The organism is Pseudomonas sp. CBC3 (assembly GCF_037967085.1).
Classification (GTDB): domain Bacteria; phylum Pseudomonadota; class Gammaproteobacteria; order Pseudomonadales; family Pseudomonadaceae; genus Stutzerimonas.
Genome location: NZ_JBANEO010000003.1, coordinates 56847 through 282706 on the forward strand (window position 1 = coordinate 56847; position 225860 = coordinate 282706).

Annotated in this window: 206 protein-coding genes, 2 tRNA genes, 1 other RNA gene, 3 pseudogenes and 1 riboswitch (1 of these 213 only partly in view); of the genes and pseudogenes, 104 read left to right on the top strand and 108 right to left on the bottom strand. The window is 61.2% G+C overall.

Annotated features, from left to right (window positions below):
• From rimA to phhA, 4 genes are all read right to left on the bottom strand, one after another.
• Nucleotides 1-88, bottom strand: partial view of a S6 modification regulatory phosphodiesterase RimA gene (gene rimA, locus V6943_RS12755; RefSeq protein WP_131650890.1) — the 5' end (the start) only. Its footprint begins 722 nt before the window's first position; the window shows 88 of its 810 coding nt (coding positions 1-88); it begins with the start codon at nucleotides 86-88; its stop codon lies beyond the left edge, outside the window.
• A gap of 438 nt (nucleotides 89-526) precedes the next feature.
• Complete coding sequence (locus tag V6943_RS12760; protein WP_340553815.1) at nucleotides 527-1726, bottom strand: amino acid aminotransferase; 1200 nt, start codon at nucleotides 1724-1726, stop codon at nucleotides 527-529.
• Nucleotides 1723-2079 carry a 4a-hydroxytetrahydrobiopterin dehydratase gene (locus V6943_RS12765; RefSeq protein ID WP_131650888.1) on the bottom strand — a complete coding sequence of 119 codons (357 nt, stop codon included), beginning with the start codon at nucleotides 2077-2079 and terminating at the stop codon, nucleotides 1723-1725. Before V6943_RS12765 ends, V6943_RS12760 begins: the two co-directional genes overlap by 4 nt.
• Nucleotides 2080-2220: 141 nt before the next feature.
• Complete coding sequence (gene phhA, locus V6943_RS12770) at nucleotides 2221-3006, bottom strand: phenylalanine 4-monooxygenase (protein WP_340553816.1); 786 nt, start codon at nucleotides 3004-3006, stop codon at nucleotides 2221-2223.
• A 258-nt stretch (nucleotides 3007-3264) separates the two neighbouring features.
• Here phhA and V6943_RS12775 point away from each other — a divergent pair, with 258 nt between their 5' ends.
• The gene (locus V6943_RS12775; protein WP_131650886.1) at nucleotides 3265-4833 is read left to right on the top strand and encodes a sigma-54-dependent transcriptional regulator; all 1569 of its coding nucleotides are present in this window, start codon (nucleotides 3265-3267) and stop codon (nucleotides 4831-4833) included.
• Nucleotides 4834-4889: 56 nt separating this feature from the next.
• Here V6943_RS12775 and V6943_RS12780 read toward each other — a convergent pair whose 3' ends face one another.
• From V6943_RS12780 to V6943_RS12805, 6 genes are all read right to left on the bottom strand, one after another.
• On the bottom strand, nucleotides 4890-6188 hold the full coding sequence (locus tag V6943_RS12780; RefSeq protein WP_340553818.1) for an Nramp family divalent metal transporter: 1299 nt from the start codon (nucleotides 6186-6188) through the stop codon (nucleotides 4890-4892).
• A 295-nt stretch (nucleotides 6189-6483) separates the two neighbouring features.
• Entirely contained in the window at nucleotides 6484-10608 is a 4125-nt protein-coding gene (locus V6943_RS12785) for a CheR family methyltransferase (RefSeq protein ID WP_340553819.1), read from the bottom strand.
• Nucleotides 10609-11011: 403 nt separating this feature from the next.
• Nucleotides 11012-12388, bottom strand: coding sequence for an L-serine ammonia-lyase (locus tag V6943_RS12790; RefSeq protein WP_340553821.1), 1377 nt, complete (start codon nucleotides 12386-12388; stop codon nucleotides 11012-11014).
• Between the two features lie 63 nt (nucleotides 12389-12451).
• The gene (locus tag V6943_RS12795) at nucleotides 12452-13828 is read right to left on the bottom strand and encodes an alanine/glycine:cation symporter family protein (RefSeq protein WP_340553822.1); all 1377 of its coding nucleotides are present in this window, start codon (nucleotides 13826-13828) and stop codon (nucleotides 12452-12454) included.
• A gap of 534 nt (nucleotides 13829-14362) precedes the next feature.
• Entirely contained in the window at nucleotides 14363-15892 is a 1530-nt protein-coding gene (locus V6943_RS12800; RefSeq protein WP_131650881.1) for a sigma-54-dependent transcriptional regulator, read from the bottom strand.
• 72 nt (nucleotides 15893-15964) lie between these two features.
• On the bottom strand, nucleotides 15965-16903 hold the full coding sequence (locus V6943_RS12805; RefSeq protein WP_340553824.1) for an NAD(P)/FAD-dependent oxidoreductase: 939 nt from the start codon (nucleotides 16901-16903) through the stop codon (nucleotides 15965-15967).
• Nucleotides 16904-17254: 351 nt separating this feature from the next.
• Here V6943_RS12805 and V6943_RS12810 point away from each other — a divergent pair, with 351 nt between their 5' ends.
• A complete protein-coding gene (locus V6943_RS12810) occupies nucleotides 17255-18253 on the top strand; it encodes a TRAP transporter substrate-binding protein (RefSeq protein WP_340553825.1) in 999 nt (332 codons plus the stop codon).
• A 32-nt stretch (nucleotides 18254-18285) separates the two neighbouring features.
• Here the strand turns inward: V6943_RS12810 and V6943_RS12815 are convergent, their stop codons facing one another.
• Nucleotides 18286-18687 carry a DUF488 domain-containing protein gene (locus tag V6943_RS12815; RefSeq protein WP_131650879.1) on the bottom strand — a complete coding sequence of 134 codons (402 nt, stop codon included), beginning with the start codon at nucleotides 18685-18687 and terminating at the stop codon, nucleotides 18286-18288.
• Between the two features lie 190 nt (nucleotides 18688-18877).
• Between V6943_RS12815 and V6943_RS12820 the strand changes: the two genes are divergently transcribed.
• The 15 genes and pseudogenes from V6943_RS12820 (at nucleotide 18878) to V6943_RS12885 (ending at nucleotide 35407) form a co-directional block, all read left to right on the top strand.
• The gene (locus V6943_RS12820; protein WP_340553826.1) at nucleotides 18878-19228 is read left to right on the top strand and encodes a hypothetical protein; all 351 of its coding nucleotides are present in this window, start codon (nucleotides 18878-18880) and stop codon (nucleotides 19226-19228) included.
• Nucleotides 19229-19315: 87 nt separating this feature from the next.
• Nucleotides 19316-19756, top strand: coding sequence for a CopD family copper resistance protein (locus V6943_RS12825; protein WP_340553828.1), 441 nt, complete (start codon nucleotides 19316-19318; stop codon nucleotides 19754-19756).
• 281 nt (nucleotides 19757-20037) lie between these two features.
• On the top strand, nucleotides 20038-21288 hold the full coding sequence (locus V6943_RS12830; protein ID WP_340553830.1) for an acyl-CoA dehydrogenase family protein: 1251 nt from the start codon (nucleotides 20038-20040) through the stop codon (nucleotides 21286-21288).
• A 474-nt stretch (nucleotides 21289-21762) separates the two neighbouring features.
• Complete coding sequence (nosR, locus tag V6943_RS12835; protein ID WP_445324142.1) at nucleotides 21763-23865, top strand: transcriptional regulator NosR; 2103 nt, start codon at nucleotides 21763-21765, stop codon at nucleotides 23863-23865.
• Nucleotides 23866-23923: 58 nt separating this feature from the next.
• Entirely contained in the window at nucleotides 23924-25825 is a 1902-nt protein-coding gene (gene nosZ, locus V6943_RS12840; protein ID WP_340553834.1) for a TAT-dependent nitrous-oxide reductase, read from the top strand.
• A 193-nt stretch (nucleotides 25826-26018) separates the two neighbouring features.
• Nucleotides 26019-27275, top strand: coding sequence for a nitrous oxide reductase family maturation protein NosD (locus tag V6943_RS12845; RefSeq protein WP_340554693.1), 1257 nt, complete (start codon nucleotides 26019-26021; stop codon nucleotides 27273-27275).
• The gene (locus V6943_RS12850) at nucleotides 27272-28198 is read left to right on the top strand and encodes an ABC transporter ATP-binding protein (protein ID WP_340553836.1); all 927 of its coding nucleotides are present in this window, start codon (nucleotides 27272-27274) and stop codon (nucleotides 28196-28198) included. The genes V6943_RS12845 and V6943_RS12850 overlap by 4 nt, the downstream gene beginning before the upstream one ends.
• A complete protein-coding gene (locus tag V6943_RS12855) occupies nucleotides 28195-29022 on the top strand; it encodes an ABC transporter permease (protein ID WP_340553838.1) in 828 nt (275 codons plus the stop codon). Before V6943_RS12850 ends, V6943_RS12855 begins: the two co-directional genes overlap by 4 nt.
• Nucleotides 29023-29047: 25 nt before the next feature.
• Nucleotides 29048-29599: a nitrous oxide reductase accessory protein NosL gene (locus tag V6943_RS12860; RefSeq protein ID WP_340554695.1), complete on the top strand. Its 552-nt coding sequence runs from the start codon at nucleotides 29048-29050 to the stop codon at nucleotides 29597-29599.
• 26 nt (nucleotides 29600-29625) lie between these two features.
• Complete coding sequence (gene tatA, locus V6943_RS12865) at nucleotides 29626-29808, top strand: twin-arginine translocase TatA/TatE family subunit (protein ID WP_340553840.1); 183 nt, start codon at nucleotides 29626-29628, stop codon at nucleotides 29806-29808.
• Between the two features lie 1065 nt (nucleotides 29809-30873).
• Nucleotides 30874-32064 carry an NnrS family protein gene (locus V6943_RS12870; RefSeq protein WP_340553841.1) on the top strand — a complete coding sequence of 397 codons (1191 nt, stop codon included), beginning with the start codon at nucleotides 30874-30876 and terminating at the stop codon, nucleotides 32062-32064.
• A 110-nt stretch (nucleotides 32065-32174) separates the two neighbouring features.
• Nucleotides 32175-32918, top strand: a complete 744-nt coding sequence (locus tag V6943_RS12875; RefSeq protein ID WP_181105074.1) for an SDR family NAD(P)-dependent oxidoreductase — start codon at nucleotides 32175-32177, stop codon at nucleotides 32916-32918.
• A 389-nt stretch (nucleotides 32919-33307) separates the two neighbouring features.
• Nucleotides 33308-33586: pseudogene (locus tag V6943_RS20470) on the top strand (methyl-accepting chemotaxis protein); the annotation flags it as partial.
• A 57-nt stretch (nucleotides 33587-33643) separates the two neighbouring features.
• The gene (locus V6943_RS20475; protein ID WP_445324143.1) at nucleotides 33644-34048 is read left to right on the top strand and encodes a CZB domain-containing protein; all 405 of its coding nucleotides are present in this window, start codon (nucleotides 33644-33646) and stop codon (nucleotides 34046-34048) included.
• 219 nt (nucleotides 34049-34267) lie between these two features.
• Nucleotides 34268-35407 carry an HPP family protein gene (locus tag V6943_RS12885; RefSeq protein WP_340553845.1) on the top strand — a complete coding sequence of 380 codons (1140 nt, stop codon included), beginning with the start codon at nucleotides 34268-34270 and terminating at the stop codon, nucleotides 35405-35407.
• 9 nt (nucleotides 35408-35416) lie between these two features.
• On the opposite strand, the gene V6943_RS12890 is transcribed toward V6943_RS12885, so the two are convergent.
• The 14 genes from V6943_RS12890 to V6943_RS12955 form a co-directional block, all read right to left on the bottom strand.
• Nucleotides 35417-36280 carry a LysR family transcriptional regulator gene (locus V6943_RS12890; protein ID WP_340553847.1) on the bottom strand — a complete coding sequence of 288 codons (864 nt, stop codon included), beginning with the start codon at nucleotides 36278-36280 and terminating at the stop codon, nucleotides 35417-35419.
• Between the two features lie 332 nt (nucleotides 36281-36612).
• A complete protein-coding gene (locus tag V6943_RS12895) occupies nucleotides 36613-38133 on the bottom strand; it encodes a nitrite reductase (protein WP_340553848.1) in 1521 nt (506 codons plus the stop codon).
• Nucleotides 38124-38960, bottom strand: coding sequence for a uroporphyrinogen-III C-methyltransferase (gene cobA / locus V6943_RS12900; RefSeq protein ID WP_340553849.1), 837 nt, complete (start codon nucleotides 38958-38960; stop codon nucleotides 38124-38126). The genes V6943_RS12895 and cobA overlap by 10 nt, the downstream gene beginning before the upstream one ends.
• 78 nt (nucleotides 38961-39038) lie before the next feature.
• Nucleotides 39039-40229: a heme d1 biosynthesis radical SAM protein NirJ gene (gene nirJ, locus V6943_RS12905; protein WP_340553851.1), complete on the bottom strand. Its 1191-nt coding sequence runs from the start codon at nucleotides 40227-40229 to the stop codon at nucleotides 39039-39041.
• Between the two features lie 528 nt (nucleotides 40230-40757).
• A complete protein-coding gene (locus V6943_RS12910; protein ID WP_340553852.1) occupies nucleotides 40758-41393 on the bottom strand; it encodes a hypothetical protein in 636 nt (211 codons plus the stop codon).
• 121 nt (nucleotides 41394-41514) lie between these two features.
• Complete coding sequence (locus V6943_RS12915) at nucleotides 41515-42483, bottom strand: DUF4062 domain-containing protein (RefSeq protein ID WP_340553854.1); 969 nt, start codon at nucleotides 42481-42483, stop codon at nucleotides 41515-41517.
• A 374-nt stretch (nucleotides 42484-42857) separates the two neighbouring features.
• Nucleotides 42858-43358 carry a siroheme decarboxylase subunit beta gene (ahbB, locus tag V6943_RS12920; RefSeq protein WP_340553855.1) on the bottom strand — a complete coding sequence of 167 codons (501 nt, stop codon included), beginning with the start codon at nucleotides 43356-43358 and terminating at the stop codon, nucleotides 42858-42860.
• Entirely contained in the window at nucleotides 43333-43776 is a 444-nt protein-coding gene (locus V6943_RS12925) for an Lrp/AsnC family transcriptional regulator (RefSeq protein WP_131650860.1), read from the bottom strand. The genes ahbB (V6943_RS12920) and V6943_RS12925 overlap by 26 nt, the downstream gene beginning before the upstream one ends.
• Nucleotides 43769-44284 (bottom strand): siroheme decarboxylase subunit beta, encoded by a 516-nt coding sequence (gene ahbB / locus V6943_RS12930; protein WP_340553857.1) that lies wholly within the window; start codon nucleotides 44282-44284, stop codon nucleotides 43769-43771. Before ahbB (V6943_RS12930) ends, V6943_RS12925 begins: the two co-directional genes overlap by 8 nt.
• The gene (locus V6943_RS12935; protein WP_340553858.1) at nucleotides 44281-44739 is read right to left on the bottom strand and encodes an Lrp/AsnC family transcriptional regulator; all 459 of its coding nucleotides are present in this window, start codon (nucleotides 44737-44739) and stop codon (nucleotides 44281-44283) included. The genes ahbB (V6943_RS12930) and V6943_RS12935 overlap by 4 nt, the downstream gene beginning before the upstream one ends.
• A gap of 1 nt (nucleotide 44740) precedes the next feature.
• On the bottom strand, nucleotides 44741-45916 hold the full coding sequence (locus tag V6943_RS12940) for a cytochrome D1 domain-containing protein (protein WP_340553860.1): 1176 nt from the start codon (nucleotides 45914-45916) through the stop codon (nucleotides 44741-44743).
• Nucleotides 45913-46254, bottom strand: coding sequence for a c-type cytochrome (locus V6943_RS12945; protein ID WP_340553862.1), 342 nt, complete (start codon nucleotides 46252-46254; stop codon nucleotides 45913-45915). The genes V6943_RS12940 and V6943_RS12945 overlap by 4 nt, the downstream gene beginning before the upstream one ends.
• Before the next feature lie 25 nt (nucleotides 46255-46279).
• Complete coding sequence (locus V6943_RS12950) at nucleotides 46280-46594, bottom strand: c-type cytochrome (RefSeq protein WP_131650856.1); 315 nt, start codon at nucleotides 46592-46594, stop codon at nucleotides 46280-46282.
• A gap of 55 nt (nucleotides 46595-46649) precedes the next feature.
• The gene (locus tag V6943_RS12955; protein ID WP_340553864.1) at nucleotides 46650-48359 is read right to left on the bottom strand and encodes a nitrite reductase; all 1710 of its coding nucleotides are present in this window, start codon (nucleotides 48357-48359) and stop codon (nucleotides 46650-46652) included.
• A 358-nt stretch (nucleotides 48360-48717) separates the two neighbouring features.
• Between V6943_RS12955 and V6943_RS12960 the strand changes: the two genes are divergently transcribed.
• The 6 genes from V6943_RS12960 to V6943_RS12985 all read left to right on the top strand — a co-directional run bounded on the left by V6943_RS12960 (nucleotide 48718) and on the right by V6943_RS12985 (nucleotide 54477).
• Nucleotides 48718-49497: a CbbQ/NirQ/NorQ/GpvN family protein gene (locus tag V6943_RS12960; RefSeq protein WP_340554697.1), complete on the top strand. Its 780-nt coding sequence runs from the start codon at nucleotides 48718-48720 to the stop codon at nucleotides 49495-49497.
• The gene (locus V6943_RS12965; RefSeq protein WP_340553866.1) at nucleotides 49481-50068 is read left to right on the top strand and encodes a cytochrome c oxidase subunit 3; all 588 of its coding nucleotides are present in this window, start codon (nucleotides 49481-49483) and stop codon (nucleotides 50066-50068) included. The genes V6943_RS12960 and V6943_RS12965 overlap by 17 nt, the downstream gene beginning before the upstream one ends.
• Nucleotides 50069-50078: 10 nt before the next feature.
• Nucleotides 50079-50327, top strand: coding sequence for a cytochrome C oxidase subunit IV family protein (locus V6943_RS12970; RefSeq protein WP_131650852.1), 249 nt, complete (start codon nucleotides 50079-50081; stop codon nucleotides 50325-50327).
• 356 nt (nucleotides 50328-50683) lie between these two features.
• Nucleotides 50684-51124 (top strand): c-type cytochrome, encoded by a 441-nt coding sequence (locus V6943_RS12975; protein WP_131650851.1) that lies wholly within the window; start codon nucleotides 50684-50686, stop codon nucleotides 51122-51124.
• A 3-nt stretch (nucleotides 51125-51127) separates the two neighbouring features.
• Nucleotides 51128-52555, top strand: a complete 1428-nt coding sequence (locus tag V6943_RS12980; protein WP_181105036.1) for a cbb3-type cytochrome c oxidase subunit I — start codon at nucleotides 51128-51130, stop codon at nucleotides 52553-52555.
• 77 nt (nucleotides 52556-52632) lie between these two features.
• Nucleotides 52633-54477: a nitric oxide reductase activation protein NorD gene (locus V6943_RS12985; RefSeq protein ID WP_340553867.1), complete on the top strand. Its 1845-nt coding sequence runs from the start codon at nucleotides 52633-52635 to the stop codon at nucleotides 54475-54477.
• A 147-nt stretch (nucleotides 54478-54624) separates the two neighbouring features.
• Here the strand turns inward: V6943_RS12985 and V6943_RS12990 are convergent, their stop codons facing one another.
• From V6943_RS12990 to ytfE, 4 genes are all read right to left on the bottom strand, one after another.
• The gene (locus V6943_RS12990; protein ID WP_131650848.1) at nucleotides 54625-54816 is read right to left on the bottom strand and encodes a DnrP protein; all 192 of its coding nucleotides are present in this window, start codon (nucleotides 54814-54816) and stop codon (nucleotides 54625-54627) included.
• 123 nt (nucleotides 54817-54939) lie between these two features.
• On the bottom strand, nucleotides 54940-55623 hold the full coding sequence (locus tag V6943_RS12995; protein WP_340553869.1) for a Crp/Fnr family transcriptional regulator: 684 nt from the start codon (nucleotides 55621-55623) through the stop codon (nucleotides 54940-54942).
• 160 nt (nucleotides 55624-55783) lie between these two features.
• The gene (locus V6943_RS13000; protein WP_340553871.1) at nucleotides 55784-56296 is read right to left on the bottom strand and encodes a DnrO protein; all 513 of its coding nucleotides are present in this window, start codon (nucleotides 56294-56296) and stop codon (nucleotides 55784-55786) included.
• A 1-nt stretch (nucleotide 56297) separates the two neighbouring features.
• A complete protein-coding gene (ytfE, locus tag V6943_RS13005; RefSeq protein WP_340553872.1) occupies nucleotides 56298-56969 on the bottom strand; it encodes an iron-sulfur cluster repair protein YtfE in 672 nt (223 codons plus the stop codon).
• Nucleotides 56970-57127: 158 nt separating this feature from the next.
• Between ytfE and norR the strand changes: the two genes are divergently transcribed.
• The 5 genes from norR (at nucleotide 57128) to ubiT (ending at nucleotide 61854) form a co-directional block, all read left to right on the top strand.
• Nucleotides 57128-58657 (top strand): nitric oxide reductase transcriptional regulator NorR, encoded by a 1530-nt coding sequence (gene norR / locus V6943_RS13010; protein ID WP_340553874.1) that lies wholly within the window; start codon nucleotides 57128-57130, stop codon nucleotides 58655-58657.
• Nucleotides 58658-58779: 122 nt separating this feature from the next.
• Nucleotides 58780-58989 (top strand): hypothetical protein, encoded by a 210-nt coding sequence (locus V6943_RS13015; RefSeq protein WP_131650843.1) that lies wholly within the window; start codon nucleotides 58780-58782, stop codon nucleotides 58987-58989.
• 473 nt (nucleotides 58990-59462) lie between these two features.
• Nucleotides 59463-60458: a ubiquinone anaerobic biosynthesis protein UbiU gene (gene ubiU, locus V6943_RS13020; protein WP_340553876.1), complete on the top strand. Its 996-nt coding sequence runs from the start codon at nucleotides 59463-59465 to the stop codon at nucleotides 60456-60458.
• Nucleotides 60459-60472: 14 nt separating this feature from the next.
• Entirely contained in the window at nucleotides 60473-61363 is an 891-nt protein-coding gene (locus V6943_RS13025) for a U32 family peptidase (RefSeq protein ID WP_340553877.1), read from the top strand.
• Nucleotides 61357-61854, top strand: a complete 498-nt coding sequence (gene ubiT / locus V6943_RS13030; protein WP_340553879.1) for a ubiquinone anaerobic biosynthesis accessory factor UbiT — start codon at nucleotides 61357-61359, stop codon at nucleotides 61852-61854. The genes V6943_RS13025 and ubiT overlap by 7 nt, the downstream gene beginning before the upstream one ends.
• 41 nt (nucleotides 61855-61895) lie before the next feature.
• Here ubiT and V6943_RS13035 read toward each other — a convergent pair whose 3' ends face one another.
• Nucleotides 61896-62291: a putative zinc-binding protein gene (locus tag V6943_RS13035; protein ID WP_340554699.1), complete on the bottom strand. Its 396-nt coding sequence runs from the start codon at nucleotides 62289-62291 to the stop codon at nucleotides 61896-61898.
• 96 nt (nucleotides 62292-62387) lie between these two features.
• A complete protein-coding gene (locus V6943_RS13040; RefSeq protein ID WP_131650839.1) occupies nucleotides 62388-63065 on the bottom strand; it encodes a Crp/Fnr family transcriptional regulator in 678 nt (225 codons plus the stop codon).
• 232 nt (nucleotides 63066-63297) lie between these two features.
• Here V6943_RS13040 and V6943_RS13045 point away from each other — a divergent pair, with 232 nt between their 5' ends.
• The 3 genes from V6943_RS13045 to V6943_RS13055 all read left to right on the top strand — a co-directional run bounded on the left by V6943_RS13045 (nucleotide 63298) and on the right by V6943_RS13055 (nucleotide 66322).
• Complete coding sequence (locus tag V6943_RS13045) at nucleotides 63298-65313, top strand: ribonucleoside triphosphate reductase (protein WP_340553881.1); 2016 nt, start codon at nucleotides 63298-63300, stop codon at nucleotides 65311-65313.
• A 152-nt stretch (nucleotides 65314-65465) separates the two neighbouring features.
• Nucleotides 65466-65630, top strand: coding sequence for an anaerobic ribonucleoside-triphosphate reductase (gene nrdD / locus V6943_RS13050; protein ID WP_181105014.1), 165 nt, complete (start codon nucleotides 65466-65468; stop codon nucleotides 65628-65630).
• Nucleotides 65627-66322, top strand: a complete 696-nt coding sequence (locus V6943_RS13055) for an anaerobic ribonucleoside-triphosphate reductase activating protein (RefSeq protein ID WP_340553884.1) — start codon at nucleotides 65627-65629, stop codon at nucleotides 66320-66322. Before nrdD ends, V6943_RS13055 begins: the two co-directional genes overlap by 4 nt.
• Nucleotides 66323-66639: 317 nt before the next feature.
• On the opposite strand, the pseudogene V6943_RS13060 reads toward V6943_RS13055, so the two are convergent.
• The 3 genes and pseudogenes from V6943_RS13060 to V6943_RS13070 all read right to left on the bottom strand — a co-directional run.
• A pseudogene (locus tag V6943_RS13060) lies at nucleotides 66640-66922 on the bottom strand (hypothetical protein); the annotation flags it as partial.
• A 55-nt stretch (nucleotides 66923-66977) separates the two neighbouring features.
• On the bottom strand, nucleotides 66978-67820 hold the full coding sequence (locus tag V6943_RS13065) for an isocitrate lyase/PEP mutase family protein (protein WP_340553885.1): 843 nt from the start codon (nucleotides 67818-67820) through the stop codon (nucleotides 66978-66980).
• 31 nt (nucleotides 67821-67851) lie between these two features.
• On the bottom strand, nucleotides 67852-68670 hold the full coding sequence (locus V6943_RS13070) for an aminotransferase class IV family protein (protein WP_340553887.1): 819 nt from the start codon (nucleotides 68668-68670) through the stop codon (nucleotides 67852-67854).
• Nucleotides 68671-68741: 71 nt separating this feature from the next.
• Between V6943_RS13070 and V6943_RS13075 the strand changes: the two genes are divergently transcribed.
• Nucleotides 68742-69092, top strand: a complete 351-nt coding sequence (locus tag V6943_RS13075) for a MerR family transcriptional regulator (RefSeq protein ID WP_340553888.1) — start codon at nucleotides 68742-68744, stop codon at nucleotides 69090-69092.
• Nucleotides 69093-69537: 445 nt separating this feature from the next.
• On the opposite strand, the gene V6943_RS13085 is transcribed toward V6943_RS13075, so the two are convergent.
• The 4 genes from V6943_RS13085 to V6943_RS13100 form a co-directional block, all read right to left on the bottom strand.
• Nucleotides 69538-70914, bottom strand: coding sequence for a 4Fe-4S binding protein (locus V6943_RS13085; RefSeq protein WP_181105006.1), 1377 nt, complete (start codon nucleotides 70912-70914; stop codon nucleotides 69538-69540).
• Complete coding sequence (locus V6943_RS13090; RefSeq protein ID WP_340553890.1) at nucleotides 70911-71768, bottom strand: FTR1 family iron permease; 858 nt, start codon at nucleotides 71766-71768, stop codon at nucleotides 70911-70913. The genes V6943_RS13085 and V6943_RS13090 overlap by 4 nt, the downstream gene beginning before the upstream one ends.
• Before the next feature lie 78 nt (nucleotides 71769-71846).
• A complete protein-coding gene (locus tag V6943_RS13095; RefSeq protein ID WP_131650830.1) occupies nucleotides 71847-72179 on the bottom strand; it encodes a cupredoxin domain-containing protein in 333 nt (110 codons plus the stop codon).
• Nucleotides 72180-72193: 14 nt separating this feature from the next.
• Nucleotides 72194-72727 (bottom strand): iron transporter, encoded by a 534-nt coding sequence (locus V6943_RS13100; RefSeq protein WP_181105000.1) that lies wholly within the window; start codon nucleotides 72725-72727, stop codon nucleotides 72194-72196.
• 312 nt (nucleotides 72728-73039) lie between these two features.
• On the opposite strand from V6943_RS13100, the gene mdtD reads away from it, so the two are divergent.
• Entirely contained in the window at nucleotides 73040-74449 is a 1410-nt protein-coding gene (gene mdtD, locus V6943_RS13105; RefSeq protein ID WP_181104998.1) for a multidrug transporter subunit MdtD, read from the top strand.
• Nucleotides 74450-74461: 12 nt separating this feature from the next.
• On the opposite strand, the gene V6943_RS13110 is transcribed toward mdtD, so the two are convergent.
• From V6943_RS13110 to V6943_RS13130, 5 genes are all read right to left on the bottom strand, one after another.
• Nucleotides 74462-74674, bottom strand: coding sequence for a hypothetical protein (locus V6943_RS13110; protein ID WP_181104997.1), 213 nt, complete (start codon nucleotides 74672-74674; stop codon nucleotides 74462-74464).
• Between the two features lie 320 nt (nucleotides 74675-74994).
• The gene (gene glcC, locus V6943_RS13115; protein WP_340553892.1) at nucleotides 74995-75762 is read right to left on the bottom strand and encodes a transcriptional regulator GlcC; all 768 of its coding nucleotides are present in this window, start codon (nucleotides 75760-75762) and stop codon (nucleotides 74995-74997) included.
• A gap of 77 nt (nucleotides 75763-75839) precedes the next feature.
• Entirely contained in the window at nucleotides 75840-76424 is a 585-nt protein-coding gene (locus tag V6943_RS13120; RefSeq protein ID WP_340553893.1) for a cysteine dioxygenase family protein, read from the bottom strand.
• Nucleotides 76421-78799, bottom strand: coding sequence for an FdhF/YdeP family oxidoreductase (locus V6943_RS13125; RefSeq protein ID WP_340553895.1), 2379 nt, complete (start codon nucleotides 78797-78799; stop codon nucleotides 76421-76423). Before V6943_RS13125 ends, V6943_RS13120 begins: the two co-directional genes overlap by 4 nt.
• A 132-nt stretch (nucleotides 78800-78931) precedes the next feature.
• Nucleotides 78932-79741, bottom strand: a complete 810-nt coding sequence (locus tag V6943_RS13130) for a fatty acid hydroxylase family protein (RefSeq protein WP_340553897.1) — start codon at nucleotides 79739-79741, stop codon at nucleotides 78932-78934.
• Nucleotides 79742-79883: 142 nt separating this feature from the next.
• On the opposite strand from V6943_RS13130, the gene V6943_RS13135 reads away from it, so the two are divergent.
• On the top strand, nucleotides 79884-81248 hold the full coding sequence (locus V6943_RS13135; protein WP_340553899.1) for an MFS transporter: 1365 nt from the start codon (nucleotides 79884-79886) through the stop codon (nucleotides 81246-81248).
• A gap of 317 nt (nucleotides 81249-81565) precedes the next feature.
• On the opposite strand, the gene V6943_RS13140 is transcribed toward V6943_RS13135, so the two are convergent.
• The 3 genes from V6943_RS13140 to V6943_RS13150 form a co-directional block, all read right to left on the bottom strand.
• The gene (locus tag V6943_RS13140) at nucleotides 81566-82177 is read right to left on the bottom strand and encodes a hypothetical protein (protein WP_340553900.1); all 612 of its coding nucleotides are present in this window, start codon (nucleotides 82175-82177) and stop codon (nucleotides 81566-81568) included.
• A 309-nt stretch (nucleotides 82178-82486) separates the two neighbouring features.
• Nucleotides 82487-83728: an iron-containing alcohol dehydrogenase gene (locus V6943_RS13145; RefSeq protein ID WP_340553902.1), complete on the bottom strand. Its 1242-nt coding sequence runs from the start codon at nucleotides 83726-83728 to the stop codon at nucleotides 82487-82489.
• Complete coding sequence (locus V6943_RS13150) at nucleotides 83725-84438, bottom strand: alpha/beta fold hydrolase (protein ID WP_340553904.1); 714 nt, start codon at nucleotides 84436-84438, stop codon at nucleotides 83725-83727. Before V6943_RS13150 ends, V6943_RS13145 begins: the two co-directional genes overlap by 4 nt.
• A gap of 91 nt (nucleotides 84439-84529) precedes the next feature.
• Here V6943_RS13150 and V6943_RS13155 point away from each other — a divergent pair, with 91 nt between their 5' ends.
• Nucleotides 84530-85228, top strand: a complete 699-nt coding sequence (locus V6943_RS13155; RefSeq protein ID WP_340553905.1) for a GntR family transcriptional regulator — start codon at nucleotides 84530-84532, stop codon at nucleotides 85226-85228.
• 254 nt (nucleotides 85229-85482) lie between these two features.
• Here V6943_RS13155 and V6943_RS13160 read toward each other — a convergent pair whose 3' ends face one another.
• Together V6943_RS13160 and V6943_RS13165 are read right to left on the bottom strand one after the other, a co-directional pair.
• Nucleotides 85483-85782, bottom strand: a complete 300-nt coding sequence (locus V6943_RS13160; protein WP_340553906.1) for a hypothetical protein — start codon at nucleotides 85780-85782, stop codon at nucleotides 85483-85485.
• Between the two features lie 46 nt (nucleotides 85783-85828).
• Nucleotides 85829-86836, bottom strand: coding sequence for a TerC family protein (locus V6943_RS13165; protein ID WP_340553908.1), 1008 nt, complete (start codon nucleotides 86834-86836; stop codon nucleotides 85829-85831).
• Nucleotides 86837-87172: 336 nt separating this feature from the next.
• Between V6943_RS13165 and V6943_RS13170 the strand changes: the two genes are divergently transcribed.
• The gene (locus V6943_RS13170) at nucleotides 87173-89746 is read left to right on the top strand and encodes a mechanosensitive ion channel family protein (protein WP_340553909.1); all 2574 of its coding nucleotides are present in this window, start codon (nucleotides 87173-87175) and stop codon (nucleotides 89744-89746) included.
• 123 nt (nucleotides 89747-89869) lie between these two features.
• Here V6943_RS13170 and V6943_RS13175 read toward each other — a convergent pair whose 3' ends face one another.
• Entirely contained in the window at nucleotides 89870-91003 is a 1134-nt protein-coding gene (locus V6943_RS13175; RefSeq protein ID WP_340553911.1) for an SRPBCC family protein, read from the bottom strand.
• An 88-nt stretch (nucleotides 91004-91091) separates the two neighbouring features.
• Between V6943_RS13175 and bsrA the strand changes: the two are divergent.
• Nucleotides 91092-91999 (top strand): annotated as a pseudogene (gene bsrA / locus V6943_RS13180) (LysR family transcriptional regulator BsrA).
• Nucleotides 92000-92349: 350 nt separating this feature from the next.
• Here bsrA and ssrA read toward each other — a convergent pair.
• The 5 genes from ssrA to V6943_RS13205 all read right to left on the bottom strand — a co-directional run bounded on the left by ssrA (nucleotide 92350) and on the right by V6943_RS13205 (nucleotide 99265).
• Nucleotides 92350-92728, bottom strand: a transfer-messenger RNA (tmRNA) gene (gene ssrA / locus V6943_RS13185).
• Between the two features lie 150 nt (nucleotides 92729-92878).
• Nucleotides 92879-93187 (bottom strand): hypothetical protein, encoded by a 309-nt coding sequence (locus tag V6943_RS13190; RefSeq protein ID WP_131650808.1) that lies wholly within the window; start codon nucleotides 93185-93187, stop codon nucleotides 92879-92881.
• A gap of 163 nt (nucleotides 93188-93350) precedes the next feature.
• The gene (locus V6943_RS13195; protein ID WP_340553912.1) at nucleotides 93351-96185 is read right to left on the bottom strand and encodes an FAD-binding and (Fe-S)-binding domain-containing protein; all 2835 of its coding nucleotides are present in this window, start codon (nucleotides 96183-96185) and stop codon (nucleotides 93351-93353) included.
• Between the two features lie 51 nt (nucleotides 96186-96236).
• Nucleotides 96237-97406 carry an FMN-dependent L-lactate dehydrogenase LldD gene (lldD, locus tag V6943_RS13200; RefSeq protein WP_197445542.1) on the bottom strand — a complete coding sequence of 390 codons (1170 nt, stop codon included), beginning with the start codon at nucleotides 97404-97406 and terminating at the stop codon, nucleotides 96237-96239.
• Nucleotides 97407-97570: 164 nt separating this feature from the next.
• Entirely contained in the window at nucleotides 97571-99265 is a 1695-nt protein-coding gene (locus tag V6943_RS13205; RefSeq protein ID WP_340553914.1) for an L-lactate permease, read from the bottom strand.
• A gap of 271 nt (nucleotides 99266-99536) precedes the next feature.
• On the opposite strand from V6943_RS13205, the gene V6943_RS13210 reads away from it, so the two are divergent.
• On the top strand, nucleotides 99537-100319 hold the full coding sequence (locus V6943_RS13210) for a GntR family transcriptional regulator (protein WP_131650804.1): 783 nt from the start codon (nucleotides 99537-99539) through the stop codon (nucleotides 100317-100319).
• A gap of 52 nt (nucleotides 100320-100371) precedes the next feature.
• Here V6943_RS13210 and smpB read toward each other — a convergent pair whose 3' ends face one another.
• Nucleotides 100372-100854, bottom strand: a complete 483-nt coding sequence (smpB, locus tag V6943_RS13215; RefSeq protein WP_131650803.1) for an SsrA-binding protein SmpB — start codon at nucleotides 100852-100854, stop codon at nucleotides 100372-100374.
• 237 nt (nucleotides 100855-101091) lie between these two features.
• Here smpB and V6943_RS13220 point away from each other — a divergent pair, with 237 nt between their 5' ends.
• Both V6943_RS13220 and V6943_RS13225 read left to right on the top strand, forming a co-directional pair.
• A complete protein-coding gene (locus tag V6943_RS13220) occupies nucleotides 101092-101526 on the top strand; it encodes a type II toxin-antitoxin system RatA family toxin (protein ID WP_181100271.1) in 435 nt (144 codons plus the stop codon).
• Entirely contained in the window at nucleotides 101519-101839 is a 321-nt protein-coding gene (locus tag V6943_RS13225; protein ID WP_340553916.1) for an RnfH family protein, read from the top strand. Before V6943_RS13220 ends, V6943_RS13225 begins: the two co-directional genes overlap by 8 nt.
• Nucleotides 101840-101873: 34 nt before the next feature.
• On the opposite strand, the gene V6943_RS13230 is transcribed toward V6943_RS13225, so the two are convergent.
• A complete protein-coding gene (locus V6943_RS13230) occupies nucleotides 101874-102374 on the bottom strand; it encodes an outer membrane protein assembly factor BamE (RefSeq protein WP_131650800.1) in 501 nt (166 codons plus the stop codon).
• A gap of 93 nt (nucleotides 102375-102467) precedes the next feature.
• Between V6943_RS13230 and fur the strand changes: the two genes are divergently transcribed.
• Complete coding sequence (fur, locus tag V6943_RS13235; protein ID WP_131650799.1) at nucleotides 102468-102875, top strand: ferric iron uptake transcriptional regulator; 408 nt, start codon at nucleotides 102468-102470, stop codon at nucleotides 102873-102875.
• A 58-nt stretch (nucleotides 102876-102933) separates the two neighbouring features.
• On the opposite strand, the gene recN is transcribed toward fur, so the two are convergent.
• Nucleotides 102934-104607, bottom strand: a complete 1674-nt coding sequence (gene recN / locus V6943_RS13240; RefSeq protein WP_340553917.1) for a DNA repair protein RecN — start codon at nucleotides 104605-104607, stop codon at nucleotides 102934-102936.
• A 251-nt stretch (nucleotides 104608-104858) separates the two neighbouring features.
• Here recN and grpE point away from each other — a divergent pair, with 251 nt between their 5' ends.
• From grpE to V6943_RS13280, 8 genes are all read left to right on the top strand, one after another.
• A complete protein-coding gene (gene grpE / locus V6943_RS13245; protein WP_340553919.1) occupies nucleotides 104859-105428 on the top strand; it encodes a nucleotide exchange factor GrpE in 570 nt (189 codons plus the stop codon).
• 99 nt (nucleotides 105429-105527) lie between these two features.
• The gene (gene dnaK, locus V6943_RS13250; protein WP_131650796.1) at nucleotides 105528-107441 is read left to right on the top strand and encodes a molecular chaperone DnaK; all 1914 of its coding nucleotides are present in this window, start codon (nucleotides 105528-105530) and stop codon (nucleotides 107439-107441) included.
• A 120-nt stretch (nucleotides 107442-107561) separates the two neighbouring features.
• The gene (dnaJ, locus tag V6943_RS13255; protein ID WP_340553920.1) at nucleotides 107562-108689 is read left to right on the top strand and encodes a molecular chaperone DnaJ; all 1128 of its coding nucleotides are present in this window, start codon (nucleotides 107562-107564) and stop codon (nucleotides 108687-108689) included.
• Nucleotides 108690-108773: 84 nt separating this feature from the next.
• A complete protein-coding gene (gene dapB, locus V6943_RS13260) occupies nucleotides 108774-109580 on the top strand; it encodes a 4-hydroxy-tetrahydrodipicolinate reductase (protein ID WP_181100277.1) in 807 nt (268 codons plus the stop codon).
• A 178-nt stretch (nucleotides 109581-109758) separates the two neighbouring features.
• Nucleotides 109759-110907: a glutamine-hydrolyzing carbamoyl-phosphate synthase small subunit gene (carA, locus tag V6943_RS13265; RefSeq protein ID WP_340553922.1), complete on the top strand. Its 1149-nt coding sequence runs from the start codon at nucleotides 109759-109761 to the stop codon at nucleotides 110905-110907.
• A gap of 35 nt (nucleotides 110908-110942) precedes the next feature.
• Entirely contained in the window at nucleotides 110943-114164 is a 3222-nt protein-coding gene (gene carB, locus V6943_RS13270; protein WP_181100287.1) for a carbamoyl-phosphate synthase large subunit, read from the top strand.
• A complete protein-coding gene (greA, locus tag V6943_RS13275) occupies nucleotides 114161-114637 on the top strand; it encodes a transcription elongation factor GreA (RefSeq protein WP_131650791.1) in 477 nt (158 codons plus the stop codon). Before carB ends, greA begins: the two co-directional genes overlap by 4 nt.
• Before the next feature lie 10 nt (nucleotides 114638-114647).
• On the top strand, nucleotides 114648-115046 hold the full coding sequence (locus tag V6943_RS13280; RefSeq protein ID WP_131650790.1) for a DUF4149 domain-containing protein: 399 nt from the start codon (nucleotides 114648-114650) through the stop codon (nucleotides 115044-115046).
• A gap of 27 nt (nucleotides 115047-115073) precedes the next feature.
• Here V6943_RS13280 and V6943_RS13285 read toward each other — a convergent pair whose 3' ends face one another.
• Complete coding sequence (locus tag V6943_RS13285) at nucleotides 115074-115385, bottom strand: YhbY family RNA-binding protein (protein ID WP_131650789.1); 312 nt, start codon at nucleotides 115383-115385, stop codon at nucleotides 115074-115076.
• Nucleotides 115386-115467: 82 nt separating this feature from the next.
• Here V6943_RS13285 and rlmE point away from each other — a divergent pair, with 82 nt between their 5' ends.
• The 16 genes from rlmE (at nucleotide 115468) to V6943_RS13365 (ending at nucleotide 131408) form a co-directional block, all read left to right on the top strand.
• Nucleotides 115468-116094, top strand: a complete 627-nt coding sequence (rlmE, locus tag V6943_RS13290) for a 23S rRNA (uridine(2552)-2'-O)-methyltransferase RlmE (RefSeq protein ID WP_131650788.1) — start codon at nucleotides 115468-115470, stop codon at nucleotides 116092-116094.
• A 207-nt stretch (nucleotides 116095-116301) separates the two neighbouring features.
• Complete coding sequence (gene ftsH, locus V6943_RS13295; RefSeq protein ID WP_131650787.1) at nucleotides 116302-118212, top strand: ATP-dependent zinc metalloprotease FtsH; 1911 nt, start codon at nucleotides 116302-116304, stop codon at nucleotides 118210-118212.
• Between the two features lie 13 nt (nucleotides 118213-118225).
• Nucleotides 118226-119077, top strand: a complete 852-nt coding sequence (gene folP / locus V6943_RS13300) for a dihydropteroate synthase (protein ID WP_131650786.1) — start codon at nucleotides 118226-118228, stop codon at nucleotides 119075-119077.
• A 10-nt stretch (nucleotides 119078-119087) separates the two neighbouring features.
• On the top strand, nucleotides 119088-120425 hold the full coding sequence (glmM, locus tag V6943_RS13305; RefSeq protein WP_131650952.1) for a phosphoglucosamine mutase: 1338 nt from the start codon (nucleotides 119088-119090) through the stop codon (nucleotides 120423-120425).
• A gap of 66 nt (nucleotides 120426-120491) precedes the next feature.
• Nucleotides 120492-121247, top strand: a complete 756-nt coding sequence (tpiA, locus tag V6943_RS13310; protein WP_197445545.1) for a triose-phosphate isomerase — start codon at nucleotides 120492-120494, stop codon at nucleotides 121245-121247.
• A gap of 4 nt (nucleotides 121248-121251) precedes the next feature.
• Nucleotides 121252-121635, top strand: coding sequence for a preprotein translocase subunit SecG (secG, locus tag V6943_RS13315; RefSeq protein WP_131650784.1), 384 nt, complete (start codon nucleotides 121252-121254; stop codon nucleotides 121633-121635).
• Nucleotides 121636-121642: 7 nt separating this feature from the next.
• Nucleotides 121643-121728 (top strand) — tRNA-Leu (locus V6943_RS13320).
• 92 nt (nucleotides 121729-121820) lie between these two features.
• Nucleotides 121821-121897 (top strand) — tRNA-Met (locus tag V6943_RS13325).
• Nucleotides 121898-122025: 128 nt separating this feature from the next.
• Nucleotides 122026-122484: a ribosome maturation factor RimP gene (gene rimP, locus V6943_RS13330; RefSeq protein ID WP_131650783.1), complete on the top strand. Its 459-nt coding sequence runs from the start codon at nucleotides 122026-122028 to the stop codon at nucleotides 122482-122484.
• 48 nt (nucleotides 122485-122532) lie between these two features.
• Complete coding sequence (nusA, locus tag V6943_RS13335; protein ID WP_197445546.1) at nucleotides 122533-124014, top strand: transcription termination factor NusA; 1482 nt, start codon at nucleotides 122533-122535, stop codon at nucleotides 124012-124014.
• Nucleotides 124015-124043: 29 nt separating this feature from the next.
• Nucleotides 124044-126530 carry a translation initiation factor IF-2 gene (infB, locus tag V6943_RS13340; RefSeq protein ID WP_197445547.1) on the top strand — a complete coding sequence of 829 codons (2487 nt, stop codon included), beginning with the start codon at nucleotides 124044-124046 and terminating at the stop codon, nucleotides 126528-126530.
• Between the two features lie 100 nt (nucleotides 126531-126630).
• On the top strand, nucleotides 126631-127020 hold the full coding sequence (rbfA, locus tag V6943_RS13345) for a 30S ribosome-binding factor RbfA (RefSeq protein WP_131650780.1): 390 nt from the start codon (nucleotides 126631-126633) through the stop codon (nucleotides 127018-127020).
• 3 nt (nucleotides 127021-127023) lie between these two features.
• Nucleotides 127024-127941, top strand: coding sequence for a tRNA pseudouridine(55) synthase TruB (truB, locus tag V6943_RS13350; protein WP_197445548.1), 918 nt, complete (start codon nucleotides 127024-127026; stop codon nucleotides 127939-127941).
• 119 nt (nucleotides 127942-128060) lie between these two features.
• The gene (rpsO, locus tag V6943_RS13355; protein ID WP_003280896.1) at nucleotides 128061-128330 is read left to right on the top strand and encodes a 30S ribosomal protein S15; all 270 of its coding nucleotides are present in this window, start codon (nucleotides 128061-128063) and stop codon (nucleotides 128328-128330) included.
• Nucleotides 128331-128499: 169 nt separating this feature from the next.
• Nucleotides 128500-130605, top strand: coding sequence for a polyribonucleotide nucleotidyltransferase (gene pnp / locus V6943_RS13360; protein ID WP_340553927.1), 2106 nt, complete (start codon nucleotides 128500-128502; stop codon nucleotides 130603-130605).
• 431 nt (nucleotides 130606-131036) lie between these two features.
• Nucleotides 131037-131408 (top strand): BON domain-containing protein, encoded by a 372-nt coding sequence (locus V6943_RS13365; protein WP_131650777.1) that lies wholly within the window; start codon nucleotides 131037-131039, stop codon nucleotides 131406-131408.
• Between the two features lie 63 nt (nucleotides 131409-131471).
• Here V6943_RS13365 and V6943_RS13370 read toward each other — a convergent pair whose 3' ends face one another.
• From V6943_RS13370 to dksA, 17 genes are all read right to left on the bottom strand, one after another.
• A complete protein-coding gene (locus V6943_RS13370; RefSeq protein WP_340553928.1) occupies nucleotides 131472-131780 on the bottom strand; it encodes a DUF2845 domain-containing protein in 309 nt (102 codons plus the stop codon).
• Between the two features lie 11 nt (nucleotides 131781-131791).
• Nucleotides 131792-132088: a DUF2845 domain-containing protein gene (locus tag V6943_RS13375; RefSeq protein WP_374105183.1), complete on the bottom strand. Its 297-nt coding sequence runs from the start codon at nucleotides 132086-132088 to the stop codon at nucleotides 131792-131794.
• Nucleotides 132088-135021, bottom strand: coding sequence for a DUF748 domain-containing protein (locus V6943_RS13380; RefSeq protein ID WP_340553930.1), 2934 nt, complete (start codon nucleotides 135019-135021; stop codon nucleotides 132088-132090). The genes V6943_RS13375 and V6943_RS13380 overlap by 1 nt, the downstream gene beginning before the upstream one ends.
• 85 nt (nucleotides 135022-135106) lie before the next feature.
• Complete coding sequence (locus V6943_RS13385; protein ID WP_340553931.1) at nucleotides 135107-136123, bottom strand: class I SAM-dependent rRNA methyltransferase; 1017 nt, start codon at nucleotides 136121-136123, stop codon at nucleotides 135107-135109.
• Nucleotides 136124-136205: 82 nt separating this feature from the next.
• Entirely contained in the window at nucleotides 136206-137384 is a 1179-nt protein-coding gene (locus V6943_RS13390; protein ID WP_340553933.1) for an acetyl-CoA C-acetyltransferase, read from the bottom strand.
• Nucleotides 137385-137476: 92 nt separating this feature from the next.
• On the bottom strand, nucleotides 137477-138352 hold the full coding sequence (locus tag V6943_RS13395; RefSeq protein ID WP_340553934.1) for an oxygenase MpaB family protein: 876 nt from the start codon (nucleotides 138350-138352) through the stop codon (nucleotides 137477-137479).
• 116 nt (nucleotides 138353-138468) lie between these two features.
• A complete protein-coding gene (gene pgi, locus V6943_RS13400) occupies nucleotides 138469-140133 on the bottom strand; it encodes a glucose-6-phosphate isomerase (protein ID WP_181100316.1) in 1665 nt (554 codons plus the stop codon).
• A gap of 353 nt (nucleotides 140134-140486) precedes the next feature.
• The gene (gene panD, locus V6943_RS13405; protein ID WP_003298244.1) at nucleotides 140487-140867 is read right to left on the bottom strand and encodes an aspartate 1-decarboxylase; all 381 of its coding nucleotides are present in this window, start codon (nucleotides 140865-140867) and stop codon (nucleotides 140487-140489) included.
• A gap of 99 nt (nucleotides 140868-140966) precedes the next feature.
• Entirely contained in the window at nucleotides 140967-141830 is an 864-nt protein-coding gene (gene panC / locus V6943_RS13410; protein WP_340553936.1) for a pantoate--beta-alanine ligase, read from the bottom strand.
• A complete protein-coding gene (panB, locus tag V6943_RS13415; protein ID WP_340553938.1) occupies nucleotides 141827-142627 on the bottom strand; it encodes a 3-methyl-2-oxobutanoate hydroxymethyltransferase in 801 nt (266 codons plus the stop codon). Before panB ends, panC begins: the two co-directional genes overlap by 4 nt.
• A 166-nt stretch (nucleotides 142628-142793) precedes the next feature.
• A complete protein-coding gene (gene folK, locus V6943_RS13420; protein WP_340553939.1) occupies nucleotides 142794-143288 on the bottom strand; it encodes a 2-amino-4-hydroxy-6-hydroxymethyldihydropteridine diphosphokinase in 495 nt (164 codons plus the stop codon).
• Complete coding sequence (locus tag V6943_RS13425) at nucleotides 143288-144688, bottom strand: polynucleotide adenylyltransferase PcnB (RefSeq protein WP_340553941.1); 1401 nt, start codon at nucleotides 144686-144688, stop codon at nucleotides 143288-143290. The genes folK and V6943_RS13425 overlap by 1 nt, the downstream gene beginning before the upstream one ends.
• Nucleotides 144689-145340: 652 nt before the next feature.
• A complete protein-coding gene (locus V6943_RS13430) occupies nucleotides 145341-146759 on the bottom strand; it encodes a sigma-54-dependent transcriptional regulator (RefSeq protein ID WP_181100326.1) in 1419 nt (472 codons plus the stop codon).
• 202 nt (nucleotides 146760-146961) lie between these two features.
• Complete coding sequence (locus V6943_RS13435) at nucleotides 146962-149916, bottom strand: sensor histidine kinase (protein WP_340553943.1); 2955 nt, start codon at nucleotides 149914-149916, stop codon at nucleotides 146962-146964.
• Nucleotides 149900-150076, bottom strand: coding sequence for a hypothetical protein (locus tag V6943_RS13440; RefSeq protein ID WP_003095129.1), 177 nt, complete (start codon nucleotides 150074-150076; stop codon nucleotides 149900-149902). Before V6943_RS13440 ends, V6943_RS13435 begins: the two co-directional genes overlap by 17 nt.
• 112 nt (nucleotides 150077-150188) lie before the next feature.
• Complete coding sequence (gluQRS, locus tag V6943_RS13445; RefSeq protein ID WP_340553945.1) at nucleotides 150189-151091, bottom strand: tRNA glutamyl-Q(34) synthetase GluQRS; 903 nt, start codon at nucleotides 151089-151091, stop codon at nucleotides 150189-150191.
• Between the two features lie 92 nt (nucleotides 151092-151183).
• Nucleotides 151184-151627, bottom strand: coding sequence for an RNA polymerase-binding protein DksA (gene dksA, locus V6943_RS13450; RefSeq protein ID WP_131650762.1), 444 nt, complete (start codon nucleotides 151625-151627; stop codon nucleotides 151184-151186).
• A 193-nt stretch (nucleotides 151628-151820) separates the two neighbouring features.
• Between dksA and V6943_RS13455 the strand changes: the two genes are divergently transcribed.
• Nucleotides 151821-152993 carry a pyridoxal phosphate-dependent aminotransferase gene (locus tag V6943_RS13455; protein ID WP_340553946.1) on the top strand — a complete coding sequence of 391 codons (1173 nt, stop codon included), beginning with the start codon at nucleotides 151821-151823 and terminating at the stop codon, nucleotides 152991-152993.
• Nucleotides 152993-153700: a DNA/RNA nuclease SfsA gene (gene sfsA / locus V6943_RS13460; protein WP_340553948.1), complete on the top strand. Its 708-nt coding sequence runs from the start codon at nucleotides 152993-152995 to the stop codon at nucleotides 153698-153700. Before V6943_RS13455 ends, sfsA begins: the two co-directional genes overlap by 1 nt.
• Nucleotides 153701-153706: 6 nt before the next feature.
• Here sfsA and V6943_RS13465 read toward each other — a convergent pair whose 3' ends face one another.
• The 4 genes from V6943_RS13465 to V6943_RS13480 all read right to left on the bottom strand — a co-directional run bounded on the left by V6943_RS13465 (nucleotide 153707) and on the right by V6943_RS13480 (nucleotide 157375).
• Nucleotides 153707-155026 (bottom strand): PQQ-dependent sugar dehydrogenase, encoded by a 1320-nt coding sequence (locus V6943_RS13465; protein ID WP_340553950.1) that lies wholly within the window; start codon nucleotides 155024-155026, stop codon nucleotides 153707-153709.
• 43 nt (nucleotides 155027-155069) lie between these two features.
• Nucleotides 155070-155603: an MgtC/SapB family protein gene (locus tag V6943_RS13470; RefSeq protein ID WP_340553951.1), complete on the bottom strand. Its 534-nt coding sequence runs from the start codon at nucleotides 155601-155603 to the stop codon at nucleotides 155070-155072.
• Between the two features lie 64 nt (nucleotides 155604-155667).
• Entirely contained in the window at nucleotides 155668-156690 is a 1023-nt protein-coding gene (locus V6943_RS13475; protein ID WP_340553952.1) for a DUF5924 family protein, read from the bottom strand.
• A 202-nt stretch (nucleotides 156691-156892) separates the two neighbouring features.
• On the bottom strand, nucleotides 156893-157375 hold the full coding sequence (locus tag V6943_RS13480) for a DUF2726 domain-containing protein (protein WP_131650756.1): 483 nt from the start codon (nucleotides 157373-157375) through the stop codon (nucleotides 156893-156895).
• Nucleotides 157376-158356: 981 nt separating this feature from the next.
• Here V6943_RS13480 and V6943_RS13485 point away from each other — a divergent pair.
• Nucleotides 158357-159268 carry an SDR family oxidoreductase gene (locus V6943_RS13485; protein ID WP_131650755.1) on the top strand — a complete coding sequence of 304 codons (912 nt, stop codon included), beginning with the start codon at nucleotides 158357-158359 and terminating at the stop codon, nucleotides 159266-159268.
• A gap of 66 nt (nucleotides 159269-159334) precedes the next feature.
• Here the strand turns inward: V6943_RS13485 and dauA are convergent, their stop codons facing one another.
• On the bottom strand, nucleotides 159335-161053 hold the full coding sequence (gene dauA, locus V6943_RS13490; RefSeq protein ID WP_131650754.1) for a C4-dicarboxylic acid transporter DauA: 1719 nt from the start codon (nucleotides 161051-161053) through the stop codon (nucleotides 159335-159337).
• Between the two features lie 185 nt (nucleotides 161054-161238).
• On the opposite strand from dauA, the gene V6943_RS13495 reads away from it, so the two are divergent.
• The 3 genes from V6943_RS13495 to V6943_RS13505 all read left to right on the top strand — a co-directional run bounded on the left by V6943_RS13495 (nucleotide 161239) and on the right by V6943_RS13505 (nucleotide 164112).
• Nucleotides 161239-161526 carry a PA4642 family protein gene (locus tag V6943_RS13495; RefSeq protein WP_131650753.1) on the top strand — a complete coding sequence of 96 codons (288 nt, stop codon included), beginning with the start codon at nucleotides 161239-161241 and terminating at the stop codon, nucleotides 161524-161526.
• A 315-nt stretch (nucleotides 161527-161841) separates the two neighbouring features.
• Entirely contained in the window at nucleotides 161842-163347 is a 1506-nt protein-coding gene (gene mqo, locus V6943_RS13500; RefSeq protein WP_371924078.1) for a malate dehydrogenase (quinone), read from the top strand.
• A 180-nt stretch (nucleotides 163348-163527) separates the two neighbouring features.
• The gene (locus V6943_RS13505) at nucleotides 163528-164112 is read left to right on the top strand and encodes a YajG family lipoprotein (RefSeq protein WP_131650751.1); all 585 of its coding nucleotides are present in this window, start codon (nucleotides 163528-163530) and stop codon (nucleotides 164110-164112) included.
• A 300-nt stretch (nucleotides 164113-164412) separates the two neighbouring features.
• On the opposite strand, the gene V6943_RS13510 is transcribed toward V6943_RS13505, so the two are convergent.
• Complete coding sequence (locus V6943_RS13510; protein WP_131650750.1) at nucleotides 164413-165789, bottom strand: DUF1329 domain-containing protein; 1377 nt, start codon at nucleotides 165787-165789, stop codon at nucleotides 164413-164415.
• Between the two features lie 483 nt (nucleotides 165790-166272).
• Between V6943_RS13510 and V6943_RS13515 the strand changes: the two genes are divergently transcribed.
• Nucleotides 166273-166491, top strand: a complete 219-nt coding sequence (locus tag V6943_RS13515; protein WP_131650749.1) for a hypothetical protein — start codon at nucleotides 166273-166275, stop codon at nucleotides 166489-166491.
• Between the two features lie 23 nt (nucleotides 166492-166514).
• On the opposite strand, the gene V6943_RS13520 is transcribed toward V6943_RS13515, so the two are convergent.
• A complete protein-coding gene (locus V6943_RS13520; RefSeq protein WP_177493055.1) occupies nucleotides 166515-167678 on the bottom strand; it encodes a 1-acyl-sn-glycerol-3-phosphate acyltransferase in 1164 nt (387 codons plus the stop codon).
• 105 nt (nucleotides 167679-167783) lie between these two features.
• Here V6943_RS13520 and V6943_RS13525 point away from each other — a divergent pair, with 105 nt between their 5' ends.
• The 4 genes from V6943_RS13525 to V6943_RS13540 all read left to right on the top strand — a co-directional run bounded on the left by V6943_RS13525 (nucleotide 167784) and on the right by V6943_RS13540 (nucleotide 169889).
• A complete protein-coding gene (locus V6943_RS13525; protein WP_131650747.1) occupies nucleotides 167784-167966 on the top strand; it encodes a CPXCG motif-containing cysteine-rich protein in 183 nt (60 codons plus the stop codon).
• The gene (locus tag V6943_RS13530) at nucleotides 167967-168227 is read left to right on the top strand and encodes a putative signal transducing protein (protein ID WP_131650746.1); all 261 of its coding nucleotides are present in this window, start codon (nucleotides 167967-167969) and stop codon (nucleotides 168225-168227) included.
• Between the two features lie 77 nt (nucleotides 168228-168304).
• Entirely contained in the window at nucleotides 168305-168925 is a 621-nt protein-coding gene (locus V6943_RS13535) for an SOS response-associated peptidase (RefSeq protein ID WP_131650745.1), read from the top strand.
• A 154-nt stretch (nucleotides 168926-169079) separates the two neighbouring features.
• A complete protein-coding gene (locus V6943_RS13540) occupies nucleotides 169080-169889 on the top strand; it encodes a M48 family metallopeptidase (RefSeq protein ID WP_131650744.1) in 810 nt (269 codons plus the stop codon).
• Between the two features lie 21 nt (nucleotides 169890-169910).
• On the opposite strand, the gene V6943_RS13545 is transcribed toward V6943_RS13540, so the two are convergent.
• The 4 genes from V6943_RS13545 to V6943_RS13560 form a co-directional block, all read right to left on the bottom strand.
• Nucleotides 169911-170354, bottom strand: coding sequence for an ester cyclase (locus tag V6943_RS13545; protein WP_131650743.1), 444 nt, complete (start codon nucleotides 170352-170354; stop codon nucleotides 169911-169913).
• An 83-nt stretch (nucleotides 170355-170437) separates the two neighbouring features.
• Nucleotides 170438-171025 (bottom strand): TMEM165/GDT1 family protein, encoded by a 588-nt coding sequence (locus tag V6943_RS13550; protein ID WP_131650742.1) that lies wholly within the window; start codon nucleotides 171023-171025, stop codon nucleotides 170438-170440.
• A gap of 110 nt (nucleotides 171026-171135) precedes the next feature.
• Nucleotides 171136-171243: riboswitch (yybP-ykoY riboswitch) on the bottom strand.
• A 43-nt stretch (nucleotides 171244-171286) separates the two neighbouring features.
• Nucleotides 171287-172285, bottom strand: a complete 999-nt coding sequence (locus tag V6943_RS13555; protein ID WP_340553956.1) for a class I SAM-dependent methyltransferase — start codon at nucleotides 172283-172285, stop codon at nucleotides 171287-171289.
• A 63-nt stretch (nucleotides 172286-172348) separates the two neighbouring features.
• Nucleotides 172349-173311: a 2-hydroxyacid dehydrogenase gene (locus V6943_RS13560; protein ID WP_340553957.1), complete on the bottom strand. Its 963-nt coding sequence runs from the start codon at nucleotides 173309-173311 to the stop codon at nucleotides 172349-172351.
• A gap of 55 nt (nucleotides 173312-173366) precedes the next feature.
• On the opposite strand from V6943_RS13560, the gene V6943_RS13565 reads away from it, so the two are divergent.
• On the top strand, nucleotides 173367-173996 hold the full coding sequence (locus tag V6943_RS13565; protein WP_340553959.1) for a LysE family translocator: 630 nt from the start codon (nucleotides 173367-173369) through the stop codon (nucleotides 173994-173996).
• A 175-nt stretch (nucleotides 173997-174171) separates the two neighbouring features.
• Nucleotides 174172-175854, top strand: a complete 1683-nt coding sequence (locus V6943_RS13570) for a fatty acid--CoA ligase (RefSeq protein WP_340553961.1) — start codon at nucleotides 174172-174174, stop codon at nucleotides 175852-175854.
• Between the two features lie 2 nt (nucleotides 175855-175856).
• On the opposite strand, the gene V6943_RS13575 is transcribed toward V6943_RS13570, so the two are convergent.
• Nucleotides 175857-177953 carry an ATP-binding protein gene (locus V6943_RS13575; RefSeq protein ID WP_340553962.1) on the bottom strand — a complete coding sequence of 699 codons (2097 nt, stop codon included), beginning with the start codon at nucleotides 177951-177953 and terminating at the stop codon, nucleotides 175857-175859.
• Between the two features lie 475 nt (nucleotides 177954-178428).
• On the opposite strand from V6943_RS13575, the gene V6943_RS13580 reads away from it, so the two are divergent.
• The 3 genes from V6943_RS13580 (at nucleotide 178429) to V6943_RS13590 (ending at nucleotide 185179) form a co-directional block, all read left to right on the top strand.
• Nucleotides 178429-179085, top strand: a complete 657-nt coding sequence (locus V6943_RS13580) for an OmpA family protein (RefSeq protein ID WP_131650737.1) — start codon at nucleotides 178429-178431, stop codon at nucleotides 179083-179085.
• 154 nt (nucleotides 179086-179239) lie between these two features.
• Entirely contained in the window at nucleotides 179240-182953 is a 3714-nt protein-coding gene (locus tag V6943_RS13585) for a response regulator (protein ID WP_181100358.1), read from the top strand.
• 96 nt (nucleotides 182954-183049) lie between these two features.
• Nucleotides 183050-185179 carry a putative bifunctional diguanylate cyclase/phosphodiesterase gene (locus V6943_RS13590; RefSeq protein ID WP_131650735.1) on the top strand — a complete coding sequence of 710 codons (2130 nt, stop codon included), beginning with the start codon at nucleotides 183050-183052 and terminating at the stop codon, nucleotides 185177-185179.
• A 62-nt stretch (nucleotides 185180-185241) separates the two neighbouring features.
• Here V6943_RS13590 and V6943_RS13595 read toward each other — a convergent pair whose 3' ends face one another.
• From V6943_RS13595 to V6943_RS13605, 3 genes are all read right to left on the bottom strand, one after another.
• Nucleotides 185242-186150, bottom strand: coding sequence for an acyltransferase (locus tag V6943_RS13595; RefSeq protein WP_340553964.1), 909 nt, complete (start codon nucleotides 186148-186150; stop codon nucleotides 185242-185244).
• Between the two features lie 317 nt (nucleotides 186151-186467).
• Complete coding sequence (gene pta, locus V6943_RS13600; protein ID WP_340553965.1) at nucleotides 186468-188576, bottom strand: phosphate acetyltransferase; 2109 nt, start codon at nucleotides 188574-188576, stop codon at nucleotides 186468-186470.
• Nucleotides 188577-188682: 106 nt separating this feature from the next.
• The gene (locus V6943_RS13605; protein ID WP_340553966.1) at nucleotides 188683-189870 is read right to left on the bottom strand and encodes an acetate kinase; all 1188 of its coding nucleotides are present in this window, start codon (nucleotides 189868-189870) and stop codon (nucleotides 188683-188685) included.
• A 230-nt stretch (nucleotides 189871-190100) separates the two neighbouring features.
• On the opposite strand from V6943_RS13605, the gene V6943_RS13610 reads away from it, so the two are divergent.
• From V6943_RS13610 to V6943_RS13625, 4 genes are all read left to right on the top strand, one after another.
• Nucleotides 190101-190586, top strand: coding sequence for an FKBP-type peptidyl-prolyl cis-trans isomerase (locus V6943_RS13610; protein WP_131650731.1), 486 nt, complete (start codon nucleotides 190101-190103; stop codon nucleotides 190584-190586).
• A gap of 104 nt (nucleotides 190587-190690) precedes the next feature.
• On the top strand, nucleotides 190691-191173 hold the full coding sequence (locus V6943_RS13615; RefSeq protein ID WP_131650730.1) for a glutathione peroxidase: 483 nt from the start codon (nucleotides 190691-190693) through the stop codon (nucleotides 191171-191173).
• A gap of 148 nt (nucleotides 191174-191321) precedes the next feature.
• The gene (locus tag V6943_RS13620) at nucleotides 191322-191918 is read left to right on the top strand and encodes a TetR/AcrR family transcriptional regulator (protein WP_181100364.1); all 597 of its coding nucleotides are present in this window, start codon (nucleotides 191322-191324) and stop codon (nucleotides 191916-191918) included.
• 63 nt (nucleotides 191919-191981) lie between these two features.
• The gene (locus V6943_RS13625; protein WP_181100366.1) at nucleotides 191982-193091 is read left to right on the top strand and encodes an NADH:flavin oxidoreductase; all 1110 of its coding nucleotides are present in this window, start codon (nucleotides 191982-191984) and stop codon (nucleotides 193089-193091) included.
• A gap of 88 nt (nucleotides 193092-193179) precedes the next feature.
• Here V6943_RS13625 and V6943_RS13630 read toward each other — a convergent pair whose 3' ends face one another.
• From V6943_RS13630 to V6943_RS13660, 7 genes are all read right to left on the bottom strand, one after another.
• Entirely contained in the window at nucleotides 193180-193785 is a 606-nt protein-coding gene (locus tag V6943_RS13630; protein WP_131650727.1) for a flavodoxin family protein, read from the bottom strand.
• Between the two features lie 57 nt (nucleotides 193786-193842).
• Nucleotides 193843-194601 (bottom strand): sulfate transporter CysZ, encoded by a 759-nt coding sequence (cysZ, locus tag V6943_RS13635; RefSeq protein WP_340553969.1) that lies wholly within the window; start codon nucleotides 194599-194601, stop codon nucleotides 193843-193845.
• Nucleotides 194602-194928: 327 nt separating this feature from the next.
• Nucleotides 194929-195270, bottom strand: coding sequence for a HopJ type III effector protein (locus tag V6943_RS13640; RefSeq protein WP_340553970.1), 342 nt, complete (start codon nucleotides 195268-195270; stop codon nucleotides 194929-194931).
• Nucleotides 195267-195560 carry a DUF1244 domain-containing protein gene (locus V6943_RS13645; protein ID WP_131650724.1) on the bottom strand — a complete coding sequence of 98 codons (294 nt, stop codon included), beginning with the start codon at nucleotides 195558-195560 and terminating at the stop codon, nucleotides 195267-195269. The genes V6943_RS13640 and V6943_RS13645 overlap by 4 nt, the downstream gene beginning before the upstream one ends.
• Nucleotides 195561-195657: 97 nt before the next feature.
• Entirely contained in the window at nucleotides 195658-196032 is a 375-nt protein-coding gene (folX, locus tag V6943_RS13650; protein ID WP_131650723.1) for a dihydroneopterin triphosphate 2'-epimerase, read from the bottom strand.
• A 16-nt stretch (nucleotides 196033-196048) separates the two neighbouring features.
• Nucleotides 196049-196759, bottom strand: a complete 711-nt coding sequence (folM, locus tag V6943_RS13655; protein WP_340553972.1) for a dihydromonapterin reductase — start codon at nucleotides 196757-196759, stop codon at nucleotides 196049-196051.
• Nucleotides 196760-196921: 162 nt separating this feature from the next.
• Nucleotides 196922-197566 carry a PilZ domain-containing protein gene (locus V6943_RS13660; RefSeq protein WP_340553973.1) on the bottom strand — a complete coding sequence of 215 codons (645 nt, stop codon included), beginning with the start codon at nucleotides 197564-197566 and terminating at the stop codon, nucleotides 196922-196924.
• Nucleotides 197567-197778: 212 nt separating this feature from the next.
• Here V6943_RS13660 and V6943_RS13665 point away from each other — a divergent pair, with 212 nt between their 5' ends.
• The gene (locus tag V6943_RS13665) at nucleotides 197779-198231 is read left to right on the top strand and encodes a flavodoxin (protein ID WP_340553975.1); all 453 of its coding nucleotides are present in this window, start codon (nucleotides 197779-197781) and stop codon (nucleotides 198229-198231) included.
• A gap of 101 nt (nucleotides 198232-198332) precedes the next feature.
• Nucleotides 198333-199109 carry a class II aldolase/adducin family protein gene (locus V6943_RS13670; protein ID WP_340553976.1) on the top strand — a complete coding sequence of 259 codons (777 nt, stop codon included), beginning with the start codon at nucleotides 198333-198335 and terminating at the stop codon, nucleotides 199107-199109.
• 3 nt (nucleotides 199110-199112) lie between these two features.
• Here the strand turns inward: V6943_RS13670 and V6943_RS13675 are convergent, their stop codons facing one another.
• Nucleotides 199113-199697 carry an acyl carrier protein phosphodiesterase gene (locus V6943_RS13675; protein WP_340553977.1) on the bottom strand — a complete coding sequence of 195 codons (585 nt, stop codon included), beginning with the start codon at nucleotides 199695-199697 and terminating at the stop codon, nucleotides 199113-199115.
• A gap of 403 nt (nucleotides 199698-200100) precedes the next feature.
• On the opposite strand from V6943_RS13675, the gene V6943_RS13680 reads away from it, so the two are divergent.
• The 3 genes from V6943_RS13680 to V6943_RS13690 all read left to right on the top strand — a co-directional run bounded on the left by V6943_RS13680 (nucleotide 200101) and on the right by V6943_RS13690 (nucleotide 202196).
• Complete coding sequence (locus V6943_RS13680; protein WP_340554701.1) at nucleotides 200101-201261, top strand: phospholipase D-like domain-containing protein; 1161 nt, start codon at nucleotides 200101-200103, stop codon at nucleotides 201259-201261.
• Nucleotides 201262-201305: 44 nt separating this feature from the next.
• Nucleotides 201306-201887: a DJ-1/PfpI family protein gene (locus V6943_RS13685; RefSeq protein WP_131650717.1), complete on the top strand. Its 582-nt coding sequence runs from the start codon at nucleotides 201306-201308 to the stop codon at nucleotides 201885-201887.
• A gap of 84 nt (nucleotides 201888-201971) precedes the next feature.
• Nucleotides 201972-202196 (top strand): VF530 family protein, encoded by a 225-nt coding sequence (locus tag V6943_RS13690; RefSeq protein ID WP_181100382.1) that lies wholly within the window; start codon nucleotides 201972-201974, stop codon nucleotides 202194-202196.
• 197 nt (nucleotides 202197-202393) lie between these two features.
• On the opposite strand, the gene V6943_RS13695 is transcribed toward V6943_RS13690, so the two are convergent.
• A complete protein-coding gene (locus V6943_RS13695) occupies nucleotides 202394-203917 on the bottom strand; it encodes a fumarate hydratase (RefSeq protein ID WP_340553979.1) in 1524 nt (507 codons plus the stop codon).
• Between the two features lie 355 nt (nucleotides 203918-204272).
• On the opposite strand from V6943_RS13695, the gene V6943_RS13700 reads away from it, so the two are divergent.
• Both V6943_RS13700 and V6943_RS13705 read left to right on the top strand, forming a co-directional pair.
• Nucleotides 204273-205403, top strand: coding sequence for a GGDEF domain-containing protein (locus V6943_RS13700; RefSeq protein ID WP_181100383.1), 1131 nt, complete (start codon nucleotides 204273-204275; stop codon nucleotides 205401-205403).
• Complete coding sequence (locus V6943_RS13705; RefSeq protein WP_181100384.1) at nucleotides 205396-206331, top strand: iron-sulfur-binding ferredoxin reductase; 936 nt, start codon at nucleotides 205396-205398, stop codon at nucleotides 206329-206331. The genes V6943_RS13700 and V6943_RS13705 overlap by 8 nt, the downstream gene beginning before the upstream one ends.
• Before the next feature lie 79 nt (nucleotides 206332-206410).
• On the opposite strand, the gene pyk is transcribed toward V6943_RS13705, so the two are convergent.
• The gene (gene pyk, locus V6943_RS13710) at nucleotides 206411-207865 is read right to left on the bottom strand and encodes a pyruvate kinase (RefSeq protein ID WP_131650712.1); all 1455 of its coding nucleotides are present in this window, start codon (nucleotides 207863-207865) and stop codon (nucleotides 206411-206413) included.
• A gap of 169 nt (nucleotides 207866-208034) precedes the next feature.
• Between pyk and V6943_RS13715 the strand changes: the two genes are divergently transcribed.
• The 4 genes from V6943_RS13715 (at nucleotide 208035) to sbcB (ending at nucleotide 210908) form a co-directional block, all read left to right on the top strand.
• A complete protein-coding gene (locus V6943_RS13715; protein ID WP_131650711.1) occupies nucleotides 208035-208412 on the top strand; it encodes a tetratricopeptide repeat protein in 378 nt (125 codons plus the stop codon).
• A gap of 38 nt (nucleotides 208413-208450) precedes the next feature.
• The gene (locus V6943_RS13720) at nucleotides 208451-208879 is read left to right on the top strand and encodes a DUF4124 domain-containing protein (RefSeq protein WP_131650710.1); all 429 of its coding nucleotides are present in this window, start codon (nucleotides 208451-208453) and stop codon (nucleotides 208877-208879) included.
• Between the two features lie 47 nt (nucleotides 208880-208926).
• A complete protein-coding gene (locus tag V6943_RS13725) occupies nucleotides 208927-209361 on the top strand; it encodes a PilZ domain-containing protein (protein ID WP_181100386.1) in 435 nt (144 codons plus the stop codon).
• Between the two features lie 119 nt (nucleotides 209362-209480).
• Nucleotides 209481-210908, top strand: a complete 1428-nt coding sequence (gene sbcB, locus V6943_RS13730) for an exodeoxyribonuclease I (protein ID WP_181100388.1) — start codon at nucleotides 209481-209483, stop codon at nucleotides 210906-210908.
• Between the two features lie 79 nt (nucleotides 210909-210987).
• On the opposite strand, the gene mvaT is transcribed toward sbcB, so the two are convergent.
• On the bottom strand, nucleotides 210988-211365 hold the full coding sequence (gene mvaT / locus V6943_RS13735; protein ID WP_131650707.1) for a histone-like nucleoid-structuring protein MvaT: 378 nt from the start codon (nucleotides 211363-211365) through the stop codon (nucleotides 210988-210990).
• A gap of 416 nt (nucleotides 211366-211781) precedes the next feature.
• Here mvaT and purU point away from each other — a divergent pair, with 416 nt between their 5' ends.
• From purU to V6943_RS13750, 3 genes are all read left to right on the top strand, one after another.
• On the top strand, nucleotides 211782-212633 hold the full coding sequence (purU, locus tag V6943_RS13740) for a formyltetrahydrofolate deformylase (protein ID WP_131650706.1): 852 nt from the start codon (nucleotides 211782-211784) through the stop codon (nucleotides 212631-212633).
• A gap of 26 nt (nucleotides 212634-212659) precedes the next feature.
• Nucleotides 212660-212833, top strand: coding sequence for a hypothetical protein (locus tag V6943_RS13745; protein ID WP_340553982.1), 174 nt, complete (start codon nucleotides 212660-212662; stop codon nucleotides 212831-212833).
• Between the two features lie 67 nt (nucleotides 212834-212900).
• The gene (locus V6943_RS13750) at nucleotides 212901-214367 is read left to right on the top strand and encodes a helicase HerA-like domain-containing protein (RefSeq protein WP_340553983.1); all 1467 of its coding nucleotides are present in this window, start codon (nucleotides 212901-212903) and stop codon (nucleotides 214365-214367) included.
• 70 nt (nucleotides 214368-214437) lie between these two features.
• On the opposite strand, the gene V6943_RS13755 is transcribed toward V6943_RS13750, so the two are convergent.
• The 3 genes from V6943_RS13755 to yaaA form a co-directional block, all read right to left on the bottom strand.
• A complete protein-coding gene (locus V6943_RS13755) occupies nucleotides 214438-214647 on the bottom strand; it encodes a hypothetical protein (protein ID WP_131650703.1) in 210 nt (69 codons plus the stop codon).
• A 325-nt stretch (nucleotides 214648-214972) separates the two neighbouring features.
• Nucleotides 214973-216418, bottom strand: a complete 1446-nt coding sequence (locus V6943_RS13760) for a mannose-1-phosphate guanylyltransferase/mannose-6-phosphate isomerase (protein ID WP_131650702.1) — start codon at nucleotides 216416-216418, stop codon at nucleotides 214973-214975.
• A gap of 680 nt (nucleotides 216419-217098) precedes the next feature.
• Nucleotides 217099-217875: a peroxide stress protein YaaA gene (gene yaaA, locus V6943_RS13765; RefSeq protein WP_340553985.1), complete on the bottom strand. Its 777-nt coding sequence runs from the start codon at nucleotides 217873-217875 to the stop codon at nucleotides 217099-217101.
• 138 nt (nucleotides 217876-218013) lie between these two features.
• On the opposite strand from yaaA, the gene dmeF reads away from it, so the two are divergent.
• The 5 genes from dmeF to moaE all read left to right on the top strand — a co-directional run bounded on the left by dmeF (nucleotide 218014) and on the right by moaE (nucleotide 221916).
• Nucleotides 218014-218979 carry a CDF family Co(II)/Ni(II) efflux transporter DmeF gene (gene dmeF / locus V6943_RS13770; RefSeq protein WP_340553987.1) on the top strand — a complete coding sequence of 322 codons (966 nt, stop codon included), beginning with the start codon at nucleotides 218014-218016 and terminating at the stop codon, nucleotides 218977-218979.
• Between the two features lie 261 nt (nucleotides 218980-219240).
• Nucleotides 219241-220629, top strand: coding sequence for a PhoH family protein (locus V6943_RS13775; protein WP_340553989.1), 1389 nt, complete (start codon nucleotides 219241-219243; stop codon nucleotides 220627-220629).
• A gap of 117 nt (nucleotides 220630-220746) precedes the next feature.
• Nucleotides 220747-221217, top strand: a complete 471-nt coding sequence (moaC, locus tag V6943_RS13780; protein ID WP_340553990.1) for a cyclic pyranopterin monophosphate synthase MoaC — start codon at nucleotides 220747-220749, stop codon at nucleotides 221215-221217.
• Nucleotides 221214-221462 carry a MoaD/ThiS family protein gene (locus V6943_RS13785; protein WP_340553991.1) on the top strand — a complete coding sequence of 83 codons (249 nt, stop codon included), beginning with the start codon at nucleotides 221214-221216 and terminating at the stop codon, nucleotides 221460-221462. Before moaC ends, V6943_RS13785 begins: the two co-directional genes overlap by 4 nt.
• Nucleotide 221463: 1 nt before the next feature.
• A complete protein-coding gene (moaE, locus tag V6943_RS13790; RefSeq protein WP_181100400.1) occupies nucleotides 221464-221916 on the top strand; it encodes a molybdopterin synthase catalytic subunit MoaE in 453 nt (150 codons plus the stop codon).
• Nucleotides 221917-221918: 2 nt separating this feature from the next.
• Here the strand turns inward: moaE and V6943_RS13795 are convergent, their stop codons facing one another.
• From V6943_RS13795 to V6943_RS13810, 4 genes are all read right to left on the bottom strand, one after another.
• Complete coding sequence (locus V6943_RS13795; protein WP_165914247.1) at nucleotides 221919-222083, bottom strand: hypothetical protein; 165 nt, start codon at nucleotides 222081-222083, stop codon at nucleotides 221919-221921.
• Between the two features lie 152 nt (nucleotides 222084-222235).
• Complete coding sequence (rhlB, locus tag V6943_RS13800; RefSeq protein ID WP_340553993.1) at nucleotides 222236-223648, bottom strand: ATP-dependent RNA helicase RhlB; 1413 nt, start codon at nucleotides 223646-223648, stop codon at nucleotides 222236-222238.
• 98 nt (nucleotides 223649-223746) lie between these two features.
• Nucleotides 223747-224682 (bottom strand): GGDEF domain-containing protein, encoded by a 936-nt coding sequence (locus V6943_RS13805; protein WP_181100404.1) that lies wholly within the window; start codon nucleotides 224680-224682, stop codon nucleotides 223747-223749.
• 213 nt (nucleotides 224683-224895) lie between these two features.
• Nucleotides 224896-225552, bottom strand: coding sequence for an alpha/beta hydrolase (locus tag V6943_RS13810; RefSeq protein WP_131650691.1), 657 nt, complete (start codon nucleotides 225550-225552; stop codon nucleotides 224896-224898).
• Between the last annotated feature and the right edge of the window lie 308 nt (nucleotides 225553-225860).

The following is a 225860-nucleotide window of genomic DNA, read 5'->3' on the forward strand; positions in this document are numbered from 1 at the left end:
TGGCGCAGCTGGGGCAACCGCCGTGTTCCTCGGCCGAATGGCAGGAATAGGAAGAAGGGGCTGGGTTACTGGCGTCATGTTGAATCATGGGCGCGCTCGCTGTCGGACGTGTTGAGTGACATTAGCGGCCGCGTTTACTGACGCTGGACTCCGCTCATCGCCGGGCGACCCATGTTACGACAAGCATCAGTGCGGTGCGCTGGCGAATTGATGGCGTTCGTCTTTTTTCAGCGGTACCCGTGTTTTGAAAGCGGTGAGCTGTAGATGGGCCGGGCGGCGTTGCGCTTCAGCCCACAATGCTCCGTCAACGTAGGTCGAATTAGCCGTAGGCGTAATCCGAAGCTCGGCAGGAAAGAAATCCGACGGCCGCGTGCATCGTCGGGGCAGCAAGCGACGGTAGCGCCTTCGGCGATTTCATCCTACAGAGCACTCGCGACGCCCCGTCAACGTAGGTTGGATTAGCCGGAGGCGTAATCCGACGTCCGACGGCATCATCCGACGCCCACCCATTCCACCGTGGCTGGGCTCAGTCTGAAACTACCCGCGCAATGGCTGCGGCCAGCTGATCCAGCCTCGCGGCATCCAGTCCGGCAATATTGGCGCGGCCGCTTTCCACCAGATACACCGAGTCATCGGTGCGCAGGCGCAGCACTTGCGCGGCGGTCAGGCCGGTGTAGGAGAACATCCCCCGCTGCCGAGCGATATGCGCGAAGCGTTCGGCCAGACCGTGCGGTTGCAGCGCTTCCACTAGACCCTGGCGCAAGCCGGCGATGCGCTCGCGCTTGGCGGCGACTTCCTGTACCCAGAGCTGGCGCAACTCGCTATTGGCCAGAATCGTCGCCACGACGGCCGCGCCATGAGACGGTGGTGTCGACCAGAGATTGCGCGCCACCGAGGCGAACTGGCTGCGTACGTCGATCAGCGAGTCGCCGTCCGCCGTGACCACTATTAGCGCGCCGGTGCGTTCGCGATACAGGCCGAAGTTCTTCGAGCATGAGCTGGTGATCAGCACTTCCGGCAACGCGTCGACGAACAGCCTTACGGCCCAGGCGTCCTCGTTCAGCCCGTCGCCGAAACCCTGGTAAGCGAAGTCGAACAGCGGCAACAGCTCACGCTTGCGAACGATTTCCAACACCTGACGCCAGTCGTCCTGGCTCAGGTCGTAGCCGGTGGGGTTGTGGCAGCAAGCGTGCAGCAGCACCACGTCGCCGCTGGGAATCTGCTCCAGCGCGGCGAGCATGGCCGGCACGTCCAGGCGGTTCTGCGCATTCACATAGGGATAGTGCTCGACCTTTAGCTGTGCCGCTGCGAACAGAGTTTCATGGATTGGCCAGGTCGGGTCGCTGAGCCAGAGGCTACGGCCCTGCAGGCATTTGGCGATGAAATCGCCCACCAGCCGCAGCGCGCCGGTACCGCCGGGCGTCTGGGTACAGCCGGCGCGGTTCTCGACCAGGGCTGGTGAGCCTTCGCCCAGGACCAGACGCAGAAGCTGCTCGCCAAACAGAGGATCGCCATGGCCACCGATGTAGCTCTTGGTCTGCTCGCTGTCGATCAGCCGCTGCTCGGCCAGCTTCACCGCCTTGGGGATCGGCGTCAGGCCCAGGGCGTCCTTGTAGACGCCAACGCCCAGGTCGAGCTTGGCCGGGTTCGGGTCGGCACGGTAGGCATCGAGCAGGCCGAGAATGGGGTCGCCGGGGACCCGCGCCACGTCGCTGAACTGTTTCACTTGCGGCCCTCGGCTGTCTTGGCTACCTCATCGGTGCGCGCGGCCATGATGAAGTCGTTGCGGTGCAAGCCTTTGATCGAGTGGCTCCACCAGGTCACGGTGACCTTGCCCCACTCGGTGAGCAAACCGGGATGATGGCCCTCGGCCTCGGCGATCTCGCCGACGGCATTGGTGAAGGCCAGGGCGTGCTTGAAGTTCTTGAACGCGAAGACCTTCTCCAGCTCCATGTGGCCGTCGCGGGTTTCAATGTTCCAATCCGGGATCTGCTTGATCAGTTCGGCCAGCTCGTCATCGGATACCTTGGGCGCGTCGGCGCGGCAGGCTTCGCAGTGGGCTTGGGTGAGGGCGGTCATGGTCGGTCCTTGTGTTGTTCGTTGTTAATGGTCTGGGCTTGTAGGTGGACGCGTAGCGTGGGCTTCAGCCCACCGTTTTTTAGCCCAGATGTGGCATTGGTGGGCTAAAGCCCACCCTACGATTACGCCGTGCGGTTCACGTCATGCCGCTTTCGGCGGAAATTTCGGCTGGTGCAGGCCCAGCTGCATGGCGGTGCGCACATGGCCCATGATGTCTTCATGGGCGACGTCGAACAGCCTTTTCAGCTCCGGCAGGACGAAATACACAGGTTGCAGGATGTCGATGCGATAGGGCGTGCGCATGGCTTCGACCACATTGAACATCTGATGCTCGGGCTCGTCGGAGAGGCTGTAGAGCGTCTCCTTCGGCGAGGAAAGGATGCCGCCACCATAGATGCGTCGGCCGGCTGATGTCTCCACCAGGCCGAACTCAATGGTCATCCAGTACAGCCGCGCGAGATACACGCGCTCTTCCTTGCTGGCCTTGAGACCGAGCTGGCCGTAGGTGTGGGTGAATTCGGCGAACCAGGGGTTGGTCAGCAGCGGACAGTGACCGAAGATCTCGTGGAAGATGTCGGGCTCCTGCAGATAATCGAGCTCTTCCGGGGTGCGAATGAAGGTTGCGACGGGAAAGCGCTTGCTGGCCAGCAGTTCGAAAAAGGTCTGAAAAGGAATCAGCGCCGGCACGCGTGCCACCTGCCAGCCAGTGGTCGCCTGTAAGACGCGGTTGATCTCGTTCAGCTGCGGAATTCGGTCGTGGGGCAGGGCAAGCTGCTCGATGCCGTCCAGATATTCCTGACAGGCGCGACCGTCGAGGAGCTTCAGCTGGCGTTCGATCAGGGTCTGCCAGACGGCGTGTTCGGCGTCGGGGTAATGAATATGGCCGTGCGCGTCCGGTTCGCGGGCGACGTACTTCGTAGTTTTCATCTGACCTCCTGAGCGGGATGGCCGCCTGAGACTTTTTTGTTTTGGATGCCCTTCATCTGATAGCGGCAGCGCAACGTATGGAAGTGCGTGGTGGATGCTCTTGACGGGATGGTTCGGGTGATTCGTAAAGAAACGCTTACGAATCGTCGCATTAACTACTCTATCGCCTTGTCGACCAGCAGTACTGTCAAATAATCTTGACGACAAACAAGAGCGAGCAGCAGAAAGTTGCGGCCGAAACGAAAAGGACAGGTTCACATGCGAATCAGGATTCTTTGCCAGAACCGCATCGGTATCCTCCGAGACATGCTCGAATTGCTGGTCGACTACGGCATCAACGTCGCACGCGGCGAGGTGGGCGGCGAGCATGGCAATGCGGTCTACCTGCATTGCCCCAATCTGATGAACCTTCAGCTGCAGGCGTTGCGCCCGAAGATCGAGGCGCTGCAGGGCGTGTTCGAGGTGCGCAAGGTCGGCCTGATGCCCAGCGAGCGGCATTCGCTGGAGCTCAATGCGCTGCTCGGCGCGCTGGAGTTTCCGGTGCTGTCGATCGACATGGCCGGCGCCATCGTCGCAGCGAACCGCGCGGCTGCCCAGTTGTTGGGCGTGCGCGTCGATGAGGTGCCGGGCATGAGCCTGTCGCGCTACGCCGAGGACTTCGACCTGCCGGAGTTGGTGCGGGCGAACAAGGCGCGCATCAACGGCTTGCGGGTGACCATCAAGGGCGACGTGTTCCTCGCCGACATCGCGCCGCTGCAATCGGAGCACGACGACAGCGAAGCCCTGGCCGGTGCGGTACTGACGCTGCACCGCGCCGACCGCGTGGGTGAGCGCATCTATAACGTGCGCAAACAAGAATTGCGCGGCTTCGACAGTATCTTCCAAAGCTCGAAAGTGATGGCTGCGGTGGTTCGTGAGGCGCGGCGCATGGCGCCGCTGGATGCGCCGTTGCTGATCGAGGGCGAGACCGGCACCGGCAAGGAGCTGCTGGCGCGCGCCTGCCATCTATCCAGCCCGCGCGGGCAGTCGCCGTTCATGGCGCTCAACTGCGCCGGTTTGCCGGAGTCCATGGCCGAAACCGAGCTGTTCGGCTACGGCCCTGGCGCCTTCGAAGGCGCGCGCCCGGAAGGCAAGCTCGGCCTGCTGGAGCTGACCTCCGGCGGCACGCTGTTCCTCGATGGCGTCGGTGAGATGAGTACGCGGCTACAGGCCAAACTGGTGCGCTTTCTACAGGACGGCTGTTTCCGCCGGGTGGGCAGCGACGAGGAGGTATATCTGGACGTGCGGGTGGTCTGCGCGACGCAGCTGGATTTGTCCGAGCTCTGCGCCAAGGGTGAGTTTCGCCAGGATCTGTATCACCGGCTCAACGTGCTGTCGCTGCACATCCCACCGCTGCGCGAATGCCTCGACGGGCTCGAACCGCTGGCGCTGCACTTTCTCGATCAGGCCAGCCGGCAGATCGGCTGCGCGCTGCCGAGCCTGTCACCGCAAGCGCTGGAGCGGCTGGCCGGCTATCACTGGCCGGGGAACGTACGGCAACTGGAGAACACGCTGTTTCAGGCGGTTTCACTCTGCGAGGGCGGGGTGATCAAGCCGGAGCACATCCGCCTGCCTGATTACGGCGCGCCGCAGCCGCTGGGTGAGTTTTCCCTGGACGGCGATCTTTCCAGCATCCTTGGCCGCTTCGAGAAAACCGTGCTGGAAGAGCTTTACCAACGCCACCCAAGCAGTCGCCTACTAGGTAAGCGATTGGGCGTGTCGCATACCACCGTGGCCAACAAATTGCGTGAATACGGCATCGGCAGCACGCGCGGCGGTGGGGGGTAGTGCATACGATGCGGTGAGCGCGGGGGCCGTCAGAGCCACCCGCGCCGCGATCGCAGTCACGCCAGCAAATCGGTTCCGAGCTGGATGGCGACCCACACCGCGAGGATTGTCGCCAGACCTAGAGCGATATTCTCGAACAGGTTGTTGCGATATTCGCCGAGCAGCTTCTTCTGGTTGGACATGATCAGCAGGCCTATCGAGATGATCGGTAGGCCCACGATATTCAGCGCGTTCACACCGATGGTCAGCGTCACGAAGTCGGGCATGCCTGGCAGTGACCAGACCAGCGGCGTGACCAGCACAAAGAGCATGAACCACTTGTGCAGCGGATCGCTCTGGAACTTCTCGCCATAGCGCGCACGGCGGGACGGTGCCGAGTAGTGCAGGGCGTCGACGATCAGCATCGGGAAGGCGGTCGTCTTGCCCACCACGCTAGCGAACAGGGTGGCAAACACGCCGATGAAGAACACATACCAGCCGGCCGGGCCGAAGAACATTTCCAGCGCTGCGCCCAGGTCGTCGAGCGTTTCGACCTTCAGCCCGTTGGGCCGCAGGATTTCCGCGCCGACCACCCAGATCGCCAGGTTGATCAGGATGCCGATGAACACCGCGAACAGCAGGTCGTTGCGCTGCATGCGCTTGTGCTGCGGCCCGGTCCAGCCCTTTTCCTTCATAACGTAGGGGTGCACGAAGTTGGCGATCGAGCCGGCGACCGCGCCGATCACCGAGACGGCCACCAGCAAGGCGCCATGCACGCCCTGGTCGCTCGGGATGCTGAAGCCGAAGGTGCCGGAGATGATGCCGCCGACGTCCGGCCCGGCCATGATGGCCAGCGACAGGAAGGCCAGCGTCATGATTGCTAGCAGCACCTTCATCACGCCCTCAATCAGTGCGTAAATGCTGCGCCCGACCACTAGCCAGACGCCGATTACCACGGCGACCGAGCAGAGCAGCGGACGGTCGATGTGCAGCAGCGTAGAGAGAGCTTCGCCGGCGCCTTTGATCATGTAGGCGTTCATCAGATGTCCCATGAACAGCGCGTAGACGAACATGAACCAGGCGAATGCCGGGTGAAGCTGGGCATAGCCACCAAGGATGGTCATGCCTTGGTTATTGCAGAGCTGGAAGCGCGCAATCATGTTGACGATCAGAAAGCGCAGCAGCAGCGAACCGGCCAGCACCCACATCATCGCGTAGCCATAGTTGGCGCCGGCAACAGACGAGGTGATCAGATCCCCGGCGCCCAGCCAGGAGAGCACGGCGATGATACCGGGGCCGAGCAATTTGACGATTTTTCCCAGTCGCGAGGACGAGTGGGCGGGAAGGACTTTATCAATGGCGTCCGAGCGGGCCATGAGTTGATCTCCGAATTATTGTTGTAGAAGGAACTGCGAGATGTAAGACATCATATGACTAGTTGTATTGCAATGTCATTCGACGCTTTTTCTCCTCGCAGCTAAAAAGATGTAACGAGCAGCCCACATAGTGGGACGGAAGCCTTAGCTCGCATCTTCTATGGCATTTGGCTAGCAAAGTAGGTTGCTTGATCCGGCGCGATCATGCGTCGCTTTGTAGAATGGAAGCGATGCGATGGCTGCTAGTCGTCGGACGACTAGGGCGCTGAACCTATGGGCAGTACCGAGGCGGGCCTCAATGCACCGCCTGAGTCACCGCATCGATCAACGCCTGCAGGTCGATCGGCTTACGCAGGTGCTGGGTAAAGCCTGCAGCCTTGGCCTTTTCCACGTCGCGCAGGGTGCCGTAACCGGTCAGGGCGATGCTTGGGGTGGTGGCGTTGGTGTCGCCGTGGCGTATCTCGTTCATCATCTTGTGGCCGTCGATGCCCGGCATGCCGATGTCGGAGATGATGATGTCGAAGCGCGTGGCCTCGGCCAGTTCAATGCCCTGGTCACCACCGTCTGCGGTGGTGACGTTCGCGCCTTCGCTTTCCAGCAGTTCGCGCATGGTGTCGAGAATGTCGGGCGAGTCATCGACCAGCAGAATCCTGATGCTCGCCAGCCCGCCCGCCTCTCCGGCGCCGGTCAGTTCGCCGAGTGCCATTTCGGTCTGTAGATGCACCGGTAGCCAGACGCTGAAACGAGCGCCACGGCCAATGCCTTCCGAGTGGGCTTCGATACGCCCGTTGTGGGCTTCGACCAGTTGCTTGACCAGCGCCAGCCCGATTCCCAGGCCATGCTTGGAGCGCTGCGCGTGCTGCATATCGGCCTGGCCGAACATGTCGAACACCTTGGGAAGGAACTCTTCGGCGATTCCCACGCCGGTGTCGATCACATCCAGACGCGCCTGATCGCCTTCGCGCTCGAGCTGCAGGCAAATGCGATCGCCACCCTTGGTGAACTTCCAGGCATTGTTCAACAAGTTCCAGATGATCTGCTCGAGACGCGTCGGGTCGGCATGGATATACAGCGGTTCCTCGGATTTGAAGGTGTCGAAGGCCACCCTCTCACCCTCTACCAGCGGCAGGAATACCGATTCGATGCCTCGAAGCAAATCTTGATAGTGCAGCGTGATGAAGTGCAGCTTGAGCTTGCCGGTGCGAATGCGTGAGACATCCATCAGGTCGTCGATGATCCGCGACTGGCTGCGCACCGCGCTTTGTATGGACTGCGTGGCCTTGGACAGGCTGGTGGCGTTCTTGACGACCTGTGAACGGGCAATGAGATCGGTGTTGAGCTGGATCAGATTGAGCGGATGCTTCAGCTCGTGGGAAAGCACGGCGAAGAATTCATCCTTCTGCAGGCTCGCGGCCTGGATGCTTTCCAGCTCGCTGGCACGCAGGCTATTGATCCGCTGCTGTTCGGTGAGGTCGCGGCCGATCTTGGCGAACCCCATCATGTTGCCCGCACTGTCGACCAGTGGGTTGACCAGCCCGCTGCAGAAGAATTGCGAGCCATCCTTGCGTAGATGCCAGCGCTCGTCGGTGGCCTGGCCTTGCTCCAGCGCGCGCTTGCGCTCGCCCTCAGGTACGCCTACTTCACGGTCCGCTGCGGTGTAGATGAGGTCGATGCACTGACCGATCACTTCCTGTTCGCTGTAGCCGAAGATGGACTCGGCGCCACGGTTCCAGGCGGTCATCTTGCCCTGCAGGTCCGTCGTGATGATGGCGAAGCCGCGCATACTCTGCCCCAGCAGTCTCATGTGTGCCTCGCCGGCTCGCACGCGCTCTTCGGCGTTGCGCCGGGCGGTGATGTCGATGAAGGTCAGCACCGCGCCCTGGATGCGATCGTCGGTGGTGCGGTACGGCAGGAAGCGCGCCATGTACCACTTGTGTTCCAGACTCCTGACCTCGCGCTCGACCAGCTGTAGCTCGCCGAAGGCCTCGGAGGCGTCGCTGTACAGCGTTGGGTAATCGAGGCGATGAGTGATGTCGAGCAGCGAGCGACCGGCATCGCTGTCAATCACGTTGAAGATGTCCTGAGCGCGTGGGGTGAACCACTTGATGCGCATGTGGCGGTCGACGAACAGCGTGGCGATATCAGTGGAGGAAATCAGATTCTGCAGGTCGTCGTTGATCTTGCTGGTTTCATCGACCTTGCTTTTGAGTTCGGCGTTAACCGTGATCAATTCTTCGTTGATCGACTGCAGCTCTTCCTTGCTGGTTTCCAGATCCTCACTGGCCGAACGCAGCTCTTCGTTGATGGCCTGCAATTCTTCGTTGGACGCGCGCAGCTCCTCGTTGGAGGTCTCCGAGTGCTCGATGGTCAGCTGCAGCTGCTCCTTGGTCTGTTGCAGCTCGACCTGAAGCTGCGTCAGCTCGCTGTCGTTGGCGTCCCCTTGGGATGTCGCGGGGCGCTTATCGGAGAGATCTTCGATTTCATCGAAGAGCACCAGCAGGTAGTCGGCGCTCGCTTCGTCGTCGCGGAACGGGCGTACCGTCATATCGATGAAAAAGTGGTGCCCCTCGCGCTCCAGGCTGATTCGCCTGGCCTCGATGCACTTGCCGGTTTGCACGGCCTGATACAGCGCACTACGCAGTGCCAGCCGCAGCTCGGGCTGCACCAGGGTCGTCAGGTTGAGCGAGGGTTCACCGCTGACGTAGCGCAGAAAGTGGCCAGCACGGTCGGATAAATGGACGATTTCCGAATCGTGATTGACGATTACGCTGGGCGGTGCGTACTGCTCCAGCGCGCGCTGATGAGCATAGGCGAAGGAGAACTTGCTGCGGCGGGCCATAGCCGTGCCGGAAACGCGAGTGGGCGAGGTGGTGGAAAAGTTCTGCAACGAGGGCATCGGCACGCGTCGCTGGTTGCCGATATCCCGGGCGCGGTAAATACGGTTTTTCTTGTCCACGGGGGCGAACAGATGCGAGCAGATGTCCGCCGTCTCGGAGTTGCCGAGAAACAGATAGCCGCCTGGGTTGAGGGCGAAGTGGAACATGCGCAGCACTTCGCTCTGGATGTCCCGGTCAAGGTAGATCAGCAGGTTGCGGCACGAAATCAGGTCCAGCCGCGAGAAGGGCGGGTCGCGCAGAATGTTGTGGCGCGCGAACAGGATCCGCTCGCGCAGCTCCTTGCGCAGGCGATAACGGTTCTGTTCCTTGGTGAAGTACTGCTGCAGCCGGTTTGGTGGCACGTCTGTGACGATTGCTTCGGGATAGACGCTGGCGCGGGCGATTTCCAGCGCGTGGTCGTCGATGTCGGTGGCGAAGACCTGTACATCGGCGCGCAGGCCGTTGCGTTCGACGTACTCGGTAAACAGCATGCCCAACGAGTAGGCCTCTTCGCCGGTGGAGCAGGCGGCGGACCAGATACGCAGTGCGTCGCTTTCGCCGAGCAAGGCCTTTTCCTCGAACAGCTGCGGGATGATGTCACGCTCCAGCGCTTCGAAGGCCTCCTGGTCGCGAAAGAAGTTGGTGACGCCGATCAGCATATCGGCCAGCAGCGCCGGGGTTTCCTCTGGCCGGTCGTTCAGCAGTTGGGCGTAACCGGCCATGTCGTGGACGGCATTGACCTGCAGGCGACGCTCGACCCGCCGCAACACGGTGGCTTGCTTGTAGTGGCGGAAATCATGGCCCGTGCGGCTGCGCAGCAGACCAAGAATGTCATGCAGGGCCGCTTCGCTTGCTTGGGTCGGCGTGTGCGTTGAGGCTTGTTCGGCTGCAGCCGGGGACTCGATCGGCGGCACCATCGTCTGCATGTTGCGGCTCAGCTCCATCAGCCGCTGGGGCATCTCCAGCACCGGCAGCACGATGTCGACCATGCCGGTTTCGATAGCGCTGCGCGGCATGGAGTCGTATTCGGCATCGTCGGGAGACTGCGCCATGGTCACGCCGCCCTGTTCTTTGATGCGGGACAGGCCGACCGAACCATCCGCGCCAGCGCCGGACAATACGATGCCGATGGCGTGGGTGTGATGGACGTCGGCCAGCGCACGAAAGAACAGGTCGATGGCGACCTGCACGCCGCGTTCGCGAGTGGGCTTGGTCAGCCGCAGATAGCCGTCATTCATCGACAGGTCGAGGGCCGGCGGGATCACATAGATCCGGTTGCGCTCGATGGGCACCGGCTGCGTCACCTGAATCACCGGCATGCGTGTCTTGTTTTGCAGAATGCTATCGGCGTTGCTTTCATGCGTCGGCGAGAGATGCATGATCACCACGAACGCCATACCACTGTCGCTGGGCATCTGTTCGAACAGGCTCATGAGAGCCTTGAGGCCACCGGCTGAGGCACCGATACCGACCACGGGAAAATCCAGGGTGCTGCGAGCCATGCTCAGGTTCTTCGGGGTCGATGGTTCATTGGGGTTGCTCATCGGTTCCTCTGTGTGACGATCCATTGACGGCAGGGGCGCCTGTGTTAACGACAATGCCGAGGCGAAATATGTCCTTCGTCGCGACGGACAGCCCGGATGATAAAGCTTCGGCGCGTCGGATTGCCTCCTTCGGGCTGTCGGATTACGCCTTCGGCTAATCCAACCTACGTTGGCTCGGCGTCGTGGGTGCTTTGTAGGATGGAATCGCCGCAGGCGCTTCCGTCGCTTGCCGCGAAAGAGGCTGCACAGGAGCAAGGCAATGTCGGCTGACGGACAGCTTGCCGCTGCGGTGAGGACGCGCGACCGCCGGATTACGCCTTCGGCTAATCCAGCCTACGTTGACGGGGCGTCGCGGGTGTTTTGTAGGACGGGATCGCCGTAGGCGCTTCCGTCGCTTGTCGCTTCAACATTCGATGATGTTGACAGCCAGCCCGCCGCGCGCGGTTTCCTTGTATTTGCTCTTCATGTCGGCGCCGGTCTGGCGCATGGTGCGGATGACCTTGTCCAGCGAGATGAAATGGCTGCCGTCGCCGCGCAGGGCCATGCGGGCGGCGTTGATGGCCTTCACCGAGCCCATGGCGTTGCGCTCGATGCAAGGCACCTGCACCAGGCCGCCGACCGGATCGCAAGTCAGGCCGAGGTTGTGTTCCATGCCGATTTCGGCGGCGTTCTCCACCTGCTGTGGCGTGCCGCCGAGCACTTCGCACAACGCGCCGGCGCCCATTGAGCAGGCGACGCCCACTTCGCCCTGGCAGCCCACTTCGGCGCCTGAGATCGAGGCGTTCTCCTTGTAGAGAATGCCGATGGCCGCCGCCGTGAGCAGAAAACGCACCACGCCGTCTTCGTCGGCGCCGGGCACGAAGCGCACGTAATAATGCAGCAGCGCCGGGATGATTCCGGCGGCGCCATTGGTCGGTGCGGTCACCACCCGGCCGCCGGCAGCGTTTTCCTCGTTTACGGCCAAGGCGTACAGATCGACCCAGTCGAGCACGTTGAGGCTGTCGCGCAGGTTGGCTTCTGGGTTTTCGCTGAGCTGGCGGTACAACCGGGCGGCGCGGCGTTCGACCTTGAGCCCGCCGGGCAGAATGCCTTCGGTGCGGCAGCCGGCGCTTACGCAGTCCTGCATGACCTGCCAGATCTGCAGCAGTCGTGCGCGGGTTTCCGCTTCCGGGCGCCAGGCCGCTTCGTTGGCCAGCATCAGTTGGCTGATCGACAAGCCGTGGGCGTCGCACAGCGCCAGCAACTCGCGGGCGGTGCGGAAGGGGTAGGGCAGGGGCGTGCGGTCTTCGACGATGCGGTCGGTGCCGGCCGCCTCTTCGTCGACCACGAAACCGCCGCCCACCGAATAATACTCGCGGCTGCGGATTTGCAACCCGGCGGCGTCGAAGGCGCGAAACACCATGCCGTTGGGGTGGAAATCCAACGGCTTGCGAATCATCGCCAAATGTTCTTTCTCGACGAAACGGATCGGCTTTTCACCCAGCAGACGCAGGGTGCCGTTTTTGCGAATCGCCGCCAGACGTTCCAGGATGAGAGTGGTGTCGACCTTTTCCGGCTGTTCGCCTTCGAGGCCTAGGATCACCGCTTTATCGCTGCCGTGGCCTTTGCCGGTTGCGCCGAGCGAGCCGTACAGCTCGACCCGCACGCGCTCGGTCGCGTCCAGCAAGCCGTCCTGCTTCAGGCCTGCGGCGAACCGTGCCGCCGCGCTCATGGGGCCGACGGTGTGTGAACTGGAGGGACCGATGCCGATCTTGAACAGATCGAAGGTGCTGAGGGACATGGACGACGCTCGCTGAAGAAAAATGGCAGACCCTTGGGGCCTGCCATTAGCTTAGACAGCCGATCAGCGAGGAACGCTGGCGAGTGTTTCCTGGGCTTTGCGTTCGGCAAAGTAGGTGTTGGTCAGCTTGACCACCACGGGGCTCAGCAGCAGCAGCGAGATCAGGTTCGGGATCGCCATCAGTCCATTGAGGGTGTCGGCGACCAGCCAGGCGAAGTCCAGCTGGGCCACCGCGCCGAAGGGCACTGCCAGCACCCAGACCACCCGGAACGGCCAGACGGCCTTGGTGCCCACTAGGAACTCCCAGCATTTCTCGCCGAAGTAGCTCCAGCCGAGAATGGTGGTAAAGGCAAAGACCACCAACGCGATGGTCAAGATGGCGCCGCCGAAACCGGGCATCGCTGATTCGAAGGCCGCCGCCGACAATGCCGCGCCGCTCTCGCCGCTGGTCCAGACGCCGGAGCAGATGATCGCCAGGCCGGTCATCGTGCAGATGATGATGGTGTCGATGAACGTGCCCAGCATGCCGATCAGGCCGGAGCGAACCGGGCATTTGCTGGTGCCTGCGGCCTGGGCGATACCGGCGGTGCCGAGGCCTGCTTCGTTGGAAAAGATACCGCGTGCCACGCCGAAGCGAATCGCCGCGATCACCGCCGCGCCGGCAAAGCCACCCGTGGCCGCCACCGGGTTGAAAGCGGATTCGAAGATCAGCGCGAACGCACCGGGGATGGCGTCGACGTTGACCACCAGTACCACCAGGGCGGCGATGATGTACGCCACGCACATGAAGGGCACCAGCGCCGCGGCGACTTTGCCGATGCGCTTGATGCCGCCAAGGATCACCAGGCCGACGATGGCCATCGAGACCACGCCAGTGAGCCACATCGGTACGCCGAAGGTCGTCTCCATGGCATGGGCCATGCTGTTGACCTGCACCATGTTGCCAATGCCGAAACCGGCCAGGCCGCCGAAGATGGCGAAGGCGCCCCCGAGCCACAGCCACTTCTTGCCCAGGCCGTTCTTGATGGCGTACATCGGGCCGCCAACGTGCTCGCCGCGGTCGTCCTTCTCGCGGTAGTGCACCGCCAGCACAACTTCGCAGTATTTGGTCGCCATGCCCACCAGCGCGGTACACCACATCCAGAACAGCGCACCCGGCCCGCCGAGGAAGATGGCAGTGGCCACGCCAGCGATATTGCCGGTCCCCACGGTAGCGGCCAGGCAGGTCATCAGCGCTTGGAACGGGCTGATTTCACCTTCGGCGCCGGGTTCGTTCTTACGTCCCTGCCACAACAGGCGGAAGCCGCGTGGGATGGTGCGCCAAGGCATGAACTTGAGGCTGATCATCAGGAACAGCCCGGTGCCTAAGACCAGCACCAGAGTCGGTGGACCCCATACCAGCGCGTTGATTTTATTGACCAGATCATTGAGGAATTGCATGTCGACTCCGTTTGTTCTTGTGGTTACGGCGTGTCGGGGTGCGGCGAGGCACTTGTCCGGATTTCTGACTGGCCTGAGCTATGTTCTTTAGCGAAACGACCAGGCCATTCGGACTCCGTGTGTGACAACGACGCAAGCGGGATGCCAGCTTTTATGGAATTCGTTGTAAATCAGTAAGTTAAAAATAAGTAGAAACTGAGCGTTGATGCTCTTTGTATTACATTCGATACAGCTGTATCGCGTAGCGCGAGATTGGTTGAGAAAAGCCGCCTGTATTGGTTTAGGTACGGCGTATCGATAGAAGTACAGGTGGGTGATGATCGCTGAGGCGAATGTGCACAGGCCGAGCGAAAGCGCTGTTCCCAAAGGTTACGTTAACGGCAGCTCAGCTTGATGTCTGGGCTCGAAAGGCCAGCGCTTGTAGAGTGCGCTCCGCGCACCGATCGGGACTGAGGGAAGGATCTAGGGGCAAGCGAGCGCACTACTTTGCGGTGCGCGGAGCGCACCCTACGGAGAGTGGTGTGCTTGCAAATCCTAGCCGCCGATACCGTACTTGCGCAGGCGCATGGCGATGGCGCTGTGCGAGCTTTTCAGCCGCGCCGCCAGCAGCCGGGTAGAGGGATAGCTCGTGTAGAGCTTTTCCAGGATCGAGCGTTCGAAGGCGTCCATGGCTTCGCTGAGGCTGGAGATTTCATCGTCCTGGCAGGCCAGCTTGGTGCGGGCGATATCCAGGTCGTCGAGGCCGATCATGCCGCTGTCGGACATCGCCGCGGCGCGGAAAATGATGTTCTGCAACTGTCGCACGTTGCCGGGCCAGGGGTTGCCGAGCAACACCGGGTAAGTCGAGGGCGCAAGCCTGCATGGCGGGCGCTGGATCTGAGTGCAGGCCTGCAGCAGGAAGTGCCGGGCCAGCAACAGGATGTCTTCGCCGCGCTCGCGCAACGGTGGGACGTTCAGGTTGAGGACGTTGAGCCGGTAGAAGAGATCCTCGCGGAACGTTTCCTCACCAACCAGCTGTTCCAGGTCGCGGTGAGTGGCGCTGAGGATGCGCACATCGACGCGAATTTCGCGTTCACCGCCGATACGCCGGAAGCTGCCCTCGCTGAGAAAGTGCATCAGCTTGGCCTGCAGGTAAGGCGACATCTCGGCGATCTCGTCGAGAAAAACCGTGCCGCCATTGGCCAGCTCCAATAGGCCGGGCTTGCCGCTGCGCTGAGCCGCGTTCGCGGCGCCTGGCGCATAGCCGAACAGTTCGCCGTCGGCCTGGTTCTCCGCCACGGCCGCGCAGCTGAGCGTGAGAAAGGGCGCGTTGCTGCGTGGGCTGGCGGCGTGGCAGGCGCGGGCGATCAATTCCTTGCCGGTACCGGTTTCGCCCTGGATCAGCAAGGGCGCATCGAGTGCCGCGACGCGCTTGCCGCGGGCCTTGATTGTGCGGATCGCTGGCGAGTCGCCGAGCAGCGCATCGAAGCTTTCCGCATGGTGCGGGTGCAGCGCGGCCAGGCGTTCCCCGAGACGGCTGGGTGCGTAGAGCGTGAGCAGGGCGCCGGCCGCCGGCTGAGTGCCGTCTGCCATGAGTGTTTCGGCGATCGGCATCACGTCGATCAGCAGGGATTGGCCATTGAAGATGATTTCGCGCATCGGCAGACGAAAGCCCTGCTCGAGCATCGCGGCCTGCAGCTCTGGGGCTTCGAACAGCTCGCCGACGAATTGGCCTTCGGGGTCGAGCCCGACCAGGCTGATCAGCGCCGGGTTGGCCATGAGGATCTTGCCGTCGCCATCGACCGCCATCAGCGGGTCCGGCATGGCGTGCAGCAGCGCGTCGAGCTGCAGGCGGCGCTGCTGACCGGGCAGCATGCCAACCACCTGGATGTCCTGCACGCCCCGTACGCCGCGCAGCGCCTGGCGCAGCTCGTCGAGCACGTGCGCATCGATCGCCGGCGCGTCTATATAGACGTTGGGCGGCACCATCTCCACGGCGTCGAGGTTCAGGTTGCGCGCCACCAGTAGGGCGAGCACCTCTTGGGTGATGCCGATGCGGTCGATGAAGGTAACGTGGATGCGCATGCTGTTCGGGCCTCGGTCGAGGCCCGAAGTATGCCTGCTTGCCGAGCTGAAGGCATCGCCGGCGCGGCGCCGTTATCGGCTCGGTCCGCCCCAGGGTTTGGCTTCCAGGCTGTTGTGCACCGCGGTGGCTGCCTGGGCGGCCTGGCCGATGGCGACGCTCATCTGTTTCAGGCCCATGGTCACATCGCCGATGGCATAGAGTCCGCGCATCGAGGTTTGCAGATGATCGTCGACCCGCACGCCGCCGCACTCGTCGCAATCCACGCCCAATTGCAGGGCGAGATCAGAACGAAAACGCGCGCCAAGGCTGGGGTAGATGATGTCGAAATGGTGGACGTCACCGTTGCAGGTGATCAGCTCGATGCCGGTCTCGCAAGGGCGCAGGGCCTCGACGCGATCGCTGATCAGGCGGATGTCGTAATGCTCGGCCAGGGCGATGGCCTGATCGCAGGCATCCTGCTCGCCATGCACCACGACGGTGACGCGATCGCTGAAGGTGCGCAGGAACACCGCGTGGCCGATGGCGCACTCTGCTTCACCATAGACCGCGACGTTGTCCCCCTTTACCTCGTAGCCGTCGCAGATGGCGCATAGCCGCACTTTGCCTTCGGCGATGGCCTGCTCGACGTCGGGCATATCCGGCAGCGTGTCCTCGATGCCCGTGGCAAGAATGATGCGCCGGGCCACGCAACTTTGATCGCCATAGCGCACGCTGAAGCCCTCCGCATGCGGCTCGATGAGCTCGACCCGGCCGTGTTCGAGCCTGGCACCGTAACCGCTGGCCTGCTCGCGCAACCTTACCAGCAGATCATTGCCGTTGATGCCCGGTGGAAAGCCTGGGTAGTTGTGCGATCGCGGGATCCACGAGGCGCGGCTGGAACCGGCATCGACTACCAGGCAGCTGCGCCGGAAGCGCGCCAGGTAAAGCGCTGCGGTCAGTCCACCCGGGCCGCCACCAATGATCAGGCAGTCGACAATCGTGGGTTGCGGGTTCGGCGAGCGTTGGTTCATGGCATTGGCCGTTGGCTTTATGTTGGCCAGTAGAAGTGCTTGGCGGTGTGAAAGTTCGGTCAGTCCGATAAATGCAATATGCCGTTTTGAGAGCTGGTTGGACTTCCTGCGCTTGTGTCATGTGCGCCTATGCCGAAAACTCCCACCTTTCGTGAAATACCGCTCTAGCATCGGTGTTTCACGATCCTCATTCCAATAAAGGCCAGCCGCCGGCGCTCCGTTGCCGTGATGAGCGGGCCATTCACGTTGAAATGGACCGACCGCGCGTGTTGGGTCCGACCACGATCGATAAAACCACTCGAACGGTGCTTACGAGGCGCCGAGGTCGAGCTTTTCCTATTTGGGGGACAAATGTTCAAGTCTTGTGTCGCTGCGCTGGTCGTAGCCCTGTATTGGTTGAGTGCCCCGGCCACAGCGGCTGAAGGGGAACCCTTCGTCATCAAGTTCGCTCACGTGGTGGCCGATGACACGCCCAAGGGCAAGGGGGCGTTGCTGTTCCAGAAGCTGGCCCACGAGCGCCTGGCTGGCAAGGTGAAGGTCGAGGTGTATCCGAACTCGACGCTGGTCGGCGATGCCGACGAAATGCAGGCGCTGCTGAACAACGAAGTTCAGATCCTTGCGCCTTCGCTGTCCAAATTCGGCCAGTACACGAAGAAGCTGCAGGTATTCGATCTGCCGTTCCTGTTCGACGATCAGGCGGCGGTTCAGCGGTTCCAGCAGCGCGAGATGAGCCGTGAATTGTTGCGCTCGATGGCCGGCTCCGGCATCTATGGCCTGGCGTACTGGAACAACGGCTTGAAGCAGTTTTCCTCCACCCAGGCCCTGCGCCTGCCCGAAGATGCCAGCGGGCTCGCCTTCCGCATACAGCCATCGGCGGTGCTGGAAGCGCAGTTCAACGCGGTTGGGGCCAAGCCGGTAGTACTGCCCTTCGCCGAGGTATACAAGTCGCTGCAAAGCGGTGTGGTGCAGGGCGCGGAAAACCCCTGGTCCAACATCGCCAGCCAGAACATGCACAAGGTTCAACCGTTCATCACCGAGAGCAATCACGGTGTGCTCAATTACATGCTGGTGACCAGTTCTAAGTTCTGGATGAGCATGCCATTCGCGGTGCGCTCAGAGCTCGAAGGCATCATCCTCGAAGTGACCCAGGCGGTGAATCGCGAAGCGGCGGCGCTCAACCAGCGCGACCGTGATCGGATCCTCGCGAGCGGCAGCAGCAAGCTGATTACCCTCACGCCCGAGCAGCGCCAGGCCTGGCGCGAGAAGATGATGCCGGTGTGGCAGTCCTATGAAGCGGAGATTGGCGCCGACGTCATCCGTGCGGCGCTGACGGTGAATCGCAAACACTAAGGCTGTTCCGTCCGTCGCCGTCGCGACGGACCTCACGACATCCGCTCGCCGGCATAGCACGTCGGCGAGCTCGGCGCACCGCGGCGCTCCAACTCTTCCTCCAGCCATTCTGCCAACACCCGCGCATTGTTCTGCTGCTCGTCGCGAGCGGCGTAAAGCAGCGTCAGCGGGCCCTTCATGGCGATGTCCAGCAACGGCCACCAGTGCTCTGGGTGGGCGGCCAGCTCTTGGCGATAACGCTCATGAAAGGCATCGAAGCCCAACCCATCATGCTTGAACGCTTGGCGCAGCGCCGCCGAGGGCGCCAGTTCCCGCAGCCAGTTGTCCAGCGCCAGGTCTTCCTTGCGCAGGTTTCGTGGCCAGAGGCGGTCGACCAAAACGCGGTATCCATCGCGGGTTTCGCAGGCCTCATAGGCGCGTTTGCAGAGAATCATCGCCTGCCTCCTAAGGTTTCGGAACTAAATCGGATTATGGTTAAAAATACTTATATACAGGTAGTAAATACCCTTAAAGGCAAGGTTTATATAACCCGTTATATTGCATCTTATTGATTAATAAAGATTAAAAAGCGGCACGCTTCGTGACTAAGAGTAAGGGAAACATAACGCGTATAAGGAGCATCACATGAAGAATCTAGTCGCTTTGGTTGCCGGTGCAATGTTACTGACCAGTACGCTGGCGGGTGCCGATGAGGTCGTGGAGGCTCGCCAGGATCGAGTCGTGGGCGGCGGGTTTGGAGGGCTCAGTGGTTTCATGCTGGGCGCGGCAGCCGGACCGATCGGCGCATTGATTGGCGGCGGGCTGGGTTATCTCGTCGGTCAAGGGGCGCAGCAGGCGGCCGGTCTCGATCAGACGCTCTACATAATCGAGGCCGAAGATGGCAGCCAGTCCCAGGTGCGGAGCTCGGCGAACGGCTTCGTTGCCGGGCAGCAAGTCGAGCGTGATGGCGCCAAGCTGACGGCGCTGAATCGCTGAGTACGGGCGGCCATCTTCGATGCCGTAGCGACTACAGCGAAGCGGAGACAGATCCTAAACTGGCCGGCAGGAACCGACGGAGCCGCGATGAGCTATTCCCTGTTGCATGTGATTCACCTGCTGGCGGCCATTTTCTTCATCGGCGCGCTATTCGTTGAGGTGCTGGTGCTTCATCAGGTTCGCCAGCAGACCGAGCCGAATCTGATGCAGAGCGTTGATAAGGCCGTCGGTGCGCGCCTGAGAGTGGTGCTGCACTGGGTCGTGCTGTTCGTCTATGGCGCCGGCATCGGTCTGGCCTGGCATCACCGTCATGCACTGGCCAATCCGTTTGCGAGCAGCTTCGGGACCTTGCTCTCGTTGAAAATCCTGTTGGCGATCGGCGTGTTCTTCACCTTCGGCATGGTCGCCATGCTGCTGCGCAGCGGCCGCATGACGCCGGCGCGTTACCGGCGCATTCACTGGGCGATCTTCCTGCAGATGATCGGCATCGTGCTGCTGGCCAAGGCGATGTTTTATCTGCATTGGTAGGGAGTCATTGGGTTACGTCTTCATGGTTACGGTGGGCTGAAGCCCACCCTACAGATCGCGGCTTGTAGGATGGAATCGCCGAAGGCGCTTCCGTCGTTTACCGCGAACGCCGATGTCGAGGCAGGCCTTAGCAGGTTCTTAGTGGACGAAGGATGACGCTGATCAACGGCGCAAAGGCTTCGCGTGCCGCTGATTGCGCCAGATTCAGCGGTTGCACCTTCGTTGCCTTCACGGCTGACGGGTCTAAGGTTGAGTGCATCGACGATCAGCAGAGGTACCCTATGAACTTCGCCTACAGCCCGCGCGCGGAGGCGCTGCGCCAGCAGCTGCGCGCCTTCATGGAGCAATACATCGTGCCGCGTATCGGTGCCTGGCATGAGGAGGTCGCGGCCGGCCAGTATCCGGTGTCTTTCATGAAAGACCTCAAGGCGCTGGCACGCTCGGAAGGGCTATGGAACCTGTTCCTGCCCTCGTTGCGTGAGGATGAGCCGGGCATGGGCCTGAGTAATCTCGAATACGCGCCGCTGGCGGAAATCATGGGCCGCGTGCACTGGGCCTCCGAGGTGTTCAACTGCAATGCGCCGGACACCGGCAACATGGAGCTGCTGCACCTGTTCGCCACGCCAGAGCAGCGCGAGTGTTGGCTCAAGCCGTTGCTCGAAGGCGAGATTCGTTCGGCGTTCGCCATGACCGAGCCGGACGTGCCCTCGTCGGATGCTACCAACATCCAGACGCTGATCCGCCGCGATGGCGACGACTACGTCATCAATGGCCGCAAGTGGTTCATCACCAACGCTTCGCATCCCAACTGCAAGCTGTTGATCGTGATGGGCAAGACCGATCCCGACGCCGAAACCCATCACCAGCAAAGCATGATCCTGGTGCCGTTCGACACGCCCGGCGTCGAGCTGGTGCGCAACATTCCGGTGATGAATCACATCGCCCCCGAGGGCCACAGCGAACTGCTGTTGAAAAACCTGCGAGTGCCGGCGCGCAACTTGCTGGGCAAGGAGGGCGACGGCTTCATGATGGCCCAGGCGCGCCTCGGGCCGGGGCGTATTCACCATTGCATGCGTTCGATCGGCATGGCCGAGCTGGCGCTGGAACTGATGGTCGAGCGCGCCCAGGAGCGCAAGGCCTTCGGCAAATATCTGCAGCAGTATTCCAACGTTGCCGACTGGATCGCCGAGTCGCGCATCGAGATCGAACAGGCGCGGCTGCTGGTGCTGAAGACCGCCTGGATGATCGACGAAGTGGGCGCCAAGGCCGCACGCAAGGAAATCTCCATGATCAAGGCGTTGGTGCCGCGCATGCACACCCGCGTCGTCGACCGCGCCATCCAGGTCTACGGCGCCATGGGCCTGACCCCGGATACCCCGCTGGCGGACATGTGGACCGGTGGCCGCGCGCTGCGCATCGCCGACGGCCCGGATCAGGTGCACTTGCGCAGCATCGCGAAGATGGAGATCAAGGCCAGCGAAGCCACCCGTGGCGCCACCGCCGCCTATCTCACGCCGCCTGGTCGACGCTGAGTTTTGCCATCGGCGCTTCGCCAGCAAGCTGGCTCCTACAAGCGTGCAGACCGCGCATTACCCGTAGGAGCGAGCTTGCTCGCGAATAATCGCTATCTCACGCCGTCTGTCCGGCGTTGAGCGGTTCCGTTTGGCCCTTTCGATGCAACCCCTCGGAGGTTCTAGAGTGCGTAATGCAAGGGAGGGGGATGCCGTGTCGTGGGGCACGGTATCTGCCGGAGCCTGCACGTCATGGACGCGGGACCAATCGCTTAGGTTTTGGAGTAATAGAGGCACTGGACGCTTCGTTGACATGGCTCAATGAAATCAGTCGTCAACGGTAAGGTTGATCGCGGTCAAGGGTAGGTCAGGGCAGCGTCACTACCATGCTTCCTACATTCCTTATTGGAAGCGGTAGCGCTCATGAAACCCCAACGCAGTACGTCCGTTATCGCCGGCAATTGGGGGGCGTACCTGCTGATCGCAGTGTTCCTCATGGTCTGCAGCTTCACGCTGCAAGCCAAAGAGTATGAAGCCGAGCAACAGCGCATCGAGCTGTTTTTCCCGAAGGTAACCCAGATTTCCGAGCCCGAAGGCGACTACCAGGTACGCACCCTCACCGACGGCGCGGGCACCGTCTACGGTTATGCCTTTCAGAGCGTCAAGGTTACCGACATTCCGGCCTATTCCGGCAAGCCGCTCAACATGCAGGTGCTGCTCGATCCGCGGGGCGCCATCGTCGACGCCTATGTGCTGGAGCATCACGAGCCCATCCTGCTAATCGGCATTCCCGAGCAGAAGCTGCACGATTTCACCGCGAAATACGCCGGCATCAAGGCCGATCAGCGTGTGGTGGTGGGGCGTTCCAGCGACAAGAGCGCGGTGACCGTCGATGCCGTGACGGGCGCGACCGTGACGGTGATGGTGGTCAACGAAATCGTCATGCGCTCGGCCCATGAAGTGGCGGCGTCTCTCGGTCTGGTCAAGAGCAACCTCGACGCCCGGCAGAAGCCGGCCACCGTCCGCGAAGACGTTTACCAGCCCGCCACCTGGGCGGAGCTGGCCGGCAACGGCGCGATCCGCCGGTTGCATCTGACCAATGGCGATATCAATCAGGCGTTCAAAGGCACCAAGGCCGAAGGCATCGACGAGGCGCCCGCCGAGGAAGTCGACGATACCTTCATCGACCTCTACGCCGCCCACCTGAATCCGCCGACCATCGGCCGCAACCTGCTGGGCGACAATCAGTACCGCTTTCTGATGGAAGACCTCAAGCCGGGCGAACATGCCATCGCCGTGCTGGGCAGCGGCGAATACTCGTTCAAGGGCTCGGGTTACGTGCGCGGCGGCATCTTCGATCGGGTGCAGGTGCGCCAGTTCGGCAACATCCTCAGCTTCCGCGATATGGATTATCAGCGGCTCAACGACGTGTTCGCTGAAGGCATTCCGGACTTCAAGGAAATGGCAATCTTCATCCTCCGCGAGCACGTCGGGTTCGATCCGGGCACGCCGTGGACGCTCGAGTTGCTGGTGCGTCGCCAGACCGGTCCGGTGGACGGCATCTTCACCAGTTTCGAGCTGCCCTATCAGATTCCCGAAGACTACATCGAGCGCCCGCAGCCGACCGCCGAGGAGCTGGCCGCCATCGAGGAAGCCAACCGGCCGATGTGGGTCAACATCTGGTACCAGAAGAGTTTCCAGATCGGCGTGATCCTGGTCGCGCTGGCGCTGCTGACGGTCATCATGTTCATGCAGGACACCTTCGCCCGGCGTCCGCGCTTCCTACGCATCCTGCGCCATGGCTATCTGATCTTCACCGTGGTGTTCATCGGCTGGTATGCCCTGGGGCAACTGTCGGTGGTCAACGTGCTGACTTTCGTCCACGCGCTGGTGCAGGACTTCCGCTGGGAGCTGTTCCTGACCGATCCGGTGATCTTCATCCTCTGGACGTTCACCGCCGCAAGTTTGCTGCTCTGGGGACGCGGCGTGTTCTGCGGCTGGCTGTGCCCCTTCGGCGCGCTGCAGGAGCTGATCAACGAGGCCGCGCGCAAGCTGAAGATTCCGCAGTACGACGTGCCCTTCACCGTTCACGAGCGGCTCTGGGCGATCAAGTACATCGTGCTGCTGGTGCTGTTCGGCATCTCGCTGGAGTCCATGACGATGGCCGAGAAGGCCGCCGAGGTGGAGCCATTCAAGACCGCCATCACGCTCAGATTCGATCGTCAGTGGTGGTTCGTCGCCTACGCCGTGTTCCTGCTGGTGATCAACATTTTCACCCGCAAGGTCTTCTGCCGCTACGTCTGTCCGCTGGGCGCGGGGCTGGCGATCACCGGGCGCTTCCGCCTGTTCGACTGGCTCAAGCGGCGCAAGGAGTGCGGCAACCCGTGCCAGCTCTGCGCCAACGAGTGCGAAGTGCAGGCGATCCATCCGGATGGGCATATCAACCACAACGAATGCCACTACTGCCTGGATTGCCAGATGACCTACTTCAATGACGACAAGTGTCCGCCGCTGATCGCCAAGAACAAGCGCTCCAAGCGCGACAAGAAAGCGCCGGCCGGGCCGCAGCTGATCCCCGTGCAAGTCGTGGAACCCTGAACCAGACACAACAACCCTTCACTTGACTGTTGGAATTACATCCAGAAAGGAGCAGACCATGAGCGACAAGGCAAAAGGCAACACCGAGGTGCTGGAAAAAAGCGGTCTGAGCCGCCGCGGCTTCCTGGGTGCGACAGCCGTGACCGGCGCGGCGGTTGCCGCCACGGCGTTCGGCGGCGCAGTGATGACGCGCGAATCTTTCGCGGCTGCGGCGAAGGACGCGCGGTCGAAGATCCACGTGGGGCCGGGCGAGCTGGATGAGTACTACGGCTTCTGGAGCGGCGGCCACCAGGGCGAGGTGCGCGTGATGGGCGTGCCGTCGATGCGCGAGCTGATGCGTATTCCGGTATTCAACGTCGATTCGGCCACCGGCTGGGGCCTGACCAACGAAAGCAAGCACATCCTGGGAGACAGCGCCAAGTACCTCAACGGTGACTGCCACCACCCGCACATCTCCATGACCGACGGCAAGTACGACGGTAAATACCTGTTCATCAATGACAAGGCCAACAGCCGCGTGGCGCGTATCCGCCTCGATGTCATGAAGTGCGACAAGATCCTCACCGTGCCGAACGTCCAGGCGATTCACGGGCTGCGCCTGCAGAAAGTGCCGCACACCAAGTACGTGTTCGCCAACGCCGAGTTTGTGATTCCGCATCCCAACGACGGCAGCACATTCGATATCAGCGGCGAAAATGCCTACACCATGTTCAACGTCATCGATGCCGAGAAGATGGAAATGGCTTTCCAGGTCATCGTCGATGGCAACCTGGATAACACCGATGCTGATTACACCGGGCGTTTCGCCGCTTCCACCTGCTACAACTCGGAAAAGGCCTTCGACCTGGGCGGCATGATGCGCAACGAGCGTGACTGGGTCGTGGTGTTCGACATTCCCGCCATTGAGGCGGCGATCAAGGCCGGTGACTTCATCACCCTCGGCGACTCCAAGGTGCCGGTGGTCAATGGTCGCGACGGGTCCAAACTGACCCGCTACATCCCCGTACCCAAGAACCCGCACGGCCTGAACACCTCGCCGGACGGCAAGTACTTCATTGCCAACGGCAAGCTGTCGCCGACCGCCACCATCATCGCCATCGATAAACTGCCCGAGCTGTTCGACGGCAAGCTGGCCGATCCGCGTGACGTGGTCGTCGGCGAGCCGGAGCTGGGCCTCGGCCCGCTGCACACCACCTTCGACGGTCGCGGCAACGGCTACACCACGCTGTTCATCGACAGCCAGGTGGTCAAGTGGAACATCGAAGAAGCCGTGCGCGCCTACAAGGGCGAGAAGGTCAACTACATCAAGCAGAAGCTTGACGTGCACTACCAGCCGGGCCACATCCACGCCTCGCTGACCGAAACCAGCGAAGCGGACGGCAAGTGGCTGATCGCGCTGTCGAAATTCTCCAAGGACCGCTTCCTGCCGGTCGGCCCGCTGCATCCGGAGAACGACCAGCTGATCGACATTTCCGGCGATGAGATGAAGCTGGTGCACGACGGCCCGACCTATGCAGAGCCGCACGACTGCATCCTGGTACGCCGCGATCAGATCCGTACCAAGAAGATCTGGGAACGCAACGACCCGATGTTCGCCCCGACGGTGGAAATGGCCAAGAAGGACGGCGTCAATCTGGATACGGAAAACAAGATCATCCGTGATGGCAACAAGGTGCGCGTCTACATGACCTCGATGGCGCCGGCGTACGGCATTACCGAGTTCACGGTGAAGCAGGGCAACGAAGTCACGGTGATCATCACCAACATCGACCAGATCGAGGACGTGTCCCACGGTTTCGTCATGACCAACCACGGCGCAAGCATGGAGATCAGCCCTCAGCAGACCTCGTCCATCACCTTCACGGCTGATAAGCCCGGTCTGCACTGGTACTACTGCAGCTGGTTCTGCCATGCGCTGCACATGGAAATGGTCGGTCGCATGCTGGTCGAGCCGGCCTGAGGTAGGCCCTGAACGTAGGGCGAGCGACGCGCGAAGCAGCTTCGCGCCGAGCCCGCCTTCACGGTCGATACAAAGCTGGCGAACCCTGATGGGTTCGCCAGTCGCATCACCCGCCTGGACGCTGAAGAAGGTAATTGGTGTGCTCGGATTTCAGGCTATTCGCTTAGGGTTTTCAGTGGCGCTTGTCGTCCACATGTTTTTTGCCGGGGCCGCGCTGGCGGAACCGCAACCCATCACCTCGCTGCCCTTGCAGGCGCTTGGGGAAAACCGCTGGACGCTGCCCGCCGGCGAATACAGCGGGCAATTTTTCATCGATCAGCCGCTGGCGTTGCACTGTGCACCCGGCGCGGTGATCGAGGCGCAGGGCAAGGCCAATGCGCTAACTATCCGCGCGCCGCACGTGACGATCGAAGGCTGTGAGCTGCGCGATTGGGGGCGCGATCTGACCGACATGAACGCGGCGATCTTCATCGAGCCCAGCGCCACCGATGCGGTGATCCGTAACAACCGCCTGCGGGGGCCGGGGTTCGGTATCTGGGCTGATCGCAGCCAGAATCTGCTGATCGACGGCAACCGGATCGAGGGCGACCTCGAACTGCGCTCCCAGGACCGGGGCAACGGTATCCATTTGTTCTCCGTTCGCGGTTCCCGCGTCATCGGCAACCATGTCTGGAACACCCGCGACGGTATCTACATCGACAATTCCAATGGCAACCGCATCGAGCGCAACCTGTTCGAGGACCTGCGCTACGGCGTGCACTACATGTTCTCCCACGAGAACCAGGTGATCGCCAACGTCACCCGCCGCACTCGCACCGGCTACGCGCTGATGCAGAGCCGCAAGCTGACCGTGATCGGCAACCGCTCCGAACAGGACCAGAACTACGGCATCCTGATGAACTACATCACCTACTCGGCCATCAAGGACAACGTCGTCAGCGACGTCGAGCGCGGCGATACCGGTGGCGACAGCATGATCAGCGGCGGCGAGGGCAAGGCGTTGTTCATCTACAACTCGCTGTTCAACTCCATCGAGAACAATCACTTCCAACGCAGCGAGCTGGGTATCCATCTGACCGCCGGCTCGGAGGACAACCGCATCGTCGGCAATGCTTTCGTCGGCAATCAGCAACAGGTCAAGTATGTCGCCGTGCGGACCCAGGAATGGTCGGTGGACGGACGCGGCAACTACTGGAGCGATTACCTGGGCTGGGACCGCGACGACGACGGTCTGGGCGATATCGCCTACGAGCCCAACGACAACGTCGACCGCCTGCTGTGGATGTACCCGCAGGTGCGGCTGCTGATGAACAGCCCCAGCATCGAAGTGCTGCGCTGGGTGCAGCGCGCATTTCCCGTGATCAAGTCGCCGGGCGTGCAAGACAGCCATCCGTTGATGGAGCCGCCTACCAGCGAACCGTTGAAGCCAGACCAGGAACCCCTTTCATGAATGCCGTTGAAATCATGGGTGTGAGCCAGCGTTACGGCAACATGACCGTGTTGCACGAGTTGAACCTGAATCTCGGCGAAGGCGAGGTGCTGGGCCTGTTCGGCCATAACGGCGCCGGCAAGACCACCAGCATGAAGCTGGTCCTCGGCCTGTTGCAGGCCAGCGAGGGGCACGTCCGGGTGCTCGGCCGCGACCCACGGACCAGCGATGTCCGCCGCCAGCTGGGTTATCTGCCGGAGAACGTCACCTTTTATCCCCAACTCAGCGGCCGCGAGACGCTGCGCCACTTTGCCCGCCTGAAGAGCACACCGCTGAGTCAGGTCGACGATCTGCTCGAACAGGTCGGCCTCGCCCACGCCGCCGATCGCCGGGTGAAGACCTACTCGAAGGGCATGCGTCAGCGCCTCGGATTGGCCCAGGCGGTACTCGGCGAGCCGCGCCTGTTGCTGCTCGATGAGCCGACAGTCGGCCTCGACCCCATCGCCACCCAAGAGCTGTATCTGCTGGTCGATCGTCTGCGCCAGAGCGGCACCAGTGTGATTCTCTGCTCCCACGTGCTGCCAGGCGTGGAAGCACACATCAACCGCGCGGCGATTCTCGCCAAGGGCCGGCTGCAGGCCGTTGGTAGCCTCAAGCAATTGCGCAGCGAAGCCGGCTTGCCGGTGCGCATCCGCGCCAGCGGCGTCGCCCAGAGCGAAGCATGGCTGGAGCACTGGAACACCGCAGGCCATTCGGCGCGGCGCCATGGCGAGGATGGCGTCGAGGTGATCGCCATCAACGGCCACAAGCTGCCGCTGCTGCGTGAACTGCTGGGCGAAAGCGAGCCGGATGACGTCGAAATCCACCAGCCGTCGCTGGAGGATCTGTATCGCTACTACATGGAGCGCGCCGGCGATGTGCGGGCGACGGAGGGCAGAATATGAATCAGGTCTGGAATATCGCCCGCAAGGAACTCAGCGACGGCCTGCGCAACCGCTGGTTGCTGGCCATCAGCCTGTTGTTCGCGGTACTGGCCGTGGGCATCGCCTGGCTCGGGGCCGCCGCGTCGGGGCAGGTGGGCTTCACCTCGATCCCGGCGACCATCGCCAGCCTGGCCAGCCTGGCCACTTTCCTGATGCCGCTGATCGCGCTGCTGCTGGCCTATGACGCCATCGTCGGCGAGGACGAAGGCGGCACCCTGATGCTGTTGCTGACCTATCCGTTGGGCCGCGGACAGATCCTGCTCGGCAAGTTCGTCGGTCACGGACTGATTCTCGCGCTGGCGGTGCTGATCGGCTTCGGTGGCGCCGCACTGGCCATCGCCTTGCTGGTCGAAGACATCGAATTGGGCCTGCTGCTCTGGGCATTCGGCCGCTTCATGATTTCCTCCACGCTGCTGGGCTGGGTGTTCCTCGCCATGGCTTACGTGCTCAGTGGCAAGGTCAGCGAGAAGTCCAGCGCCGCCGGCCTGGCGCTGGGCATCTGGTTCCTGTTCGTGCTGGTGTTCGATCTGGTGCTGCTGGCGCTGCTGGTACTCAGCGAGGGCAAGTTCAGCCCCGAGTTGCTGCCCTGGCTGCTGCTGCTCAACCCCACCGACATCTACCGGCTGATCAACCTGTCGGGCTTCGAAGGCGGCGGCGCCATGGGCGTGCTATCGCTGGGCAGCGAACTGCCGGTGCCCGGTGCGGTGCTCTGGCTGTGCCTGCTGGCCTGGGCCGGGGCGTCGCTGCTGCTGGCCTATGGCATCTTCCGCCGTCGGCTGGCCTGATTTCTTCGTTAAAGGAACTGCAATGATGAATGCGTTATACGTACAGGCTTCTCGAGCGCTGGTTGCCATCTTGCTGCTGGCGTTGGCCGGCTGTAATGAATCCGAGCAGGTGGAGCAGGTGCTGGAGCCGGTCGCTTTCCATGCAGACGATGAGTGCCATGTCTGCGGCATGATCATCACCGACTTCCCCGGCCCCAAGGGGCAGGCGGTCGGGAAGGGCGGAGTACGCAAGTTCTGCTCCACGGCGGAAATGCTTGGCTGGTGGCTGCAGCCGGAAAACCGCGTGCTGAACGCCAAACTGTATGTTCACGACATGGGCCGCAGTACCTGGGAGCAGCCTGACGACGAATACCTGATCGATGCCACCAGCGCCTATTACGTGGCCGGAACCGAACTCAAAGGTGCAATGGGTGCGGTGCTGGCCACGTTCGCCGAAGAGGCCGCCGCACAGAAGCTGGCTGCCGAACAGGGCGGGCGGGTACTGCGCTTCGAGGAAATCGATCAGTCGGTGCTTCAACAATCGTCGGGCATGCAGCATGGCATGGCCGATGACCACAACGCTCACAGCGGTCACTAGACCGGACACTAACGAGGTAACGAAAAATGATGGGTATCAGTATTTGGCAGCTTCTGATCGTGTTGCTGATCGTGGTGATGTTGTTTGGCACCAAGCGCCTGCGTGGCCTTGGTTCGGATGTGGGTGGCGCGATTAGTGGTTTTCGCAAATCCATGAGTGATGGGGAAAGCGCAGCGCAGGGGGATGCGGTTAAGCAGGAGTTGAAATAAGGGCTTCGTATTGCATGGGACATCGTTACTTGGCACTGGGAATGAGCAGGTTTGGGTGTGTTGATTGGAAGTTCTGGGTTCATAAGGGTTTATCGAGCTGCTTGATGGCTTGGTTTCGCCCTGCTGGGCGAGTCACTTTTTTCAGTCGCGAAAAAAGTAACCAAAAACGCTTGCCCCTGCATCCGGCCCTGCGCTTCGCTCCGGGTTCGTTACTCGCTTCGCTCGCCCTTCGGGCCAGCCTTCGGCTGTTACTACGCTGCGCTCCGTTTCGCTCCATCGTCGCTCCGAGGGTCGCCGTACAAGGGCCATCCATGGCCCATTACGGCTCTCGCCGCATCCATGCGGCTCGCCCCTCTGCGCAACGATTCCGCTCACCCTTCTGATGGGGCGATTGGTGTCGTCTGTTGGCCCGCGTATAAAAAGCGAAGCCAAAGCAAGTCCGGGTCTTAACGATCTTCCAGGCGACTCGGACCCTGTTCCCCTTCAGGAGGCCGAGTGGAGGTGTTGCGCAGGGGACGAGCGGCATGGATGCCGCGAGAGGCTTAAAGGGCCATGGATGGCCCTTGTAAGCCGGGCCCCGAAGCAGCGCCGGAGCGAGGGAAGTTTTGCGAAGCAAAACCCGGATGTTGGGGTGGCCTTCTTTTTGGTTACTTTTTCTTGGCCAAACAAGAAAAAGTGACTCGCCCAGCAGGGCGAAACCAGGAGTTTCAGCATACTCGGTAAATCGCCCTGATCTCCAAGGCGCAAACCTAAACGAGCTGGCAGTATCACTTGCCCGTCCGATCTCAATCCGTTCCTCCGAGAAGCATATGATCTGGAAGTCAGCGATACGGCTAACATCACCCTCACACACGAAAACCCATCCAGACGCCCTGGCATCCGCGCCTGGCGCCCTGCCAACCGTCGGCACCAATGCGGCTCGGCAAAAAGATGATCGCAATCAAGTCTGTCGGAGCCTTCTAACCTGTAGAAAGTAATCCTGACTCCGCGATATCGGAGTGATCACGGTTCTGCCCGGCAGACTTCATCCCGCCGGGCAGACACGAAGAAGTTCAGGAGGCCTTTGTGCAAGTAATCGATCGGCGAAAAGCCCTGAGTATCCCGCCCCTGTGGCGGCTTGCCTTTCGCCCGTTTTTCCTCGCCGGCAGCCTCTTCGCGATGCTCGCAATCCCGCTCTGGGTCGCCGCCTGGACGGGCTTTTGGCCCGGTTTCCAGCCAACCGGCGGCTGGCTGTCCTGGCATCGCCACGAGATGCTGTTCGGTTTCGCCATGGCCGTCGTCGCGGGCTTCCTGCTCACCGCCGGGCAAACCTGGACCGGCCAACCCGGTGTGTCCGGCAGCAAGCTGATGGCACTGGCCGCCGTCTGGCTGCTGGCGCGGCTGGGCTGGCTGTTCGGCCTGCCGCTGGCGCTGGTGATCCCGCTGGATCTGCTGTTCATGCTTGGCGTGACCGGGCTGATGGCGCGCATGCTCTGGGTGGTCAGGCAGAAGCGCAACTACCCGATCGTGGCGGTGCTCACGCTGATGATTGGCGCCGATGTGCTGGTGCTCTGCGGTATCGCCCAGGGCAACGACGGCTTGCAACGCCAGGGCGTACTCGCCGGGCTGTGGCTGGTGGCGGCGCTGATGGCGATCATTGGCGGGCGCGTGATTCCCTTCTTCACCCAGCGCGGCCTCGGTCACGCCGAGGCGGTGAAACCTTGGGTCTGGCTGGATGTGGCGTTGCTGGTTGGCACCGGCCTGATCGCGGTGCTCTATGCCGCAGGCGTCGCGCTGCAACAGCACCTGCTGATCGGCGCGCTGTTCCTCGCTATCGCCGCCGGCCACCTGCTGCGGCTGGTGCGCTGGTACGACGGCAGCATCTGGCGCGTTCCGCTGCTCTGGTCGCTGCACGTGGCGATGCTCTGGCTGGTGGTCGCGGCGGCGGGACTGGCGCTGTGGAATTTCGGCCTGCTGAACAGCTCCAGCCCTTCGTTGCATGCGCTATCGGTGGGCTCCATGAGCGGCCTGATCTTGGCGATGATCGCCCGCGTCACGCTTGGCCACACGGGGCGTCCGTTGCAGCTGCCGGGTGGCATCGTCGGTGCCTTCGTGCTGTTCAACATTGGCGCGGCCTCGCGGGTGTTCCTTTCCGGCCAGTGGCCGGTGACGGGCCTTTGGCTGGCAGCGATCTGCTGGGCGCTGGCCTTCGCGCTCTACGCCTGGCGTTATGCGCCGATGCTGCTGAGCGCGCGGGTCGACGGCCATCCGGGCTGATCGTCCTTACCAAGCACTGCCTGCTTATTCATTCAACTGAGAAACCGCTGCCTGCCCAGTTCGGGGACGGGCAGCCTGCGGCTCGGCGGACGCCGGCATCGGAGATGATGATGAAAAGTGAATTCAAGGACCGCCTGGCAGTCGTCACCGGCGCCAGTTCGGGGATCGGCCTGGCGCTGTGCGCGGCGCTGCTGCAGCGTGGCGCGCGGGTGCTGGCCATGTCGCGCAGCCTCGGTGGCCTCGGGCAATTGATCGAAACCTATCCCGAGCACTTGCACTGGATCGCTGGCGACGTGACATCGGCGGACGATCTGGCCGCGTTGCGGAGCCGCGCGGCGGAACTCGGCCCGGTGGATTATCTGGTGCCGAACGCCGGCATCGCCGAGCTGGGCGATAGCCTCGACATGGCCTGTTTCGACCGGCAATGGGCCGTCAACGGCGCCGGTGCGCTGAACACCCTGGCCGCGCTACGCACCGAACTGGCCAAGCCGGCGTCGGTGATCTTCATCGGTACGTTTCTGGCGCGCGGGACCTTCCCCGGCCTCGCCGCCTATATCGCCAGCAAGGCCGCGCTGATCGCCCAGGCGCGCACGCTGGCGGTGGAATTCGCGCCGCTGGACGTGCGCATCAACGTGGTTTCGCCGGGACCGACCGCGACGGCGATCTGGGGCTCGCTGGGCCTGGCCGACGAGCAGTTGGAGCAGGTTGCCGAAGGCGTCAGCAAGCGCCTGCTGCCGGGACATTTCCTCGAGTCCGCGGCGGTCGCCAACGTCATCCTGTTCCAGCTGTCCCAGGGCGCCCGTGGCGTTTACGGTCAAGACTGGGTCGTCGACAACGGTTACACCATCAACTGATCGCGAGGCTGACGATGTTCAAATGGAAGCGGACCGCCCGGGACCTTCAGCAACAACGCGATGCTCTGCAGCGGACCTGCACCGACCAGGCTGCGCGTATCGCGGCGCTGGAAGAACAAGTGGCGGCGGCCAACGCGGAGAGCGCCGCGGGTAAATGCCAGCTGGACTATTACCGTGGCGTGGCCGGCAACCTGGTGCGCTTCAGCGATTCGGTGGCGCACCTGGGCGACTCATTCGAATACCTCACGGGCCGGCTCGGCGACAACCGCGATCGTGCGGAGCAGGTCGCCGACGCGGCGCTGAGCAACCAGCAGCACTTCGGCGAATTGCGCAGCAAGGCTGTCGACATGGAGCGCGGGCTCAACGAGGCTTCGCAGAAGGTCGACACCCTTGCGCAGCATTCGCAGGAGATCAATGGCATCGTCGATCTCATCAGCAGCATCGCCAGTCAGACCAACCTGCTCGCGCTCAATGCCGCCATCGAGGCGGCGCGGGCCGGGGAGTCCGGTCGCGGCTTCGCCGTGGTCGCTGGCGAGGTGCGAACACTGGCGGAAAAGACCGCGCTGGCCACGGCCGACATCGTGCGCAAGATCACCGAGGTTCAGCGCGAGATCGCCCACGTGCACGACTACATTCAGCTGCAGGGCGAACTGGCCCAGGGCTTCAGCCGAACCACGGAACGTGCCGTCGCCGCCATGCGACAGCTGCATCAACTGGCCGGCACCATGCGCCAGGGCATCGAGCATTCGTCGTTCCGTGCCGGCGTCGAACTGGCCAATCTCGATGAGCTGTCGCTGAAGTTCGCCGTCTACAATCATGTGCTCGGCTCGGGCGATCCAAGGCCGTCGGCTCTGCCCAGCGAGCGCGAGTGTCGCTTCGGTCGCTGGTATTACGCTCAGAGCAACCGTGACATGCAACGGCTGGAGCAATTTCAGCAGATCGAGCGGCCCCATATGGCGGTGCATCACCAAGGGCAGCAGGCGCTCGATGCGTTCGGTCGGCATGCGCTGGAAGATACGCTCACGTACCTGAGCAGGATGGAGGAGGCCAATCTGGAGGTGATGCGCATCGTCGCGGCGCTGATCCGAGAACACGAAAAGGCCGCTCAGCCGGTGACCGAGGCGTCGTAGCCAGACTGCCGGGACCGGTTACGTTCTGCGCGCGCCTGCTTGGTGCAAAAATATTGCGGGCGCGATTCAATAGTATTCATTGGCGATGTACTGGCGGCGCGCCGACAATGTCGCGCGCTTTTGACCGGTGCGACGTTTCAGTGCACCGGCCTACACAGCTAGCTTTGCGCAGCGAGCGCCGTCGGCTAGCGGAACGACTTCCCAACCAAAGCAGAAACAATGCAAGAACGCCTTCTCGACTGGTGCCGGTCTTTTGCGCCCGCGCCATTGTCCGCGCGTCCCGCTGAATGGCTGCGCGCCGCACTGGGTATCGGTCTGGCGCTGCTGGTGACGATACCTGTCAGCGCCTGGATATTCGGCACTTCGATCGCCCTGCCTCTCGCGGCCCCGGCAGCCGCGTCGGCGGTGCTGGTGTTCGTCGCGTCGTCGAGTCCTTTCGCCCAGCCATGGTCGGTGCTGGCCGGCAACCTGTTCGCGACTGCGATCGGCGTGGCGCTGGGTATCAGCGACGTGCCCATCGCTACCGCCGCGGGTCTGGCCGGAGCGCTGGCGATCTTCTGCCTGTTCGGCCTGCGCTGCCTGCACCCACCCGGCGCGGCGCTGGCACTGGTCGCGGTGGTGGGCAGCCCGGAGATTCATGCGTACGGTTTTCAGTTGCTCTATCCGGTGGCGTTCAACTCGGCGCTACTGGTCGCGGTTGCGCTGATCTACAACAACCTCAGCGGGCATGCCTACCCGAAGCCGCGCCCGCAGAAGGGCAACATCCATCACACACAGGACGCGCTGCCCAGCGAGCGCATGAGCTTCAGCGAGGATGACGTCGAACGTGCGCTGGCGGACTTCGGCGAATACGTGGACGTCACGCGCGACGACCTCGCACAGCTGATCAAACAGACCGAAAAGCACGCGTTGCGGCGCAGCATGGGTGAGATCACCGCCGGCGACATCATGTCCCGTGACCTCTACTGGAGCACACCGGACTGCTCGATCCAGCGCGCCTGGCAGACCCTGCGCGAGCACCGTCTGCATTCGATGCCGGTGCTGCAGCCTGACAGCCACAAGCTGGTGGGCATCGTGACCCTGGTCGACCTGCTCAAACACTTCCGCCCGGCGCCGGCGCGCATCAACTTCGGGCAACTCAAGTTTCTTCGCGGCGTGCAACTTCGCGCGATCATGAGCAGCCCGGTGGTCTCGGTGACCGAAGACACGCACATGGTCGACCTGGTATTCCTGTTGTCCGACCGGGGGCTGCACTGCCTGCCGGTGGTGGACGATGAACAGCGCCTGGTGGGCATGATCACCCAGACCGATCTGATCGCCGCGCTCTACCGGAACTGGCTCAAGCATCTTCCGGACTGATCGCCGCGCTCACTCGATCTGGTAGTTCCAGCGCGACCAGTCGTAGTCGTCCTCGGCCACCTCGCGCAGCAGTTCGATCGCCTTGAAAAAGGCGGGCGACTGCGCCGCGCGCGCATACACCAGATAGACGGGATAGCTGAATTCCGGCGCGTGCTCGACGCGCTTGAGCGCACCTTCGTCCAGATAGCGTTGCACCACCCGCGTGCGGAAGTAGCCACGACCACCGCACTGCATCAGGTACTGCAGGGCCAGCGGGCCCAGGCTGAACGACATCGCCGTGCGGATGTGGCCCGGCAGCGCAAGATCGTGCTGTTGGCGAAACGCAGGGCCCCAATCCACATAGACGTAGGGCTCCGCGATGCTGCAGTGCTCCACCTGGATCAGCTTTTCTTCCAGTAGCTGCTCGACCTGCAGGCCCGGCCAATATTCGGGTTGATGCACCAGCGCCGCGTCCAGCGCGCCGAGGTCGAGTTGCTTCTGCAAGGCGGTGCCGCTGTCCACCTCGTTGCGAAGCGCGTGATCGGGCATTTCCTGGCGCAGGCGCTGGACCCAGGCGAGCATCAGCGGATTGCACAGACTCACCTCGGCACCGAGCGACAGCAGATTGTCGAAACCGCGCGGCAACGGCAGATCACGCCGCGCGGTTTCCCAAGTCTGTACCAGCTGCGTGGCATAGGTGACGAAGCGCTCGCCATCGCTGGTCAGCCGCGCGCCGGCGCGGTTGCGTATGAACAGCCGACAGCCGAGCTGCGTTTCCAGGCTGCGCACCCGCGCCGTCACCGCCGTTTGCGTGATATGCAGCCGCTCAGCCGTGGCGACGAAGCTGCCGCTGCGAATGATCTCGAGAAAAGTGCGGGCGAGATCGATATCCATGGAATGCTCGTATCAGAAAAATTGTTATGAGAGCACTTTTGGATGAAAAGCTGAAGTTATAAAGCAGGGCGTAGGGTGGGCTTCAGCCCACCAAAACGAGGCACCGGGATCATACGGACGGGGCTGAATCGAAACGCCGCCGGCCCACGTCATGTTTTCTCGCCCAGCTTTCCAGCTTCCAGCGCTCTTGTCATCTTTCGCCTTACTTCGATGCCTCCTTCGGCGAATCCGACCTGTTTCCAACGTTGGGAGAAGACACCGGTGGGCTGAAGCCCACCCTACTGCCGTTCGCCCAGCTTCCCAGCCTCCAGTGCTCTTATCGTCCTCCGCCTTCAATGCGATGTCCCTTCGGCGAATTCGATTTTGTTGCCGACGTTGTACTTGCCCGAGGGCTTGTTCATCGGGATGCGCTTGATCTCTTCCAGGGTGTCACTGTCGTAGACGATCAGCGCGCCGTCGGTGTCCCAGACGCTGAGCAAGAGGTGCTTGCCATCCCTGGTGAATTCCACGTGTGCGGCGTTCTTGCCGGGCATCGGGCGCAGGGTGTGGGCGACTTCCAGGGTCTGTTTGTCGATCAGGTGCACGGCATCGTTGTTGGGGCCGAAGAAGACGTCGGTCCAGGCGTACTTCGAATGCTCATGGCTGCGCATGAAGAAGCCCGGACCTTCGGTGGGAATCTCCTTGATCAGCTTCCAGCTCTGCATGTCGAGCACTGAGATCAGGCCCTTGCTGACATTCGGGGTGGCGAATACCCATTCGCCGCCGCGTTTCCAGTAGATGCCCGAACCCAGGTGCGGCATGCCGGGCAGCGAGATGTCGGTGACCGCCTTGCGGGTGTCGAGATCGATCACCTGGCCGCCGTGGGCCTTGCGCGAGGTGGCGAGCAGGTGGCGATAGTCGGGGGTGAAGGAAAAATCATCGAGAAAGTCCGCGGCTTCGATGCGTCGCGGCACGAAGTCCGGTTCGCCGGCGTAGGACAGTTCCCAGGCCTCCTTCACATCCTTCAGCGCGACCACGAAGCTGTCGCGCGGTGGCGCGGTGTAGACGGCGCTGACCCGTGATGGCGTGCCGTCCGCGCCGACTGCCGGGATGTGCTTGACCAATGACAGGTCGCGGGCATCCAGCAGCACCAGGTTGCCCGGCAGATAGTTGCCCACCAGCACCCAGCGGCCGTCGTTGCTCACGGCCAGGTTGCGGGTATTCAGCCCGGCGCGGACCTCGGCGATCATGGTCAGGTTGTTGAGGTCGTAGACGCTGACCCAGCCGTCACGCGAGGCGAAATAGACGAAGCGTCCGTCCGGGGAAAACTTCGGCCCACCGTGCAGAGCGAAATGCGAGGGGAAGTTGGCCAGCTCCTCGAAGCGATCGCCATCGAGAATGCGCACATGATGATTGCCGGCCTCGACCACGACGAACAGGTTGAGCGGGTCGGCGCCGTGCTGCGGACTGTCGGGCAGCTTGGCAACGTCCGCCAGCATCCGGTGGCTGGCGCGAATATCGGCATCACTCCAAGTCGGCGGCACGGCTGAGGGCTGATAGAGATAATCGACCAGGCTGTCGATCTGCGCCTCGTCGAGCACAGCCGAATAGGCCGCCATCTGGCTGGCCGGACGGCCGTCGCGGATGACTTTGCGCGCCTCGTCCGGCTTGATCCGGCCAAGGCTTTCCGGCAACAGGGCCGGGCCGGCGCCGCCGAGGCGATCGACGCCATGGCAGCTCTGGCAATGCTGCTGGTAGAGCGCATGGGCATCGGCTGTCTCGGCGGCAGCGGCGCGCGGAATGGCCATGTCGAGCGCGACGAAGGTGGCGGCGGGCAGGGCGGCGGCGACCAATAACGTAGCAATCAGCCGCATAGGGCCTCCTTTTGCTCAGCGACGTCGCCACGCAGGCGAGCGGGGTACTGGACCTGCCGTCCATCGAATAGCCCGACCACCTTGCCGATCACCGTCAACGTCGGCGGCGTCAGCTGCTGCTCCTCGGCCATGCTCGGCAGTTGCTTGAGGCTGCAGCGCACCACCTGCTGGTCCTGACGGGTGCCATTGCCGATCAGCGCGGCAGGGGTATCCACCGGCAGGCCGGCGGCGATCAGGTTGCGCGAAATTTCGCCGAGGCTGGCCAGGCCCATGTAGAACACCAGCGTCTGGTTACTCTCGGCCAGGGCGTTCCAGGGCAGGTGCAACTCGCCGTTCTCCTGCAGGTGACCGGTGATGAACTGGCAGGAGTGCGCCAGGTCACGGTGCGTCAGCGGTATGCCCGCATAGGTGCTGCAGCCGGCAGCGGCGGTGATGCCGGGCACTACCTGGCAGTCGATGCCGCGTTCGAGCAGGAATTCCAGCTCCTCGGCGCCACGGCCGAAGATGAAAGGATCTCCGCCCTTGAGGCGTACCACGCGCTTGTCCTGCCGCGCCAGGTCCACTAGCAGCTGATTGATGTGCGGCTGCGGGAGGCTGTGGTAGCCGCTTGTCTTGCCGACATAATGGCGGCTGCAGGTATCCGGCAGCAGGTCCATGAGGTCCTTACTGACCAGACGGTCGTAAACCACCGCATCGGCCTGTTGCAGTAGGCACCAGGCGCGCAGGGTGAGCAGACCCGGATCTCCCGGGCCGGCGCCGACTAGGGCGACTTCACCAGGGGCGAATGCGGCGCTCAGCGAAGCGGGGAGTGTGATTGGCTGGTCCATGCGGACTCCTGTGATTCTCATCAGGTTGACGGTTGCGCTTGGCTGAGTACGGTTCTGACGACCGCTGGGGTTGCTGATTTACAGGGCACTGATTTCCACGCTGGGGATGCGTACAGGAAGCGGCAACCCGATTTCCTCGTCGCTCAGGTAGCAGCCGGGGTCTTCCGCCCACAGGTCACCGGCGGCCCAGGCACGGGTACGAGTGTTGCCGTTGCAGATCGGCAGCCAGCGGCATTCGGCGCAGCGCCCACCCACGGCGCGAGGGTGCTGGCGTAGTTCGCGCAGCAGCGGCTCGGGCTCATCCAGCCAGAGTTCGCGGAAGTTCTGTCGGCGCACGTTACCGACGGTGTGCTGCCACCAGTAGGTATCGGGATGCACATCGCCGATGTTGTCGATGTTGGCGATACCGTTGCCCGAGGCATTGCCGCCCCAGGCGCGCAGCATCTGCTCCAGGCGGTTGCGATGCTGCGGCAGGCGCTCCTCGACCCACTGCAGCAGCAGGATCGCGTCGGCGTCGTTGTTGCCGCTGACGAAATCGGTCTCGCGGCCGTTCTGCACGTCGTCCCAGGCCTGCTCGAAGAGCTGGCGCATGGCGTCGCGGGTCATCTGGTGGTGGGCGTCGGCCTTGCGGCTGCGCTTGCCGCGCCCGCTGTAGTTCAGGTGCGAGAGATAGAACTTCTGCACGTCATGCTCGCGCATCAGCGCCAGCAGGGCGGGCAGTTGGGGGTAGTTGTTCTGCGTGAGCGTGGTGCGCAGCCCGACGCGAATGCCGTGCTGACGGCACAAGTCGATAGCGTGCATCGAGGCGACGAAGCTGCCCTTGAGCTGGCGCCATTCGTCGTGCACCACCTGCAGGCCGTCGATGCTGATGCCGACGTAGTCGTACTTTGCTGCCGCCACTTGCTCGATATTGCGCTCGTCGATCAGCGTGCCGTTGGTCGACAGCGCCACGAAGAACCCCTTTTCACGGGCATAGGCAGAGAGTTCAAAGATGTCGTTCCGCAACAGCGGCTCGCCGCCGGAGAGGATCAGCACGCGCACACCGGCATCGTGCAGATCGTCGATCACCTTCAGGGCTTCGGCGGTATCCAACTCATCGCGAAATTCGCTGTCGGCGGAGGTGGCGTAGCAGTGCTTGCAGGTCAGGTTGCAGCGCCGCAGCAGGTTCCAGATGACCACCGGTGGGCGCGTGCCGCCGGCGCTGCGGGCGCCTAGCACCGGCAGGGTCGGCCGAGCCAGGGCACGCAGGTAATGGCTGATTCGCAGCATGCGGTCTCTCCTCGCCAGAGACCGAATAGGCCTCCTTTGCGTGGAGAATCGCCGAGGTGGGCGCCCTCTTCCTTGACCGGGAACAACAAAGCGAAGTCCACGTATGCAACCCTGGCAGAAGTCTGCTTGGGCACGGAGCTGGAAGTATTCCATGGCCATACCAACGTCGGGCTACTGATCGAACGAGTCCACAACACCCCTAGCTGCTTCTACGACGTCCCGCTGGATGGCTGGTCATCCGCTGTGAATCCCCCGATTGGTGCGAAGTCCGCGCCAAACTCGTTCGCGCCGACTTCACCCAGGGGTATCGAAGAACACTGAATGCCGCCGTGCGATTGAGTGGAGACGGGTAGATGATAGGGCTTGAGTAGGTAGGTGTCGGGTAAGCCCTGTGCTGCGATTGGTTCGCGAGGTGCTTTATGGAAAGCACTTGCGCTTTTCAGTCAGGACCTTGCGCTCAACGCCGCTTTTTGCGGCAAGTTGAAGCGCAGCGGAGATTTGTCCGGCAACAGCACATTGTTAGTGCTGTTACTCAAGTCCCCGATCTTTCTCTATTTGTGCTAAGTCTGACAATGTAATATTCGGATTATGTTTAGCTTCCTCTAAAAACACGTTTGCGTGCCTTAGAATTAAATTCGAAAAAAATCCTTTGGTGAGTCCTTTATTAGAAAGACCGATATCTGCCCTCATCGCCCGAAAAAACTCATCCATGAGAAAAATGCTGTGGGCGTCTGCTTTGCCCGATGCTAAATATTGCTTCCAAGAGACAAAACTGGATAAAACTCTCGGCCCACCCCATACGACTAGCTTTCTCTGCCACTCTTGAAGAAATGGAACCAAGCCTTCGTCATCGACTTCACCGTTTTTCTTTTCATTGAAAAATAGAGAAAAGAAGCGTTTAAGGAATTCATCGTATATTTCGATTTTCTGTGCTCTTAAATGAGCCTCAGCTTCTTTAACGCGCTCGAAAAATCTGCCGAGCACCAAGGTAATAGTTGCAACGATTATGGTTGAGGACGCGGTCAGCATTCCGGCCGCTAGGTCAGAGTTCAGAGCTGAAAACCAATTCCACAGTGAGGACGCGATCCACCATAAGAGAGCAAGCACTACCAGTATCAATAAAAGGCCAAGCGCAACTTGCTTTTTTGTTTCCTGATTCTGCATCTATAACGTCCTTTGATGTTAACGCTTGAGTTAGCCGCGCCGCGCCGCGAAGCGGCGTCGGATTGAATTGCTCACCCGCCTGACTTCTGCTTTATCCACCAGAGCACTGTGCGCTTGTAAATTATTTATTGCTCCGGAGCTTTTTCCTTTCAAGGTACGCCAGGAAGTCATTTCCTCGCTTCGTAACAGAGAACCGCCTCCATCTAACTCCTGCAACTTTTTCATTCATTACTAGACCGTGAATTTGTAGTTTCGGACACAAATTGTGATACATAAATGACGCGGCCTCGCTAGAGTCGATTTGGTTTGTGATGCCGGTGATAAAGCTGTCTTTATTCGATACGAAAAGATCAAGCAGTGAGTTTTCAAAATCTTCGCCGTCTTTCGAGAATTCACCTGGAACAGAGACCTTTATCGACTTTAGAAGCGCTCTTAATTCTTCGAATTCAGCGTCTGATGTGGTTGTTTTAGGTGATGTCCCTATCTTCTTTTCAGCACTATTTAGCTTTTCCTTAAGCATCTCATTTTCTTTAGATAAGCGTCCTATCTCATCTAGAAGTGGCTGAGTGTTTGTAACTTCGTCAGCAGAAACCCATCCTTTCAGATCTCGATTTGCCGAAAAATCCGATAAGCTTTCGTGCACGCACAGCTTGATATCTTTATGGTCATCGAAGAAAGAAGATATATTCGAAAGCACTTTATCTCTAAACATTTTTAGCTGCTTCGGGTTTTCCTTTTCCATCATTTCGGTGCCGTGCGTTCTAACTTTGGCTTCAAGAGCCGCCTCGTTTATGACAACTGCAAATAGTGGCTTTTCTTGCTCCACGGCATAATCATACTCTAGCTCTGTATAGCTGACACCAGATGAAGATTCTACGCTTCCGTACCTCCCCCCGAGTACCAGCATATATACATCTGATTCGTCTATCCATTTTTTGATAGTCTCCATCTGAGACTTGTTCCCAGACGTAAAGAGCTCCATTCCAGCAGGAATATGTCCAGCCTTTAGAATGGCACTTACAGCTGCCTGCCTTTCTTCAATTAAGTCTTGAAAAGTTGATGAGACAAACACCTGCAACTTGCGTTTCATTCGTAACTTCCTGGTAGTTTAAAGTGATTAGATAGAGTTCCACGCTAATGCATAACGACGGAGTTCCGTTTAAATCTGCCGGCCTGCTTGAGCGAGCCTTTTCCAAGTTCCACCCGGATTCTGCTCGGTTTCTCGTGTTAGCTTGACTTCCGTTTTCCAAGCAGGCGTTCATCGTCGGCATACGAAACAATTCGTACCGGTATGGCGGCCATTCGAGGCGGTAAGGGGAAGAATATGAACTGAGGTCACGCAACGATCACTGTGTGAAATTTGGGTCGAAGCTACTATTTAGCCATCATGCTTGTCCAGCCTACGGAAGTTGAGGCGGCGTTCGGAAAGGAATCTGGACTTGGCTGCCGGTGCTGGCTCTGCGGTTACACCCTTAACCCCGTCTTCTTCAGTATCCGGCTGCTCACCAGCATCTCGTCCGCTTGGCACGCATCGCTGAGTAGTTGGCGTATTTGCGCGCGGTAGTCCTCTATTTCCTCAGCGCTGCGGCCGTGGACCATGGCGAACAGGTTGTAGCGCCAGCCGTCGCGGCGTGGGCGGCGGTAGCAGTGGCTTACGAAGGGCTGTGATCCGAGCAGCGGGCCGAGGCGGCCGATTTCGGCGTCATCGATATCCCACACGGTCATGCCGTTGTGCTTGTAGCCCAGGCGGTAGTGGTTGGGTACGGCGGCGATGCGGCGGATGGCGCCGTCGTCCTGCAACTGGCGCAGCAGGGTCAGCACGGCGTCTTCGTCGAGGTCCAGGCGTTCGCCGATCCACGCCCAGGGATTTTCCACCAACGGCAGACCGGACTGGGTGAGTTCCACCAGGCGGCGTATCAGCGCGGGGTCAGGCGGGCCATCAAACCGAGAAATGCAGACCGACATGGTAGGTCTCCTCCTTGGGCAGGTTGAGCACCGGCAGGCCGGTCTGTGACTCGATGTGGGCGATGGATTCGGCGATGCCCTCGGGCGTCGCGCAGCCAAGGACGAACCACATATTCCAGGCATGTTCGCGGCGATAGTTGTGGGCGACTTCCGGCATCGCATCGAGCTGCGCGGCGACCGCGTCGAAGCGCTCTTCGGGTACCGACAGCGCGGCCAGGGTGAAGGCGCCGCCGAGGCGTTCGATGTCGAACATCGGGCCGAAGCGGGTCAGGGTGCCGTCGTCCAGCAGCGCCTGGATACGGTCGCGCAGGGTTTGCGAATCGCTTTCCAGCTCTGCCGCCAGCGTTTGCCAGGGCTGGCGCACCAGCGGCAGGCCATGCTGCAGGCGGTTGATCAGGCGGCGGTCGAGGTCATCCATGGGCAAGCTCCCGAACGGCGGGCGGGGCGTAGCGGCCACCGCACTGCTTGAAAGCGCGGGTGCTGAACAGCAACTGGTGCGGCACATGGCTCAGCTGGTGTTCGGCCAGCAGGGCTTCGATCTGCTCGCAGACCTGTTCGCGTTCACGACCGTGGACCATGCAGAACAGGTTGTAGGGCCAGTCCGGCAGGCGCCGCGGGCGCTGGTAGCAGAGGTTGATGCCGGCGGCCCGGCCGAGGCGCCGGCCGACCTCGTCGACCTGATCGTCGGCGATGTCCATCACCAGCATCGCGTTGGCGCGGAAACCCAGCGCGCGATGCTTGAGCACCAGGCCGACGCGGCGGAACAGCCCGTTCTCGCTCCAGTGCCGGACCTGTTCGAGCACTGCCTGTTCGCTGGCGCCGATGCGTTCGGCCAGCATCCGATAAGGACGGGCGGCAAGCGGCAGGCCCGCTTCGAGCAGGCTGCGCAGTTGCATGGCCTGCGAGTGGTCGAGGGTGCCGGTCATGGCGCATCTCCAATGGGAAAGCCGAGGTCGATGCGGTAGGCGCACTCCATGGGCAGGTCCAGCGGCGTGAGGCCGGTTTCCGCCTCGATCTGTGCCAGCAGGGCGTCCAGATGCGCACGGTCAGGGCCGGTGACCACAAACCAGAGGTTGTAGTCATGTTCGCGCAGGTAGTTGTGGTTGACCTCGGGGAAGCTGTTGATGCGGGCCGCCACGGCTTCTATTCGTGCGGGCGGCACGGCGAGGGCCACCAGGGTGCTGGCGCCGGCGCGGCTGTGCTCGAACACCGGCCCGATGCGTGAAAGCCCTCCGCCTTGCTCCAGTTGCCGGAGGCTGGCGAGAATCTCTTCTTCGCTGCACTCCAGCGCCTCGGCCATGGCGCGGTAGGGCTCGGCGCACAGCGGCATGCCGTGCTGGAAGCGGTCGATCAGGCGGCGGCTGAGGCTGTCCAGTTGCATGTCACAACCCCGTCTCGTGGGCGCGGCTGCTGAAGAAGATGCCGCTCGGGCTTTCGGCCGGCAGGCGCTTGAGCAGTTTCAGCGTGTAGGGGTCCCACACCTGGACTTCGCCGCCGTCGCGTACCGACAGCCAGAGCTGGTCGCCGCGGGCGGTGAATTCCATATGCAGCACCGCTGGGCCCGGTTCCAGGGTGGCGAGGATGGCGTGGGTTTCGCTGTCGATGACCTGCACCTTGCCGTTGTCCGGGTGGGCGAAGTTGACCCAGATCTGCCGGGCATCGGGGCGCGCCATGACGAAGATCGGCTGGCCGGCGACGTCGATGGCGTCGGTCTGCTGCCAGCTCTCGCTGTTCATCACCAGCACGCGGTGCTGGCCGACGGCGGGCACGAAGGTCTGGTCGCCGGCCACGGTCCAGCCTTCCAGGTGCGGCATCTTGTAGACCGGCAGTTTCTGCTGGCCACGGCCGTAGCCGTCGAGGATGCGTTCGACGCCCTTTTCCGGGTGCCAGAGGTCGATCTTGGCCATGCCGTCCTCGCCGAACAGGCCGGCAATGTAGTAGCGGCCCTCGGGGGTGAGCAGCGCATCGTAGGGCTGGTTACCGATGTTCTCGAAACGGCTGATCTGCGGTGTACGGCCCTGGCTGAAGTCCAGCAGCCAGGTTTCACCGGTGTCGAACAGGCTGTAGATGAAGCGGCGGCCCGGTGCGTCGATGACGCCGACCACACGCGAATTGCGGCTGCCGTCGGCCAGCGGCGTGGCCGGGATGTCAGCGACAAGTTCCAGCGTGGCGGCATCAAACACCTTGACCCCGCCCGGCTCGTAGTTGCCCACCGCGATCAGGCTACCGTCCTGGCTGATGGCGCCGCCGATGCTGTTGCCGCCCTGGATCACGCGCTTGTCGATGCGCTGGCGCAGCAGGTCGACCTTGGTCAGTCCGCCGTCGCGGCCGAAGACATAGGCGAAGCGCTGATCGCGGGAAAACACCACCGAGGCATGGGACAAGTCGCCCAGGCCCTCGATGCGCGCCAGGCTGGTCATGCCGCTGCTCTCGATTAGCTGCAGGCTGCCGGTGGCGCGCTCCACCACCACGCCCAGATCACCGGTGCCGCGCAGCGGTTGTTGCGCGCAGCCGAACAGCAGGCCGGCCGCAGCCAGCAGCAGGAAGGGACGGATCATGGCTTTGGATATCCTTCGATAAGCAGATCGACCAGCCAGAGGATGTCCTGCTCGTCGAGCAGGTCATTCCAGCCGGGCATGGCGGTGCCGGGGCGTCCATGGGTGACGGTGGCAATGAGGTTTGCGCGGGGTTTGCCGGCCAGTGCGTCGCGGGTGATCGCGGGGCCGAGGCCGCCGGTCAGGCGCAGGCCGTGACAGGAACCGCAGTCCTGCACGAGAAGATGTTCGAGTTGAGCCTGGCGTTCGGCATCGGGTGCCGCGGCCATCGCTGCGGGAATCAGGAGGAGGGACGCCAGGGCGAGCCCCAAACGCGATACTGCATGGCGGGACTGGGTCATGACGTCCTCCTGGACGTTACTTCGATTACTTCTGGCTAAGAACCCACTCAGCGAGGATCTTGGCTTCTTCTTCGGTTACAGCGTTTGGCGGCATCGGGATCGGACCCCAGACGCCCTGGCTGCCGTTCTTGATGTGGCCAGCGAGCGTGTCGGCAGCGCCGTCCTGGCCCGCGTATTTGGCGGCGACGTCCTTGAATGCCGGACCAACCAGCTTGGCATCGATGCTATGGCAGGCTGCGCAAGGCTTGCTCTTGAACAGCGCTTCGCCGTCCTGCGCCATCGCTGGTTGCAGCACCAGCGCACCGCCCAGGGCGAGCAGTGGAACTAGGATTTTCTTCATCAGTACTTCCTCAAGGCTAATGGGGAGGATCTTGATGTCCTCCCCGGTTTGACACTCAGTAGATGTCGTGCTGAGTGTTATGAACGTTAAATTTACCCGTTGGGGTAATCAATCTTTTGTCCCTGATCACCTTTTTCAGCTTCAAGGTCTTGTCATCGACCACCACGATAGCCGAATCCTCGTCTTGGCCGCTCCAGACGGAGAACCACACTTCATTACCGGCCTGGTTGTACTCGGGTTGTACGACACGCTTGGCGCCGTCTTTGATCCCTGACCAGTCGCCGATCGGCAGCACTTTGTAGCCGGCGTCGAGGTTGTTGATATCGAATACCGCAGCCGATTGGCTGACCTTGGCGTCCGGGTGGAAGGTGGTGTCCAGATAGAGGTGGCTGGATTTCGGATGCGTCTTGATGAACAGCGATCCGCCGCCCTGGCCCTTAAGCGTCTGCACGACCTTCCAGGCGCTGTCCGGGTGCTTGTCCGGGTCGGTGCCGATCAGCGAGATGGTCTCGTCGCCCAGGTGGCTGGTGGCCCATACCGGTCCGAATTCGGGGTGCACGAAGTTGGCGCCACGACCTGGGTGCGGGATTTTGCCGACATCCACCAGCGCGGCCATTTTGCGATCCTTGGAGTCGATCACCGCCACCTTGTTGGAGTTGTTCGCCGCCGTCATGAAGTAACGGTGGCTCACATCCCAGCCGCCATCGTGCAGGAAGGGCGCGGTGCCGATGATGGTGGTGGACAGGTTGTCGATGTCTTCGTAGTTGACCAACATGACCTTGCCGGTTTCCTTGACGTTGACGATGAACTCGGGGTGCTCGTGGGAAGCGATGATGGCGGCCACGCGTGGCTCGGGATGGTATTCCTGAGTGCCGACGGTCATGCCGCGGGTGGAGACGATCTGCAGCGGCTCCAGGGTCTCGCCGTCCATGATGGTGAACTGTGGCGGCCAATAGTCACCGGCGATCACGTACTTGTCTTCGTAGCCCTTGAACTTGGAGGTTTCCACCGAGCGCGCCTCGATGCCGACCTTGATTTCAGCGACCTTGACCGGCTCCTTGCCCCACAGGTCGATCATGTCGATCTTGGCGTCGCGCCCGATCACCAGCAGGTAGCGGCCCGAAGCGGACATGCGCGAGATATGCACGGCGTAGCCGGTGTCGATGGTCTTGACGATCTTCTTGGTGTCGCCGTCGATCAGCGCGATCTTGCCATCGTCACGCAGGGTGACGGAGAACAGGTTGGGCAGGTCCAGTTTGTTCATCTGTTTGGTTGGACGGTCCTCGGGCTTGACCAGCACCTGCCAGGAATCCTTCATCTGCGCCATGCCCCACTCCGGCGGGGTCGGTGGCGTGTGCTGGATGAACTTGGCCATCAAGGTGATTTCGTCTTTGGTCAGCGCGTTGGAGGTGCCCCAGTTGGGCATGCCGGCGGGCGAGCCGTAAGTGATCAGCGCTTCGAGAAATGCCTGGCCGCGTTCCTGAGTGATGTCCGGCGTCAGCGGCTTGCCGGTGGCGCCCTTGCGCAGCACACCGTGGCAGCCGGCGCAGCGCTGGAAGTAGATCTCCTTGGCCTTGTCAAACTCGGCTGCGCTCAGGTCCGGCGCGCCGGGGGAATGCATCACCTGGGCACTCGCTGGATCGATGCTGGAAGCGCGCCCCTTGTAGGCCGCATCGGCGCTTTCGGGATTGGCTGCCGCCTGGGCGACTGCCAGGCCGAGCAGTGAAAAGGCGGCGATGAAGCCCGCCAATACTGGTTTGCTCATACTCTTTTCTCCTTCTGACCGCATCTTGCGGTTCCTGCTAATGACGGCGATGTGGCAGTTCCCGGGGCTTGCTGTGCGCGGTTTGCATCCTAGAGAGAGCCGTTGCGAATGCGCTTGATGGCAATCAAGAGTGAACCCGGGATGGGGCAGGCGTGACGTCGTGTCGCGGGGAGATCGGGCTTGCAGTTCGGCGTCGCGTGCCGGCTCGGCGCCCATTTCGATTCGGGCTTGACCGTAATCAAGCTTCGCCGGCGGATGGCTTGAGGGGGCAGGGCGTGGCGGGTAGTTTGGACTTAGATGAATAACCAACTGCTGCAGTGAGGTATTGCCAATGAACGCGCCCGAAAACCTTGTCGGCATTGCTGACGCGCCGTTCTATCAATCGCTGGGTAACGAAGAAGTGCTTTTCGAGCAGGCCTGGCGCCATGGAATGCCGGTGCTGATCAAGGGGCCGACCGGCTGCGGCAAGACCCGTTTCGTGCAGTACATGGCACATCGTCTGAACCTGCCGCTGTACACCGTGGCCTGTCACGACGACCTGTCCGCCGCCGATCTGGTCGGCCGCCATCTCATCGGTGCGCAGGGCACCTGGTGGCAGGACGGCCCGCTGACCCGTGCGGTGCGTGAAGGCGGCATCTGCTATCTCGATGAAGTGGTGGAAGCGCGGCAGGACACCGCCGTGGTGCTGCACCCTTTGGCCGATGATCGCCGCGAGCTGTTCATCGAACGCACCGGCGAAGCGCTCAAGGCGCCGCCGGGCTTCATGCTGGTGGTCAGCTACAACCCCGGCTACCAGAACCTGCTTAAAGGTATGAAGCCCAGCACCCGGCAGCGCTTCGTCGCCATACGTTTCGATTACCCGCCAGCCGCCGAGGAGCAGCGCATCGTCGCCAACGAGGCTCAAGTAGATGCCGCGCTGGCTGCGCAGGTGGTCAAGCTCGGGCAGGCGCTGCGTCGCCTCGAACAGCATGATCTGGAAGAGGTCGCCTCGACCCGGCTGCTGATCTTCACCGCCCGCATGATCCGTTCCGGCATGAGCCCGCGCGAGGCCTGCATGGCGTGCCTCGCCGAGCCGCTTTCCGATGATCCGCAAACCGTAGCCGCCCTGATGGATGTGGTCGATGTCCACTTCGCATGAACGCCTCGCGCTGACGAACCGCCGGTTGCCGGGCGATCTGGCGATGTGGTTCTTCATCCTCGCCGAGCTGACGGTCTTCGCCATCCTGATCCTGGCGTTCGCCGTTACCCAGTTACTGAACGCCGAGACGTTCCGCGAAAGCCGCGCGGCGCTGGACAGTTCCATCGGGTTGGTGCTGACGCTGAGTCTGCTGACCTCCGGTTTGCTGGCGGCGCTGGCGGTGGAGCAGGTGCGTCTGGATCGGCCACGTCGCGCAGCCGGATTGCTATTGGCGGCGCTGGTGACGTCCTGCGTCTACGTGGTGCTCAAGCTCAACGAGTACAGCCACCTTTCAGGGCTGGGCCTGGGGCTCGAGCACAGTACCTTTTTCACGCTGTACTGGATTCTCACCGGCTTTCATTTCCTGCACGTGTTGCTGGGGATGGTCATTCTCGGCTGGATGGCCGAGCGCTGCCGTCGTCAGACCTACACCGCGCGTGACTGCGCCGGGCTGGAGTCCGGGGTGCTCTATTGGCACATGGTGGATGTGGTCTGGGTGGTGCTGTTCCCGCTGGTCTACGTGATCAACTGACGAGGTCGTGATGTCTGCTTCGAAGGTGTTGATTGTCTGCTGGCTGGTCCTGGCCGCGCTGTCCACGGCGACGGTGGCGCTGGGCAGTTCCGGCTCGACCCTGCTGCTCGCCGCGGCGGTGCTGGTCATCGCGCTGGTGAAGGGCTGGGTGATTACCGAGCGCTTCATGGAAATGTGCCATGCGCCGATGATGTGGCGCTTGCTGATGCTCGGCTGGCCGCTGGTGATGGCGGCTGGGGTGATCCTGACGCTGGTTTGAGTTGGGTCAGGCTGGGTGTTGGGGCTCGTGTTCTGGTGGGCTGAAGCCCACCCTACGGACTGTAGCGTTCCGCGCCCGCCAATGTAGGGTGGGCTTCAGCCCACCGATATCAACAATCTTGATCGCTCTCAATGCCCCGCGTCGGCGCGTTGCTCTGGACGCTCCGCGTCTGCTTTAAGAGTCCTGCACATCCAGCGCCGTGACGCATGGTGTTCTCAAATGCTGGCGTGGGACGCCGCCCGGCATGCCTTCCCATAAACCCGACTAAAACGTTTGGTCTTTTTCTTGATTGCCATCAAGCAGGTTTCGATAGCTCCCTTCTTAAACTGGCCACGCCAAGCCATGAGGAGGCGACCATGTCCGAGACCTTCACCAAGGGGATGGCCAGGAATATCTACTTCGGGGGAAGCGTGTTCTTCTTCCTGGTATTTCTCGGCCTGACCTATCACACAGAGCAGACCTTTCCAGAACGAACGAATGCGTCGGAATTGACCGAGGCGGTCGTGCGCGGCAAGGAAGTCTGGGAAAACAACAACTGCATCGGCTGCCACAGCCTGCTTGGTGAAGGCGCCTACTTCGCGCCGGAGCTGGGTAACGTCTTCGTCCGTCGCGGTGAAGATGCGGCCTTCAAGCCTTTCCTGAGTGCCTGGATGAAAGCGCAGCCGCTGGGCGCGCCAGGACGCCGGGCGATGCCGCAATTCAACCTGAGCGAACAGGAAGTCGATGATCTGGCGGAGTTCCTCAAGTGGACCTCGAAGATCGATACCAACAACTGGCCGCCAAACAAGGAGGGCTGAGAGATGAGCATCATGAATCCGCATCTCAAATTCCAATCGCAAGCGGTCGCCAAACCCTACTTCGTGTTTGCGCTGATCCTGTTCGTCGGGCAGATCCTGTTCGGCCTGATCATGGGCCTGCAGTACGTCGTCGGTGACTTCCTGTTCCCACTGTTGCCATTCAACGTGGCGCGGATGGTTCACACCAACCTGCTGATTGTCTGGCTGCTGTTCGGCTTCATGGGCGCGGCCTACTACCTCATCCCCGAGGAAGCGGATCGCGAGCTGCATAGCCCGAAACTGGCGATCATCCTGTTCTGGGTGTTTGCAGCCGCTGGTGTGCTGACGATTCTCGGCTACCTGTTCGTGCCTTACGCCGGACTGGCGGAAATGACCAAGAACCACCTGCTGCCGACCATGGGTCGCGAGTTCCTGGAGCAGCCGACAATCACCAAGATCGGCATCGTGGTGGTGGCCCTGGGCTTCCTCTATAACGTCGGCATGACCCTGCTCAAGGGTCGCAAGACCGTGATCAGCACGGTGATGATGACCGGTCTGATCGGCCTGGCGGTGTTCTTCCTGTTCTCCTTCTACAACCCGGAAAACCTGGCGCGCGACAAGTACTACTGGTGGTTCGTGGTGCACCTTTGGGTCGAAGGCGTGTGGGAACTGATCATGGGTTCGATGCTGGCCTTCGTCCTGATCAAGATCACCGGCGTCGACCGTGAAGTGATCGAGAAGTGGCTCTACGTGATCATCGCCATGGCCTTGATCACCGGCATCATCGGCACCGGTCACCACTTCTTCTGGATTGGTGCGCCCGAGGTCTGGTTGTGGCTGGGTTCGATCTTCTCGGCCCTTGAACCGCTGCCGTTCTTCGCCATGGTGCTGTTCTCGCTGAACATGGTGAACCGTCGTCGCCGGCAACATCCGAACAAGGCCGCATCGCTCTGGGCCATCGGTACGACCGTGACTGCGTTCTTCGGTGCTGGCGTGTGGGGCTTCCTGCACACCCTGGCTCCGGTGAACTACTACACCCACGGTTCGCAGTTGACCGCAGCCCACGGCCACCTGGCCTTTTACGGTGCCTACGCGATGATCGTGATGACCATGATCAGCTACGCCATGCCGCGTCTGCGTGGCCTGGGTGAAGCGCCGGATGCGCGGGCTCAGCGCATCGAGATCTGGGGCTTCTGGCTGATGACCATCTCCATGGTTGCCATCACCCTGTTCCTCACCGCCGCTGGCGTGGTGCAGGTCTGGCTGCAACGCATCCCGGCTGACGGCGCGGCGATGTCCTTCATGAATACCGCCGACCAACTGGCCATCTTCTTCTGGCTGCGGTTGATCGCCGGGGTGTTCTTCCTGGTCGGGCTGGTCTGCTACCTGTACAGCTTCAGGCAGCGTGGCCGGGTTACCGCCGACGTACCTGCAGCAGTCGCTGCAGCCTGAGACTGACGCACGATGAACGACGGCCCGGCTGACCCAGCGGGCCGTCTTCGTTTTCGAACTGCGCTACGGAGATCGCAATGGCCTTTACCATCGAAGTCGAAGAGTGGGTCGGCAGCGTCTGGCACCGTTTCATCACCCGCCGCGCCAGTCCCGATTTTCCCGAGGCGTGCGTCGAGCTGGAGAGCATGCAGCGGCCACTGTCGGTGCTGTTCCGTGCCATGGGCGGCGCCAGCGGTATCGGTGTCGAAGCGGCCAATGCGCGCGACATGATGCTGCGCCGCAATCTGCTGCAACAGGTCGCCGGCACCTGCAAGCAACTGCCGGTCGCCTGGTGCGACGCGAGCAATCTGCGCCTGCCGCAACGCCTTGCGGTCTATCCGGAAGTTTCACTCAATCAGGATCTCTATCGCTGGCTGGCGCTGCTCGCAGCGCAGGCGGGCGAGATGCGCCATTGGGCGCGTGACAACCAGCGCTGGACCCAATCGATTCTCCAGCGCTTCCCTGCCATGCGGCCACGCTACGAGCGGTTGGTCGAGGCACATCTTCAGCTGCGTCCCGATCCGGCCACGCTGCCGCGCGCCGAAGCCGCGCTGGAGCGCGCGCTGTGCCAGGCGCTGCGCGAGCCGGGCAGTGTCGAGCAGTTTCCACGCAGCGAAGTGGCACCCTGGCCGCTGCCAATGTGGCTGTACCCGGCAGAAAACCTTGGTGTGCCGCAAGCCACCGAGCTGGCCGAAGAGGATCAGGACAACACCCTGCAAGCCCCACCCACTGAGCAGAACGGCATGCGCAAACGCGCCAAGCGGGTCGAGGAAACGACCGGCAAGGGCGGTTTGATGTTGTTCCGCCTGGAGAATCTGTTCAGCTGGTCCGAGCACGTCGAGCTGGACCGCCAGGGCGACGACAGCGAAAACGAGGATGCCTCGCGCGTCGCCGAGGACCTCGATGAAATCGCCATGTCTCGCCAGCGCATGCGCAAGGGCGGTGGTCTCAAGCTGCACCTCGATTTGCCGCCGTCGGATGTGGACGACATTCCGCTGGGCGAAGGCATCAAGCTGCCGGAGTGGGACTATCGCAAGCAGCGCCTGCAGGAGGATTTCGTCAGCCTGCAGATGATGCTGCCGCGCGGCTCCGAACCCAAGGGCCTGCCGCTGCGGCTGAGCCCGCTGGCGCGCAAGCTGCGACGGCAATTCGAGCACCTGCGTAACGATCGGCAGTGGCTGCGCGGCCAGCCGCAGGGTTCCGAGCTGGACATGCAGGCCTGGCTGGATTTCCACGTCGAGCGCCAGCATGGCCAGTGCGCCGAGCGTGGGCTATTCATGGAACAGCGGCAGAATCGGCGGGACCTGGCCTGTCTGCTGTTGGCGGATTTGTCGATGTCCACCGACGCGCACCTGGATGACGAGCACAAGGTGATCGATGTCATCACCGACAGCTTGTTGTTGTTCGGCGAAGCGCTGTCGGCGGTCGGCGATGAGTTCGCGCTGTACGGCTTCTCCTCGCTACGCCGCCAGCAGGTGCGCATGCAGGAATTGAAAAGCTTCCGCCAGCGTTATGACGATGAAACGCGCGGTCGCATCCAGGCGCTCAAGCCCGGCTATTACACTCGAATGGGCGCGGCGATCCGCCAGGCCACCGAGCTGCTCGGCAACTGCAAGCAGCGGCGCAAGCTGCTGTTGCTGGTGACCGATGGCAAGCCCAACGACCTTGACCTGTACGAAGGCCGCTACGGCGTCGAAGACACCCGAGAAGCGGTGCTCGAAGCCCGGCGCCAAGGCCTGCTGCCGTTTTGTATCACCATCGACCAGGAGGCCGGCGATTACCTGCCCTACATGTTCGGCGCCAACGGCTACACCCTGATCAAAGAACCGCAACAACTGCCGTTCCGCCTGCCGCAGCTGTACAAGCAGTTGACGAAGGGGTGATAGAGAGCTGGAAGTGTTGCGTGGAATTGGTGGGCTAAAGCCCACCCTACCGGATCGTGCGGAGTGGTCCCGTAGGGTGGGCTTCAGCCCACCAGCCTGTTCAACGGGCGGCGCTCCGCTTCAGCCCACCATCCCCGCTTCCGGCCGCTAGAAAAGATGCCGCGGCAACCAGACGATCATCGCTGCGCAGAATACGGTGAGTCCGATACAAAACCAGAAAAACTTGCGTTGGCGCCGTTCGCCAGCGGTATCGGCGTGGGCGGGGAGGGGCATGCCGCAGTGGCTGCACTCGGCTTCTTTCGGTGGGTTGGGCTGCTGGCAGTACAGGCACAGGGGCATGGCGGTGTCCTCGTTACGTCGGGTCCAGCTTGCCACGCGTGGCGGTCGATTGAGGTTGACCGCAATCAACCGCCTGTCAAAGCCGCTGGCGCTGGGCTGAACGGCGCCGAGCGCAGCCTCCGATCACTCGAACTGTTCGAGACGCTGGGGGGCGAGAATGGTGATCTGACGGCCGTCCTGGGTGATGATCCCTTCGTCGATCAGGCGGCGAATGATCCGTGAAAAGGTTTCCGGCTGGATCGACAGGTGGCCGGCGATCAGCTGCTTGGCCATCGGCAGCTCGAAGCTGTTGCCGTCGCCCTTCAGCCGCGCCAGCTGGGTCATCAGGTAGCGCACCACGCGGTGGGTGGCGTTCTTCAGTGACAGCGTTTCAATCTCGTTGATGCGCTGATGCAGCCGCACGCTCAGCTTGCCGAGCAGGGCGAAGGACAGCTTCTGGTTCGCCTCCAGCAGGCGCATGTAGGCCGTGTTGGAGAACCGATAGACCTGGCTCGGGCAAACGGCCTGGGCCGAGGCGACGTAGTTGGGCGTGTCCATCAGCATCATCGCTTCGGCAAAGGTCTGGCGATTGCCGATCACCTCGAAGACCTTCTCCTGGCCGTCCGGGGTCAGGCGGTAGATCTTGATCGCGCCGGAAATCACGAAGTAGAACGAGTGAGCCGGTTCGCCCTGATGAAAGAGGTTGTCGCCCTTGTCGAGATTGAGCAGCTGGCTGGCGCTCATGAGCTCGTCCATCTGCTGATCGTTCAGCGGTTCGAACAGGTGGTGGCTACGGAGAATCTGGTTGTGTACGCGATGAAGCACCATGCAAGGCATCCTGTTTTCTAATAGTTGGCCATCCGCAACCTGCCTGCTTGAGGTGGTAACGCGGCGCTGATTCGGTACTGAGCCTAGCGCAGCCGTTTGGCTCGAGTATTGATGCAGGCCTGTGCCAGGTTGAATGGCGCTGGCGCTGCATCGGATCGTTTCAATGATCGGCTGTTGTCGATTCGCTCCAATGCGGCGCGGCGAACACGTCGGGGTAGCGGTGCAGCGTAGCCAGAACGAGCTGCGCGCCCTGCTCCTGCTCGGCAGGTTCGGCCAGCGCCTTGGCGCCCTTGAGCAAATCGGCCAGTAGACCATGCAGGGCGGCATCGGCTTGCTCGGTCAGCTCGCAGTGGGCGATCAGGAAGGAGACGTTGTCTTCAACCGCCGTCTGCAGCTGCTTCGCCGCCCGCGCGTCGATGGATGCCGAACCGTCCGGCAGTGCGACATTCACCGCTTCACGCAGCTGCGTCATGCCTTTGCGCAAGGCGGCGTCGGTCGGCCATTGCTGATCGTTGATGGACGGTGCCGCCGCTGAGTGCCCGTCATGGCCGTGATGGTTGGGAGCAGCGGCTTGTGCGCTGTCGACGACCAGATCGAGTGCCACGCCGCTGGCCAGTGCCAGCATCGACGCCATCGCCACGCCCCATGCCAAAGGTTGGATAACTGCTTTCATATCAGTGCGCCGCTGCGTTGACGAACAGGATGTTGTTTTCCAGATGGATGTGCTGCATCAGGTCGTTGCGTAGCTCCTCCAGCCCGCGATAGAGCGCACACCAGGTGTTGCAGGCGTTCGCCGGCAGGGTGATGTCGTGGGTCAGCTCGGCCAGGCGCTCCAGGGCGGCACCGTGCTGATCGTGCTCGTAGCGCATCACGGCGATCGGGCCCTGGGTTTGCGGCAACTGGATATTGCGTCGCAGCATCGGAAAGAGGATCTGCTCTTCCTTGAGCATGTGGCTTTCGAGTTCCTGCTGCATGGTCCACAGGTGCTCGGCCAGGCCGATCGGGCAGTCGGCCTTGTTGCCATGCACCTGCTCGACGCGGTTGGCCAGCCGAATCAATTCGGGAAACTGTTCGCGATGGCGCTCATGGAAGCGTTCGAGGACATGATCGATGAGGGTGCTGGCCGGCTCGCTCCGCCAATCCGGCTCGGCTGTCGGAGCGCTTTGCAGTGCGGCGAGTTCGCCGGCAATCGCCTCTGCATCAAGGCTGCGCTGCTGGGCTGCGTCGCGCAGTGGGGTATTGCCGCCGCAGCAGAAATCCAGCTTGTACTGGCGAAACACGCGCGTGGCGCCAGGAATGAGGCAGGCCAAGGTGCCCAGGGTTTGCTCGGTAAGCGCAGTCGTCATGGCGATGTTCCGTGTGGGTTGGCTGGATTAGGTTGACGGGACTAGCGCAAGCCTTGTGCCATGACGCAACTCATTGATTTTTAAGTTGAAAAAATCCGTGCTGGTGAAAATGACCTGAGCGGTTTACGGTTTAAAAAACCTTGAGGGTATTTGTAACCATGATGGAAGAAGCGCTGCTGGCCGACCTCGTTACCGAATTGCCGAACGCCGTTCGCCTGCAACGACTGGTGCATACGCTGCATGAGCGCTTTCGCTGTGGCGCGGTGGTGTTGCTGCGCCTCGACGAGGACACGCTGCGTCCGCTGGCGGCGGTGGGGCTGGTGCAGGAGGCCCTTGGCCGGCGCTTCGTCGTAGCCCAGCATCCGCGGCTCGCCGCCATTCTTTCGCAGCGCGAACCCGCTTGGTTCGAACCCGACAGTCGATTACCCGACCCCTACGATGGCCTGCTCGACGAGCATGTCGGCGAACCCTTGCCAGTGCACGACTGCATGGGTGTCAGCCTGTTCGTGGAAGGCAAGCTGTGGGGCGCGCTGACCCTCGATGCGCTGCACGCCGGCACCTTTGATGATGAGGCGCGGCGTGACCTGCAGCGTTACACCCTAGTGATTGAGGCGGCGATCCGCATCACTCGGCTGGAGCACGAGAATCGCGGTCTGCGCCTGTCCCGTAGCGATGTGCTGGAAACCACCCAGGTGCCGGGCGACGGTGAAATTCTCGGGCAGAGCCAGGTGATCGCCGAGTTGCTGCGCGAGCTGGAAGTGGTCGCCGACTCCGAACTGCCGGTGTTGCTGCTGGGCGAGACCGGCGTCGGCAAGGAGCTGTTCGCCCGCTGGTTGCATCGCCATTCGCGGCGTCGGAACAAGCCGCTGGTGCTGGTCAATTGCGCGGCATTGCCCGAATCGCTGGCCGAAAGCGAGCTGTTCGGCCATGTAAAAGGCGCGTTTTCCGGTGCGACCACCGATCGTCCTGGACGTTTCGACGCAGCCAACGGCGGGACTTTGCTGCTCGACGAAGTGGGCGAATTGCCGCTGATCGTTCAGGCCAAGCTGTTGCGCACCTTGCAGAATGGTGAGATTCAGCGGCTCGGCGCCGACAAGCCGCGTCAGGTCGATGTGCGGATCATCGCCGCGACCAACCGCAACCTGCGCGAGAGCGTGCGTGACGGGCACTTCCGCGCCGACCTCTATCATCGCTTGTCGGTCTATCCGGCGCCGATTCCGCCCCTGCGCGAGCGCGGCAACGATGTGCTGATCCTGGCCGGTTACTTCCTCGAACTGAATCGCGCGCGGCTGGGCCTGCGCAGCATGCGTCTGTCTCCGGCCGCGGAACGCGCGCTGCTGGGCTATGCCTGGCCGGGCAACGTGCGTGAACTGGAGCACGTGATCAGCCGCGCGGCGCTGCGGCTACTAAGTCGTGGCGCCTCGCGCAGCGAAATTCTCACGCTGGAGCCCGACCTGCTCGATCTGGACAGCACCAACTCCGCCTCGCTTGCGCCAGTTGCCGAAGCTCAACCGGCGCCAACGGAAGCCGAAATCGTCTCGCTGCGCGAAGCGGTCGATAACGCCCAGCGCCAGGCGATCGTGCGAGCACTGGAAGCCAGCGGCGAGAACTGGGCGCAGGCGGCTCGGTTGCTCGATGTCGATTCCAGCAACCTGCACAAGCTGGCAAGGCGACTGAAACTGAAGTAGCCGCCGGGCACGGGTTGGACCAAGGGCTGCGCACGCGTCGGACGCGTGCCGCCAATCGGCGCGAGTCGTCCCGATTGCCTGGTGGTCTAAGCTCCAGACCATTACCCATTGAGGAGATTTCCATGGCCCTGGACCATGACCAGTTCGACGCGTTGCTGACCGAGGCCCTGGCCCATGCGGAACGTGCAGCCAGCGAGAACAACCCGCAGCATTATCAACAGGCCTTCATCGCCAGCCTCCAGGCCATGCGGTTGTTGGCCGAAGAATCGGGTGCCTGGCGGCAAATGGTCGCGCGCGCCACGGAGGAGTTCGAAGGCGACGAGGGAATATAGAGGCCCGAGGCTGGACGGTCGTGCTCTTGCACTTGCGCCCTGATCACGCCCGCTCCTACGGTCAGCCGTAGGGTGAGTGCAACCCGCCATGCAGGGCTGAAGTCCCTACCTTTAGAGCTACAGATGCGCCATAGCTCACTGGTGGGCTGAAGCGGAACGCCACCCGGCCCACCCTACGAGTTGGAAGCTTGACGTTGCCTTTGTAGGGTGGGCTTTAGCCCACCGGCGGTGTAACGGCGGAATAAATTCCGCCTACGAAGCGCATGTCTCGACAGCCTTGTAGGGTGGGCTTTAGCCCACCGGTGGCGCTCAATATGTCGACGAATCATCCGCACTGCCGCGCCGCGGCTACCTTGACCTTCATCAATGCCGACCTTCGGTCGTCTACCTAGACTGCCGGCTTTCCGTCCTCCCTGGACGGGCGCCGTTGCCGCCGGCACGGCGCGCATGTATCCGAATGTCTAGGAGTTGCCATGCACCTGGTCTGCCCGGCAGGAAGCCTGCCCGCGCTGAAGGCCGCCGTCCAGCAGGGCGCCGATGCCATCTATGTCGGTTTTCGAGACGACACCAACGCCCGCCATTTCGCCGGACTCAATCTGGATGAGAAGCAGCTCGACAAGGGTCTGCAGCTGATCCGCGAAAAGCGCCGCCAGCTCTACGTCGCCGTCAACACCTATGCCCAGCCGGAGGGCTGGTCGCGCTGGCAGCGCGCGGTGGACCAGGCCGCTGACATGGGCGTCGATGCGCTGATCGCCGCCGACCCCGGCGTGCTGGGCTATGCCGCCAAGCGCCATCCGCAGCTCAACCTGCATCTCTCGGTTCAGGGCTCGGCGACCAACGCGGCGGCGCTGGCCTTTTACCAACAGCGCTACAACATCAAGCGCGCCGTACTGCCACGGGTTTTGTCGCTCAAGCAGGTCAAGCAGGTCGCGGCCAGCAGCCCGGTGCCGATCGAGGTCTTCGCCTTCGGCAGTCTGTGCATCATGGCCGAAGGACGCTGCCATCTGTCCTCCTACCTCACCGGCGAGTCGCCGAACCTGTGCGGGGTCTGCTCGCCAGCCAAGGCGGTGCGCTGGAGCGAGGAGCCCGAAGGGCTGACCTCGCGCCTGAACAACGTCCTCATCGATCGCTACGCCGAAGGCGAATCGGCCGGCTACCCGACGCTGTGCAAGGGCCGCTTCATGGTCAACGGCGAGCGCTTCCACGCGCTGGAAGAGCCCACCAGCCTGAACACCCTCGACCTGATTCCGGAGCTGGCCAGCATCGGTGTCACCGCGATGAAAATCGAAGGCCGCCAGCGCAGCCCGGCCTATGTCGAACAGGTGACTCGCGTCTGGCGTGCGGCACTGGATGCCTATCTACAGGCGCCGCAGCGTTATGCCGTCCAGCCGGGCTGGCGCGAGGTGCTCGATGGCTTGTCCGAGGGTTCGCAAACGACGCTCGGCGCCTACCACCGGGCCTGGCAATGAACGAGGAGCCAACCATGAAACTCAGCCTCGGCCCCGTGCTGTTTTACTGGGATCGCCAGCGCACGCTGGAATTTTATGCCGATATGGCCAGCGCGACGCTGGATGTCATCTACCTGGGCGAGACCGTCTGCTCCAAGCGCCGCGACATGGGGCTGGACGACTGGATCGGGCTGGCGCGCGAGCTGGCGCAGCAATCAACGGCGCAACTGGTGCTGTCCGGCCTGACGCTGGTCGAGGCGGCATCCGAGCTGTCCAGCCTGCGCCGGCTCTGCGATAACGGCGAGCTGCTGGTGGAGGCCAACGACTTGGGCGCCGTGCATTACCTCTCCGAGAAACGCCTGCCTTTTGTCGGTGGTCCGGCATTGAATCTCTACAACGGCCATGCCCTGGCCGAGCTGGTCAGGAGCGGCATGCAACGCTGGGTGCCGCCGGTGGAAATCTCCGGGGCGATGATCAGGGCTGCGCGCGCGCAGCTGGCGCAGCTCGACGTGCCGGTTCCGGAAATCGAAATCTTCGCCTACGGCCATCTTCCGCTGGCCTACTCGGCGCGCTGCTTCACCGCCCGCGCGGAAAACCGGCCGAAGGATGACTGCCAGTTCTGCTGCCAGAACTACCCCGAAGGCATTCCCTTGCTGAGCCAGGAGGGCGAGGCGCTGTTCACCATCAACGGTATCCAGACCATGTCGGCGTCGGTCAGCAATCTACTGGCGGACTATCCGGCATTGGTGGAAAGCGGCGCTGACCTGTTGCGTCTGAGCCCGCGTGCTTCGGGTATGACCGAGGTGATCACGGCCTTCGATGCGGTGCGCAAGGGTGGGCTGCCACCGTTGGCCGTCGACGGCTGCAATGGCTACTGGCACGGCCAGCCAGGGATGCTGCGCGCAGAGGAGGCCGGACTATGCTGAAGCCGCGCGCGCACCTGTTGAAACTGGGCGAGCACCTACTGCCGCTGGCCGCACGCACGCCATTTCTGCTGCAGCGCTTGGCACTGGAACGCAGCCTCAACCAGGTCTTCGCCGAGCCGCTGGCCGAGGGCGCCTTCGAAGCGCTGGAAGGTCACTGGATGCGTCTGGAGGTCGTCGACCTCAAGCTGGCCTGGTGCCTGACCTGCGACCGACAGAAGCTGCGCATCGCCGAACAGGCGCCGGTGCAGGTCACCATTCGCGGCAACTGGCGGGAGTTCTTGCTGCTGGCCAGCCGTCAGGAAGATCCGGACACGCTGTTCTTCCGCCGCCGGCTGGTGATCGAGGGCGATACCGAGCTGGGGCTGGCGATCAAGAACCTGATCGACAGCCAGGACCCGGACATGCTGCCGCCCTGGCTGTGGAAAATTCTGCAGGGTGCCGGAGAAGAAGTGGCACAGGCGGGTCGGGCGCAGCCTGCGGGCTTCTGCTGAGTACTGCGCCGCTCCTGCAGCGGCGCAGAGGTGGGGAATGGCTAGACCGAGTACAACCGTGGCCGCGGCTTCATGCGGTCGCTGGCGATGATGTTGCACATGTCCTCGAACAGCGCATCGGCTTCTGACTCGGAGCAGTCTTCACGATAGCGCTTGCGCAGGCCGTAGCTGCTGAGGGTGATATGCACATCGGCGATAACGTCGTGCTGCGCCAGACAGGCGCGCGCGCAGTGCAGCGGGCAGCCGTCGATGGCCAGAATCGGTCGGCCCGAGTTGGCCTTGTTGACCAGCGAACTGACCCGCCCGCCGACACCGGCAATGCATGACATCTCAGCCAGCCCGGCACGGTCGAGGCGCACCGCGAGGGTGTTGGCCAGCTGCGCCACGTTGGAACAGCCCGAGCAGGAATAGACCAGTGGAAGTGGCGGCGTCGACATGGCGTTCTCCAGTTCGGTAAGACGATTGTCAGTATCGCGGCCGGGGCGGCTGGCGCCTTTGACGATCATCAAGAAGCTGAGGCGATCGGTCGCAGGTCACTCTTGATAGGCGGCCAGGCCCTGGCTGTCGAGAATCTCGATGCGCCGGCGCTGCACGCTGATCATTCCCGACTCGATCAAGCGGTGCAGGATGCGCGAAAAGGTTTCCGGCTGGATGCCCAGCTTGGATGCGATCAGGCGCTTGGGCACGTCGAGCGTGACGACGCCGCTGTCATCTTCCTGCGACTGGTAGAGAAAGCGCACCACGCGATGGCTGGCATTAGCCAGCGTCAGGGTGTCGATCTCGTTCATGCGCTGGTGCAGGCGGATGCTCAGGGTGGCGAGGATGTCGAGGCAGATGCTGGGGTGTTCTTCCAGCATGCGGCGGTAATGCTGGCCGTGCAGGCTGGCGACCAGGCTGGCCTTGAGCGCCGTGGCACTGACCGGGTAGTTCGGCGTGCCGGTGAACAGCAGCGCTTCGGCGAAGGATTCACCGCCGCGGATGACTTCCACCAGCTTTTCCTGGCCATCGCACACCACGCGATGCAGCTTCACCTGACCACTGAACAGAAAGTAGAAGCGCTCGGCCTTGTCGCCCTGGTGAAACAGCGAGACGCCGGCCGGCAGCCGCTTGAGATTGGCCGAAGCACAAACCTCCTGCAGAGCCGCCTCGGGTAGGCGGCTGAACAAGTGGTGGCGGCGAAGCTCCGCAACAAGTGTCGTTTCGCTGAGCATGGTTCCTCCACCGGCACGCGTCTGGGGTTGTTAGAGGTTGCATCCTATGAGTCCGGGTAATGGACCTTCCTTGATCACGGACAAGATCCCCAGCCGGGAGCGATCCCTCGGCTTTCGAAAACAGCTTGGGCGAATTGACGACGGTCAATTCGCTTCTGACCCCAAGCCTCTACATTCCACATCATCTTGTATTCACGTCTTTGTTTTTAACTAGATATGGTGTGGAGGCGTAATGCCTGGGGTTGACGAGAAGAATCGCCCCGTCTCGCTACGCAAGCGTGACGGGCGGCTGGTGACGTTCGAACTGGACAAGATCGGTGCGGCGATCGCGGCGGCGGGTCTCGCCACTGGTGAGTTCGATCAGGCCACTGCGCGGCTGCTGGCCGCCGAGGTGCTGGCGCGATTGCCGCAGCGCGTGGTGGAAGTGGAACAGGCGCAGGACGCCGTCGAGCACGTGCTGATGGAAGCGGGGCATTACGCCACGGCGCGCGCGTACATCGTCTATCGCGAGCGGCATGGGCGTCTGCGGCGCGACCGCAAGGCCATCGTCGATGTCGCCTCCTCGATGAACGAGTACCTCTCCCGCGAGGACTGGCGGGTGCGCGCCAATGCCAACCAGGGCTATTCGCTGGGTGGGCTGATTCTCAACGTGTCCGGCAAGGTCACCGCCAACTACTGGCTGGACGAGGTTTACAGTCCCGAGATCGGCACCGCACATCGCGAGGGCGACCTGCACATCCACGACCTCGACATGCTTGCCGGCTACTGCGCCGGCTGGTCGCTGCGCACCCTGCTCAACGAGGGTTTCAACGGTATTCCCGGTCGGGTCGAGGCGGGGCCGCCGAAGCATCTGTCCAGCGCGCTGGGGCAGATGGTCAATTTCCTCGGCACGCTGCAGAACGAGTGGGCTGGCGCACAGGCGTTCAGCTCCTTCGATACCTATCTGGCGCCTTTCGTGCGCAAGGACAACCTGAGCTACGGCGAGATTCGCCAGGCCATCCAGGAGTTCATCTACAACCTCAACGTGCCGTCGCGCTGGGGTACGCAGACGCCCTTCACCAACCTGACCTTCGATTGGGTCTGCCCGGAGGATCTGCGCGAGCAGGTTCCCTATATCGGCGGTGAGGAAATGCCCTTCGCCTATGGCGACCTGCAGGCCGAGATGGAGCTGATCAACCGCGCCTACATAGAGGTCATGCAGGCCGGCGACGGTCTGGGCCGGGTGTTCACCTTCCCGATCCCGACCTACAACATCACCCACGGCTTTCCCTGGGACAGCGAAAACGCCGACCGCCTGTTCGAGATGACGGCGCGCTACGGCTTGCCGTACTTCCAGAACTTCCTCAACTCGGACATGCAGCCCAACCAGGTGCGTTCCATGTGCTGCCGCCTGCAGCTTGACGTGCGCGAGCTGCTCAAACGTGGCGGCGGGCTGTTCGGCTCCGCAGAGCAGACCGGCTCGCTCGGCGTGGTGACCATCAACTGCGCGCGCCTGGGCTACCTGCATCAGGGCGATCGCCGCGGCTTGTACGAACACCTCGATGCGCTGCTGGAAATGGCCAAGGAAAGCCTCGAGGTCAAGCGCAAGGTCATCCAGCATCACATGGATGCCGGGCTCTATCCCTATACCAAGCGCTACCTGGGCACGCTGCGCAATCACTTCTCCACCATCGGCGTGAACGGGCTGCACGAGATGGTGCGCAACTTCGCTGAAGACGCCGAAGGCCTGCAAACGCCGGCCGGCCGTGCCCTGGCCATCGAGCTGCTGGACCGTGTGCGGGCGGTACTGGTGCGCTTCCAGGAAGAAACCGGCCACCTCTACAACCTGGAGGCGACACCGGCGGAAGGCACTACCTACCGATTCGCCAAGGAAGACCGCAAGCGCTTTCCGAACATCCTCCAGGCCGGCACGGCCGAGGCGCCGTATTACACCAATTCCTCGCAGCTGCCGGTGGGCTTCACCGACGATCCGTTCGAGGCGCTGCAACTGCAGGACGAACTGCAGACCAAGTACACCGGCGGCACCGTGTTGCATCTGTACATGGCCGAACAGATTTCATCCGCCCAGGCCTGCAAGAACCTGGTGCGCAAGGCGCTTGGGCGTTTCCGTCTGCCTTATCTCACGATTACCCCGACATTCTCCATCTGCCCGGTGCACGGCTACCTGAGCGGCGAGCATGAGTTCTGTCCCAAGTGCGACGAGGTGCTGCTGGCCAACGCGTCGGCGGATTGCGGCTGCACGGCGTGAATGTGTAGGAGCAAGGCGGGGCGTCCCTCAAAGAGGGTTTCTACGCTCCTGCGTGGGAGCCTGCAGCAGGACGCTCCGCGTGATCAGCGTTTCCACGTAGAGCGTGAGGAACGAGCAACGTTTCACCCATCCGTTAGAAAAAGGAGCGACACATGAAAGCCACCCAACTGCCCGAAGCCCAACGCCAGCGCTGCGAAGTCTGGACCCGTGTCATGGGTTATCACCGCCCGGTTACTGCGTTCAATCCCGGCAAGCAGTCCGAGCATCATGAGCGTCAGCATTTCACCGAGGCGGCCGCCCGGGTAGCCGCGGCGTGACGGCAAGCCTGCGGGTCGGGGGGCTGGTCCCCCTGACCACTCTGGATTTTCCCGATCATCTGGCCTGCGTACTGTTCTGCCAGGGCTGCGGTTGGCGCTGTCGCTATTGTCACAACCCGCAGCTGATCCCCGCCTGCGGCGCGCAGGAAAACTCCTGGGAGGAAATTATCGGCTTCCTGGAGCAGCGCGCCGGCCTGCTCGAGGCGGTTGTCTTCAGCGGTGGCGAGCCGACGCTGCAGCTGGCATTGCCCGACGCCATTGCCCAGGTGCGGGAGATGGGCTTCAAGATCGGCCTGCACAGCGCCGGCATCAAGCCGAAGCTGTTTCGTCAGGTGTTGCCGCTGGTGGACTGGGTGGGTTTCGACATCAAGGCGCTGCCGGAACACAGCACGCTGATCACGGGTATCGAAGGCAGCGGCGCTGCTAACTGGAAGAGTTTGGAGGCGTTGTTGAAAAGCGGCGTCGCCCATGAATGCCGCACGACCGTCCATTGGCAGTTGCTGGATGCCGAACGCCTTTGGGATATGGCGCAGCGCCTGCGCTATCTGGGTGTCGAGCGCTTCGCCGTGCAATGCGTACGCACCGCCAGGATGCTCGACGAGACACTCGCCGAAAGCTGCGCGCCGTACGACCAGCAGAAACTCTGGGATCGCATGGGGCAGCTGTTTCCGACGTTTGTCTTGCGAGGGTGACGAGATCTGACCGTTGCGGCATCGGTGGGCTGAAGCCCACCCTACGGATGACGACCAGCCGAAGAGCTTGTACGAGGTGCCCGGTGCGCGGAGCGCACCCTACGAGGGCTTGAACCAATCTTCAGCAAAGTAGGGTGGGCTTCAGCCCACCATGTCGACAGCCGTCCGCCATCCGAGTGACAGAAAAACTGTTTTCGCCTTGCCGTCTTTCTGCTTTTTGTCAGCCGTACCGTTGTGGCATCGGTGGGCTGAAGCGGAGTGCCGCCCGGCCCACTCTACGGTGATGACGCAGCCGCAGTGAGAGGCCGGCTCCGTACTCAGCTCCAGCCCCAGAACTGCAGATACCAACCATAGCCGACGACTGCGGTGCCCAGACCTACGCTGGCAAAGGCGGTCAGTCGGCGCAGGCCGTTGGCGCCGTGGCGGCTGATGACCTGCCATGCCAGGAGAGGCTCTAGGTGACAGCGCCGGCCAGCATCCGTATTGCGCGGGCGAGTCAGGGCCTCTTCGGTGGATGAGGCCCGTAGGGTGCGTGACGAACCAGGGGCTGACCGTCCACTGGAACGCGCCCATCGCCAGCCCGATCATGCCGAACAGCAGCGTACTGACCCAATGACCCTGCTGCGGCTGCTCGCCGACGATGAGCAATCGGGTGTCATCGTGTATTCGTCGGAGCAGCGCCAAGGAAAACCTGATTGAGTGCCGCGGCCGTTGGTGAGCCTGGAAAAGCATCGAACCGGCCATTTGCCAGAGCCTGAGCTGCGTTATGAAAGCCATTCCATGCCGCGCGTGCCAAAGCTCCGCCAACGCTGATTCGTCTGACTCCCAGGTCCGATAGCTCGCTCACCGTTAGTTCACTATTCCAACCAATCAGCATGTTGACGGGTTTTGGCGCCACGGCCGAGACGACAGTCGCAATCTCATCGCGGGTTCTGATCCCAGGCGCATACAGGCAGTCGGCACCCGCTTCGGCATAGGCTTGCAGACGTCTGATCGTGTCCGGAAGATTGGGGCGCCCCACGAAGAAGTTTTCCGCACGAGCGACCAAAAGCGTGTTGGTGCCGCTTTCATCAATTGCCTTGCGTGCCGCGCGGATGCGCTCCACCGCCTCTTGAATATCCCGGAGTGGTGCCCGCGTATCGCCCGTTGAGTCTTCGATTGAGAAACCGGCCACCCCGGTTGCCACGACGAGCTGTACGCTTTCGAAAACGTCGCTGGGTGCTTCGCCGAACCCGCTTTCGAAGTCCGCATTGATTGGCAGATGAGTGGCCTGCACCATGCTCCGTACGTGTTCCAGAACGGCATCGCGCTTCATATATCCGTCCGGCTTCGCGCAGGACCAGGCGTGGCCGGAACTCGTCGTCGCCAATGCCTTGAATCCCATGCCTGCAAGCAGCTGCGCGCTGCCGGCATCCCAGGGATTGGGCAGCACGAAGCATCCGGACTCATGCAGCTTCCAAAACGAATCGCGCTTTGCGGATACAGTTGGGACGATCATAAGAACTACCTTTCGTTGCCATGCGGCTGGGTCAGGGAACAACGAATGCTGGTTCAGCCTGGTAAGCGTTGTGAAGCAAATCCATGAACGGCTTCGATTCTTCGATGGCGCTGGGTCCAATAGCCGTAACCGCTACCCCGGGTGTCCAAGAATTCATAATTGCAGCCCCTGAAAAATTCGCCACATCGGCGGGTTTGATTTCTTCATGACGCTGCGGAACATCAAGGCGGGTTAACTGGCGCTGAACTATTCCCATCATGGTCCCTGTCAATATTTGCGCTTTGGGCCAAACGACGGAGCGACCATCCCAAAAAACAAGATTCCAGATCGTCGCCTCACTTAACTTGCCGTGCCGATCGGTAAACGCGGCGTCATCGAAGCCCTGCTCGACAGCCCGGTGCAAGTAATAGGTTTTCGCTCCCTCGCCGACGTGTTTGATAGATGGGAGAAACCTTTCATGCTCCACGATGCCAAGGCGCACCGGGCCTGACGGGCCGTTGAACGGCAGGCCTGTGCGCACAAGAATCGCGGGGTCCGCCTCCATGCTCTTGGCGGTGAACTCCCCTTCTGGAGAGTAAACCGTGACGGTGAGCGACTGATCCGCCGGGCCATTTGCAATCGCAAGGCGGATACTCCGAAGCACATGCTCATCGGGCAGCTCCATGCCAAACAACCTGAGCGTAGCCTGCTTCAGGCGGATCATATGTAGATCCAGCCCCTTGACCTTCCGGTTTCGGACTTGCATGGCGGTAAAATGCGCAAACCCTGAGAAAGCCAGAGGCATCATGTCATCAGCAGTTGCTGGCGCACCGTTGATGAGTGTCGGGTAAGTAGCGGCTTGGACAGACATTGCGTTGCTCCTGCGGTTTGATTCGGAGCACGCACTCTAAAACCTGACAGCGCTGTTAGAGTCAAGGGCCTATGAAGATTGGTGAACTATCCAGGCGTAGCAACGTGAGTATTCGAATGCTTCGCTATTACGAAGCGCATGGCCTTCTCAAGCCCCACCGCACGGAAGGCGGATTTCGCGAATACGGTCCGGTTGACGAGCAAACGGTTGAGCGGATCAAGCTTCTGGGCTCTGCAGGGATGACGCTTGCGACGATCAGGCAGTTCGCGCCTTGCCTGCGAGAGGAGAGTCTGGTCTTCGAACCATGCGATGAGCTGCGCACAACGCTACGTGACCAATTAGATCTCATCGACCAGAAGGCCAACAAGCTGATGCAAACCCGCAAGGTGCTCGAGAAATTTCTGCGTGACGTTGAGTCATGACATCCGAACATGCGTGTCTTCCTAATATCCGCCGCTGGACGAGTGCAGTCGCTCGACTCTCAACGTCTACCTCACTTCACCGCTCCGCCGAAAACTCGCCCGATAGTCCGTCAGCTTCAGACGCACGTGCTGGCTCATATCGCCGCTGAGCATACACAGGCGTGGCCTCTCTTAAACTGAAACACCCCATGCAGGTAGAACTGCTCGCCGGCTTCCTTGGAGAAGGCCAGTTCGTTTTGGCTGACCAGAAATGACGAACCCACCCGTTACCGCGATCTTCCATGTCCTTCGTTTTGCGAAGGTGAGCAGGAGATCTAACCGTTGTGGCATCGGTGGGCTGAAGCCCACCCTACAGGTGAGCACGTAGCCGCGAAGTAGGGTGGGCCGGGCGGCGTTCCGTTTCAGCCCACCCTTCTATGCCAGGGCGCACAGGCCCGCGCCGAGCTCAGTTCCAGCCCCAAAACTGTAGATACCAGCCATAGCCGACGACCGCGGTGCCCAGGCTCACGCAGGCAAAGGCGGTCAGGCGGCGCAGGCCGTTGGCGCCGTGACGGCTGATGACCTGCCAGGCCAGATACAGGCTCCAAGCGATGGCACCGGCCAGAAGCAATGCGCGGGTTGGCTGCGCCCAGGCGAGGATGAAACCTTCATAGCGCAGCAGCTTGATGGTCGTCGCCGAGAGGCCGAGAAACAGTCCGGCGCCGCCCAGGGGCGTCAATGTCAGCGCCAGGTGGTGGAACAGGTTATCGCCCCGGTTCATAAGCCGTACCGCGCCACGCAGCAACAACCAGAGCGCACCGCCGATCAGCAGCGAACTGGCGCCAATGTAGGTGAGGATCGCCGCGCCATCGAGCCAGCTGAAGGCATCGTTGGCCTGCGGGTAATGCGTCAGCAGCCACCAGGGCGCGTTGGCTTCGAGCGGCCAGAAGATGTCGCGGTCGACCAGCCATTCGGCGGCGGTCTGCTTGAGCGTGATGAACCAGGGACTGACCGTCCACTGGAACGCGCCCATCGCCAGCCCGATCATGCCGAATAACAGCAAGGTACTGTCCCAATGACCCTGCTGCGGCCGCTCGCCGACGATGAGGATTTCCTCGTTGGGCGAACGTGCGCTCAGCGCGACGGCACCGCGTTGACCGCTGCATCGACCGCAGGCGTGGCAGTCGCTGTTGCCCTGCATGCGGCGGATGTCGATCAGCGGCGCGCAGTTGGGGGTAGGCAGGTGCGGCGCCTGATTGGCCTGCCAGCGTTCCTCGTCCACCTTGTAGTGGACCGGCGCAAGGCGCGCCAGCAAGTTGAACACACCGCTTACCGGGCATAGATGCTTGCACCAGATTCGCTTGCCTCTTCCATAAAGGTAGCCAACCAGCATCGCCGCCACGGTCGAACCGCCGAGAATCAGCGCCGCGGCCCGGCCATAGTCATACACGCTGATCAGCTGGCCGTAGACGGTGGTCAGAATGAACGCGACGGTTGGCCAGCCGCTCCAGCGTATCCAGCGTGGCGTGCCCTTGTTCAGTCCGCGCCAGCTGATCCATTCGCTGAGCGAGCCTTCCGGGCAGAGCACGCCGCACCAGAGACGACCGAAGAACACCATCGACAGCAGCACGAAAGGCCACCACAGCCCCCAGAACAGGAACTGGGCGAACACCGTGATGTTGTCGAGCATGCGCGCCTCGGAAGGCGGCAGCGAAAGAGCGGCAGGCACCAGCAGCAGGACCAGATAAAAGCCGACCACCAGCCATTGGATCAGGCGGATGGCCTGGGCATGCTGGCGCAGCAAATCGCCGATGCGCGCCAGCCAGGGAGCGTTGGTGATCATGCGGTGCGGGCCTCCAGACGAGCCTCCGGTTTCGGTCGCAACCAGGCCCAGACGGCCAGCCAGTACAACCCCATCAGCACCACGGCCGCCAGTGACGGCATGGCGCGGTAGCCAGTCAGCCCCGCGACGGTGCTGCCTAGGGTGCCGCCGTCATCGAGCAGGGCGGAGGTGTCCCAGAGCGGATCGCCAAAGACGCTGTAGAACACTTCCGGTATATCCATGCCCATCAACTGGCCGCTGAAACGGTCGAGCCCGGCCATGAGCAGGGCCGCACCCAGCAGCAGCAACAGGGCTTCGCTGACTTTGAAGAAATGCTTCCAGGAAAACAGCCGGCTGCCGGCTTGCAATGCGGCGTAGCTGAGCAGCGCGAGGATGAAGCCGAGCACGCCGCCGAGGACGAAGCTCGCCAGATCCGTGCCTTGCTGCTGATGGCCGATGCCATAGAGAAACACCACCGTCTCGCTCCCTTCACGGGCCACGGCGAGCATCGCCAGCACCAGCAGACCGATACCGCTGCCCTGGCTCAGGTGAGCGCTGGCGCCTTCGATGAGGCTGCGCTTGAGGTCGCGTCCGTGATGGTGCATCCAGCCGACCATCTGCAGGATCAGTAGGCTGGCCGCCAGCAGCATGGCGCACTGGAACCATTCGCCCGCCGGACCGGCCAGCCAGTCGCCGGCCCTGAGAATGCCCCAGGCCAGCAGCGTCGCCAGGCCGAGCCCGGCGGCCACGCCACCCCATAGCATGCGCAACGCATGGCGATTATCCGGTTGCTGGCTCACCCAGGCATGCAGAATGCCGATGACCAGCAGGGCCTCGACGCTTTCGCGCCAGACGATGAACATGGATTGGCCCATGGCGCTTCTCCTGTTGGGTGGCCTGATGGCGGGGTCGGTCTGTCGCGATCGAGACCCTGGCCGTGCAGACCACAGGGACTACTTGGCGATGATTTCCCCTTCGGGAAGATCCATGTGGAACTCGTCGAAGAACGGGTAACGGCCCGGTTTCAGCGGGTGAATCACGACGAACGAGGTGACGCCGGCCGAGAGAACCTTTTCCACCCGCAGCGGCGTGCTCTCGAATTCGGTCGGGCCGCTGCCGGCATTGTTGATGATGATCTTGAAACGCTGCCGGGCCGGCACCTCAAGGGTCGCCGGCTCGAAATGGCCGTCGCGGATGGTCAGCTCGTAGGTGGGCAGGCCGGCGTGGGCGCCGCCGGCAAAGCCGACGACGAACAGGGGCAGCAGGTGCAACAGGACGCGTCGCATGGCTGGCCTCCGGCTCAATAGCCGCCTTTCTTGCCGATACCGGCGTAGGTGAACTCGTAGTTCAGCTCGCAGCGTTCGAACCAGGGCGCGACGCCGGTTTCCTTGTCGACGTGGCGACCGAACATGGTGTGACCACCGCCCGGCGGCAGGATGGTGAAGGTCAGTTGGTACTTGCCGGGCCCCATCAGCTTGACGTTGTCACCGTAATGCGGGCCGTCGTTGGCCACCATCGGGTGGAAGTCGCCTTCGATCTTCTCGGCCGAGCCTTTCTTGCTCAGCGAATATTTGATGTTCAGGTAGGGCACGAAGCTGCCTTCCTGCCAGCCGTTGCGGTTGTCTTCGGTGGCGGCAATGTCGGCTTCCAGATGGACGTCGGATTCGGCTGTGGCGCGCATCATGCCGGCCGGCTCCATTTCCACCGGCTGCAGGTACACCGCGCCGACTTCCATACCGCCGCATTGCTGCGGTTCACCGATGGGGTATTCCTTGGCTTGGGCGAGGGGCGTCAGCATCAGTGATGCGATGGCGAGGGTAACGGGAATACGCATGTAGCCTCCGTGAGGAGCGTTATGAATGACGAAGCAAGACTCGCATCCGCAAGGCTTAACGATAATGATTCGCGTCAATTCTGAAGGAAATACTTTGTTACGTATAGAGTGGCGCGCGTCATAGTTATGCCGCCGTGATGGCTCAAGCGCGCGGCTGACCTGCGCTGGCAGCATCCCGCTGCGTTGAGTTGTCACACCCCTTGCGGCCGATCGTTGAAGGCATTGCGCAGACCGGCTGACCCCCGTGCTCGGAAATTTCTGCGAGTTCTCCGAGGCGCGGCCTACCATGTGCTTTTCGAATCAGGGGAGCCTATGCAAACCGTTGTGCTGGACGCCCGAACCGCCCGTGTACTGCCTTGGCTGGTTGCCATCGCATTCTTCATGCAAACCCTCGACGGCACCATCCTCAACACCGCGTTGCCGGCTATGGCGCGGGATCTGGCCGAAGATCCGCTGCGCATGCAAGGCGTGGTTATCGCTTACATGCTCACCGTGGCACTGTTGATACCGGCGTCGGGCTGGTTGGCGGATCGCTTCGGCACTCGGCGGATATTTTTCTCGGCGATCCTGTTGTTCACGCTTGGCTCGCTGCTCTGCGCGATGTCCACCAGCTTCAACCAGCTGGTGATCTCGCGGGTGATACAGGGCATGGGCGGCGCGTTGATGCTGCCGGTGGGGCGTTTGGTGGTGTTGCGTGCCTATCCGCGCAGCGAGTTCGTGCGCGTCATGACGTTCATCGCTCTGCCGGGCATGGTCGGTCCGCTGATCGGCCCGACTCTCGGCGGCTGGCTGGTGGAATACGCGTCCTGGCACTGGATCTTCCTGATCAACCTGCCGGTCGGCCTGATCGGCTGCATGGCCGCGTTTCGCTTCATGCCCGATCTGAAGAGCGCCGAGCGAATACGCTTCGACAGCTTCGGTTTCCTGCTTTTTGGTAGCGCGATGGTGCTGATCACCATCGCGCTCGAAGGGCTTGGCGACATGCACATGCCGCATGCACGCGTCCTGCTGCTCATCGTGATCGGCGCAGCCTGCCTGACGGCTTATTGGCTGCGTGCCGGACATGTCGACAAGCCGTTGTTCAGCCCGGCGTTGTTCCGCGTCCGCAGCTTTGCCGTGGGCATTTTCGGCAACCTGTTCGCGCGTCTGGGAAGCGGCGCATTGCCGTTCCTGCTGCCATTGCTGCTGCAGGTGGCGCTGGGCTATTCGCCGGCGCAGGCGGGCATGCTCATGATTCCATTGGCGCTCGGCGCCATGTTCATCAAGCCCTTGGCCAAACCGTTGATAGACCGTTTCGGTTATCGCCGCATCCTGATCGGCAACACGCTGCTGCTGGGCTCGCTGATCGCCAGCCTGGCGACGATCGATGCGCACACTCCGATGGTGCTTCTATTGCTGCACTTGAGCCTGATCGGGATGGTCAATTCCATGCAGTTCACCGCCATGAACACCGTGACCCTGGTCGGGTTGAGCAACCAGAACGCCAGCAGCGGCAACAGCCTGCTATCGGTGGTGGTGCAGCTGTCGATGAGCTTGGGTGTCGCTTCGGCGGGTGCGCTGCTGGGCGGCTTCACCGTACCTGGAGCCGATGGTGAGGCCGTGCTGCGGGCTTTTCATCTGACGTTTCTGTGCATCGGTACGATGTCGATGCTGGCGGCATCGCTGTTCTCTCAGCTCGACAGCAGGCGGGTCATGGCTGCTCGCCTCATCGATGAGGAATGAGCGAGCGTCAGATCAACCGATACACAGATCGGCTTCCTCTTCCTCGGGAATCTCGTCGGTCACAATCACCCGCGCGTGGTGGCTATCTTCGTCTTCCATGCGCAGGCCGAAGTAACGGGTGTCATTGGCATCCCAGAACGCTTCGACCTGATCCATCGTGGCGGCCTCGAGAAGGACCTCCAGGCTGTGTTCCAGGACGATCGTATAGAGTTTTTCAGCAGACATGATCAACAGGCTCGCGCTCGATTCGGGACAGTGGCTGCGCCATTGCAGCGGTGATGTCATTCTGACAGCTAACGGCTTCACCACAGCGCCCACTCATCGCCTTCCTGTTGTCATCCGCTGAACGGTTGATTCGTTACGCGTCCGATCTTGAATACTTGGTGTGCCCCAAAGCAACAGAAATGACGGCTTGTCATTGCAGTAGACGCCGTTCGGCAAGCGCTACCAGTACCGCCGGAATCGAACGTCAAAACTGACGTTGCCCACCGCGTTGGGGATAGCGCGCTAGCCCAGCGGTGTGCTCTAGGCTGGGTACGCGGCTCTTAAGCCCAGCCCTCCAGCCGCATGGTCGCGCGAACCAGACGCTGTTCTTCCTGTTCAATTTCTTTGAGGTTGTCGCGGATACTGTTTATGTGATCGCGGGCGGCCCGCTGGGCCTGGTTCGGTTGTCGTTCGGTCACTGCACGGAACAGCCGTGCATGGATACGATCGATGTGCCGCTTCTGCATCGGCCGGTGGTAAAGGTTGTTCACCGAGGCGAAGACGGTCGAGAGCATCAGGTCGGTCAGCGATTGCAGCGTGTGCACCAGCACCGGATTGTGGGAAGACTCGCTGACGGCTCGGTGGAAGGCGTGATCGAGGTACGCGTGCTCTCGCGGATCGCCTTCTTCTTCGGTCTGTGCGGCGAGCATCTCTTCGTAGCGCCGACGCAGCAGGGTGAAATCGGCATCGGTGCCGCGCAACGCCGCCAGCCGCGCCGCTTCGCCTTCCAGCATGGCACGTACTTCGAGCAGATCGAACAAGGTGCGTGGCTGCGAGCTGAACAGGTGCATCAGCGGCGAGGCGTCATGCGTGTTCGAGAGCTGGGCGACGAACGAGCTGCGGCCTTGCGCCGTTTCGATGATGCCGCGCCCGCGCAGCACGCGCAGCCCTTCGCGTATGGCCGAGCGGGAGATGCCGAGCTTCTGGCATAACCGCCGTTCGGATGGCAGGGCCTGGCCGACCTTGAGTACGCCATCGACGATCAGCCGTTCGATCTGCTCGGCTACCACATCGGCCAGTCGGCGGTCCTGATTGTTTTCAGTCAGCATGTCGAATCGCGTCCACGAAGCCGTAGTGCCGGTGACGGCCAAGCTGAAGTTCCGACAGCTTGGCTGGGCTCATTCGGTCAGATCCAGATATTGGGCGGCGAGGTGTTGCTATAGCCGGAGATAAACAGCTTCTCGCTACCATCGGCTTGGTAGACGGCACGCTTCACGGTGCCGATATTGCCGCCGTAGACGTGGATGCTGATTGAGACACGGTCCTCGAAGGCGTTGCTGACCTGGTGAATATCGCCGATGGTGGGCGACACGCATTCGACCTCACCGCGTTCGAGCCGCAGCGGTTCGCCTAGGGGCAACAGTGCGCCATCGGGCTGGCGTTCGAAGCGCTGGCCGAGCTCGGCGCCCCGCAGCATGCCGATCATTCCCCAGACGCGGTGATCGTGCACCGGGGTTCGCTGCCCTGGCCCCCAGACGAAGCTGACTACGGAGAAGCGTTGCAGGGAGTCGGCGTGGAGCAGGTACTGCAGATAATGTTCCGGATGCGGCTCGGCGAACTGCGCAGGTAGCCAGTCGTCGTGTTCGACCAGTTGCTGCAACAGCACCAGGCCGTTGTCGAGAATTACCGACTCTTCCAGCTGACGCTCCAGTAGCGCGGTCAGTTCGTTGACGAACCGGCGAAGCCGATCCAGACCTAATGGCTCGCTCATGTCGATCTCTCCGAGTGGCTGTGTTCCATTGCGCTTGAGATCGGGCGCCGGGGCAGTTCATCGCTTCGGGTCCTCTCGAGGCGAATGGCGATGAACTTCGAAGTGGGCGTATGGCTTCCCTCGCCGTGGCTCTCCAGAGGCACCAGGGGGTTGGTTTCGGGGTAATAGGCGGCCGCCTGGCCCAGCGGCGTATCGTAGGGCAGCAGGGTCATGCCCGTTACGCGACGCTCGATTCCATCGTTCCAGAGGGAAATCAGATCGACCTTCTGCCCCGGTTCATAACCCAGACGCTGGATGTCCTGGGCATTGACGAAGATTACGTCGCGCATGCCTTTCACGCCCCGATAACGGTCTTCTAGCCCGTAAATGGTGGTGTTGTACTGATCATGTGAACGTAGGCTTTGCAGGATCAGATCCGGCGTTACGCCCAGGCTGCGGATCTGTTGTGGCAGCAGCTCATCGGGCAAGGTGTGGGCGGCGAACGCAGCCTTGCCTTCTGCGGTGTTCCATTGCCGCCGAGAGGCGGCGTTGTCCAGGTAGAACCCGCCCGATTGCCTGAGTCTGGTTTCGAAGTCGGCGAATCCCTGGATGGTCGCGGCAATCAGCTGGCGAATGCGCGCGTAGTCCTCGACCAGCGAGGCCCAGTCGACTGGGTTGGAGCCAAGAGTCGCCGCAGCGATTCCAGCGATGATCGCCGGCTCCGAACGCATCAGGGGTGAGAGTGGCTCCAACTGGCCGTGCGAGGCGTGAACCATGCTGAACGAATCCTCGACCGTCACGGCTTGCGGTCCGCTAGCCTGTCGGTCGATATCCGTGCGGCCCAGGCAGGGGAGGATCAGCGCTTCGCGCCCGCAGTTCAGATGGCTGCGGTTGAGCTTGGTACTGATCTGTACGGTGAGTTCGCAGTTCTGTAAGGCCTGATGAGTACGCGCCGAATCAGGCGTTGCCTGAGCGAAATTGCCGCCTAGCCCGATGAATACGCGAGCCTCTCCGGTGAGCATCGCGCGGATTGCGGCGACCGCGTTGTGTCCGGGCTGGCGTGGTACGGCAAAGCCGAAATGCTTTTCCAGCGCATCGAGAAATGCCTGCGGCGGCTTTTCGTTGATGCCCATGGTGCGGTCGCCCTGCACGTTGCTGTGACCGCGCACGGGGCACAAGCCGGCGCCGGGCTTGCCGAGGTTGCCGCGCAACAACGCGAGGTTGGTGATTTCCTGGATGGTCGCGACCGAATGCTGATGCTGGGTGATGCCCATGGCCCAACAGATGATCACCCGTTCGGCTTCGGCATATAAACGCGCGGCCTGCTCGATCTCGCCGCGTGAAAGCCCCGATTGGGTTTCGATCTGCTCCCAGGTAGTCGCCTCGACGAGGGCCAGGTAGGTGTCGAGCCCATGGGTGTGCTGGTCGATGAAAGCCTGATCGAACAGCCCCGGCTGTTGCTTGGCCTGCGCCTCGCGTTCCCATTGCCAGAGGTATTTGACCATGCCGCGCACAAGCGCCATATCGCCACCTAGATTCGGTCGGAAATAGGCGGTACTGGTCGCGCGGTCCCGGTTGGAGAGCATCTCCAGCGCCTTTTGCGGATGCTGGAAGCGCTCCAGCCCACGCTCTTTCAGTGGATTGAACACCACCACGCGGGCGCCGCGCTGGACGGCTTCGCGCAGCGGTTCGAGCATTCGCGGATGGTTGGTGCCCGGGTTCTGGCCAAGCACGAAGATCGCGTCGGCATGCTCGAAATCCTCGAAGTTGACGGTGCCTTTGCCCACGCCGATGCTTTTCCCAAGCGCTACGCCACTGGCTTCGTGACACAAGTTCGAGCAATCCGGGAAGTTGTTGCTGCCAAACGCCCGGACGAACAGCTGATAGAGATAGGCGGCCTCGTTACTGGCACGCCCTGAGGTGTAGAACTCGGCCTGGTTGGGGTTATCCAGTCGCTTGAGGTGATCGGCGATCAGCGCGAAGGCTTCATCCCAACCGATGGGGCGGTAGCGGTCGCTGGCGCGGTCGTAACGCATTGGGTCGGTGAGGCGTCCCTGGTACTCGAGCCAGTAATCACTCTGCTCGCGCAACTGGCTGACGCTGTGGCGGCCGAAAAAGGAGGCGTCGACGCGGCGCTTGGTGGCTTCCCAGTTCACCGCCTTGGCGCCGTTTTCGCAGAATTTGATCGGCCCTGTCTCGGCGGATTCGCCCCAGGCGCAGCCGGGGCAATCGAAACCACCGTGTTGATTGGTCTTGAGCAGGGCGCGGATGTTCTTCAGCGCGTTGTCACTACCGAGCCAGTGCCCGGTAACGCTGCGCAGCGCACCCCAACCTCCGGCTGCGCCGGTATAGGGCTGATAGCGGGTGGCCGGCTTGAAACGATCGTGACGGGACATGCGATGCCTCGCGAACTCGGATATGGGCGATAAAGCTGGAGGGTCATTCATTCCTCCGACCGAGGACAATAACCGACTCCTGATGCCGCGCAGGATGGGCCGGGACGTCCCACCCTGCGTCTCATCATTCGCTTAGCGAGTTGTCATCGCGCCCAGATCGTTTTCGCTCAGCTCCGGGCCATCGAGCGTCACATGCTTCTCGCCCTTGCGGAATTTTGCGATGACCGGCTTCAGCTCTTCCTTGACGTACTTTTCACTGTAGCCGTTGAACAGATGGCCGAGCAGGCCGCGACGCAGGTCCGTGGTGCCCATGAACCAGTCGGCGATAGGGAAGGTGAGGTTCATGTTGTACTTCATCATGATTCCCCAGTTGTGGTGGGCCGTGTGGTGGCGGCGGATGGTGTTGATGAACGGCACGTTGCGCACGAACCAGTTCTCATGCACATGGCAGCAGTAGTGGAAGGTCTCGTAGATGAGGTACTGCAGGACCATCGTCAGGAACACGATGAAGCCCGCGTTGGCGTTGAATACCAGATACGTCAGATAGCCGAGCGTCGTGCCTGCCACGCCCAGGGTAGCCAGCACGCGCCAAGGGAAGAAGACGATGCGAAATTCCCTGGAGGAATCGATGGTCGGTTCCACGTCGGTGAAATATTGATGATGCTGGCGGGTATGGCGTTCATAGATGGCGCGCAAAGCCCAGACATCGATGCGTTTGTGCATGACGTAGCGATGCATGAACCATTCGACGAAGTTGCCGGCGATGAACACCGGCACCATCAGCAACCATTCCCAGGTGGCGCCCTGTATCTGCGAAAGGCAGTACCAGGCCGCTGTGAGGCCCACTCCATACATCACCGCGACGTGTAGCAGCCCGTTGTAGTGGGGGCTGATATCGGCTTTGTACTCTTCGCGGAATTTACGCTGGCGTTCAGTCATCATGGCGGTGCTCTCCGGCTTTGTTGTTGTACACGACTGATATATTAGATCGGGTTCTGAGATTGCGCTAGCGTATATTTGAAATGCAGCTAATATATCAGTGGCGTGCAAGCTTCCAGACAACAACAAAATATGGAGTAAGGCTATGACCACGATTGCCTATATCGCGGCCCGCTTCGAGCGGCTGCCTATGTCGGGCTATCAACGAAAGCTCTTCGCGATCATTGCGACTGCATGGTTCTTTGATTCTCTGGACTTAGGCATGATGACCTTCATGCTGGGTTCGATTTCCGCCGAATTCGGCCTCACTTCGACGCAGGCGGGCCTGTTGGCCAGTTCCAGTTTCGTGGGCATGTTTCTCGGTGCAGCCATCGCCGGCATGCTCGCCGACAGGTTCGGACGAAAACCGGTTTTCCAGGTGAGCATGGTTTTCTGGGGCGTCGGCAGCCTCTTGTGTGGCTTCGCCGAGAATGTCGAGCAGTTGATGTGGTTCCGCGTTTTGCTTGGCTTCGGCATGGGCATGGAATTCCCCATCGGGCTCTCGCTGGTGTCGGAGATCGTTCCGGCCAAAAGTCGCGGCCGCTACATCGCCATCCTCGAAGGGTTCTGGCCGCTGGGCTTCATCTGTGCCGGTGTGATTGCCTATTTCTTCATGCCGATAATCGGCTGGCGCGGCATTTTCATCGCCCTGGCGTTCCCGGCCCTGTTCGTCTTCATCGTGCGCCGTTACGTGCCAGAATCGCCACGCTGGTTGGCGGAGGTAGGGCGCAACGATGAAGCTGACAAAATCATGGATCGTTTCGAGACATCGGTGATGCGCTCTGCGCAGATGAATGCACTGCCGGTGGTGACGCGCAATATGGAAAACGCGGCCAGTGCCCTGGTGGCCAAGGCGCGCTTTCGTGACATCTGGCAGGGTGAATATGCCCAGCGCACGCTGATGCTGTGGGGGCTCTGGTTCTTCGCACTGCTCGGTTACTACGGCCTGACGGCCTGGCTGGGCGCGCTGTTGCAGAACGCCGGATATGAGGCCACTCAGTCGGCGCTCTATACGGTCTACATTTCTCTAGCAGGTATACCCGGCTTCATCTTCGCGGCATGGTTGGTCGAGGCGTGGGGGCGAAAGGGCACCTGTGTGCTGATGCTTCTGTGCAGTGCGGCCTCGGCGTTCCTTTATGGCCAGGCCGCCGCCACCAGTGCACCGCTCGCATGGCTGATCACCGCCGGCCTGTTCATGCAGTTCTTCCTGTTCGGCATGTGGTCAGTGCTTTACGCCTATACGCCTGAACTCTATCCGACTCGCCTGCGTGCGACCGGTACCGGCTTCGCCTCGTCCATCGGCCGCTTCGGCGCGCTGCTTGGCCCTTACATTGTCGGGGTGCTGCTACCGATCACCGGGCAGGGCGGGGTGTTCTCGATGGGCGCGATATCCTTCGTTATCGCCGCGCTGCTGATCGTCTTCTTAGGTGTGGAGACCAAGGGGCGTTCACTGGAGGATGTTTCCAACTAATTTGCAGGCCAAGGCTTTAACCAGAAACGCCTCGCCGACGTGATTCGGCGAGGCGTTTTTTGTTTCTGTAAGGGCTAGATCGGTGCTTTCGTAAGGGCACGATACTTCGGTGTACTCATCGCCCTGGCGCCCAATTGCCTTACCGCCGACCAGACGTGCCAACGGAGTGACCGACAACTAACGGGCCAGAAGCAGACGGCCAGACCAAGATGAGTGGACTGCACGATGAGGTTTTGATGTCTCTAGAGAAGCAGGGGCGATTCACTATGCACGATTCATACGTCCCTGTTGAATTCAGTTTCACCGCGTGTGGCGCTTTAGAAATTGCTGTCCTCAACAACGATCTTTAGAGACGTGAACCCACTCAGCGAGAACATCCATGAAAGCGAATCGCCTAGTGCCCTCACAGCATTCTGCCCCCCATCTGAATGTAGCTCTGCCGTAATGGTCAGGTTGACTGGCTTCTTTGGTAACTCGCGACCAGGCCCAATAAGAGGCGCCATCGACACTAGGTATGCAGCTTTGGCCACCTCTTCCAAAAAGGAGTAGACCAGCCCTGTACCACGGCTGCTATTGGCGAGATACACCGCATCTAGCGTGACAGTGAGATAGATTTCGTCAGAGGACTCCATGCCGGAGAAACCCAGCACAGCAAGGCCGGCCAGCGAACCTTTGGTCCAGAGCTCATAGCAAGGACGACCGAAAAAATTCGAAGGCTGCAGCAAATCCCCTACCGGCCTTTTTCTACGAAAAAGCCCTTTGATCTGCTGGTCAGTGGCGAGGCGGTAAGTGACCTGATAAAGCTGATCGCGCCCCGAACCCAGGAAGTGCGCACTGGCGGCCAAGCTGCGGGGCTCAGGCTCAGGGAAGACGAGATCACTGCCTTCATCCTCCAGCTCTTTAGCTATGTCCTGAGAGTGAATGTCCATTTCTCATCCTTGGCTATCAACAAAAAACCTCAGGCTGGTAAGGGGCATCGACACCCCTGTATAGGCTGGAGACCCGCATGCTGTTATTTATAGGGATGGGGAGTCAACCCACCGTCCGCTTCTGGCCCGATTGCAGCCAGTCGTTACTGCAGTGTGATGGGTCAATCCGCATGCAAGCGGATGGTCGACACAATGCAATGGCCCGGCCGAGGTTGCATTCGGGTGGACAACTCAGCGCAACCACACAACGTCGAAACGGATAAAAAAGGCGCTATTCGAGTTACTCGACAGCGCCTTTTCTGCGGTCGATCAGGATTGACCGCTAAGACGTCCTTCCCAGGCATTCAGCACGATCTGACGGTAGGCGAAGGCCGCATCGGCTACCGGAAACGCTTTGGCCAGCCGCGTTACCGCGAGTGCATCGGCGATCAGGTCGTCCAGGGTTCCCTCTTTGATGCTGAAGGCTTTCAGGTTAGTGGGAATGTCCAGGCGCTCGATCATGGCTCGCACCGCCACGGGCACCCGACGTGCGGATTCCTCAGGGCAACTGGTCGCCAAGCCCATCATTTCCGCGATTTCGGCCAGCTCGCTCTGGCGTGTTTCGCATAGCGCGTCGAGCACGTAGGGGAGCATCACCGCGTTGGTGCTGCCGTGGCTTTTGTGGGTCTGGCCCGCGACCGCGTAGGCGATGCCGTGTCCGGCGTTGAGCCCGGCGGTGCCGTAGGACAGCGCCGCGTAGACGCTGGCGTAGGCCATGCCGACACGTGCCTCGGTATCGTCACCCTGCTGGTAGGCGCGCTCCATCCAGGCGAAGCACAGGCGCATGGATTCCCTGGCGAACAGCATGGTCAGCGGCGAGCGGCCGCTGTACCCCGGATCGGGACTGCCGCCGCGGTCGAACAGTGCGCTATCCAGCGTCAGGAAGGACTCGATCGCGTGGGTGAACGCGTCGATACCGGCATCGGCCGTCACGCGGGGAGGGCAGGTGTAGGTGAATTCGGGGTCGATCAGGGCAATTTGCGGGCGCAGTGCGTTATCCATTACCGCTATCTTGGTCGCGTTTGCCGGGTCGAGCAGAATCGCTCCAGGTGTTGCTTCCGAACCCGTGCCGGCTGTCGTCGGCAGGGCGATCAAGGGAAGCGGTCTGCAACCGCCGATTTCGCCAGTGAACTCGGTGATGGACCGGCCTTGTGGCAGGGTCAGGGCCAAGGCTTTCGCCAGGTCGATGTTGCTACCGCCACCCAGCGCGATGACGTGGTCGAGCTGTTTGTCACCCAATTGCTCACGCAGGAATGCGGTGGCTTCGTCGCATAAGCCTGTCGTCGGGTCGGGCAGGCCGCCGGCATAGACGAGGGTGTCGATGCCCAGTTGCTCGGCAGCCTCGGTGTATTCAACCACCCAAGGTGTTTTTTCGGTGAAGAAGGTATCGGTGACGATGACGCCGGAGCGATATCCCAGCCGGGCGAGCAACTGTGGCAACTGGTGGCGAGAGCCGTTGCCGATGATCAGGCGGCCGGGCGCGCAGAAATGAATCAGGTCTTCGGTTCTCATGGTCGCTCCTGAGTGTGATGAAGCTTAGTGATAAAGGCCTGGATATATGCGGCTACTTCGGTAGTGTTTTCCGTCAGCAGGCTGTGCCCGGCGCCTTCGATGATGTGCAGCGCGGCGTTCGGGATGACTTCGGACAGCCAGCGGGCATGCTCTAAAGGCGTATCCGGATCGGCGCTGCCCTGGATGATCAATGTGGGCAGCTCGATGCTCCCGAGACTGGCGGAATGATTGACGTCCTGTAGCGCTTCCCAGGTCCAGGCGACTGCCTGGTGGTCGGCGGCCATGGCGAGATTCAGGCGCTTCTCGCGTGCGGCGATTTCCGCCAGCAGTCGATCCCCCTGTTCAGTGAACCAAGGCGCCGTTCCGGGGCGAGGGCTGCCGGAAAGCAGAATCAACCCGCACGGCTGAGGTCCATCGTTCCGGCGCAGGTATTCGAGCACCACGGATACGCCCATGCTCCAACCGGCGAGAATGAAAGGGCCATCGAGGTGCTTCGCTACCTCCGAAAGATCCGCGCTGAAGGCTTCCAGCCTGTAGTCCTGGGAGTCCTGCCCGCGGATGGCGTCACCTCTGCCGCGCAGGTTGGGGCAAATGAAACGGGCTTGTGCCGCACAGGCTTCGGCGACGGGTGTCCATGCGGCAGAGGTGCCTTGAATGCCGTGCACTGCGAGTACGGTCATCCGGCCTGTTTCCATCGATGTCTGAGTCATTGTTATATCCTTCGATGTACAGCTGATATATTAGTCTAGCTGATCGTATTCCACTTTTGCTATGCTGCGAATGGATTTAAAGGAAAGCCGAATGGACAGCAGCACCCCACTATCAATGCCGCTTCCCAGCATTACCGGGAAATCGAAGGCCAAGCTCACCGATATCGCCTATCAGCAGCTCGAAGAAGCCATAGTCACACTCCGAATTCCACCTGGGACGCTCATTTCCGAGCAGTCGCTGAGTGCCATGACCGGCATCGGCCGCACACCCTTGCGTGAGGCGGTGCAGCGCCTGGCGCGCGAGCATCTGATCCTGGTCATGCCACAGCGAGGCCTGCTGATCCCGGCCATCGATATCGGCAAGCAACTGAGGCTGATCGAGACCCGCCGGGAGATCGAGCGGTTGGTCTGCCGCAGTGCCGCCAAGCGAGCAAACGAGCAGCAACGGAAATCCTTCGCGCGGCTGGCTGAGGAGTTCAATGCGGTGGCCATCGATAACGACGATGTCACCTTTATGCGCTCGGATCGCGAGTTCAACGAACTGTGCCTGGTCGCGGCACGAAACGAATTTGCAGAAAGCGCGTTGCGCTCGCTCAATGGTCTTTCCCGACGCTTCTGGTATCTGCACTACAAACAAGCTGCTGATCTACCCGAAATGGCTCGGCTGCACGCAGGCGTTGCCGCGGCGATTGCTGCAGGTGATCCGAAGGAGGCTGCCCAATGCCTGGATCGGCTGATCGACAATATCGAAACCTTCACCAAGGCGACGGTGTTGCTCGATCAGCTCTGAGCGGCGTGGAAGCGCCGGTCGGTGGGTCGCACATCCGGTGCTTGAAGTGCATCAAGGGAGTGGTGGTTTGCAGTCTCATGCTGTCGTTGCGAGCGGACTGCAAACCGGCCGGAAGCGGGTTTGGGGGCTCGCGCTGGTTCACGAAGCCAGAGCGTGCGGCTCAGGCTCTTTCCTACCGGGGTGATGACCTAATTCTGGCACCCAGGATTCGGACATCACCTTTTTTGTAAACCATGCGGGGCCATGGCGCGGCCTCAAGTTTCGACGCCAACGCCAAACACGGCCGGCGGCGCCTCGGCTTCGCGCTCGGGCTTGTCGTTCGGTGCCTCTTCTTCGGGCTGGCCGAGCAACTCATTGGCCGACTTCTGCACCTGGTCGATCTGTTCGTTGAATGCGCTGACGGTATCGCTGACAGCCTCGCGCGCCAGTTCCTGCACGGCCTGCTCGGCCTTTTCCGTGAGCTTCTGCGCCGATTCCTCGGCGACCTCGCAGCCGGCCAAGATTGAGCCGATCAAGGCCACTAGCGTCAGGGCAGCAATGGATGCTGGTTTCATGGGTCATCTCCGGTGTTGAAAGCCCCGGCAAGCCGGGGCGATAAAGTTATGAATGGCGGTTCGTTTCGGCATCGACGAGGGGCGAGTCGTTGCGGGTTTTCCACAACGACAGCAGCACGCCACCGACCAGCAGGCCGACCGTAACGCTCAGGGAGATCGCCGGCGGAGTTTTGCCAATGATGCCAACCAGGAAAATCTTGCAACCGATGAACACCAGCACCAGAGCCAGGGCGTACTTGAGGTAGGCGAAGCGATGAATCATCGCCGCCAGGGCGAAGTACAGCGCACGCAGGCCAAGGATCGCGAAGATGTTCGAGGTGTAGACGATAAACGGGTCCTGGGTGATGGCGAAGATCGCCGGCACGCTGTCCACCGCGAACACCAGGTCGGCACACTCGATCAGCACCAGCGCCAGGAACAGCGGTGTGGCCCAGACGACCATGCGGCCGCTGGCATCCGGCTGGCGCACGAAGAAACGCCCCTCATGCAGACCGTCCGTGACGCGCATGTGCCGACGCAAGAATTTCACCAACGTGTTTTCGGACAGATCCGGATGGTCATCGACCTTGCTGAACAGCATCTTCACACCGGTCAGCAGCAGGAAGACGCCAAATACATAGAGAATCCAGCTGAACTCGTGTATCAGCGCGGCGCCGAGGCCGATCATGATGGCGCGCAGCACGATCACGCCGAGAATGCCCCAGAACAGCACCTCGTGCTGGTACTTACGCGGGATGGCCAGGAAGCTGAAGATCATCGCCATGAGAAACACGTTGTCCATGGACAACGACTTCTCGATCAGAAAGCCGGTGTAGAAATCCATACCGGCGTCGCCGCCCTTGACCTGCCAGACCCAAAGGCCGAAGAGCAGGCCGGCCGTGATGTAGCCGGCGGACAACAACAGGCTTTCCCGGACGCCGATTTCGCGATGCTCACGGTGAAGCACCCCGAGGTCGAAGACCAGCAGGCTGATGACAACGGTGATGAAGACGAGCCACAACCAGGTGGCAGTGCCGAGGAACTCGGCCATGAAGAACGGTTCTAGGGTGCTCATGAGCCCCTCCTAAGTCGAAGTTGTACAAACTGCAACTCCGACATGGCAGCTGGGTAGCTGTCAGAGGGGCCCGGCGTCGCGGCGCTAATCTAGCAGGCGCCGTGTGCCGCTCAAGCAATCACTCATTGCAAGGTATTTCATCCTGACAGGCACTGGAGCTGTTGCTGTTTCAGCCGCTTACGCACCGTGACTACGCTGAACGGAGGGATGTACGCATTGCTTGAAACTCAGTGCCTCCCTAGATGCCCAATGCGAAGCGGTCACTGGGCTTATCGATCCAGTTCCTGTCTGGAACGCCAGTCCCGCTTCAGCCTACCCCAAGGTCCCATTCGACTCATGCATAGCTCACGTTCAAGATTTCTTAGTGTTCCGCTCATTGCCGCTCTGCTGCAGTTGGCTGCGCCGATGCAGGCGCAGGCGCAGAGTGATCCGTCGTTTCTGTCCGACGAGGTCTCTTCTCAGGATGCACGGCGTGCGGCCGAGGTGCTCCAGGATGAGGGGCGGCGCGCCGATGTTCTGGCGACGCTCAGAGTCATTGCGAACGACCAAACCGTGGTTGCGGCAGTAGATGGGACCGGTGCCGATGCCGATGGTGACGCGGCGCCGGCCGAGGCGCCGGTAGCGGCTGAACCAGAGCCGGAGCCGGTGATAACGCCTTTGGAGGAGGGCGGTCTGATAGCGCAGATGCTGGGGCAGGTCTCGCGTTGGGCCGATGGCCTTGGTCAGCAGGTGGGTCAGGTCAGGGACGCTCTGCTGGAACTGCCCGCGTGGTTCGATTCGATTTTCAGATCCCAGGCGGGCCGGGCATTGTTTGTCGATGCGCTGATCGCCCTGACGGTGGTGTTTTCCCTCGGTTTGCTTGTCGAGTGGGGCATGCGACGTTTACTGCGTAGACCCAGCATGGCCTTGCAAGAGCACGCGCGGGAGATTGAGGTGCGTGCGAGCGCTGCCGGGGCGGCTGAGCCTTCTCTACGTGTTCGGCAGCAGCCCGAGCAGATGGACGCCGAGCGTGCCGCCGCAGCGGCCGCTACCCAGCCTGAGCAGTCTGGCGTCGCACTGATGCAAACCATTCGAGACGGAGTCGAAAGGGTTGAGGCCATTCCTCTAGGCGGTTCCGAGCAGAAAGTTGCGGGGACCGCTGACGCGGGGCCGGCGATAGCCGGTGAAAGCGAAGAGTCGAAACCCGCTGCGGCAGAACCCATGGGTCGGTATAACAGCAGCTTTGGCGACCATCGCGGTGCTCTGCGGCACTTGCCGTTCGCGCTTGGCATCTTTCTGCTGGATCTGTTGCCGCTGGTCTTGTTTTTCTGCATTGCCGCGCTGGTCGCGCATCTTTACCCCAGCCTCGACGAGCGGACCCGCGAAGTCACCGGCGGGTTCGTTCTCGCTTACCTCTTCACCCGCTTCACCATGGCGGTGGTGCGCCTGCTGATATCGCCGACGGGCTATGGCCTGCGGGTTTTCAGGGTAAGCGGCGAGACGTCGCGGCTGCTGAACAGCTGGGCGCTGTACTTCGTGGCGCTGGCGGCTTTCGGTATCGCGCTGGCGGATGCGTTGCAGCATCTCGGCAGCGGTGCGGCAGGGCGCGCCGCTATCCTGAAATTCATCTCGCTGCTCGCCCATTTGATGATCGTCATGCTCATCTTCAAGCTGCGGCGGCCGGTGCGCGACGCCATCGCGCCCAAAGCGGGCAGCAGCGGGCCGCTCGTGCTGCTCCGCCATTGGGCCGCGCAGGTCTGGACCATCGCCGCCGCCGCGTTTGTGATGGGCCTGTGGGTCGTCTGGGCTCTCGGCGTTGAGAACGGGTTTCCGAAGCTGATCGAGTTCATCGGGTTGACCGGTGGCATCGTGGTGCTCGGCCGCCTGGCCGCGGTACTGGCGCTCGGTGCGCTGGAGCGGGCATTCGTCGGTGACCAAGATGGTGATACCGATACTGCGCAAACATCAGATGGCGTGCGCAGCCGGTTGGTCGAGCAGCTGTATCCACTGGTGCGCTGGCTCATGTCGGCGTTGATCGCCGTCTGTGTACTGGTCGCGCTCTTTCAGGCCTGGGGCTTCGATGCGATCAGCTGGTTCGCAGCGGGAACCATCGGCCGCAGCCTGGCCGGCGCCGTGATGACCATCGCGATTGCGGTGATCCTGGCATTGGTGGTCTGGCAACTGACCAATGCCGTGCTCGAGCGGCGTATCACCCGCTGGAGCGAAAGCGGGGAGCTGATGCGGGCCGCGAGGCTGCGCACGCTACTGCCGATGCTGCGTACGGGGTTGATGATAGTAATTTTGCTGGTCGTCGGCCTGACCGCTCTTAGCGAGGTTGGCATCAATACGACGCCTCTGCTGGCGGGCGCGAGCATCATCGGCGTCGCCCTGGGTTTCGGCTCGCAGAAGTTGGTCCAAGACTTCATCACCGGCATTTTCCTACTGATGGAAAATGCCATGCAGGTGGGCGACTGGGTGACCGTCGCGGGCGTCTCCGGCACGGTAGAAAATCTGTCGATCCGCACCGTGCGGCTGCGCGCGGGCGACGGTTCGTTGCACATCGTCCCGTTCAGCTCGGTGTCCACGGTCAACAACACCAACCGCGGCATTGGCAATGCTGCGGTACGGATCAGTGTTGGTTACGATACCGACATCGACCAGGCGATCGCCGAGCTGAAGAGGATCGGCGCTGAGTTGCGTGCTGACCCGGCGTTCGCCGACCTGATCATCGACGATCTGGCCGTATGGGGCGTCGATTCGGTGGATGGCTCGATGGTGACGCTGGCTGGGCAGATGCGCTGTATCGACAAGGGGCGCTGGGGCGTTCAACGCGAGTTCAACCGGCGCATCTTCGAGCACTTCCGCGAGCTGGGCATTCAGATCGCCGATCCGCGCGAGCGCTTCATGATGGCGCAGGAGCCGACCGCCTAGTTTTCATTCGTAGGCACTAGGGTCTGGCTGCGGCATTGCCGGTGGAGGCCGAGGTGGCAATCCACCCACCAAGCGCAGGGCCCTGGCAGCCAAGGGCGGCCTGGCGCGAACCAGAGCAGCATGCTAGCGGGTCGGAGGCGGCGAAGACGCAGGAATCACTTTCTCGGCCACGGAGCAGAGGTTACCCAGTAGGTCCGCCGAATCCTTCTCGATCCGCTTGTGCAGGAGGAAGTGGTTGGCCAGGCGCCCGATCAGGTGGGAGAAGCGATATTCCAGTGTGCGCGTGAACCGGGTCATCGTCCCCATCGGTTCGCACTCATAAGTCACGAACATCACCAGGCCGTATTTACCGCGCGCGCGTGCCTGCCAACGATGCCCCGGCACGTATTCGATGACATTCCAGAGCAGGTACCCCGCGCGGCCGCCCGTGTACTCAAACTCGGCGCCGGCAGGCAGTGGGCCGGCAGAGCCTTTTATCTTCACCGGATAGTGATGCCATTCGTGCCAGCGCGTTGGAGTGCTGAGATAGCCCAGCACCTGCTCCGGCGACCGGCAGATGTCGATGTGGTGCTGCACCGAGATCATCTTCTTGCGATCTTCGATATGGCCGTCGTTTTCCCAGTACATCGTCCCGTAAATCCAGTCCCAGAGCGGGAACACAACATTGAAGTTGAACCTGTGCATCAGGTCACGGGCGTGGTGCAACTCGTGCAGCCGACGCATCTGGCGCACCCATGGCAACTTCGAGATGGGATGCTGTTCCGGCAGATGTTCGCAGGCATGGAGAATTTCGTAGGCGAGGTAACCGAGCAATAGCGTTCCGCTGAACAGGGCCGCAATGTTGGTATTCCAATGGCTCAGCGCCCAATAGCTCGCCAAATTCACCGCCGCGAAGATGATGATCAGCCACGCCGGGAAAAAAATGACCCGCCAATCCTGGACGCGCTCGTAGCTCATCTGCCCATAAGCGAAGAAGCTGTGATGGTCGCCGGTATGCCGCTGGTAGAACATCTTGCTAAAGCGGCGTTTGAAGTGGCCCAGGTGCTGGTGAATCATGTACTCGCCCCAGTTCTGGAGGATCAGCGCTAGCGGCACCGCCAGCCACTCCCACGGTTGTACGTTCTCGGCACGGCTCCAGAGAAAACCAATGCAAAACGCGCCGAACAGAAAAACAAATCCACCATGCAGCCAGGCGTTGTAGCGGGGCTTGATGCTGGCGCGATACCGCGCGCGAAAGCTGGTCGTATCGAACTGCATGTCTTTGCCCCATCCAGTCTGGAAATTGACCGGACGATAGGGCGTGGAGCAATATTTTCCTAATGGATATTAAGAAAGTCCTTTATTCATGATTACGAATTTGCGACAGATTGACTTGATCTGTTGTTGATCTTCGATGCGCTGATGCAGGAACAAAACCTGTCGCGAGCCGCTGTGCGCTTGCACTTGAGCCAGTCGACGGTCAGCAACGCCTTGGCCCGCTTACGCGAGCAGTTGGGCGAGCCCTTGTTCCAACGTACCTCACGGGGGATGGTACCTACCCCGCATGCGCATACCCTCTATGGGCCGGTGCGCCAAGCATTGCATCTGCTGCGCATCGGACTGGGTCCACAGGAAGCGATCGATGCCGAGAGCGACCTGCTGTTTCGGGTATCTATGAACGATTACGCGCAGGCCGTGTTTCTACCGGACGTTCTGGCGAAATTGCAGGCAACGGCGCCACGACTGGTGCTCTCCGTGCAGTCAGATAATGCAGACACCCTTGTAAAGCACCTGGGGACCGGCGAACTGGATCTGGCCATCGACTATCTGCACTTCGACGATGACGATCTGCATTACCAGCCGCTGCGTGAAGAAGAACTTGCGGTCATTGCCTGTGCGAATCACCCCGAGCTCAAAGGGCGGCTGACAATGGAGCAGTACCAGAATTGCCATCACGTCTCGGTTCATCCACGCGCCGGGCGTGGGTCGCCATTGGAGATCGTTCTGGGCTCTGCAAAAGTGCAGCGGAAGGTGCAGCTGCTCGTACCGCACTATTTGGCGATTCCCTCGATTGTTTCTCGCTCCCACCTGCTCGGAACCGTGCCCAGACCACTCGCCGAGCATTTCGCCCAACAGTACTCCCTCCAAATTCTCTCTCTTCCTATAGCCATGGCGCCGGTCCAGGTGAACTTGATCTGGCACAAGCAGCAAAACGCAGCCGTCGGGCTGAAGTGGTTGCGCGAGCAGATTGTCTCCGTAGTGAAGGCCCGATAAGAACGTATGCACGGCGGCGGCTGGCAACGGGGTCAGGCTGCCAATATCTCGGGGCGTATTCTGAATATGCTTTACGCCTTCCCAGCTCGCTCAGCTCCCTGGGCGATTGGAATCTATCCATCGAGCGTACACCGTCATCAGCATGTGCTTTGACTAGCGGGCGCAGCGAGGCGGGAACACCATGCGGTAGTAAAAGGTTCTGTGACGGTTCTGGGTGAGGTAGGTAGGGGCGAGTTCATCCTAGGCACCTGTTGATGCCCCACTTGGATGTGACTACTTGATGTCAAACCCGCCGAAACGGCAGGTCCAGACAGCACAAAGCCCCGGAGTACGGGGCTTTGTGCTTGAAGTGGTGGAGCCGGGGGGATTTGAACCCCCGTCCGCCAGTTCTCCGCTGTCGGTACTACATGCTTAGCCAGATCTATTGAGTTAACTCCGCGCCGCCCGATTGGCAGGGTGCTTGGAGCGAGCTGTATGAGTTTTAACCGTTACGTCTACAGCGAACTTGGCGGCGATCCTGTTCTATCTGACAGTCATTTCGGGTTTACAGGCATCCCCTCATGACCGCTGGCGCCGAAGCGACCAGATGAAGGTTAGGCGGCTAGCGCGTACCCTTCGTAGTTGTCGTCGTTGGCAACTATAAGTTTGCAACAGTGGATTTACGAGTTCTGTTACCAACTCGGCATGCACCTAGAGTTTCGTTACCGGCGTCGAATCCTAATCGGCCCCATGAAGCGGTCTGCAGCTTCATGTGCGGCGCAGTCTACGCCAAAGCAGAGGCTGCGTCGAACGCTTGATGGATTAGGTAAGAGCGTCTTGTCGGATTTCACGGGCTCTGGCTGCGAAGAGCGGGCAGGTCACCTGCCCGCGCTCAGTGGGTCAGTTGCCTGCGCCTGAACCCGATCCGCTGGTGCCGCCGCTGCCAGAGCTACCTGGGCCTTTGAGTTCCTGCAGTGCCTTGGTCGAGTGGCTGATGCAGGCCTCGGTGTCGCCGGACTGCTGTGCCTGTCTGGCCTGTTCGATGTGTTCTTCGATCTGGCTCTTGGCTGGTTCTCCAAGGGTGGCCATGTTGGTGGCCATGTTGTCGTCGACCTCCTGCATGTTGAGTTCGCAGAGATTTTTATCGGCGGCGAACGCAGCGGGGCTGGCGAGCAGTGCGGCTGCGGCGAGTAGGGCTAATCGTTTCATGAGCGTCCTCCAGGGAGTTGTCTTCCCGGCGGGCCTGCCTGAATCAGTCTGTCGTGGCGGCGCCGAGGCGATTGGAGCCCTCAGACTGCCGGGCTCTAAATTTCGGACTGCGGCTGCGCTCAAGCGTTTCATTTTTATGATGGCATCCTTGTCCATCGGGTGTTCAGGCGGGCTGGCTGACCTTGCTGCGGCTGACGCGATCGACCAGATAGACCAGTCCGTGATAGTCGATCTCGCCATGGCGGGAGAGGCCGATTTCGCAAGTCCGGCTGGTGGAGATGCCTTCGCTGCACACCTGCACGGCGTTCTTGAGGCTGCGCAGCGCGTGGGCGTTGAGTTCCGGCGTGGTGAAGCCTTTGTCGCCAGCAAAACCGCAGCAGTGGATGCCTTCGGGGATCACCACCTCCTTTGCGCAGCGTCGGGCGATGTCAATCAATGCCTGCGCCTCGCCCAGGTGTTGTGTGCTGCAGGTGACATGGACGGCGATCGGCGCTTCCTGCGGGACGAAGTCCAATCGGTCGAGCAGGTTCGTGCGGATGAAGCGCACCGGATCGTAGAGGTCGAGGCGCTGATCGGTCAGGCCTTGGACCATGCGCAGGGTGCAGGGACTGGTGTCGCAGTAGATCGGGTCGAGCCCGCCGCGGCTGGCCTCAAGCAGCGCATCGAGCATCTGTTGGCGCTTGCGTTCGCCCTGCTCGGCATAGCCTTTGGAGGCGAACGGCTGGCCGCAACATAGATCGTTCAGGTTGTCCGGGAAGATCACTTGGTAGCCGGCTTTCTCTAGCAGCGTGCGAGTCGTGTCGAGCAGGGGCTCCTGTTCCTGATCGCGTGCTGCCGGGCCCATGGCGCGGGAGACGCAGGCGGCCAGGTAGATCACGCGCGGGCGCTCGTCCTGCGGGGCAGGCTTGGGCAGGTGCAGGCGCTGCAAAGGTTGCGGCATGGCCGGCGTCCACTGCGGCACGCGACCTTTGCTGAGCCTGGAGAATGTCGCAGAGGTTTTACTCAGTGCCTTGGTGCCCATGATCAGATGCGCGCCGTTGGCAGCATGCAGCATGAAGCGCGTGCCCTGTACGGCGGTGCTGAAATGATCGGCCAGCCAGTTGGCGGTGCCGGTCTTGTTGGCTTCCTTGCCACGCAGCTTGCGCACCAGATCGCCGGTGTTGATGCCCACTGGGCAGCGCTGGGCACAGAGGCCAGTGGCGGCGCAAGTTTCCACGCCGTGATAGTGGTAGAGGCGTTCGATTTCGGTGGTATCGACGCCGGCGCGCTTCTTCGCCTGGATGTCGCGCCAGATGACGATGCGCTGGCGCGGTGTCAGAGTCAGACCGTTGGACGGGCAGACCGGCTCGCAGAAGCCGCATTCGATGCACTTGTCGACGATCTCATCGGCGGCGGGCATCGGCTTGAGGTTTTTCAGGTGGATCTGCGGGTCTTCGGAGAGCACCACGTCCGGGTTGAGGACGCCGGTGGGATCGAGCAGGCGCTTGATCTTCCACATCAGCGCGTAGGCTTCGCTGCCCCATTCCAGCTCGACGAAGGGCGCCATGTTGCGCCCGGTGCCGTGCTCGGCCTTGAGCGCGCCGCCGAACTCCACCGCCACCAGCTGGGTGACGTCGTGCATGAAGGCTTCGTAGCGGGCGACCTGGGCCGGATCGTCGAAGCCCTGGGTGAAGACGAAGTGCAGGTTGCCTTCCAGGGCATGGCCGAACAGGATGGCCTCGGTGTATGCGTGCTTCTCGAACAGCTGGATCAAGCGGTTGACGCCTTCGGCCATGCGTTCGATGGGGAAGGTGACGTCCTCGATGATCACCGTGGTGCCGGTCTGGCGCACGGCGCCGACGGCGGGAAAGGTGTCCTTGCGGATGCGCCAGAGCTGGTTGTAGACCACCGGGTCTTCGCTGAAGTCGACCTGCTTCTCCACCGGAAAATGGGCGATGGAAGTCATGATCAGGTTGATCTGTTCGTGCAGCAGCGACTGGCTGGCGGCGCGGGATTCGATCAGCAGCGCGCAGGCGTTGGCGGAAAGGTCCTTGACCCACTCCGGCAGGCCTTTCATGTTTTCTACCGAGCGCATGCTGCGACGGTCGAGCAGTTCCACCGCCGACACCGGTTGCTGCTTGAGCACCGGCACGGCCAGGCAGCAGGTTTCCACATCGGGGAAGACGACCAGCGCGCTGGCCTTGTGCGGGTGGTCGGGCACGGTGTCGTAGGTCACTGCACTGATGAAGCCCAGCGTACCCTCCGAACCGACCATCAGGTGGTTGAGGATGTCCAGCGGCTCGTCGTAATCGACCAGCGCGTTGAGCGAGAAACCGGTGGTGTTCTTCAGCCGGTACTTGTGGCGGATCTTGGCCGCCAGTTCGCTGTTGGCGCGGGTCTGGCGACCCAGTTCGGCCAGCTCATCGAGCAGCGCGCCGTGGCTCTGGCGGAAGGCGCGGACACTGACGGCATCTTCGCTGTCAACCACGCTGCCGTCGGCCAGCACCAGGCGCAGGCCAGCGAGGGTCTTGTAGCTATTCTGCGCGGTGCCGCAGCACATGCCGCTGGAGTTGTTGGCGACGATGCCGCCGATCTTCGCGGCGTTGATCGAGGCCGGGTCTGGGCCGATCTTGCGGCCCAGCGGCGCCAGCACGGCGTTGGCGTTGGCGCCGATCACGCCGGGCTGCAGACGGATTTGTGAACCGCCGTTGCGAATCTCGCGGCCGTTCCAGTTGTCGCCGAGCACGATCAGTACCGAGTCAGATATCGCCTGGCCGGAAAGGCTGGTGCCGGCGGCTCGGAAGGTCACCGGCACGTTTTCGGCGTGGGCCAGCTTGAGCAGTCCCACCACTTCGGCTTCGGATTCGACGCGCACCACCAGCTTCGGAATCAGCCGGTAGAAGCTGGCGTCGGTGCCGAACGCCAGTGTGGAAAGCGGGTCGTCGAAGCGCCGCTCCGCCGGGATCAACTGTTCGACTGCTGCGAGAAAGTCGCTCGGCAGGGTGGCAGGCGCGTTCATGCGGACTCCGGGAAATCAAACGGGCCGCGTCGGGCGCGCGGCCTCGTGGGCTCATTCGACGTGTTTAGTGCTCTGGTACTGACCCAGCTCGCGAACCAGCGAATCGGTGGTGATTTCGCTGATGGACTTGGCGCCGGTCAGCACCATCGCCACGCGCATCTCCTTGTCGATCAGGTTGAGCAGGTTGGTCACGCCGGCTTCGCCGTCAGCCGCCAGCGCATAGGCGAAGGCGCGGCCAAGCATGATGGTGTCAGCGCCCAGAGCGATCATGCGAACCACGTCCAGGCCGCTGCGGATACCGGAGTCGGCGAGGATCTTCAGGTCGCCTTTGACCGCATCGGCGATGGCCGGCATGGCGCGGGCGCTGGAGAGCACACCGTCGAGCTGGCGACCGCCATGGTTGGAGACGATGATGCCGTCGGCACCGAAGGTCACGGCATCGCGAGCGTCCTCGGCATCGAGGATGCCTTTGATCACCATTGGGCCGTCCCAGAACTCACGAATCCACTCCAGATCCTTCCAGGAAATCGACGGGTCGAAGTTGGCCGCCAGCCAGCCAATGTAGTCTTCCAGCCCGGTCGGATGCCCACGATAGGTGGAGATGTTGCCCAGGTCGTGCGGTTTGCCATGCAGGCCCACGTCCCAGGCCCAGAAGGGATGGGTCATGGACTGCAGCATGCGGCGCATGTTGGCGTTCGGGCCGCTCATGCCGGAATGCGCGTCGCGGTAGCGAGCGCCGGGGGTCGGCATGTCGACGGTGAATACCAGAGTGGTGACGCCGGCGGCCTTGGCGCGCTCCAGGGCGTTCTTCATGAAGCCGCGGTCCTTCAGCACGTAGAGCTGAAACCACATGGGCCGCTTGATTGCCGGCGCGACTTCCTCGATCGGGCAGACCGATACGGTGGACAACGTGAACGGAATGCCCTTCTTGTCCGCGGCGCGGGCGGCCTGGACTTCGCCACGTCGGGCGAGCATGCCGGTCAGGCCGACCGGTGCCAGGGCGACGGGCATGGACAGGGTTTCGCCGAACAGCTGGGTTTCCAGGCTGAGTTCGGACATGTTGCGCAGTACGCGCTGGCGCAGAGCGAGGCTGGCCAGGTCTTCGACGTTGCGACGCAGCGTGTACTCCGCATAGGCGCCGCCATCGACGTAGTGGAATAGGAAAGGCGGCAGTTTGCGTTTTGCAGCAGCGCGGTAATCCGTAGAGGCAGAAATGATCATCGTGTGTTCTCACCGAATGAAACGAGGTAAGTCTCGTGGTGCCCGTCTGTGACGAAGGCTGTGTTCCGATCTGGTTGTCCTGGTCAGGCGAGGCTGAGGGTGAACAGGACAGCATTCCAAACGTCGTTGCCCCGGGCGTACCGGGGCAACGGTCGTGCATTACATCAGACGCCAACCAGTGGGTCCGTCACGCCCAGCAGGTAGATCGCCAGCATGCCGATCACACCGGTGAACAGCACATAGTACAGAGTAGGCCAAACGGTCTTGCGCAGCGTGACGCCCTCACGACCGAGCAGGCCTACGGTAGCCGAGGCGGCGACGACGTTGTGGATCGCCACCATGTTGCCCGCAGCCGCACCGACCGCTTGCGTCGCGACGATCATCGCGCCCGAAATGCCTAACGACTGCGCAACGCCGAACTGGAACTGGCTGAACATCATGTTGCTGACTGTGTTGGAGCCGGCAATGAAGGCGCCCAGTGCACCTACGGAAGGCGCCAGTAGCGGATAAATCCCACCCACGCTATCGGCGACGTAACGCGCCATGATGATCGGCATGCTGGCCAGGTCCGCGCCGTTGACGCCGGAGTTGATCAAGATGCGCACCATCGGCACGGTGAACAGCAGCACGAAGCCGGCACTGAGCAGCACGCCACTTGATTCCTTCACGGCGGCCTTGAGCTCCGATGCGCGCATGCCGTGCAGGAAGAAGGTGATCAGCACCACCGCGACGAGAATACCGCCGGGCAGGAACAGCGGCTCGATACTGGCGCCGATTCCTGTCTCGCCAAGAATGTTACCGAAGGCGATGGATACCGACTTCAACGCACTGCTGACTTCGGGGAAGACCCGGCTGATCACCAGGATCAGGCCCACCAGCACATAGGGCAGCCAGGCGCGGAAGGCACTCATCGGGCGCGCCGCGATGTCTTCTAGCTTCATCTCGACAGTGCCCAGCCATTCGGCCGGCCATTCCTTGGCATCGGCGAAGTCCCAGGCGTTCTTCGGTGTCAGGAAGTTGAAGCGAGCCGCGGTTGTAACGACGGCCAGACCGATGAGACCGCCCAGCAGCGACGGGAATTCTGGACCTAGGAAGATCCCGGTCGCGACATAGGGCAGGGTGAACGCCAGGCCTGCGAAAATCGCGAAGGGCAACACTTCGAAGCCGGCTTTCCAGCTTTTCTCCTTGCCGAAGAAGCGCGTCAGCATCATTGCCATGACCAGTGGCATCACGGTGCCCACAATGGCGTGAGTGATCGCAACGCTGCTGGTGATCTGCTGCAGGAAAAGGTTCCAGCTGGAGCCCTGGGCGGCCAGTTGAGCACCGATGGTGGCGGTGTCCAGGCCACTGTTGATGCCTACCACGATAGGGGTGCCGACTGCGCCGAACGATACCGGCGTGCTTTGAACCAACATCCCCATCAGTACGGCAGCCATGGCCGGGAAACCGATGGCAACCAGCAGGGGGGCGGCAATCGCTGCCGGTGTGCCGAAGCCGGAAGCGCCTTCGATGAAGCATCCGAACAGCCAGGCGATGATGATGGCCTGGACGCGGCGGTCAGGGCTGACGGTGGTGAAACCGGCGCGAATGGCGGTGATGCCACCGGAGTGCTTCAGGGTGTTCAGCAGCAGGATGGCGCCGAAGATGATCCACAGCAGGCCGAGGGTGATTACCAGGCCTTGCAGCGTCGAGGCGATGATCCGGTTGAAACTCATATCCCAAACGAACAAGCCGATGGCAGCAGTGAACAGATAGACCAACGGCATGGCGCGGCTGGCGGGCCAGCGCAGGCCAATCAGCATGATGGCGGCGAGCAGAATGGGCGTGAAGGCGAAAAGTGCAAGCAGTCCGGTAGACATGTCAGGCTCCCCCTGTGGTTGGGTTCAGACAGGACCCTGAGCGGACCGTGGAATAGGCGCCGGATAAAGATCTCATGATGAGTCCTCGTTATTATTGGCTTCCTGTAAATTGGTAATACCACTTAGCATGGAAGTGCAGCCAGCGTAAGAGCATCTCTGTTTTGCCGTCAATTAACTCGCTATAGACTTTGGTCGCAGGATCTACTCTTGCGAGTATTCAGCGCGATCGCTAGGCTCGTACTTATTGGTAAGACCACTCGAGGAGTGGAATATGGAAGTGGGAATGGTGCGTCACCGCCGGTTGGCGGATGACATCGTGACGCAATTGGAAGCGATGATTCTCGAAGGCACGCTCAAGCCGGGTGAGCGGTTGCCGGCGGAACGAACCTTGGCGGAACAGTTCGGTGTATCGCGACCGTCGCTGCGCGAGGCGATCCACAAACTGGTGGCTAAGGGTTTGCTGGTCAGCCGGCACGGTGGCGGAAACTTCGTTGCGCAGTCTCTGGGGACGACCTTCAGCGATCCGCTGTTACATCTGCTGGAGAACAACGCCGATGCTCAGCGTGATTTGCTGGAGTTCCGGCACACGCTGGAGGGCAGTTGCGCCTATTACGCCGCATTGCGCGCTACCGAGGTTGATCAGCAGCGCCTGGGCGAAGCCTTCGCCGCGCTACAGGATTGCTATTCGCGCGAGGGTGCCGTAAGCCGGGCGGAAGAAGGAGCCGCCGATGCACGCTTCCATCTGGCTATCGCCGAGGCTAGTCACAATACGGTCTTGCTGCACACCATTCGGGGCCTGTTCGATATGCTCAAACGCAATGTGGTGACCAACATTGGTGGCATGTATGCGCTGCGCGATGAGACGCGCAACATGCTTATGAAGCAGCATCAGGAGCTGTACGACGCGATCATCGGGCGTCGGGCGGACGAGGCGCGGGACGTGATCCACCGCCATATCAATTACGTGCAGGAAGTGCTCGCCGAAGGTCAGCAGGAGGCCCGCCGCCTGGCGCGCGCGCAGCGCCGGCATGGCGACAAGGTAAAGGGTTCGTAGCGAATCTGGCGCCGAAAACCGCCCGGGATGGCTTCAAGCCTCGGGCGCGGGCCTAATCGTCCTTGCCCTTGGTGCGCATGGCGCGCTGGATCTCGCGGGCCGAATCGCGCTCTTTCTCAGTGTGGCGCTTGTCGAATTCCTTTTTGCCCTTGGCCAGCGCGATATCGCACTTGATCAGGTGCTTTTTCCAATACAGCGACAACGCAACGCAGGCATAGCCTTTCTGCTGCACGGCACCGAACAGCTTGCCCAGCTCGCGCTTGTTGAGCAGCAGTTTACGGGTACGCGTCGGGTCGGCGATGACATGAGTGCTGGCGGTGGTCAGCGGAGTGATGTGGCAGCCCATCAGCCATGCTTCACCGTCCTTGAGCAGCACGTAGCTGTCTACCAGTTGCGCCTTGCCGGCGCGCAGACTTTTCACTTCCCAGCCGGCCAGAACGAGGCCCGCCTCGAATTTCTGCTCGATGAAGTAATCGTGTAGCGCTTTCTTGTTTAGCGCGATGGTCCCGGGGGACTGCTTTTTCTGTTTGGCCATAGGTTGCGCATTATAGGGAGAGTCGCTGCGGCTGGCGATAAGCTGTGCGCTGCGACGGCATGAAACTTGAGAGGGACGGGCTTATCCCCGACAATGTGCCATCTTTTCGTCCGCTCGTGCCGGTCGTGCTGCGTGCCGGAGGATTGTACGGGTGCCCTCATTCTTGCCATCGATGCCGTTGGCGTTCGTTTGGCTGTGGCGGTCTTTGGCTGTCGACTAATGAAGTAGAAGGTCTGCATGACGACACATATCCAACGCTCGGCATTGCTGCCATATCCGGCTCACGCATTGTTCGACATGGTCAACGACGTGGCCAGCTACCCCAAGTTCCTGCCCTGGTGTTCCGCCACCGAGGTGCTGTCTGCTAGCGAGACGCAGATGCAGGCCAGCATGACCGTGGCGAAAGCGGGGCTGAGTCAGCGCTTTTTGACACGCAACGAGCTGCAGCCGGGCAAGCGCATCGAAATGAAGCTGGAGGAGGGGCCGTTCAGCCACCTGCATGGTATCTGGGAATTCAAAGCGCTAGGAGAGAAGGCTTGCAAGATCAGCCTGGACCTGACGTTCGACTACGCCGGGCCACTGGTCAAGGCCACTCTCGGGCCGCTGTTCAATCAGGCGGCCAATACCTTGGTCGATGCCTTCTGTGACCGCGCGAAACAGCTCTATGGATAAGCAGGCCATCGCCATCGAGGTCGTCTACGCCCGGGCAGACAAGCAGAAGCTGCTTCGCCTGACGGTGCCGCAGGGTACGAGCGTGCGTGCCGCGGCGCTGCAATCGGGAATGGATGCGCATTTTCCCGAGCTGGATCTGAATGCGGCGCCACTGGGGATATTCGGCAAGGCGGTGCTCAAGCCGGATGAGCGAGTGCTGGAAGAGGGCGAGCGGGTAGAAATTTACCGGCCTTTGATTGCCGATCCGAAAGAAGTACGCAAGCAGCGTGCCGCGAAGGCGGCAAAGAACAAGGCCGAGGCGACAGGGAGTTGACGAGCCCGGGCGGATCCGGGCTCTGCCTCACAGCTTAGTTGGTTTCCAGAGGTTCCGGGATCGGCACCGGTACCGGCTCGGCTGCGTCGACATCGCGCTGGATTTGCTCCAGCAGCGAGCCTGGCGCGGGGCTTTCTTCCCCAGTCGCCGCGGGCTCGACGGTCGTCGGCTGGCCGCCTAGGATTGCCTCGTCACGGCTGACGCCCGGCATGAAGTCACCGGCCAGGCCAGCGAGTTGATCGTTGCCGTTGAATACCAGGCTGACTCGCTCCTGCTGGCGCTGACCGCCGCCGGGCTGGATGCTGTACAGATAATCCCAGCGGCTGGCGTTGAAGGTATCGGTGATAAGCGGGCTACCCATGATAAACCGCACTTGTGACCGGGTCATTCCGGGGCGCAACTGGTCTATCATGTCCTGCGTAACGACATTGCCCTGTTGAATGTCGACCTTGTAAACCCCGGGGAATGAGCAACCGGCGAGTGCGAACAGGCCCACGAGCGTGAGGCTGGACAGCATGAGCTTGGCGTTTTGCATCGGTGGGTGACTTCCACTATCTTGGCTGGGCAAAGCCTGGATCATACCCGTATTGAAGGAGGCTGCGAAACAGCAGCAACGAGAAAGCCAACCATGGTTGAAAATAGCGAACTACGCAAAGCCGGCCTCAAAGTGACCCTGCCACGGGTCAAGATTCTGCAGATGCTGGATACCACCGATCGGCGCCATATGAGTGCCGAAGATGTCTACAAAGCGCTGATGGAGGCGGGCGAGGATGTCGGCTTGGCCACGGTTTATCGCGTGCTCACGCAATTCGAGGCGGCGGGGTTGGTGGTTCGCCACAACTTCGATGGCGGCCATGCGGTATTCGAGCTAGCCGACGGTGGCCACCATGACCATATGGTTTGTGTCGATAGCGGTGATGTCATCGAATTCTTCGATCATGACATCGAGAAGTTGCAAAAAGAGATCGTCCAGCGCCACGGCTACGAGCTCGTTGATCACAATCTGGTGCTCTACGTGCGCAAGAAGGCCGAGTGATTATTTAGTGCTGCGTAAAAAAGGCGACCTTCCGGTCGCCTTTTTTCGTTGTGGCCGTTTACGCCTGGACTGAGCTGATCATCTGGCGGGCATGGGCCAGCGCTTGTTCGGTCAGGTCGACCCCGCCGAGCATGCGTGCGATCTCCTCGACGCGCTCGCTTTCTTGTAGCACGGCGACCGCCGTATGGGTCTCATTCTGGCCGCGAGCCTTGTGCACGAACAGGTGGTGATGCCCCTGGGCAGCAACTTGGGGTAGGTGGGTAACGGTCAGTACCTGCCCTTGTTCGCCGAGGCGGCGCAGCAGCTGACCCACCACTTCAGCGGTAGGGCCGCCAATGCCAACATCGACTTCGTCGAACACCAGTGTCGGTACGCGTGAAGTCTGCGCGGTGATCACCTGGATCGCGAGGCTGATTCGCGACAGCTCGCCGCCGGAAGCGACCTTCGCCAGTGGACGCAGTGGCTGGCCAGGGTTGGCACTGACGAGAAATTCCACCTGTTCCAGCCCGTATGGAAGGTGCTCGCCTTCAGTGCAGGGCTTGAGCACGACGCTGAACTTGCCACCCGGCATACCTAGGCGCTGGATTTCCGTCTCCACCGAAGATGCGAGCGTCTCGGCTGCTTGCTGGCGAGCGTTGCTCAGCTCGGATGCCTTGTCCTGATAATGCCGGCTGTAGGCGGCCAGCTCCTCGCTCAGGCGCTCCAGCGCTTCGTCATCAGCGTTCAGGCTTTCGAGTTCTTCCAGCAGGCGCTGCTGCAAGGGGGGCAGTTCGCTTGGTTGTACGCGGTGCTTGCGTGCCAGGGTATAGATGTTGTCCAGCCTTTCTTCCAATGTCTGCTGGCGCTCGGGGTCGGCATCGAAATGATCGACGAAACGATTCAGTTCGCCCATGGCTTCCTCGACCTGGATCTGCGCGCTGGCCAACAGGTTCACCGCTTCAGCCAGTGCCCCGGGCTGGTTCTGGAAAGCGGACAGGCGTTGCAGGCTGCCGGTCAGTGCCGACAGCACATTACCGGCATCGCTTTCGCTGCACATGTCCATGACCTGGCGGCAGGCGCCGAGCAGCTGTTCGGCATTGGCCAGGTTCTTGTGCTCCTGCTCCAGTTGTTCCAGCTCACCTTCTCCGAGAGCGAGATTTTCCAGCTCTTCCAACTGATAGCTGAGGAGCTGATGGCGTGCGCGCTGCTCGTCGCTGCTATTGCTCAGGCGTTCGAGTGTCTGGCGGGTCTGGCGCCAGCGCTGTGCGGCCAGCTGTACCTGGCGCGCGAGTTCCTGGCTGCCGCTGTATTCGTCGAGCAGGCGCCGGTGGGTATCGGTTTTCAGCAGCGACTGGTGTTCGTGCTGGCTGTGGATATCGATCAGCAGCTCGCCGAGTGCCTTGAGGTCGCCCTGCGGGCAGGGGGTGCCGTTGATGTAGCCTCGCGAGCGGCCTTCGGCGGTGATGACGCGGCGCAGGATGCATGGGCTGTCATTGTCCAGGTCGCGCTCGGCGAGCCAGGCGCGCGCATCGGGTATGTCGTCCAGATCGAAACTAGCAAGGATGTCAGCCTTGTCCGCGCCGATGCGCACCGCACTGCTGTCGGTGCGATCTCCCAAGGTAAGCCCGAGGGCATCGAGCATGATTGACTTGCCGGCGCCGGTTTCCCCGCTGATCACGCTCATGCCGCGCTGCAGTTCGAGATCGAGGTGTTCGACGATGGCGAAATTATGGACGGACAGATGAACCAGCATGGCAGGGCTCCCGAAAGCGTGGCTGGCTATTTATACAGTAGTTTTTGAGGCGGCTTCAAGTAGGAAGAAAAAGCAGTGACGAGCCGTAAGCTGCAAGCTCGAGAGGGAATACAAGGTAAGCATCTCGATGCAGCTCGAGCTGCTCATGCGTTTAGCTTGCTGGCCGCCCCTTGAACCAGAATTCCGTGCCCCCATATAGCGGCACAAGCGCGGGTTCGACAGCCCGCTGACGTTTTGATGAGGAGGATCGCATGGCCGACGAGCAGAACCTGGACAACCAGAACCCTGAAGAGAGCGAGGAATTGCAAGCCGAGGTGACCGAGGATCTGGCTGCGCGCGTGCATTCGCTCGAGGAGCAGCTGGCGGCGGCGCAGGACCAGTCTCTGCGGGTTGCCGCCGAGTTGCAGAACATTCGCCGCCGCGCCGAGCAGGACGTGGAGAAAGCGCACAAGTTCGCACTGGAAAAGTTTTCGGGTGATCTGCTGGCGGTGGCTGACAGTCTGGAGCGCGGCCTCGAGCTGTCGACTCCGGATGACGAAGCCGTCAAGGCCGTGCGTGAAGGTCTCGAGCTAACGCTCAAACTGCTGCTCGACACACTGGCACGCCATCAGCTAACGCAGCTCGATCCGCAGGGCGAACCCTTCAATCCCGAGCATCATCAAGCCATGGCGATGGAAGAAAGCACCCACGCTGAGCCTGGCAGCGTGCTCAAAGTCTTCCAGAAGGGCTATCTGCTCAATGGCCGCCTGCTGCGTCCGGCAATGGTCGTCGTCAGCAAGGCGCCGGCGCAGACCCCGCCGTCGATCGACGAGAAGGCTTGAATTTCGGCTGCGGACCCCCATCTGGTAGCCAAGCGTTTTTGTGTTACCCGCAGCCGGTAAGCAGGCGCGGATTTCATCCAAGATTTCGGAGATAGATAAATGGGCAAAATCATCGGTATCGACCTGGGGACCACCAACTCCTGCGTCTCTATTCTGGAAAACGGCAAGGCCAAGGTCATCGAGAACGCTGAAGGCGGTCGTACCACGCCGTCGATCATCGCGTATGCAAACGACGGCGAGATCCTGGTCGGCCAGTCTGCCAAGCGTCAGGCCGTGACCAACCCGCACAACACCCTGTACGCAGTGAAGCGTCTGATCGGCCGCCGCTTCGATGAAGAAGTCGTGCAGAAAGATATTCAGATGGTCCCGTACAAGATCGTCAAGGCTGACAACAGCGACGCCTGGGTGGAAGTGAACGGCCAGAAAATGGCGCCGCCGCAGATTTCCGCGGAAATCCTCAAGAAGATGAAGAAGACCGCCGAAGACTATCTCGGCGAGCCGGTCACTGAAGCGGTGATTACCGTGCCGGCCTACTTCAACGACAGCCAGCGCCAGGCCACCAAGGATGCCGGTCGCATCGCTGGTCTGGACGTCAAGCGCATCATCAACGAGCCGACTGCGGCAGCACTGGCTTACGGCATGGACAAGGCCAAGGGCGACCACACCGTGATCGTCTATGACCTGGGTGGCGGTACCTTCGACGTATCGGTGATCGAGATCGCTGAAGTCGATGGCGAGCACCAGTTCGAAGTGTTGGCCACTAACGGCGACACCTTCCTCGGTGGTGAGGACTTCGACATCCGTCTGATCGACTACCTCGTCGACGAGTTCAAGAAAGAAAGCGGCATGAACCTCAAGGGCGACCCGCTGGCCATGCAGCGCCTGAAGGAAGCTGCTGAGAAGGCCAAGATCGAGCTGTCCTCCAGCCAGCAGACCGACGTCAACCTGCCGTACATCACTGCTGACGCGAGTGGTCCGAAGCACCTGAACGTGAAGATTTCCCGCGCCAAGCTCGAAGCGCTGGTCGAGGATCTGGTGCAGCGCACCATCGAACCTTGCCGCATCGCGCTGAAGGATGCCGGTATCGACGTATCGAAGATCGACGATGTGATCCTGGTCGGCGGTCAGACCCGCATGCCGTTGGTGCAGCAGAAGGTTGCAGAGTTCTTCGGTAAGGACGCGCGCAAGGACGTCAACCCGGACGAGGCCGTTGCCATGGGCGCTGCCATTCAGGGCGCGGTACTGGCCGGTGACGTCAAGGACGTGCTGCTGCTGGACGTGTCCCCGCTGACCCTGGGTATCGAAACCATGGGTGGCGTGATGACCGCGCTGATCGAGAAGAACACCACTATCCCGACCAAGAAGTCGCAGGTGTTCTCCACTGCCGATGACAACCAGAGTGCCGTGACCATCCACGTGCTGCAGGGCGAGCGCAAGCAGGCCAGCGGCAACAAGTCACTGGGTCGTTTCGACCTGGCCGAGATCCCGCCGGCACCGCGCGGCATGCCGCAGATCGAAGTCACCTTCGACATCGACGCCAACGGCATCCTGCACGTTTCTGCCAAGGACAAAGCCACCGGCAAGCATCAGTCCATCGTGATCAAGGCCAACTCCGGTCTGTCCGAGGAAGAGATCGAGCAGATGGTCCGTGACGCCGAGGCCAACGCCGAGGAAGACCGTAAGTTTGAAGAGCTGGCCGGTGCGCGCAATCAGGGTGACCAGTTGGTCCATGCGACTCGCAAGATGATCACCGAGGCTGGCGACAAGGCCACTGAGGAAGACAAGGCCAGCATTGAGAAGGCCCTTGCCGAGTTGGAAGTTGCTATCAAGGGTGACGACAAGGCCGAGATCGAGGCGAAAATCGCGGCAGTTTCCCAGGCCTCTACGCCCCTGGCGCAGAAAATGTATGCCGAACAGCCTCAGGGTGGCGAAGGCCAGCCGGCCGGTGACAATGCGCAGCCTGGTGACGATGTGGTCGATGCCGAGTTCGAAGAGGTCAAGGACAACAAGTAAGCCTGGCTTACTCCGCTCCAGCCCGTCCCGACTGCGTTCGGGCGGGCCAGATCGCTGCGCGGGGGCTTGCTCCCGCGTCGGCGTGTCTGGAGGGTACGAATTTGAAGGTTCAGGAAATTTATGGCCAAACGTGATTATTACGAAGTGCTGGGCGTCGAGCGTGGCGCCAGCGAGGCGGAGCTGAAAAAGGCTTACCGTCGTCTCGCCATGAAGCACCACCCCGATCGCAACCCAGGGGACAAGGCGGCCGAGGAGAGCTTCAAGGAAGCCAACGAGGCTTATGAAGTGCTTTCGGACGCCAGCAAGCGCCAGGCCTACGATCAGTACGGCCACGCCGGTGTCGATCCGCAGATGGGGGCCGGCGCGGGTGCAGCCTATGGCGGCGCCAATTTCTCCGACATTTTCGGCGACGTGTTCAGCGATTTCTTTACCGGTGCCCGCGGCAGCTCCCGTGGTGGTGCGCAGCGCGGCAGCGATTTGCGTTACACCCTCGAGCTGGATTTGGAAGAGGCCGTGCGCGGCACCACCGTGACTATTCGCGTGCCGACGCTTGCCGAGTGCAAGACCTGCGATGGCTCCGGTGCCAAGAAGGGCACCAGTCCGGTTACTTGCACCACCTGCGGTGGCATCGGTCAGGTCCGCATGCAGCAGGGCTTCTTCTCTGTTCAGCAAACCTGCCCGCGCTGTCATGGCAGCGGCAAGATGATCTCCGACCCTTGTGGCAGCTGTCATGGCCAGGGGCGTGTTGAAGAGCAGAAGACGCTTTCGGTGAAGGTGCCGGCGGGTGTCGATACGGGTGACCGCATTCGCCTGACCGGCGAGGGCGAGGCCGGGACTCAAGGTGGTCCGGCGGGTGATCTGTACGTGGTGGTCAACGTGCGAGAGCACGCGATTTTCCAGCGCGACGGCAAGCATCTGTATTGCGAAGTGCCGATCAGTTTTGCTGACGCGGCGCTGGGCGGTGAACTGGAAGTGCCAACCTTGGATGGTCGCGTCAAGTTGAAGATCCCCGAGGGCACCCAGACCGGCAAGCAGTTCCGCTTGCGTGGCAAGGGTGTGGCGCCGGTGCGCGGTGGTGCGGCGGGCGACCTGCTGTGCCGGGTTGCGGTGGAAACACCGGTTAACCTGAGCAAGCGCCAGCGCGAATTGCTCGAGGAATTCCGCGGCACGCTGCAGGGCGACACCTCTCATTCGCCCAAGGCCAGCGGCTGGTTCGAGGGTGTGAAGCGCTTTTTCGGCGATGTCTGAGCGGAAGCTGGAAGCCTGAAGCCGGAAGCCTGAAGCGCGCCGGAGCAGCTTTCAGCTTCAGGCTTTCCAGCTTGGAGCTTTGTTATGCGACGTATTGCAGTGATGGGCGCCGCTGGGCGCATGGGCAAGACCCTGATCGAAGCGGTGCAGCAGACCGCTGGCGCCGCCGGACTTACCGCGGCGATCGATCGGCCGGATAGCACGCTGGTCGGCGCCGATGCCGGCGAACTGGCGGCGATCGGGCGTCTGGGGGTGCCGCTGATTGGCGACGTGGCCAAGGTGGCAGATGAGTTCGACGTGCTGATCGACTTTACCCACCCCTCGGTTACCTTGAAGAATCTGGACGTGTGCCGGCGTGCCGGCAAGGCGATGGTGATCGGTACGACCGGTTTTTCCGACGCTGAAAAAGAACGCCTGGCTGCCGCTGCGAAGGATATTCCCATTGTCTTTGCCGCCAATTTCAGCGTTGGGGTCAACCTCTGTCTGAAGCTGCTCGATACTGCGGCCCGTGTGTTGGGCGACGAGGCTGACATCGAGATCATCGAGGCACATCACCGGCACAAGGTCGATGCGCCATCCGGCACTGCGCTGCGCATGGGTGAGGTGGTCGCCGAGGCGCTGGGGCGCGATCTACGCAAGGTTGCGGTCTATGGGCGCGAAGGCCAGACCGGCGCGCGCGAGCGGGACACCATCGGCTTCGCCACGGTGCGCGCCGGTGATGTGGTGGGCGACCATACCGTGCTGTTCGCTGCCGAAGGCGAGCGGGTCGAAATCACTCACAAGGCCTCCAGTCGCATGACCTTCGCCAAGGGCGCGGTACGCGCAGCTTTGTGGTTGGATGAAAAGCCGGCCGGGCTGTACGACATGCAGGACGTGCTTGGCTTGCGCTGATTCGCCGTCGGGTGGATTGCGGCTGGACCGCAAGAGGGGTTTTCTGTAAGCTTCCCGCTTTAGTGTGTCCACTAAAAGTTGCGCAGAATGACTCCAATAAAAAGCGGGATGACCTTCACACGTCATCCCGCTTTTTTACAATCTGCGCCTGCTTCAGCCTTGATCTTTGGGAGGTCTCTTGACTAAGCCAGCCCCTACGCCAGCCATTCTGGCCCTTGCCGATGGCAGCATTTTTCGCGGCGAATCCATCGGCGCCGATGGTCAGACCATCGGCGAGGTGGTGTTCAACACCGCCATGACCGGCTATCAGGAAATCCTCACCGACCCGTCATACGCCAAGCAGATCGTGACCTTGACTTACCCGCATGTGGGTAATACCGGGACCAACCCTGGCGATGCCGAATCCTGGAAGGTCTGGGCCGCCGGCCTGGTCATTCGCGACTTGCCTTTGTTGGCCAGCAACTGGCGCAACCAGCAGTCGCTGTCCGACTATCTCAAGGAGAACGGCACCGTCGCCATCGCCGGGATCGACACGCGCCGCCTGACCCGTATCCTGCGCGAGAAGGGCGCTCAGGATGGCTGCATCCTGGCGGGTGAAGGCGCGACCGAAGAGAAGGCGTTAGAGCTGGCGCGAAGCTTTCCGGGCCTCAAGGGCATGGACCTGGCCAAGGAAGTCAGCGTAAAGGAACGCTACGAATGGCGCTCCAGCGTGTGGTGCCTGGAAAACGACCAGCACGCGGAAATTCCGGCCAGCGAGCTGCCGTACCACGTGGTGGTCTACGATTACGGCGTGAAATACAACATCCTGCGCATGATGGTTGCGCGTGGATGCCGTCTTACCGTCCTGCCAGCGCAGACGCCTGCCAGCGAAGCGCTCGCGCTGAATCCCGATGGCATCCTGCTGGCTAACGGTCCGGGCGATCCGGCGCCATGCGATTACGCCATCAAGGCCATCCAGGAGATCCTGGAAACCGATACACCGGTACTCGGCATCTGCCTGGGCCATCAGTTGCTAGCGTTGGCTTCCGGCGCGACCACAGTGAAGATGCCCAATGGTCATCACGGTGCCAACCATCCGGTGCAGGACCTGGACACAGGCGTGGTGATGATCACCAGCCAGAACCACGGTTTTGCCGTAGACGAAGCCAGTCTGCCGAGCAACCTGCGCGCCACGCACAAGTCGCTATTCGATGGCACCCTGCAAGGCATCGAGCGCACCGACAAGGTGGCCTTCAGCTTCCAGGGCCACCCCGAGGCCAGCCCGGGCCCGCATGACGTAGCGCCGCTATTCGACCGATTCATCGAAGCCATGGCCAAGCGCCGTTAAGCCTGCCGACTGACCAAAGGATTCGAGAGTAGACCATGCCAAAACGTACAGATATCAAAAGCATCCTGATCCTCGGCGCTGGCCCCATCGTCATCGGCCAGGCCTGTGAGTTCGACTATTCCGGCGCCCAGGCCTGCAAGGCACTGCGCGAGGAAGGTTTCCGCGTCATTCTGGTGAACTCCAATCCAGCCACCATCATGACCGATCCGGCCATGGCCGACGCCACCTACATCGAGCCGATCAAGTGGGCCACCGTGGCCAAGATCATCGAGAAAGAACGTCCCGACGCGCTGCTGCCGACCATGGGCGGCCAGACCGCGCTGAACTGCGCGCTGGATCTGGAAAAGCATGGCGTGCTTGAAAAGTTCGGCGTCGAGATGATCGGCGCCAACGCCGACACCATCGACAAGGCTGAAGATCGCTCGCGCTTCGACAAGGCGATGAAGAACATCGGCCTGGCATGCCCGGTTTCCGGCATCGCGCACAACATGGACGAAGCTTACGGTGTGCTCGACAAAGTCGGCTTCCCTTGCATCATCCGTCCATCGTTCACCATGGGTGGCACCGGTGGCGGCATCGCCTACAACCGCGAAGAGTTCGAAGAGATCTGCGCCCGCGGTCTCGATCTGTCGCCGACCAGCGAGCTGCTGATCGACGAGTCCTTGATCGGCTGGAAGGAATACGAGATGGAGGTGGTCCGCGACAAGAAGGACAACTGCATCATCGTCTGCGCCATCGAGAACTTCGACCCGATGGGTGTACACACAGGTGACTCCATCACCGTCGCCCCGGCGCAGACCCTCACCGACAAGGAATACCAGATCATGCGCAACGCCTCCCTGGCGGTGCTGCGCGAGATTGGCGTGGAAACCGGCGGCTCCAACGTGCAGTTCGGCATCTGCCCGAACACCGGCCGCATGGTCGTTATCGAGATGAACCCGCGCGTGTCGCGCTCCTCGGCGCTGGCCTCCAAGGCCACGGGCTTCCCGATCGCCAAGATCGCCGCCAAGCTGGCGGTAGGTTACACCCTCGACGAACTGTCGAATGACATCACCGGCGGTCGCACCCCGGCGTCCTTCGAGCCGGCCATCGACTACGTCGTTACCAAGATCCCGCGTTTTGCCTTCGAGAAATTCCCCAAGGCCGACGCTCGCCTGACCACTCAGATGAAATCCGTCGGTGAGGTCATGGCCATCGGTCGTACCTTCCAGGAGTCGGTACAGAAAGCGCTGCGCGGTCTGGAGGTTGGTGTTGCTGGCTTCGATCCGAAGCTGGATTTGGCCGATCCGGAAAGCGAGAGCACACTCAAGCGTGAGCTCACTGTGCCTGGTGCTGATCGCATCTGGTATCTGGGCGACGCTTTCCGCGCCGGCAAGTCGGTGGAGGAGGTGTTCGATCTGACCCGGATCGACGAATGGTTCCTGGTGCAGATCGAAGATCTGATCAAGGATGAAGAACGCATCAAGACCATGGGCCTGTCCAGCATCGACCGCGATGTGATGTACAAGCTCAAGCGCAAAGGTTTTTCCGATGCGCGTCTGGCGAAGCTGCTTGGCGTGACCGAGAAGAACCTGCGCAACCATCGCCAGAAGCTAAAGGTGTTGCCGGTCTACAAGCGCGTCGATACCTGTTCGGCCGAGTTCGCCACCGACACCGCCTACATGTACTCGACCTACGAGGAAGAGTGCGAAGCCAATCCGTCGAGCCGCGACAAGATCATGATTCTCGGCGGTGGGCCTAACCGTATCGGCCAAGGCATCGAATTCGACTATTGCTGCGTACACGCGGCGCTGGCGATGCGCGACGACGGTTACGAGACCATCATGGTCAACTGCAATCCGGAAACCGTCTCGACCGATTACGACACATCGGATCGTCTGTACTTCGAGCCGGTGACGCTGGAAGACGTGCTGGAAATCGTCCGCGTCGAGCAGCCCAAGGGCGTGATCGTTCAGTACGGTGGCCAAACCCCACTGAAATTGGCTCGTGCGCTGGAAGAAGCTGGTGTGCCGATCATCGGTACTAGCCCTGACGCCATCGACCGTGCCGAAGATCGCGAGCGCTTCCAGCAGATGGTCGAGCGCCTCAATCTGCGCCAGCCGCCAAACGCGACTGCGCGTAGTGAAGAAGAGGCGCTGGCCGCATCTAAGGTCATTGGCTACCCGCTGGTGGTGCGTCCGTCCTACGTGCTTGGCGGGCGTGCGATGGAAATCGTCTACCAAGAAGAAGAGCTGCGTCGCTACATGCGCGAAGCGGTGAAGGTCTCCAATGACAGCCCAGTGTTGCTCGACCATTTCCTCAATTGCGCTATCGAGGTCGATATCGACGCGGTGTGCGACGGCGAGCATGTGGTGATCGGGGCGATCATGCAGCACATCGAACAGGCGGGTGTGCACTCCGGTGACTCGGCTTGCTCGTTGCCGCCGTATTCGCTGCCGGCACATATCCAGGACGAGATCCGCGATCAGGTCAAGAAAATGGCTCTGGAGCTCGGGGTTGTCGGTCTGATGAACGTGCAGATGGCGGTTCAGGGCGAGGATATCTTCGTCATCGAAGTGAACCCGCGTGCATCGCGTACCGTTCCCTTCGTCTCCAAGTGCATCGGTGTGTCGTTGGCGATGATTGCCGCGCGTGTCATGGCGGGCAAAACGCTGGAAGAAGTTGGACTGACCGAAGAGATCATTCCCAACTTCTATAGCGTCAAGGAGGCGGTGTTCCCGTTCGCCAAGTTCCCGGGCGTCGACCCGATCCTTGGTCCGGAAATGAAGTCCACCGGTGAGGTAATGGGCGTTGGTGACAACTTCGCCGAAGCCTTCGCCAAGGCGCAGCTGGGCGCGAGCGAGATTCTGCCGAACAGCGGCTGCGCGTTTATCAGCGTGCGTGACGACGACAAGCCCCACGTGGCTCAGGTCGCGCGCGATCTGATCGAGCTCGGTTTCGAGGTGGTTGGTACGGCCGGCACCGCCAAGATCATCGAAGCTGCCGGACTGCCAGTGCGCCGGGTGAACAAGGTGACCGAGGGGCGCCCGCATGTCGTCGACATGATCAAGAATGACGAAGTCACCCTGATCATCAACACCACCGAGGGGCGTCAGTCCATTGCTGACTCCTACTCGATTCGCCGTAATGCTCTGCAACACAAGATCTGCTGCACCACCACGCTCGCAGGTGGCCAGGCGATCTGTGAGGCGCTCAGGTTCGGTCCCGAGAAATCCGTGCGCCGCTTGCAAGACCTCCACGCAGGAATCAAGGCATGACTAAATACCCTATGACTGTCCAGGGTGCGCGAGCCCTGGAAGAGGAACTCAAACATCTGAAAACCGAGCTGCGTCCGCAGATTACCCAGGCCATCGCCGAAGCGCGTGAGTTGGGAGATCTCAAGGAAAACGCCGAATACCATGCCGCTCGGGAGCAGCAGGGTATGGTCGAGGCGCGTGTCCGTGACATCGAGGGCCGTTTGCAGAATGCTCAGGTCATCGACATCGCCAGCATCCCTCATACAGGCAAGGTAATTTTCGGCACCACCGTTGACATTGCCAACGTCGAAACGGATGAAACCGTGACGTACCAGATCGTTGGTGACGATGAGTCCGACATCAAGCGCGGCAAACTATCTGTCAGCTCGCCCATCGCCCGTGCCCTGGTGGGCAAGGAAGAGGGCGATGTGGTGGCAGTTAAGACGCCTAGCGGTGTGGTGGAATACGAGATCGTCGAGGTTCGCCATATCTGACCGCCAATCAATGCGCGCCGGGGTGATCAGCTGGCAGCTGGCCCAGACGTTCTGGGTCGGCGGCCTTTGGTTACTGCAATTCGTGGTGTTGCCGGCGCTGGCAAAAATTGGCCTGGCGCCGCTATTGATCGAAGAGATTGCATCCAGCCTTCGGCCACTGCTGGTGGGCTTTGCTGCGTTCTGTGTCGGGCTGCAGGCAATTGTATTAATCCAGTCCGAAGGCTTTCGCAGTCTTTGGCGAGATGTGCGTGGTCAATTGTTGTTGACCGTATTGCTGCTTGCGGCGAGCCACTTCGTCGTGCGCGCAGGCGTCATTGAATCAGCGTACTGGTTGGTTTTCAGCTATTTGGTAATGGGGTTGTGCGGGCTGATGCTGGTGCTGCAGGTCGCTCCCGGACGGGAGCGATAGGCTAAAGGCGCTGAAGGCGAAAGCGGTTCAGCCCTGAAAGCGATGCACATTCGATAGTTGCTTGTTTACTTTCGGATTCTTCCGGTAGACCAATGCCATCTTGCCGATGGATTGAACCAGTTCGCAGCTGCCGATCTTGCAGAGTTCTTCCATTACCGCATGGCGATCGTCGCGCTCGGTGATTCGCAGCTGTACCTTGATCAGCTCGTGATCGTTCAAAGCGCGCTCCAGTTCGGCCTGCACGCCTTCGGTCAGGCCGTTCTCGGACACGATCAAAACCGGCTTCAAATGATGGCCGATAGATTTGTACTGTTTCTTCTGCTCGTTGGTGAGCGGCATAATTCGACCCTTGCGTCAGAACTCTTGAAAACGGCGGCTAGTGTAACTGACACGTCCTGAGCCGCACAGATGAGGTATCAGCTTGGCACGTTCCAAGACCAGCCCGCGTTGGCTGAAAGAGCATTTCGATGACCCCTATGTGAAGATGGCGCAGCGCGATGGCTATCGTTCACGGGCTAGCTACAAATTGCTCGAAATCCAGGAAAAGGACCGGATTCTGCGCCCGGGCATGACGGTGGTCGATCTGGGGGCGGCTCCGGGAGGATGGTCTCAGGTCACCAGTCGTGTCATCGGTGACCGCGGCCGCCTGATAGCCTCTGACATCCTGCCGATGGACAGCATTGCCGATGTGACCTTCGTGCTCGGGGACTTTACCGAGGAGGAGGTCTTCGCAGAAATTCTCCAGGCCATCGGTGATACGCAAGTCGACCTTGTGATTTCGGATATGGCCCCCAATATGAGTGGGGTGAAAGTAGCTGACCAGGCGCGCGCGATGTTTCTCTGCGAGCTGGCATTGGATTTGGCGATGCGTGTATTGCGCCCCGGTGGCGATTTTTTGATCAAGATCTTTCAGGGAGAGGGTTTCGATGCCTACCTGAAGGACGTGCGGCAGAACTTCGACAAGGTGCAGATGCGCAAGCCTCTATCTTCACGGGATCGCTCACGCGAACAGTATTTGTTGGCGCGTGGCTATCGTGGCGAGGAGTAGTCCCTCGGAGCCCCTGCTCCAGTGGTCTGATAGCGATTCCGGCTGGCGCCAACTGCAGGATTACGGGCTAGCATGTTTCATATCGGGTTACAGACCAAGCTGCCCGTTCAGTAACGTTGTGTAGTAAGTTAGGCCGAGAGCGAACCATCGGCCGTCATGCGGGCTCTCGACAACGAGCTCGCTCTAGAGGGTAGTGAATTGAACGACATGGCAAAAAACCTGATTCTGTGGTTGATCATTGCCGCTGTCCTGGTGACGGTGATGAACAACTTTTCCAGCCCGACCGAGCCCCAGACGCTCAATTATTCTGATTTCATCGAGCAGGTGAAGGAAGGTGGGGTGGAGCGCGTGACCGTCGACGGCTTCGTCATTACCGGCAAACGCAGTGATGGTGAAACCTTCAAGACGATTCGTCCGGCAATTCAGGACAACGGTCTGATTGGCGATCTGATCAATAACAATGTGGTGATCGAAGGCAAACAGCCGGAGCAGCAGAGCATCTGGACGCAGTTGCTGGTCGCTAGTTTCCCGATCTTGGTAATCATCGCGGTTTTCATGTTCTTCATGCGTCAGATGCAGGGCGGAGCGGGCGGCAAGGGCGGGCCGATGAGCTTCGGCAAGAGCAAGGCGCGCCTGCTGTCCGAAGACCAGGTCAAGACCACTTTTGCCGACGTCGCCGGCTGCGACGAGGCTAAGGAAGAAGTAACCGAGCTTGTCGAGTTCCTGCGCGATCCAGGCAAGTTCCAGCGCCTTGGTGGCCGTATTCCGCGCGGTGTGTTGATGGTGGGGTCGCCAGGTACCGGTAAGACATTGCTGGCCAAGGCGGTCGCTGGCGAGGCCAAGGTTCCGTTCTTCACCATCTCCGGTTCCGACTTCGTCGAAATGTTCGTCGGTGTGGGCGCGAGCCGTGTGCGCGACATGTTCGAGCAGGCCAAGAAGCACGCGCCGTGCATCATCTTCATCGATGAAATCGATGCCGTCGGTCGTCACCGTGGCGCAGGTCTGGGTGGTGGTCATGATGAGCGCGAGCAGACGCTCAACCAGCTGCTGGTCGAGATGGACGGCTTTGAAATGAACGACGGCATCATCGTCATTGCTGCAACCAACCGTCCTGACGTACTCGATCCGGCATTGCTGCGCCCTGGTCGTTTTGACCGCCAAGTGGTGGTTGGATTGCCCGATATTCGTGGTCGCGAACAGATTCTTAAAGTTCATATGCGCAAGGTTCCGCTCGGCGACAGTGTCGAGCCGGCGTTGATCGCTCGTGGTACTCCTGGCTTCTCGGGTGCCGATTTGGCCAACTTGGTCAACGAAGCCTCGCTGTTCGCCGCGCGCGCTGGTAAGCGCCTGGTTGAAATGAAAGAATTCGAGTTGGCGAAGGACAAGATCATGATGGGCGCCGAGCGCAAATCCATGGTCATGTCTGAGAAGGAGCGCCTCAATACTGCCTATCACGAGGCGGGTCACGCCATTGTTGGGCGCGTCGTTCCTGAGCATGATCCGGTTTACAAGGTTTCAATCATTCCTCGTGGTCGGGCGCTTGGCGTCACGATGTTCCTTCCCGAGGAGGACCGCTACAGCTTGTCCAAGCGTGCTTTGATCAGTCAGATCTGCTCCTTGTTCGGTGGTCGTATCGCCGAGGAGATGACGCTTGGCTTCGATGGTGTTACGACCGGTGCATCGAATGACATCATGCGCGCTACCCAGCTGGCCCGTAACATGGTCACCAAGTGGGGCTTATCCGAAAAGCTCGGTCCTCTGATGTACGCCGAAGAAGAAGGCGAAGTATTCCTTGGGCGCAGTGCCGGCAGTCAGCACACCAATGTTTCCGGGGATACAGCCAAGCTGATCGACCTTGAGGTACGCAGCATCATCGATCACTGCTATGACACGGCCAGGCAGATTCTGGCTGACAACCGCGACAAGCTCGATGTGATGGCCGAGACGCTGATGAAATACGAAACCATCGACTCCGACCAGATCGACGACATCATGGCGGGGCGGACCCCGCGCGAGCCTCGCGATTGGCAGGACGGTTCAGGCCCAACGGGAACGCCCGTTCAGCCTGAAGGCGATCGCCCGCAGGCTCCAATCGGTGGCCCCGCTGGCGAGCACTAGCTAAGGCTTTTAAATGACTGAAATGTTGCACCCAACCCGGCTGTCTTGTGGCAGCCGGGTTCTTGATTTATCGCGTCCACATGTCATGGGCATCCTCAACGTCACGCCTGACTCGTTCTCTGACGGAGGCCGGCATGTCGGCGTCAATGCGGCGTTGCGTCACGCTGATGCGATGGTGTCTGCCGGTGCGACACTGGTTGATATTGGCGGGGAGTCGACGCGCCCGGGTGCACGTGTCGTTTCGCCGTTAGAGGAGCTGGAACGTGTGGCGCCGGTGGTCGAAGCGATATCGCGCGAGCTCGACGTGGTCATCTCGGTGGATACCTCGACGCCGGCAGTGATTCGCGAGAGTGCACGTCTTGGCGCTGGTCTGATCAATGACGTTCGTTCGCTTTCCCGCGACGGCGCACTGGACGCAGCGGCCGATAGTGGTCTTCCGGTGTGCTTGATGCACATGCGGGGCGAGCCGGCCAACATGCAGATCGATCCGCGCTACGACGATGTCGCGGCCGACGTGTTGGGCTTCCTGCGCGAGCGCATGGAAGTTTGTATTGGCTCGGGCATTCCTGTGGAGCGGATCGTGCTCGATCCCGGGTTTGGCTTCGCGAAGACCCTTTCGCATAATCTCAGTCTGTTTAAGCATATGGAGCAGCTTCACGAGTTGGGGCGGCCGTTGCTAGTTGGTATCTCGCGAAAGAGCATGATTGGACAGACGCTCGGTCGTGATGTGGCGCATCGTCTCTATGGAAGCCTGGGGCTTGCCGCGCTCGCAGTAGCGAAGGGGGCCTGCATCCTGCGTGTGCATGACGTTGCCGAAACGATTGATGTGGTTCGAATGGTTGCCGCCGTGCAAGCGGCGGAATAGGAATTTAGTCATGGCTAGAAAGTATTTTGGAACTGACGGCATACGCGGCCATGTGGGGCAATTTCCAATCACCCCGGACTTTATGCTCAGGCTGGGGTGGGCGGCCGGGATGGCGTTTCGCAAGCAAGGCAAGTGCCGCATCCTGATTGGCAAGGACACCCGCATATCTGGATACATGTTCGAATCGGCGTTGCAGGCCGGGCTTTCCGCGGCAGGTGCCGACGTGCTGCTGCTCGGTCCAATGCCGACACCCGCGGTCGCTTATCTGACTCGTACCTTCCACGCTGACGCGGGTATCGTGATTAGCGCCTCGCACAATCCTCACCACGACAACGGCATCAAGTTCTTCTCTGGACGGGGTACCAAGTTGCCGGATGAGGTTGAGTTGATGATAGAAGAGTTGCTCGATACGCCAATGACAGTCGTGGAGTCCGCTCAGCTCGGCAAAGCATCGCGCATCAACGATGCTGCTGGTCGCTACATCGAGTTCTGCAAGAGCAGCGTTCCCACCAGTACCGACTTCTCCGGCATGAAGATCGTGCTCGATTGCGCCCACGGCGCGACCTACAAGGTGGCTCCTAGCGTCTTTCGTGAGCTTGGATCGGAAGTGGTGGTGATCGCTGCCCAGCCCGACGGGCTGAATATCAACGCCGACGTTGGATCGACTCACATCGCACAATTGCAGAAAGCTGTGGTCGAGCACGGCGCGGATCTCGGTATCGCCTTCGATGGTGACGGCGACCGAGTGATGATGGTCGACCACACTGGTGCGCAGGTGGATGGGGACGAGTTGCTCTACATCATCGCCACCGACTTGCAAGAGCGCGAGTGCCTGGCGGGCGGGGTTGTTGGCACCCTGATGAGTAACCTGGGCCTCGAGCTAGCACTGAAGACGCGCGACATTCCCTTCGTACGAGCGAAGGTTGGCGACCGTTATGTAATGGCGGAAATGCTAGAGCGTAACTGGGTGCTCGGCGGGGAAAACTCAGGGCACATTGTCTGCGCGCAGCATGTGTCCACCGGAGATGCCATCATCGCAGCGCTTCAGGTCGTGCTTGCTCTGAGGAGGCGCGGGCAAAATCTGGCGCAAGAGCGGCTGGCCTGGAACAAGTGTCCGCAGGTCCTGATTAACGTGCGTTTCGCAGGTGATCGAGATCCGATCTCGCACCCCCAGGTTCAGGCCGTCTGTGACAGTGTCACCGAGCGAATGGCTGGTCGGGGGCGTGTATTGTTGCGCAAATCCGGGACCGAGCCTTTGGTGCGCGTGATGGTCGAAGGCGACGACGAAAAACAGGTTCGCAACTACGCCGAGGAGCTAGCCAAAGTGGTTGCTGAAGTTTGTGCATGATTCCCGCTTGCCAGGTGTGTTGCCGTTGAGTACCATCTGCGCCCACTTTGACCGACGAGGTAAAGCATGCGTCGCCCACTGGTAGCTGGTAACTGGAAGATGAACGGTACCCGCGCCAGCGTCGCAGAGCTGATCGATGCGCTTCGTCAGCAGGATATGCCTGCCGAAGTAGAAGTAGTGGTATTTCCAAGCTGTCTGCATTTGGCGCAGGTAGTTATCGATCTGGATGGCAAGGCGATCGCGGTAGGTGCCCAGGATTGCGCAGCGCAGGCTGGCTTCGGTGCCTTTACCGGTGAGGAATCCGCATCGCAGTTGGCTGATGTGGGATGCAAGTGGGTGCTGGTTGGCCATTCTGAGCGACGCCTGATAATGGGCGAGAGCGACGATGTGGTAAGTAGAAAATTCGCAGCGGCATTGGAGTGTGGGATGACTCCGGTGCTTTGTCTGGGAGAGACGCTTGAACAGCGTCAGGCCGGACAGACGTTAGAAGTGGTAGGGCGTCAGTTGGCTCGAATAATAACTGATGCCGGTATCTCTGCTTTCGAGCGAGCAGTTGTGGCATATGAGCCGGTGTGGGCGATAGGTTCCGGGCTCACGGCGACTCCGCAGCAGGCTCAGGAAGTGCATGCGGCCATTCGAGGGCAGCTGGCGCTGGAGGATCAACGTATCGCTGATGGCGTGCGTCTTCTCTATGGCGGCAGTGTGAAGGCGGAGAACGCTTTCGAGCTTTTCGAGATGGCGGATATTGATGGGGGGCTTATAGGTGGTGCCTCTCTGAAATCGAATGATTTCGGCGCGATCTGTCGTGCCGCAGGGAACTGATCAGATGTTGCAGACTGTTGTGATTGTGGTGCATCTGCTGGTTGCCATTGGTGTGGTTGTGCTGGTGTTGCTGCAGCAGGGCAAGGGGGCGGACGCTGGTGCGTCTTTCGGTTCGGGTGCTTCGGCAACTGTTTTCGGGAGTCAAGGTTCCTCTACCTTTCTAAGTCGTTTTACTGCTATACTCGCCGGCGTTTTTTTCGTGACGAGTCTGGGGTTGGCGTTCTTTGCAACGCAGCAGGCCGATCAGATGTCGCAGGCAGGTTTGCCGGATCCGGCGGTGCTGGAAGTTCCAGTCAGCAAGCCAGTGGTTGAAGATGTTCCGGTCTTGGAATCTGCTCCGTCCGCGCCTAGCGCAGATGATGTGCCTCAGATTCAGGAGCAGCAGTAAGGTTTTTGCCGAGGTGGTGGAATTGGTAGACACGCTACCTTGAGGTGGTAGTGGCCATAGGCTGTAGGGGTTCGAGTCCCCTCCTCGGTACCAAACAAGCAGGCCCGCAGATGCGGGCTTTCTTGTTTTCAGGTGTTTGGGTTGACCTGTTTTGTATGCGGTCGTATAATTCGTGCCCAGTTTGACGCGGGGTGGAGCAGTCTGGTAGCTCGTCGGGCTCATAACCCGAAGGTCGTTGGTTCAAATCCAGCCCCCGCAACCAGTTAATGAGAAGCCCCTGTCGAGGGGCTTTTTATTAGCTTCAAGCCAGATCGCCGGCATCTACAGGCGATCATAAGGGATGGGCGTTTCGCCCATTTTTCATTTGTACAGCATGCGCGAGGGACTTCGATGTCGAGCAAGCTAGAACAGTTGCAGGCCTTGTTGGCCCCGGTGGTCGAGGCGCTCGGCTATCAATGCTGGGGCATCGAGTTCATTTCGCAGGGTCGGCATTCCTTGTTGAGGGTCTATATCGATCACTCCAATGGGATTCTTGTCGATGACTGCGAGAAGGTCAGCCGCCAGCTGAGCGGTATTCTCGACGTCGAGGATCCGATCAGTTCCGATTACACGCTTGAAGTGTCCTCGCCTGGTATGGATCGACCGTTGTTCACACTTGAACAGTACTCGGCGCACGTAGGCGAACAGGTCAAAATAAAGCTGCGCTCGCCCTTCGAGGGCCGGCGCAATTTCCAGGGTCTTCTCCGCGGGGTTGAAGAGCAGGACGTGGTAGTGCTGGTAGATGATCACGAGTATCTGTTGCCGATCGATATGATCGACAAGACCAACATAATTCCCCGTTTTGAGTGAATCGCGGATCCCGCGGACCCCAATGGATTGCGAAAGGCGAGGCGTACGATGAGCAAAGAAGTACTGCTGGTTGTGGAGTCGGTATCCAATGAAAAAGGCGTACCGGCCGGTGTGATTTTCGAGGCATTGGAGCTGGCTCTGGCCACGGCTACCAAGAAGCGCTTCGAAGACGAGGTGGACCTAAGGGTTGAGATCAATCGGCAGAACGGTAGTTACGAGACCTTCCGCCGCTGGACGGTGGTCGAAGAAGAGGATTTCGACGATCCGGCGCATCAGGTGACTGTCGATATGCAGCAGGCGCGTGAAGCCGACGCCAAGCTCGGTGACGTTCTGGAAGAGAAGATCGAGTCGATTGAGTTCGGCCGCATTGCTGCGCAGACAGCCAAACAGGTCATCGTGCAGAAGGTACGAGAAGCCGAGCGCGCACAGGTGGTCGAGGCTTATCGTGATCGCCTGGGCGAGATCATCTCCGGCACGGTGAAGAAGGTTACCCGTGACAGCGTCATCGTCGACTTGGGCAACAATGCCGAAGCGTTGTTGGCCCGCGAAGATATCATCGCTCGCGAAACCTTCCGGGTTGGCGCTCGCGTTCGCGCGCTGCTCAAGGAAATCCGTACCGAAAACCGCGGCCCGCAGCTCATTCTGTCCCGCACCGCGCCGCAGATGCTGATTGAACTGTTCCGTATCGAAGTGCCGGAAATCGCAGAAGGTCTGATCGAAGTGATGGGCGCTTCGCGTGATCCAGGCTCGCGCGCCAAGATTGCCGTTCGCTCCAAGGACAAGCGTATCGATCCGCAAGGCGCTTGTATCGGTATGCGTGGTTCGCGCGTACAGGCTGTATCCGGCGAAATCGGTGGCGAGCGCGTCGATATCGTGCTCTGGGACGAGAATCCTGCCCAGTTCGTTATCAACGCGATGGCGCCAGCGGAAGTCGCTGCCATCATCGTCGATGAAGATGCCCACGCCATGGATATCGCCGTCGGCGAGGACAATTTGGCTCAAGCCATCGGTCGCGGTGGTCAGAACGTGCGCCTCGCCAGTCAACTGACCAGCTGGACGCTAAACGTGATGACCGAGGCGGATATCCAGGATAAGCAGCAGGCTGAAACTGGCGATATTCTGCGCAATTTCATCGAAGAGCTGGATGTCGATGAGGAACTCGCGCAGGTACTGGTCGAAGAGGGCTTCACTTCGCTCGAAGAGGTTGCCTACGTCCCAATGGAGGAAATGCTCGGCATCGAAGGCTTCGACGAAGAGATCGTCAATGAGCTGCGAACCCGTGCCAAGGATCGTTTGCTGACCAAGGCGATCGCAACGGAAGAAAAACTGGCAGATGCCCAGCCGGCCGAGGATTTGCTCGAGCTGGACGGCATGGACAAGGAACTGGCGGTCGAGTTGGCAATGCGGGGTGTCATCACCCGCGAAGACCTGGCCGAGCAGTCGATTGACGACCTGCTCGACATAGACGGCATAGATCAAGAACGTGCCGGCAAGCTGATCATGGCCGCCCGAGCCCATTGGTTCGAGTAAGTAATTTAGCGGCCTGAGGAGAGAGATGCATGACGCAAGTCACGGTGAAAGAACTGGCCCAAGTGGTCGACACACCGGTCGAGCGACTGCTGCAGCAGATGCGTGAGGCAGGACTGTCGCACACCAGCGCCGAGCAAGTAGTGACCGATAACGAAAAGCAAGCGCTGTTGGCGCACTTAAAGAGCAGCCACGGCGCCAAGGTGGATGAGCCGCGCAAGATTACGTTGCAGCGCAAGACCACCACCAAACTGAAAGTGGGTGGTAGCAAAACCATCAGCGTTGAAGTTCGCAAGAAGAAAACCTTCGTCAAGCGTAGCGCCGACGAAATCGAGGCCGAGAAGCAGCGCGAGCTGGAAGAGCAGCGTGCCGCTGAAGAGGCGACTCGTCAGAAGGCTGCCGAGGAAGAGCGCCTGCGCGCCGAGGAAGAGGCTCGCCTCCAAGCGGAAGCAGCGGCGCAAGCAGCAGTTTCTGCACCAGTCGAGGCACCGGTTGCGGCAGTTACTCCTGAGCCCGCTCCGGCCGTCCCGGTCGAAGAGCGCAAGAAGGATGAGCCGCGTCGCACAGACAAGGCCCGGAGCGACGATGATGAGCGTCGTGATCGTAAACAGGCGCAGCATCGCCCTTCGCTGAAGGCCAAAGCGCCACTGTCGCGTACCGTCCGTAGCGGCGAAGACGATGCGGACGGCTTCCGTCGCGGTGGTCGCGGCAAGTCGAAGCTGAAGAAGCGCAACGCGCATGGTTTCCAGAGCCCGACTGGCCCGATCGTTCGTGAAGTCGCCATTGGCGAGACCATCACTGTCGGTGATCTGGCACAGCAGATGTCGGTCAAGGCGGCTGAAGTCATCAAGTTCATGTTCAAGATGGGCAGCCCGGTAACCATCAACCAGGTGCTGGATCAGGAAACTGCTCAGCTGATCGCCGAAGAGTTGGGCCACAAGGTCAAGCTGGTCAGCGACAACGCCCTGGAAGAGCAATTGGCTGAACTGTTGAAGTTCGAAGGCGAAGCGATCACCCGAGCGCCGGTCGTGACCGTAATGGGCCACGTCGACCATGGTAAAACCTCGTTGCTCGACTATATTCGTCGCGCCAAGGTAGCGGCTGGTGAGGCGGGTGGCATCACTCAGCACATCGGTGCCTATCACGTGGAAACCGAGCGTGGCATGGTCACCTTCCTCGATACGCCCGGTCACGCTGCGTTTACCGCGATGCGTGCTCGTGGTGCGCAGGCGACAGACATCGTCATCCTCGTGGTCGCTGCCGATGACGGCGTGATGCCGCAGACGATCGAAGCGATTCAGCATGCCAAGGCCGCGGGTGTTCCGCTGGTCGTGGCTGTGAACAAGATCGACAAGCCGGGTGCCGACCTTGATCGGATCCGTAGCGAGTTGTCCGTTCATGAAGTGACTTCCGAAGAGTGGGGCGGTGATACGCCATTCGTGTCGGTTTCCGCCAAGATGGGTACCGGCGTCGACGACCTGCTCGAGGCCGTTCTGCTACAGGCCGAGATTCTCGAACTGACGGCAACTCCGTCCGCTCCGGGGCGTGGCGTTGTGGTCGAATCGCGTCTGGACAAAGGACGTGGCCCGGTCGCTACGGTTCTAGTACAGGACGGCACGCTGCGTCAGGGTGACATGGCGCTGGTTGGCTCGAACTTCGGTCGTATTCGCGCCATGCTCGACGAGAATGGTAAGCCGATCAAGGAAGCCGGCCCGTCGATTCCGGTCGAGATTCTTGGTCTCGACGGTACGCCAGACGCAGGTGACGAGCTCAGCGTGCTGGCAGACGAGAAGAAGGCACGTGAAGTGGCCCTGTTCCGTCAGGGCAAGTTCCGCGAAGTGAAACTGGCTCGCGCTCACGCCGGCAAGCTGGAAAACATCTTCGAGAACATGGGGCAGGAAGAGAAGAAGACGCTCAACATCGTCCTCAAGTCCGACGTACGTGGCTCACTCGAAGCGCTGCAAGGATCGCTCAGCGGTCTGGGCAACGACGAAGTGCAGGTTCGCGTGATCGGTGGCGGTGTCGGTGGTATCACCGAAAGCGACGCCAACCTGGCCCTGGCTTCCAATGCCGTATTGTTCGGTTTCAACGTTCGCGCTGATGCCGGTGCCCGCAAGATCGTCGAGCAGGAAGGTCTGGATCTGCGTTACTACAACGTGATCTACGACATCATCGAAGACGTCAAGAAAGCCCTGACCGGCATGCTTGGCAGTGACGTTCGGGAGAACATCCTCGGCATCGCTGAAGTTCGCGATGTATTCCGTTCGCCGAAGTTTGGCGCCGTCGCAGGCTGCATGGTCATCGAAGGCATGGTCCACCGCAATCGTCCGATCCGCGTTCTGCGCGACGACGTGGTCATCTTCGAAGGCGAGCTGGAATCCCTGCGTCGCTTCAAGGATGACGTCGCCGAAGTGCGCGCCGGTATGGAGTGCGGTATCGGGGTCAAGAGCTACAACGACGTCAAGGCTGGTGACAAGATCGAAGTGTTCGAGAAGGTCGAAGTGGCGCGTTCGCTCTAAGCAAAACGCTAGCTTGAAGCTGGAAGTCAGAAGCCGGAAGCCGCTCGTGCAGCTTCCGGCTTTGGGCTTCCAGCTTTCGGCTTTTAAGAAGGTATGAAAGATGGCAAAAGATTACAGTCGTACCCAGCGTATCGGCGACCAGATGCAGCGCGAGCTGGCACAGCTGATTCAGCGTGAAGTCAAGGACCCGCGTTTGGGTTTGGTAACCATTACCGGGGTCGAGGTCAGTCGTGACCTGTCCCATGCCAAGATATTCATCACCGTCATGGGCAAGGATGACGATGAAGACGCCGTCAAATCCAGCCTTCGGATTCTCAACGAAGCGAGTGGATTTCTGCGTATGCAGCTGGGCAAGGCGATGAAGTTGCGCACGGTGCCGCAGTTGCACTTCAACTACGACGCCAGCGTTCGTCGCGGTGTCGAACTGGCCTCGCTGATCGAGCGTGCTGTCGCGGAAGACCGCAAACACAGCGATGATGTTGGAGAGTAACGCGTGGCCCAGGTAAAACGTGTTCGCCGTGCAGTTAGCGGCATCATCCTTCTCGATAAGCCTCGTGGGTTCACGTCTAACGCGGCGTTGCAGAAGGTTCGCTGGTTGCTCAACGCCGAAAAGGCGGGGCATACAGGGAGTCTGGATCCTCTGGCGACCGGCGTGCTGCCGTTGTGTTTTGGCGAAGCCACCAAGTTTTCCCAGTATCTACTCGATGCCGACAAGGGCTACGAGACCGTTGCCCAGCTCGGCGTGACCACCACCACGGCTGATGCCGAGGGAGAGGTGATCGAGCGCAAGCCTGTCGCCGTCAGCGCAGCGCAGATCGAGGCGCTTCTACCGGAGTTTCGCGGTGACCTGCAGCAGGTGCCGCCGATGTATTCGGCACTCAAGCGTGACGGTCAGCCACTGTACAAGCTGGCGCGTGCCGGAGAGGTAGTGGAGCGCGAGCCGCGTTCTGTTACCATTGCCCGCCTGGATTTGCTCTCGCTGGAAGACGATAGGGCGCGTTTGGCCGTCGCTTGCAGCAAGGGCACTTATATCCGCACGCTCGTCGAAGATATCGGGCTGAAGTTGGGTTGTGGTGCACACGTAGCCGAACTGCGGCGGACTCAGGCTGGGCCTTTCGATCTGACCCAGACCGTCAGTCTCGAAGAGCTCGAGCGGGTCCATGCCGAAGGCGGGGCGGAGGCGGTGGATGCCTTTCTCAAGCCGGTCGATAGCGGGCTGGAGCATTGGCCGCTGCTGCAGCTTTCAGAGCACAGCGCCTTTTATTGGCTTCATGGTCAGCCGGTACGGGCACCGGAAGCGCCGAAATTCGGCATGCTGCGGGTGCAGGATCATAACGGTCGCTTCATCGGCATCGGTGAAGTGAGTGAGGACGGGCGCATTGCGCCGCGTCGACTGATTCGGTCGGAATGACCGATACGCAATGCGCCTCGGTGGTGTGTTGCGTCACGAGGATGGCTGTTGGCAGGCACGGTCAGCCCTCTTTTAAAACACGGGATGCGTCCCGGCCTGTTCACTGTAAGGAGCCCATCATGGCACTTAGCGTTGAAGAAAAAGCCCAGATCGTTAACGAGTACAAGCAAGCTGAAGGCGACACCGGTTCTCCGGAAGTGCAGGTAGCCCTGCTGACCGCCAACATCAACAAGCTGCAAGGTCACTTCAAGGCCAACGGCAAAGACCACCACTCGCGTCGTGGTCTGATCCGTATGGTTAACCAGCGCCGTAAGCTGCTGGACTACCTGAAGGGCAAGGACACTACTCGTTACAGCACCCTGATCGGTCGTCTGGGGCTGCGTCGTTAAGACGTAGCGAGCTGGAAGCCTGGAGCTGGAAGCTTGAAGTCGTAAGTTGGAGAAATCTCCGCTTCTGGCTTCGAGCTTCCAGCTTTTTGGCTTTTGCAGGAGAGATCGGGTCCGACTCCCGCCGCTCCCGCCAATTTCCCCCAAAGGCAACAGAGAGAAGGAAAGCACCGTGAACCCGGTAATCAAGAAATTTCAGTTCGGTCAGTCGACCGTAACCCTCGAGACTGGTCGCATCGCCCGTCAGGCATCCGGCGCCGTGCTGGTCACCGTTGATAACGACGTAACCGTGCTGGTCACGGTCGTTGGTGCCAAGACGGCCGACCCGAGCAAGGGCTTTTTCCCGCTCTCGGTCCACTACCAGGAAAAAACCTACGCAGCCGGCAAGATCCCCGGTGGCTTCTTCAAGCGCGAAGCACGTCCTTCGGAAAAAGAAACCCTGACTTCGCGTCTGATCGATCGCCCGATCCGTCCGCTGTTCCCGGAAGGCTTCCAGAACGAAGTGCAGGTCATCTGCACCGTAGTATCGACCAGCAAGAAGACCGATCCGGATATCGCTGCGATGATCGGTACCTCCGCCGCGCTAGCCATCTCCGGTATTCCGTTCAATGGCCCCATCGGCGCCGCACGCGTTGCCTTCCATCCCGAAACCGGTTACCTGCTGAACCCGACCTACGAGCAGCTCAAGGCCTCCAGCCTGGACATGGTCGTAGCCGGCACCAAAGATGCCGTTCTGATGGTCGAATCCGAAGCTAAAGAGCTGACCGAAGACCAGATGCTGGGCGCGGTACTGTTCGCCCATGACGAATTCCAGGCTGTGATCCAGGCCGTTGCCGAGCTGGCAGCCGAAGCCGCCAAGCCAACTTGGGACTGGCAGCCGAAAGCTGAAAACACCGAGTTGCTCAATGCCATCCGCAGCGAGTTCGGCGAGGCGATTTCCCAGGCCTACACCATCATCATCAAGCAGGATCGCTATGCGCGCCTGGGCGAGCTGCGCGAGCAGATCGTTGCCAAGTTCTCTGGTGAAGAAGGCCAGCCGTCCGCCGGTGAAGTGAAGGAAGCCTTCGGCGAGATCGAATACCGCACCGTTCGCGAAAACATCGTCAACGGCAAGCCGCGTATCGATGGCCGCGACACTCGCACCGTTCGTGGCCTGAACATTGAAGTTGGCGTACTCGATAAGACCCACGGCTCGGCACTCTTCACCCGTGGTGAAACCCAGGCGCTGGTGGTGGCTACCCTCGGTACTGCCCGTGACGCGCAGCTGCTCGATACCCTGGAAGGCGAGAAGAAAGACCCCTTCATGCTGCACTACAACTTCCCGCCGTACTCGGTCGGCGAATGTGGCCGCATGGGCGCTACCGGCCGTCGCGAGATTGGTCACGGTCGCCTGGCCCGTCGTGGTGTCGCTGCCATGCTGCCGGGCGCTGACGAATTCCCGTACACCATCCGCGTGGTATCGGAAATCACCGAGTCCAACGGCTCCAGCTCGATGGCGTCGGTCTGTGGTGCTTCGCTGGCACTGATGGACGCCGGTGTGCCGATGAAAGCACCGGTTGCCGGTATCGCCATGGGCCTGGTCAAGGAAGGCGAGAAGTTCGCCGTACTGACCGACATTCTCGGTGACGAAGATCACCTGGGCGACATGGACTTCAAAGTTGCCGGTACCGCCAAGGGCGTCACCGCGCTGCAGATGGACATCAAGATTCAGGGCATCACCGAAGAGATCATGGAGCAGGCGCTGGAGCAGGCCCTGGAAGCGCGTCTGAACATCCTTGGCCAGATGAATCAGGTCATCGCGCAGTCGCGTACCGAGCTGTCGGCCAACGCACCGACCATGATTTCGATGAAGATCGATCAGGACAAGATCCGCGACGTGATCGGCAAGGGTGGCGCCACCATTCGCAGCATCTGCGAAGAAACCAAGGCCTCGATCGACATCGAAGATGATGGCTCGATCAAGATCTTTGGCGAAACCAAGGAAGCGGCCGAGGCTGCCAAGCAACGTGTACTGGGCATCACCGCCGAGGCTGAGGTCGGCAAGATCTACGTCGGCAAGGTCGAGCGCATCGTCGACTTCGGCGCCTTCGTCAACATCCTCCCCGGCAAGGACGGTCTGGTACACATTTCGATGCTGAGCGATCAGCGTGTCGAAAAAGTCACCGATGTGCTCAAGGAAGGTCAGGAAGTCGAAGTGCTGGTGCTGGACGTGGACAACCGCGGTCGCATCAAGCTGTCGATCAAGGACGTGGCGGCGGCGAAAGCTTCGGGCGCCTAACGCAGCGATATAAAAGGACCCTTAAGGTTCTTTTCGATCGAGACGAACCCCGCCAAACGGCGGGGTTCGTTTTTTCAGGCAGGGGTATCTCTTCTAGCGGTCTCTTGGGCTGATACCTAGCTGGTACCTGAGCTTGCGACGATTCATCCAGCCGGCCACGCAACGCACGGCTTTCGTTAGTTGCTCGTCGTCGCGTCAGGTCGTGCTTGTAGCCTATCGAGCAGCAGAAGATTCAGCGCGTTGTTGCAAGTTGCACGCTTCGCTGGAGTGGAACATGCAGTGTGCTAGTGGCGTTCAGCTACTTGAATTCTCAACTTATTGATTTTATTGAGATTTTAAAAAACAAAAAGATGGCATGGCGCTTGCGATATTACCTGTGAATCTGCGTCGGAGTGATGACGCAGACATTTGAAGAAAAACAGGAGTGCCATATGAACATTCAGAACTCTCTTACCGCTGTTGCCGTCGCCGCTGCTCTGAGCTTGCCGATGGCAGGTGCCGCTTTCGCCGACACCACTCCAGCACTGGATAAGACCGATACCGTCATGCTGGCAACCAACGACACCATGAAGGAAGCCGGTGACGCCACGTCCGATACCTGGATCACCACCAAGGTGAAATCGTCCCTGCTGGCGGAAGACGCTACACCGGGCATGGATATCGAAGTGGAAACCAAAGACGGTGTTGTATCGCTGTCAGGCACTGTAGCCACCGAAGCTGAGCGTGAGGCGGCGATCAATAAGGCCAAGTCCATCAAGGGCGTACGTGAAGTCTCGGCAGACGGCCTGAAAGCTGCCGACTGATATTCGCTGCCGTCGCAGGAACAAATGAAGCCCCACTTTACAGTGGGGTTTTTTATATACGTTTCAGCGACCGCGCTGGCTTTCGATCCGGCGCAGCCGGTTTCCTTCGAAACGCAAGAAATGGTACATGCCGTTGGTTGGGCCGTAAGTCCATTCCTCAACTGGGACCTCATGGCGAAAGCCATAGTCATCGAGGATTTCCTTGTAGCCAACCAGGGCGGAGCTGGAGGGCTCGCCGCACTTACTGCTGACCTCGCTGGTAGACGCTTCAAGGCTAACGAGCGCACTGCCGCAGCGATGCGTAGAAGACGCATGGGCATCGATGGAGAATACGAGCAGGCTCAGCAGGAGCAGGGGTGAACTGGGAGACATGTTGAGGCCTCTTAACGAGCGCGGCGGGATTCGATGCGTACCAGCCGGTTGCCTTCGAACGTAAGGATGCTGAGCATGCCGTTGTCAGGCCCATACAACCATTCCTCGACTACCATTTCCCGCCTGGCGTGTGGGCCCAGCGCGTAGCCGACCAGATCCCGCCGCACTGGCGCGCCACACTTGTTCTCAACTTCGAAGGGCCGATCGCCGGTACTGATCAGCGCGCTGCCGCAGCGTAGCGTTTCCGCTTGGGCGAAAGGGGCTGCCAGGATGGTGCTGAGCAGCAGGGTATGGATTATGGCTGGCATCATTCGCTTCCCAGATGCAGGGGCGTTGGGATCTGTCCTTCTTGCTCGGCTTCCGCAATGCCGGTGTCTAGCAGGTACACACGCGAAGCATCGAGGCCAGCCTGGTCGACCAGATAATCCTTGATCGAAGCGGCGCGGGCGCGGCTCAAGCGGCGTAGCAGGGCAGTGCTGTCGGCTCGGCTGGTCAGTATGGCGTCGCGCATCTTCTCGCTGCGTACCTGCTCGTCGAGCTCGCTCCATTGAGTGGGCGGTTGTTGGCCGAGACGGCTGCGATAGATGCCTTCGAGCATGGCGGCTTTCTCCTCATCGCCAATTTCCAGTTGCCCAGCGTCGGCAGGTACCTTGTCGCCGCGACGCTGCAGCATCTTGTACCAGGTTTCCTGATATTCGTTCTGCAGCCATTGTTCGGCCAGCAGCGGTCCGTCGGCCTGAGGTGAGCTCTGTCCTTCGACTTCGAGGCGCAACACGGGGCGCTCATTCAGCGCACGACCCAGGGTGTCCAGGTTGGCGCGCGCCGGCTGATCGAGTTCACTGCTGCCGGGTGCGAAGAGCACTTGGCTGAGATCTTCCTGGTCGCCGCCGACGACACCGGCGAGAAATTTGAACGGTGCCTTGACTGCACGAGTCAGGAGGTTGCGCAGCGTCTGCCAGACGATCGGCATGACATCGAACTGAGGGTTGTTGAGGTCGCCCTGAACCGGCAGCTCCAACGAAATCGTGCCACGACTATCCTTTAGCAGCGCGACGGCCAGGCGTACTGGCAGATCGACCGCTTCGGGACTGTCCACCTTCTCGCCAAGCTGCAGCTGTTGCAGCACGACCTTGTTCTCGGCGTTCAGTTGGCCCTGCTGAATGCGGTAGTGGAGATCGAGATCCATGCGCCCTTTGCGGATGCGATAACCGGCGAACTTTCCAGAGTAGGGCGAAAGGTTGGTCAGTTCGACCTGCCGGAAGCGCGTGGCGATATCGAGGCTCTGCAGCGGATCGAATGGCGTGAGGTTCCCTTTGATGCTGACTGGCGCATAGCGATCAACCTTGCCGTTGATGTCGACCGTGGCCGGTTGCTGCGCCTGGTTGTCGATCGTACCGATCTCGCCGCTGAGCTCCTGCACGGCCGTTATGAAGGGAGGGCGCAGACTGAGGTCGGAAAAATTGGCCGAACCCTCATTGATGGTAATGCCCCCTATGCGAATGCCCATCGGCTCTGCTTGCTCGATTGTCGCAGCAGCCGCGCTATCGCCGTCGGCCGCGGTCGTCTTGTCCACCAACAGGTCATTGATATTGGTGGTGAGGTCCGGATTGATGATGAAGCGCGCGTAGGGTTGGGTCAGGTCGATGCGTTCGATCTGCAACTGTTGGGGATGCTGGTAATCCAGCCCGCCGAGTTGCAAGCGCTGCCATTTGACGAAGTCGCGATTGTTGATGGTATCGAGCGTATGCAGCTGGGTAATCTCGGCTGCCCCTCCGAGATTGAACGCCAGTGGTTCGGTGCCGGTCAGCTCAAGTTCCAGCTGACTGGCCAGCATGCCGCTGCGCAATTCGAGATGCACGAAAGGCGTCAGGTAGGCCTGAGCGATGCGCAGGTCGATATCCTGCGTGCTGATGCTCAGTCGTCCAGACGCAGGCTGCAATCGCAACTGTCCCGCCGCTTGCAAGGTGCCCTGGTTGCCTACGCCGGTGGTCAGTTCCAGCCCGAAAGGCGAAGTGCCCAGGCTGTCGAAATCGGACACGGCAAGATTAAGCGGACCCAGCTGCAGCGCGACCTCATCCGCCGGCACACGGTCACGCAGATGTACCCGGTAGTCGCGTAGCTGGGCGTCACTCAGCAGCACCTGCCAGGCTGTCGACTGGTCGTCGGCGGTAGCTGCTTGTACGGGTCCGACGGCGTCCGTCTGTTCGGCGGTTTCCGGCTGGGTGTTGGCGGACGATGGGGTCAGCAGTTTCTGCCAGTTCAGCTCGCCGTCGGGTTCGCGGGTTACCCAGGTTTCCAGAGCATCGCTGCGCAGGTGGCCGATCACAACCTGTTGCTTGGTCAGATCCAGTGATGTCTGGCTGATTTCAAGCTTGTTCAGGCGAACCATTGGCTGCCCGTCGGCGGTATCGAGTTCGAGTGGTGCCAATTGGGCGTTCAGGTTGCTCAATTGCAGCTCGGTGCGCTCCGCCAGATCGAGCCGATAATCGCTGGCGAAACTGAGCCGGCCTTGCTGCAGGCGCAGTGGTACGGCGTCATGGGCGTAGGCCCAGAAGTCCTTCAGTGCCAGATTGCTGATTTTCAGCTGGCCGGACGAGCTGATGGTTGGCGCCAGATTGAACTGTCCGTTCCAGTCCACCCGGGCACCGCTGGGGCCGGTCGCGACCAGCACCGCATCGGCTGCGTCATCCGAGCGGGTGGCGAAGTTCAGCAGCTCGAAATTGAGTGAGTCGAGGAGGAAGTCGATGGGCTCTTCAGGGCGCTGGTCGGCGAAGCGGACCGAGCCCTCCACCAGCTGCAGTCGGTCGATATGCAGGGCGAAGGGTTCTTCCGGCTCTTGCGGCTCTTCATCTTCAGCAGACGGTGGCAGGTCGAACAGTCGTGTCAGGTTGAGCGTACCGTCTTTGTCGAACACCACTTCGGTGTGCAGCTGGGTCAGCTCGATATTTTCTATCTGCAGGGCGCGGTGCCAGAGGCTGCTCCATTGCAGATCGAGATACAGACGTTGGAAGCCGAGCTGCGGCTGATCAGCCTCGCCGAGGCGCAGGTCGTACAGCGTCAGTTCGAGACTGAATGGGTTGAATTCGATTCGTTCCAGGCGCGCCGGCACCGTCGCGTACTGGATTAGTTGCTGGTTGACGACACGCTGGGCGACACCAGGCAGTATCAAGAAGCCAAGCAGGCAATAGCAGACCAGTGCGGTCATCAGGCCGATGAGTGCGCGCTTCATTCCGTTGGGCATGCGGACCTACATTCCGAGCGATGGACTGCCTTGGAGTATGGCACGCCATGCGGGTTCCTCTATGCCACCGGTAACCCGTACCGCTTCACAATTGCAGCGTGAGAATCTTCAATGGCGGTCGCCCGTCGGCGGAAGGGAAGTCCAGCGCCGGCGACAGCACTTGGCAATCGCGTACCGGCCGTCCGGCCTTCGTTGCGCACCGCAGAACCTGCTCGCGCCAGTCGTCGAGGTCGACCTTCGCCAGGTTGTTGCAGCAGACCAGCACGCCATCTTCAGCGGTGACAAGCAGTGCAGGCTTGAGCAGGCTCTGATAATCGCGCAACAGATCGACGGTGCCGAATGCGCTTTTCGACCAGGCTGGCGGATCGAGCAAGACCAGATCGAACTGTTGCGGTGCAAGGCGCGGATAGTCGGGCAGCGCTCGCCCGCGGCGCTGTGGGACCGGCAAGCCCGCCAACTGACGGATCGCCGGAAAATAATCCGACTGGATGAACCGCATCGGCGCCAGTTCGGGATTGAGCGCGCCGTTCTCCCGTCCGACCGCGAGGTTGCTTTCGGCAAAGTCCAGATTGCACACCTCACGCGCACCACCTGCAGCCGCGCAGAGGCCGACGCCACAGGTGTAAGCGAACAGGTTGAGCACCGACTTGCCGGCGCTGTTGGCCTTGACCCAGCCGCGTGCGTTGCGCAGATCGAGAAACAGCAGCGGATCCTGCCCGCTGTGCCGCGCGCGGACTCGGTAGTTCAGGCCCCATTCCCGACCGACCTGATCGTCCAGCGCCGCCGGATCGGCGCGATAGACCGAGTCGCTGCGGTCGATACGCGAGTTCCCCTGGGAGCGGTCGTTGTAGACCAGCGAGAGGGTTTCGCCGAGGGCGGTGCAAAGCTGTTCGTGCACGGCCAGTAGCACGTCGCGTTCGAGCGGCTGATGAAAGCTTTGCACCAGCAACTGCGGGCCGTAACGATCGATCGTCAGGCCGGGCGCGCCTTCCTGGCTACCGTGGAAGAGTCGGTAACAGTCGGTGGCCTGGTCGTGCAGTTGGTCGAGCAGAGTTTCGCGATGGCGGATGGCGGCGCGCAGCGCCTGTTCGAGAGAAGGCATGCGCGGCGACTCGGAGGGGAGGGCCGCGCAGTTTATCGGAAATAGCCGGCGCTGGGCCGGCTGGGTGCTTAGCGGCGCGCGATCAGCGCTCGATCGCCAGCGCAACGCCCTGACCGCCGCCGATGCACAGCGTTGCCAGCCCTTTATGGGCGTCGCGGCGGATCATTTCGTGCAGCAGGGTGACCAGGATGCGGCAGCCGGAGGCACCAATCGGATGGCCAATGGCGATGGCGCCGCCGTTGACGTTGACCTTCTTCGCGTCCCAGCCGAGCTCCTTGCCGACTGAAAGCGCCTGGGCGGCGAATGCCTCGTTGGCTTCGATCAGGTCGAGCTGATCGAGGCTCCAGCCTGCCTTTTCCAGGCATCGGCGGGTGGCCGATACCGGGGCGATGCCCATGATCGCCGGATCGACACCCGCATTGGCGTAACCGGCGATACGCGCCAGTACCGGTAGACCCAGCGCCTTGGCCTGGTCTGCACTCATCAGTAGCACGGCGGCGGCGCCGTCGTTGAGGCTGGAGGCGTTACCGGCCGTTACGCTACCGTCCTTCTTGAAGGCGGGCTTGAGCTTGCTCAGGCTCTCGGCTGTGGTGCCCGCGCGCGGCTGCTCGTCGGTTTCGAACATCAGTGGATCGCCCTTGCGCTGCGGAATCTCGATCGGCGTGATCTCCGCGCCGAAGCGCCCTGCCTCGATGGCGGCAACCGCCTTCTGTTGGGAGGCTGCGGCGAAGGCATCCTGTTCCTCTCGCGTAATGCCGTACTTCGCGACGAGATTTTCGGCGGTGATGCCCATGTGATAGTCATTGAAGGCGTCCCACAGGCCATCCTGGATCATGCTGTCGAGCACCTTGCCATGACCCATGCGCAGGCCCGTGCGGGCCGCCGGCATGACATAGGGCGCCAGGCTCATGTTCTCCATGCCGCCGGCAATCACTACTTCGGCGTCGCCGCAGCGGATCGCCTGTGTCGCGAGGTGCAGCGCTTTCAGGCCGGAGCCGCAGACCTTGTTCAGCGTCATGGCTGGGACCGCGGCGGGCAGGCCGGCATTGATTGCAGCTTGGCGCGCCGGGTTCTGGCCGGCGCCCGCGGTGAGAACTTGCCCGAGGATGACTTCGTCCACCTCGGCGGGGTCGATGCCTGTTTGTTGCAGCAGACGGCGAATCACCGCCGCGCCCAGGTCGGCTGCAGGAATATTGGCCAGCGCGCCCTGAAAGCTGCCGACGGCGGTACGGGTGGCGGCGACGATGACGACTTCTTGCATGCAGGTTGACCTCGAAAGAGCGGGATTCGCGCGGGACGCCCATGTTGGCATACCGCTTTGGGCGCCTCCAATTGCGGAACCTGCCGGTCACGTTAGCGGCTGGGCAGTCCCATGCGTCGGCGTGCCCGGTGTGCCGAACCGTTGCGCACGGCCCAGCGCAGCACTGGAGCGGTGCGTCTGACGCCGAACCGTATCAGCTGGCGCTGAGCCGGGCTCTGCTGCAGTCCGAGCATGGCGCTGGCCCAGTCCGGTAGCAGCTCGACTCCCGCCTGCATCATCAGGGCGCCGAATGGCCGGGCCAGCGCGCTGGGTGCCGGTGCGTCGAACAGCACGCGGAGAATCTCCCTCGAGCGCTCGTCGCACTGCAACTGCGGCTGTACCTCTTGCAGATACTCCGCAACCTGCTTTCTCGAGCGCGGCACTTGGCATGCGCCAAGAGACTCGGCGATCCGCGCGACCTCATCGTAATAGCGATCCTGATCATCGCCAGACAGCGAAGGGTTGAGGTAGCGCAGGTGCGCCTTGAGAAAGCTGCTGACCTCGGCTACGTGCACCCAGGTCAGCAGTTCGGGATCGTAGGCGGCGTAGGGGCGGCCATCGGCTGCATGACCCGTGACCTGCAGATGAATCGAGCGGACCCGCTCGATCAGCCGCTGTGCATCCGCCTGGCTGCCGAAGGTTGTCGCCGATATGAATTGCCCGGTACGCCGCAAACGACCGAGCAGGTCCTCGCGGAAGTTCGAATGATCCCAGACGCCGGCCAGCGCCAGCGGATGCAGGGCTTGCAGCAGCAACGCGGAAATGCCGCCGATCAGCATCGAAGTGAAGTCACCATGGACCCGCCAGCAGACCGAATCCGGGCCGAACAAGCCTGGGTCGCCCGGCGGCTGTTCATAGTCGACGCCGCCAATGGCCAGGCCGGTGAGGCTGAGCACCTGTGTTTCGATGCGATGGCGGATGAGTTCCATGACCGGCGTTTCTGCAGCGATTAGAGAGCCGGAATGTTACCCGATGGATGCCGTTACCGATTCAGGGCGAAGCGGGGCTCAACCGGACAGCGTTTGCCGCCCGGTTGCACGTAGGCTCAGCCGCGATGGCGACCGCGGAAGAAATCAATCAGGCCCTGGGTCGAGGCGTCTTCGGCTGGCGGTGCGTCGAAGCTGGTCATCTGACCGTACACGGCCTTGCCCAGATCCTTGCCCAGCTCCACGCCCCACTGGTCGAAAGAATTGATCCCCCAAATCACGCCTTGTACGAACACCTTGTGCTCGTAGAGCGCAATCAGCGCGCCGAGGCGGCCGGGGCTGATGGTCTCCATCACCACGGTATTGCTCGGGCGATTGCCTGGAATCACTTTGTGCGGCGCCAGGCGCTCAATCTCGGCTTCGCCAAGCCCCTTGGCCCGCAGCTCGGCTTCGGCTTCCTCGCGGGTCTTGCCGCGCATCAGCGCTTGGCTCTGCGACAGGCAGTTCGCATACAGCCACTCATGGTGGTCGGCCACCGGGTTGTGGCTGACCACGGGCACGATGAAGTCGGCCGGAATCAGTGGCGTGCCCTGGTGCAGCAGCTGGTGATAGGCGTGCTGGCCGTTGGCGCCGACGCCACCCCAGATCACCGGGCCGGTGCCGCAGGAGACCGGCGTACCGTCCTGGCGCACGCTCTTACCGTTGGACTCCATGTCCATCTGCTGCAGGTGTTTGACGAAGTTGCGCAGGTAATGGTCGTACGGCAGGAAGGCGTAGCTCTGCGCGCCCCAGAAGTTGTGGTACCAGACGCCAAGCATCGCCAGCAGCACCGGCATGTTGCTTTCGAACGGCTCGCTGAGGAAGTGACTATCCATGCTGTAAGCGCCGGACAGCAGATCCTTGAAGTTGGACATGCCGATGGCCAGCGCGATGGGCAGGCCGATGGCTGACCACAGCGAATAGCGCCCGCCGACCCAGTCCCACATAGGGAAGATGTTCTTTTCGCGGATGCCGAACTCAACGGCCGCCTTTTTGTTGCTGGTCACCGCGATGAAGTGGCGGTAGAGCTTCTCCTCTGTGCCGCCCTTGCCGAGATACCAGGTACGTGCGGCCTGTGCATTCTTCAGCGTCTCGAGCGTGCCGAAGGTCTTGCTGGAGATGATGAATAGTGTGGTTTCCACGTTCAGCTTGGCAGTCACTTCGCGGAATTCGCTGCCGTCGATGTTCGCCAGGTAATGCGTGCGCACGCCATGCTGAGTGAAGGGCAGCAGTGCCTCGGAAACCAGCTGCGGACCGAGGAACGAGCCTCCGATGCCAATGTTCACCACGTCGGTGATGGTCTTGTCGCTGAAGCCGCGCCAGAGATTGTTGTGGATGCGCGTAACGATGTCGGTCATCTGCGCCAGCGCGGCGTGCACGTCGCGCATGATGTTCTGCCCGTCGACCATCACTGAATCGCCCATCGGGCGGCGCAAGGCGGTGTGCAGGACCGGACGATTTTCCGAGGCGTTGATCCGCTCGCCTTCGAACATGGCGCGCGCGGCCTGCTCGACGCCGGCTTCACGGGCCAGGTTCACCAGCAGGGTGCGCGTCTCGGGTGTGATCAGGTTCTTCGAATAGTCGAGAAACAGGCCGCAGCAGGAAACCGACAGGTCATCGAAGCGTGTCGGGTCGGCCTTGAATGCGTCGCGCATGCTGAAGTTCTGCATGGCAAGGCGGTGTTCTTCCAAGGCCTTCCAGGACGACAGGCCGGTGGCATCGAGAGGGTGCTCGTAATAGCTCATGGTAGTGCGGCTTCCTTTGCTTGGCGGACTGTCTCGATTCTGCGCCGCCCCAGGTGTAGCCCTGGAGCTGCGGTTGGACAGTCATTCGATGATGCTGACACGCTGGCACTCATCCTGAATGCATCGGGCGCGTACCGCTTCGATTCAATGAAGCGAGGGTGGCGCATCCTGCGCCGCCGAGACAGTCTGACTGGGAAAAACGCCCGGCGTTCCGAATGCTCGCCGCGCCTGCTATCGATACCCGCCATAGCCCTCGATGACCATTACAGATTAGCGCGTCAGGGGGAACCCTCAGGGCACAAAAAAGCCCGCAACGCGAAGGGCGTGCGGGCTTTCGAACGACTCATTCGCAGTCAGGCGACCTGGACCGGAATGGCGTTGCTGGTGTGGCTGAGTTCGCCATCTGCGCCCATGTAGAGGACGTGTGGCTTGAAGCTGGCCAGCTCGGCTTCGCTGTAATGGGCGTAAGCGCAAATGATCAGGCGATGACCTACGCCGGCCTTGTGCGCGGCTGCGCCGTTGACGGAAATGATCTTCGAACCTTCTTCGCCGCGGATGGCGTAGGTGGTGAAGCGTTCGCCATTGTCGACGTTGTAAATCTGGATCTGCTCGTATTCGCGGATGCCGGCCAGGTCCAGCCAGTCGCCGTCGATGGCGCAGGAGCCTTCGTAATCAAGCACCGAGTGGGTTACCTGGGCGCGGTGCAATTTGGCCTTGAGCATGATGGCGTGCATGGCGGGTTCCTCCGGGTGCGCAAGCGGCGCAGAGTGTGCCCGAACCCACAAGTGTGATCAATACCGGGGGACGGGCAGGGTGGTGCCGATGGTCGGCGGTTATACCGATGCGGGTATGATATCGACCAGCAGGTTATCGATCAGACGGGTTTTGCCGAGAAATACCGCTGCGAGAATGATCAGTTCGCGTGTATTCGCTGTGGCTGGCTGCAGATCCGTCGCGTTGCGAATTTCCAGGTAGTCGGGACGTAAGCCGGCTGCCTGCAGTGCCTGTTGTCCCTCGGCCAGTAGCGTCTGGTAGTTGCGATGCCCGTTGCGAATCGCGTCTGCCAGCTGGTTCAGCGTGCGATACAGGGCTGGAGCGATGGCGCGTTCCTCGGTATTGAGGTAGCCGTTGCGCGAGGACAGTGCCAAGCCGTCTTCGGCACGCATGGTTGGCTGGCCAATGATCTGCACGGGCATGTTCAGGTCGCGAACCATGGTGCGGATCACCGCCAACTGCTGGAAGTCCTTCTGGCCGAACACGGCAAGATCGGGCAGTACCATGTTGAACAGCTTGCTGACGACGGTCGAGACACCATCGAAATGGCCGGGTCGGCTACCGCCACAGAGCCCTTCGGATACCCCCGGCACCCGCACGATGGTCTGCATCGACTGGCCGTGGGGATACATCTCCTCTACGCTGGGTGCGAACAGCAGATGGCAACCCGCCTCGAAGAGCTTTTCCTGGTCCGCCGTGAGCGTGCGCGGATAACTGGCCAGATCCTCGTTCGGGCCGAACTGCAACGGGTTGACGAAGATGCTGGCGACCACGAAATCCGCGCGCTGGCCGGCCTTCTTCACTAACGCGATATGTCCTGCGTGCAGGTTGCCCATGGTTGGCACGAAGCCGATGCGTTTGCCCTCGCCACGTGCGCGGGTCACCGCGGCGCGCAGGTCGGCGACGGTTTTCACCACGTTCATGACGAGAATCCGTGTTCGGCGGCTGGGAACTCCACGCTTTTCACCGCCTGGGCATAGGCAGCGATGGCGGATGTGATGTCGCCGTGTTCGCGCATGAAATTCTTCACGAATTTAGGCGCGCGTCCGCTGAGGGACAATCCGAGCATGTCGTGCAGGACCAGTACCTGACCATCGGTGGCGCTACCGGCGCCGATGCCGATCACTGGCACCGAAACCGCCTGGGTGATGCGGGCCGCCAGCTCGCTGGGCACGCACTCGAGCAGCAGCATGGCAGCGCCCGCCGCCTCGAGCGCCTTGGCGTCGGCAATCATCTGCAGCGCCTGGGCCTCTTGGCGGCCTTGCACCTTATAGCCGCCCAGTATGTTGACGGTCTGTGGCGTGAGACCCATGTGGGCGCAGACCGGGATGCCGCGTTCGGCCAGCAAACGGATGGATTCGGCCAGCCATGCCGCACCCTCGACCTTGACCATGTGCGCGCCGGCCCGCATCAGCGTGGCCGAGTTGTCCAGGGTCTGCTCGATGGTGGCGTTGGCCATGAACGGCAGATCGGCGACGATCATCGCGCCACGGTTGCCACGTTTGACGCAGGCGGTGTGGTAGGCCATCTCTTCAATGGACACCGGCAAGGTGCTGTCGTGACCTTGCAGGACCATACCCAGCGAATCGCCGATCAGCAGCATCTCGACTCCCGCTTCGCACGAGGTCTTGGCGAAGGTGGCGTCATAGCAGGTGAGCATGACGATCTTCTCGCCTTTCTGCTTGAGGCCTTGCAGGGTGGTCAGGGTTACGTCTGGCATGAATGCCGTCCTCCTAGAGCCTCTGAGGGATCACGGTAGTCGGAGCGTCACCGATGGGCAGGATTACCAATTCGATGCGTGCCGGCAGAGGGCGCTTATAGTCCTGATGGCGGCGAGCTAAGTCAATCGTGAGTGTTACCCACACGTTACATCTGTTACCGGTGGGTTACAGCGGTTCGTCGAGGCGTTCGAGGCCTTCGAATGAGCAGGCTGCCAGCAGATCGGCTAGGTTGCGTCCATCTGGAAGCTGCAGATGCTGCGGTGCAATTTCGGCGAGTGGATAGAGCACGAAGGCTCGGGCATGCAGATGATAATGCGGGACGGTCAGGCGCGGCTCGTCGAGTAACCGATCGCCGAACAGCAGGATGTCGAGGTCCAGTGTTCGCGGTCCCCAGCGCTCTGCCTTGCGCTCGCGTCCCTGAGCCTTTTCGATGGATTGCAGCGCGTCGAGCAGATCCAACGGGGCCAGCAAGGTGTCGAGCGCGGCGACGGCATTGTTGTAGCGCGGCTGATCCGGTGGGCCGAGCGGGTCGCTGGCGTATAGCGAAGACACCGCAACGAGCCGAGACGAGGGGGCGGCCGCCAATGCCTTGAGCGCACCGCGCAACTGCTCGCGTGGTTCGGCCAGATTGCTGCCCAGGCCGATATAAACCCGTTCCATTATTCGTCGGAGGTCGGTGCGCTTTCGTTCGGGCCGCGCTTGCGTCGACTGCCGCTACGGCGCCGTTTGCGCGGCGCTCCGCTGGCGTTGTCCTTGCTGCTGAGGCCGCGAATCATGTTGCGACGCTCGCTTTCACTGGCCTCTTGGTAGTCGGTCCACCATTCGCCCAAACCATCGGTCTGCTCGCCGGCACTCTCGCGCAGCAGGAGGAAATCGTAGCCCGCACGAAAGCGCGGATTGTCCAGGAGTTGATCGGCGCGACGCCCCTGGCGCCGCGGCAGACGCTCCTGCATGTCCCAGATTTCCCGCATCGGCATGGTGAAACGTTTGGGTATGGCGGTGCGCTGGCACTGTTCCCAGATCAGCTCATGCGCGGCATCCTGCATCGCCGGTATGGGCGGCAATCCTCTGGCTTGCGCTTCGGCGACGCGCGCCGGCAGAGCCGGCCAGAGCAGGGCGGCGAACAGGAACGCGGGAGTGACGGGCTTGCCCTGAGCAATGCGCTGATCGGTATTGGCCAGCGCGTTGCGGATCAGCGTTTCGGTGTACTCGGGATTGTCTTCCAGCGCCTCGGCGCTGGCCGGGAATAGCGGCGCGAAAAGGTCATGCTCCAGCAGCAAGTCGAAGGTGCGCTCGGCCTTGCCGCTGAGGAACAGCTTGATGATTTCGTCGAACAGGCGGGCTGAGGGCACATCGTTCAGCAGATCGGCCAGATCGGCAATGGGTTCGGCGCTGTGCTGCTCGATCTCGAAGTCCAGTTTGGCGGCGAAGCGGACCGCTCGCAGCATGCGCACCGGATCTTCCTGATAACGCTGCTCGGGGTCGCCGATCAGGCGGATCAGCCTATTTCGAATGTCATGTACGCCATGGGTATGGTCGAGGATGCGCTCGGTCGAGGGGTCGTAATACAGCGCGTTGATCGTGAAGTCGCGACGCTGGGCATCGTCTTCCAAGCTGCCATAGACGTTGTCGCGCAGGATGCGGCCGCTTTCGTTGCGCGAAGCCAGGTGGCTGGCCTCGTCGTCATCCTCCTCCGGATGATTGGCGCGGAAGGTGGCGACCTCGATGATCTCGCGTCCGAAATGCACGTGGACCAGCTTGAAACGTCGACCAATGACCCGAGCGTTACGAAATTCGGCGCGTACTTGCTCAGGCGTGGCGCTGGTGGCGACGTCGTAGTCCTTTGGGTCCAGATCCAGCAGCAGATCGCGGACACAACCGCCCACGACATAAGCCTCGTACCCGGCATGCTGAAGCCGCTCGACCACGCTGACGGCATGTCGGCTCAGATCATTGCGGTGCAGCGAGTGCTGCCGGCTGGACAGTATTTCGGGTGTGCGACGGGGATGCGGCAAACGGCGCAGGGGCAAACGAAAAGACTGGAACAGCTTTTTCAGCATGGGAGGCACTGTGTGGCGAAAGGACTGAGTGGCGAGGCGAATGGCCACGAACGAGCGTGGATTCTAGCACCGGGAGCCGGGATGGTGAACGAAGCGCGGGGAGGTGTCAAAAATGGCCGGGGCCAGAGAGCACTAAGGGGAGCCGAAGCTCCCCTTTTAAATGATGTCGCGTGCTTTGTTGTTATTAGTATTTCGGGCGTGTTGTTTTTGTTTGATCACCCGTTCCTTTCAGCTATCGCTTCCAGGAATGCTCCTACATTGGGAGCAAAGAGCAAACGGATTGCTTTGGTCGCTGACTTGCCATTGATCATATGATCCAACCAGTTCAGGCTCTGCTTATGCAGTTTTTGTTGTTCTCAGCCTGGTTGTGGGGCAAAACCCCATTTGACAGTTCCTCTCCAAAAGAATCAGTTAGCTACGCCTCCGCCTTCTTGTATTTATTCTGCTAGAGCCGGTACGTCTTGTTCTTATTGTGGGTCTGCTTGTTATTGTTGTTGTGCCAGATATAAAGCATTTGCTGTGCCAGTTTTTGAAAGTCCTTATAAAACAGCTGGTTAGCTTTTTTCATCGTCTTTTCGGCCTACAAAAAACCGGGTTCCCGTTACCGATGAACCCGGTTTCTGTTACGTCTCGATGGGGTGGGTAACAACCGCTACCCGGTGGCGCTCGATTTGCGTCGCGGGATTCCCAGACGCTGGCGACGCTCCCATAAGCATTTCCGGCTGATGCCCAGCTTGCGGGCAAGTTCGGTCTCGGTCATGTGATCCTGATGCTCGAGCACGAAATGCTGGAAGTAGTCTTCCAGGGAAAGGTCCTCGGTCGGCTCGTTGTTGGTCGAGACGGCGCCGCCCAGCGGAGCGCAGGGCTCATCGAAGTCGTCGTCGAGAGCGTCGAATTCGATGTCGATGCCCAGCAGCTCCGCGCTGATTTCCTCGCTCTCGCTGAGGATAGCGGCGCGCTCGATGGCATTCTCCAGTTCCCGCACGTTGCCCGGCCAGGTGTAATGCCGTACCGCCTGCTCCGCCTCGCGGGAAAAGTGCATCTCATCGGAACCCATGCGTTCGCTCTGCCGCGCCAGAAACGCCTTGGCGATTTCCAGGACGTCGGCGCCGCGCTCGCGCAGGGGCGGCAATTTCAACGCGATGACATGCAGCCGGTAATAAAGGTCTTCGCGAAACTGGCCGTTCTTGGCCAGCGTTTTCAGGTCGCGGTGGGTCGCTGCGATCAGGCGTACGTCGACCTTTTGCGACTGGGTAGAGCCGACTCGACGGATCTCACCTTCCTGTAACACGCGTAACAGTCGCGCTTGTGCTTCCAGCGGCAGCTCGCCGATCTCGTCGAGGAACAACGTGCCGCCATCGGCCGCTTCCACCAGGCCGGCGCGACCGGCACTGGCACCGGTGAATGCACCTTTCTCATGGCCGAAGAGTTCGGATTCGATCAGGGTTTCAGGAATGGCGGCGCAGTTGACCGAGATCATCGGGGCCTTGGCGCGGCGGGAAAGATTGTGCAGCGCGCGTGCGACGAGCTCCTTGCCGGTGCCCGATTCACCCTGGATCAGCACGTTGGAATCGGTTGGTGCGACCTTGCGAATCTTGCTGAACAGATCCTGCATCGGGCCGCAGCGGCCAATGATGCCGATCTCGCCGTTACCGGAGCCGCTATCTGTTACCGGGCCCGCGGCGCTGCGCGAGGCGGCAGCCGGAGCGGTGGCTGCCTGCTGTCGATCGTGGAGGATGCGAGCTACGGTCTGCAGCATTTCGTCGTGATCGAAAGGCTTGGCGATGTAGTCCACCGCGCCCATCTTCATCGAGTCTACCGCGGAGCGCAGGCTCGCGTAGCTGGTCATGATCAGCACCGGAGTGCCTTCGGCGAGCTTGATCAGCTCGGTGCCGGGCGCGCCGGGCAGGCGCAGATCACTGACGATGAGGTCGAAACCCGGAATGCTGTAGCGCTCCTGCGCTTCCTGCACCGATCCGGCTTCGCTGACTTCGTACTGGTTGCGTTCGAGGAGTCGGCGCAAGGCGGAGCGGATAATGGTTTCGTCTTCGACGATCAGAATATGTGACATCAGTACTCTCTCGACGGTCTGAAAGCGGCTGCAGCTCGGTAGGAAAGGGCGCGTCGCGGAGCCTGTTCCGCAGCCTGTGCAAGCGGTCGCGATGGGGCGGGGCCTGCCGCCGGGCTGGAGGCCACTTTCGCAAGCCCCGACTCGGCCGGTTCCCCGCTGAGTTGTACATGGCAGCTATGCCTGAACAACGCCCATCGCCTCGTCAATCAACGGTATCGTTCGTCCCGACATATCGCGGCAGGGTAATGCGGAAACGAGTTCCGCGTTGGGTTTCAGCATTTGCCGGACTGTCGATGTTGATCTGCCCATAATGCTCTTCCACGATCGAATAGACCAGCGCGAGGCCCAGTCCAGTGCCTTCGCCTGGATCCTTGGTAGTGAAGAACGGCTCGAAAAGACGGTCCAGAATCGATTGCGGAATACCGCTGCCTTCGTCTTCGACGATGAGGTAGACGGTCTGCTCGGACACCTCGCTGCGGACCCGGATCGCGTCGCCGGGCTCCGATGCATCGCGAGCATTGGATAGCAGGTTGATCAATACCTGAGCGAGACGCTGAGGGTCGCCTTCGGCCAGATGCTCGGGGTCGCACAGGTTGAAAAAGCGCACCTCGGTTCCGTGGCGGTTGAGCGACAGCAGAGCGATCGCATCCTGCGCCACTTCCGCGAGGCTGACCGGATAAAAATCCTGCTGCCTGCCGCCAGCGTGGGCAAAACTCATCAGCGACTGGACGATGCGCGAAACGCGCTTGGTCTGCTCGACGATCTGGTTGCTGATTTCGCTGATCTCATGATCGGCTTCGCGCTCCTCGCGCAGATTCTGCGCCAGGCAGGCGATGCCGGTGATCGGGTTACCGATTTCATGGGCGACGCCGGCTGCCAGGCGCCCGATGCTGGCCAGGCGTTCGGAGTGCACCAAGCGGTCTTCCAGCTGCTGGGTTTCGGTGAGGTCTTCGATCAGCAGGACCAGGCCGCTGTTGCCGGGCGCCAGCGGCTCGGCGATGGCAGCCTTGTGCAGGTTCAGGCAGCGGCTGTGGCCGTCCAGTTGCAGTCTTTGCTTATGCAGGTGCTCGTCGCTCTGTCCGATGAAATCCATCAGCAGGCTCTGCCAGGGTTCGGCGATGGTCGACAGGCGCGAGCCGACCACTTGCAGCGCCGGAATCTCGGTAAGTTCCTCCAGCGCACGGTTCCACATCAGGATTTCCTGGTCCTTGGCCAATGAGCAAACGCCCATGGGCAGCTCTTGCAGGGTCTGGCGGTGATAGCGGCGCAGCGCATCGAGCTCCGCGGCGAGGCCGGTGAGGCGCGAGTGATAATCCTCAAGGCGGCTTTCGATGAAGTGGATGTCTTCGGTAACGTAGCCGCTCGCGCCGTTCTTGTAGGAGAGGAAATTCTCGACGATATCTTGAGCAACGCTCGGTCCCATCAGCCCGGACAGGTTCGCCTCGATGCGATCGCGCAGCCGACGCAAGGCGTAAGGACGGTGTTCGTCGAACGGCAGCTGCAAATCTCTCAGCGCCTGCTCCACCTCGCGCTGTGCGGTCTTGGCGCCCAGTGGCTTGGCGAGTTGCGTGGCGAATTCTTGTGGCGAGGCTGCGGCCAGTTCGCGTCGCTGTGGCCGGCGCACGTTCTCGACGGCGCAGGCTTCCGCCGCGGCCTGTTCCTCGGCGCTGGTCTCGGTGAAGATCGAGAACAGCGAGAAAGCCAGCACGTTGACCGCCAGCGAGGCGATCGCCGCCAGGTGCCAGCTGGTGTCGTCGAGCACGTAGACGACGTTGAACAGCGGGATGTAGATGCCATCCAGATTGCCTACCAGTGGCAGCAGCATGGTCAGCACCCAGACCGCGATGCCGGCCAGCAGCCCGACGATATAACCGCGGCGATTGGCGGTCGGCCAGTAGAGCACCGAGAGCACGCCCGGCAGGAACTGCAGCGTGGCGACGAAGGCGACGATTCCCAGGTTGGACAGGTCCTGCTCGGCGCCGAGCAGGAGATAGAAGCCGTAACCGGCCATGATGATTGCCAGGATCAGGCTGCGTCGGGTCCATTTCAGCCAGCGATAGATGTTGCCTTCGGTAGGCGGCTGGTACAGCGGCAACACCAGATGGTTGAGCGCCATCCCCGACAGCGCCAGGGTGCTGACGATGATCAGCCCGCTGGATGCCGAAAGGCCTCCGACGAAGGCCACCAGCGTCAGCATTTCGCTCTGCGCGCTGATGCCGAGGCCCAAGGTGAAGTATTCCGGGTTGGTGCTGACGCCGAGTTTGAGGCCAGCCCAGAGAATCAGCGGCACGGCTAGGCTCATCAGCAACAGATACAACGGCAGGCCCCAGCTGGCGCTCACCAGCGCCCGGGGATTGAGGTTCTCCGTGAACGTCATGTGGTACATGTGCGGCATGACGATGGCCGAGGCGAAGAACACCAGTAATAGTGTGCGCCAAGGGCCTTCCTGTAGCGGGGTATGCAAGGCCTGCAGCGCCGACTGATTCTGCAGCAGCCAGATCTCCAGTTGATGCGGGCCACCAAACACGACATATAGCGCGTACAGGCCGATGGCGCCGAAGGTCAGCAGTTTAACCACCGACTCGAAGGCGATGGCGAACACCAGTCCCTCGTGCTTCTCGCGCGTCGCGATATGCCGGGCGCCGAAGAGGATGGTGAACAGCATGATCATCACGCAATAACCCAGCGCCACCCGTTCCTGCAATGGCTCCAGCGTGAGAATGCCGATGGCATCGGCCACCGCCTGAATTTGCAAGGCCAGCAGCGGCAGCATGCCGACCAGCATGACGATGGTGGTCAGCGCGCCGGCCCAAGTGCTGCGAAAACGGAAGGCGAACAGGTCCGCCAGCGAGGCCAGCTGGTAGGTGCGGGTGATGCGCAGGATTGGATAGAGCAGCACCGGCGCCAGCAAAAAGGCGCCGCAGACACCTAAATAGGTGGCAAGAAATCCGTAGCCGTACTGATAGGCCAGGCCGACCGTGCCGTAGAACGCCCAGGCGCTGGCATAGACGCCCAGCGACAGGGTGTAGGTCAGCGGGTGGCGGATCACCCAGCGCGGAATCAGCCCGCGCTCGCTGACCCAGGCGACCCCGAACAGCACCAACAGATAGGCGACGCTGATCAGGATCAGATGGCTGAGGCTAAAGCTCGTCTGCATCGCGCTGGCTCTGAAGGATGAAGGTCACCACGATGAGGATCAGCCACAACAGATAAGGCCGATACCAGGCGCCGTTGGGGTCGATCCACCAGTCCATGATCGCGGGGGAGAATAGATAGATCCCCACCACCAGGAGCAGCACCAGTCGGTAGATGTACATGCTGGAACTCGTGTCGGAAGTGGGGGGATGGTAAAGGAAGCAGCTGGAAGCTTGAAGCCGAAAGCTTGAAGCCATAGCGCGGCGATTCTCACACTTGGATTAGCTTCCAGCTTTAGACCAATTGCGCCTCGGCCAGCGTCAGTGTGCGCGGGATGAGGTCGGCATCCCAGCGCGGGACCGCCCAGGCGAGGACTTCGCCGGGCAGGGCGTCGTTCAGTTCTGGGGCGGTTGGTTGGCCGAGGGCGCGCAATGCGCGGAGCAGCAGCGGGGTTGCTTGCTCGGGTTGCAGGGGCGGTGAGCGGTAGCTTTTGCCCAGCTTGTGCCCGTCCGGCTGAATGATCAGCGGCACATGCAGATAGCGTGGCTGCGGCAGGCCGAGCAGTTCTTGCAGGTACAGCTGGCGCGGCGTGGAATCGAGCAGATCGGCACCGCGCACCACGTCGGTCACGCCCTGCCAGGCATCGTCCAATACCACGGCCAATTGATAGGCGAACAAGCCGTCGCGGCGACGAATGACGAAGTCGCCGACCTCGCGTCCCAGGTGCTGGCCGAATTTGCCCTGTACGCGGTCGGTGAAGCGATATTCCAGGTTCGGCACGCGCAGGCGAATCGCGGCGTTTTCCAAGGGCTGGCCCGCGTCGCGGCAGAAGCCAGGATAGGGCCCTGGATAGGCTTCGAGCTGCTTGCGCGAGCAAAGGCACGGGTAGGCCAGGCCCTCGCGCAGCAGCCGTTCGATCATTTCCTCATACACCGCATGGCGCTTGCTCTGGCGCTGCATGGAGCCATCCCACTCGAAACCGTAGGCTTCCAGCGCCTGCACGATGGCGTCCTGCGCGCCGGGCATCTCCCGTGGCGGATCGAGGTCTTCCATGCGCAGCAGCCAGCGGCCGCCCACGGCACGGGCATCGAGGTAGGAGGCGAGTGCGGCAATCAGCGAGCCGAAGTGCAGGTAGCCGCTGGGTGTCGGGGCAAAGCGTCCAATGTAGTTGGATGTCGAGGGCAGGGGAGAAGGCATGGGCCGGCTCGGGTGGTGGATCAGCGAGGCGGGATACTGCGCAGACGCGCGAGGTGGAAATGAAGCGGGGCGCCGAAGCGCCCCGTTCGGGATCAGGAACCGATCTGCTTTTCCTTGATCTCCGCCAGCGTCTTGCAGTCGATGCACAGCGTGGCAGTAGGGCGGGCTTCCAGACGGCGGATGCCGATCTCGACGCCGCAAGAGTCACACCAGCCGTATTCGTTGTCTTCGATCAGCTGCAGCGTCTCGTCGATCTTCTTGATCAGCTTGCGCTCACGATCGCGTGCGCGCAGTTCGAGGCTGAACTCTTCTTCCTGGCTGGCGCGGTCGGCTGGGTCGGGGAAGTTGGCCGCTTCGTCCTGCATGTGGTGCACGGTGCGATCGACTTCCTCCATCAGCTCCTGCTTCCACTTGTTGAGAATGCCGGTGAAGTGAGCGCGCATGTCGTCGCTCATGTACTCCTCACCCTTGGATTCCTTGTAGGGCACGAAGGCGCGAATCAATTGGTTGTTGGGTGTTGTTTTGGTAATGGGCATGGATGAACGCCTCTCGCTATGTCCATTGCGCAGGATAATGAAATCCCTCTGCCGGCCCGTGCCGGCCCTGCGGCTGCAAGCGGGCGAACTTACCAGATCGTATCGGGGTGCGCTACTCCCGAGTATCACGGTGGCTGCGGTGTCAGAGGGACCTTCGGTAGAATTCACGTTTTGTACTCTTCAGGACGGTCAGATGACCTCGTCATATAGCGCTCGTAGTCGTGCAATCGAACCCTTTCATGTCATGGCACTGCTGGCGCGAGCCAACGAGTTGCAGGCGCTGGGCCGTGACGTCATTCACCTGGAAATCGGCGAGCCGGATTTCACCACCGCTGCGCCCATCGTCGCGGCCGGTCAGGCTGCCTTGGCGGCCGGCCATACCCGTTATACCGCTGCCCGAGGGTTGCCACAGTTGCGCGAGGCGATTGCCGGTTTCTACAAGCAGCGCTATCAACTGTCTATTGACCCCGAACGCGTGCTGATTACTCCCGGCGGATCGGGTGCGTTGCTGCTTGCCAGCAGCCTGCTGGTCGATCCGGGCAAGCATTGGCTGCTTGCCGACCCCGGCTACCCCTGCAATCGACATTTTCTGCGCCTGATCGAAGGCGCCGCGCAACTGGTGCCGGTGGGCGCCGATGTCCGCTATCAGCTGACGCCCGATCTGGTCGAGCGCCATTGGGACCAGGATAGCGTTGGCGCCCTGGTCGCCTCACCGGCCAATCCCACCGGAACGCTGCTCAACCGGGACGAATTGGCGGGCCTATCTGCGGCGCTGAAGGCGCGGGGCGGGCATCTGGTGGTGGACGAGATCTACCACGGCCTCACTTACGGCACCGACGCCGCCAGCGTGCTGGAGGTGGATGACGAAGCCTTCGTGCTGAACAGCTTTTCCAAGTATTTCGGCATGACCGGCTGGCGCCTGGGCTGGCTGGTGGCACCGGAAGCTGCCGTGCCCGAACTGGAAAAGCTGGCGCAGAACCTCTACATCAGCGCACCGACAATGGCTCAGCATGCGGCGCTGGCCTGCTTCGAGCCGGCCACGCTGGAAATCCTCGAAGCGCGCCGCGCCGAGTTCGCCAGACGTCGCGATTTCTTGCTTCCGGCCCTGCGTGAGCTGGGTTTCGGCATCGCCGTGGAGCCCGAGGGTGCTTTCTATCTATATGCCGATATCAGCGCTTTTGGCGGCGATGCCTTCGCCTTCTGCCAGCACATGCTGGAAACCGAGTTCGTCGCGATCACGCCGGGTCTCGATTTCGGTCGTTATCAGGCCGGGCATCATGTGCGCTTCGCCTATACCCAGGATCTGCCGCAGCTGGAAGCGGCGGTCGAACGTATCGCTCGTGGCCTGCAGAGCTGGCAAGGCTGATGCGCTTCGCTACGCCCCTGGAAACGGGCCGGCTGGTCCGGCGCTACAAGCGCTTCCTCGCCGATATCGTCACCGATGCCGGCGAGCATCTATGCATTCACTGCCCCAACACCGGTTCGATGCTCAACTGCATGGGTGAGGGCGCGCGTGTCTGGTTTCAGCGCAGTAGCGATCCCAAGCGCAAGCTGCCGGGCACCTGGGAGTTGGTGGAAACGCCGCAGGGGCGGCTGGCCTGCGTGAATACAGCGCGCGCCAATCGGTTGGTGGAAGAGGCTCTGTTGGCCGGCGTGATCGAGGAATTGGCGGGTTTCACCGCGCTCAGGCGTGAAGTTGCCTACGGCATTGAAAACAGTCGGGTGGATTTCCGGCTGGATTATCCGGCGGGACCGGCGTTCGTTGAGGTCAAGAGCGTCACCCTTGGTTTTGGCGATACGGCGGTGGCGGCCTTCCCCGATGCGGTAACCACTCGCGGCGCACGCCATCTGCGCGAGCTGGCTGCGCTGGCACGTGACGGTATACGCGCGGTGCAGTTGTATTGCGTGAACCTGTCAGGCATCGAGGCGGTCCGCCCGGCGAGCGAAATCGACCCGCTGTATGCCGCCGCGTTGCGCGATGCGGTGGCAGCCGGCGTCGAGGTACTGGCCTACGGCGTCGAGCTTTCGCCCGAAGAAATTAGCCTGTCGCGCCGGCTCCCGGTGATTCTGTGAATTCTCTCAGTCATCGTTTGGCGTCACGCGCCAGATGATGTCACCGACGTCATCGGCCACCAGCAGTGCGCCAGTCTTATCGACGGCTACACCCACCGGACGGCCCAAGGCTTCCTCGTCGGCGCTGAGAAAGCCGGTAAGGATGTCCTCGGCCGCGCCGTCCGGTTTGCCATTGTTGAACGGCACGAACACCACCTTGTAACCACTGCGTGGATTGCGATTCCAGGAACCGTGCTGGCCGATGAAGGCGCCGTGTCGGTAGCGCTCCGGCAGAAGGGAGCCTTCGTAGAACGTCAGCCCCATCGAAGAGGTATGGGCGCCCAAGGCGTAATCGGGAACGATGGCTTTTGCCACCCGATCCGGCCGTGGTGGCTGGGCGCGCTCGTCGACATGCTGACCGAAGTAGCTGTAGGGCCAGCCATAGAACCCGCCGTCCTGCACCGAAGTCATGTAATCGGGCACCAGATCGCTACCAATCTGGTCGCGCTCGTTGACCGTCGTCCAAAGCCCGCCGCTGTCCGGTTGCCAGGCCAGACCATTGGGATTGCGCAGGCCCGAGGCGAACAGGCGCAGGGTCTTTTTCTGCGGATCGACTTCCAGGATGGCGGCGCGGTTTTCCTCGGCCTCGATCCCGTTTTCCGCGATGTTGCTGTTGGAACCGCTGGTGACATAAAGACGCGAACCGTCCTGGCTGGCGATCACGTTCTTGGTCCAGTGATGGTTGATCGGCCCGGCGGGCAGGTCGACGACTTTCTCGCTTTCGCTGTCGATACGGATGGCGCTCTCTTCATAGGGGAAGCGCACCAGCGCATCGGTGTTGGCGACATAGAGCTGATCACCCACCAGCGCCATGCCGAACGGTGAATTCAATCCTTCGAGGAACACGCTACGTTTTTCCGGCGTGCCGTCTCCATCGGCGTCGCGCAGCAGGGTGATGCGGTTGGCGCTCTGGCCGCCGGAGCCGGCTCGGGCCATGACCTTCTTCGTGATCCAGCCGCGCAGGCCCTTGTTGCCTTCCGGTTTTGCCGGCGCGTCGCTTTCGGCCACCAGTACGTCGCCGTTGGGCAAGACATAAAGCCAGCGTGGATGATCCAGATCCCGCGCGAAGGCTTCGACCCGTAGGCCGGGCGCCGCTTGCGGCTTCGCTTCATCAGGCCAGCCGGTAGCCTTGGCGATCTTGACGGTGGGTATCAGTGATTCGTTCGGCTCCGGAAGGACCGGGTCCGGCCCGTAACCCGACTCCACAGGAACCGTTGCGGTATCGCCGCAGCCAGCAAGGATGAGCAGCAAGGTGACGGCGACAGGGTAGGCGTAGCGGCTTGGCATGGCGGTATCTGCTTGTGTGGCTCAGTTGTGAAGCCGCGCCGAATCAAGGGTGTGGTTCGCGGTCGCGGCCCTGTTTTTTATCGTGTTCGTCAACGGCCGTTTTGGTGGCGTGTTGCTCCAGCCGCGGCATGATCAGGAAGATGGCCAGCGCAAAGCAGGTAGTCAGTACTGCCGTTGCTTCGTGGCCGAGCCCGGCAGCGACGCCGATGGCGGCGGTCAGCCAGATGCCGGCTGCGGTGGTCAGGCCTTTGACGTCGCGCTGTGAGCTGCCTTTGAGAATGGTGCCGGCACCGAGAAAGCCGATCCCGGTAATGATGCCCTGCATCACTCGCGATAGATCCTCGAGTGGCATGCCAGCCTCGAGCGGTACCAGCACGAACAGCGCGGCGCCGAGTGCCACCAGCATGTGCGTTCGCAGGCCCGCCGCCTTGCCTTTGTATTCCCGTTCATAGCCCAGAATGCCACCGAGTGCCGCCGCCAGGAGTAAGCGCATCGACACGCGAATCAAATGCTCCAGATCAGGGATGTCGGAGAATTCCGATGCAACGGTGCGGCTCAATATTTCCCACCATTCCATGCATGCCTCCGTCTTGCTCCACGCTGATGACTGTCTGAGTTCGAGTCATGACAGGCATGGCGGTTCACTGGGTGACTTCGAAGCGCAGCATGCCGATCATTTGCCCGGCTTCGGTCAAAACCCGCACGCGCCAGCGGCCTTCCGGCTTGCCTGGGAAGTTGCGCTTGTGGGTCCAGGCGCGATAACCCGCCTCGCGTCCTCCGCTTATGTCCAGGGGAATGCGGTCGACGCGCCGGCCGTTGTGTTCCCAGACATGGTAGATGCGTTCCTTCAAGCCGCGCGGTGCATTGATCGCGGTAAAGGCATAGAGGCCGTTGTCATGCAGCTCCCGGCTGGACAACTGACGCAAGCGGTTGCCGGGTTTGCGCGAGGCGTCGTCGATGCTCATGGTCACGGCAACGTCGGTCAGCCACAGCGTCGCCGGCGGGACCCAGGTGCGACCCACCCAACCCGCCAGCCCGACGCTGAGCGCAAGCAACGGGATGGCGATCAGGGTTTTCCGGTTCCATTCGGGGAAGAAGCTGAGAAGGCTGGGCAATGCCAGCAACACGGCAATAACCAGAGAACACAGATAGCTCTGCGGCGTGGACAGGTGAAAGATGATGGGCAGCGCCGTCAGCAGGACCGCGAATAACGTCAGCGCATGGAACGCCAGGTAGATCCACCGGCGCGGCGCCAGCCATTTGTAATACAGCGGGTCGATCAGCGAGACCAGCGCGGCGACCCCCAACAACACTGTGAACGCCGACTGGCCACTGTTCCAAGTGGTGGTAATGAAGAAGAACGGAATGATGAAGAACAGGCTTTCCTGATGCACCATCTGCGTGACGTAACGCAGCAGCGGAGGCGGGACCTTCCAGCCGAACCGGCGCTCCACGCCGCGACGCAGGCTGTTTTCCAGCATCAACCAGAGCCAGCTGGCTAGCATCACTGCCGCGATCACCTTCGCCAGCCCGGCATGGCGCTCCACCAGAACGAAGCTGGCAATGCCCGAGCAGAATCCGAACAGCGCGACGACGCCTGGATAGCGAAGGATCAGGCGCGAGGCCAGATTGAAAAGGCCGGCAAGGCGGGATTTCAGTAGCATCTCGGTTTCACGCTAAGCGGTACCTTCTGTAACTGTTTGGGGCCGGCTGGAGACTGGAGAGTCTGTGCAAGCTAGTCGTCTGATTAATCGCGACACACGCGAATGCGCTATGCGTCTTCAGGCGGCGATTATCCGTTACCGAATAGACATTGGCTCCCTTGTCCGTTCAAGCGTGCTGAAGTCGGAACGCATGGATAGCTGGCTACTGACGATCAACAGTGGCCTGAACGATCGCAGCCCGTACATCCGTATAGGAACGTGCCGTTTCCGGCGACAGGCGTACCAGCGGCAAGCCGACGGTCTGGCTGAGTTCATCGAGAAAGGCATTGGCTTCGGTTGCCTGCTCCATCTCGATCGCGCAGCGAGGCTCCAGCGTCTCCCGGTCGCACAGTAAAAAGTCGAAGCGCGCCGCCGAAATCCGATTGACCGCCTGATACCAAGGGGCTCGCCGTGGTATCGCCGTCACCTCGATCACGTCGGCGACCCGTACCTTGCTGAGAATTAGATATTCGTCTGCCGCTTGCTGTAGTAGCGCCAGAAGTTCGGTTTCGCTTGGTTGAAAGAACGGGCGTTTCAGCTGGTAGGGCATGCGCAGCGCAGGATGCCTGTATTGTCGCTGCTTGATGAAGAAGACCAGGACGAAACAGGCGAACGCCACCAGTACCAGTCCTATGAAACCAGTCATTTCACCCCCGGCGATTGCGCGCGCGCCTGGGTTGTCGCAACAGGACGGACAAGCATGCGGATACTCCAGCTCAAGTTGAATTCGAACATTGGAGCGAGCGGATGCAGGTGAGTTCGTTCATCGCGACCGTGGTGGTCGTGTTTCAGCTGTGCGGGTTTGGGCGGGGTGTGTGGTCGCCTGCTTGAAAGCTAGATAGTTATCCCCGGTTACTGTGGAGAGGCTAGTGGATAAGCCCCGGCGAACACTATCGAGGCGCCGGTATTGCTGAGGTGTAAGCCATTGTTCGATTTTCATCCGCCGTGGGCCCGAGAAAGCGATGATGGCAAGCGGGCCGGTTAAACGACCGGTTCGCCAGCGCAACTGCCGGCGACAGCCGAAGCGTAATTGGCGAACAGTGTTTGAAAGAAGTTGAAGTTAGGCATCGTCGCGGTCCTTGTGAAATTGGAAGAAGGTTATCGCGCTGTATCGTCGGTCGCTCTTAGTTTATGGCCATGGCTACGATAGTCACTCGCGGTGCGTACAGTTATCCCCGTCCGCTGTGCAACGATCTGTGGATAAGCTCTTCGTGCTTTTCTATGTGCCGCGCCGATAGCGGTGTTGAGCAGGCTGGTTATTTTTTATCCAAGCTCGTCTTTAGAAGATGTAAGCCTTTGAAAATGCGCCATCAACAGGCCGAGTCGAGGCAAATAGATGAAACGGAGATGGGGTTTTGCACTTATCCCGCATAGCTGTGGGGCGTTCTGTGGATAAGGTGGGGAGATGAGCTGTCCGAGCCCGTTGCGGCTGGTTTGCAGACGGTCGTACAAAAAATAGCCAGCGTTGCGCTTGATCATTCGAACCGGCACCGACCTCGCTATCATCCCGCAGCGTTATGCCGCGGCATTCATTCATGGCCGTTTGATTGTGAGCCGTACTCGCCTCGTCGACACTCGCGGCACCTTTGCAACGTCATCCAATAACAATCTGCTGGAGGAATCTCGTATGACTGAAGCCATCCGCTTCGAAGACAAGGTGGTGATCGTGACCGGCGCCGGTGGCGGGCTCGGTCGCGCCCATGCACTGCTGTTCGCTCGTCATGGTGCCAAGGTGGTGGTCAACGATCTCGGTGGCAGCGCTCAGGGCGAAGGCGCCAACAGCTCGGCTGCCGATCGCGTGGTCGAGGAAATCCGTCAGGCTGGCGGTACGGCCGTCGCCAACCACGACTCCGTAACCGACGGCGAGAAGATCGTCCAGCATGCGCTCGACGCCTTCGGGCGCATCGATGTAGTGGTGAACAACGCCGGCATTCTGCGCGACAAGACCTTCCACAAGATGGACGACGCTGACTGGGATCTGGTCTACAAGGTGCACGTCGAAGGCGCTTACAAAGTCACCCGCGCCGCCTGGCCGCACATGCGCGAGCAGGGTTATGGTCGAGTAATCTTCACCGCGTCCACGTCCGGTATCTACGGCAATTTCGGCCAATCCAACTACGGCATGGCCAAGTTGGGTCTCTACGGCCTGACACGCACCCTGGCACTGGAGGGACGCAAGAACAATATTTTGGTCAATGCCATCGCGCCTACCGGCGGCACGCGGATGACCGAGGGCCTGATTCCTCCGCAGGTCTTCGAGCAGCTCAAGCCCGAGTTGGTCAGCCCACTGGTTGTGTACCTGGCCAGCGAGCAATGCCAGGAGACATCCGGGCTGTTCGAAGTCGGTGGTGGCTGGATGGGCAAGGTGCGTTGGGAGCGCAGCCTGGGCGTCGGATTCGATCCGAAGGCGGGCTTCGATGCCGAAGACGTCGCGGCCAACTGGCAGCAAATCTGCGATTTCGAGAATGCCGCGCACCCGGCTGACAACCTGGCAGCGTTGAAGGAAATGATGGCCAATCTGCAAAAGTTCGCCGGCTAAGCTGCCGCGTGGTACCGGGGCTCAGCGCGCAAACGCGCCCTGAGCCTATCACCGGATTTGAACGGGTCAGCCTGCTTTAGCCGGCAGCAGGCGCAAGGCCTTGGCGCGCGCCTGGGCCAGATCGCGCACGTAGTACAGGTGCCCTTCGAGCCGACGAATGCCGGCGCGGCGTAGCTTGAATCTCACTCGGGCATTGCTGCCGCAGAGAATCAGCGTAATGCCCTGCTTGCGATAGTCCAACAGCACGTTCTCCAGCGCCGCCAGAGCGGTCATGTCGAGCATCGGCACACCGCTGATATCCACGATCACGATCCGCACGTCCGGATTGAAACGTCGCAGTACGCTCAATGCCTTTTCCGCAGCGCCAAAGAACAGCGGGCCGCGAATCGCATAGGCTGCAACGTGCTCGGGTAGATCCTGGAGCAGCTGGTTCTGGCCATGACGCAGGCTGGTGGTATCGGTCAGCTCGCTCATCCGCTTGATGAACAGCCCGGCGGCCAGCAACAAGCCGACGCCCACCGCCAATACCATGTCGAACAGCACCGTCAGGATCAGGCAGGTCAGCAAGACCAGCACGTCGCTGCGCGGCGCGATGCGCAGTGTCCTGACCACATGCGGCGCTTCGCTCATGTTCCACGCCACCATCAGCAGCAATGCCGCCAGTGCCGCCATCGGCAGGTAGCTGAACAGCGGCGCGAGCCAGAGGACTGCCACTAGCACCACGCCTGCATGGATGATCGCCGCCAGCGGCGAGAAAGCGCCGGCGCGCACGTTGGTGGCGCTACGGGCAATGGCCGCGGTCGCAGTAATACCGCCGAACAGCGGCGCGACCAGATTGCCGAGGCCCTGGCCCAGAAGCTCGGCGTTCGGATCGTGATTGGTGCCGGTCATGCCGTCGGCGACCACGGCGCAGAGCAGCGATTCGATGGCACCCAGCATGGCGATGGCGAAAGCGGGCGCTAACAGTTGATGGAACAGCTCGAAGCTCAGTACCAGCGGTTGCCCGTCCGGGCCGGGCAGCAGCCAGGGCCAGGCGAAACCCGGAAGCAGCGGTGGGATGCCGGGATGCGCGACGCCATCGACCGTGTAGCTGAAACGCTCACCCAGTGTGGCCACGGCTAGACCGGACGATTCCAGCGCCATTCCTGCCAGCGCACCGACGATCAGCGCCACCAGATGACCGGGCACCTTGGGCACCAGGCGCGGCCAGACGATCAATATCGACAGGCACAACGCGGCGACGAGTGCATCGCCCAGCTGCGCGCTGGGCAGTGCGCGAGCCAGCATGCCCAGTTGTTCGACGTAGTGGTGGGGTTGTTCGGTAATCGTCAACCCCAGGACGTCCTTGAGCTGCAGGGTCGCGATAACGACACCGATGCCCGCAGTGAAGCCCAAGATGACCGGGTAGGGCACGAAGGCAATCAACTTGCCGGCGCGCAGCAGCCCGAGGGCGATCAGGATGAGCCCGGCAAGCATGGTGCAGAGCAGCAGGCCGCCGAGGCCGAACTGTTGGGTAATCGGCAGCAGAATCACCACGAAGGCTGCGGTCGGCCCGGATACGTTGAAGCGCGAGCCGCCAGTTAAGGCGATCAGCGGCGCGGCGATCAGCACGGTATACAGGCCATGCTGTGGCGCAACGCCGACTGCGATCGCCAGCGCCATGGCCAAAGGGATCGCGATGATCCCAACCGTCAGCCCGGCAGTGATGTCTCCGCGTAGCGCGGCGCCACCGTAGCCCGACCGAAGGGCCTGACGCCAGGCAGCGAATAACGGGGGAACGTTCATGGTGGCCACGTCCTGTGCGCAAAGCGCCAGTATAGGCGCCGGCTTGGTCTGCCTGAGGGCGACATCGCCGCCAAATCGAGGATTTTCATGTACGACCTTGGTCGCAAGAATCCCTGGCGCGTTGAGTGCGCTCGCCTCGCGGAGTAAACTGCCGCCCCCGTAAGGCCCGTCGAACCGGAGAACGCATGCGCAAAGACAAGAAACAGGTGATCGGCGAAGAGATCAGCGACGAAGCGATCAAATTGTTTCTCGAGCCGGAACCGGCTGATGAAACACCAGCGTCGTTGTACAAGCTGATCAAGGCCTACCGTGGGTTGCGAGTCGATGATTTCGAGCGTTTTCTGGGCTTCTTCGTCGAAGCCGGCTTCGACCTGAACGCGAAGGACGCCAAGGGGCAGGACTTCGTTGCGCTGATCGCCGATCAACGCCAGGCCGAGCCTTATATCGAACTGATCAAGGCCGCTCGCGGCTGATACAACGGCTTTGGCGGCAAGTCCGCCGGAGCAGGAAACACCCTTGACCCCGGCTGAGCAAGCGGCAGCCACAATCGTTTTTCTCGCTGCATGGATTCCGTAGAGCCCAGGCCTGTCGCCTCGCTCCGGGATGTTTCGAAGCGAGGGGAGAGAAGGCCAAAAGCCGTTCTCCCGACAGCGGACCGACACCCTTGGGTACCGGTCTTCGGGCACAAGCCCGAGCAGCGGCATGGAAACCTTCCTCCGTTTCTAGCCGCCTGGCTGGTGGTTCTACACGATGGCGTACTGCGGTCGTGACAGTTTAATGCTGTGATTCTGGAGAACGCGTTAATGACGCAACACGATAGCGAAGCCGTGGACTTGGTGCTGGTGGGAGCCGGCATCATGAGTGCGACTCTGGCAGTACTGCTCAAGGAACTCGATCCCAACATCAAGCTGGAGATCGTCGAACTGCAGGAGTCCGGGGCCGTCGAGAGCTCGAATCCCTGGAACAACGCTGGCACCGGCCACGCCGGATTGTGTGAGTTGAACTACACCCCGGACAGTAAAGACGGCTCGATCGATATCAAGAAAGCCGTCACCATCAATACCCAGTTCGAGGTTTCCAAGCAGTTCTGGGCGTATCTGACGGGTCGTGACGGCTTCGGCAGTCCCAAGGACTTCCTTAATGTCGTGCCGCATCTGAGCTTCGTTCGCGGCGAAAAGAACATCGACTATCTTAAGCGTCGCTTCGATGCGATGAAGACCCACCACGCGTTCGAGAACATGGTCTACACCCAAGACCGCGCCACAATGGAAGAGTGGATGCCGCTGATGATGCCGGGGCGTCCGGGCGACGAGCCGATCGCCGCCACCCGCGCGCTGAACGGTACCGATGTCAACTTCGGTGAGCTGACCCGGCAAATGCTGGTGTACCTCGAGAGCAGGCCCGGCGTGAAGATGTCCTATTTCCAGAAGGTCACCGGCCTGGAGCGCAACGGCAAGGGCTGGCGCGTGGAAATCAAGAACACCCGCGATGGCAGCAACCGCGAGATCGATGCGGGCTTCGTTTTCCTGGGCGCGGGTGGCGCGGCACTGCCGCTGTTGCAGTTGTCCGGTATCGAGGAAGGCAAGGGCTACGGTGGCTTCCCGGTCAGCGGCCAGTGGCTGCGTTGTGACAACCCCGAGATCGTCAAGCAGCATCAGGCCAAGGTCTACAGCCTGGCCGCCGTCGGTGCGCCGCCGATGTCTGTTCCGCACCTGGATACCCGCGTTGTGGACGGCAAGAAGTCGCTGTTGTTCGGGCCTTACGCGGGCTTCACCACTAAGTTCCTCAAGTATGGATCGCCGCTCGACCTGCCGATGTCGATCCGTCCGAGCAATCTCAAGCCGATGCTGGCCGTCGCGCGCGACAACATGGACCTGACCCGCTACCTGATCAAGGAGGTTCGCCAGTCCATGGCGGATCGGCTGGAAACCCTGCGAGGTTTCTACCCCGAAGCCAAGGCTGAGGACTGGCGCCTGGAAGTGGCCGGCCAGCGCGTGCAGATCATCAAGAAAGACCCGAAGAAGGGCGGCATCCTGCAGTTCGGCACCGAACTGGTCTCCGCCAAAGATGGTTCGATCGCCGCGCTGCTGGGCGCATCGCCTGGTGCGTCGGTCACGGTGTCGATCATGCTCGACCTGATCGAGCGTTGCTTCCCGGAGCAGGCGCAGAGCGAAGCCTGGAGCCGCAAGCTTGGCGAAATCTTCCCGGCCCGCGAGAAGGTGCTGCAAGCCGATGCTGCGGCGTATCGCGAAGTGAATGAGATGGTCGACAAGCGTCTCGGCCTGGTCATCTAGCTACAACGTTCGTGCTTCACTTGAAGCCGCGCCGCTTTGACGAGCTGCGCGGCTTTTTAATGCATGGCTCCCAGACGCGTGGTATTCGCCGGCTGATCCCCAGCAAGGCATCCGCTGTCAGGCCGTTGCACGGCTGGTTATACTGCGTGCCATTCATTCCTAACTTTGGAGAAAGACAGCATGCTGAAACGCCTGTTGTTCAGTCTTGCCGCCGCGTCGGCACTGGTGCTGACCGGTTGCGCGCATAGTCCGCAACAGCTCGATCCAACACCGAAGATCACTGGCACCATCAACCCTGTCGGTCAAGGGCAGCCGGTAACGGTACGCGTCGTGGATGGCCGGCCTTCGCCGACACTAGGTACGCGCGGCGGCCTGTATCCGGAAACCAGCGCCGTGATCGTGCCGAAGGAAAAAGTCGTACCCAAGCTTCAGGCTCAGGTCGAAGCGGCGGTACGTCTGCTGGGATTCACGCCATCAGCCAATGCCTATAACGCCCCGCAGCTGACCCTGACCCTAGCCGAGCTGAAATACCAGTCGCCGAAGGAAGGGCTCTACGTCACCGAGGCCACCATTGGCGCAACACTTCGTATCGAGGTGCAGAACGGCGGTCGTCGCTATACGGGTCGCTATGGCGCTTCGCTGAACCAGCGCTTCGGGATGGCGCCGAACGAGCAGACCAACACCAAACTGGTCAGTGAAGTATTGAGTGATGCGCTGAGCCGCGCATTCCGTGACCAGAGCATCGGTCAGGTGCTGGCTCAGTAACCTTCGGCGCTCAACCGGCCTGCCTGAGTCGCCGAAGCCCGCATCTCGATGCGGGCTTTTTGTTTCCATCCGAGCATTTGGTGAATTCCGATCTGTCGATCCGAGCGCAACCAGATGCTGCTGACGTCGCATTAGAAGCTGGCCGTCCGTTGTGCTCGTACGGCGGGCGGAAACCAAAAGGCCCGGGTCCGGTGCAATACCGAACCCAGGCCTTGAGCCCCTAACCGTAACTGTCCGACGCTTCTGGACAGTTCAGGGGCAGGATGTTCCTTGGTGGGCCATCAGCCCGCAGCGCTCGAATCAGCGCACGCCGGAGTTGCGCAGGGCAGCCGGGGTGTACTGGTTGGAGTTTGCTTTGTAATCGTAGGTGTAGGGATTCTTTTCCTCGTTCTTCATGCCCATCACCAGGTAACGGCCAGACACCAGGTCGTACAGGGTTTCCATCGCATACAGTGGAACCTGATAGTTGTAGACGTACTGGGCGTGGGCCTCAGCTACGCGCCACAGCGTGTCGCGACCGTCGTAGTGGTCGATCACAGCGGCTTGCCAGGTATCCTCGTCGATGAAGAAATGACGCTTGGCGTAGATGTGGCGTTCGCCAGTCTTCAGCGTCGCTTCGACTTCCCACACGCGATGCAGCTCGTAGCGCGTCAGGTCCTGGTTGATGTGCCCGGCCTTGATGATGTCGTCGTATTTCAGCGTCGGCGAGTCCAGGCGATAGGAGTTGTACGGGATGTACATCTCTTTCTTGCCGACCAGCTTCCAGTCGTAGCGGTCTGGCGCGCCGTTGAACATGTCCAGGTTGTCCGAGGTGCGCAGGCCATCGGCAGCGGTACCCGGACCATCGTAGGCGACCTGTGGCGCACGGCGTACGCGGCGCTGGCCGGCGTTGTAGATCCACGCCATGCGCGGCTCTTTCACCTGGTCCAGGGTTTCGTGTACCAGCAGAACGTTGCCGGCCAGCCGCGACGGCTCGGTCACCTGCTGCTTGAAATAGAACAGCACGTTGCCGTGCTTTTCAGGATTGAAATCGCTCAGGGTGTCGGTATACACCACTTCGTCGACGAACTTGACCAGGCTGTAACTGCCGTTGACCTGCGGTGTAGCCTGCGCTACGACCCGACGGGCAGAGCCGCCGCGGTAGCGCGTGATGTGGTTCCAGGCGACTTCAAGGCCATCCTGCGGAATCGGGAAGGCGACCGCTGTATCGAAGTTCGCCAGGCCATTGCCGCCGCGGACCAGTTCGGTCTGGGTTGCGTTCTTCTTCGCCGCGTCGTAGATCCGCTGCGGTACTGCGGCGCTGCGGCGGGTCTCGAAGACCGGCAGCCGGTAAGTGTCAGGATAACGCTTGAGCATGGCGATCTGGCCGGGGCTCAGGTTGTCCTTGTACTGTTCGTAGTTCTGCGCGGTGATAGTGAATTTGGGCTGATCGTTCGGGAATGGATCGCTGACGAAGCCATCGGCGGTAATCGCTGCGGCATCTTTCGGCAGGCCGCCCGTCCAGGCCGGAATGGTGCCGGCGGCGTTGCCGGCCTTCTCGGCTCCAATCGGGGTCAGGCTGTCGCCGAGCTTGGCTGCTTCCGATTCGGATACTGCCGCTATGGCTCCGTTTGCCAGCAGGGCACTTGCCAGCAAAGAGAGTGTGAGGGCCCCCGTCTTAAACTTGTTCTTATTCACTGTTCGGTCCTGTTGATCTTGATAACTGGTTCCCTGTGAGCCTACTGCCGTAAGCGCGGCGCTCTCAGGAGGCGACTTCCATGAAGTAGCGGGCCATTGGGCCCGGTAAATGACGCCACGGTCGTAGCGATTTACAAGTTGCCGTTTGCTCGATCCGCGGCAGTTTCGCCCAGTTGCTCAGGCCAGGCGCACGCTCTATTTCGGTTGCTCGAGACAAGATGAGGGTGAAGCCGGAAGGGACTATAAGTCAACAATCGAGACGGCGCCTACCTGCATAAATGGCACAAATACCCGGCAAATTGCCAGCTCAGGGGCGCGTTCCGTTTGGTCGGGAAGTGGCTGAAGCAGCGGGCGTGCTTAGGTAGACTCGCTGCCGCGTCACTGGTCGGTTCGAGCCAGTAGCTTTCGCGGTTCGTGGGGGTTGGATTGTTACTGAATATTGATATTTCGCAGCTGGCCGTTCTGGCCCCTCTGCTCAATTCGATGGCCTTACTGATTGCGATGTGCGGCGCCTGGTTGCTGCTGGCGACGCGCTGGCGTCAGCGGCTCGCGCTCGATGCGGCGCGGTTAACGGCAATTCAGTCGGCAGGGCGGCGGGCTGGAGTGGCGGCGACGCAGCGAATCGACCGGTTCTTCCATGGCTTCGGTCTTGGCAGCCTAGCGCTGGCCTGCTTGCTTTCCTGGTTTTCCCGGCTGATCTGATTGCCAGCCGGGTCTATTAAGCGTCAGAGGCTTAGACCCGCCTTGAGCTTGTGCTGATTGCGTACCGGAGTGGCGTACTGCTGGATCAGGTAAGGCTGCTGCACGCTCGGGCAGGCAGCCAATCGCTTGCTCCACTCGGCTTCGGCAGCGGCAATTTCCTCGCGGCTGAACAGTTCGGCGATCTCTGGTATCGGCAGCTGCGGATCGCGCCCATCCCATATCCGGTACGCCAGGTAATTCACCGGGAACAATCGGTAATCGCCAAGGATCTGCTGATCGATCGCGATGGCCAGTTGCTTGGGGTCGTCGGGAACATCGGTGATCGGCGTGCCGAAGCTGACGTGTACGCGCCCTTTATAGCCGGTGATGCCGAGTGCAATGCTGGTGTCATCTTCACCTGGCGCCTTGGTGTAGGTGCCGGTGGTGGCGCGGATATAGAGTTCGCGGGCCTTGGCCTGATCGCAGGGGTCGTACTCGTAGCTGATCGATACCGGTGTGGGTCGCAGCGCCGCCAGTGCCTCGGCGAAGGGCTCGTCCTTGCGGCTCATGTGCAGCATCTTCAGGATCGCCGAGTCGGTGCGGTCGTCGCCATCCTTGGCGCGCCCCTCGGCCTGAGCGATCCAGATCGACTCGCCGTCGTTGCGAATCGAGTGATTGATGTAGGCGGAGAGCACTTGATAGGCCGCGAGCTTCTCGCGCCGGCCGGTAACCGAACGGCGCACGATGAAGCTCTTGTTCAGTCGCATCAGATCGCTGACGAACGGGCGTTGCAGCAGGTTGTCGCCAATGGCGATACGTGGTGTACGCATTTTTGCGTGGAACACCGCGTAGTTGACGAAAGCCGGGTCCATCACGATGTCGCGATGGTTGGCCAGGAACAGATAAGCGCGGCCCGGCTGAAGGTCTTCCAGGCCGGAATAGGTGATGCCGTCCGTTGCACGTTCGATGGTGCGGTCCAGGTACAGCTCGATCCGCGACTGCAGCGTATCGACCGAATGAATGCCGGCGAACTCGCGCCGCAGGCGGTGCGCTATGAGTGGTTTCAGCATCCAGCCCATCGGGCTGGCCAAGCGCGGGAAGCGGAAATGCGCCAGGATGTCGAGGAACTCCCGGTCGGCGAACAGCCGCGCCATCACGGCAGGGACTTCAGCGTCGGCGTAGGGTCGGATGGCTTCGAATTCGTCCATCATGCTCTCTGTAAGAAACTGAATAACCCCAATCGTTTGGGGTCGGTATTAGGTGCTGGTGACACTGGACGGCGATTATAGCGGCAAGTCACGCGGGAGACGCTGATGCTCGAATCACAGGATTATCAATGCCCCTATTGCGGCGAAACGGTGGAGGCGCTGCTTGATCTGAGCGGCGGCGATCAGCGCTATATCGAAGATTGCTCGGTCTGCTGTCGACCAATCGTCTTCGATCTGCGAACCGATGGTGCGGACTGGCAGCTCGATGTACTGCGGGAGGATGAATAAATGCAGCGTATTTACGAGCCCCGCGATCTGCTGGAAGCCGAAATGTTGTGCGGCATGCTGAACGCCGAAGGGATCGAGGTGTTTCTGACCGGACGGCATCTGGTCGGTGCGGTCGGCGAGCTTCCGGCGGCTGGTCTGCTTGGGCTGATGGTGAATGGCGAACAGGCCGAGCGCGCGCGGCAGTTGATCGCTGAGTACAATGGCGCCGAGCCGCTGCCCGGTGACGAGCCGGAAAGCTATCCGGGCGAGCTCATCTGTTGAGGTAGGCCGAATGACCGTCCCACTGTCGTGCCGGTCGTCCGGTACGCTCGGCCCCTTTTTGCTACGAGTCTATTTTCATGTGTGGCCGCTATGCCCTGTTTCGCTGGAGTCCGGCCTTCGCCGCGCTGCCCGGTTTTCCCGCTGATCAGCAGCCGCATTGGAGCCTGGCGCCTGGCGCGTCGGTTCTGTTGCTGCGGCAGCTGAACCACGAGCTTCAGCTCGACAGTGTGCGCTGGGGGCTGACCCCGGCCTGGCTCACTGACTTCACACGGACACCGGCCCAGGCGCGGGCGGAAACACTGGCCGAGCAGCCGATGTTTCGTGACGCCTTTCGCCTTCGTCGCGGCGTGCTGCCGGCCAATGGCTTCTACGAATGGCGCGGCACGGCACGCAAGCGGCCGTTCTGGATGACCGCCGAAGATTCCCTGATGTATTTCGCCGCGATCTGGGAGGCCTATCCGGTGCAGGGTCACACTTATTTGAGCGCTGCGGTGGTGACGCTGCCGGCGGCCAATCAACGGCGGCCGCTGATGCTGGATCAGGCAGGGATGACTGTCTGGCTCGATCCCGAAACCCCCATGGAGACGCTTCAGGCGCTATTGGCGACGCCCCAGCCGCCACTGCGAGAGCGCCCCTTGGCGACATTTATCAACGACCCCAAACTGGACGCTCCAGAGTGCCTGACGCCAGTGAACTAGGCGTCCACTGTGACCATTGAGCGCGCTGCGCCAGTGATGCCGGCCATGTTGGCCAAGACGGTAATGCGGGACGGTGAGCGTTATGCCGATGGCTCGGTTGCCCGGCAGGCGGGCTCGCTCTAGCATACGGCGCAGAAATCACCGGAGACGCGACATGCCCAAACCGCATTCATTAACACTTTTTCTTGCAGCCTCCGCGCTTGCGGGTTGCCAGGCGGTCAATACCACCAGCGGTGGTGCAGTCGGAGTCGAACGCAAGCAATACATGTTCAGCATGTTGTCGACCGATCAGGTCAATCAGATGTATGCCCAGTCCTACCAGGAGACCCTGAGCGAGGCGTCCCAGAAGGGCGTGCTCGAGAAAAACAGCGCGATCAATAAGCGCGTGAATACCATTGCCCAGCGGTTGATTGCCGAAGTTCCGGCGTTCCGCCCGGATGCGGCGCAGTGGAACTGGGAGGTCAACGTCATCGACAGCCCGGAGCTGAACGCTAATTGCGGACCGGGCGGCAAGATCATCTTCTATACCGGGCTCATCGAGAAGTTGAAGCTGACAGACGACGAAATCGCTGCCGTGATGGGCCATGAGATCGCCCACGCGCTACGTGAGCACGGTCGCGAGGCGATGTCCAAGGCTTACGGTGTGCAAATGGCGACGCAAATTGGGTCGGCCTTTGGCGTCGGTGACGGCAGCTTGCAGCTGGCCAACATGGGCGTCGAGTATCTGATGACGCTGCCCAACAGCCGCAACAACGAAAACGAGGCTGATCTGATCGGCTTGGAATTGGCGGCGCGCGCCGGTTACAACCCGAACGCGGCGGTCAGCTTGTGGCAGAAAATGGGCGCCGCCGGCGGCTCGGCACCGCCAGAATTCCTCAGCACGCACCCGTCCTCGAGCAGCCGCACGCAGGCGCTGCAGCAAACCATTCCGAAGGTGATGCCGCTGTACGAGCAAAACCGCTGAGTTCGTCGTGCCGCTGACCGATCAGGTCAGCGGCAACGTAACCGGAATCGGACTTTCCATGCCCAGCTGCTTACGGGCGCTTTCCAGATCGAACAGCGTGTTGATTTCTTCGATGTCGCCAGCCGGATTGAGCGTCCAGATCGACATGGCGGCGATGGTCAGGATCTTGTTGCTTGGTGCCAGTCCGAACACCGCTTTCTCCAGGGTGCCGAACAGCGTACTGGAGGTAACCACGCGGTTGCCTTCGCTGAGGCATTCGTCCACTACGACTTCCAGATCGGGTATTGCCTGGCGAATTTCGCGCACGATCAAACCGAAGCCGGCGTTGTTGACCGGCTGTGCAATGAACGAACTCTTATAGGTGAAATAACGGCTTTGTAGCTGTTCGGCCAACGCCAGTCGGCCTTTGCTCCAGCTCAGGTCGATGTGCTGCCGAACCCGCCGTTTTCGTTCCTCCGGTGACATGCCGCCTGCTCCCGTCAATGCCGCTAGAACGCGGTGAGGTCGCACTCTAGCAGCACCAGCGATGCGGCAATTTGCGCTGCGTATCAGACTGGAAGCATGCCGCTCAGGCTCAAGGCCTGGTAAACGGCATACAACGCCAGGGCTGCGAAGCCGATGGCGGCGATGCGGCGGATCAGCGTGAGCGGCATGCGGTCGGCGGCGAAGTTACCGGCCAGTACCACCGGTACGTTGGCGATCAGCATGCCCAGCGTCGTGCCGATGATCACCAAAATGAAATCGGGATACTGCGCGGCGAGCATGACGGTCGCCACCTGGGTCTTGTCGCCCATTTCCGCCAGGAAAAAGGCGATCAGGGTAGCGACGAAAGGACCGAAGCGGCGTCCGCGCGAGGCTTCGTCTTCTTCGAGTTTGTCCGGTACCAGCGTCCACAGCGCCACGGCGGCAAAGGATGCGGCGAGAATCCAGCTCAGGATCGAGGGGGAGACCAGCGAGGAAACCCAGTTGCCCACAGCTCCGGCAACGGCATGGTTGGCCAGAGTGGCGACGACGATGCCCCAGATGATTGGCATCGGGCGCCGATAACGAGCGGCCAGCAGTAGGGCGAGCAGCTGAGTCTTGTCGCCGATCTCGGCGAGCGCAACGATCAGGGTGGGGATGTAGAACGATTCCAAGCGAACTTCCTTGCAGGGGCGGGTCGACGAAATCACCATGACACGCAACGCCTGCCCGCCCCGGGTCAGGTGTACGTGTCATGGGTCTTGTCAAACCGGGCACGACTGCTGAAGCAGCCCGTGCGGGTCGCATGCGCCATGGTCTGTGGACCAAGTATGTTGACGCATGCCAGGCGAGCAGGACGCTCGCCGGAGACTACTCCCCCAGGACGGGCCGGAGTTTGCCCAAGCATGCCGCGTTGTGCAAGTCAGAGCTGGCAATCAGCCGCGTTTGGCGCGGTAGATGCGAAAGCCGTCCGCGTTGATGAGGGTTTCGCAGGGCCCTAGATGGGTCTCGATCAAGGGTGGATATTTGAGGAAGGCGTTAGCCACTAGGCGTAGCTCACCGCCGGGCCGAATATGACTGGCGGCGCGCTGCAGCAGGGTTTCGCTGGCCTCGTAGTGGGTATGCACGCCCTGATGGAATGGCGGATTGCTGATGATGGCGCTGCAGCCGTCCGGCGCGGCGTCGATGCCATCGCCGGCGATAACCTCGGCTTCCAGGTCGTTGGCTGCCAACGTCATGCGGCTGCTTTCGACAGCGAATGCATCGACGTCCAGCAGCACGACTTCGCTATCCGGATAGCGCTTTTTCAGCGACGCGCCGATGATGCCGGCGCCACAACCGAAATCCAGTAGCCGGCCGGTCGGCAAGCCGCCGAGTTGGTCCAGCAGCAATTCGGTGCCGCGATCGAGCCGGCCATGGCTGAATACGCCAGGCAGGCTGACGATCTGCAATGGGCCATCCGGCCGTTCCAGCTGGAAGCGTTGTGCCAGAGCGAGCAAGTCAGGCACCGGCGGGCTGTTTTCCACCCGGACCTGCCAAAGCTGGCAATGGCGGGCGCTGTCGAGCTTGCGCGCCTCGCCGAACGGTGCCAGCTGTCGGGCGGCCCGTTCGACACCGGCGCGCTTTTCGCCGACCAGATACAGCAGGCCGCCCGCCAGTCTGGCTGCCAGTGCGTTCAGCAGGTAATCGGTCAGCTCTCGGGACTTGGGCAGAAACAGTACCGCTGCCTCGAAAGCAGTCGTGGGGGGCTCAACGCCGAAGGTACAACGCCCGGCGAAACGAGCCTGCAGCCGCTGGTGATCCCCGGCGTGCCAGCTCCAGCCAGTGGCTTCGGGCAGTTGGCCGAGCAGATCATCGGGCTGCAAGCCGGCGAGCAGCAGGTTACCGCTGAACAGGTCGGCCTGGCGCAGCAGTACTTCGCTTCGGGGATCCATGATCGCCTCCGGGCAAAAGCGGGCGAGCTTAGCAGCCTTGTCGCGGGCTGTATAAGCGGTGCATCAGCCGACCTGGCGCTTCGGTGTGCCGGCGAAAAACGCATCGGCGTTTTCGACCATCTGCCCAACGATGCGCTGCCGTGCTTCGCGGCTGCCCCAGGCGCTGTGCGGCGTCACGATCAAACGCGGCACGTCCGCCGCCAGCAGCGGGTTGTCATTGCTCGGTGGCTCGCTGATGAGTACATCGGTGGCGGCGCCGCCCAGATGCCCACTGCGCAGCGTGTCCGCCAACGCCTGCTCGTCGATCAGGCCGCCGCGGGCGGTATTGATGACGAACGCCGATGGCTTCATCAGCTGCAGTTCGCGGGCGCCGATCAGGTTGCGGGTCTGTTCGGTGAGTGGGCAATGCAGCGTCAAGGCGTCGACCTGGGGCAGCAGTGCGTCGAGCTCCAGGCGATCCGCACGCGGCGGGCGCCCCGGCAAATTGCCGGTCAGCACCTGCATGCCTAACGCTTCGGCCAGTCTGGCCACGGCGCTGCCCAGCTCACCATGACCGAGCACGCCGAGGGTCTTGCCCGCCAGCTCGACGATGGGGAAATCAAGCAGGCAGAATTGCCCGCTCTCCTGCCAGCGACCGCGGGCCACGGCCGCCTGGTAGTCGGGCAGTCGCGTAGCCAGCGCGAGTAGCAACATCAGGGTGTGCTGGGCTACGGTGGCCGTACCATAGGCCTGACAGTTGCTGACCACGATGCCGCGCTGCCTGGCAGCTGGCAGATCGATGTTGTTGACTCCGGTCGCGGCGACCAGAATCAGCTTCAGGTCGGGGCAGGCGGCGAACACCCTGTCGTCCAGCGCGATCTTGTTGACGATGGCGACGTCGGCGCCTTGCAGCCGTTCGGTGAGCTGCGTTTCGCTGGTCTGTGCATGACAGACCAGTTCATCGAAGGCTGACTGCAAGGGCGTCAGGTCCAGGTCACCCTGGTCGAGCGGGGAAAAGTCGAGGAATACGGCGCGGCGATTGGTCATGGACTTTACTCGTATGAATCAGCGGGCAGATGCCCGGAAATAGCGGAGTCGATAGATGTACTGGATGGAATTTCTCACCGTGGCGCTGGTGCACTTGCTCGCTGTGGCCAGTCCCGGACCGGACTTTGCGGTGGTGGTGCGTGAAAGCGTGACCCGCGGTCAGCGGAGCGGCAGTTGGGCGGCCATCGGTGTCGGCAGCGGAATTTTGCTGCATGTGGGTTATTCGCTGCTCGGGATTGGCCTGATCGTCTCGCAGTCGATCGTGCTGTTCAACCTGTTCAAGTGGCTGGCGGCCGGTTATTTGTTCTATCTCGGCTTCCAGGCGCTGCGCGCAAAGCCGATGGATGTCGACGAGCTGGCGCCTTCCGGCACCGGTGGCGTGCATTCGAGCCGACGCGCTTTCATGGTGGGATTCGTCACCAACGGCCTGAATCCCAAGGCAACGCTATTCTTTCTGTCCCTATTCACGGTGGTTATCGACCCTCATACCCCGCTCGCCGTTCAGGCTGGCTATGGGGTATATCTGGCGTTCGCGACCGGCCTGTGGTTCTGCCTGGTGGCCTGGCTGTTCAGCCGTGAGCGCGTCCGCGCCGGTTTTTCCCGTATGGGGCACTGGTTCGACCGGGTAACTGGCGCCGTCCTGATCGGCCTCGGCGTGCGTCTGGCGGCAAGCGAGATCACCTGATCGGCAGCTGTGCAATCTGCTGTTGCACAGTGACGGCTCGGCGGGTGAACGGCTGCGGTGTCGATGGTCGGAGTGGAGAGGTTCAGCGCAGTCCGGTGGCAAGGCGCCGGCAGAATCGAGCAGCCGGAGTCAGACCCTAGCGTGCCTCGCATAACATCAATAAAAAGGAAGCCCTATGTTGCAGACCCGAGTGATCAAACCCGCCGCCAATGCCTACCAATACCCGCTGTTGATCAAGAGCCTGCTGCTGTCGGGGCAGCGCTACGAGCGCACCCGCGAGATCGTTTATCGCGACCAGCTGCGGTTCGACTACCGCACCCTCAACCAGCGCATCGCCCGGCTCGCCAATGCGCTGACCGCCGCCGGGGTCAAGGCGGGTGACACCGTGGCGGTCATGGATTGGGACAGCCACCGCTACCTCGAATGCATGTTCGCGATCCCGATGATCGGCGCGGTGGTTCATACCATCAACGTACGGCTGTCACCCGAACAGATCCTCTACACCATGAATCACGCCGAGGATCGTTTCGTCCTGATCAACAGCGAGTTTGTGCCGTTGTATCAGGCCATCGCCGGGCAACTGACCACCGTAGACAAGACGCTGCTGATTACCGATGCCGAGGACAAGAGCTGCGACCTGCCCAACTGCATCGGTGAATACGAAAGTCTACTGGCGGAGGCGGAGCCGCATTACGACTTCCCGGACTTCGATGAAGATTCGGTGGCGACCACCTTCTACACCACCGGCACGACCGGTGACCCCAAGGGCGTCTATTTCACCCACCGTCAGCTGGTGCTGCATACCCTGGCCGGGGCCGTGACGGTCGGTTGTCGCGAGAACCCGCAGCTGTTGGCGGCCGGCGACGTCTACATGCCGATCACGCCAATGTTCCATGTCCATGCATGGGGGCTGCCGTACATCGCGACCATGTTGGGACTCAAACAGGTCTATCCCGGGCGTTACGATCCGGAGTTGCTGATCGAGCTGTGGCGCCGGGAAAAGGTGACCTTCTCCCACTGCGTACCGACCATCATTCAAATGTTGCTCATTGCCAAGGCCGCGAAGGGCGTGGATTTCAGCGGCTGGAAGATCATTATCGGTGGCAGTGCGTTGACGCGTGGCCTCTACGAGTCGGCGCGCGCCTGCGGCATGCACCTGGAGGCTGCCTATGGCATGTCGGAAACCTGTCCGCTGATTTCCGGCGCCCATATCAACGATGAGTTGCGTCAAGCCAGCGAAGACGAGCAGATCAGCTATCGGCTCAAGGCTGGAATTCCAGTGATGCTGGTCGATGCGGCGATCCAGGCGCCAGATGGCAGCTTCCTGCCGGCCGATGGCGCATCCCAGGGCGAGCTGGTGCTGCGTGCGCCATGGCTGACTCAGGGTTACGCCGGAAACCCGGAAAAGAGCGAAGAGCTGTGGGCGGGTGGCTGGCTGCATACCGGCGACGTCGCGACCATCGACGAAATGGGCAACATCGACATTCGTGACCGCATCAAGGATGTCATCAAGACCGGCGGCGAGTGGCTTTCTTCCCTGGCGCTGGAAGGCTTGATCAGCCGCCACGATGCCGTGCGTGACGTGGCAGTGGTAGGCGTGCCGGATGAGCGCTGGGGCGAGCGACCTTTCGCCTTGCTGGTGCTGGGCGAGGGCAAGCAGCTCGATGCGCGGACGCTGCAGGGCTTTCTGGAGCCTGCGGTGGAGCAGGGGCATATCAACAAGTGGGCGATCCCGCAGCAGATCGCGGTCGTCAACGAAATTCCCAAGACCAGCGTCGGCAAGCTGGACAAGAAGCGTATACGGGTAGACATCGCACGTTGGCTGGAAGAGGGCAACAGCGCGATTTCGTCGGTTTAGACCTAGCCCGTATCCTGGCCAGGCTCCAACATGCTGCGAACCTTTTCTTCGAGGTCGGTGATGGTGAAGGGTTTGGTCAGGACTTCGTAATCCGACATGGTGTTGCTACGGTCCAGTACCGAGCTCTCGGCGTATCCGGTGATGAACAGTACGCGCAAGGACGGCCGCTTTTCCCTTGCCGCATCGGCAAGCTGGCGCCCGTTCATGCCGCCGGGAAGGCCGATATCGGAAATCAGCAGGTCCAGGTGTGCATCACTATCGAGGATACGCAAGCCGCTTGGGCCTTCGGCAGCCTCCAGGGTGTTCAGCCCCATTTCCTGCAAGACCTCCGTTACCAGGGTGCGAACGTTGGGCTCGTCATCCACCACCAGAACGGTTCGGCCCTCGACCGATGTGGAGGCCGGCTCAGGCGTCGCCGGCGCGTGCAGGCTGGCCGACTGGCCGTGATAGCGGGGCAGGTAAATCCAGACGCTGGTTCCTTCGCCCACGGTGCTTTCGATACGCACGGCACCGCCCGATTGCTTGGCGAAACCGTAGACCATCGACAAGCCAAGCCCGGTGCCTTCACCCAGCGGTTTGGTGGTGTAGAACGGATCGAAGACATAGCCGAGCCTCTCCGGTGGGATGCCGACACCGGTGTCGCGTACGCCGAGCGCAACATATTCACCTAGTGGCAGCGTGAGTTCTTCGGTGAGCGGCTCGCCCAGCACCAGGTTTTCGCTGGTCAATGTCAGCTGACCGCCATCGGGCATGGCGTCGCGGGCATTGATGGTCAGGTTCAGCAGCGCGTTTTCCAGCTGATTGGTGTCGCAGAGTGTCAACCAAAGATCATCGGACAGCTGCGTCGAATAACTTACCAACGGGCCTATGGTGCGCTGCAGCAGCTCCATCATCCCTTCTATCAGGGCGTTCAGATCGGTAGGGCTGGGGTCGAGCGTCTGTCGACGGGAGAAGGCCAACAGGCGATGGGTTAGCGCCGTTGCCCGATTGGCTGAGGTCAGCGCACTGTGAATGTAGCGCTCCAAGTCCCCCGTGCGGCCTTGCTGCAGGCGTACGGACAGCAGCTCCAGCGAGCCGATTACACCCGCAAGCAGGTTGTTGAAATCGTGGGCGAGGCCGCCGGTCAGTTGGCCTACCGCTTCCATTTTCTGCGACTGACGCAGCGCCGCCTCGGTTTTCGCCCGCGCGGCTACTTCGGCGTTGACCCGTTGTTCGAGGGTTTCGTTGAGGCGCTGCAGCGCCCGCTCGGTGCGTTTGTGCTGGGTGATGTCGAGACAGGCACCAACCATGTACGTGGGTCTATCGTTGCTATCGGTGAAAGTTTGCCCCTTATCGAATATCCAGCGCTCGGTGCCCTCCGGCAGGAGGACCCTGAATTGCATTTCCAGATCGTCACCGTAGCGCGCGCAGCGTTCGCACTGCTGGGCAATGGCAGCCCGATCATCTGGATGAATCCTGTCGAGAAGATCGTCGAGCCAACCCGAAGTCAGCCCCTCCAGGCCGAATAGCCGCTGCATGGGCAGGTCCATGTCCAGGCGGTTATTACGTAAATCCCAATAGAAGGTGCCGGTGCCGGAGGCCAACAATGCCGCATTCAGACGCTCGTCGCTCTCGCGCAGACGCAGCGCCGCCGATTCCTGCTCGAGCAGACTTTCGGTGACATCCTCGGCCTGGTGAATGATGTAGGCGACCTGGCCTTGCTCATCGAGCACCGGAACGTTGACGACGTCCCAGTAACGATTCTCGTAATGGTCGCGTTCGTCATGCGGGACGCGCAGCGGATAGCCGACCGTTTTCAGCTGTTGCGCGAGCCCGGTGCGTGTCACTTCAGCCAGTGATGCACGCAGCTGGTTGATGCCGGACGAGCTCGATACCGAAGTCGTTCCGCCGTTGTAGATATGGAACAGAGGATGACCAATGACGTCTTCACGACGCGTCATGGTCGCCCGCAGGCGCTCTTCGCTGGCGGCCACCATCGTGTAGTCGGCATCATTGGCGACCACGAGAAAGTTTCCAGGCAAGGCATCGAAGACGCGCTGCAAATCCGCAATGTCGATGGTTCGGCTCTCCGGCTGAGCGGCACGCCGTACGTGCCGCACAAAACAACTATTGGCTGTTTACGAAAAAATTCGGTTTCTGAGACTGTCAGAACTGCAATGCCGCATGTTGGTTCGCCCGACAGGCCTTGCAGCTCTGAATTCATAGCCGATCGGCCATGAAGCGTTGCGGCATCGCACAGTCTACGCCGGGCATTGATTACGCAAGACGAAGCCTGTGAGAGGCGATGTCCAGTTTCGCTGAGTTGGCCGCGCGATCTGCGGGGCGGCGATTATGCCACCATCGAGGGATGGAACAGTTAGATGGCTGTAGCGTCTCGACGAATGCAATTGAACGCCACCGCCTTCGATGTTGAGGACGATGCGCAAAAATCTTTTTGCCAGGTATTGATCCGGTGCGGGTTCGTCGGTCCGTTCCGGTTCTTCGCTCAGTCGGGTGTTAACCTAGCGCCGCATTTTCAGCCTGTGACGGATTCACTGCCGGCAGGCTGACGTCCCGGAGATGAAGGAAGTAATCATGAAAAAGCTCAGCAACCTGACCGTAGCCGCTGCCACCATCGCCCTGCTGGCGGGCTGTACCACTAATCCCTATACCGGCGAGCGCGAGGCCGGCAAAGCAGGCATCTATGGCGGTATCGGCGCGGTCAGCGGCGCGGTAATCGGTGCCGCCACGTCCAGCAAGAAGGACCGTGCCAAGGGTGCTCTGATCGGCGCGACGGTCGGCGGTGCTGCTGGCGGTGGCTATGGTTATTACGTCGATACCCAGGAAGCCAAGTTGCGTCAGACGCTGCAAGGCACTGGCGTTCAGGTTCAGCGCGAAGGCGATAACCTGACGTTGATCATGCCAGGCAACATCACCTTCCCCAGCAGCTCGGCTGATATCTCCAGTAGCTTCTATCCAACCCTGAACTCTCTCGTCCAGGTGTTCAAAGAGTTCAACAAGAACGGCATCGATATCGTCGGACACACCGACAGCACCGGTTCGCAACAGCTCAATCAGGACCTGTCCAACCGTCGTGCCCGTAGCGTGGCCGCCTACCTCGAAGGCAACGGTGTCGCCGCGTCACGAATTTCCTCTTATGGCGCGGGCCCGAGCCAGCCGATCGCTAGTAACGATACGGCGTCCGGTCGCGCCCAGAATCGTCGTGTAGAGATCAACTTGCGGCCGCTGTAAGTCGCTTCGAACAGGCGGGACTGCAACGGTCTCGCCTGTGGCATTTAAGTGACGCCATTTTTATATCTTTTCTCTATCCGCCATTGAACCTCTGGACGATACGCGACTCTGAAGCTCGTGACAGCGAGCCATGTAGTGGCACTGAGGAGGTCGAATGGATGATCGTTCCGCTCTCCATTCCCGTAAGCCTTGGCTGCCATTGGTAGTAACGCTGGTTCTGATGGCGGGGCTCGGGGGATGGGTCGGCTGGCAATGGCATGTTCAGGAAGCGCGTATCCACGCAGAGCAAGCGCAGCGATTCAATCTGGTGGTCAACGACCTCGAGACTAGTCTGCGTGAGCGCATGCGTGCCTACGAGATGGTCATGCGCGGTCTGGCCGGCTTGTTCGTTGGGAGCGATACCGTCAGTCTGGAAGACTGGACTCGCGCTTCCGATCAGCTTCAGCTACAGGACTTCTATCCCGGCATCCAGGCGATCGCTTTATCGCGTCATGCGCGTGCGGATAACCTGGCTTCGGTGCTGGAGAAGATGCGCGACGGTGGCCGAAACGTCCGCATGTATCCGGCCGGTGAGCGCGCCGAATATCTGATCACAGACTACATACATCCCCTCGACTGGCGTAATCGCCGGGTGCTGGGCTTCGACCTGATGAGCGAGGGAACCCGCAGGGAAGCCGTCGTTGCCGCGCGTAATATTGGCACGCCAATGCTGACGGGGCCTTTGCGTCTCAAGCAGGAGACCGGGCAGAACGTTCAGGTGGGTATTTTGTTGTTTCTTCCCCTGTACCGGGTCGGTGAACCCATCACCACCCTGGAGGAGCGCCAGAACGCCTTCGCCGGCACGCTACACGGCGCCTTTCGGCTGACCGATCTGTTGGAAGGCGTGCTGGGGTCGCGGAGCAAACTGTTTCAGATACAGCTGTTCGACGCCGGGGCCCCGGATGAGCCGCTGCTGATGGGCCGTGCACCGGTCAGCGCCGATGCGAGTTTCCGTCGCACCCGAAATATCTATATGTACGGCCGTAGCTGGCAACTGGATGTGGCCAGTACGCCGGAGTACGAAGCCATCCTGACCCGAGCCAGCGGAGCCTTCAACCTGGCGGCTGGACTGTCCGCGGCGGTGCTGTTTGCGCTGTTGATAGGCGGCTACCTTTACCTGCGTGAACGGGCGCTACGCAACAGCCAGGCGCTCGGTGCGCAACTTCAGGAGCGTGAGGCACGCTTCCGTCAGCTGATCGAGCAACTGCCCGTGGCGACCCTGATGTGCGATGGTCAAGGGCGAATCGAACTGGCCAACCAGAGCGCTGCTGCGCTGCTCGGAAGTAGTGCTGGTCTGCTCGCTGGCGAACGTCTTGGCCGTTATGTACCCGGCGTGCTAAGCGAGGCTGCAGGTGGGCAGCGGCTGGAAACCAGCAATCAGGAAAGCCACGCGTTACGGGAGGATGGCACGCCGATACCGGTTTCACTGAGCCTGACCAGCTTCAATCGCGATGACGGTATCCACCACCTGCTCAATCTGGTCGATCTGCAACAGCGCAAACGGGACGAAGAGCGCTTCCGCAACGTCGTCGAAGCCTCGCCGAATGCCTTCATTCTGTTCGACCAGGAAGGGCGAATCGTCATGGTCAATCGACAGACCGAGCTGCTGTTCGGCTATAGCCGGCAAGAGCTGGTGGGCGAGCCGGTCGAGCTGCTGATCCCCGAGTCGATGCGCAAGATATATCTCGAGATACGCCATCGTTTCGCCCAGGAACCCGAGTCGCGCCGCCTGGGTGAAAACCGCGAGCTGTTCGGTCGTCACAGCGATGGTCGTCTGTTGCCCGTCGAGGTAGGTCTGTCGCCGCTGCGCAGCGGTGAGGAGCAGCTGGTGCAGGCCGTGGTGATCGATATCGGTCACCGCAAGGCGGCGGAGCGGCGTCTGCGCGATCAGGCCAACGAGCTGGTCGTTGCCAATCGCTACAAGTCCGAGTTCCTTGCAAACATGTCTCACGAGCTGCGTACGCCGCTCAACAGCATCCTGATCCTCAGCGATCAGTTGAGGCAGAATGCGGCGGCCAATCTGACCGAGAAGCAGGTTCGGCACGCCGATATCATTCATCGGGCCGGGCATGACCTGCTGCAGCTGATCAATGATGTGCTCGACCTGGCCAAGATCGAAGCGGGCCATATGCAGATCAAGCCGGAACCGCTCAATCTGGCTGAGCTACTGGCGGAACTGACCAATGGGCTCCAGCCGATGGCCGAGCAGAACGGGCTGGCGCTCGGTACCCGAATCGCGCCGGATGTGCCGGTGACGATCGTTACCGACCGCGCACGCCTGCAGCAGATTCTGCGCAATCTCGTCACCAACGCATTGAAGTTCACCGAGCAGGGCTTCGTGGATATCCATGTCACCTGCAAGCCGGCCGAGCAGCCTGCTGATGAAGACATGCTGCAGATCTGTGTGACCGATACCGGTGTTGGCATCGCTGAAGACCAGCACGAACGGATCTTCCAGGCCTTCCAGCAAATCGACGGCTCGATCAGCCGGCAATACGGCGGCGCCGGGCTGGGATTGGCCATCGCACGGCAGCTGGCCGAAGTGCTGGGCGGCGGTATTCATCTGCGAAGCGCGCCGGGTCAGGGTTCGAGTTTCACTATCGAGTTGCCGCTGAGACTGGCCGCAACCACGGAGATCCGGACGCTGCGGCCGTTTCAGCTCCGAGGCCAGGGCGGCGGCGTATTGATCGTCGAGGATGATGCCGATTTCGCTTCTGTGGTAGCTGAGGTCGGGCAATCTCATGGTTTTCCCAGCACCGTCTGCGGCACCGGACAAGAAGGTTTGGAGGCGTTGGAGCGCGACCGTTTCGCGGCCGTCATCCTCGATATCCTGTTGCCCGATATCAGTGGCTGGCAGGTCCATCGGGTCCTGCGAGAGGATGCCCGGCACCAGGGCACGCCGGTGTACATCATTTCGTGCGTGCCGCAGCCGCATGGCTGGTCCGATGACAATTCGCGCTATTTGCTCAAACCTGTGACGCACTCGGAGCTCGAACGCCTGTTCGTCGACCTGGCTCGGCAGGAAGCCAGTCCAACGCGATTGCTGCTCGTGGAAACCGAACCGGAGCGGCGACGTCAATTGCATGAGCATTTCGAGCGTCTTGGATACCGTGTCACCGACTGCCAGAGCAGCGAAGATGCGCGGCTGGCCTATGCGGAGCATGCCTTCACGGTACTGGTCATCGATTTCGATCTGCCTAACGAAGACGGCCTGGAGCTGCTCGAGGCGCTCGACAGGCTACGTTCGCTCAAAGATGCACGAGTCATATTGAACAGCCGGGCACCGCTTTCAGAAAAGAATCTGGAGCGGCTACGGCGTTACTCATCGGTTGCGTTGTCAAAAACAGAGGGACTGGAGCATATGGAAGATGCATTGAAGCCCGCTGTGGCTGAGGCTGAAGCTGTGGCGCTGAACATGGACGAGGTGGAGCATCCCTTGCTGGGGCGACGGGTGCTGTTGGTGGATTCCGACGTGCGGTCGATATACGCCATCAGCGCCCTGCTCGACGAGCAGGGGCTGCAAGTGGTGCCGGCTACGACAAGCACCGAAGCGCTTGAACGATTCGATGAGGATGCCTTCGATCTGGCGTTGGTGGACATGGCATTGCCCAATAATGACGGCCCTGCACTGATACGCCAGCTCAGAAACGACTATGGTTGTCAGGTGCCGATTGTGGCGCTGGCGGCCGGAGCCGATCCGGCCGTCCGCGATCAGAGCATTACTGCAGGTGCCGACGATTTTCTGTTCAAACCGGTCGAACGCGCCAAGCTGGTCGAGTTGCTGCGACGCTGCCTGGGGCGCGTCGATGGCCCTCACGAGAGTCCATGAGGAGAAGTACGTGACGCATCGTTCGTCCAGAGTCGGCCGCCGTGCCGCCGCCATTGAAATCGGAAGTAACTGCGCAGCGGGCAGGAGAGTCAGGTAATGGCGCGGGCACAAGCCAAATCACAACCTCGTACCCGCACGCTGCTGGTGGTGGACGATCGCGAAGCGAATCTGGTGGCTATGGAGGCCCTGCTCGGTGATGGCGACTGGCAGGTGCATACGGTCAATTCCGGCGAGGCTGCGTTGCAGGCGCTGCTCGATCTGGACGTGGAATTGGTCTTGCTGGACGTGCAAATGCCAGGCATGGATGGCTTCGAAGTGGCGCGCCTGATGCGTGGCAGCCCGCATACACGTTACACACCGATCATCTTCGTCTCGGCCATTGCGCATACCCGCGAGTCGGTGCTGCGCGGTTACGCAACGGGTGCGGTTGATTTCATCCTCAAGCCTTTCGATCCACAAGTGCTCAAGCACAAGATCAACACCCTGCTCAGCCATGAACACAACCGGCGCGATCTGCAGCTGCTGACCCAGCAGCTCGACAGCGCGCGCGCCTTCAACGCCTCGGTGCTGAACAACGCCGCCGAAGGCATCCTGGTCGTGGGTGAGGATGGCTACATCAGTTTCGCCAATCCGGCGATCGCGCAGATGCTGCACACCAGTGTCGATGATCTGCAGGGCACTGCGCTGGTCGATCATCTGGCCTCCCCGCAAATGCCCGAAGTCTGGCGCGATACCGACTTCTACAAGCAGTGGCGTAGCGGCAACACCTACCGCCTGCACGAGGCGCAGCTCTACACCGCCAATGGCGGTACCTTGCCGGTTGCCTTGTCCTCCTCGCCACTGCCTCGCCAACAGCGCTCGATGGTGGTGATCGCGCTCGACATGTCGGTGGTGCGTAACCTCCACGTCCAGCTGGAAACCCAGGCGGTAACCGATTCGCTGACCGGGCTGCTGAATCGGCGTGGGTTTCATCAGGCGCTGGAGTCGGCATTGGCGCGGATCGATCGGAACGGCAAGCGCATGGCCATCCTTTATATCGACCTCGACGGCTTCAAGCGCATCAACGACTCGCTAGGCCACGATGCCGGCGACGAGATTCTTTGCCGCGTCGCGCGGGTGCTGGAAGCCTGCATGCGTCCCTACGACATCATCGCGCGGATGGGCGGGGACGAATTCACCGCCTTGCTGGATTCCCTCGATCATCCCGAAGACGCGGCGAAAGTTGCAGAGAAGCTCATCGAACTGATTTCGGTCCGGCACACCATCAACGGCACCGACGTCACCTTGGGCGCGAGCATCGGCATCGCACATTTCCCCGATTGCGGGCAGAGCGTTGAAGAGCTGCTCCGCTCGGCGGACATGGCCATGTATGAGGCCAAGCGCGCCGGACGCCAGCAATACCGCTTCTTCTCCAGCGAAATGAATGGCCGCGCCCATGCGCGTCTGATGATGGAGGAAAACCTACGCAGCACCATCGAGCGCAATGGTTTCGCGCTGGCCTATCAGCCGCAGATAGAACTCGAGACCGGCGAACTGCGCGGATTCGAGGCTTTGCTGCGCTGGGATTACGCCGGACGCGGCGAAGTCGAACCCAACGTCTTCATCCCCTTGCTGGAGGAGACTCGACTGATCGATCGGGTTGGCGAATGGGCGCTGCGTGAAGGGCTGGCTCAATGTCGAGATTGGCGCGAGCGCTTCGGCGACAAGCTGATACTGAGTTTCAACGTCAGCCCGGTGCAGTTTGCCCGGGCTGGACTGATAGGCGAGCTACGCCGTCTGCTTGATGAGTATCAGCTCGACCCGCGCCAGTTGGAGCTGGAGGTCACCGAAGGCGCGCTGATGCAGGACCTGGAACAGAGCTGTGACAAGCTTCGGCAATTGCGGGAACTAGGCGTCAAAGTCGCGGTGGATGACTTCGGCACCGGCTATTCGTCACTGGCCTATCTGCGCCATTTCGATCTGGATACGCTGAAGATCGACCGGTTGTTCATTGCCAATATGCTCGACTCGCCCCGTGACGCGGCGGTCGTCAGCACCATCATCGACCTTGGGCGGAACCTGGAGTTGGAAGTGATCGCCGAGGGGGTTGAGACCCTGGCTCAGCGCGATTGGCTGATCGCCCATGGCTGCCAGGTCATGCAGGGTTTTCTGGTGGCGCCAGGCTTGGCCGTCGAGGACGCCCTGGTCTTTCCAAGGCGCATAGACTGGCAGCAACTCGACCGTTGAGATCGGGTGCCGCCGGGTTCAATGGAGTTGGCTCCGTCGCGGCCGCGAAACGGGACCAGACCCTAGCGACTTGGCGGATATTGGCGATGCAGCTCTTCGAGTTTGGCGTCCTTTTCGCTCCATAGCTCGTTGACCCACTCCTGGAAGCTGAGTCGATAACGCTCATCCTGATCGTAGCTGCGGTGCAGGAACTCAGCAGGGATGGGCTGCGAGTCGATGCGCATCACCACTTGGCTGATCCGACCACAGAGCAGATCCCAGAAGCTCGGATTGCCATTGGGGTAGTGGATGGTGACGTTGATTAGCGAAGTCAGTTGCTCACCCATCGCATCGATCACGAACGCAATGCCGCCGGCTCTGGGTTTGAGCAGATAGCGGTAGGGCGAAGTCTGCTCGGTGTGCTTGTCCTCGGTGAAACGCGTGCCTTCGAGAAAGTTGAACACCGACACCGGGTTGGTCCGGTAGCGCTCGCATGCCTTGCGTGTCGTGGCCAGGTCCTGACCGCGCTTTTCCGGATATTTGGTCAGGTACTCCTTCGTGAAGCGTTTCATGAAGGGAAACTCCAGCGCCCACCAGCATAGGCCGATGACCGGCACCCAGATCAGCTCCTGTTTGAGAAAGAACTTCAGAATCGGCATTCGTCGGTTCAGCTGGTACTGCAGCATCAGAATGTCGGCCCAGCTCTGGTGGTTGCTGGTGACCAGATACGAGTGTTGCATGTCGACCTTTTCCAGCCCCTGCACATCCCATTCGGTGCGCCGCACCCGATCCATCCAGAAGCCGTTGACCGCCATCCAGGATTCGGCGATCCAGTGCATCCCGAAGCGCAGCGCGCGCTGAACGCGAGGAATCGGCAGCGCCAGCTTAAGCAGCGAAAGGAAGAATAGCGGCCAGCACCAGAACAGTGTGTTCAGCGCCAGGGTCAGGCCGGCGAGGGTGCCTCGCAGGGGGGCGGGAAGGAAGCTCAGCATAGGTCGTCTCGTCGATACGGCTGATTCGAGGCGCCAAGGGTAGCGATTGCGCGCCGAACTGCAACTGTCGCGAGCGGCGATCTTGTCGACGTTTTCAAGCAGATAGGAAAAATGCAGGGGAGCGGGCGGCGCTCCGTTACAACGTAGAGTGGGCCGGGCGGCGCTCCGCGTCAGCCCACCGGGACTTTTCAGGTTATTTGGTGGGCTGAAGCGGAGCGCCGCCCACACCTTAGGTTACTTGGGCGCGCTTTGGTGGGCTGAAGCCCACCCTACGGATTGGCTGGCCCTATCGCTGGTAGGGCCGCCAAGCTTGTGTTTCATGCTTCAGGCCTGCTGCCGTTGCTATCGGCCTGCAGCGCGGTGAGTGCGATGGTGAAGACGATGTCATCCACCAGTGCGCCGCGAGACAGATCATTCACCGGTTTGCGCAGGCCTTGCAGCATTGGGCCGACGCTGATCACGTTGGCGCTACGCTGAACCGCTTTGTAGGTGGTGTTGCCGGTGTTCAGGTCAGGGAAAATGAACACGGTCGCCTGACCAGCAACCAGGCTGTTGGGTGCTTTCTGTTTGCCGACGCTGGCGACCGACGCGGCGTCATACTGCAACGGGCCGTCGATTGGCAGGTTGGGTGCGCGCTCTTGGGCGATGCGTGTGGCTTCGGCGACTTTCTCTACCTCAGCGCCGCTGCCGGACGTACCGGTGGAGTAGCTGATCATGGCTACTCGCGGATTCACGCCAAGGGCGACGGCCGACTCGGCACTCTGCAGAGCAATTTCCGCGAGCTCCGTGGCGCTCGGGTTGGGATTGACCGCGCAGTCGCCATAGACCAGTACCTGATCCGGCAGCAGCATGAAGAACACCGAGGACACCAGGCTGTAGCCAGGCGCGGTCTTGATCAGCTGAAGCGCCGGGCGAATGGTATTGGCGGTGGTATGCACGGCGCCGGAAACCAGGCCGTCCACTTCATCCAGCGCCAGCATCATGGTGCCGAGCACCACGGTGTCCTTGAGTTGCTCGCGTGCATCGCTCGGGGTGAGCCCTTTCGACTTGCGCATCTCGCACATGGGCTCGACGTATTGATCGATGATCAGCTCCGGATCGAGAATCTCCAGGCTGGCCGGCAGGTTGATGCCCTGTTCGCGTGCGACCGCCTGCACTTCATCCGGCTTGGCCAGCAGGACGCAGCGGGCAATGCCTCGCTCCTGGCAGATAGCCGCGGCGCGAATGGTGCGCGGCTCGTTGCCTTCCGGCAGGACGATGCGCTTGTTCGCCTGCTGGGCGCGCTTGACCAGTTGATAGCGGAATGCAGGCGGCGAAAGGCGCAGCTCGCTACGCGGTACGCTGAGACGCGTGTGCAACAAGTCGGGCTGCAGGTGCGTGGCGATGAAGTCGGTCACCTGGCTGGCGCGTTCGATATCATCGGAAGGAGTTTCCTTGTTCAGGCCGAACAGGTTAGTCGCGGTGTCGTAGGAACCGGTCTGCACGGTCATCACGGGCAGGCCGCGGTCCAGGGCCGCCTTGCACAGCTCGAGAATGCGTGGGTCTGGAGCGAAGTCGCTGCACAGCAGCAGGCCGGCGAGATCGACCCCGTTGAGCGAGGCGAGGCTGGCAGCCAGGATGATGTCGTCGCGGTCACCCGGCGTGACTACCAGCACACCAGGCTGGAGCAGCTGCACGGTATTGGGAACTGCCCGGGCGCACAGGACGATCTTGCTCACGCGGCGATGTTCGGCTTCGCCGGCGTGAAGCACCTTGGCATCCAGCAGCTGAGCGATGTCGCGGGTGCGCAGGGCGTTCAGTTGCTCGGCGAAGGGAATCGCGCCGAGCAGCTGAAAATCCTGGGTGCCGAGCAGCGGCAGCTGTTCCTTCATGCGTTCGACGAAGGCCGCCACGCCGTCGTCGCTCTTGACCTTGTTCAGGACCAGGCCGAGCACCTTCGGGTCCTTGGCACCACCGAACAACTGCGCTTGGATTTCGATGCGTTCGGCCAGGCGCTTGAGCGTGTCGTTGCCCTGCGCGGCGATCAGGATGATTTCCGCATCCAGACTCTTGGCCAGGTGCGTATTGATTCGCGAGGTGTGGTTGAACTCCCGCGTCGGCACCATCCCCTCGACGATCACTACGTCCTTGCCCGCTGCAACCTCCTGGTAGCGGCTGACGACATCTTCGAGCAGCAGGTCCAGTTCGCCATCGGCCAGTTGGCGCTCCACCTGTTCCAGCGGGAGCGGTTCTGGCGAAGAGATATTCAGCGTGTTTTTCACCAGCACGCAGGAGCGCTCGCGGCCCTGATCGAGCGGAAAGGGCTGGGCGATGGGCTTGAAGAAACCGACTTTCAACCCGGCACGTTCCAAAGCACGGATCAGGCCGAGGCTGATGGAGTTGAGGCCGCCACCGAAACCGCAGGGGGCGAGGAAGAGCGTATGCATGGTGATCTCCTGTCGAACAAAGGGCGAAGGCGATGCTGATTGGACGAAACCCGACGCCTTTCTCGGTCGTCGGGTTTTGCAGAGGCGCGTTCGTGTCGGCGGGTTGTCAGGCGTCGAGCAATGCCAGCGTGTCCAGCGCGATCTGGCGTTCTTCGTTGGTAGGAACGACCAGGACGCGCGGACTGCCTGCGGCCTGGATTTCTCCACCGACGCCACGTGTGCAACGTGCGTTGGCTTCTTCGTCGAGTTTGAAATTGAACAGCTTGAGGTGTTCCAGGGTGCGGCTGCGCACCGCTACGGAGTTCTCGCCGATGCCGCCGGTGAAAATCAGACCGTCGAGCTTCGGCAGGGCGCAAGCCATGCTCGCCAGGGATTTGGCCAGGCGATAGCAGAACACTTCGAAGGCCAGATTGGCGCCCGGGTGCCCGGCAACACGTGCTTCGTACAGGGTGCGCATGTCGTTGGACAGGCCCGACAGGCCCTTCAGGCCGCTGTCATGGTTGAGCACGCGATCGATCTGCTCGAGGCTCCAGCCCAGCGTGCGGTTCAGGTAGCTGTGCAGGTTGGGGTCGACATCGCCGCTGCGCGTGCCCATCACCAGGCCTTCCAGTGGCGTAAGGCCCATGCTGGTGTCGCGGCTTTCGCCGTTGACGATGGCGCAGGTCGAGCAGCCGTTGCCCAGATGCGCGGTCAGCCAGCAGCTGTCATCCGCTGCCAGCCCGGTCATTTCGGCGGCATGCTTGCTGACATAGTTGTGGCTGGTGCCGTGGAAACCATAGCGGCGGACGTTGTGCTCCTTGTAAAGGAACTCGGGCACGGCGTAACGGAAGGCGTGTTCGGGCATGGTCTGGTGGAACGCCGTATCGAATACGCTGACTTGCGGCAGGGTAGGGAACAGCGCGATGGCGGCTTCGATGCCGACCAGGTTGGCCGGGTTGTGCAGCGGCGCCAGTTGGGCGCTGTCACGAATGGCCTTGAGCACGTGCTCGTCGATCAGGCTGGAGCCGGTGAAATGTTCACCGCCATGAACGACCCGATGTCCGATGCCGTCGAGCTTGCCGCCGGCCGCTTCCTGCGCGAGCGGTAACAATCGCTCCAGTGCGGCGCGATGGTCGGCGCCCGGGATTTCCAGCGTCTGCTTGTCGTCTCCCCGCTGCCAGTGAAGCACCGCTTCAGGACTGCCTATGCGTTCTGCCAGGCCTTGCAAAGGGAAGGTCGCTTGCGTTTCGTTGACCAGTGCGAATTTGATCGACGAACTGCCGCAGTTAATCACCAGGATGTTTCGAGCCGACATCGGTGCTCCTCGGGACGCGCATTAATTATTGGAAGTTTCGCTTAGCTTGCGTGGACGGATATTGACATAGCTCATGACTGACCGATGCTCTCCAAAGGTTGTATGCGGCACCTCGCATCGTAGGGTTTTGTCAACCAGTTGCTGGTCCCGTTTATCCGGGCTCGGTTCGCAATCGTCGCAGCTCGCGGTTAAACTTCGACATCACATTCCCCAGCAAAAGGTTTTGCCTCATGCAGATTGCCGCGAACAAGGCTGTGTCAATCGACTACACACTCACCAACGACGCTGGTGAGGTAATCGACAGCTCGGCCGGCGGCGCGCCGCTGGTCTACCTGCACGGTGCAGGCAACATCATCTCTGGCCTGGAAAAGGCCTTGGAAGGCAAACAGGGCGGTGATCACGTGACGGTCGCCATCGAGCCGCAGGACGCCTACGGTGAGTACACCCCGGAGCTGGTAGCGACGCTCAATCGCGCCATGTTCGAAGGCGTTGACGAGCTGGAAGTTGGCATGCAGTTCCATGCATCCGGTCCGGACGGCGGTATGCAGATCGTCACTATCCGTGACGTCGAAGGTGATGACGTGATCGTCGACGGCAATCATCCGTTGGCTGGTCAGCGCCTGAACTTCGATGTCAAGATCGTCGACGTGCGTGATGCCAGCGAAGAAGAAGTTGCCCATGGCCACATCCATGGCGAAGGTGGTCATCACCACTGATCCCCTCGCAGCAAGCGGGTGGCGACAGGCCCGGCCGAGGCGGTCGAGCGACGAAGCGCTTCGGTAATGCCGGAGCGCTTTTTTTACCCTCTGGAGAAGAGCGAATGAGCGCGTTCCACGATTTGGTCCTACCCGGCCTCGCTGGCCAGGAGCTGTCCCTTGCGCCGCTAAAGAACCAGCTGACGCTGGTGGTCAATGTGGCTTCCGAGTGCGGCTTGACTCCTCAGTACGCCGGGTTGCAGGCGTTGCATCAGCGTTATCAGGATCGTGGTTTCGGTGTGCTCGGTATTCCCTGCAACCAGTTCGCCGCGCAGGAGCCGGGCAGCGACGCGGAGATCCTGCGATTCTGTAGTGAGAACTACGGCATCAGTTTTCCGTTGAGCAGCAAGCTCGAAGTCAACGGCCCGCAACGTCATCCGCTCTACCGCCTGCTGGCGGGCGAAGGGGCCGATTTTCCCGGTGACATCAGCTGGAATTTCGAGAAGTTTCTCGTCGACAAGGACGGCCGTGTGCTGGCGCGTTTCTCGCCTCGTACCGCCCCGGACGATCCAGCGCTGATCCAGGCGATCGAAAACGCGCTCGTCTGATCCTTCGCTTCTCTGCGCGGCGGTATTGCCGCTGCGCTTTTCCCTTCTTCGCTCAATCAACGCCCCGCCATCGTCGCGATCGTATCGGCGAAATAAGCGCCATGGATGATGCTGTTCGCGCGAGACGACCGGTCATATGCTCGGTTTCATGAACAGCCGAGCTCGAATCGACAAGCGTGAACTGATCCTGGCCAAAGGCGCGCAGGTGATGACCCGTCGTGGCTATCACGGCACCGGTGTGCTGGAGATCGTCCAGGCTGCCGGCATTCCCAAGGGGTCGTTCTATCACTACTTCGCCAGCAAGGAAGATTTCGCCCTGCAGGCCCTGGAGCATCTCTATACGCCACGTCTGGCGCGCTACCAGGCTGCGTTGACCAACTCTGTGCTGAGTCCGCGTGAGCGAGTCCTCGCTTATTACGCTGAACTGGTCGCGCATTTCGCTCGCCAGGAATCTCCGGAGTATCACTGCTTTATCGGGAGCCTGAGCTTCGAGATGGCCGAGTTGTCGCAGCCGATCGGGTGTCAGGTGGAAGCCATTCTGCTGCGCTCCGTCGAGGTGCTGGCGGCCTGCCTCGAGCAGGCCCGCAATGCAGGAGAAATAGATCGGAGCACTGATTGTCAGGCGCTTGCCGAATTCATCGGCAACGCCTGGGAAGGCGCGCTTCTACGCATGAAGGTGGGTCGCAGTGTCGTGCCGCTGAACAGCTTTCTGACCCAGCTGGAGCGTCTGCTGACGTTGCGCTGATTTTTTGTGACGAACGGTGAGACGACCGGTCGCTTTTGAACCCGAATCAACAAGGAGACAACGATGTCCGCAGCCGTAAATGCCCTGTTTCAGCCATTCCAGCTTGGCAGTCTGCAATTGCCGACCCGCGTGGTAATGGCGCCGATGACCCGTTCCTTCTCGCCCAACGGTGTGCCGACCGCTGACGTCGTCGAGTACTACCGTCGCCGTGCCGCTTCGGGTGTTGGGCTGATCATTACCGAGGGCACCACGGTCGGCCACCAGGCTTCCAATGGTTATCCGCAGGTGCCGCGCTTCCATGGTGAGGATGCTCTCTCTGGCTGGAAGGTAGTGGTCGATGCGGTGCATGCCGCGGGTGGCAAGATCGTTCCACAGCTCTGGCACGTCGGCAATGTGCGCCGCAAGGGTACCGAGCCGGAGCCGGAAGTGCTGGGGTATGGGCCGATGGAGAAGCGCAAGGACGATCAGGTCGTCGTCCACGGCATGACCAAGCAGGACATCCAGGACGTGATCGCGGCTTTCGCCCAGGCGGCTGCGGATGCCAAGGCCATCGGCATGGATGGCGTCGAAATTCACGGGGCTCATGGCTATCTCATCGACCAGTTCTTCTGGGAAGGCAGCAATCAGCGCACCGATGAATACGGTGGCAGTCTGGCCAACCGCTCGCGCTTCGCCATCGAGCTGATCAGCGCGGTGCGGGCTGCGGTGGGCGCGGAGTTCCCGATCATCTTCCGCTTCTCGCAGTGGAAGCAGCAGGACTACACCGCACGCCTGGTGACCACGTCAGAAGCGCTGGGCGAATTCCTGGCACCGCTGTCGGCTGCAGGCGTGGACATCTTCCATTGCTCTACACGTCGTTTCTGGGAGCCGGAATTCGAAGGTTCGGATCTCAACCTGGCCGGCTGGACACGCCAGCTCACCGGCAAGCCGACCATCACTGTGGGTAGCGTGGGGCTGGACGGTGAGTTCTTGCAGTTCATGGTCAAGACCGACAAAGTGGCGCAGCCGGCCAATATCGAAGGCCTGCTCGAGCGTCTGAACAAGGAGGAGTTCGATCTGGTTGCGGTAGGGCGCGCGCTGATCTGCGATCCGGATTGGGCGCTGAAAGTGCGTGACGGACGCATGCAGGACATCCTGCCGTTCAGCCGTGAGGCGTTGAAGACGTTGGCTTGAGCCTACGGGGTGGTGTGAAAAAGCAGCAGCCGGCTTGCTGGCGAACGCGCCGTCGTGCGGCATCGCCGGCAAGCTTGCTCCCGTGCTGTCATTCAGCGCCGGGGTAGCCAGACTGTTTGAGCAGTTTCGCCAAGTGCACGGCGTTGCGAGCCAGCATCGCATTGGTATTGGCGGTTTTCTCGCGCGGGCCTGCATCCTTGTAGTCCGTCGAACCCATAGCCTCGCCGACCCAGTAGGTACAGCCGTTGGCGGGGATGCTGAAGCCCACATCGTTCAGCCCCTGGTACAGCTCGGCCACTACGTGGTGGGCGCCGTCTTCGTTGCCGACCACGGCGACGCAGGCGACCCGACCATAAGAGACCATCCGTTGCTGATCGTCGGTTTCGCTGAGAAATGCGTCGAGACGCTCGAGTACTCGTTGGCAGATGCTGGACGGATGCCCCAGCCAGATGGGCGTGCCCAGCAAAAGAATGTCTGCGGCGAGTATCTTCTCGCGGATCATCGGCCAGTCATCGCCCGGGCCTTCGTCAGAGGTCACGCCCGGTTTGATGTTGAAATCCACCGCGCGTAGCTGCTCGCAGGACACGCCGAGCTTTTCCAATTCCCGCTCGGCCTGGCTCAGCAGCAAGCTGCAGGACGACGTGTTGGGGGAGGCTTTGAGTGTGCAATTTATCGATAGTGCGGAAAGCGCCATTGGGAAGGGCTCCTGAATTCGATGTGTTCGAATCTAGACAGCAACCCCTCCCGCAGTTCACTGAGTGGCGACAGGCACCAAGTGTTTCTGGCCGCCTTCTCGAACCCAGAATAGGGTCGCGCCCGCTACAGCGGCAGGCATGATCAGCAGGTTCAACACCGGCACCAGCAGCGCGGCATAGGTCACCGCACCGAAGCTCAGGCTTTTCCAGCGCCTCTGACGCAGCCAGACCATCATTTCCGCCCAGCTCAGCTTGTTGTTGTCTGCCGGATAGTCGATGTACTGCACGGCCATCATCCAAATGCCGAACAGCAGCCACAGCGGCGCGGCGAACAGGTTGACCACCGGGATGAACGAGAGAATCAGCAGTGCTAGCGCGCGCGGGGCGAAATAGGCCAGCTTGCGTGCTTCACGGCCAATGGTGCGCGGCAGCATGGCCAGCAACTCGGCCCAGCTGAACGGTGGCGAACTGTCTTCGCCGCGCGCCACCGTTTCGACCTTTTCAGCGAGAAAGCCGTTGAACGGGGCCGCGATGATGTTGGCGAGCATGGTGAAGGTGAAGAACACCATCAGCACCACCAGAATCACGAACAGTGGCCAGAGGATGTACTCCAGAAACATCAGCCACTCGGGCAGGCTCGGCATGAACGCATCGACCCAGACGCCGAACTGGCGCAGAGCGATATAGATGAGCCCGCTGAACAGCAGCAGGTTGACCGTCAGTGGCAGGATGACGAACAGCCGTAGCCCTGGGCTCAGGATTAGCTTCAGGCCTTCACGCAGGTACTGTGGGCCGGAAAGGGCGGCGATGGGCATGTGGAGTACTCCGGTAAGACGGTTCGGACCTTACCGGCTTTGGCTGAGTGGGAAAAGCCTGACAGGGTCTATGCAAAGCATTCGGCAACGCCAGCAAGGTGACTCCACGATTGAGGTCGGCTCACCGTTGCGGCAATCCCTGCAGTTTCGATTTGGCGGAACCGCACCGGCCTGTTTTGGCAGCCTTGGTCCAATAGCACCTGCCTATTCCGGCAATCGGGATTACGCAATGGCCGGCATTGCACCGGGCGGGCAGACTTGCCCGGCCTCTTTGGTTTCAGGGCCGTCCGCTATCAAGCCTTCCCCAAGTGCCTGGCCGGCCCTTTTTTATTCCTTGGCTGTCAGCGGCTGCTGATCGAAGCGCACACCCGGCAGGCCGGTCTCCATCAACGCGCGGATATTGCGGTGGTCGGATCCGCTGGGGTTGGCCAGCACCGATTGATAATGCTCGCCGAACGCCAGCAGCGCCTCTTCGGTGGTGAATCCTTCCAACACTGCCAGCCCAAGCGTTTTGCACGAGCCTTCGTTTTCTCCGGCGGCGTTTTCCACGTTGCCGTTGATGAAGCGGCTGGGCTGGTAGTCATAGACACTGTCGATATAGGCCAGCGTCTCGCTGAAAGGGTGCTTGCGATTGCGCAGGCTGGCGCGGAAGTCAGCAAGGCTGGTCATGAGTTTTGCCCCTTGTCGAAGGCGGCCTGCTGCTCGGGTGTGGCTTCTTTCTGGTAGCGCTTCTTCCACTCGGCGTAGGGCATTCCGTAAACCTCTTCGCGCGCCTCGTCGAGGCTGACTTCGATGTCCAGATCGTCGCCGGCGGCTTTGTACCACTTCGACAGGCAGTTGCGGCAGAAGCCGGCCAGGTTCATCAGGTCGATGTTCTGCGCATCGGGACGGCTACGCAGGTGCTGGACCAGGCGGCGGAATGCGGCAGCTTCGAGTTCGGTGCGTTGTTGATCATTCATGTCATGGGCCTCGGCGTTGCAGACGTGGGCGGATCATAACCTTGGCGGTTGCCATGGGCCAGGCAACGAGACCAACCCGCCTTCCGGTGCGGGATGCTCAGTCGCGATGCGCGGCAAGCGTGATCGATACCGATTCGGCGAAGCGCAGCGCGTGGGGTTTGTCCACTTCGACCTCGGCGTAACGCACCTGCGGATGCGTCATGACCAGGTCGAGGATTTCCTGAGTGAGCCGTTCGAGCAGGGCGAAGCGGTTGTTCTCGACGTGTTGAATGATCGCCTTGGTGATGGTGCGGTAATTCAGCGCGCATTCGATATCGTTATCGCGCACGGCGTCCGCTGCGGGATACAGCATCGTCAGGTTGATCAGCACGTCCTGCTGGTTGAGGATTTCTTCTTCCTTGATGCCGATGAAGGTGCGTAGTCGCAGATCTTTGACGCGGATGCGCGCCATGGCGGGTTCCAGTCTAGGCATGGGATTCCTTCGCAAATCAGATCAAATGACGGCCGCCATTGACGGTCAGTGTGGTGCCGGTGACGTAGGGATTATCGAGCAGATAACGCAGGCTCTGGTAGATCACCTCGGCGCCGGGCTCGATACCCAGCGCGGATTTTGCCAGCGCCTTGCGTCGATAGTCCTCGTCGTCACCTTCGTTGAACTGTATCAGGGCCGGCGCGATGCCATTGACCTTGATGGCCGGTGCCAGGCTGGCGGCAAACGAAAGGGTGAGGTTGTCCAGCCCAGCTTTGCTGGCGGCATAGGCGGTGTGTTTCTTGCTGCCGATACGGGTGACATCGTCGCCGATATGGACGATATCGGCCGGACCTCCATGCCGCAGCAGCTGCGCGCAGTGAAGGTTGATCAGATAGGGCGCGAGCATATGCACGTCGAACATGCGCTGGAACATCTCGGCTTCCTCGCCCGATGCTTCGGGAAGCCAGTCCGATGCGTTGTGGACGATCGCACGTAGATGGCGGGTCTGCTGTTTGAGAGCTGCGATGAAGGCATGAATGCCCGCCGCTCCGGAGAAATCCGCCTGCAAGGTCACGGCACCGCGTTCGCGTAGCCGGGCGAGGCTCGGTCGATCTGTTCGGTAAGTGACGACCACCGGTTGCCCATCATCGAGCAGGCGTTCAGCGCAATGCAGGCCGATGCGCTGGCTGGCACCGGTAATCAGGATTGGGGCCGTTGGCTGGGTCATATCTTCTGGGGTCGACTGTCGCTGGTCAACGATCGCGCACGGCTGCGATGCTGGCGCCACGCATGGCCCGTCAGCTTACACCAGGGTGATTTCTGGCAGTACTCTGCAGCCTTCGAATGGCCGCGTCTGGCGAAGCGGCGCGGTATGAAACAGGAGCGAGCCCTATGAATGGCTGGGCGTGTCGACGAGCATGTCGACCGGGAGTTCCGGCTGCAACTCTGGATGCAGGCGCTGATGCTGCTCGTACAAATACGAACGGATGCGTTCGGCGTCCTTGTCATGTGGCTGTTCGACTTCATAGGCCGCCAACCCGTCTTCGGCAACGCGTACCCGGCGTGCGTCGATCATGAACGGTGTCTCGCCAGGCAGCGCCAGCCTCACATGCAGATGCTTGGGTGCCTTTTGGGGGCCGGCGTCCACCAGCAGCCCGTTGGGTGATAACTCATGGACGCTCAGCGCGGTCTCGTCACCGTTATCGGAGAGCAGGGGCAGGGGTTCGTCCAGGTGCAGGCGCCAGGCGCGAAGAACCGGCCCACGCTCGTATATGGTGGGGGGGGCGAGTTGTAGTCGGATTGTCTGAAGTTCGTCGCGGGTCAGCTGCAGCGGGAACGACATGCAGTAGTCGTCGAGTTCCGCGTCGAGCGTCAGGTTGGCTTTCGCCGCAAGCTGCAGTAGCAGGCCGTTGGCGCGCTCGCCGCCGTCGAGCTGAAAACCGCCCTGTGCTTCGCCCGATTCGGTTTGCGGGCCGCTGGTAAGTTGATTGATATACGCCAGCTCGGCGCTGGTGAGTACGGTCTTTTCTGGCATCAGATTTCCCTCTCAATGGCAGCAGGCCTGCCCATGCCTTGTGGCTGCGTCCGCAAATCCTCTGTCAGGACCGCCTTGCGACAACTTGCTGGACGATTAATTCCCTTGTCGCCTCGAGTCTGCGCCACCGTTATCAGCGTAGCTCCACCCAAGCGGGGCGTCGGTGCCAAATACGGCATAATGCTCGGCTTCAATTCGCAACGGAGCCCATCATGAAAGTCGCCATCCTTTCCGGTACGGTCTACGGCACAGCCGAAGACGTCGCCCGCCATGCCGCCGCAAAGCTGAAGGCGGCGGGTTTCGACGCCTGGCATGATCCGCGCGCGCAGCTGCCTCAGATTCTCGATTTCGGCCCGCAGGCGCTGCTGGTCGTAACCGCCACGACTGGCATGGGCGAGCTGCCCGACAACTTCATTCCACTGTATTCGGCCATCCGCGATCAGGTTCCGGCCTGGCAGGGCATGCCTGGCGGCGTCATCGCGCTGGGCGACGCCAGCTATGGCGATACCTTCTGTGGCGGTGGCGAGCTGATCCGTGAACTCTATGCCGAGCTGGGTATGCGTGAAACGCAGGAGATGCTGCGCCTCGATGCCAGTGAAACGGTCACGCCCGAAAGCGACGCCGAGCCTTGGCTGGAACGTTTCGCTGCAGCCCTGCGGGGCTGAGCGTGTCCTCTGCGGCCATCAGGCTGGCTGCAAAGGCGACTTCCGAACAGGCAGACGCTGGCTAGAATTCAGGCACCGTAAAACAACAAGAAGAGGTGCCCGTGACCGCTCTGCATTCGATCCAATCGCTGAAGAATCAGGTCAGTGCCGCCGAATGGCGGGCTCGCGCCGATCTGGCTGCTTGCTATCGACTGGTCGCCCTGCATGGCTGGGATGACCTGATCTTTACCCATATCTCGGCGAAGATTCCTGACACCGATGAATTCCTGATCAACCCCTACGGGCTGATGTTTCACGAACTGACGGCCTCCAGCTTGGTGAAGATCGATCTGGCCGGCAACAAGCTGATGGGCACGCCCGACGACATCAATCCGGCGGGTTACACCATCCATAGCGCCGTGCATGAGGTGCGTCACGACGTGGCCTGCGTAATGCACACCCATACCGCAGCCGGCGTCGCGGTGTCGGCGCAGAAGCAGGGGTTGTTGCCGATCAGCCAGCAAGCGCTGTTCGTACTCGCCAGCCTTTCCACGCATGGCTACGAAGGCGTGGCGCTCAACCATGATGAAAAGGCCCGGTTGCAGGCCGATCTCGGCGAGACCGGCTTCATGCTCCTGCACAATCATGGCCTGATGACCTGCGGCGGGAGCATTGCCGATACCTTTCTGATGATGTTCATCTTCCAGCGTGCCTGCGAAATACAGGTGATGGCCCAGACTGGCGGCGCCGAGCTGATTCCGATCCCCGAGCAGATTCTCGCCGGAGCCAAGGCCATGGCTGCCGGTGTTACGCGCAGCAAGCAAGGCATGGGCGGCGCGCTGGCTTGGCCGGCGCTGCTGCGCAAGCTCGATCAGCAATGCCCCGGTTACGACAGCTAATGGTTACTTCGTCTCGGCTTCGCTGAGCCGAACGAACGCCTGCAACTGCGGGTAGAAGTCGTGGAAATCCTGCTGGAGCGGCAGATATAGCCGTTCCAGCTCCTCGAACCCGCCGGCGAGGCCTTGCGGACGCGACAACCGGCTACTCATGCCGGCAACGACTTGTTCCATCACGGCGAAATTTCGGTAGCTGCCGAGCCAGTCCTGAGCGGCCATGCGTGGCGCTATCTGCGCCAGCTTGCCGGGCAACTCGGCTTCCTCTCGTAGAACCCGATACACGCGAGTGGTGAAGTCCTGCAAGGGCTCATCGGCGTAGTCATGCCAGTGCGCGGCCAGGCAGTGGTCGAAAAATAGGTCGATCAATATGCCGGCATAGCGTCGCCGTTCGCCGGGAAAACGCTGCTTGGCCTGTAGTACCAGTGGGTGGCTGTCGGTGAACGCATCGATCTGCCGGTGCAGGCGAATGCCGGCTTCGATATCGGCGGGCCAGCGGCCCTGCAAGGAGCCCTTGACGAAATCGCCATACAGGCTGCCGAGCAATTCGCCGGGCTGCGGGCCGCCAAGGTGGAGGTGTGCGAGATAGTTCATGCGACGAGTTTAGAATCTTTTCCCGTTTCGCTGTTGCACGATAACGCTGAACAGTCCCTTGAGATGCTTGCCGCCTTAGTTGACATCGGGCTGTGACGTGATCGAGTTGCCGTTAGGGTGAAGGTCCATGGCTGCCAAAGCACCATCGGCGCTTTCGGTATGTCTGAACCGGTCTCGTTCGGCTCGTTGCGGAGATGTCGGACCGTTATATCCGGGAACTCTGCGCTGCCGTACGGACCTATAACAGGCGTGCCGCAACGGCGCTGGGCCATCGCTCCTGCGTTTGGCTGCTCATCGGAAGCACGCCGCAGAGAACTCATCAGGACACGGAATGAATGTCTAGCCGCTATAACGAAATCCTCCCTCGGAGCGCGGCTTCGGTTGCCCGGAGGCTCCTCTCGTGATGCTCGCCGGGGAGATTTTTCCTTGGCGAGACGGCAACCGTTTTCGCTTGCTGATCGACGGTCCGGCATTCTTCCCGCGGATACTGGAATGCATCGAGGCGGCAGAACGACGGATCGACGTTGAGCTTTATCTGGTAGAAGACGGCCAGTGCGCCGATCTGCTGATCGACGCATTGGCGGCTGCGGCCACGCGTGGTGTGAGGGTGCGTTGCCTGTTCGATGGCTTCGGCTGTTTGAAGCTGGGGCAGAAGGCGCGGCAGCGGCTATCCGACGCGGGTGTCGAGCTGCGTCAGTACAACCCGCTGAAACTGCGGCTGCGATTTCGCAACCTGCATCGCGACCATCGTAAGTTGATCATCATTGATGACAGTTGCTGCTTTGTCGGTGGTGCCGGGGCTACCGACGAGTTCTGGAACCCAACCAAACCGGATGAGCACTGGCACGAGGCGATGGTGGAAATCGCGGGGCCATTGATAGAGAACTGGCGGCGGCTGTTCGACACGCAATGGACACTATGCCTGAAGCGCCGTATCTGGCAGTTGCCGCTGCCACAACGGCTTCCGAAAATTCCGGCCAACCCCCATGGTGGAGTGGGGCTGGGGCGGGTTGCCTACGCGGCGGCGCGGCAGCATAGCGACATCCTTCATAGCCTGCTGCGAAACCTGCAGCGCGCGGAACGGCGCATCTGGCTGGCGACCCCTTATTTCCTGCCCACGGGCAGGGTCCGCCGAGAGCTGATGCGTGCGGCAAGGCGCGGCGTCGAAGTGCGCTTGCTTCTGACCAGTCGCAACACCGATCACCCGTCGGTGCGCTACGCCGGCCAGCGCTACTACCCGAGACTGCTGCGGGCCGGCGTGCGTATTCATGAATATCAGCCACACTTTCTGCACTTGAAAGTGGTATTGGTCGACGACTGGGTCAGCATCGGGTCGTGCAACTTCGATCACTGGAATCTGCGCTGGAATCTGGAAGCCAACCTCGAGGCGCTTGATAAATCGCTCAGCACCGAGGTGGCGGAGAGCTTCGAGCGAGACTTTTCACACAGTTTGGAGATCGACCTGCAACGTTGGCACGCCCGCCCGCTGCGCCTGCGCCTTTATCAAAGAATGTGGGGGTTGCTTGATCGACTGGTGATCAACATATTCAACCGAAGCGGCTGACCGGGCGTTGGCCGTTAACCAACACTTACTGGGAGTGTGTTTCGATGGCTGCGAAGAAGATTCTGATGCTGGTCGGCGATTACGTCGAAGATTACGAAACCATGGTGCCGTTCCAGGCGCTGCAGATGGTCGGGCACAGCGTGCATGCCGTCTGCCCGGATAAGAAAGCGGGCGATACGGTGCGCACCGCGATTCACGATTTCGAAGGCGATCAGACCTATAGCGAGAAACCCGGCCACAATTTTGCGCTGAACTTCGATTTCGCTTCGGTGCGTGCCGAAGACTACGACGCGCTGGTGATACCTGGCGGTCGCGCACCCGAATACCTACGACTGAACGAGCAGGTATGCAACCTGGTACGGGCGTTCGACGACGCGAAAAAACCCATTGCTGCGGTTTGCCATGGCGCTCAGTTGCTCGCCGCCGCGGGCGTGCTGAAGGGCCGTGCCTGTAGCGCCTATCCAGCTTGCGCGCCGGAAGTGAAGCTGGCCGGCGGTGAATTCGTGGACATCCCGGTCGATCAGGCGCATACCGAAGGCAACCTGGTCACGGCACCGGCTTGGCCGGCGCATCCGGCGTGGCTGGCAGCGTTTCTGGAGCTGCTCGGTACGCGCATCACGCTGTAAGATGCTGACGGGACGAAGGACCTGGCATTCGCTGGGTCTTTTGCTATTGGCCGTCTCGGACGGTTTCGGATACAGAGGCCCTCAGTGCGAGAACCCACGAAAGACCCGCTCCATGGCATGACGCTCGAAGCCATCCTTGTCGAGCTACAGGCGCGGTACGGCTGGGACGGGCTAGCGCAGCGCGTCGATATTCGCTGCTTCAAGAGCGATCCCAGCATCAAATCGAGCCTGACCTTCCTGCGCAAAACCCCGTGGGCGCGGGAAAAAGTCGAGGCGTTGTTTATCAGGCTGCACCAAGCCCGGCGGTGACGTCACTGCTGTAAGTAAAAGGCCTGCACCGTGCCGCTTCGGTGAGACGCACCTCACGGTGAATGCTCTCCCATGGGCTCGCCGATGTTCATAGAGTCAGTAGGTCATTCAAAAACGACATGCCCTGAAAAACGAACCCCGCTAAATAGCGGGGTTCGTCATCACTCTGCGCCGGCAATAGCGGCACCTAGTTGAAGTTATTGCACTTCAACCGCCAGGTTTTCGGCAATCTTGCTCTGCCAGATCGCAGGCCCGGTGATGTGCACCGACTCGCCGTTAGTGTCTACAGCGACGGTCACCGGCATGTCCTTCACTTCGAACTCGTAAATGGCTTCCATGCCCAGTTCGGCAAAGGCCAACACCTTGGACTTCTTTATCGCCTGAGCCACGAGGTAGGCAGCACCGCCAACTGCCATCAGGTAGACGGCCTTGTTGTCCTTGATCGCGTCGATGGCGATGGGGCCGCGCTCGGATTTGCCGATCATGCCCAAGAGGCCGGTGCTTTCAAGGATCTGGCGGGTGAACTTGTCCATACGGGTCGCAGTGGTCGGGCCAGCCGGACCAACCACTTCGTCGCCCACCGGATCGACCGGGCCGACGTAATAGATGAAGCGGCCTTTGAGGTCCACCGGCAGCTCTTCACCCTTGTTCAGCATGTCGACCATGCGCTTGTGCGCCGCGTCGCGACCGGTGAGCATCTTGCCGTTGAGCAGGACGGTTTCGCCCGGCTTCCAGCTCTGTACTTCTTCCGGGGTGATGGTGTCGAGATTGACGCGACGCGCGCTCGGGCCGGCTTCCCAGACGATTTCCGGGTAGGCATCCAGTGGCGGCGGCGTGAGTTCGGCTGGGCCGGAACCGTCGAGCACGAAGTGCGCGTGGCGGGTGGCGGCGCAGTTGGGGATCATGCACACCGGCAGCGATGCGGCGTGGGTCGGGTAATCCATGATCTTCACGTCGAGCACGGTGGTCAGGCCGCCGAGGCCCTGAGCGCCGATACCCAACTGGTTGACCTTCTCGAACAGCTCCAGGCGCAGCTCCTCGATGCGGTTCTGCGGGCCGCGTGCCTTCAATTCATGAATGTCGATGGACTCCATCAACACTTCCTTGGCCATCACCGCAGCCTTCTCGGCAGTACCGCCGATGCCAATGCCGAGCATGCCCGGCGGGCACCAGCCGGCGCCCATGGTCGGTACGGTCTTGAGTACCCAGTCGACGATGGAGTCGGACGGGTTGAGCATGGCCATTTTCGACTTGTTTTCCGAGCCGCCGCCCTTGGCTGCAACATCCACTTCCACCTTGTCGCCGGGGACGATGGAATAGTGGATGACGGCCGGGGTGTTGTCCTTGGTGTTCTTGCGGGAACCCGCCGGGTCGGCGAGGATCGAAGCACGCAGGACGTTTTCCGGCAGGTTGTAGGCGCGGCGAACGCCCTCGTTGATCATGTCGTCCAGGCTCATGGTGGCGCCATCCCAGCGCACATTCATTCCCACGCGCACGAAGACGGTGACGATGCCGGTGTCCTGGCAGATCGGCCGATGGCCGGTGGCGCACATGCGCGAGTTGATCAGGATCTGCGCCATGGAGTCACGCGCGGCTGGCGACTCTTCACGCAGATAGGCTTCGTGCATCGCCTGGATGAAATCGACGGGGTGGTAGTAAGAAATGAACTGCAAAGCGTCTGCAACGCTTTGAATCAGGTCGTCTTGCTTGATCACGGTCATGCAGCGCGTCCTCTTGGCGGGGCGGAGACGGGCGTGTCGAGAAGAGACCGACACGCGCGGGATAAAAAAGGCGCGGCAGTATAACCCGCCGACCGGGCGGGTACACAGACGGACCAAAGGTGAAGGGATGCACAGAGGAACCGGGGCGGCGCGGCCGTCAATCGATCATCAAACGAGAGAACGAGCCGCAGGCTTCATACAGGCGCAAGGTATATGAAGGTTCGTTGGCAGAAGGCGACAGAATGGTCGCAATCGAGTCGATTGATATCTCGCCGCAGCTTCGAAACGGCTGCTTATGGGCTTTTTCGCTCGGTCAGCGTAAAGTGCGTCGAATTGCCACTATGGGATGGATTCCATGCGCACGCTTCGTGACGAAAGCGATCAGCAGGCGCTTCAGCAACTGGTGACCAAACGTTTCGGCATGGCGGCCGGCACCTATGGCCTTGCTTTGCTTTTGACCTGGATCACCGTGGCCGGTGGGTTCTACCAGGCGCCGCTGGACACTGCGATAGTCGGTTCGGTGATGATTCTGGCCAGCCAACTGGTGTTCTTCGGGATCTTCTACCGAGGCCACAATCTGCGCTTTCGCGACCCCAGCCTGACCGAACCGCAGGTGCTGGTTGCGCTGGTCTGGCTGACCTTCTTTCTGTTCAATCTCGGCGACAACCGCGGCTCGCTGCTGGTGCTTTATGTGCTGGTGCTGATGTTTGCGGTATTTCTCCATCCAAAGGTCTTCACCCGCTACGCTGTGCTGGCGTTGCTCAGCTTCGTCGGCATGTCGTTGTATGACGCTCAGCAGGGGCAACTGCGCGACCCGCAGGTGGCGTTGCTGCAGACCGGTGTGTTGTTGGTCACTTTGATCTGGATGTGCCTGTTCGTCGGGTACGTCTATAAGCTGCGTCAGCGCATGCGCCAGCGTCGTTTCGCCCTCCAGGCGCATCAGGAGACGCTGCGCGGCATGATGAGGCAGCTGGAGGATCTGGCGTCCACGGACGAGCTGACCGGGCTGTACAACCGTCGGCATTTTCTCCGGCGAGCCGAGGATGAGCTGAACCGGCTGCGTGCGGGGCACAGGTCTGGTCTCGCCCTGATCGATCTCGATCATTTCAAACGGATTAACGACCTGCACGGACACGCCACGGGTGATCGTGTGCTGCAGACCTTCGCCTCGGTGGCGCGCTCGTGTCTACGCGACGGCGACATACTCGCTCGTTACGGCGGCGAGGAGTTCGTGTTGCTGCTGCCGCACACCGACGCCGAGCAGTTCAGTGCCTGTTGTGAGCGCCTGCGCGAGGCGTTCGCTAATGCCCAGCCACTGGATGTGAATATGCAGGCAGGGCATCTCAGCCTGTCGGTCGGGCTTACGTTGCTCAATGCCGGCGATGACCTGGGCGAGGCGTTGCAACGGGCGGACGAGGCGCTGTACCGCGCCAAAGAAAATGGACGTAACCGCTGCGAAGCAAGCTGGGCGGCTGTCGATGCCTGAGATCCGTTGCGGGGCTCGGTCCTGGCGCGTGAGTGAGGGCAGCAACCTGCTCGATGCGCTCAACTGCGCGGGTCTGAACGTGCCCTACAGCTGCCGTGCGGGGCGCTGCCATGCCTGCCTGGTACGGTGCGTGGCGGGTGAACCAGAGGATGCTCGCCCGGATGCGCTCGATGTCGGTAAGCGTCTGCAGGGCTGGCGGCTCGCCTGTCAATGCACCGTGACCGAAGACGTCGAAGTCGCCCCGTTCGACCCCCAGCGAGAGGGCGTGGCGACGCGCGTGGAGGGGCTCGACTGGTTCGGTGGGGATGTTCTTCGGTTGCGCCTGATGCCCGATCGCCCTGTGCGCTACCGCGCGGGTCAGCATGCGCTGCTGTGGACTGGCGACGGTATCGCGCGTTCCTATTCGCTCGCCAGCGTTCCGGGCGAAGAGCCTTGGCTTGAGTTCCACCTGGACTGCGCCAGACCCGGAGCCTTCAGCGAGGCGGCGCGCAACCTGATTCTTGGCGATAGCCTGCGTCTCGGCCAGCTACACCAGGGCGCGCTGCATTACGACGTCGGCTGGCAGACCCAGCCCTTACTGTTACTGGCTGCCGGCACCGGGCTTGCGCCGCTCTGGTCCATTTTGCGCGAAGCGCTGCGGCAGGGGCATACCGGGCCTGTTCGGCTGCTGCATTTCTGTCGGGGTGAATCCTATCTGCGAGCCGAACTGGAGCGTCTCGCCGGGCAGCACGAAAATCTGAGCGTGAAATATTTCGAGCGGAGGCAGGCGCAAGACGTGCTGCAAGCGCTGCGCGTGGCGTCGCGGCAGGAGCGGGTTTTGATCTGCGGCGGAGCTGCTTTCGTCGAGGAAAGCGCCAAACACATGTTTCTGGCGGGGATAGCCCGAGGTCAAATTCTGAGCGATGCGTTCCTGGTCCGTCAGGCCTGAGCGAGGACGCCCGCGATTGGTTGAAAATGAAGCGTGCCGAAAGGCATGGCAGCACGGGCCATACCTTTCGGCGTGGTTGTCAGCTCAGCGGATCGCCGACGCGTAGGATCTTCATGGTGTTGGTGCCGCCCGTGGAGTCGTGATAGCTGTCGCCCTTGGTCAGGATGACCCAATCGCCCGGCTGCACGATGTTGCGCTTGACCAGTTCGTCTACCGCCGCCTGGCTGACTTTGTCGGCCGGCAGTGCGGCTGGGTCGAACGGAACGGTCTGCACGCCACGGAACAGTGCCACGCGGGCTTGGGCATCGCGATGCGGGGTGAAGGCGAAGATCGGCACCGAGGAGCGGATGCGCGACATGATCAGCGTGGTATAGCCGCTTTCGGTCAGGCTGATGATCGCCTTGACGCCCGGGAAATGGTTGGCGGTGTACATCGCCGCGAGCGCCGTGCTTTCATCGCTGCGCTCGAAGCGCTGGCCGAGGCGGTGGCCGGACTTGATGCTGGTCGGATGTTTCTCGGCGCCGACGCAGACGCGCGCCATCGCCTTAATCGCTTCGATCGGGTATTCGCCAGCGGCGCTTTCCGCCGACAGCATGACCGCATCGGTGTAGTCGAGCACGGCGTTGGCTACATCGGAAACCTCGGCGCGGGTCGGCATCGGGCTCTGGATCATCGACTCCATCATTTGGGTCGCGGTGATCACCACCTTATTGTTGCGACGTGCGTGGAGAATGATCTTCTTCTGAATGCCAACCAGCTCGGCATCGCCGATTTCCACGCCCAAATCGCCGCGAGCGACCATCACGCCATCGCTGGCACGGATAAGCCCGTCGAGGGCTTCGTCGTCGGCAACCGCCTCGGCGCGCTCGATCTTCGCGATCAGCCAGGCGCTGGAGCCGGCCTCGTCGCGCAGACGGCGGGCCAGTTCCATATCGGCGGCGTCGCGCGGGAATGAGACAGCCAGGTAGTCCAGCTGCAGATCCGCGGCCAGCTTGATGTCGGCCTTGTCCTTGGCGGTCAGCGCGGGAGCGGTCAAGCCACCGCCGCGACGGTTGATGCCTTTGTTGTCCGACAGCGGACCGCCGATCAGCACGGTGCAGTGCAATTCATCGGCGGTCGTCGCATCGACGCGCATGACCACACGGCCATCGTCGAGTAGCAGCTCGTCGCCGACGCTGCAATCCTTGACCAGGTCCGGATAGTCGATGCCGACCACTTCCTGGTTGCCAGCGTCGCGCGGGTGGGTGACGGAGAAGCGAAAGCTGTCGCCTTCGGCCAGCTCGATGCGCTTGTTGGTGAACTTGGCGATGCGAATCTTCGGTCCCTGCAGGTCGCCCAGCAGCGCGACGAAACGGCCATGTCGTGCGGCGATATCCCGTACCAGTTGCGCCCGGGCGCGATGCTCATCCGGCGCACCATGAGAGAAGTTCAGGCGCGCGACATCGAGTCCGGCCAGGATCATTTTTTCCAGTACTTCCGGCGAGCTGCTGGCCGGGCCTAGCGTGGCGACGATTTTGGTACGGCGCGAAGTCATTCATTGCTCCTTTTTCTGAATGGGCCGGAGGCTACTATGGCGTGCGGCTGTAGTCATCGTTGGCTTTCACTACTCTTTAAGGGGCGGGACGGCACATCGTTCGGGCGCCGAGCGGGCTGCAGTTTTTCTCGTCATGGTCGATAAGCCGGCATCGGAGGATTACTAACCCATGCGAACCCTTGCCATTCTTTTTCTGGCCACTCTCAGCGTAGGCTGTAGCAGCAGAAGTGCACTCGACCGCCATCTTGATGCCGCCTATACCCATTACCGCAACGACGATTGCGACAAGGTGATGCTCGAACTCTCCCAGGCCGAGCGTCGCAGTCGTCCCCGTGACAACCTTCAGCCGGAAATTTCGCTGTTGCGTGGCCAATGCCTGGAGCGCCAGGGCTTGTTCGTCGATGCGGCGGAAACCTATCGATTCATCCAGGCCCGTTATCCAGCTAGCGAATACGCCTTCCGTGGCCGCGCCAGACTGGAGACGTTGCGTCAGTTGGGGCACTATCAACCCGAGGAGCGGGTAGTGACCCATCCCGTCAAACCGTGAAACTGAGCTGGTCATCGTGACTGGACGGGAAGGAACCCATGCGTGTCGCATCCATACTGTTCGCAGGCTTGCTGGTCGCGCCGTGTGCAACGGCTGGTATTTACCGCTGGGTAGATTCCCAGGGAAATGTACATTTCGGCTCGCAGCCGCGCGCCGGTGCTGAGCAGGTCGAGGTGCGACCGCAGGTCATCGAGCGTGACGACGCGACTCGCGAGCGGGAGGCGCGTACCGAACGATTTCACGAGGCCCGTCGGCAAGAGCAGCAGCTGGCCGATGACGCCGCCAGCACACGCCGTGCCGAGCGCGAGCAGACGTGCCGTCAGTTGCGTCAGGAATTGTCGAGTCTGTCCCGAGGTGGCCGCTACTTTCGTGCCGATGCAAACGGAGGACGGGTCTACTACAGTGATGAGGAGATAGGGGCGGCGCGGCGGCAGTTGGCCAGTCGTATCAGTCAGAGCTGCAGCTGAGCGGCGGGCGATGGTCACGGCAATCAAACGTGCGGCAGGCGGGAACGATGAACATGACCAATCAGCGCAGTATCCAGCGGCACCAGTTGCCGTACTACCTCAACGTTTTCAATCGTTTCACCGACAAGCCACTAGGTTTCATCGGCAACCTTTCAGAGACCGGGCTGATGCTCATCAGTCCCTATCCGATGATGGTCGATGCGCGCTTCGAGATGCGTCTGAAGATTCCCGGTCAGCATGGCCAGCTGCGTTGCGTCGACTTCAGTGCAACCTGCCGCTGGTCCCGTGAGGACGTCACGCCGGGCAGCTTCGATTCCGGTTTCGAACTAGTCTCCGCGCCCAGCGAAATACGTCACATGATCGACGCGCTGCATCATTACTTCAGCTTTCGTCCGATGTCGAGCATCCCGCCGGCCCGCCTGCCGCTCAACGATGCTCCACGGCGCACGGCCGTCGACGAGGATCACTACCACGGTGGCTGAGCGATTCGGTTGCGTGGCCGGGCTTTGGTGGGTGGCGCTGATCGTTCGTGGTCCCGGTCAGCACGCCGGAAATGGTGCGCTGCTAGACTGGCGCCCGAACACCGATAGGGACGCCCCACGTGACATCCAGCATCTTCTGGTATGACTTTGAAACCACCGGTATTTCCCCGCGTTGCGACCGGCCGCTGCAGGTTGCCGGTATCCGTACCAACGAGGCGTTGGAGGAAATTGGCGAGCCGCTGAATATCTATTGCCGCCTCAGCGACGACATCCTGCCGCATCCGGCTGCGTGTCTGGTAACCGGCATCACCCCCACGACTTTGGCCGAGAAAGGCTTATGTGAGGCGGAGTTCATTACTCGCCTGCATCAGGAGCTGGCGCTGCCGGGTACCTGTGGTGCGGGTTACAACACGCTGCGTTTCGATGACGAAGTGCTGCGCTACAGTCTGTACCGCAACTTCTTCGACCCGTATGCACGCGAATGGCAAAGCGGCAACAGCCGTTGGGATCTGATCGATCTGGTTCGCACCGCTTATGCACTACGCCCCCAAGGACTGGTCTGGCCGGAGGAGGACGGACGAGTGACGCTCAAGCTGGAGCGCCTAAGTGCGGCCAACGGCCTCGAACATCTACAGGCGCATGACGCGTTATCGGATGTGCGAGCAACCATCGCACTGGCCCGTTTGATACGGGATCGTCAGCCCCGGCTCTATGACTACCTATATAGGTTGCGCCGCAAGAATGCAGTCATCGAGCAGATCGAGCTTTTGAAACCGATGGTACATATCTCGGGGCGCTTTTCTGCCGCTCGGCATTATCTCTCCATAGTTCTGCCGCTGGCCTGGCATCCACGTAATCGCAACGCACTGATTGTTTGCGACCTCAACTCCGAATGCTCACCTTTGTGGGAAGAAACTTCCGATGATCTCCGCGAGCGGCTGTATACCCGGCGGGAAGATCTTGGCGAGAAGCTGCCAACCCCGCTGAAACTGGTACATGTGAACCGCTGCCCCGTATTGGTGCCCATGAATGTCTTGCGCGCCTCCGATATCGATCGACTGGGCCTGGATCTGCGTTGTTGCGAAACCAGGGCGCGCGATCTGCGCGGCCGAAAGGCAGAATGGAGCACGAAACTCGCCGATATTTATCAAGAGCAGGGGTTCGCTGACTTAGCGGATCCTGAGCAACAACTTTATGAAGCTTTCCTGGGCGAGCGTGATCGGCGTCTGTGCGAACAGGTCAGAAATCTGGTGCCGACTCAAACTTCGAGCGAAGTGCCGCCGTTTGATGATGCGCGTCTACCGGAACTGCATTTTCGTTACCGCGCACGCAACTTTCCTGAATGCCTTTCGGCGGCCGAGAAGCAGCAATGGGATGAGTTCTGCCGGCAACGCTTAACCGCGCCCGAGTTTGGGGCGCCCAATACGCTGGAGCAATTCGAAAGTACTCTGCAGGCGCAGTTGACGACCGCGACCTCGCAGCAGGCGCAGCTACTTCAGCAATGGGCTTCGTATGCCCAGGGCTTGCGTGAGCGGTACCTTCGCTGATTTGAGCAGACACAAAAAAGCCATTTGATCCGCATGCGTGGCATGAGGCGTCAGATGGCTTTCAGCTGTAGCGGGATAATTAGCCGAGCAGAGTGGCCCAACCTTCAACCTCTTCCGAGCCCCACTGCGCTTTCCACTCTTTCAGTGTCTTGTGATTACCACCTTTGGTTTCAATCACTTCGCCGTTATGCGGATTCTTGTATTGCTTGATACGGCGGGCGCGCTTGGTTGCGGCCGGGGCCTTTGCGGTACGTTGTGTCTTGCTGTTTCGGGCATCCGGATCAAGCAGTGCAATGATGTCGCGAAGCGATTTTTGATATTCGCCCATCAGTTCACGCAGTTTGCCTTCGAATTCAAGCTCTTTTTTCAGCTTGTCGTCTGCAGAAAGAGATTTCAGGCGTTCCTGCAGTTCCTTGATGGCTTCTTCAGTGGCGCGGTATTCATTGATTAGCGACATGTGACTTCCTTGGTATAGGTTTGAACGCAAGTGTTGGTAATCATAGACAGCCGCAATGCTCAAGTAAATATAGCGTTGAATAAAGTTTGACTATGGTTCTCTTTGAAATTGGCCGTTAAAGCCGTTCAGTTAGTCTTCGGCGAAATAATTCTTCCTTGAAGTTAGCGCTACGTCAGGTCCCGGTTACCAGGCGCCCCGCTCTGCATCGGCGGAGTAGCTGTCCGCGACACAATATTACGAAACCGGTATCTGGCGCTGTATAGGATAACCCTCAGGTTATTGGGGGTTCATGTGTACCTAAAATGGTGGCCCGGCGGCGAACACCGGGGAAGGGTGCGCGCTGGTGCGATCATGTGGTTACGGTTTTCTTCGCTGCGCTAGAATGCGCCACCTTTTTATAGCCGGAGTTAACTTTCATGCGCACGTTCAGGCTGGTTATTGCCTGCCCCGATGGCGTTGGCATTGTCGCCAAGGTCAGTAATTTCCTGGCCACTTACAATGGGTGGATCACCGAAGCCAATCATCACTCCGATCATCAGAGTGGCTGGTTTTTCATGCGTCATGAAATCCGTGCTGATTCGTTGCCGTTCGATCTCGCAGGTTTTCATCAGGCGTTCGCGCCGATAGCGCGTGAGTTCTCCATGGAGTGGCGCATTACCGACTCGGAACAGCGCAAGCGCGTGGTGCTGATGGCCAGTCGCGAGTCGCATTGTCTGGCCGATCTGCTGCACAGATGGCACAGCGGTGAGCTGGATTGCGATATTCCCTGCGTGATTTCCAATCACGACGACCTGCGTAGCATGGTCGAGTGGCATGGAATTCCGTTCTTCCATGTGCCGGTCAAGCCAGGACACAAGGAAGAGGCGTTTGCCGAGGTGTCGCGTCTGGTGCGTGAACATCAGGCCGATGTGATAGTGCTTGCCCGCTACATGCAGATCCTTCCGGCCGAGCTGTGTGAAGAGTTCGCGCAGCGCGTGATCAACATCCACCACAGCTTCCTACCTTCGTTCGTAGGGGCCAAGCCCTACCATCAGGCTGCGCAGCGAGGGGTCAAACTGATCGGCGCAACTTGCCATTACGTAACCGAAGAGCTGGATGCCGGGCCGATCATCGAGCAGGACGTGGTGCGTGTCAGTCACCGCGACAGCATTGAGGACATGGTGCGGCTGGGCAAAGATGTAGAAAAAATGGTGCTATCGCGTGGCCTGCGCTATCACTTGCAAGAGCGTGTGCTGGTTCACGGCAACAAGACCCTGGTATTCAACTGACCACCGCTTTCGGTACGGGAGGATGCATGACCGATCCATTGGAACAGGCCGGTGCTAGCGCGCCGCCGATCATCGGGAGTGGTTGTACGCAGCGCTACGATCCGGAGCATCTCGGCCCTGAACTCGGAACGGACTTTCCTGGCGCCGAAACGTTGTGGGAGCAGTGGACTGCTGCTGAGGTCGCCGCCTCCAACGGCTGAATAATGGGTGAGACGCCCGGCTGGCGTTGCTCGGCCATCCACGGTTATCCGTTCTGGAGACGGTCAGATGAAACATAACGATCGCGTCGTGCTGGGTGCGGATGCCACCGGTGAGGCCAATACGCATCCGCTTCGGCTGATCAATCGTCACGGGCTTGTCGCTGGCGCGACAGGGACTGGCAAGACGGTGACCCTGCAGCGACTCGCCGAGCAATTCAGCAATGCGGGCATCTCGGTGTTTGCGGCGGATATCAAGGGCGATCTGTGTGGGCTGGGTGCGACTGGAGCGCCCCAGGGAAAGATTGCCGAGCGCATCGCCGACATGCCTTGGCTCGCCCACCAACCGCAGGCCTATCCCGTGACGCTCTGGGATGTGTACGGCCTGAGCGGACATCCGCTGCGTACCACGCTTACCGAAATGGGCCCGCTGCTGCTGGGCAGCTTGCTCGAGTTGACAGATAGCCAGCAGGCCGCGCTCTACGCAGCGTTCAAAGTGGCTGATCGGGAAGGCCTGTTGCTTCTGGATCTGAAGGACCTCAAGTCACTGCTCGGTCACCTTAAGGCGCAACCCGAGGTGTTGGGTGAGGATGCGGCGCTGCTAACCAATGCGTCTTCACAGGCATTGCTGCGGCGGCTGGCGGGCCTGGAGCAGCAGGGCGCCGAAGCGTTGTTCGGTGAGCCGGCGCTGGCGCTGGAAGATATCCTTCAGCCTGCGCACGATGGGCGCGGCAGGATTCATCTACTGGATGCCAGCCGGTTAGTGCATCAGGCACCCAAGATCTACGCGACGTTTCTGCTGTGGCTGCTGGCCGAGCTGTTCGAACAGTTGCCCGAGCGCGGCGATGCGGACCGTCCACTGCTGGCATTGTTCTTCGATGAGGCGCACCTGTTGTTCAATGACACCCCGAAGGCGCTGCAGGACAGACTGGTTCAGGTCGTTCGGCTGATTCGCTCCAAAGGTGTGGGCGTCTATTTCGTTACCCAGTCGCCGGCGGATCTGCCAGATGATGTTTTGGCGCAGCTAGGGCTGCGTATCCAGCATGGGATGCGAGCCTACACGGTCAAGGAACAGAAGGCCTTGCGTGCGGTAGCCGAGGGTTTCCGAGCCAACCCAGCGTTTTCCGCGCTGGACTCGCTGGTCGACCTCGGTATCGGTGAGGCGCTGGTGGGCGGGCTCGAAGACAATGGCACGCCGGCCATGGCCCAGCGCGTGGCTATCGCTCCTCCAGAGTCGAGGGTGGGGCCGCTCGACGAAGCGGAAAGGCGTGCGCTGATTGCCAGCTCACCGTTACGCACACGCTACGAGAAGGCAATCGATCGGGAGTCCGCCTATGAAATCCTGCGCGAACGGGCAGGGCAGGCAAGCAAAATCGAGCCACAGAAGAACACCCCGGCATCAAAGAATGAAGCAGGTGACGCTTTCGGTGATCTTGCCGAGCGAATGTTCAAGAGCGCCATGCGCCAAGCGGCGTCGCAATTAGGGCGGCAATTGGCAAGGGGTTTGATGGGCTCGCTGCTCGGTGGGAAGCGCTGACCGGAAGAAATAAAGAAGGGTGGTTCGGCTCGGGTCGCTTTGAATAGCAATCGGGCCGAGCACCGAAGAGTTATTCGGTCTCGGTTACCTTTTGCGATAGTTCTTTTTCTATTTTTTCCAATTCTTTCTGGAACACCTGATCGTGAACTGTCTGCTTTTTCCGCCAAGGCTTGCGTTCGGGGTCGGGCTGCGCGGCGTAGGTGGTTACTTCGCCCCCATATACGGTCTGGAAGCGCTTGGCCTGCCGTTCCAGTTCGGCGCGTAATTCATCTTTGGTCACTCTTTATCTTTCCTTCCTATAGTTTCGGCGCCGATGCACTGACCGATGCCGATAGCGGCACGGGCAGATAAGTCTGGCGATGGCTTTATTTAATGGGCTGGCCGGCTGCTTTGCAAGCATGGGGCGTGAACAAGTGTATGCGAAAGTTATCGCAAGGCGCTGGGCTAACAGATTGTCAGCGTAACACCCGATGATTCGATGGTGTTCCCTGCTTATGTAACAGCGCTATGTTTCGCCTGAACTGAGTACATCAAATGGAGCTGCACTTCGTTCAGATACGACAAAGCCGCGCCTGACGCTGGCGCGGCTTTTGGTGCAGCGTGATTCAGCGGGCCGAATGACTTGCTACATCGTCACGGGCGCGACCGTATACGTCGTCCAGTCGCTCGATGTCGTCTTCGCCGAGATAGCTGCCTGACTGAACTTCGATGATCTCCAGTGGAATTTTGCCGGGGTTGGCCAGTCGGTGGATGGAGGTTACCGGGATATAGGTCGACTGGTTCTCGGTCAGCAGGAAGGTCTTGTCATTGCAGGTCACCTGGGCGGTGCCGGATACGACGATCCAGTGCTCAGCGCGGTGATGGTGCATTTGCAGGGAGAGTTGCGCGCCCGGGTTGACGCATATCCGCTTGACCTGGAAGCGACCGCCCATATCGACCGAGTCATACCAGCCCCAAGGGCGATACACCGCGCAATGGTTCACCGTTTCGGAGCGCTTCATGTCATCGAGCTTGTTCACCAGCTTTTTGACGTCTTGGACTTTATCCTTGTGCGCGATCATCGTGGCGTCCTTGGTTTCGACCACTACGATATTGTCCAGGCCGACCACGGTTACCAGTTTGCCGTTGCCGTGAACGAGGCAGTTGCGACTGTCTTCGACGATCACGTCGCCTCTGGTCACGTTGCCGTTCTCGTCCTTTTCCAGCACGTCCCACAGCGATGACCAGGAGCCAACATCGCTCCAGCCTGCCGACATGGGCACGACGCAGGCCAGTTCGGTCTTTTCCATCACTGCGTAGTCGATCGAGTTGTCTGGACAGCAGGCGAAGGTCTCCGGATCGATCAGGACTTCATTACCATTTTTGGCGCTGCGCTCCAGCGCGGCCCAGCAGGTGTCGTAGATGTCCGGGTCATGTTTTTTCAGTTCTTCCAGGAATACGCTGGCGCGGAACAGGAACATGCCGCTGTTCCAATAGTAATCACCCGACTCGACATACTGCTGGGCACGCGCTTCGTCAGGTTTCTCGACGAAGTTGGTGACGCGGTTGACGCCTTCCGGCAAGCCATTGCGCTCGTTGTGATCGCACTTGATGTAGCCATAACCGGTCTCTGGGCTAGTCGCGGGGATGCCGAACAGCACCATCTCACCGTTTTCCGCCGCGTTCGTGGCAAGCGCCAGCGAGCGCTGGAATGCTTTGTGGTCTTCGATCACATGATCCGCTGGGAGAACCAGCAAGAGTTCATCGCGGCCTTCTTCAATCAGCTTCATCGCCGCGATGGCGATTGCCGGTGCGGTATTTCGGCCGAAAGGCTCGAGCATAAGGCCCTGAATACTCAGCTTGCGTGCGGCCAGTTGCTCCTTGACGATGAAGCGGTGCTCCTGATTGCAAACCAGCAGAGGCGGCTGCATGCCTTCGAAAGCGAGCCGCTCGATGGTTTGCTGGAACAGCGTCTGCTCAGCCGTAAGGGCGAGAAACTGCTTGGGAAACGCTTTGCGCGAAAGAGGCCAGAGCCGGGAACCGCTACCGCCTGAGAGGATGACCGGAATCATGTTGTTTCTCCTGAATCGTTGAGAAGGGGAGTTCTTCTTGTCCATTTGGCTGCACGGATTCGTGCGCGTCCTACGCTTCTGGTTGGCCTTCAGCTGCGGCTCGCCGCCAGGCTCTTTTTTCCAGCAATGAAACTGCCTTCGGAGCCACTGCGTGGTCCGAGCATGGAATATGTGGTTTTGTCTGGACCGCAGACGCTCTTGGTGCTGCGGCGCTGATCACCGCTCCGAAATGGGTGGCCGCAAGCCCTCCAATCCGATACGGGCAGAAGTGCGCTGTTTTCGGCTGCGCTCCGCCCCGCTGATTGTGGCGCGTGAGGCAATGGCGGTGAGTCCCTATCTTGCTTCGGTCTGATCTCAGCGAATCATATGCAACGACCGTAGAGGGCCACTCTGGCTGATCCGTTGAGCTCTGTTTTGAAATCCACTGCACGTTCATGTGCGACGTCCCTTTCCATCTGGAAATGCCGGTACGCGCTTATGATTGCCGGTGCCTTCGGATAGTTCCCTGAGTAGCTGCCGCTGATCGGGGAGTTTTTTTGAATTGACGAATAAAGCTCGCCAGACCGCGAACTAGACGGCGACGGACGCCAGACGGCGTAGTGATCAGCGATGAGTGGCAGGCCGAGAGAGGGAGCGGAAGAACCCCCGCGGCTCTCATCCGCCGCGAGGGGAGGGCGGGTTCAGGACTGAACGTCGCGCAGGAACACCAAATGGTCGCTGGATGAGTCAGACGGACTGTAACGATAGCCATCGTAAGCGAAGTCCTTCAGTTGCTCGGGCCGCTCGATGCGCTCTTTGATCACATAGCGGCTCATCAAGCCGCGCGCTTTCTTGGCGTAGAAACTGATGATCTTGTACTGGCCGTTCTTCATGTCCTTGAAATCGACATCGATGACGCGGGCATTCAAGGCCTTGCGTTTGACCGCGCCGAAATACTCATTCGAAGCCAGGTTGAGCAGGACGTCATCCCCTTGTGCCGCCAATGCGTCGTTTAGCCAGTTGCTGATGCGCTCGCCCCAGAAGGCATACAGATCCTTGCCTCGGCTGTTGACCAGTTTGGTGCCCATCTCCAATCGATAGGGTTGCATCAAGTCGAGCGGACGCAAAACCCCGTAAAGCCCGGACAGCATGCGCAGGTGCTTCTGGGCGAAATCGAAATCCGGTTCGGTAAAGTCGCTCGCATTCAGTCCAGTGTAGACATCGCCCTTGAACGCGAGAAGCGCTTGCTTGGCGTTGGCCGGTGTGAATTCGGGCGTCCAACTGCCGTAGCGGGCAACGTTCAGAGCGGCGAGCTTGTCCGAAAGGTGCATCAGTTCGCCGACTTGTTGCGGCGACAGTTCGCGCAACCCTTCGATCAACTGCTGGGCGTGGTCGAGGTGCTCGGGTTGAGTGAAACGTTCGGTCGTCGGTGGGGAGTCGTAATCCAGGGTCTTGGCCGGCGATATCACCATCAGCATGCATCGGTCTCCTTTGAAGGGGGCCGATTCTAGGCTTTATCGGTGCCATGGCTCCACCTATGGACTCGATTAACCAAAAGCTTGACCTTGCCGTGGGGGAAGGGGACAAGCTCGGCATGCCGGATTCAGGAGCGCTTTATGACCGACTGCAATCATTCACACTGGACGCCGTCTCATGACTATCGTCCGCTCGAACACGGGGCCGAGCGACAGACCTGGGCGGTCGTGGTGCTGACCGGGTTGACCATGGCTGCAGAGATCGCCGCTGGCTACCTGTTCAATTCCATGGCGCTGCTCGCCGATGGCTGGCATATGGCGTCCCATATGGTGGCCATCGGCATGGCGGCGATCGCCTACCTGCTGGCGCGCCGCTACGCCAATGATCGGCGCTTCGCGTTCGGGACCTGGAAAATCGAGGTCCTTGCGGGGTTCGCGAGTGCCGTGCTGCTGGTCGTGGTGGCGCTGATGATGATCGGCGAGTCGCTGTCGCGCTTCTGGTCGCCGGCGCAGATCGGTTTCGACGAGGCGCTGTGGGTGGCGTTCATCGGGCTGGCTGTGAACCTGCTGTCCGCCTGGTTGTTGCGCGAGCAGCATGATCACCACGGCCACGGCCACGGCCACGGCCACGGCCACGGCCACGACCATGAGGCGGCGCCAGGGCGGGATCTCAATCGCCACGCGGCCTTCGTTCACGTGTTGACCGACGGGCTGACGTCAGTCGCTGCGATTATCGCTCTGTTGGGAGGCAAGTATTTCGGCTGGAACTGGCTGGACCCGCTGATGGGCATCATCGGGGCGGTGGTCATTCTGGTCTGGGCCAAAGGGCTGTTGCGCGACACCGGCAAGGCGCTACTGGATCGCGAAATGGATGATCCACTGGTGCAGCGCGTGCAGAAGCGTTTGGAGGCGGTGCCCGATACGGATGTGGCAGACCTGCACCTGTGGCGGGTCGGCCGCGCGCAATACAGCTGCGTCGTCACGCTCGTCACCCACCAAGCGTATTCGGCTGATCGCTACAAAGCCGAGCTGGCTGACTTCTCGGAGTTGGTTCACGTGACGGCGGAGGTGAACCGGTGCGGCAAAAGTGTCCGGGTTGATTATTGAGCCTAGTCAGCGTCTGGAAGCCCGCCAAGCGCAGTTCGTCGTTTCGATAAAAAAACGTCGGCGAATGGAAAAAGACTTTTTCCTGTCATCATTTTTGCGGTATTACGACATCAAGACCGCCGAAACCTGCACTCACAGGTGGCGGCCTCTGGGTGGCCCCAAGCCCCTGCCTCCCAAGTCCGCTCACCTTGCGCACGGTGGTTTTTCTGCGGCGGAGAGCATTCGGCCCTCCGTCGTCCGGCTCCGAAAAGGTGATCGTGTATGGATGACTACGGCAGACCCCGCGCTACTCAGCCCACCCTTTACGTTCTCGATACCAACGTTCTGATTCACGACCCCAACGCGATATTGAATTTCCAGGAACACCAGGTCGCCATTCCGATGACGGTTCTGGAAGAGTTGGACAAGCTCAAGACCGGCAAGCACACCGTGGCGGCAGAGTGCCGCCAGGCGATCCGTCTGATCGACAAGGTGCTTGGCGACGCGACGCCCGAGGAGGTCGAACTCGGCGTGCCGATTCAGCGCGAGAAGAGCGGGCCCTGCGGCAGCCTGTCGATTCTCATGAGCAAGGGCGCCGACTCCAGCGCACTGCCGGAAGACCTCAACGACAACAAGATCATCAATCAGGTCGTGGACCTGCAGCGACGCCGCACGGGTGTTCCTGTAGTGCTGGTCACCAATGACATCAACATGCGTTTGAAGGCGCGGGCATGTGGCGTGGCCGCGGAGGATTATCACACCGACAAGCTGGTAGACGACGTGGGCCAGCTGTCGCGCGGTTATCACAGCCTGAGCGGATCGTTCTGGGATCGCGTCAGCAAGGTCGATACCCATCAGGGACATGGACGAACCTGGCACCGTGTCCAGCTAATCGACAACCTGCCGGCCGTGCACATCAATGAGTTCATCCTCGACGAGCAGGGCTTCGTCGGCTGGATCAAGGGTATCAAGGCGGACGAGCTGCTCTTGCTCGACATGCATCAGGAGCCGTTGCTGCATCAGGAGGCCTGGGGGCTTCGTCCGCGGGATATCCATCAGGCGCTGGCATTGTTTGCCTTGCTTGATCCAGACATTCATCTGGTCAATCTCTCGGGCGCCGCGGGCTCCGGCAAGACCATCCTGGCACTGGCCGCCGCCATCGAGCAAACCGTGGCGAGCAAGCGTTACCGCCGGATTATCGCGACGCGCAGCGTACAGGGGCTGGACGAGGACATTGGCTTCCTGCCTGGCACCGAAGCGGAAAAGATGGAGCCCTGGCTCGGCGCGATCACCGACAACCTCGAAGCGCTGCACATGGATGACGAGAACACCCACGGCAGCGTCGATTACATCCTGCAAAAGGTGCCGCTGCAGTTCAAATCGCTCAATTACATTCGTGGCCGTAGCTTCCAGCAGAGCCTGATCCTCATCGACGAGTGCCAGAACCTTACGCCGCACCAGATGAAAACCATCATCACGCGGGCCGGCAGTGGGTCGAAAGTTGTGTGCCTGGGGAACCTGGCGCAGATCGACACGCCCTATCTATCTGCCACCAGTTCGGGACTGACCTATCTCACAGAGCGCTTCAAGGACTTCCCGCACGGCATGCACATTACCTTGCAGGGCGTGCCTCGTTCGGTGCTTGCCGAGTACGCAGAGGCCCATATGTAACCAAGGCACAAAGACCGATGGCAGCGCTGGAGAGCTGGACGGTGGCGGGCATTTCGTCCAGCCTCCAACCTCCATCGGTTAGACTGGCGGCCTGTCCCAATAACAAAAAGGTTAGCAATGCTCACCCATCTCGATTCCCAGGGGCGGGCCAACATGGTCGACGTTACCGCCAAAGCCGTTACGGCACGCGAGGCGGTGGCGGAGGCAAAGGTCCGCATGCTTCCCGAAACCCTGCAGATGATTCAGCAGGGCGGACACCCCAAGGGCGACGTATTCGCGGTCGCCCGCATTGCCGGCATCCAGGCGGCAAAGAAGACCCATGAACTGATACCACTCTGCCATCCACTGTTGCTGACCAGCATCAAGGTCGACTTGCAGCCCGAAGGGGACGACTGCGTGCGTATTCAGGCGCACTGCAAACTGGCCGGCCAGACCGGTGTGGAAATGGAAGCGCTGACTGCGGCGAGCATTGCCGCGCTGACCATCTACGACATGTGCAAAGCCGTCGACAAGGGCATGGTCGTGGAAGGGGTGCGGCTGCTGGAGAAGCTGGGCGGGAAAAGCGGACATTGGCAGGTGCCAACATGATTCACGTGCAGTATTTCGCTCGTTATCGCGAAACCCTTGGGCTCGATGCCGAGCAGCTGGAGTGGAATGCATCGCTTCGGCACGTGGACGACCTCAGACAGCAGCTGCTGGCACGCGGCAGCGAATGGTCGGTACTGAGCGAGGGGGGGCTGATGTGCGCGCGCAATCAGGAGCTGTGCGGACTCGACGAGCCGCTGGCCGACGGCGACGAAGTGGCATTTTTCCCCACCGTGACCGGAGGTTGATATGAGCGTGCGTGTCCAGCATGACCCGTTCGATCCGGGCGCCGAGCTAAATGCGCTACACGCCGCGAACCTCGGTATCGGCGCGGTAACTAGCTTCGTCGGCTATGTTCGCGATTTCAACGATGGGCATGATGTCGCCGGTATGTTTCTCGAGCACGCGCCGGGCATGACGGAAAAGGCGTTGCAGAAGATCATCGAGGAGGCGACTGCGCGATGGCCCTTGCTCAAGCTGGAGATCCTGCACCGGGTTGGACGACTCGAACCAGGTGAGCCGATCGTCTTCGTCGGCGCAACCAGCGCACACCGCGAAGCGGCATTCGACGGTTGCCGCTTCGTCATGGATTACCTGAAGACTCGAGCGCCGTTCTGGAAGAAGGAAGACACCCCGTCCGGCCCGCGCTGGGTCGAAGGGCGCTGTAGCGACCAGGCCGCCGCCGAGCGGTGGCGGCAGTAACGTCAGCCGAAGGTGATCTGCAGTTTGTAGAACAGGGTGGAAAGCATCGACAGGATGCCCAGCCCGAGTAGCGCGACACCCCATCCCCGCTCGCGAAAGTTGAAGCCGGCGCCCATCAGGATGAAGCTCGCGATGATTAGTATCAGCATGGTGTCGATGTCGACCATATGCTTGGCTCCTGCTGTGAAGGGTTTCCTTCACTGTAGGTGCTTATAGGACTTGATGGGTGATTTGCGTCAGTTCGACTGCAGTGACAGGGCAATTCGGGCATAAAAAAGGCGAAGCCGCAGCGGCTTCGCCTTTTCGCTTTCTGAGGTGCTCAGCGCTTGGCCGGAACGGGCGCCAGGAGCTCTGCGGGTGGCATTTCACAGCTGATGCTGCGGCCCAGCAATGCTTCGATGGCCGGCAGGGCGAAGGCGTCATCCTCGCCGGCAAAGCTGATCGAGGTGCCGCTGGCGCCGGCTCGACCGGTGCGTCCGATACGATGCACGTAGTCGTCAGGTACTTCCGGCAGAGTGAAGTTGATCACGTGGCTGATGCCGTCGACATGGATGCCGCGTCCGGCTACGTCGGTTGCCACCATGACGCGAATCTTGCCCTCGCGGAAACCTTCCAGTGCGCGGATTCGCTTGTGTTGGGGCACGTCACCGGACATCTGCACGGCGCTGATACCGTCACGGGTGAGGCGCTCCTCGATACGGCGTACCTCGTCCTTGCGGTTGGCGAACACCATCACGCGGGTCCAGTCGTTCTGAGTGATCAGGTTGTAGAGCAGCTTGTACTTGTCACTGCCCGCTACGGCATAAACGTGTTGCTCGACCGTATCACTCGCAACGTTAACCGCTTCGATCTCGACGATCGCCGGATCGGTGGTCCACTGCTTGGCGAGGTTCATCACGTCGTCGGTGAAGGTGGCGGAAAACAGTAGCGTCTGGCGCTCGCTCTTGGGTGGCGTCTGGCGAATGATCTGGCGAACCTGGGGGATGAAGCCCATGTCGAGCATGCGGTCGGCTTCGTCGAGTACCAGCACTTCGACCATGTCCAGATGCACTTCGCCTCGTTGGTTGAAGTCCAGCAGGCGTCCCGGTGTAGCCACCAGAATGTCGCAGTAGCGGGACTCCAGCGCCTTGAGTTGCTTGTCGAAGTCCATGCCGCCGACAAAGCTCATCACGTTCAAGCCGGTGTACTTGGTCAGGTTCAGTGCGTCGTTGGCAATCTGCACCACCAGTTCGCGGGTCGGCGCAATGATCAGCGCCCGCGGCTCACCCATGTAACGGTCGCTGGGCGGCGGCGTCTGCAACAGCTGGGTGATGGTGGAAATCAGGAAGGCCGCAGTTTTGCCTGTGCCGGTCTGTGCGCGACCGATTGCATCGCGGCCTTTGAGTGTGAACCCCAGAACCTGTGCCTGGATCGGCGTGCAATACGGGAAACCCAGGTCGTGAATGGCGTGCATCAGTTCCGGGGCGAGTTTGAAGTCATGAAAGCGCGTTTTGCCTTCGGCCGGTTCGACCTGGAAGTCTTCCAGTTTCCAGGCGGGGGCGGGCGGTGCTGCGGATTTGCGTGAGCGCTCTCGGCGAGGCTTGGGCGCTGCTGCTGCGTCGACCGACTGCTCGGTTGTTTTAGGGCGCGCAGGGCGAGGAGTGTCGATAGGTGTCGAGGTGTCGCTGGCAGGCTGGGCGGCTGGTAGCTCTGCCGGACCTTTGCCAAAAATTTTCTTGAGTGCTTTGAGCACGGTTTCCGTCTCTGTCTATAAGGTTCGCCCGCCAGTGTAATGCAAGAAGCAGATACGGCGAAGACTTGCTCTGAGCCGCCATCGCAGTTGCCCGCTCGTCAGCCGCAGACGCAGTTTCGTCCTTGCGCCTTGGCCTGATAAAGCGCCTGGTCGGCGATCTGGATCAGCCTTTTCAAATCGTCATTGGGTTGCATCGGCGCGACGCCGATAGAAATCGTGACGCCCGGCAGCGTGCCGATCGGCGAGCGGAACGAAGTGATTTCATCGAGGCTCTGGCGCAGGCGTTCGCCAACGTTGCGTGCATCGTCCAGTCCCATATCGGGAAGCAGGATCACAAACTCCTCGCCTCCGTAGCGCACCAGGCTGTCGCTCGGACGGAGCAACTTCCCAAGCGTGTCGACCACAAGGCAAAGCGCATGGTCGCCAGCCAGATGTCCGTGTCGGTCGTTGTAATCCTTGAACCGGTCGACGTCGAGCATCAGGAGCGACAGCGGTTGGCCGTTGAAGGCGCAGCGGGTGCTCTCGCGGTTATAAATATGTTCCAGCCAGCGGCGGTTGAAAGAGCCGGTCAGGGTGTCGACGTTGGCATTCTGCTCACTGTTGATGATCAAACGATCGCTCAGGCGAACACGCTGGCAAAGCAGCTCGGCAAGGTTTTGCATCAGTCTGGGCGACCGCGTCAGCAGCGGCATCGAGCGGCGATGAAGCCGCAGTAGTTCCGAAGACTCGAGCGCAACGACGTAAGCCGATGGCGGCAGATTGTCCATGAAGCTGATTTCGCCGGCGCAATCGCCAGGTCCAATGGCGCGTACGGGTGGGCTATCGAGCGAGTCGAGGTGAACGGCGAGTTCGCCACTGAGAACCAAGTAAAGATATTGATTGTGCTCCAGCGGCGTGAGCAGAACGTCTCCGGCGGCGAGCGTGCACGGCTCGAAAGCCTCCTGCATCAGCCGCAGGCAGGGTTCGTCGACATGCTCCAGAAGGCGCGCCTGTTTGAGGTGCCGCATCTCGGCCCGCCGTTCGGCAAGCTTCATTGCTGCCATATCCGGCTGGAAGGCTTATTCGTCATGGCTATCGCAAGGGCCTTGTAATGACCGGCAGGGTCGGCTTCGTCTGGCCGCGATGTGCGTTGCAATGGCAGGCGCATCGAGTTTGTTCTACCAACCCCAAGCGTAGCCTTGTTTTGTGATCAGGACAGGCGCGCGGCATCACATTTTCTTCAGCTGCGCGCTCGCCTGTCTTGCCGATCAACCGAGGCGCGCAGTGAGCCAATCGCCGATGTCGCGGATCTCATCGAGCACCACTTCGTGGGCCATTGGATAGTCCTTCCACTGGGCCGAAACCTCGTTTTGCACCAGGCATTCATAAGCGGCTCGTCCCATAGCGGGCGGCACGACGTCATCTCTCGATCCGTGCAGGCAGAGCACCGGCAGGCTCGCCTGTAATGGCGACAGCTCCAGATCATCGTTGAAGGTAGGCGCGTAGGTCGACAACGCCATAACCCCGCCGAGCGGCCCGGCCCAGCGCAGGAAGGCGGTGTGATAGGCCACCGCGCCGCCCTGGGAAAAGCCTGCCAGGAAAATTCTCCTAGGGTCGATCCCGCTGTCGCGCTGCGCCTCGATCAGCGCTATCACGGCCTGCGCCGACTGCTCGAGTTGGGCCTGGTTAATGGCCCGAGCCGGGCTCATGGCGATGATGTCGTACCAGCTTGGCATCGCCCAGCCGCCGTTGATCGTCACCGCCTGGGTAGGCGCTTGAGGCAGCACGAAGCGTGTCTGCAGCAGGCGCTGCTGCAGCGCTTCGGCCACCGGTAGAAAATCGTAGCGATCGGCACCGAGGCCGTGCAGCCAGATGACGCATGAGTCCGCGGTGTTGGCAGGTTCGATGATCAAGGGGTCGCTCATGTTGGGCTCCGTCTGGGCGCCCGCCTCAAGTTGGGGCAGGCGCGAAAGGTGAATGCGGCAATATGCGGCGAGGTTACCTGCACCGGCCCGTGCGATGAAGCGGCAAGATAGCGGGAAATGCGCTTTCGCTCGATCTGGTATGCCGCTTGCTTTGGCCCTTGCGCCATCTGCGCCGGTGTCGTCTGCGTTCTTGCAGGCGAACGCATCGGGAGGAGTTGCCGATCATCAATCGGCGGCTAGACTCAGGTCAGGTCCTTCGGCCGTTACGTCGGCAGGCATATTGCGATGCAGGCGGAAGACCCCGACCC

Excerpts from the sequence above, each read along its gene's own strand:
- V6943_RS12765 (WP_131650888.1), bottom strand. The coding sequence starts at position 2,079 with ATGACCGCCCTCACCCAAGCCCACTGCGAAGCCTGCCGCGCCGACGCG.
- phhA (WP_340553816.1), bottom strand. The coding sequence starts at position 3,006 with ATGAAAACTACGAAGTACGTCGCCCGCGAACCGGACGCGCACGGCCAT.
- V6943_RS12775 (WP_131650886.1), top strand. The coding sequence starts at position 3,265 with ATGCGAATCAGGATTCTTTGCCAGAACCGCATCGGTATCCTCCGAGAC.
- V6943_RS12780 (WP_340553818.1), bottom strand. The coding sequence starts at position 6,188 with ATGGCCCGCTCGGACGCCATTGATAAAGTCCTTCCCGCCCACTCGTCC.
- V6943_RS12785 (WP_340553819.1), bottom strand. The coding sequence starts at position 10,608 with ATGAGCAACCCCAATGAACCATCGACCCCGAAGAACCTGAGCATGGCT.
- V6943_RS12790 (WP_340553821.1), bottom strand. The coding sequence starts at position 12,388 with ATGTCCCTCAGCACCTTCGATCTGTTCAAGATCGGCATCGGTCCCTCC.
- V6943_RS12795 (WP_340553822.1), bottom strand. The coding sequence starts at position 13,828 with ATGCAATTCCTCAATGATCTGGTCAATAAAATCAACGCGCTGGTATGG.
- V6943_RS12800 (WP_131650881.1), bottom strand. The coding sequence starts at position 15,892 with ATGCGCATCCACGTTACCTTCATCGACCGCATCGGCATCACCCAAGAG.
- V6943_RS12805 (WP_340553824.1), bottom strand. The coding sequence starts at position 16,903 with ATGAACCAACGCTCGCCGAACCCGCAACCCACGATTGTCGACTGCCTG.
- V6943_RS12810 (WP_340553825.1), top strand. The coding sequence starts at position 17,255 with ATGTTCAAGTCTTGTGTCGCTGCGCTGGTCGTAGCCCTGTATTGGTTG.
- V6943_RS12815 (WP_131650879.1), bottom strand. The coding sequence starts at position 18,687 with ATGATTCTCTGCAAACGCGCCTATGAGGCCTGCGAAACCCGCGATGGA.
- V6943_RS12820 (WP_340553826.1), top strand. The coding sequence starts at position 18,878 with ATGAAGAATCTAGTCGCTTTGGTTGCCGGTGCAATGTTACTGACCAGT.
- V6943_RS12825 (WP_340553828.1), top strand. The coding sequence starts at position 19,316 with ATGAGCTATTCCCTGTTGCATGTGATTCACCTGCTGGCGGCCATTTTC.
- V6943_RS12830 (WP_340553830.1), top strand. The coding sequence starts at position 20,038 with ATGAACTTCGCCTACAGCCCGCGCGCGGAGGCGCTGCGCCAGCAGCTG.
- nosR (WP_445324142.1), top strand. The coding sequence starts at position 21,763 with ATGGTCTGCAGCTTCACGCTGCAAGCCAAAGAGTATGAAGCCGAGCAA.
- nosZ (WP_340553834.1), top strand. The coding sequence starts at position 23,924 with ATGAGCGACAAGGCAAAAGGCAACACCGAGGTGCTGGAAAAAAGCGGT.
- V6943_RS12845 (WP_340554693.1), top strand. The coding sequence starts at position 26,019 with ATGTTTTTTGCCGGGGCCGCGCTGGCGGAACCGCAACCCATCACCTCG.
- V6943_RS12850 (WP_340553836.1), top strand. The coding sequence starts at position 27,272 with ATGAATGCCGTTGAAATCATGGGTGTGAGCCAGCGTTACGGCAACATG.
- V6943_RS12855 (WP_340553838.1), top strand. The coding sequence starts at position 28,195 with ATGAATCAGGTCTGGAATATCGCCCGCAAGGAACTCAGCGACGGCCTG.
- V6943_RS12860 (WP_340554695.1), top strand. The coding sequence starts at position 29,048 with ATGAATGCGTTATACGTACAGGCTTCTCGAGCGCTGGTTGCCATCTTG.
- tatA (WP_340553840.1), top strand. The coding sequence starts at position 29,626 with ATGATGGGTATCAGTATTTGGCAGCTTCTGATCGTGTTGCTGATCGTG.
- V6943_RS12875 (WP_181105074.1), top strand. The coding sequence starts at position 32,175 with ATGAAAAGTGAATTCAAGGACCGCCTGGCAGTCGTCACCGGCGCCAGT.
- V6943_RS20475 (WP_445324143.1), top strand. The coding sequence starts at position 33,644 with ATGCGCCAGGGCATCGAGCATTCGTCGTTCCGTGCCGGCGTCGAACTG.
- V6943_RS12885 (WP_340553845.1), top strand. The coding sequence starts at position 34,268 with ATGCAAGAACGCCTTCTCGACTGGTGCCGGTCTTTTGCGCCCGCGCCA.
- V6943_RS12890 (WP_340553847.1), bottom strand. The coding sequence starts at position 36,280 with ATGGATATCGATCTCGCCCGCACTTTTCTCGAGATCATTCGCAGCGGC.
- V6943_RS12895 (WP_340553848.1), bottom strand. The coding sequence starts at position 38,133 with ATGCGGCTGATTGCTACGTTATTGGTCGCCGCCGCCCTGCCCGCCGCC.
- cobA (WP_340553849.1), bottom strand. The coding sequence starts at position 38,960 with ATGGACCAGCCAATCACACTCCCCGCTTCGCTGAGCGCCGCATTCGCC.
- nirJ (WP_340553851.1), bottom strand. The coding sequence starts at position 40,229 with ATGCTGCGAATCAGCCATTACCTGCGTGCCCTGGCTCGGCCGACCCTG.
- V6943_RS12910 (WP_340553852.1), bottom strand. The coding sequence starts at position 41,393 with ATGCAGAATCAGGAAACAAAAAAGCAAGTTGCGCTTGGCCTTTTATTG.
- V6943_RS12915 (WP_340553854.1), bottom strand. The coding sequence starts at position 42,483 with ATGAAACGCAAGTTGCAGGTGTTTGTCTCATCAACTTTTCAAGACTTA.
- ahbB (WP_340553855.1), bottom strand. The coding sequence starts at position 43,358 with ATGTCGGTCTGCATTTCTCGGTTTGATGGCCCGCCTGACCCCGCGCTG.
- V6943_RS12925 (WP_131650860.1), bottom strand. The coding sequence starts at position 43,776 with ATGGATGACCTCGACCGCCGCCTGATCAACCGCCTGCAGCATGGCCTG.
- ahbB (WP_340553857.1), bottom strand. The coding sequence starts at position 44,284 with ATGACCGGCACCCTCGACCACTCGCAGGCCATGCAACTGCGCAGCCTG.
- V6943_RS12935 (WP_340553858.1), bottom strand. The coding sequence starts at position 44,739 with ATGCAACTGGACAGCCTCAGCCGCCGCCTGATCGACCGCTTCCAGCAC.
- V6943_RS12940 (WP_340553860.1), bottom strand. The coding sequence starts at position 45,916 with ATGATCCGTCCCTTCCTGCTGCTGGCTGCGGCCGGCCTGCTGTTCGGC.
- V6943_RS12945 (WP_340553862.1), bottom strand. The coding sequence starts at position 46,254 with ATGACCCAGTCCCGCCATGCAGTATCGCGTTTGGGGCTCGCCCTGGCG.
- V6943_RS12950 (WP_131650856.1), bottom strand. The coding sequence starts at position 46,594 with ATGAAGAAAATCCTAGTTCCACTGCTCGCCCTGGGCGGTGCGCTGGTG.
- V6943_RS12955 (WP_340553864.1), bottom strand. The coding sequence starts at position 48,359 with ATGAGCAAACCAGTATTGGCGGGCTTCATCGCCGCCTTTTCACTGCTC.
- V6943_RS12965 (WP_340553866.1), top strand. The coding sequence starts at position 49,481 with ATGTCCACTTCGCATGAACGCCTCGCGCTGACGAACCGCCGGTTGCCG.
- V6943_RS12970 (WP_131650852.1), top strand. The coding sequence starts at position 50,079 with ATGTCTGCTTCGAAGGTGTTGATTGTCTGCTGGCTGGTCCTGGCCGCG.
- V6943_RS12975 (WP_131650851.1), top strand. The coding sequence starts at position 50,684 with ATGTCCGAGACCTTCACCAAGGGGATGGCCAGGAATATCTACTTCGGG.
- V6943_RS12980 (WP_181105036.1), top strand. The coding sequence starts at position 51,128 with ATGAGCATCATGAATCCGCATCTCAAATTCCAATCGCAAGCGGTCGCC.
- V6943_RS12985 (WP_340553867.1), top strand. The coding sequence starts at position 52,633 with ATGGCCTTTACCATCGAAGTCGAAGAGTGGGTCGGCAGCGTCTGGCAC.
- V6943_RS12990 (WP_131650848.1), bottom strand. The coding sequence starts at position 54,816 with ATGCCCCTGTGCCTGTACTGCCAGCAGCCCAACCCACCGAAAGAAGCC.
- V6943_RS12995 (WP_340553869.1), bottom strand. The coding sequence starts at position 55,623 with ATGGTGCTTCATCGCGTACACAACCAGATTCTCCGTAGCCACCACCTG.
- V6943_RS13000 (WP_340553871.1), bottom strand. The coding sequence starts at position 56,296 with ATGAAAGCAGTTATCCAACCTTTGGCATGGGGCGTGGCGATGGCGTCG.
- ytfE (WP_340553872.1), bottom strand. The coding sequence starts at position 56,969 with ATGACGACTGCGCTTACCGAGCAAACCCTGGGCACCTTGGCCTGCCTC.
- norR (WP_340553874.1), top strand. The coding sequence starts at position 57,128 with ATGATGGAAGAAGCGCTGCTGGCCGACCTCGTTACCGAATTGCCGAAC.
- V6943_RS13015 (WP_131650843.1), top strand. The coding sequence starts at position 58,780 with ATGGCCCTGGACCATGACCAGTTCGACGCGTTGCTGACCGAGGCCCTG.
- ubiU (WP_340553876.1), top strand. The coding sequence starts at position 59,463 with ATGCACCTGGTCTGCCCGGCAGGAAGCCTGCCCGCGCTGAAGGCCGCC.
- V6943_RS13025 (WP_340553877.1), top strand. The coding sequence starts at position 60,473 with ATGAAACTCAGCCTCGGCCCCGTGCTGTTTTACTGGGATCGCCAGCGC.
- ubiT (WP_340553879.1), top strand. The coding sequence starts at position 61,357 with ATGCTGAAGCCGCGCGCGCACCTGTTGAAACTGGGCGAGCACCTACTG.
- V6943_RS13035 (WP_340554699.1), bottom strand. The coding sequence starts at position 62,291 with ATGTCGACGCCGCCACTTCCACTGGTCTATTCCTGCTCGGGCTGTTCC.
- V6943_RS13040 (WP_131650839.1), bottom strand. The coding sequence starts at position 63,065 with ATGCTCAGCGAAACGACACTTGTTGCGGAGCTTCGCCGCCACCACTTG.
- V6943_RS13045 (WP_340553881.1), top strand. The coding sequence starts at position 63,298 with ATGCCTGGGGTTGACGAGAAGAATCGCCCCGTCTCGCTACGCAAGCGT.
- nrdD (WP_181105014.1), top strand. The coding sequence starts at position 65,466 with ATGAAAGCCACCCAACTGCCCGAAGCCCAACGCCAGCGCTGCGAAGTC.
- V6943_RS13065 (WP_340553885.1), bottom strand. The coding sequence starts at position 67,820 with ATGATCGTCCCAACTGTATCCGCAAAGCGCGATTCGTTTTGGAAGCTG.
- V6943_RS13070 (WP_340553887.1), bottom strand. The coding sequence starts at position 68,670 with ATGTCTGTCCAAGCCGCTACTTACCCGACACTCATCAACGGTGCGCCA.
- V6943_RS13075 (WP_340553888.1), top strand. The coding sequence starts at position 68,742 with ATGAAGATTGGTGAACTATCCAGGCGTAGCAACGTGAGTATTCGAATG.
- V6943_RS13085 (WP_181105006.1), bottom strand. The coding sequence starts at position 70,914 with ATGATCACCAACGCTCCCTGGCTGGCGCGCATCGGCGATTTGCTGCGC.
- V6943_RS13090 (WP_340553890.1), bottom strand. The coding sequence starts at position 71,768 with ATGGGCCAATCCATGTTCATCGTCTGGCGCGAAAGCGTCGAGGCCCTG.
- V6943_RS13095 (WP_131650830.1), bottom strand. The coding sequence starts at position 72,179 with ATGCGACGCGTCCTGTTGCACCTGCTGCCCCTGTTCGTCGTCGGCTTT.
- V6943_RS13100 (WP_181105000.1), bottom strand. The coding sequence starts at position 72,727 with ATGCGTATTCCCGTTACCCTCGCCATCGCATCACTGATGCTGACGCCC.
- mdtD (WP_181104998.1), top strand. The coding sequence starts at position 73,040 with ATGCAAACCGTTGTGCTGGACGCCCGAACCGCCCGTGTACTGCCTTGG.
- V6943_RS13110 (WP_181104997.1), bottom strand. The coding sequence starts at position 74,674 with ATGTCTGCTGAAAAACTCTATACGATCGTCCTGGAACACAGCCTGGAG.
- glcC (WP_340553892.1), bottom strand. The coding sequence starts at position 75,762 with ATGCTGACTGAAAACAATCAGGACCGCCGACTGGCCGATGTGGTAGCC.
- V6943_RS13120 (WP_340553893.1), bottom strand. The coding sequence starts at position 76,424 with ATGAGCGAGCCATTAGGTCTGGATCGGCTTCGCCGGTTCGTCAACGAA.
- V6943_RS13125 (WP_340553895.1), bottom strand. The coding sequence starts at position 78,799 with ATGTCCCGTCACGATCGTTTCAAGCCGGCCACCCGCTATCAGCCCTAT.
- V6943_RS13130 (WP_340553897.1), bottom strand. The coding sequence starts at position 79,741 with ATGATGACTGAACGCCAGCGTAAATTCCGCGAAGAGTACAAAGCCGAT.
- V6943_RS13135 (WP_340553899.1), top strand. The coding sequence starts at position 79,884 with ATGACCACGATTGCCTATATCGCGGCCCGCTTCGAGCGGCTGCCTATG.
- V6943_RS13140 (WP_340553900.1), bottom strand. The coding sequence starts at position 82,177 with ATGGACATTCACTCTCAGGACATAGCTAAAGAGCTGGAGGATGAAGGC.
- V6943_RS13145 (WP_340553902.1), bottom strand. The coding sequence starts at position 83,728 with ATGAGAACCGAAGACCTGATTCATTTCTGCGCGCCCGGCCGCCTGATC.
- V6943_RS13150 (WP_340553904.1), bottom strand. The coding sequence starts at position 84,438 with ATGACTCAGACATCGATGGAAACAGGCCGGATGACCGTACTCGCAGTG.
- V6943_RS13155 (WP_340553905.1), top strand. The coding sequence starts at position 84,530 with ATGGACAGCAGCACCCCACTATCAATGCCGCTTCCCAGCATTACCGGG.
- V6943_RS13160 (WP_340553906.1), bottom strand. The coding sequence starts at position 85,782 with ATGAAACCAGCATCCATTGCTGCCCTGACGCTAGTGGCCTTGATCGGC.
- V6943_RS13165 (WP_340553908.1), bottom strand. The coding sequence starts at position 86,836 with ATGAGCACCCTAGAACCGTTCTTCATGGCCGAGTTCCTCGGCACTGCC.
- V6943_RS13170 (WP_340553909.1), top strand. The coding sequence starts at position 87,173 with ATGCATAGCTCACGTTCAAGATTTCTTAGTGTTCCGCTCATTGCCGCT.
- V6943_RS13175 (WP_340553911.1), bottom strand. The coding sequence starts at position 91,003 with ATGCAGTTCGATACGACCAGCTTTCGCGCGCGGTATCGCGCCAGCATC.
- V6943_RS13190 (WP_131650808.1), bottom strand. The coding sequence starts at position 93,187 with ATGAAACGATTAGCCCTACTCGCCGCAGCCGCACTGCTCGCCAGCCCC.
- V6943_RS13195 (WP_340553912.1), bottom strand. The coding sequence starts at position 96,185 with ATGAACGCGCCTGCCACCCTGCCGAGCGACTTTCTCGCAGCAGTCGAA.
- lldD (WP_197445542.1), bottom strand. The coding sequence starts at position 97,406 with ATGATCATTTCTGCCTCTACGGATTACCGCGCTGCTGCAAAACGCAAA.
- V6943_RS13205 (WP_340553914.1), bottom strand. The coding sequence starts at position 99,265 with ATGTCTACCGGACTGCTTGCACTTTTCGCCTTCACGCCCATTCTGCTC.
- V6943_RS13210 (WP_131650804.1), top strand. The coding sequence starts at position 99,537 with ATGGAAGTGGGAATGGTGCGTCACCGCCGGTTGGCGGATGACATCGTG.
- smpB (WP_131650803.1), bottom strand. The coding sequence starts at position 100,854 with ATGGCCAAACAGAAAAAGCAGTCCCCCGGGACCATCGCGCTAAACAAG.
- V6943_RS13220 (WP_181100271.1), top strand. The coding sequence starts at position 101,092 with ATGACGACACATATCCAACGCTCGGCATTGCTGCCATATCCGGCTCAC.
- V6943_RS13225 (WP_340553916.1), top strand. The coding sequence starts at position 101,519 with ATGGATAAGCAGGCCATCGCCATCGAGGTCGTCTACGCCCGGGCAGAC.
- V6943_RS13230 (WP_131650800.1), bottom strand. The coding sequence starts at position 102,374 with ATGCAAAACGCCAAGCTCATGCTGTCCAGCCTCACGCTCGTGGGCCTG.
- fur (WP_131650799.1), top strand. The coding sequence starts at position 102,468 with ATGGTTGAAAATAGCGAACTACGCAAAGCCGGCCTCAAAGTGACCCTG.
- recN (WP_340553917.1), bottom strand. The coding sequence starts at position 104,607 with ATGCTGGTTCATCTGTCCGTCCATAATTTCGCCATCGTCGAACACCTC.
- grpE (WP_340553919.1), top strand. The coding sequence starts at position 104,859 with ATGGCCGACGAGCAGAACCTGGACAACCAGAACCCTGAAGAGAGCGAG.
- dnaK (WP_131650796.1), top strand. The coding sequence starts at position 105,528 with ATGGGCAAAATCATCGGTATCGACCTGGGGACCACCAACTCCTGCGTC.
- dnaJ (WP_340553920.1), top strand. The coding sequence starts at position 107,562 with ATGGCCAAACGTGATTATTACGAAGTGCTGGGCGTCGAGCGTGGCGCC.
- dapB (WP_181100277.1), top strand. The coding sequence starts at position 108,774 with ATGCGACGTATTGCAGTGATGGGCGCCGCTGGGCGCATGGGCAAGACC.
- carB (WP_181100287.1), top strand. The coding sequence starts at position 110,943 with ATGCCAAAACGTACAGATATCAAAAGCATCCTGATCCTCGGCGCTGGC.
- greA (WP_131650791.1), top strand. The coding sequence starts at position 114,161 with ATGACTAAATACCCTATGACTGTCCAGGGTGCGCGAGCCCTGGAAGAG.
- V6943_RS13280 (WP_131650790.1), top strand. The coding sequence starts at position 114,648 with ATGCGCGCCGGGGTGATCAGCTGGCAGCTGGCCCAGACGTTCTGGGTC.
- V6943_RS13285 (WP_131650789.1), bottom strand. The coding sequence starts at position 115,385 with ATGCCGCTCACCAACGAGCAGAAGAAACAGTACAAATCTATCGGCCAT.
- ftsH (WP_131650787.1), top strand. The coding sequence starts at position 116,302 with ATGGCAAAAAACCTGATTCTGTGGTTGATCATTGCCGCTGTCCTGGTG.
- folP (WP_131650786.1), top strand. The coding sequence starts at position 118,226 with ATGACTGAAATGTTGCACCCAACCCGGCTGTCTTGTGGCAGCCGGGTT.
- glmM (WP_131650952.1), top strand. The coding sequence starts at position 119,088 with ATGGCTAGAAAGTATTTTGGAACTGACGGCATACGCGGCCATGTGGGG.
- tpiA (WP_197445545.1), top strand. The coding sequence starts at position 120,492 with ATGCGTCGCCCACTGGTAGCTGGTAACTGGAAGATGAACGGTACCCGC.
- secG (WP_131650784.1), top strand. The coding sequence starts at position 121,252 with ATGTTGCAGACTGTTGTGATTGTGGTGCATCTGCTGGTTGCCATTGGT.
- rimP (WP_131650783.1), top strand. The coding sequence starts at position 122,026 with ATGTCGAGCAAGCTAGAACAGTTGCAGGCCTTGTTGGCCCCGGTGGTC.
- nusA (WP_197445546.1), top strand. The coding sequence starts at position 122,533 with ATGAGCAAAGAAGTACTGCTGGTTGTGGAGTCGGTATCCAATGAAAAA.
- infB (WP_197445547.1), top strand. The coding sequence starts at position 124,044 with ATGACGCAAGTCACGGTGAAAGAACTGGCCCAAGTGGTCGACACACCG.
- rbfA (WP_131650780.1), top strand. The coding sequence starts at position 126,631 with ATGGCAAAAGATTACAGTCGTACCCAGCGTATCGGCGACCAGATGCAG.
- rpsO (WP_003280896.1), top strand. The coding sequence starts at position 128,061 with ATGGCACTTAGCGTTGAAGAAAAAGCCCAGATCGTTAACGAGTACAAG.
- V6943_RS13365 (WP_131650777.1), top strand. The coding sequence starts at position 131,037 with ATGAACATTCAGAACTCTCTTACCGCTGTTGCCGTCGCCGCTGCTCTG.
- V6943_RS13370 (WP_340553928.1), bottom strand. The coding sequence starts at position 131,780 with ATGTCTCCCAGTTCACCCCTGCTCCTGCTGAGCCTGCTCGTATTCTCC.
- V6943_RS13375 (WP_374105183.1), bottom strand. The coding sequence starts at position 132,088 with ATGCCAGCCATAATCCATACCCTGCTGCTCAGCACCATCCTGGCAGCC.
- V6943_RS13380 (WP_340553930.1), bottom strand. The coding sequence starts at position 135,021 with ATGCCCAACGGAATGAAGCGCGCACTCATCGGCCTGATGACCGCACTG.
- V6943_RS13385 (WP_340553931.1), bottom strand. The coding sequence starts at position 136,123 with ATGCCTTCTCTCGAACAGGCGCTGCGCGCCGCCATCCGCCATCGCGAA.
- V6943_RS13390 (WP_340553933.1), bottom strand. The coding sequence starts at position 137,384 with ATGCAAGAAGTCGTCATCGTCGCCGCCACCCGTACCGCCGTCGGCAGC.
- V6943_RS13395 (WP_340553934.1), bottom strand. The coding sequence starts at position 138,352 with ATGGAACTCATCCGCCATCGCATCGAAACACAGGTGCTCAGCCTCACC.
- pgi (WP_181100316.1), bottom strand. The coding sequence starts at position 140,133 with ATGAGCTATTACGAGCACCCTCTCGATGCCACCGGCCTGTCGTCCTGG.
- panD (WP_003298244.1), bottom strand. The coding sequence starts at position 140,867 with ATGCACGCCATCATGCTCAAGGCCAAATTGCACCGCGCCCAGGTAACC.
- panC (WP_340553936.1), bottom strand. The coding sequence starts at position 141,830 with ATGAACGTGGTGAAAACCGTCGCCGACCTGCGCGCCGCGGTGACCCGC.
- panB (WP_340553938.1), bottom strand. The coding sequence starts at position 142,627 with ATGCCAGACGTAACCCTGACCACCCTGCAAGGCCTCAAGCAGAAAGGC.
- folK (WP_340553939.1), bottom strand. The coding sequence starts at position 143,288 with ATGGAACGGGTTTATATCGGCCTGGGCAGCAATCTGGCCGAACCACGC.
- V6943_RS13425 (WP_340553941.1), bottom strand. The coding sequence starts at position 144,688 with ATGCTGAAAAAGCTGTTCCAGTCTTTTCGTTTGCCCCTGCGCCGTTTG.
- V6943_RS13430 (WP_181100326.1), bottom strand. The coding sequence starts at position 146,759 with ATGTCACATATTCTGATCGTCGAAGACGAAACCATTATCCGCTCCGCC.
- V6943_RS13435 (WP_340553943.1), bottom strand. The coding sequence starts at position 149,916 with ATGCAGACGAGCTTTAGCCTCAGCCATCTGATCCTGATCAGCGTCGCC.
- V6943_RS13440 (WP_003095129.1), bottom strand. The coding sequence starts at position 150,076 with ATGTACATCTACCGACTGGTGCTGCTCCTGGTGGTGGGGATCTATCTA.
- gluQRS (WP_340553945.1), bottom strand. The coding sequence starts at position 151,091 with ATGCCTTCTCCCCTGCCCTCGACATCCAACTACATTGGACGCTTTGCC.
- dksA (WP_131650762.1), bottom strand. The coding sequence starts at position 151,627 with ATGCCCATTACCAAAACAACACCCAACAACCAATTGATTCGCGCCTTC.
- V6943_RS13455 (WP_340553946.1), top strand. The coding sequence starts at position 151,821 with ATGACCTCGTCATATAGCGCTCGTAGTCGTGCAATCGAACCCTTTCAT.
- sfsA (WP_340553948.1), top strand. The coding sequence starts at position 152,993 with ATGCGCTTCGCTACGCCCCTGGAAACGGGCCGGCTGGTCCGGCGCTAC.
- V6943_RS13465 (WP_340553950.1), bottom strand. The coding sequence starts at position 155,026 with ATGCCAAGCCGCTACGCCTACCCTGTCGCCGTCACCTTGCTGCTCATC.
- V6943_RS13470 (WP_340553951.1), bottom strand. The coding sequence starts at position 155,603 with ATGGAATGGTGGGAAATATTGAGCCGCACCGTTGCATCGGAATTCTCC.
- V6943_RS13475 (WP_340553952.1), bottom strand. The coding sequence starts at position 156,690 with ATGCTACTGAAATCCCGCCTTGCCGGCCTTTTCAATCTGGCCTCGCGC.
- V6943_RS13480 (WP_131650756.1), bottom strand. The coding sequence starts at position 157,375 with ATGACTGGTTTCATAGGACTGGTACTGGTGGCGTTCGCCTGTTTCGTC.
- V6943_RS13485 (WP_131650755.1), top strand. The coding sequence starts at position 158,357 with ATGACTGAAGCCATCCGCTTCGAAGACAAGGTGGTGATCGTGACCGGC.
- dauA (WP_131650754.1), bottom strand. The coding sequence starts at position 161,053 with ATGAACGTTCCCCCGTTATTCGCTGCCTGGCGTCAGGCCCTTCGGTCG.
- V6943_RS13495 (WP_131650753.1), top strand. The coding sequence starts at position 161,239 with ATGCGCAAAGACAAGAAACAGGTGATCGGCGAAGAGATCAGCGACGAA.
- V6943_RS13505 (WP_131650751.1), top strand. The coding sequence starts at position 163,528 with ATGCTGAAACGCCTGTTGTTCAGTCTTGCCGCCGCGTCGGCACTGGTG.
- V6943_RS13515 (WP_131650749.1), top strand. The coding sequence starts at position 166,273 with ATGGCCTTACTGATTGCGATGTGCGGCGCCTGGTTGCTGCTGGCGACG.
- V6943_RS13520 (WP_177493055.1), bottom strand. The coding sequence starts at position 167,678 with ATGGACGAATTCGAAGCCATCCGACCCTACGCCGACGCTGAAGTCCCT.
- V6943_RS13525 (WP_131650747.1), top strand. The coding sequence starts at position 167,784 with ATGCTCGAATCACAGGATTATCAATGCCCCTATTGCGGCGAAACGGTG.
- V6943_RS13530 (WP_131650746.1), top strand. The coding sequence starts at position 167,967 with ATGCAGCGTATTTACGAGCCCCGCGATCTGCTGGAAGCCGAAATGTTG.
- V6943_RS13535 (WP_131650745.1), top strand. The coding sequence starts at position 168,305 with ATGTGTGGCCGCTATGCCCTGTTTCGCTGGAGTCCGGCCTTCGCCGCG.
- V6943_RS13540 (WP_131650744.1), top strand. The coding sequence starts at position 169,080 with ATGCCCAAACCGCATTCATTAACACTTTTTCTTGCAGCCTCCGCGCTT.
- V6943_RS13545 (WP_131650743.1), bottom strand. The coding sequence starts at position 170,354 with ATGTCACCGGAGGAACGAAAACGGCGGGTTCGGCAGCACATCGACCTG.
- V6943_RS13555 (WP_340553956.1), bottom strand. The coding sequence starts at position 172,285 with ATGGATCCCCGAAGCGAAGTACTGCTGCGCCAGGCCGACCTGTTCAGC.
- V6943_RS13560 (WP_340553957.1), bottom strand. The coding sequence starts at position 173,311 with ATGACCAATCGCCGCGCCGTATTCCTCGACTTTTCCCCGCTCGACCAG.
- V6943_RS13565 (WP_340553959.1), top strand. The coding sequence starts at position 173,367 with ATGTACTGGATGGAATTTCTCACCGTGGCGCTGGTGCACTTGCTCGCT.
- V6943_RS13570 (WP_340553961.1), top strand. The coding sequence starts at position 174,172 with ATGTTGCAGACCCGAGTGATCAAACCCGCCGCCAATGCCTACCAATAC.
- V6943_RS13580 (WP_131650737.1), top strand. The coding sequence starts at position 178,429 with ATGAAAAAGCTCAGCAACCTGACCGTAGCCGCTGCCACCATCGCCCTG.
- V6943_RS13585 (WP_181100358.1), top strand. The coding sequence starts at position 179,240 with ATGGATGATCGTTCCGCTCTCCATTCCCGTAAGCCTTGGCTGCCATTG.
- V6943_RS13590 (WP_131650735.1), top strand. The coding sequence starts at position 183,050 with ATGGCGCGGGCACAAGCCAAATCACAACCTCGTACCCGCACGCTGCTG.
- V6943_RS13595 (WP_340553964.1), bottom strand. The coding sequence starts at position 186,150 with ATGCTGAGCTTCCTTCCCGCCCCCCTGCGAGGCACCCTCGCCGGCCTG.
- pta (WP_340553965.1), bottom strand. The coding sequence starts at position 188,576 with ATGCATACGCTCTTCCTCGCCCCCTGCGGTTTCGGTGGCGGCCTCAAC.
- V6943_RS13605 (WP_340553966.1), bottom strand. The coding sequence starts at position 189,870 with ATGTCGGCTCGAAACATCCTGGTGATTAACTGCGGCAGTTCGTCGATC.
- V6943_RS13610 (WP_131650731.1), top strand. The coding sequence starts at position 190,101 with ATGCAGATTGCCGCGAACAAGGCTGTGTCAATCGACTACACACTCACC.
- V6943_RS13615 (WP_131650730.1), top strand. The coding sequence starts at position 190,691 with ATGAGCGCGTTCCACGATTTGGTCCTACCCGGCCTCGCTGGCCAGGAG.
- V6943_RS13620 (WP_181100364.1), top strand. The coding sequence starts at position 191,322 with ATGAACAGCCGAGCTCGAATCGACAAGCGTGAACTGATCCTGGCCAAA.
- V6943_RS13625 (WP_181100366.1), top strand. The coding sequence starts at position 191,982 with ATGTCCGCAGCCGTAAATGCCCTGTTTCAGCCATTCCAGCTTGGCAGT.
- V6943_RS13630 (WP_131650727.1), bottom strand. The coding sequence starts at position 193,785 with ATGGCGCTTTCCGCACTATCGATAAATTGCACACTCAAAGCCTCCCCC.
- cysZ (WP_340553969.1), bottom strand. The coding sequence starts at position 194,601 with ATGCCCATCGCCGCCCTTTCCGGCCCACAGTACCTGCGTGAAGGCCTG.
- V6943_RS13640 (WP_340553970.1), bottom strand. The coding sequence starts at position 195,270 with ATGACCAGCCTTGCTGACTTCCGCGCCAGCCTGCGCAATCGCAAGCAC.
- V6943_RS13645 (WP_131650724.1), bottom strand. The coding sequence starts at position 195,560 with ATGAATGATCAACAACGCACCGAACTCGAAGCTGCCGCATTCCGCCGC.
- folX (WP_131650723.1), bottom strand. The coding sequence starts at position 196,032 with ATGCCTAGACTGGAACCCGCCATGGCGCGCATCCGCGTCAAAGATCTG.
- folM (WP_340553972.1), bottom strand. The coding sequence starts at position 196,759 with ATGACCCAGCCAACGGCCCCAATCCTGATTACCGGTGCCAGCCAGCGC.
- V6943_RS13660 (WP_340553973.1), bottom strand. The coding sequence starts at position 197,566 with ATGCCAGAAAAGACCGTACTCACCAGCGCCGAGCTGGCGTATATCAAT.
- V6943_RS13665 (WP_340553975.1), top strand. The coding sequence starts at position 197,779 with ATGAAAGTCGCCATCCTTTCCGGTACGGTCTACGGCACAGCCGAAGAC.
- V6943_RS13675 (WP_340553977.1), bottom strand. The coding sequence starts at position 199,697 with ATGAACTATCTCGCACACCTCCACCTTGGCGGCCCGCAGCCCGGCGAA.
- V6943_RS13680 (WP_340554701.1), top strand. The coding sequence starts at position 200,101 with ATGCTCGCCGGGGAGATTTTTCCTTGGCGAGACGGCAACCGTTTTCGC.
- V6943_RS13685 (WP_131650717.1), top strand. The coding sequence starts at position 201,306 with ATGGCTGCGAAGAAGATTCTGATGCTGGTCGGCGATTACGTCGAAGAT.
- V6943_RS13695 (WP_340553979.1), bottom strand. The coding sequence starts at position 203,917 with ATGACCGTGATCAAGCAAGACGACCTGATTCAAAGCGTTGCAGACGCT.
- V6943_RS13700 (WP_181100383.1), top strand. The coding sequence starts at position 204,273 with ATGCGCACGCTTCGTGACGAAAGCGATCAGCAGGCGCTTCAGCAACTG.
- V6943_RS13705 (WP_181100384.1), top strand. The coding sequence starts at position 205,396 with ATGCCTGAGATCCGTTGCGGGGCTCGGTCCTGGCGCGTGAGTGAGGGC.
- pyk (WP_131650712.1), bottom strand. The coding sequence starts at position 207,865 with ATGACTTCGCGCCGTACCAAAATCGTCGCCACGCTAGGCCCGGCCAGC.
- V6943_RS13715 (WP_131650711.1), top strand. The coding sequence starts at position 208,035 with ATGCGAACCCTTGCCATTCTTTTTCTGGCCACTCTCAGCGTAGGCTGT.
- V6943_RS13720 (WP_131650710.1), top strand. The coding sequence starts at position 208,451 with ATGCGTGTCGCATCCATACTGTTCGCAGGCTTGCTGGTCGCGCCGTGT.
- V6943_RS13725 (WP_181100386.1), top strand. The coding sequence starts at position 208,927 with ATGAACATGACCAATCAGCGCAGTATCCAGCGGCACCAGTTGCCGTAC.
- mvaT (WP_131650707.1), bottom strand. The coding sequence starts at position 211,365 with ATGTCGCTAATCAATGAATACCGCGCCACTGAAGAAGCCATCAAGGAA.
- purU (WP_131650706.1), top strand. The coding sequence starts at position 211,782 with ATGCGCACGTTCAGGCTGGTTATTGCCTGCCCCGATGGCGTTGGCATT.
- V6943_RS13745 (WP_340553982.1), top strand. The coding sequence starts at position 212,660 with ATGACCGATCCATTGGAACAGGCCGGTGCTAGCGCGCCGCCGATCATC.
- V6943_RS13750 (WP_340553983.1), top strand. The coding sequence starts at position 212,901 with ATGAAACATAACGATCGCGTCGTGCTGGGTGCGGATGCCACCGGTGAG.
- V6943_RS13760 (WP_131650702.1), bottom strand. The coding sequence starts at position 216,418 with ATGATTCCGGTCATCCTCTCAGGCGGTAGCGGTTCCCGGCTCTGGCCT.
- yaaA (WP_340553985.1), bottom strand. The coding sequence starts at position 217,875 with ATGCTGATGGTGATATCGCCGGCCAAGACCCTGGATTACGACTCCCCA.
- dmeF (WP_340553987.1), top strand. The coding sequence starts at position 218,014 with ATGACCGACTGCAATCATTCACACTGGACGCCGTCTCATGACTATCGT.
- V6943_RS13775 (WP_340553989.1), top strand. The coding sequence starts at position 219,241 with ATGGATGACTACGGCAGACCCCGCGCTACTCAGCCCACCCTTTACGTT.
- moaC (WP_340553990.1), top strand. The coding sequence starts at position 220,747 with ATGCTCACCCATCTCGATTCCCAGGGGCGGGCCAACATGGTCGACGTT.
- V6943_RS13785 (WP_340553991.1), top strand. The coding sequence starts at position 221,214 with ATGATTCACGTGCAGTATTTCGCTCGTTATCGCGAAACCCTTGGGCTC.
- moaE (WP_181100400.1), top strand. The coding sequence starts at position 221,464 with ATGAGCGTGCGTGTCCAGCATGACCCGTTCGATCCGGGCGCCGAGCTA.
- V6943_RS13795 (WP_165914247.1), bottom strand. The coding sequence starts at position 222,083 with ATGGTCGACATCGACACCATGCTGATACTAATCATCGCGAGCTTCATC.
- V6943_RS13805 (WP_181100404.1), bottom strand. The coding sequence starts at position 224,682 with ATGAAGCTTGCCGAACGGCGGGCCGAGATGCGGCACCTCAAACAGGCG.
- V6943_RS13810 (WP_131650691.1), bottom strand. The coding sequence starts at position 225,552 with ATGAGCGACCCCTTGATCATCGAACCTGCCAACACCGCGGACTCATGC.